Source organism: Nonomuraea sp. NPDC004186, from assembly GCF_053603495.1.
Genome location: NZ_JBSGFQ010000002.1, coordinates 112,579 through 312,544 on the forward strand (window position 1 = coordinate 112,579; position 199,966 = coordinate 312,544).

The following is a 199,966-nucleotide window of genomic DNA, read 5'->3' on the forward strand; positions in this document are numbered from 1 at the left end:
AGCCGGGGCACGAGCAGCACCAGCAGCGCCACGCCGATGGCCAGCCCATTGCCCCACAGGAAGCCCTGGACCGCCGCGCCGAGCGTGGCCGAGACGTTCGGGCCGTAGAAGGCCCAGCCGTCGGCGCCCATGGCGGCCAGCACCGCCCACGGGGTGGGCACCGCGCCGCCGCCGGCGAACACGGTGACGGCGAGCAGCCACCACAGCGCGACGAGCGCGACGACGCCGAGCAGCCCTTGGACGCGCCTCATGCGCCGTGCCCGAACAGCAGGTCGCTGAGGTGGTCGTGGATCGCGTGGAACTCGGGCGTACGCATCATCTCGGGGGTGCGGGGCCGGGGCAGCCCGATCTCCACCATCTCGATGACCCGCCCCGGGCGCGGGCTCATGACGGCGACCACGTCCGAGAGGAAGATGGCCTCGCCGATGCCGTGGGTGACCATGAGCGTCGTGGCGGGCTTCTCGGTCCAGATGCGCAGCAGCTCCAGGTTGAGCCGCTGCCTGGTCATGTCGTCCAGCGCGCCGAACGGCTCGTCGAGCAGCAGCACGCTGGGCTTGACCACCAGCGCGCGGGCGATGGACACGCGCTGCCGCATGCCGCCGGACAGCTCGGCGGGCCGGGCCTTCTCGAACCCCTCCAGCCCGACCAGCTTGATCAGGTCCTCGATCACGCCGGGCTCCGGCTTGAGCCCGGCGACCTCCAGCGGCAGCCGGATGTTGGCCGCGACGCTGCGCCAGGGCAGCAGCGCGGAGTCCTGGAAGGCGATGCCGAGGTGGTGGCTCCTGCGCAGCTCCTCGGGGGTCTCGCCGTTCACCCGGATCTCACCCGACGTGGGCTCCTCCAGCCCGGCGAGGATGCGCAGCACCGTGGACTTGCCGCAGCCGGAGGGACCGAGCAGCGACAGGAACGAGCCCTTCGGCGTCTGGATGTCGACGCCCTGCAGCGCGGTCACTCCCTTGCCGAAGGACTTGCTCAGCCCCGCGATGCTGATCCCCGTCATGACAGCTTCAGGCTCGGGTCGGCCTTGTAGATCTCGTCCAGGATCGTCAGGTCGAACAGCTGCTCGGCCTTGATGGTCAGGCCGGCCTTGGCGAGCGAGGCGATGTTCTGCTCGATCAGCTCCGGCGTCATCGTGAACAGGCCGTTGGCCTTGACGTCGGGGGTGACCACGAGCTCGTTCTGCATCTTGGCCTCCTCGGTCTGCTCCTTGACGTCGAGGTTCTGGTCCTTGCCGTAGACGGTGGCGGCCAGCTCGGCGGACTTGGCCGGGTCGGCGACGGCGTCCCTCCAGCCCTTGATCTCGGCGGTCAGGAACGCCTTGAGCTTGTCGCGCTCCTTGTCGATCGTCTCCTGCGTCACCGTGAACGTCTCGGCGACCAGCGGCAGGCCGGCGTCGGCGAACAGCAGGTAGGCGGGGTCGTGGCCCTGCATCCGCAGCCGTACGGGACCGCTGGTGACGTAGCCGACGTAACCGTCGAGCTGCCCGGAGGTGAGCATCGAGGGGTCCGACTGGAACGGCACGCGGGTCACGCTCGACGGGTCGAGGTTGTTGGCCTTGAGCAGCGCGTTCCAGACCAGCTCGTTGGAGTCCTGGACGCCGATCTTCTTGCCGACGAGGTCCTTGGCGTCCTTGATCGGGTTCTTGTTGAGCGAGACGATCGCGAACGGGTTCTTCTGGAAGGTCGCACCGACGATCTTCAGCTGGGCGCCCTGCAGGACGGCCGGGGCGGTGATCGTGGGCGCGGACAGGCCCGCCCAGCAGCGGCCCGTGGCCAGGCCCGACTCGACCGAGGTGCCGGAGCCGCCGCCCGACAGGAGCTCGACCTGCGAGAACCCGGCGGCCTTGAAGTAACCCTTGGTGTCCGCGAAGTACTCGCCGGCGAACTCGACGTTCTTCTTCCAGGAGAGCTGGAGCTTGACCGAGCCCAGCCCGCTCGTTTCTCCGCCCCCGCCGGCGGCCGTGGTCTCGCCGCAGGCGGCCAGGCCGAGCGCCAGACCGGCCAGACCTGTTGTCCGCAGGAACGCGCGGCGATCGAGAGAAATAGCCATAATTCATCCTTGAGCGGCGGTGAACGTGCAGGTCAGGACGGTATCCATTGATTATTACCATCGTGTGACGGTGGTTTTGGACGCCCGGGCACCGGAAGCCGTCACGCAGGGAGAATGCGGGAAAACCGCTGGCGAGCCCTGTAGGTCCCTACGAGAGCGCCGTCCGAGGACCGTAGATCCCTCCAGCCGCCCGGCGGCTCCGGTAGCGTCGAGCCTGAAATGAGACTCGACGGAATCCCCCTTTGGGACGGTACCGAATATCGCGGCCCAGTCGATCTGAGCTGGGAGCCGGACCGGATCATCAGCGTGCAGCCGGACGCCGTGCCCGGCCACGACGGTCTGTGCGTGCTCCCCGGCCTGGTGGACACGCACGTGCACCTGGTCGGCTACGCGGGCCCCGGCGACCCGCCGGACTTCGCGACCTGGCCGCTGGTGACCACCCGGGACGAGCAGGTGCTGCACGGCGCCGCCCACGCCCAGCGGGCCATGCGGCACGGCGTGACGACCCTGCGCGACCTGGCGGGCGACGAGGCTCAGATCGCGCTGCGCCGGGTGTTCGACGCCGGGGTGCTGCCCGGGCCGCGCGTCCAGGTGCACGGCGTGGTGGGGATGACGGCCGGGCACAACGACCTGTTCGTGCCGCCCGCGTTCCCCGTGCGCAAGCCCACGGCGGACGGCCCCGACGAGTGCCGCAAGCTCGTACGCGCCTGGGCCCGCGCCGGCATGGACGGCATCAAGCTCACGACCAGCGGCGGCGTGCTGTCGATCGGCGACAAGAACGCCTGGCGCAACTACACCCGCGACGAGATCAGGGCGGTCGTCGACGAGGCGCACGCGCTCGGCATGCTGGTGGCCTCGCACGCCCACTCCGAGGACGGCATCCGCGTGGCCGTCGAGGAGGGTGTCGACTCGATCGAGCACGGCACGCTCATGAGCAAGGACCTGGCCGAGACGCTGGCCGCCCGGGGCACGCCGGTCGCGCCGACGCTGCTGATCAACGAGGCCATCGCCGAGGGCCGCGTCCCCGTCACGCCCGAGGCCAGCGCCAAGGCCGCCGAGCTGATCGCCCGCCGCGACGTGCTGCTGGCCCAGGCCGCCGCGCTGGGCGTGCGGTTCGTGCTCGGCACCGACGCCAACGGCCACCACGTGCAGTTCGGCGACCAGTTCGCCGAGGTCGTCCACATGACGCGGGTGCTCGGCATGGACGCCGAGTCCGCGCTGCGGGCGGCCACCTCCGACGCGGCCGACTCGATCGGCATGCCCGTGGGGCGGATCGCGCCGGGGCTGGGCGCCGACTTCGTCGTGCTGCGCGGGCGTCCGTGGGAGCGCATCGAGGACCTGGCCACGGAGAACATCGTGGCCGTGGTCTCACGGGGCCGCGTCGTCGCGGGCCGCCTGCCCGTCTCTCCCTGACCGCAACGCCAGGTAGAGGTCGGTACGGTCGCGCATCGACGACATGCGCCGCCCGGTCAGCTCCTCGATCCGCTGCATGCGGTAGCGCAACGTGTTGACGTGCACGTACAGCTCGTCGGCGGTGCGCTGCCAGGAACCGCACGTCTCCAGGAAGATGTCGAGCGTGCGCAGCAGCTCGGAGCCGTGCCGCGCGTCGTACTCCTCCACCGGCCCCAGCAGGTGATCGCGGAAGGACCGGCGCACGCTGGCCGGCAGCGCGGCCATCAGCAGGTCGAAGCTGTCGATGTCGGCCACCGACATGATCGACACCGGCCCCGGGCCGCCCCGCGCGGACTCCATGCCCCGTCTGGCCGTCTCCAGCGCCTCGCCGAGCTGCGACACGCTGGCCGCCATCTCGCTGATCCCGGCGGCGATGCTCAGCCCGGGGCGCTCCGCCACCAGGCCGCGCAGCTCGTCGGCCAGGCTCTTGCGCGACGCCCGGCCGTTGACCAGCACGATCGCCTCCTGGGAGGTGCCGCCGACGATCAGGTGCCGGCCCCTCCTGGCCAGGCCCTCGTGCAGGACCTCGGGCAGGTCGTAATCGTCATTCACCGGTCCCGTCCGCGTGACCGCCATGGCGGCGGTCGGCAGGCCCGGGTCGGCGCCGAGCAGTCGCAGGTGCGCGGAGACCTCGCCCGGCGGGATGTGGCCCAGCACGTCGAGCAGCGTCTGCGCCCTCACCCGTTCGGCCCTGCGCTGCTCGGTCGCGAACCCCTCGGCCGTCACGACCTGCGTGATCACGCCGAACGACTGGTCGGGGGCGGCCAGGAGCAGCGGCAGCCGGCGCCGTTCGCACGCCTTGACCAGCTCCTCGGGCAGCTCTCCCAGCACGATCAGCCCCACGACCAGGCCGGCGGCGTCGGTGGCCCACAGCGCGTCGGCGAACCGCTCGCAGTCGGCCGGCTCGCCGTACCAGACTCCGCTGGTGAGCACGAGGTCGCCGGACTGCAGGTAGCGTCGGGGGTCGGGCAGGTCCGTCGGGTACGCGCGCCGGATCTCGCGGTCGACCTCCTCGTGACCCGTCACAAGCGTCAGCCGCAGGTCGTCGCGCGCGAGCAGGTCCGACAGCCTCATGAAATCTGATGTTATGCCAGCTCAAAACCCAAGAGTTCAGAGGTTCGCACGATACTCCGACCTCGCGGTGTCGGGTTTACTCGTGGTCATGCGTCCCAAAGCAGAGCTCCATCTGCACATCGAAGGCACCCTCGAGCCAGAGCTCGTCGTCGAGCTGGCCCGGCGTAACCGGATCGACCTGCCGACCTTCGACGTGGACGCCATCCGCTCCCGCTACTCCTTCACCGACCTGCAGTCCTTCCTGGACCTCTACTACGAGCACATGGCGGTCCTGCGCACCGAGGAGGACTTCTACGACCTCGCCGCCGCCTACCTGCGACGGGCCAAGGAGCAGGGCGTGCGGCACGCGGAGATCTTCTTCGACCCGCAGGCGCACCTGAACCGGGGCGTGCCGCTGGAGGCGGTGTTCGGCGGGCTGTCGGCGGCCCTGAAGGACGGCGGCGTGTCGGCCGCGCTGATCCTGTGTTTCCTGCGCGACCAGGGGGCGGACGAGGCCGAGCAGGTGCTGCGGGCGGCGCTGCCGTACCGGGAGTCGTTCATCGGGGTGGGGCTGGACTCGGCGGAGGTGGGCTACCCGCCGTCGCTGTTCAGGCGGGTCTTCGAGATCGCGGCCGCCGAAGGGCTGCACCGGGTGGCGCACGCGGGCGAAGAGGGCGGTCCCGACTACGTGTGGGAGGCGCTGGACATCCTGCGCGTCGAGCGGGTGGACCACGGGATCAGGGCCATGGAGGACCCGCAGCTCGTGGCCAGGCTCAGGGACGAGCGGATCCCGCTGACGGTGTGCCCGCTGTCGAACGTACGGCTGCGCGCCGTGCCGTCCCTGCGTGACCACATCCTGCCCGCGATGCTGGACGAAGGGCTCGTCGTGACCGTCAACTCGGACGACCCCGCGTACTTCGGCGGTTACGTCGAGGACAACTACGCGGCGCTCCAGCGGGAGCTGGGGATGACGGACGAGCAGCTCGACCGGATCGCCCGCAACTCCTTCGATGCTTCGTTCGCGTACGAAGGGTGAGACTACGGGGACCTGCCCCTCGGCATCGGCCGCCGAGGAGCAGGTCCGGTAGCGGCATCGCTGTTCTGGCGAGGTGTTCGCAACCACCGCCTCCGAGTGGCCCTGCGTGGGTGACGGACGCGGATTCGAAGTGCGGGCCGACCACCTGCGCGAGGCCTCTCTCACAGACGAGACTGGGCGAGACCGTGAGGCCCGACCCTGCGGGCGGGCCCCGTGGTCACGTTTCTCAACCGCCGAAGAGACTACTTAGGCGAGCGTGCACTTCCGGTTGTCGTTCTCGTCGTGACGGCTGAGGATGTCGAGGATGTCGCCGGTCTTGACGCTCAGCAGGCTGTTCTCGTTCGTGTTGATGTCGCCGCCGGCGATGAGGTTGTCGTCGCCACAGACGAACAGGATCTTCCTGTTGTCGTCGTGGTCCTTCGGGAAACCGGTGGTGGCCGCGAACGCGGAGCCGCCGAACACGGCCATCCCGGCGACGAGGCCGGCCAGAACGAGTCCATGTCTGTACATGTCGATTCCTCTCTGATGCATTTCAACTACTCTCCGTAGCTGTCGGAGGGAGATGTCCCCGACGCTCGACTGCGACAAACGCCCACAATTTTCACTTTTGACCCTGCGGGCGCTTCTCTCACAGACGAGTGGTTGAGCAAGACCAAGGGGCCCGGCCTGACAGGCGGGCCCCGTGGTTACGTTTCTCAACCGCTGAGGAGACTGCTTAAGCGAGCGTGCACTTCCGGTTGTCGTCCTCGCTGTGGGCGCTGAGGATGCCGAGGATGTCGCCGGTCTCGATGTTCAGCAGCTTGTTCTCGTTCTTGTTGATGTCGCCGCCGGCGATGTAGTTGTCGTCGCCACAGACGAACAGGATCTTCCTGTTGTCGTCGTGGTCCTTCGGAAAGCCGGTGGTGGCCGCGAACGCGGAGCCGCCGAACACAGCCATCCCGGCGACGAGGCCGGCCAGAACGAGCCCATGTCTGTACATATCGATTCCTCTCTGGTACATGTCCACTACTCTCCGTAGCTGCCGAGAGTGAATGTCCCCGGCCCCCAACTTCGACAAACGCCCACAATTTCGCTCTTGACCTGGCGAAATGGCGCGCATGGCCGAACCGATATACAGATCGTCGATCTTGACGTGGCAGTGCTTCCCCGTGGTGACTCCTGTACCTTTTCCCACCTCGCCACAGACCATGGCGCGGGCGCATTCGGGGCCTCAGACTGGTACATACGGGCGGTGATCATGACCATGCGTAACGACCCGCCCCTTCCGACCGCCCCGAACTCGACGTGATGAGTGCCCTGGTGCTGGTCGGGCTGGTGTTCTTCCACGCGTCGCCGGCGTTCGGCTCCCAGGACGACTTCCACGGATCACGTTCGTCGGCGCGGCGCTCCACGCGATCTGGGCCGCTCACGTTCTCGCTGCTGCTCGCGCCGCTGGTGCGGCGCGCCAGGTTCCCGTTCGGGATGCGGGGGCCTACGGCACGGTGAGGATGACCGGGCCGTCCGCGGTGATGGCGACCGTGTGCTCGACGTGCACGCTCCTGCTGCCGTCTCCCGAGCACACCGACCAGCCGTCCTCGGACATGTAGTACTCGTCGTCGCCCCCGGCCATCAGGCTCGGCTCGATCGCGATCACCAGGCCGGGCCGCAGTCGCATCCCGCGTCCCGCGCGGGCCTCGTTGGGCACGAACGGCGACTCGTGCATGGCCCGCCCGATGCCGTGGCCGCCGAAGTCGTTCTGCATGCCGTATCCCGCACCGCGCCCGACCGTGGACATGGCGTGGCCGATGTCTCCCATCCGGCCGCCGGGCACGGCCGCCTCGATGCCGGCGGCCAGCGTCTCCTCGGCGACCCTGATGAGCTTGAGGTCCTCCGCGCGCTGCTCGCCGACCGCGAAGCTGACCGTGCCGTCGGCGTGCCACCCGTCCACGAACGCGCCGCAGTCGACGCTGATCAGGTCGCCGTCACGCAGCCGGTACGGGCTCGGCAGGCCGTGCAGCATGACCCCGTTCACGGACGTGCAGATCACCCCCGGGTACGGGGTCGCGCCGAACGACGGGTGGTAGCCGAGGAACGACGCTCCCGCCTTCGCGTCCTCGATGACCGTCCGGGCCACCTCGTCGAGCGCCTTCAGCGAGACGCCGACGGCGGCCCGCTCGCGCACCGCGGCGTGGACGGCGGCGACGACCCGCCCCGCCTCCCGCATCGCGTCGATCTCTCCGGCACTCTTCAGCTCGATCACGGCCCCTCCTCGCATGCGTTACCAATAACTATACCGGTATTACTATCACGCTACGAGGGCCTGCCGCACCGCTCTAGTCGAGCCCCTTTCTGCCGGGCGTCCAGAAGGGCTTCGTACGGACGTCCCTGCGCTGCCAGCCGCGCTCGTTGACCAGGTGGGCACGGATGGCCTGGATCGTGCGCGCCTCCCCGGCCAGGTAGGCCACGCCGGGCCCGTCCGGCAGGTCCAGCTCCCTGACGGCGTTGACCAGGACCTCCGACCTGGCCGCCGGCTTGCCACCCCGGCACACCTTGACCAGCTCCTTGGGCAGCTCCAGATGGTCGCCCGGCCCCTCGGCCTCCACCGCGCCGTATGCCGCGACGCCCTCCGGGAGCGCCCGCAACATCGCGCCGAACGCCACCGAGGCCGTCTCCTCGCCCGCGAACAGGTGGTAACGGGCTTCCTGCGTGACGAAACTGCCGTCCGGCCTGGTGAAGGAGATCTCCATGCCGGGCTCGGCGGTCCTGATCCAGGAGGCGCCCGGCGAGTCGCCGCCGTGGTCGTAGCCGATCAGGTCGATGGCCTCCCAGGCCGGGTCGTGCCGCCAGATCGAGTAAGTGCGCAGGACGCCGCCCAGCAGGCCGCCGCCGTCGCCGATGAAGAGGCGTACGTGCTGGCCAGGCGTCCATTCCAGGCCGGCGAGCGCCTCTCCCCCGATCCTGACCCGCCGCATGCGGGCGGTCACCTCCTCGACCTCGACCACCTCGCCGGTGAGGAACATCCGGTCGAGTAACCGCCGTGCGACGCTCCGCCTCATGGCGCCTCCTTCCATGGCCGCCTCCTGGTGTCCAGCTCCTCGATCCTGCGGCGGGCCTCCACGAAGACCTCCTGGATGCGCTCGACCACGGCCGGGTCGCCGTGCGCGTGGACCAGCGCCTTCACGGCGGCTTTGACCAGGCGCAACGCCGGCCCGACGATCTCGGCGGCCTCGGGCTCGCGGAACATCCCCCACTCGCCCCTGCTGGCCGCCCGCCCCCACAGCCGCTCGATCACGTCGGCCTGCTCCTCGGCCGCCCGCCTGCCGTCCTCGGTGACGTGGTAGACCTTGCGGCCGTCCGTCTGCTCGACGCGTACGAGTCCTTCGTCCTCGAGCAGCTGGAGGGTGGGGTAGATGGAGCCGGCGCTGGGCTCGTAGGTGCCGTTGAAGCGGTCGGCGAGGCGGCCCATGACCTCGTAACCGTGGCCGGGCCGCTCGACGATCAGGGCCAGGATGGCCAGGCGAAGCTCGCCAGGACCGAAGAAGCGCCCGGTGGGGCCCCGCTCGGGGCCGCGACGCGCGTGCATCATGGCTCGGATGCTATATCGAACGATATAGCTAAGCAACTGTCGATCGAGCCCATCGCGGCCCGGCCGCCCGGTAAAGCCGCAGGACAGGGCTCTTCTTCGGAGATTGTGGCGGCGGTTGGTGATGCCACTGTCGGGGGTATGGAGGCTAACGGTGCTGTTGTGGAAGGTGTGGAGTCGTTTGTTGCCGGAGGGCGTGTGCGCACCGTACGCCCCTCTTCCGTCCACGCTCGCTATGACGGACGCCTGAAAACAAGGCTATGGCCTGTCCTATGCCCGGCTCCTCGGCGAACATGGCAAACCACAGAACGTGTCTCCGCTTCGTCACAGGAGCGCGGCCGTCGTGGCGCCGTACTCATCCAAGGTCCCGGACACGCGGGGCGAGCCATCCAACACAGGGGGAATTGATGAGTACACGGGGGAACGGCAAGCGGCCGCGGATCCGCGCTCTGCGCGCGCACGGCGTGCGGGCGCTGGCCGTGGGAGGGACGCTGGCCGCCTCGCTGCTGGCCGTCGCCGGGCCGGCGCACGCCACGACCGACGTGAGCGTGTCCGGTTCGGAACTGTACGTCTACGGCGGCGACGCGTCCGACAACATCGACCTGTCCCTGTCCGGCCGCTGGGTGATCGTTTCGAACTCCGGCGACAGGATCGAAGCGTCCGCGCCGTGCAGGCGGGAGAGCGCCAACCGGGTGGCCTGCCCGGCCGACGAGATCGAGTCGATCGTGGCGGTCACCGGGCCGGGCGACGACACGCTGCGGAACCGTACGCGCCTGCCGATGCGGGCGAACCTGGCGCCGGGGCGGGACAACCTCATCTCGGGGAACGGGGCCGCCACCATCGGCGGCTCCGGCAACGTGATCGAGATGTAGTCGGGCGACGACCTGCTTTCCGGCAACGGGGGCATCGACCTGGCCGGCGTGGGCGATGGCATGGACAGGTACGACGCCGGGGCCGGGAAGTTCGGCGAGAACTGATTGACGGGTGAGTGCCCCGCCGCTTCAGGAGAGGCGGCGGGGCGCTGACCGGAACCGGCGGATCTCCGCCCCCAACCCCCGCAGCGACTCGACCGGATGCTCGATCTCCGTCCACGGAGGCGTGAGATCCGTGTCCGTGTAGCGCGGGACCACGTGAATGTGGAAATGGAAGACGCTCTGCCAGGCGGTCTCACCGCTCGCGTGCCACAGATTGACCCCCTTCGCCCCCAGCGCGCCCGTGAGCCGGCGCCCCACCTCCACGGTGGCCCGCATGACGTGGGCCGCCTCGTCGAGCGGGATGTCCGTCAGATCCCGGTGATGCGCTCTCGGCACGACGAGCGTGTGTCCCTTGGTGGCCTGGGCGAGGTTGAGGAAAGCGATCGTGTGGTCGTCCTCGTGGATCGTCTGCGAGGGCTCGGTGCCTTCGACGATCCGGCAGAAGACGCACGTGCCGCCGCTCAGGCCGTCGGCGCCGCGCCCGGCCTCGGTGTCCGTCACGGATCACGATGCTCGCAGCCCGCCCGGAACCCGCTCAACCGATTATCCGGCGTCCTGCTCGAACAGGCGGTGGAGGAGCACCCCTTGGCCGGATTGCAGCACGTGGCCGTGCTCCAGCGGGATCCAGAAGCACTCGAACCGCGTGGGCGGCTCGTTCCCGTCATGGTCCTCGCGGCTCGCCCACCGATCCGGGGTCTCTTCGTGCAGGGCCAGCTGGAAGATGTGGCGGCGCTGGAGCTCGGCGCGGTAGGGGGTTATGTCATACTCCGCCACGCCGAGTTTCCGCACGACGGTGAAATCGTGGAGCCCGGTCTCCTCCCGCGCCTCCCTGAGCGCCGCGTCCCGAGGGTCCTCCCCCTCCCTGATGCCCCCCGCGGGGACCTGCACGCCCACTTCCTCGGGGCTGTAGTCCACGTGGCGGAACACGAGCAGCTTGTCATCCCGGACGATGTAACAGAGGGCCGTGTCGCGGATCGTTCTGTCAGGCATAGGCGATGATCGCATAGCGCTCGTCGTGCACGGGACCGCCCCAAAGGTCGATGCCGTCGCTGAGCGGCTCGACGCGCAGGTCGGCGACCAGCGGGCGGACGGCGGCGGCCAGGTCGGCGGCGCCGAGACCGCCGTTCCAGGGCAGCGATCCGGCTCCCTCCACGTAGGGCTGCCCGGTCTCCCGCCAGCGTCCCTCCACGAGCACGAGCCTGCCGGACGGGCGCAGGCGGCCGCCCACTCGCGCAGCGCCGCCTCGGGGTCGGGCAGGGTCCACACCAGGTGCCGGCAGAGCACCACGTCGAAGCGGTCGTCGCCGGTGGGCGGGGCGGCGGCGTCGCCGACCAGGAACCGCCCCGCGAGCCCGGCGGACGACAGCTTGGCGCGGGCCTGCTCGATCATCCGTGGCGCCACGTCCACGCCGGTCACCCGATGCCCGGCCGCGGCCAGCAGCATGGACAGGGACCCGGTGCCACAGCCGACGTCGAGGACGTCGGCCGGCTGGGGCGGGGTCAATCCCGCCGTCATGCCATGGTGATGACGACCTTGCCCCGGGCGTGGCCGTGCTCGATGTAGCCGATCGCCTCGGGGACCTCGCTCAGCGGGTGGGTCCGGTCGATGACCGGCCTGATCTTCCCCGCTTCGAGCAGGTCGCGCAGGGCCACGAGATCGTCCGTGTTCTCGTCGGCCACGTATCCGGCGAGCAGGCTCTGCCGTACGAACAGGGACGACACCATCACGTGGATGATGCGGGTCATGACCCCCACCCAGCGCCCGCCCTTGTCGCCGCTGTTGTGCAGATAGATCCCCTGAGGGGCGAGCACGCGCCGGCAGTCCGCCAGGGAGCGGTTGGCCACGTTGTCGAGGATGACGTCGTAGCACTCGCCGCTGCGCGTGAAGTCCTCCTTGGTGTAGTCGACGACGTGATCGGCCCCGATCGAGCGTACGATCTCCACGTTCCCGGGCCCGCACACGCCGGTCACCTCCGCGCCCAGCGCCTTGGCGATCTGCACCGCGAACGGCCCCACCCCGCCCCCCGCGCCATTGACCAGCACCTTCTGCCCGGCCCTGACCTGCGCCTTGTCACGGAGGGCCTGTAACGCGGTGACGGCCGCCACCGGCACGGCCGCCGCCTCCTCGAACGTCAGCCCGGCGGGCTTCCGCACCACGAACCCCTCCGCCGGAACGGCCACGTACTCGGCGAACGCGCCACGGCAGAAGCCGTACACCTCGTCGCCGGGCCGCAGCGCGGTGACGCTCCTGCCGGCCGCCACGACCTCCCCGGCCAGGTCGCCGCCCAGCAGGTGGGCCTTGGGGCGGGTCAGCCCGGCCTGCGCCCTGAAGATGTAGGGCAGGCCGCGCAGGAGGTGCCAGTCCCCCGCGTTGACGGAGGCCGCCCGGACGCGGACCAGCACGTCATCGTCGCCGATCTCGGGTTTGTCGACGTCCAGGAGCTTGATGACGTCGGGCGAGCCGTAGGAGTGGTAGCGGACGGCCTTCATGGCGATGCTCCCTGGTCAGAGTCTTTGGTCATGTGTAAGATTCTTCTTACACATGAAAGACGGTAACACCCACCGATCGCCATCGACAATGCTCACCAATCGGTAGCAATTGCTAACCTATGAACATGGAGCCATGGCCGCAGAAAGATCAGATAGCCGCGGCGCTACGCCAGATCAGCGCCGGATTCGCGGCGCTGGCGGATGCGATCTCGGCCGATCCGGCTCAACCCCCAGCAGACAGCCGGCATCGAGCGCTCATCGCCGAATGGGGGCGCGATGGCCTGACCAGGGCTGAAGCCAGCGCGTTGTTCCGCAAGCACGGCTTCTCCCCCCAGGCCGCCGGCGGCTGGGCCCGCGGCGACTGGCTGGAGGTCCGCGAGGACGGTCGCCGCTATCTCACCGAACGTTCGCTGCACTGGCTGGCCGAACAAGGAGCCCCCGATGACGCACAGCCCCGTGACTGAGCCCTTCAGCGTCCGCCTCGAGGTCCGCATCTACGAGATCGACCCGCAGCTCCACCTCAACGGCGGCTTCTACATCCAGTACGCCGACCACGCCCGCTTCGCCTGCGTCCGGGCCGCCGGGGTGTCGGTCGAGGAACTGCTCGACAGCGGCCTCGGCCCCGTCAACCTCGAGACCGTCATCAAATACCACCGCGAGCTGCGCGGCGGCGACGAGGTGGACGTCACCTGCGACTGGGAGTGGAGCGGCGGGAAGACCTACCGGGTGCACCATCTCCTGCGGCGCGTGGACGGCACCGTGGCGGCCGAGGTGAGCCACGTGAGCGGCCTGCTCGACCTGAAGACCCGCCGGCTGGTGCCCGATCCCGACCGCGAGTGGCACACGAGAGCCGCCAAACCCGAGCTCCTCGGCCTCACCCGCAAATTCGGCCCCTGAAGAAATCTTCGAGCAGAATGCACAAAACCCTGGACTCTGAGTTCCGGGGCGGGTGAAAATCCGATCGTCCATCCGAAGATCGTGGAGACGCCGGGCAGCTCTTGTTCCGCGCGTAACCCCTGCTCAACACGGGCGAGGACGTATGCGGGTAGTGCATGGGCTGCTCACGGCGGCGCTGATCTTAACCATCTCTCCGGCGGTCGCCGCCCAGGCCGACGAGGTGCCGGAGCCACCGAAGGCCGTTCAGGAGCCGCCGAAGGCCGAGGAGGCCGCGGTCGCGGCCGCTCGGAGCGCCGGCCGGCCGGTGGAGATCGAATCGATGCGTACGGAGACCCGCCAGGTCTTCGCCAAACCGGACGGCACGCTCTCGATGGAGCTGAACGTCCGCCCCGTACGCGTCCGGCAGGCGGGCGGCTGGGTCCCCGTCGACACCACGCTCCGCCTCAACCCCGACGGCTCGGTCAGCCCGGCCGCGACGGCGATCGGGCTGAGGTTCTCCGGCGGCGGCAACGCCCCGCTGGCCAAGCTGTCGCGCGGCGCCAAGTCCCTGGAGCTCGGCTGGCAGGGCACGCTCCCCAAGCCCACGCTGAACGGCGACACCGCCACCTACGCCGAGGTCATGCCGGGCGTGGACCTCCAGGTCACCGCGGACGTGGACGGCTTCTCCCACATCCTGGTGGTCAAATCGCGGGCCGCCGCGGAGAGCATGACGGAGCTGACGTTCCCGCTGTCGGCCTCCGGCCTGTCGGTCGAGTCGGACAAGGCGGGCAACATCGAGGCCGTCGACAAGAACGAGGGCACGATCTTCACCGCGCCCACCCCGAAGATGTGGGACTCCAAGGGCATCACGAGCCCGCAGGCGCTCAAGGAGGGCCGCTCCCCGGAGGCGCGCGAGGCGACGATGGGCGTGGAACTGGCGGGCAAGCAACTGCGGCTCAAGCCCGACAGAACGATGATGACAGACCCGAACACCAAGTTCCCCGTCTATCTCGACCCGTACTTCTCGGCCGCCCGCAACGCCTGGACGGCGGTCTGGAGCAACTGGCCCAACTCCAACTACCTCAACTCCAGCGACGTCGCCCGGGTCGGCCACGTCGAGTCGCAGAAGAACCGCTCGTTCTTCCAGATGAACACCGGCTCGACCATCCACGGCAAGCAGATCATCAAGGCCACGCTGCGCACGTACGAGACGTGGTCGTACTCCTGCAGCGCCCGCAAGGTCGAGGCCTGGGCCACCAACACCATCAGCAAGGCCACGACCTGGAACAAGCAGCCCTCGTGGGTCAGGCTGCTGTCCACGGTGAACGTGGCCAAGGGCTGGGGCTCGTCCTGCCTGCCCGGCGGCGTCGAGTTCGACGTCACCTCGCAGGTCGTGGACGCCGCCGCCAAGAAGTGGCCCAACGTCACGATCGGTCTGCGGGCCACCAGCGAGACCGACGTGTACGCCTGGAAGAAGTTCAAGAACAACCCGAGCCTGGTCATCGAGTACAACTCGATCCCGTCCGACCCGGTGGCCGCCGACGCCTGGTCGGACCCGGGTGGTCCCTGCGTCTCCGGTGACGGGCGGCCGGTCATCAGCACGGCCACCCCCAAGCTGTGGGCCAAGCTCAAGGACACCGACAACTCGGTCAAGGGCCGTTTCGAGTGGTACAACGCCGCCGGGACGAAGACCGGCGAGTACGTCACCGCGACGGGTTCGTCCGGCTCCGCCTACTACGCGACGATCCCGGTCAGCCTGTACGCGGACGGCGCGCTGATCCGCTGGCGCGTCCGGGCCGAGGACGGCAAGGCCAACAGCGCCTGGAGTCCCTGGTGCGAGGCCACCGTGGACGCCACCGCGCCCGGCAGGGAGCCGGTCGTGACCTCGCCCCAGTACGCCGAGGAGGGCTGGAACGACGGCGTCGGCCTGGCCGGCACCTTCACGTTCGATCCCAACGGCGTCACCGACGTGGCCGCCTACGTCTACGGGCTGGACACCACGCCGAAGTCCGAGGTGGCGCCCGCCGCCGACGGCACGGCCACGATCGCGCTCACCCCGCGCCACGACGGCCCCAACGTCCTGTCGGTACGCAGCAAGGACCGCGCGGGCCAGCTCGGCCCGATCCGCACCTACGTCTTCAACGTCAACGGCGGCAAGGGCCCGAACGGCCACTGGGCCATGAACGAGGGCCAGGGCGGCGTGACCGCCGACGCCACCGGCGCGCACCCCGCCACCCTGTACGGGACGTCGTGGACCACCGGCAGGACCGGCGCGGGGCTGAAGCTGGCCAACGCCTACGCCCAGACCACCGGCCCGATCACCGACACCAGCCGCAACTTCACCGTCACCGCCTGGGCCCGCCTGACCGGCACGACCGCCTCCGCCACCGCGCTCACCCAGGAAGGCGGCAGGACCGGCGCGGTCTCGCTGCAGTACAGCAAGACCGACGACCGGTGGGCGCTGGTGCTGACGGGCACGGACGCCGACAACGCGACAACCGTGCGCGCCCTGTCCGGGGCCGCTCCCCGGTTGAACGAGTGGACCCACCTGGCCGGCGTCTACGACTCCGCCGCCCGCCAGATCTCCCTCTACGTCAACGGCAGGCTCGAATCCACGGTCGCCGCCACCTCACCGTGGAACGCGGCCGGACCCCTCACCATCGGCCGCGGCAAGATCAACGGCGCCGCGGCGGACCACTGGACGGGCGACCTCGACGAGGTCCGCGTCTACGGCCGCGCCATGTTCGCCGACGAACTCGCCGACCTGGTCAACAGCGCTGCCACGCTGGTCGGCCACTGGACGCTGGACGAGGAGTCCGGCCTGACAGCCGCCGACTCGTCGGGCAGGGCAACACCCGCGACCCTGTCGGGCGCGGCCTCGTGGACGGCCGGCTGGCTGGACGGCGCGCTCGCGCTCGACGGCGTCAACGGCTACGCCCAGACCACCGCCCCCGCCATCAGCACCAGATCCAGCTTCACCGTGGCCGCCTGGGTCCAACTCGACTACCTGCCCACCACCGACACCGCCGCCGTGGCCCAGCCCGGCAGCCGGACAGCCGGATTCCAGCTCGGCTTCGACAAGGAACAACAACGGTGGACCCTCGGCATGAGAGCCGCCGACACCGACACCGCCACCCTCGTACGCACCCGCTCCGACGCCATCCCCAACCCACTGGAGTGGACCCACGTCGCCGGCGTCCACGACGCGCTGGCCGGCGAACTGCGCATCTACATCAACGGCCAGCTCTCCACCACCACCATCACGTCCCACACGAGCGCGTGGAACGCCACCGGCCCGCTCCAGCTCGGACGGACCAAGGCGGCAGGTGCCTTCACCGGCTACTGGCCGGGGACCGTGGACGACGTCCGCACGTATGACGGCGTGCTGAGCGCCGAGCAGATCGCTCAGCTGGCCGCCCAGTAAGTCCCTCTCAACACCGCCGGTAATACGGCAACGGGTGGGTGGGCCCGAGGCCCACCCACCCGTCATGCTCCGGCGTGTTACGCCTTCAGCCAGCTCATCATCGGACGCAGCTTGGCACCCGTCTTCTCGATCGGGTTCTCGGCCAGCTCGTCGCGGTGACGCTGGAACTCCTTCTGGCCGCCGTCGAACTCCTCGACGAGCTGCCGCGCGAAGGTGCCGTCCTGGATCTCGGCCAGGATCCGGCGCATCTCCTGACGGGTCTCGTCGGTGATGACGCGCGGGCCGCGGGTGTAGCCGCCGTACTCGGCCGTGTCGGAGACGGACCAGTACATCTTCGAGATGCCACCCTCGTACATGAGGTCAACGATCAGCTTCATCTCGTGCAGGCACTCGAAGTAGGCGACCTCGGGCTGGTAGCCCGCCTCGATGAGGGTCTCGAAGCCGGCCTTGATCAGCTCGGACACGCCGCCGCACAGCACGGCCTGCTCGCCGAACAGGTCGGTCTCCGTCTCCTCGGTGAACGTCGTGCGCAGCGCGCCGGCGCGGGTGCCGCCGATGCCCTTCGCGTACGAGAGCGCCAGGTCCAGCGCCTTGCCCGAAGCGTCCTTCTCGACGGCCACGAGACACGGCACGCCGCGCCCGGCCTCGAACTGGCGGCGGACGAGGTGGCCCGGGCCCTTGGGGGCGACCATGCACACGTCGACGCCCTCGGGCGCCTCGATGAGGCCGTAGCGGATGTTCAGGCCGTGGCCGAAGAACAGCGCGTCGCCCTCGACCAGGTTGGGGGCGACGTGGTCGGCGTACAGGTGGCGCTGGATGTGGTCCGGCGCGAGGATCATGGTGAGGTTGGCCTCCTCCACCGCCTCCGCCGGGGTGACGACCCGCAGCCCGTCGTTCTCCGCCTTCTCGCGGCTCTTGGAGCCCTCCGGCAGGCCGACACGCACGTCCACGCCGGAGTCACGCAGGGAGAGCGCGTGGGCGTGGCCCTGGCTGCCGTACCCCAGCACGGCCACGTGGCGCCCCTGGATGATCGACAGGTCGGCCTGGTCGTCGTAGTAGATCTCGGTCACTTGCTAATACCTTTCAGGCGGTACGGTCCAGTGCCCTGAGGGACCGGTCGGTGATGGAACGGGCGCCGCGGCCGATGGCCACCATGCCCGACTGGACGAGTTCTTTGATCCCGAACGGCTCGAGGACCTTGACGAACGCCTCGAGCTTGTCGGGAGTGCCGGTGACCTCGATGGTCACGGCGTCGGCGGCCACGTCGACGCAGCGCGCGCGGAAGAGGTTGACCAGCTCCAGCACGTGGGAACGGCTGTCGGCGTCGGCCTTGACCTTGATCAGCATCAGCTCGCGCTGGACGGACTGCGACGTGTCGAGCTCGACGATCTTCAGGACGTTCACCAGCTTGTTGAGCTGCTTGGTGACCTGCTCAAGCGGCAGCTCCTCGACGCTGACCACGATGGTCATGCGCGAGATGTCGTCGTGTTCGGTCGGCCCCACTGCCAGCGAGTCTATGTTGAAGCCCCTTCGGCTGAACAACGCGGACACGCGTGCCAGTACGCCCGGCTTGTTCTCGACAAGCACCGACAGAGTATGCCTACTCATCCTCGTTCTCCCACTTGGGCGCCATGTCACGGGCGATCTTGATGTCGTCGTTGCTGGTGCCCGCCGGGACCATGGGCCAGACCATGGCGTCCTGGTGGACGACGAAGTCGACCACGACGGGCACGTCGTTGATCTCCATGGCCTTCTTGATCACGGCGTCCACGTCCTCGGCACGCTCGCATCGCAGGCCCACACAACCATAGGCCTCGGCCAGCTTGACGAAGTCGGGGATGCGGCGGACCGTCTGCAGGTCGGTGTTGGAGTATCGCTGGTCGTAGAAGAGCGTCTGCCACTGGCGGACCATGCCGAGGTTGCCGTTGTTGATGACGGCGATCTTGACCGGCACGCCCTCCAGGGCGCAGGTGGCCAGCTCCTGGTTGGTCATCTGGAAGCAGCCGTCGCCGTCGATGGCCCACACCGTGGATTCGGGGCGGCCCATCTTGGCGCCCATCGCGGCCGGGACGGCGAAGCCCATCGTGCCGAGGCCGCCGGAGTTGATGAACGTGCCGGGGTTCTCGTAGTCGATGAACTGCGCGGCCCACATCTGGTGCTGGCCGACCCCGGCCACGTAGTACGTGTCGGGCCCGGCGATCGCGCTCAGCCGCTCCATGACGTACTGGGGCGCCAGCGTGCCGTCCTCGTACGTCTCGTAGCCCAGCGGGTACGTCTGCTTGTAGCCGTTGAGCGTCGTCCACCACTCGGTGTAGTCGCCCTTCTGGCCGGACGCCTGGATCACGGCGACCAGGTCGCCGATGACCTCCTTGCAGTCACCCACGATGGGCACGTCGGCGTGGCGGTTCTTGGAGATCTCCGCCGGGTCGATGTCGGCGTGCACGACCTTGGCGTACGGGGCGAACGACGCCAGGTCGCCGGTCACCCGGTCGTCGAAGCGCACGCCCAGCCCGATGAGCAGGTCGGCCTTCTGCAGCGCGCCCACGGCCGACACGCTGCCGTGCATGCCCGGCATGCCCATGTGCTGCGGGTGGCTGTCGGGGAACGTGCCGCGCGCCATCAGGGTGGTGATGACCGGGATGCCGGTCAGCTCGGCCAGCTGCAGCAGCTCGGCGGAGGCACGCGCCTTGTGGACGCCGCCGCCGACGTACAGGACCGGCCGCTTGGACTCGGCGATCAGCTTGGCGGCCTCGCGGATCTGCTTGGAGTGCGGCCTGGTGACCGGGCGGTAGCCCGGGAGCTGCATGGTCGGCGGCCAGCTGAAGGTGGTGTCGGCCTGCAACGCGTCCTTGGAGATGTCCACGAGAACCGGGCCGGGACGGCCGGTGGAGGCGATGTGGAAGGCCTCCATGATCGTGCGGGGGATGTCCGCCGGGTCCGTGATCAGGAAGTTGTGCTTCGTGATCGGCATGGTGATGCCGACGATGTCGGCTTCCTGGAACGCGTCCGTGCCGATGGCCGCGCTGGCCACCTGGCCGGTGATCGCCACGATCGGCACCGAGTCCATGTACGCGTCGGCAATCGGCGTCACCAGGTTGGTGGCACCGGGGCCGCTGGTGGCCATGCACACCCCGACCTTGCCGGTCGCCTGCGCGTAGCCCTCGGCCGCGTGACCGGCGCCCTGCTCGTGGCGTACGAGCACGTGCCGGACTTTGGTCGAGTCGTAGAGAGGATCGTAGGCCGGCAGAATGGCACCGCCCGGGATCCCGAACACTGTGTCGACTCCAACGTGCTCCAGCGCCCTCACCAGGGCCTGTGCACCTGTCATCCGTTCGGTCATCGGCTCGTTCCTTGCGTGGCTACTCGCTTAAGGACATAAAAAATGCCCCTTCCCACCGGGACGGCGGGTCTGGGGCGGCGCGCAGGTCGTCGTGCTTCGCTATCGGCCTGCGCGCCGGCGAAGTACTACGAGAATCTCACTGCGAAGCATGACCTACACCATAGCCGCACTGAATGCCCTGGTGCCAACTTCGTGGACACATGTCTCAAACAGTGAGACTCGTACGCATCAACGAGTCGACTCCGCGCGCCGCCATCGGCCGTGCGACCAGGAAGCCCTGACCCTTCGTGCACCCCATCCGCTTGAGCAGATCGAGCTGTTCGGGACGCTCTATCCCCTCTGCCACCACGATAAGCCCGAGGTCGTGGCCGAGCCGAACGATGGTACGGGTGAGCAGGGTCAGCGTGTCGTCGTTGCCCAGCCCCGACACGAACGACGGATCGATCTTGATCATGTCGACCGGGAGCTGCCGCAGGAACGCGAGCGACGCGTAACCCGTGCCGAAGTCGTCGATGGCCAGCCGCACCCCGAGCGCCCGCAGCTCCGACAGCCGCTTGATCGTCTCCTCGGCGTCCTCGACCAGCATCTCCTCGATCACCTCGAGGGTGAGCGCGGAGGCCGGCAGCCCGCTCTCGGCCAGCGCCTCCTCGACCGTCTCGACGAACCGCGGCGCGGTGATCTGCCGGGCCGACAGGTTGAGCGACAGGCCGATGTCCCAGGACGAGGCCCGCCAGGCGGCCACCTCGCGGCACGCCTCGCGCAGGATCCACTCCCCCAGCGGCACGATCAGCCCGGTGTCCTCGGCCGGGCCCAGGAACTGCTCGGGCGGCACGAACACCGACCCGCGCCACCACCGCACCAGCGCCTCGACCGAGGTCACCCGCGAGGTGGCCAGATCGACGATCGGCTGGTACTCGATCGCGAACTGCTGCTCGATCAGCGCCCGCTGCAGGTCGGCCGCCAGCTCCAGCCGGCGCACCACGTCGGCGTGCATCTGCGCGGCGAACACCTCGACCCGCCGCCCGCCCAGCTCTTTGGAGCGCGCCATCGCGACATCCGCGTTACGGATGAGGTCTCCGGCCGGCATGTCGTCCTCGGTGAAGGCCACGCCCACGCTCGCGGTCAGCGCCACGTCGCGGTCGGCGACGCGGAACGGCTCCTGCGAGACCGCGCGTACGAGCCGCTCTGCCAGATCGACCGCGACCTGCGCGTCACCGCCCGTCTCCACGAGCACCGCGAACTCGTCGCCGCCCCACCGGGCGAGCGTGTCGTCGGCGCGTACGGCGCCGCGCAGCCTGCGCGCGGCCTGCCCGAGCAGGTAGTCGCCGCTGGCGTGGCCCACCGAGTCGTTGACCGAGGTGAACCCGTCGAGGTCGAGGAAGATGACCGCGACGTTGGCCGCTCCGGCGCCGGAGGTGCGCCCCGAGAGCACCTCGCGGGTGCGCTCCTCGAAGTAGGAGCGGTTGGGCAGCCCGGTGACGCCGTCGTGGAAGGTCAGGTGGGCGACCTGGTTGCGCAGCGCCTCCTCGTCGCTGACGTCCCTGGTGGTCACCAGCAGCAGCTCGTCGCCGCCGACGTGGCGGGTGGCGACCGACTCGGTGGGCCGCCACGTGCCGTCGGCCGCGCGCACCCGGCAGGCGATCAGGCAGGCGCCGGGCGCGGCGTTGTCCTCGTCGAGGTGCATGGCGCGCAGCGCGACCTGGATGCCGGGGACGTCCTCCGGGTGGATGTAGTCGAAGATCGACCCGCCGACCACGTCTTCGGGGCGGTAGCCGTACGTGACCTCGACCCCGGCGTCGATCTCCCGCACCACACCCTCGTAGTCGGCGAGGAACACCACGTCGCCGGTGCTCTGGGCGAGCTCCCTGAGCTGCCGCTCACCGAGCTTGACCAGGCCGCGCAGGCGCATGTTGGTCGCCGAGACGAAGAACAGGCGGACGATCAGGAGCAGCACCACGGAGACCGCGACCACCACGACGCCGGTCACCGGCCGCTCGGCCCCGCCGCCCACCAGGTGGGCGAGCAGCGTGCAGGCGGCCACGGCGACCAGCCCCATCGGCACCAGCGCGACCACACCTCCGACGGCGGACCTGCCCGCCGCGCCCGGACGCGGCGCCCACGGGATGGCGGCGAGCAGCAGGAACGCGACAGGCGCGAGCATGACGGTCCAGATCTGCGGATCGCCGCCGTCGAGCCTGGCGACGCCGGCCGCCAGGCCCGCCACGGTCATGGTGGCGAGCACGCCGACGCCCGCCAGGGCGAGCGGCCAGGAGGAGGCCCGGCTCGTCAGCACCGACGGGATCACGGCGCACGTCACCAGCAGCGCGATCATCGGCGGCAGCATGACCAGCGTGAACGCCGCCGGGTCCGCCGCGTCGTCGTAGACGTGCCGCAGCGCGGCCACCCAGCCGATCAGGAAGAGCGAGGCGGCGCACAGGTAGGCGTCGGTGACATGCCGTAAAACGACCCTGGCCGGGAATCTGCGGTCGGCGGCGATCAGCGCGCCTCCCGCCGTCACCACGGTGCCGAGCAGCACGAACAGGTCGGCGAAACTGACCAGGAAGCTCTCGGCGAACGGGCGCAACGCCACGCCGGCGGCCCAGATGACGGCTCCGCCGCCCATCCAGCGCGCGCCCAGCGCCGTCGGCCGGTGCCCGGCCGACTTCACCGAGGCGAACAGCAGCGAACCGGCCGCGATCAGCGCCGCCAGCCCGCCGGCGACAGCGCCGGTGAGCAAGGCCTCACCGCGTACGCCGAGCGCGGCGGCGAAGGCCACCGCGCCTGCCGCCGCCGCGGCGGTCAGCGGCACCCGTGGATCACGCCAGCGGATCACAGTCGTTGCCCATCCCGTCTCGAACCCTGCACCTGCGACCGCCGAAGCCCGGTCGATCACTTCGCCAGTGTGTGCGCTCGTGGGTGCGCGGGTGGTGACAACGCCGATGTCGTCACCGATCTGATAACCACACAGACCAATTTCCGCCAAGAGATCCTTGACAGCGAGTCAGGACCTCCTCGCAAAGGCAACCGTACGCACCGAAGGTCACGGACCAGCCACTTTCCGGGATCCTCTCAGTACGAGTCGGTGATGACGTTGACCAGCGGTTCGTCTGCGAGATAGCGCAGCAGCTGGGCGCGGATCAGGCGCAGCATGCGCCGCCCGGACGCGGGGGTGCTGCCCGCGACGTGCGGAGTGATCAGGAGGCCCGGAGCGCTCCAGAGGGGGTGGCCCTCGGGCAGCGGCTCGGGCGCGGTCACATCCAGCGCGGCGCGTAGCCTACCGTTTTTGAGCTCCGCGATCAGCGCGTCCGTGTCGACGATCCCGCCCCTGGCGGCGTTGACCAGCACGGCGCCGTCCTTCATCCGCGCCAGGAAAGCCGCGTCGACCATGCCCGCGGTGTCGGCCGTGGCGGGCACGAGCAGCACCACGACGTCCGCCTCCGGCAGCAGGGCGGGCAGCTCGTCCATGGCGTGCACGCCGTCGCGGGCGTTCCTGGCCACGCGTACGACCTCGACCTCGAACCCCTCCAGCCGCCTCTCCAGCGCGGCGCCGATGGAGCCGTAGCCGACGATGAGCACGGTGGAGTCAGCCAGCACGTCGGTGTGGTGGTAGGTCCACTCGCCCCTGCGCTGCGCGTCCACGAACCCGGGGAACTCCCGCAGCACCGCGATCATCGCCCCGACGGCCCATTCGGCGGTCCCGGCGTCGTGCACGCCGCGGGCGTTGCACAGCACCGCGCCGTCCGGCAGGTGCGGCCGGTACGGCTCCACACCCGCGGTGACGGTCTGCACCAGCCGCAGGGAGCTCATCCTGGCCAGCGTGCCCGGGACGTCCGGAACGGTGACGAGCGGCGGGATCCAGACCTCTACCTCGTCGATCCCTTCCGGCATCGGGGCTGTGCCATCGTAAACAGCACATTCAACCCCAGGCAGGTCGGACAGAACATCAGCCACCGAATCGGACGGAACCCAGGTCTTCATGCCGAGAACCTTATGACTCCAAGGGAAGTATGGAACACATGAGGAAGCTCTGGATGCTCATGCTCATGGCCGTGCTCACCGCCTGTTCCAGCGGTCTGGCCGGCGGCGGGGAGGTGACGCCGACGGCCACCGCGCCGGCCGGGGCCGGGCCGGGAGAGCCCAGGGACGTGGTGACGGGGCTGGCGGTGCCGTGGGCGATCACGTTCCTGCCCGGAGGCGACGCGCTGGTCACGGAGCGTGACACGGCCAGGCTGCTTCGCGTGACCCGGGACGGGAAGGCGACCTCGCTGGGCACGATCCCGGGGGTGAGCGCGGCCGGCGAGGGCGGGCTGATGGGGGTGGCGGCAAAGGATCAGCACATATTCCTTTACTACACCGCGGAACAGGACAACCGGATCGTCCGCTACCAGCTCACCGGCGACCGCCTCGGCGACGAGCGGGTCCTGGTGCGGGGCATCCCCAAGGGCGGGATCCACAACGGGGGACGGCTCGCGTTCGGACCCGACGGGTTCCTGTACGCCTCCACCGGCGAGACCGGCGACGACCAGCTGGCCCAGCAGCGCGACTCGCTGGGCGGCAAGATCCTCCGCATGACCGTGGACGGGGCGCCCGCGCCCGGCAACCCGTTCGGGACGCTCGTCTACAGCTACGGCCATCGCAACGTCCAGGGGCTGGCCTGGGACACGTCCGGCCGCCTGTACGCGTCGGAGTTCGGCCAGAACACCTATGACGAGGTGAACCTCATCAAGGCGGGAGGCAACTACGGGTGGCCGGAGGTCGAGGGGCGCAGCGACGACTCGCGCTACGTGAACCCCATCGTCACCTGGTCCACCGGCGAGGCCTCGCCGTCGGGGATGGCGTACGCGAACGGCTCGCTGTGGGTGGGGGCGCTGCGCGGGACCCGGTTGTGGCAGGTCCCGCTGGCGGCGGACGGGTCGGCGGGCCCGCCCGTCGCCCACTTCACCGGCCGCTACGGCCGCCTCCGCGCCGTCACCGCGGCCCCGGACGGGACGCTGTGGGTCGGCACCAGCAACAAGGACGGGCGCGGCTCCCCGCGGCCGGGTGACGACCGCATCCTCTCGGTCCCGCTCTCGTAACCCCGCCTCAGACGCCCCCAGACGCGCCCCAGACCCGGGCAAACGCCCTCGGGGCCCCGAAGTACCCGAAACGGAACCCGGCACCGCCCACACGCCACACACCGTCCGCGTCGCCCGGGCAGCACGCGGGCGGCGCCGCCGGCTCGGCTGCTGAGGCACGGACCCACGCCCGCCGGCGGGACAGCGCCCACACCGTAGGCGCGTCTCGGCGTGCCCCGTCTTCGGCGGAGGGCCGGGCGGGCGGCGAGCGGCAGGCGGGCGACGGCAGGCGCCGGGCGGCGGGCGGCGGTAGGGAAACGCCAGTTCCCGCCCAGCGCGTGGTCGCGTCTCGGGGGCCGTCAGGTGGGAGGGGCTTGGCGTGGAAAGCGGCGGGCCGGGCCGTGGGAGGGCCCGGCCGGGAAAGGCGCGGGCCCGGACCGTGCGAGGGTCCGGGCCGGGGAAGGGCGTGGGCCGGGGGTGGCCCCGGGACGAGCGGTGGTCAGCTGCAGGTGGTCTGCGTCTGGGGCCGGTACTTGGTGGTCAGCTTCTTGTCCTTCTTGACCACCTTGCCGTCCTGGTGGAACACCCGGGTCACATCGATCGTGAACCCCTGCTCCCCCACCGTCGGCAAGCACCCCGGCGCCGAGCTGGTCTCGGTCCGGAACGGCCGGATGTCCCGCTTCTCGGACGCCACCGCCTCCACCTCGTCGTACCGCTCGGTGCTCCACAAGGTGACCGTCACCGAAGTCTCCGTGAAGGCCGTCTTGATCAGCACGCCGAAGTCGGAGTCGTTGCGCCACTTCAGGTCCGTGTCCGGATAGAGCAGCGCCACGTCCCGCCCGGGCGGGTAGCGAGGGGCGTAGAAGTCCATCGGCTGGTGCTCGACCAGGTCGAACCCGCCGAAGAAGGCCGCGTTGTACATGGTCGTGGCGAACTGGGAGACCCCGCCGCCGACGATGCTCACCATCCGCCCGCCGACGATCTGTCCCGCCTCGACGTACCCGTCCTCGACGGTGCGCTCGCCCACGACCTCGTTGATCGAGAACGTCGCCCCGGGCTTCACCAGCTGCCCGTCGAGCTCCTGCGCCATGCGCTGGATGTTCTTGACGCGAGGCTGGCCGGCGTCGAACGACGTGGTGAACGTGCCCACGGTCTCCTTGACCCCGAGGTCGCGTACCTGCTCCGTCGTGACCGCGGGGGCGACGGCGCCCAGCCGGACCGGGATCGTCCGGCTGCCGCCCTCGTCGAACAGCCGCTCGGCGTCCCTGGCCAGCAGCTTGTCGTTCACGCCCCGCCCCGTGCGGGCGGGCACCAGGACCGGCTTGCCGTTCACGATGTCGTACGTGGCGTCGCGCGGCTGCTGGGCCGCGTCCACCAGCCGGCTCTCCAGGGCCGCCAGCACCGCCGTGGTGTCGAACTGGGGCGCGAGCCCGCCGGAGCCGTCGGAGTTGTAGGTCAGGTTGGCGGCGATCATGGCCGGGGGGATCTGCGCCTGCTTGTCGCCGACCGTCAGCGTGACGGGCCCGGAGACGGCCTGCTTCGCCTTGGTGAGGGCGGTCGCGACGGCGTCGGCGCTGGTGACGGACTTGGCCGGCCTGAGGGTGAGCACGACGTTGCCGCCGCCCTGCAGGAAGGCGTCGCCGATCCGGCGCACGGCGTCCTCCCGGTCGAGCAGCACGCCGTCCTCGGGCTGGCGGGCCTTCGGCTCCAGCCCGGTGAAGGTCACCCGGCCCTCGCGGGGCTTCTTGTCGGCGGCCTCGGCCATGCCCTCGACGGTCCTGGCCAGCTGCGAGGAGTCGAGGTTCACCTTCGGCTGGAGCTGGGTCTTGCCGGTGAGGCCCCGCCACACCTCCTGCGGGCTGGGGAACCCGCTGGGCGCCTGGCCGATCGTGCCGACCACGTCGAGTTCGAGACCGGCCTCGTCGGACTGGATGGTCTCCTTGCGGCCGGCGATGTCGACCACGACCGGGCGGCTCAGCCGGGTGGCGAGCTCGTTGCGGAGCTTGTCGGCCGCCTGGGTGACGGTCAGCCCGCCGATGTCGACGCCCGAGACCTGGGTGCCGCGCAGGACGGAGCCCGACATGAGCACGGCGGGCACCACGTACGCCAGCGCCGCGAGCAGCACGACGCACACCAGCAGGCCCGGTAGGAGGCGGCGCTTGCGAGGCGGCTCGGGCTCGTACGAGGTCGGCCGCTCCGAGGGGGAGCCGAACACGGGCGCGGGCGGGGTCGGCGGTTGCTTGCCGTTCACCGGCCATGGCTGCGCCGGCGGCGCCACAGGGGGCAGCGCACCGCCCGAGGGACCGCCCGGGGCGCTCGGGCCTTGGGCCGGCCGGGGTTCCTGCCTGTCCGTGGGGCCGAAGATGTCCCGGGAGACACCCGGGGGCAGCCCTTCGATCCGCGGCTTCTTGGAGACCCCCGACGCGGGTAACGGCACCGAGGCGAACGGGTCGGTCGGTGATTCGATCGGTCCGGCGTTACGCACGCCTCAATCTCCTCCCGGTCCGCAGCCAAGTCTCAGGCAACAGTAAGGCACGCGGATCCGCATATGTCACGGGAAATGGCTACGGAAGTGTGTCAACCTAGCCACCGGTAGCGATGTTCCGGTCGTCCGGCGGTGCCGTAACGGGGCCGGAACTCGGCCTGCCCGGCCACGCACAGGTATTCGAGATAGCGGCGGACGCTCACCCTCGACAGGCCCGTGAGCTCGGCCGTCTCGGTCGCCGACAGGTCGCGGCCCGCCTCCCGGAGGGTGTCCGCGACCAGTTCGCACGTGGCCGCCGACAGCCCCTTCGGCATCGGCGCGGACGTCTTGGGGCTCCCGAAGAGCCGGTCCACGTCGTCCTGCCGCGCCTCGGGGCCGATGGCGGTCAGGCGCCTGCGGGTGTCGGCGTACTGCTGGAGCCGGTCGGTCAGCGCGGCGGCGGTGAAGGGCTTGATGAGGTAGTTGACGGCGCCGCCGCGCATGGCCTCCCTGACCGTGGGCACGTCGCGGGCGGCGCTGATCATGAGGACGTCCACGCCGTGGAGCTGCTTGAGCACCTCAAGTCCCGACATGTCGGGCAGATAGATGTCGAGCAGCACGAGGTCCGGCCGCAGCTCGGCCACCGCGGTGAGCGCGTCGGCCCCGCTGTGCGCGACGGACACGACCCGGAATCCGGGTACGCGCGCCACGTAGCCGCTGTGGATGCGGGCGACCATGAAGTCGTCGTCCACCACCAGCACCCGGATGTCACTCATGACCGCACCTCCGCCAGGAGCCCGGGCACGCGCACCACTGCCGCGGGTCCCGGCACGCGCACCTCCGCCGCGGTCCCGGCACCGGGATCATGTGCGGGCCTTCGCCGGGAGCAGGGCCGTGAAGACCGCGCCGCCCGAGTTCCGTACACGTACCCAGCCGCCCCGGCGCAGACACGCCTGCCGGGTCAGCGCCAGCCCGAGCCCGCGCGGCCCCGACTGGGCGGCCTTGGTGGTGAACCCCTCCCTGAACACCTCTTCCACCAGGTCGGGCGCGATGCCCGGCCCGGAGTCGCCCACCCGTACGCGCAGCCCGCCGGCGTCGGCCTGCACCGACACCTCGATCGTGCCCTCGGCGCCGTCGAGCGCGTCGATGGCGTTGGCGACCAGGTTGCCGACCACGAGGACCGCGTCCTGCGGGTCGCCGAGCAGGCCCTCGGGCACGGCGGAGTCGTCCGACAGCACGAGCCGGGCGCCCCGCTCGGCCGCCTCGGCGGACTTGGCCAGCAGCAGGGCGGCCAGGGTGGGGTCCTGGACGCGTTCGCGCAGGTCGGTGACGTAGCTGCCGCCGGTGCTGCGGGTGATGAAGTTGATGGCCGCATCGTGCTCGCCCAGCTCCAGCAGGCCGACGATCGTGTGCATGCGGTTGGCGAACTCGTGCGCCTGCGCCCGCAGCGCGTCCGTCGCGCTGCTGGTGTCGTGGAGCTCGCGGGCCAGCCGGGTCAGCTCGGTGCGGTCCCGCAGGGTGACGACCCAGCCGCGGTGCTGGCCGCGTACCGAGACCGGGGTGCGGTTGAGCACCAGCACGCGCTCGCCGTGCAGCACGACGCGGTCCTCGCCGGGGTCGGCGCCCCCGAGCACGTCGCGCATGCGCTCGGAGACCGGCATCTGCGTCAGGTCCTCGCCGACGTTGCCCAGGAGCTCGCGGGCGGCGTCGTTGACCAGCGTGACGCGGCCGTTGAGGTCGAGCGCGAGCACTCCCTCCTTGACGCCGTGCAGCACACCCTCGCGCTGCTCCAGCAGCGCGGCGATCTCGCGCGGCTCCAGCCCGAACGTCTGCCTGCGCACCCGCGCGGTGATCACCGCGGCCAGCGTGAGCCCCGCCAGCAGCACGGCCAGCGCCGTCCAGATCAGCGGCGGGAGCGCGGCGCCGAGCTGGCCGACGACCGTGGTCTCCAGCACGCCGACCGAGACCAGGCCGATCACGCTGCCGTATTCGTCGCGGATGGGGGCCTTGCCCCTGACCGTGGTGCCGATCGTGCCGGTCTCGGTGCCGACCCAGCTCCTGCCGGTCTTGAGCACGGTGGTGCCGTCGGTGGACAGCTGCTTGCCGATCAGCAGGGTGTTGGGATGGGCGTAGCGCTTCTGCTCGGCGTTGGCGATCACGACATAGTCGGCGCCGGTCTCGTGCTGCACGCTCATGGCCAGCGGCTGCAGGACCGTCTCCGGATTCTTCAGTTTGAACGCTTCCCTGACCTGTGGGAGCCCTGCCACGGACTGCGCGATGGCCAGCGCCCGCTGCTGGTGCAGCGAGTCGAGCTGATCGCGCGTGTGCTCGGCCCACACCCCTGCGGTGCCCCCGACGGCGAGGATCACGATCACCATCTGGAGCACGAACAGCTGGGTCCCGAGGGAGGCGTCCTGGACGCGTCTCACGTTGCACATGGAAACAAACGCAGGTCACGGCCAGGTTGCGACCAATACGACCACTATGACGGCAAGCGTGCAAAGCCTCGACGTGGGCGAGCGGGGGCTTCACGATCCCAGTTTTACAACCGTGAAACACCCCCTGGAGTGATCATGCGCTTGCGCGTATTCGCCGCCCTCGCGGCATTCTCCCTCGCCGCGCTGACCGGCTGCGGCGAGTCAGGCACCGGCACGTCCGCCAGCGGCTCCTTGCGGATCATGGCTCCGGCCTCCCCCGGCGGCGGCTGGGACCAGACCTCCCGCATCGCGGAGCAGGCGATCAAGGCCGCCGACTCCAAGCGCAAGGTCGAGGTGTACAACGTGCCCGGCGCGGGCGGCACGATCGGCCTGGCGCAGCTCGCGGGCGAGAAGGGCAACGGCAACCTGCTGATGACCATGGGCCTGGTCATGGTCGGCGCCATCGAGCAGAACAAGTCCAAGGTCACCCTGGCCGAGACCACTCCGATCGCCAAGCTGACCGAGGAGTACGAGATCGTCGTCGTCCCGGCCGAGTCCCCGTACAAGTCGCTCGCCGACATGGTGGCGGCCTGGAAGGCCGACCCGAAGAAGGTGTCGATCTCGGGCGGGTCCGCCGGCGGCACCGACCACATCGTGGCGGGCCTGATGGCCAAGGCCGCGGGCGTGGACCCGAAGCAGGTCAACTACATCGCCCACTCCGGCGGCGGCGAGGCGCTCAACGAGCTGCTCGGCAACAAGGTCAGCGCGGGCATCTCGGGCGTGGCCGAGTTCGCGGAGCACGTGAAGTCCGGCAAGCTGCGCGCCCTCGGCGTGACCTCCGCCGAGCGGATCCCCGGCCTGGACGCGCCCACGCTGAAGGAGGGCGGCCTGGACGTCTCGCTGGCCAACTGGCGCGGCTTCGTCGCCCCCGGCGGCCTGTCCGACGCCGACAAGAAGGCGCTGACCGACCTGGTCACCAAGATGCACGACTCGCAGCCGTGGAAGGACGCGGTGAGCAAGAACGGCTGGATCGACTCGTTCCAGACCGGGCAGCAGTTCACCGACTTCCTGAGCTCCGAGCAGACCCGGGTCAAGGGCATCATCGCCGAGATGGGGCTCGTTTCCTGATGGCTCGCTGGTGGCGGCCCGAGCTCGGGCTGGCGGTCGTGGTGCTGGGCCTGGGCGTGCTCGTCGTGATCGGGACGCTGGACGTCTCCGCGGCGGCCTCCCAGCTCGGCATCGGGCCCCGTTTCTTCCCCATGCTGGTGGGCGGCGCCATGGTGCTCATCGGCCTGTTCTACGTGGCCGACGTCATCCGCGGCGGCCACGGCGACCCTGAGGAGAGCGAGGACGTGGACGTGGAGGCGCCCACGGACTGGCGCAGCGTCGGGCTGGTCAGCGGGATCTTCCTGGCGTTCACGGCGCTCCTCAACGTGCTCGGCTGGATCATCGGCGCGAGCCTGCTGTTCTTCGGGCTGTCGCTGGCGCTCGGGGCCGAGCACAAGGTGCGCACGGCCGTGATCTCGGTGGTCGTGGGGCTCGCCACGTACCTGCTGTTCGTCAAGGGCCTCGGCGTGTCGCTGCCGGGCGGGCTGCTGGCGGGGGTGATCTAGGTGGAGTCGCTCCAGCTTCTGCTCGACGGCTTCGCCGCCGCGCTCACCCCCGTCAACCTCCTCTACGCGCTCGTCGGCGTCACGCTCGGCACCCTCGTCGGCGTGCTGCCCGGCATCGGGCCCGCGATGACCGTGGCGCTGCTCCTGCCGATCACGTTCACGGTGCCGCCGGCCAGCGCGTTCATCATGTTCGCGGGCATCTACTACGGCGGCATGTACGGCGGCTCGACCACCTCCATCCTGCTCAACACGCCCGGCGAGTCCTCTTCGATGATCACGGCGCTGGAGGGCAACAAGATGGCCCGGCGCGGCCGGGCGGCGCAGGCGCTGGCCACGGCGGCCATCGGCTCGTTCGTGGCCGGGACGATCGCCACGGCACTGCTGGTCGTGGCCGCGCCCGCCGTGGTGAGCTTCGCGATCTCGTTCGGCCCCGAGGACTACTTCGCGCTGGCGATCCTGGCCTTCACCGCCGTGTCATCCGTGCTGTCCCGCTCGGTCGTGCGCGGCCTGGCCTCTCTGGGCCTCGGGCTGGTGATCGGGCTCATCGGCATCGACCAGCAGACCGGCCAGGCCCGGCTCACCATGGGCATCCCGCAGTTGCTCGACGGCATCGACGTCGTGATCGTCGCGGTGGGGCTCTTCGCGCTCGGCGAGGCCCTCTACGTGGCCTCGCGGCTGCGCCACGACACGCCCGAGGTGGTGCCCGTCGGACGGGCGTGGATGGGGCGCGCGGACTGGCGGCGCTCCTGGTTCCCGTGGCTGCGCGGCACGGCGCTGGGCTTCCCGTTCGGCGCGCTGCCCGGCGGCGGGGCGGAGATCCCCACCTTCCTGTCGTACGCGGCCGAGAAGCGGCTGGCGCGCGGACAGGCCCGCGAGGAGTTCGGCAAGGGGGCCATCGAGGGTGTGGCCGGGCCCGAGGCGGCCAACAACGCCTCCGCGGCGGGCACCCTGGTCCCGCTGCTCACGCTGGGCCTGCCCACGTCGGCGACGGCCGCGATCCTGCTGGCCGCCTTCCAGCAGTACGGGCTCCAGCCCGGGCCGCAGCTGTTCGACCACAACCCGGCGCTGGTGTGGGGCATGATCGCGTCGCTGTTCATCGGCAACACGATGCTGCTGGTGCTGAACCTGCCCCTCGCTCCCCTGTGGGCTCGCGTCCTACGGATCCCCCGCCCGTACCTGTACGCCGGGATCGTCCTGTTCGCCGCCCTCGGCGTCTACGCCCTGAACGGCACCGTCGTGGACCTCGTGGTCCTGTACGTCCTGGGTCTCCTGGGCTACGCCATGCGCCGCTTCGGCCTGCCGGTCGCCCCCGCGGTGATCGGCATGATCCTGGGCCCGATGGCGGAGATCCAGCTCCGCCGGGCCCTGGCGATCGGGGCCGGCGACGTGACGGTCCTCGTGCGCAGCCCGGTCGCCGTGGTGCTGCTGGTCCTGGCCGCCCTGGCGTTGCTCACGCCGGTGTTCAGGACGCTGTCGGCCCGGCGGCGTGCGGTCACGCCGGTCGATTGACGGGCTCACGAGCTGGTTCCGCCGGTGCCACCGGATCGGCGGAACCGCTCGTGGCCCGGCGCCCGAAAGACCGGGGCGCGATCGCCAGCCCGGCCAGCGCCATGACCAGCGTGGCCGCGTACACCGTCCAGTATCCCGAGTGGGCCGCCGTGAACAGCGCACTGGTGACGGCCACCGCCACCACCGAGAACACCGACTCGCCCACCTGCAACGCCGAGCTGTTCCTGCCCTGCTCGCCGGGTGCCGAAAGCTCCAGCGTCAGCACCGACAGCGTCGGGTAGAGCAGGCCGATCCCGAAGCCGGTGATGATCCACGCCGGGTAGGCCAGCGCCACCGGCACCGCGGTGAACGTCACCGTGCCCATGAGCAGGATGCCCAGCGCCAGCATGGCCGAGCCCAGCCGCAGGTTCGTCACCTGGCTGAAGATCTCGCGGCCCTGCAGCCACGAGGCGAACGACCAGGTCAGAGAGCCTCCCATGAGCACGAGGCCGGCGGCCAGCGTCGACAGGCCGCGCGCCTGGATCAGCATGAGCGGCACGATCACCTCGGCCGCGAAGAACGCGCCGGAGGCCAGGCCGCGCAGCCCGACCACGGACGGCAGCCCGCGGGCGGCGCGCAGCGTACCGGCGGGAAGCAGCCTGGGCAGCGCCACGAGCAGCACCGCCAGGCCCGCGACCAGCAGCACGAGCCGCCCGTCGCTGCCGTACTGCATGAGCCCGGCGCCCACGGCCGTCACGACCGCCCAGCCGATCTTCCCCGGCAGGCCGGGCTCGGACTCGCTCTGCCCACCGGCCAAAGGCTGACCCGCCAGCCCGCGCAGCAGCACCAGGCCGCCCGCCACGGTCAGCATCGGCACCAACAGGAACACCCAGCGCCACCCGAGCGTCTCGGTCACCACCCCCACGATCGCCGGCCCCGCCATCGAGGGCACCACCCACGCGGTCGCGAAGAGGGAGAAGATCCGCGGATGCAGCTCCTCGGGATAGACCCGGGCCACCACGACATAGAGCGCCACGCTGACCAGCGCGCCGCCGAACCCCTGCAGGAACCGGCCCGCGATCAGCACCTCCATGCTCGGCGCCAGCCCCACCACCGTCAGACCGCCGACAAAGCCCGCCACACCGGTCCACAGGGGCGCCAGGGGGCCGCGTACGTCCGCCCACCGGCCGCCGAGCACGGTGCCCACCACGCTGGCCGCCATCGCCCCGCTGAACGCCAGACCGTAGAGCTCCAGCCCGCCGAGCTCCTTGGCCACGACCGGCATGGCGATCGCGACCGCCATGTACTCGAAGGCCACCAGCGACACCATCGCCACCAGGCCCGCCGTCAACGCTTTTCTCTTCATGCTCCGAACGCTACGGAGCCCCGCCTCCCGGCGCCTCCAGCGCCGGTCCTAGCCGGCCCCGGCAATTGGGCCTAGGACCCCGCGCCAAAGCTGAGGGCCCCGCCGTCGGAACGGCGAGGCCCTCATCGTTTGCCGGCGTTATTCGGAGACGCCCAGCTTCTCCAGGATCAGCTGGCGGGCGCGGGCCGCGTCGGCCTTGCCCCTGCTCGCCTTCATGACGCCGCCCACCAGGGCGCCGGCCGCGGCGATCTTGCCGGACCTGACCTTCTCGGCCGCGTCGGCGTTGGCGGCCAGCACCTGGTCGATGATGGCCAGCAGCTCGCCCTCGTCGCTGACGATCTGCAGGCCGCGCTTCTCGACCACCTCGTCCGGGGTGCCCTCACCGGCCAGCACGCCTTCGAGCACCTCGCGCGCCAGCTTGTCGTTGAGCGCGCCGGAGGCCACCAGCTCGGTCACCCTGGCGATCTGCGCCGGGGTGATGGGCAGGTCGGCCAGCGCGACGCCGGTCTCGTTGGCGCGCCTGGCCAGCTCGCCCATCCACCACTTGCGCGCGTCCGCCGCCGGAGCGCCCGCCGCGACCGTGGCCTCGACCAGGTCGAACGCGTCGGCGTTGTGCATGGCCTGCATGTCGAGGTCGGACAGCCCCCACTCGGCCTGCAGCCGCTTGCGCCTGACCGACGGCAGCTCGGGCAGGGCCGCCTTCAGCTCCGCCACCCAGGCGGTGTCGGGCGCGATCGGCACCAGGTCGGGCTCGGGGAAGTAGCGGTAGTCCTGCGCCTCCTCCTTGGACCTGCCGGACGTGGTGGTGCCGGTGTCCTCGTGGAAGTGCCGGGTCTCCTGAATGATCTTCCCGCCGTCGGCCAGTACGGCCGCCTGGCGCTCGATCTCGCTCCGCACGGACCGCTCGACGCTGCGCAGCGAGTTGACGTTCTTGGTCTCCGTACGGGTGCCCCACTCGGAGGAGCCGCGCGGCATGAGCGACACGTTGACGTCGCACCGCAGCGAGCCCTCCTCCATGCGCACGTCGGAGACGCCGAGGGAGCGCATGATCTCGCGCAGCTCGGTGACGTACGCCTTGGCCACCTCGGGCGCGAGCCGGTCGGTGCCCGGGATGGGCTTGGTCACGATCTCGACCAGCGGGATGCCGGCGCGGTTGTAGTCGACGATCGAGTAGTCGGCCCCGTGGATGCGCCCGGTCGCGCCACCCACGTGGGTGGACTTGCCGGTGTCCTCCTCCAGGTGCACCCGCTCGATCCCGATCCGCACGATCTGCCCCTCGACTTCGACGTCGAGGTAGCCGTCGAAGCAGAGCGGCTCGTCGTACTGCGAGATCTGGTAGTTCTTCGGCATGTCCGGATAGAAGTAGTTCTTCCGGGCGAAGCGGCACCACTCGGCGATCGAGCAGTTCAGCGCCAGGCCGATGCGGATGGTCGACTCGATGGCCGCGGCGTTGGCCACCGGCAGCGACCCGGGGAGCGCCAGGCAGGTCGGGCAGACCTGCGTGTTGGGCGGGGCGCCGAAGGCGGTCTTGCAGCCGCAGAACATCTTCGACCTGGTGCCCAGCTCGACGTGCGTCTCCAGGCCCAGCACCGGCTCGAACCGGTCGAGCGCTTCGTCATAGACCATGGTCATAGCGACGGGGCCTCCTTCAGCAGCGGGCCGCCCCAGCGGCTCTCCAGGGCCTTCTCGACGGCCGCACCGACGCGGTAGCAGCGGTCGTCGGCCAGTACCGGGGCCATGATCTGCAGGCCGACCGGCAGGTTGTCCTCGTCGGCCAGGCCGACCGGCACCGACATGGCCGCGTTGCCCGCCAGGTTGGACGGGATGGTGCACAGGTCGGCGAGGTACATCGCGATCGGGTCGTCGGCGCGCTCGCCGATCCCGAACGCCGTGGTCGGCGTGGTCGGCGACACCAGCACGTCAACCTGCTGGTAGGCGGCCTCGAACTCGCGGGAGATGACCGTGCGCACCTTCTGCGCCTGGCCGTAGTAGGCGTCGTAGTAGCCGCTCGACAGCGCGTACGTGCCGAGCATGATGCGCCGCTTGACCTCGGCGCCGAACCCGGCGGCCCTGGTCAGCGCCATGACCTCCTCGGCGCTGCGGGTGCCGTCGTCGCCGACGCGCAGGCCGTAGCGCATGGCGTCGAAGCGCGCCAGGTTGGACGAGCACTCCGACGGCGCGATCAGGTAGTAGGCGGGCAGCGCGGTCGTGAACGACGGGCAGGAGACCTCGACGACCTTGGCCCCGAGCGACTCCAGGAGCTGCACGGCCTCGTGGTAGCGGGCCAGCACGCCGGCCTGGTAGCCCTCGCCGGCGAACTCCTTGACGACGCCGATCCGCATGCCGGCGATGTCGGGGTTCTTCGCGGCCTCGACCACGCTCGGCACGGCCGCGTCGATCGAGGTGGAGTCCATCGGGTCGTGCCCGGAGAACGCCTCGTGCAGCAGCGCCGCGTCGAGCACGTTGCGGGCGAACGGGCCCGGCGTGTCGAGCGAGCTGGCGAACGCGATGAGCCCGTAACGGGACGAGCCACCATAAGTGGGCTTCATGCCCACGATGCCGGTCACCGAGGCCGGCTGCCGGATGGAGCCGCCCGTGTCGGTGCCCGTGGACAGCGGCGCCTCGTACGCGGCCACGGCGGCGCTGGAGCCGCCCGACGAGCCGCCGGGCACCTTCGTCAGGTCCCACGGGTTGTGGGTGACCTGGTACGCCGAGTTTTCCGTGGAGGAGCCCATGGCGAACTCGTCCAGGTTGGTCTTGCCCAGGAAGACCAGCCCCGCCTCGCGCAGCCGCGCGGTGACGGTCGCGTCGTACGGCGGGCGCCAGCCCTCGAGGATCTTGGACGCGGCCGTGGTCGGCATGTCGCGCGTGGCGAAGATGTCCTTGTGCGCGATCGGCACGCCGGCCAGCGGGCCGAGCTTCTCGCCCGCCCTCAGCCTGGCGTCGACGGCCCGCGCCTGCTCCAGCGTCGTCTCGCGATCGATGTGGAGGAACGCCTGGACCTTGGGCTCGACCTCGGCCATGCGGTCGAGGTGCGCCTCGGCCACCTCGACGGCCGACACCTCGCCGCCGGCGATCATCGATCCCAGCTCGGCGGCGGTCTTGCGGATCAGACTCATGCCTCCTCCCCGAGGATGCGCGGCACCCGGAAGCGGTCGTCCTCGACGGCGGGCGCGCCGGAGAGCGCCTGCTCGGGCGTCAGGCACTGTCGTACCTCGTCGGCACGGAAGACATTGGTCAGCGGAAGCGCGTGCGACGATGGCGGCACGTCCTCGGCGGCGACCTCGGCGACCTTCGCAACCGCTTCGATGATGGCATCGAGCTGGGTGGCGTAGTGGTCGAGTTCGTCGTCGGTGAGCGCCAGCCTGGACAACCGGGCCAGGTGTGCGACCTCGTCGCGGGTTATGGCGGACATGAGTCGTGTAACCCGTTTCGTGGATGGAGTCTTTGGACAATGCCATCCTAGGGGGCTTGACGTGGCAGCCCCGAACCGATTAACCGCCCCGAAACGAACCTCACCCTGCTCCCGCTCGTTATCCGCTTGGGGACAGGGGGTCGGCTGTGGAGCGGAACGGCTGCGGCGCGGGATGCCTGGTGGTGCTCATCGTGCTGACGATGCCTCTGGTGCTCGTCGCCGGAGTGCTGCTGGCGGCCGCCACCGTGTCCGCAGCCCGGCTGGAGTACCGCGCCGCGCACGGCGAGGGCACGATGGGCACCTTCACGGCGACCGACCTGGACTGCTCGGGCCGCGGCCCCTGCCGCTGGGAGGGCGTCTTCGAGTCCCCCGCACGGATCCGGCAGGATGCCTGGATCTACGGGTACGAGCCCCTCGACCTGTCCGAGGGCGACCGCGTGCCCGCCCTGGACGCGGGCCACGACGTCAAGGTGTTCCGTCCGGGCTCCTACGACTGGCCCGGCGTGCTGCTGCTGTCGGTCCTCTCGCTCGCCACCCTGCTCCTGCCCGCCTACCTGCTCCGGCGCGTCCTGCGGAAGCGCCCGCCGGGTCAGGCCGATCGGCTGACCTCGGGCTGGTAGCCGTACTCGATCCCGGGCCCAGCGCCGGTGTGCTCCCTGAGCCAGACCGTGGCGTCGGCGGCGGCCATGGGCCGCCCGAACAGCCACCCCTGCCCCATGTCGCACCCCATCTCGTCCAGCCGCATCGCGACCTCGTCCGACTCCACGCCCTCGGCGACCGAGCGGAGGCCGAGCGAGCGGACCAGGTCCACGATCGAGCGGACGATCCGGTAGTCGTCCTCCGACTCGGCGATCCGGCGTACGAACGAGGCGTCGATCTTGACCTCGGACACGGCCAGGCGCTGGAGCCGGATCAGCGACGAGTAGCCCGTGCCGAAGTCGTCGAGCGCCAGCGGCACGCCCAGCGCGGCCAGCGCCTTGATGGTCTCGTGGGTGTAGGCCTGGTCGCCCGTCAGGATGCGCTCGGTCACCTCCAGCTGGATGGCCCCCGGCGGGAGCCCGGAGGCGGCCAGGCCGACCTCCAGTTGCTCCGGCAGGGCCGAGTCGAGCAGGTCGCGGGCCGAGATGTTGACGGAGATCTGCACCTGCAACCCCGTGTGCCACCAGCGGGCCGCCTGCTCCAGCGCCGCTTCGATGACGTACGCCGTGAGGGGCCGCATCAGGTACGACTGCTCCGCCAGCGGCACGAACTCCGACGGCGGGATCATCCCGTGCACCGGATGACGCCACCGCAGCAGCGCCTCGACGCCCTGGACGGCGCCGGTACCGAGGCTGACCTTGGGCTGGAAGTGCAGCCGCAGCTCGCGGCTGTCGATGGCACGGCGCAGGTCGCCGAGGAGATTGAGGCGTTCGGGAGAGTTGCGGTCCTTGTCGGGCTGGTAGAGCTCGACCCCGGTCCGCCCCTCCTTCGCCAGGTACATGGCCACGTCGGCCCGTTGCAGCAGCAGCTCGAAATCGGGGGCGTGGTCCGGATAGAGCGCGATCCCGACGGAACCGTCCACGTCGAAGGTCATGCCCTCCAGCCGGACCGGCTCGGTCAGCGCCGCCCGCAGCCGGGCCGCGACCTCCCTGGCCGCGTGGGCGTCCCTGATCGAGGGCAGCAGCACGGCGAACTCGTCACCGCCCAGCCGCGCCACGACGTCGCCGGGGCGTACGGAATGGGTGAGCCGGTGCGCCACCGTCTGCAGCAGCCGGTCGCCCACCGGATGCCCCATCGTGTCGTTGACCTCCTTGAACCGGTCGAGGTCGAGGAGGAACAGGCCCACCCGCTCGTCGTGCCGGGCCTCGGCCAGCGCCTCCTCCGTGCTGACGATGAGCATCTTGCGGTTGGGCAGGCCGGTCAGCTCGTCGTGCAGGGCCTGATGGTCACGGCGCATCGAGAGCGTGGCGGTGAAGTAGACGGCGGCCAGCGGGGCGACGAAGAGGGGCACCATGCCGGGCGAGTGCTCCATGGCCACGACGACCAGGGGCGCCAGGCCGAGCAGCCCGACGTACACGAGACTCTGCGGGACGACCGTGACCCTGAACACCCGCATGATCGAGCGCCGCTCGTGCAACGCGACCGCGCCGCACACGAGAGCCGCCCTGGTCGCGAAGTACGCGACCCCGGCCAGCGCGATCGCCGGCAGGTCCGACCCGTCCGGCACCCACGGCACTGCCGGGCTCGGCGCGATCCCGAACACCCCCATCACCACGGCCGCCGCCGTGAGCGCGAGCGTCGACTGCGCGATGTTGAACATGACCCGATGCCACGCCTTACGCGTCACCACCCCGTTCATGGCGACCGCGACGGCCTGCATGAGCACCGCGACGGGCAGCCCGAAGTGCAGGAGCACGGCGAAGGTGAACATGGTGGAGGGGTACGTGCCACCCACAGAGGCGGCGGACGACACCATCACGGGCCTCAGCTCGCCCAGGATCACCAGCACCGACAGCGCCCAGAACAGCGGCGTGCGGGCGAGCTCCACCAGCCCGACGGCGTCCAGCCTCAGCATGGCCACCACGAGCGCGGTGAAGCCGATCACGGTTACGCCCGCGAGGAACGCCCAGAGCGGCGAGCCGACGCGTGGTCCGGTGTCGCGGGTGTCGGTTGGGTCAGTCATCGGTAACAGAACCCCCATTAGGTCACTATGGGAGGGTACGACCTTCACCCCACTTCGCGAAACCAAGCGCGTACGTTCCGTCACTTCTCCTTTCCGACATATACCCAAAAACCACCCTCGGTAGCAAGCCGCCTACCCTTCCCGCACAACCGACCCTCTCGCCCCCACCACCGACAGCGGCCCGCCCCGACGCCGCACAGCCCGCCCCACTCCACCCGACGCGCATCCCGCATCGAGCCGGGCACCACATACCAGCGCCACACCCCACGGCGGCCGGGCACCGCACACCAGCGCCGCATCCCGCAGCGGCTGGGCACCGCACACCAGCGCCGAACTCCACCGCGCCACACCCCGCCGACGCGGCGCCCAAGACCTCGTGGTGCCGCACGCCAAGATGCGACGCGCCAAGGCCACCGCACGCCGCCCAACCCCGCCGACGCGGCGCCGCCCTGCCGCTCCAACCGCCCCCGCGCGCTGCCGTGCCATCCCGGCGACGCGACGCCACCCCCGCCGCCTCACCCGCTCCCGCGCGCTGCCATGCCATCCCCACACGCGCCACCCACCAAGCGCCCAGCCCGCCGGATCGCCGCATAGCGCACGCCGCTCACCCGGCACCGCATCCCGCGAAGCAGCCGGACGCCGCGCACCAGCGCCCGGCCGTCGAGAGGTGCTAAGCCTCCGTGGGCACCGCCGCGGCCGCAGCCGCTTCCGGGCCGTCCTTCAGCAGGACCTCGAACCCGGCCCCGTCCAGGATCGGCACCCCGAGGCTCACCGCCTTGTCGTACTTCGACCCCGCGTTCTCCCCCACCACCAGGAACGACGTCTTCTTCGACACCGACCCCGACACCTTCCCGCCCCGGCTGGTGATCGCGTCGGCCGCCGAGTCGCGGGTGTAGCCCTCCAGCGTCCCCGTCACCACGAACGTCAGCCCCTCGAGCGTCTGCGGCCCCTTCTCCGGCGCGGGCTCGTCCTCCATCCGCACCCCCGCGGCCCGCCACCGGTCGATGATCTCCCGGTGCCAGTCGACCGAGAACCACTCCCGGATCGTGGCCGCCACCCGGGGCCCGATGCCCTCGACGGCGGCCAGCTCCTCCTCCGAGGCGTTCATGATGCGGTCGATCGAGCGCATCTCGTCGGCCAGCGCGCGGGCGGTCGGCGGGCCGATGTGCCGGATCGACAGGGCGACCAGCACGTTGGCGAGCGGCGCCTGCTTGGCCTGCTTCAGCTCCTCGATGAGCTGCAGCGCGTTCTGGCTGGCCCCGCCGTCGATGTTGGAGAAGAAGGTGACGACCTTCTCCTCCCCGGTCTTGGGGTCGATCTTGGCCAGACCGGTGTTCTGGTCGCGGACGATCGACTTGATGGGCAGCAGCTGCTCCAGCGTCAGGTCGAACAGGTCGGCCTCGGTGCGCACCACGGGCTCCTGGGGCGGCAGCGGCTGGGTGAGCGCGGTGGCCGCGACGTAGCCGAGCCCGTCGATGTCGAGCGCGCGCCGCCCGCCCGCGAAGAAGATGCGCTCGCGGATCTGGGCGGGGCAGCGGTGGGTGTTGGGGCAGCGCAGGTCGGCGTCGCCCTCCTTCTCGTACGCCAGCTCGGTGCCGCACTCCGGGCAGTGGGTCGGCATGACGAACTCGCGCTCCGACCCGTCGCGCAGCGCCGTCACCGGCCCGACGATCTCGGGGATGACGTCGCCCGCCTTGCGCAGCACCACGGTGTCGCCGATGAGCACGCCCTTCTTGACCACGATGGCGGCGTTGTGGAGCGTGGCCCGCTCGACGGTCGAGCCCGACACCGTCACGGGCTCCATCACCGCGTACGGCGTGACCCGCCCCGTGCGGCCGACGCCCACCTCGATGTCGAGCAGCTTGGTGTTGACCTCTTCCGGCGGGTATTTGTACGCCATCGCCCACCGCGGCGCCCGCGACGTGGAGCCCAGCTCCCGCTGCGTGCGGAAGTCGTCGACCTTCACGACCACCCCGTCGATCTCGTACGGAGGATCGTGCCGGTGCACGCGGTAATTCTCGATGAACTCGTTGACCTCGGTGAGCCCCGGCACCACCTGGTAGAGATCGCTGACCGGCAGCCCGAACTCCCGCAGCCGGTCGTACACGTCCGACTGCGCCCGCGGCACGGCCGAGCCCTCCCAGATGCCGATGCCGTGCACGAGCATCCGCAGCGGCCGCTGGGCCGTGACGCGCGGGTCCTTCTGCCGCAGCGTGCCGGCCGCGGAGTTACGCGGGTTGGCGAACGGCGTCTTGCCCTGCTCAATGAGCTGCTCGTTGAGCTGCTTGAAGTCCTCGACCGGGATGTAGACCTCGCCGCGCACCTCGACCAGGCTGGGGACGTCGTGGCCCGTGAGCCGGTGAGGGACGCCCTTGATCGTGCGGACGTTGGCCGTCACGTCGTCGCCGGTGCGCCCGTCGCCGCGGGTCGCCCCGCGCTCCAGCTTGCCGTCACGGTAGACCAGCGCGATCGCCAGCCCGTCGATCTTGAGCTCGCAGAGGTAGGGCCCCGGATCTCCCTCGGCCAGCCGCTCCGCCCGCTGCATCCAGGCGGCCATGTCGGCTTCGTTGAACGCGTTGTCGAGGCTCTCCATGCGGTTGAGGTGCTGGACCTTGGCGAAGTCGCCCGACACGGGGGCGCCGACCTTCTGTGTCGGCGAGTCGGGGGTCTGGAGCGACGGATGCGACTCCTCCAGCGCGAGCAGCTCCTTGAACCACCCGTCGAACTGGGCGTCGCTGACCGTCGGCTGGTCGAGCACGTAGTAGCGCCAGCGAGCGTCGTCGACCAGCTCGCTCAGCTCGGCATGCCGCTTGAGCGCGGCCACGGGCACGCCCGCCACCTCGGCGCCTGGCTCACTCACCGTCTGCTCCCCTCCCGAACCCGAACCCGAACCCGAATCCGAACCGTACGTCAACCTGTGCAAACGCTACCGCTGAGCACTGACCTTCAGCGCTCACCCCCGTTGCGACCCGGCCTCCGGGTCCTCCCTGAGCACCTGGGCCGCCTTCCGGCAGGCCGCCAGGGCCGCGCGGGCGTACGCGGGTGACGCCCCGGCCAGCCCGCACGCCGGGGTCAGCACGACCTGCTCGGCCAGCCGGTCGGGCGCGAACCCGAGCCGCCGCCACAGCTCCAGCGCCGGTTTGGCGACCACCCCGACGCCGGGCAGCCGGGTGTCCCGGCCGGGCACGACCCCCAGCAAGAACCGCAGACCCGCCTCGACGGCCTCCCCGACGGAGTCCTCGTCCCTGCGCCGCAGCAGCGCGGCGTCCACCGACACACCACGCACCCCGGCCCTGCGCAGCACGTCGAAGGGCACGGACGGCGCGCAGCAGTGCACGATCGGGGCGTCGAAGGAGCGCATCGACTCCTCCACCCGCCACTCCTCGACGGCCGCCAGCCGCCCGAACCCCGACGCCGTCGGCACGGTCCCCGCCAGCACCCCGGGCAGCCCCGGCTCGTCGAGCTGCAGCACGATCTCCGTCACCCCGGGCAGCCGCCGCCGCACGTCGGCGCAGTGGTCGGCGACCCCCTGCGCCAGCGAGTCGGTCAGATCGCGTACGGCCCCGGGGTCGGAGAGCATCTTGTCGCCGTGTTTCAGCTCGATCGACCCGGCCAGCGTCCACGGGCCGCAGACCTGCAGCTTGAGCGGCCCGGAGTAGTCGTGGCCGACCTCCTCCAGCCCGTCGAGATCCCGCCGCAGATGATCGACGGCCCGCTGATGGTCGCGCCCCGGCCGATCGGCCAGCCGCCACCCGGAGGGCTGCACCTCGACGGGCAGCTCGACGAGCAGCCCGGCCGTCCTGCCGATCATGTCGGCGCCGACGCCCCTGGCCGGCAGCTCGGGCAGGTACGGCAGTCCGGGCACCTCACCGAACACGACCCTGATCGCCTCGAGATGGTCCTCGCCCGGGTGCGAGCCGACTCCGGTGGCTTCCCACGTTGACATGGGGACAAGCGTAGGCTCTGCGGAATGGAGCTGACGAAACACGAGCACGCCTGTGTACGCGTGGAGAAGAACGGCAAGGTCCTGATCATCGACCCCGGGACGTTCAGCAAGGGACCCGTGCTCGACGGGGCCGACGCGGTCCTGATCACCCACGAGCACTGGGACCATGTGGACGTCGACAAGTTGAAGGCCGCGCCGCCCACCCTGGAGATCTACACCTGCGAGGGCGTCGCCGCGGATCTGACGGACGTTCCGCAGAAGGTCCAGGTGGTACGGCACGGCGACGCGTTCGAGGCGGCCGGTTTCCGCGTGCGGGCGTTCGGCGAGTGGCACGCCAAGAACCACCCCGACGTGCCCGTCGTCCAGAATGTCGGGTTCCTCGTGGACGACGAGATCTTCTACCCGGGTGACGCCTTGACGGTCCCGGGAGTGGACGTGCCCACCTTGCTGGTCCCGACCGGCGGGCCCTGGCTGAAGCTCGGGGACATGATCGGATATCTCCGCGAGATCCGCCCGGCAAGGGCGTTCTCCACCCATGACGGCCTGTACAACGACATCGGCTTCGGCCTGGTGGACAACTGGCTCAAGATGGAGTCGGAGCACCAGAGCGCCGACATCCGCCGCCTGGCGGTCGGCGAGTCGGTGACGCTCAGCTAGCGGCGACGATCGTCGCCGAGCCGATCACGGTCTCGCCGGAGTAGAGCACGGCCGCCTGGCCCGCCGCCACCCCGGTGGCCGGGCGGTCGAGATCGATGCGGACGCCGCCACCGACCTCCTCGAAACGGCACCCGTAGACCTCTCCGTGCGCCCGCAGCTGCACGGTCAGGTCCTCGAACGTGGACGGGCCGTTCCACACCGGGCTCCCGCACGTGATCGAGGTGACCTCGAGCGCGGCACGCGGGCCGACCGTGACGGTGTTGGACACCGGCTCGATCGACAGCACGTAGCGGGGCCGGCCGTCGGCCGCAGGGCGGTCGATGTGCAGGCCCTTGCGCTGCCCGATCGTGAAGCCGTGGGCGCCCTGGTGGCTGCCGACGACCTCACCGCTCTGGTCGACGATGGGGCCCTCGGCCGAGCCGAGGCGCTCGGCCAGGAAGCCGCGGGTGTCGCCGTCGGCGATGAAGCAGATGTCGTGGCTGTCGGGCTTGTCGGCGACGGTCAGGCCGCGCCTGGCGGCCTCCTCGCGCACCTGGGCCTTGGTCGAGTCGCCCAGCGGGAAGATCGCGTGGCTGAGCTGCTCGCGGGTGAGCACCCCGAGCACGTACGACTGGTCCTTGCCCTGGTCGGGGCTCCTGGACAGCACGCCGTCGACCAGCTTGGCGTGGTGGCCGGTGGCGACCGCGTCGAAGCCCAGCGCCAGCGCCCGGTCGAGCACCGCCGAGAACTTGATCTTCTCGTTGCACCGCAGGCACGGGTTGGGCGTGCGGCCCGCGGCGTACTCGGACACGAAGTCCTCGACCACGTCGCGTTGGAAGCGCTCGGCCATGTCCCAGATGTAGAAGGGGATGCCGATCACGTCGGCGGCGCGTCGCGCGTCGCGCGAGTCCTCGATCGTGCAGCAGCCCCGCGCACCCGTGCGGTGGGATTGGGGGTTGGCCGACAGAGCGAGGTGCACACCAGTGACGTCGTGACCGGCCTCGGCGATCCGAGCGGCGGCCACGGCGGAGTCGACGCCGCCCGACATGGCGGCAAGCACACGCAGTCCCATGACCGTTCCAGCGTACTGTCCGCGCGGGAGTGCGCGACCATGGGCGGGGTCTGCGAGTATTCAGGCCATGCGACTGTTCGGGCGCAAGGGCGCAGAGGAAGAGACCGGCGACGGGATCGCCGAGTTCTGGGCGTGGTGGCAGGAGTCCAGGCCGGGGCTCGACTCCCTGGTCGCGAACGGCGACGTCGAAGGGCTTGAGGAGCGGCTGGCCCCGGCGGTCGCCGCCATCCACCCGGGCCTGGTCTGGGAGGTGGCTCCGGGCAAGGAGGCCGCGCACGCCCTGGTGGTGACCGCGGCCGGCGACCCCGAGCTGCGCTCGCTCGCGCACCGCTGGGCCAAGGCGGCGCCGCCGTCCGACATGCTGTGGGAGTACCACCCGTCGCGGCAGGCCAATCCGCAGGCCATGGAGCTGACGCTGGACGTCGGCGGCTTCGAGTTCGCGCTCGACAAGCTGATGCTGGGGCTGCGGGTGCCGAGGGACCAGCCGCGGGTCGACGTGTCCGCGTACCACCCGATCTTCGGCGAGCTGGACGAGGACACCAGGATGGAGGCCACCCTGCTGGCCCTCGACTGGCTGCTCGGCGAGGACGACGTGGCCCGCTGGGTCGGGGAGATCACGCCGGCCACGTTCCAGCCGATCGACTCCGTGCCCGCCGTTCACCTACCCGCCGTGGTCGCCGACGTGGCCTCGGGCTACACCGAGGAGGAGTGGGTGCTGCTCGAAGGGCAGACCGGCAGCGGCGCGCCGCTGGTGGCCACGGCCCGCCACCCGCTGCGGCCGGTGGACTATCCGCTGTTCGACCAGCACATCGCGATCACGCTGCCGTACACCCACCGCGACGAGAACGGCCTGCCGGTCGGCGACTCGCTGACGGCGCTGCGCGACTTCGAGGAGCGGCTGGCCGCGCGGCTGCTCAAGCTGCGCGACGACGCGGTGCTGGCGGCGCACATGAGCGCCGAGGGGCATCGGATCATCCACGTGTACGCCGACCCGACCGGCGACGCGGCGATCCACGCGAAGGAGCTGATCGTGAGCTGGGAGGAGGGCGAGCCCCGGGTGGACGTGGCCGCCGATCCGTCCTGGTCCGCCGTAGTGTCCTTCCTGACCTGAGCCCCCGGCTGCCCGGGTCTCAGCTGAGGCCGGCTCGGCGGGCGCGTTCGACGGCGGCGGGGAGCACCTCGATCAGGCGGTCGACGTCGTCGCGGGTCGAGGTGTGGCCCAGCGTGAACCTGAGCGAGCCCCGCGCCGCCGCCGACTCCGCCCCCATGGCCAGCAGCACATGGGACGGCTGCGCCACGCCCGCCGAACACGCCGAGCCCGTCGAGCACTCCACGCCCTTGGCGTCGAGCAGCATGAGCAGCGCGTCTCCCTCGCAGCCGGGGAAGGAGAAGTGGGCGTTGCCGGGCAACCGGTCGGCGGGGTCGCCGTTGAGCACCACGTCGGGGACGGCCTGGCGTACGCGCTGGATGAGCTCGTCGCGCAGCGACGTCAGGCGGCGGGCCAGGGCCTCCTGCTCCTTGACGGCGGCGCTGACGGCGGCGGCCAGCCCGGCGATGGCGGGCGCGTCGAGCGTGCCCGAGCGCACGTCGCGCTCCTGGCCTCCGCCGTGCTGGACGGAGACCGGCGTCAGCCCTCTGGCCAGTAGCAGCGCACCGGCCCCCATCGGGCCGCCGACCTTGTGGCCGGTCAGCGTGAGCGCGTCGACCCCCGAGGCCGAGAACGACACGGGCAACTGCCCCACCGCCTGAACCGCGTCGGTGTGGAACGGGATGCCGTGGTCATGGGCGATGGCCGCCAGCACGTGGACGGGCTGGACCGTGCCGACCTCGTTGTTGGCCCACATGACGCTGATCATGGCCACGTCGTCGGGGTCGCGCTCGATGGCCTCGCGCAGCGTCTCGGGGTGGACCCGGCCGTACGCGTCCACGCCGAGCAGCTCGACCTCGGCGCCCTGACTGTCGGCCAGCCAGTGGGCGGGGTCGAGCGCGGCGTGGTGCTCCACCGAGCTGATCAGCACGCGCCGCCTCGGACGGCGCGACCAGTAGAGGCCCTTGATCGCGAGGTTGTCGGCCTCGGTGCCGCCCGAGGTGAACACGACCTCGCTGGGCCGGGCGCCGAGCGCGTCGGCGATCGCCTCGCGCGCCTCCTCGACCACCCTGCGCGTCCGGCGGCCCGCCGCGTGCAGCGAGGAGGCGTTGCCGACGCATTTGAGCTGCTCCGTCATGGCCTCGATCGCCTCGGGCAGCATGGGTGTGGTAGCCGCATGATCAAGATAGGCCGACGGTCTGGTCACCCGATCAGGGTATCTCGTTTGCTACTGTACCGTCCGGACGGTACAGTAGAGCCCATGCGAAGGGACGAGCTTTTGGACGCGGCAGAGGACCTGCTCTGCGATCAGGGCTCGTCCGCACTCACCCTGGCCGCCGTGGCGGACCGGGCAGGCGTCAGCAAGGGCGGCCTCCTCTATCACTACGGCACCAAAGAAGCCCTGATCAAGGGCATGGTGGAGCGTCTGATCGAGGACTTCGACCAGCTCATGGTCGCACAGCCCGGGGAGACCTACACCGAGCGCTACCTGTACGCCACGCTGGCCGCCGTCCGCTCCGGACGGCTGCGACGATGGGCCGTGGTCACGGGCGCCTCGGGAAACCTCTTCCTGCTCGCGCCGCTACGCGAGGCGATGGCCCGCTGGCATCGCGAGGGGTTGGGCGAGGAGCCGGATCCGCGGGCGTCGCAGATCGTACGACTGGCGTGTGAAGGGCTCTGGGACGTGGCCAGCCACGACCCGGAGCTGAACACGGAGGACGATCTCCAAGCGCTCGAGACCCGGATGAAAGCGCTGCTCAAACCCCCTTCCTGAGCCCCTGACCCGCCCGCCTCCCCACCGTGGGGACGCGGGCCCGTCTGTGCCTTCCCGACTGCCCGCTCGGACGACAGCCGGTACGGCGCCGGCCCGACTGGCGCGCGGCCTTCCCTCAAGGCGGAGGCCACGATCGAGCCGACGCCCGGACCGCGTCCCAGACACGGGCCCCCGCTCGCCCGGACACCCGTCGCCGACCCGACCACTCGACCTGCGTGCTCGGCCTGTGACTGTGCTCGGTGCTCAGTACGAGCGGGCAGGCGGAACCCCTCGGGCCACAACCGTCCAGCCGAACCCCTCCCCCACCCCAGCCCGAGCTCGCCCGGCCACCCGGCGCGGCGCTCGGATGCCGCGGGGCGGGCGGGTCCCGAGACCTAAATATGGCGAAATAGTGCGAATTCTTGTGAGGTGTTAAACGATGACCCGTTCCCTGAGGAGTGCCCGTTACGGGGCGGTTCTGACGTTTGTGCTGGGCGGACTGATGGTCGGCACCATGACGGTGCGCATCCCGGCGCTGACCGACAAGCTCGGCCTGTCCGAGTCGACGGTCGGCGCCGTCCTCCTCGTGTGGGGCCTGGGCGCGCTGGTGACGATGCAGTCCATGCGCCGGATCATGGCCCGGGCGGGCAGCCGGGCGGTGCTGCGGATCGGCGGGCCGCTCACCGCGCTGGGACTCGTGGCCGTGGCGTTCGCCCCGAACCTCCCGTTGCTCATGGTGGCCGTGGCGCTCTTCGGCATGGCGTTCGGCACCGTGGACGTGGCCATGAACGCCCAGGGCTCCACGGTCGAGCAGGCGTACGGACGGCCGCTGATGAACGGCATGCACGCGGGCTGGTGCGTGGGCGCCATCTCGGCGGGCGCGCTGGGCAGCGTGGCGATCGCCGTGGGGCTGCCGTTCACCGCCAACGTCGCGCTGATCGGCCTGATCTCGCTGCCCGTCATGGTCATGATCGGCCGTACGTACCTGCCCGAGCCGCCGGCGACCGAGACCGCGACGGCGGCCCGCCGGCGCATGCCGCCGATCGTCTACCTGCTGGGCGCGATCATGTTCTTCGCGTTCATGGTCGAGGGCACGGTCGCCGACTGGAACGGCCTCTACATGCGGAACGAGCTGGGCGCCCCCGAGGCGCTGGCCGCCCTCGGGTACCCGGTGTTCGAGCTGGGCATGCTGATCGCCAGGCTCACCGGGGACCGGCTGCGGACCAGGTTCGGCGTGCGGGGCATGCTGACCGTCTCCGGGGTGGCGACGGCCGGGTTCTTCGCGGTGGTGCTGATGGCGCCGGCGGCGCTGGTGGCGGTGTTCGCGATGTTCTTCGTCGGGCTCGGCGTGGCGACGATCTCGCCGCTGACCCTGTCGCTGGCGGGCACCGCGACCGACTCCCCAGGACCGGCGATCGCCCAGGCGGGCGCCATGGGGTATGCCGGCCTGCTGCTCGGGCCCGTCGTGATCGGCTTCATCTCGGACGCCACGACGCTGCGTACCGCGCTCGGCATCGGGGTCGTCCTGGGCGTGCTGATCGCCGCCGCCTCCCGCCTCCTCCCCCGTAGCGAGCCGTCGGCGATCACCCCGGCGGTCACCCCGGCCGACCGTGAGACCGTCGAGGTCGCGGCCTGAACATTTGTGCCGGCTCACTCTGTACGCCGCCGTCGCCGCCCAGGCGTACGAAGCCCGCGTGACGTCCTAAGAGTTCTCTGTGGATCGGCGGCCGGCGGCGCCCCCACCGCCCACGTGGGGGCGCCCGGCTCACAGACAACTCACAGACTCCTCAGAACTCCCCCAACCGCCGCCCCCACGCTGGACCCATGATCCAGCTCGACGGACTGACCAAACGCTACGGCGACGTGCTCGCCGTGGACGATCTCACCTTCACGGTGCGCCCGGGGCAAGTCACCGGCTTCCTGGGCCCGAACGGCGCGGGCAAGACCACCACGATGCGCATGATCCTCGGCCTCGACCTGCCCACCTCCGGCACCGCCACGATCAACGGCCGTGCCCACCACGAGCTCCGCCACCCGCTGCGCGAGGTCGGCTCGATGCTGGAGGCGCAGGCCGTGCACCCGAGGCGCAGCGCGTACAAACACCTGCTCTACCTCGCCCAGACGAACGCCATCCCCGACCTCCGCGTCGCCGAGGTGCTGGACCTGGTCGGGCTCACGGCGGTGGCGGGCAGGAAGGCTGGCGAGTTCTCGCTGGGCATGGGACAGCGGCTGGGCATCGCCGCGGCACTGCTCGGGGATCCGCCGGTGCTGATGCTCGACGAGCCCGTCAACGGCCTGGACCCCGAAGGCGTCCTGTGGATCCGCACGGTCATCCGCGGGCTGGCCGCGGAAGGGCGCACGGTGCTGGTGTCCAGCCACCTGATGAGCGAGATGGCGCTGACCGCGGACCGCCTCGTGGTGATCGGCAAGGGCCGGCTCATCGCGGAGGGGGAGATCGACGACTTCACCGAGGGCGGGGCGGCGGTGTTCGTACGCACGCCCAACGCCGCCTCCTTCGCCCGGCGCCTGGAGCTGTCCGGCGCCCACGTCCGGCCCGGCGGCGCCGACGAGCTGCTGGTCACCGGCATGACGGCACCCGACGTCGGACGGCTGGCGGCGGCCGAGGGCGTGCCGCTGTTCGAGCTGGCCCCCCGCCGCGCGTCGCTGGAGGAGACGTTCATGGAGCTCACCCGGGAGAGCGTCGAGTACGGGGCGGCACGATGATCGACGCGGGGGTGCTGAAAGCGGAGTGGACCAAGTTCAGCAGCATCCGGTCCACCATGGTGCTGTCGGTGGCCACCGCCGCCGTCGCGGGGCTGCTGGGGTGGCTGTTCAGCACCACGGCCGCCAAGGAGTACGCCACGGCCACGGCGCAGGAGCGGCTCGACTTCCAGCCGCTGGACCTGGGCATGCGCGGCGTGTTCATCGTGCAGCTGCTGGTGGCGGCGCTGGGCGTGCTGGTGGCCTCCTCCGAGTACGGCTCCGGCACGATGCGGGCCAGCCTGGCCGCCGTGAGCAGTCGCGGCCGGCTGCTGGCGGCCAAGTGCGGGATCACCGTGCTGACCGCGCTGCCGGTGAGCGTGGCCGCGGTGTGGCTGATGTTCACGACGAGCCAGCTGACGCTGTCCGCGGGCGGCGCGCCGTCCGTCCTGCCAGGCGATCCTGTCGCGCTGCGGCTGCTGCTGTTCGGGCCGCTCGTGCTGACACTCCTCGCGCTGTTCGGCCTGGCGCTGGGCGTCCTGCTGCGCGGCACGGCCCCCGCCGCGAACGTCAGCACCGCCTTCCTCCTGCTCCCCGTCATGGCCGGGGCCTCGCCCGGCTTCCTGCGCGATCTCATCGGCGTCTACTGGCCGAGCATGGCCGCCCTCCAGGCCGTCTCCGGGAAATCCGAGCTGCCGGGGGCGCTGGGGTTCGGGCTGCTGGTCGGGTTCGTGGCGGTCATGCTGGTCGCCGCGTACGTCCAGCTCAAGAATCGCGACGCCTGACTACGCTGGACCGGGGAGGTGCCTCTCGTGGGAGAACGGCTGCTCGTGGTCGACGACGAGCCCACCGTCAAGGAGCTGCTCTCCGCGACGCTGCGGTTCGCCGGCTTCACGGTGAGCTCGGCGGAGAACGGCGCGCAGGCGCTGGAGGCGGCCCGGCTCGACCCGCCGGACCTGGTCCTGCTCGATGTCATGCTGCCCGATCTCGATGGGTTCGAGGTGATCCGCCGGCTGCGGAGCCTGCCCAGGGGCGGCGGGCGGCCCGGTCCGGTGCCCGTGCTGTTCCTCACGGCGCGGGACGCCACGGCCGACAAGATCAACGGGCTGCGGCTGGGCGGCGACGACTACGTGACCAAGCCGTTCGACCTGGAGGAGCTACTGGCCCGCATCAGGGCCATCCTCCGCCGCACGGGCGCGGCCCCCGACGATTCCACGCTGGTGGTCGGGGACCTCGAGGTCGATCCCGACGGCCACCAGGTCACCAGGGCAGGACGTCCGGTACGGCTGTCGCCCACGGAGTTCCGCCTCCTGCTCCACCTGGTGCTCAACGCCGGGCGGGTGCTGCCCAAGACCCAGATCCTGGAGCACGTGTGGCGCTACGACTTCGCCGGCGACACGAGCATCGTGGACACGTACGTGAGCTACCTGCGGCGCAAGCTCGACGCCGGCGAACCCAAGCTGATCCACACCGTCCACGGCGTCGGCTATGTCCTGCGCAAGCCCAAGCGATGATCGGCCGGCTGTCGCTCGCCGCCCGGCTGCTGGCCATCGCGGTCGCGCTGCTGGTGGTCGGCCTGGTGGTGATCAGCTCGGTGGTGCTGCGTCAGCTCGAGACCCAGCTCATGACGCGCGTCGACGCCCAGTTGGAGCCGATGGGCAAGGCGGCGTCCGCGATCCCGCCGGACCTGGTCGTGAAGCTGGCGAGCAGCCCGCTCCCGGCCGGGCCGTTCGACCTGATGGGGAAGGGGTTCGTGGCCTACCTGGCGGCGGACGGGTCCGTTCTCCGCGAGCTCGGTGACCTCGCCGGGCCCGCGCTGCCCCGACTCGACAGCGCCGCGGTGGCGGCCCGCGCCGGGCAGCCGTTCACGGTGAACGGCACGGACGGCGACGAGTGGCGGGCGGTGGCGCTGCCCCGCGCCGACACGAACGGCCCGCGCTCCGGCTCCGGCCCCGGCCCCGGCTCTGGCTCCGGCTCTGGCTCTGGCTCTGGCTCTGGCTCCGACTCTGGCTCTGGCTCTGGCTCCGGCGGCACGAGTCTCGGTCCGGCCGATCACACCGCGGTGGTGGCGGCGGTCTCGCTCGCCGAGCTGCACACCACGGTCGACCGCCTCCGGGCGGCCTGTCTCCTCACGGGCGCCGTCCTGCTCGGCGTGCTCGCGCTCGTCGGCGGGGTCGCCATCAGGGCCGGGCTGGCTCCGCTGCGGCGGGTGGAGGAGACGGCGGCGGCCATCGCGGACGGCGACCTGACCAGGCGCGTACCCGAGCCGGCCGGCCTCTCCACCGAGGTGGGCCGGCTGGCCCGCTCGCTCAACAAGATGCTGGCCCAGATCGAGCAGGGCGTCGCGGCGAAGGTGGAGTCGGAGGCCAGGATGCGCAGGTTCGTGGCGGATGTCAGCCACGAGCTGCGCACCCCGCTGTTCGGCATCAAGGGCTTCTCGGAGCTCTACCGCATGGGCGGCACCGAGGCGGGACCCGCGCTGGCCCGCATCGAGAGCGAGTCGGGCCGCCTGGCCCGGCTGGTGGAGGACCTGCTGCTGCTCGCCGGCCTCGACGAGAGCGACGGGCCGGGGCTCGACCTCACCCCCATGGACCTCCGTACGCTGGCCGCCGACGCCCGCCACGACTTCGCCGCGCTCGACCCGTCCAGGCCCGTCGCCTTCACCGGCCCGTCCGGCGGCCCGGCGGCGTCCGCGCCCGTGCTGGGGGACGAAGCCCGCCTGCGACAGGTCGTCAGCAACCTCGTCGGCAACGCCATCACCCACACACCCGCCGGCACCCCGGTACGGATCGGCGTCGGGACGGACGGCGGTGAGTCGGTCCTGGTCATCGAGGACGAGGGGCCCGGGCTGAGCCCTGAGGAGGAGGCCCGCGTCTTCGACCGCTTCTACCGCGCGGACGCCTCCCGCGCCCGCGCGACGGGGGGCGCGGGACTCGGACTGGCGATAGTCCGCTCCATCGTCACGGCCCACGGGGGCCGGGTGGAGCTCCGCTCCTCGCCGGGCAGGGGCGCGGCCTTCCAGGTACGCCTCCCGGTCGCCGACCCGCGCTGACGCCGGCGCGCGCCACCAGCGGCCGTCGCCGGAGTCCGGGCCGCGAGTAGCGTTGTGGCATGCGGACGGTGACGAACCTCGCGGCCGGAGACGGGTTCTCGCTGGAGCGGGTCAGGATCCGGACCGAGAGCGAGACGTGGTCGCCGCCCGAGGTGGCGACGGCGTACCGCGTGGTGCTGGTACGAAGCGGCGCCTTCCGGGCCCGTGTGGACGATCAGGTCCTGCTGGCCGATCCTGCGCTGGCCTACCTCGGCGGCGTGGGCCAGGAGCTGAGCATCGCCCACCGCCCCGGGATCGAGGACATCTGCACGACCGTGACCTGCTCACCCGGCCTGATGCGCGAACTTGCGGGTGACGAGCCGCCGCGTGCCGTGGCGTTTCCGGTCAACGGCAGGCTGGCCCTCGCACATCGGCTGCTGGTGTCACGGGCCGGGAAGGGTGCGGATTCCCCGGAACTCGCCGAGATGGTGATCGGCCTGATGGGCGACCTGTTCGAGGCTCGGCACCGCGCCCACCCGGACCGGACCCGCGGCCGGGCCGCCACACTGGCGCGACGGCGGGCCCTGGTGGAGTCGGTGCGCACGCTCATCGCCGACGATCTGAGCGCCTCCCTGCGTGATCTGGCCCGGCGCGTCGGCTGGTCGCCCTATCACCTGAGCCGCGCCTTCCGCCAGGAGACCGGGGTGACCCTGACGGCGTACCGCAATCGCATCCGCACCATGCGCGCGCTCGAGGCCATCGAGGCGGGGCACGATGATCTGGCCTCTCTCGCCGCCGACCTGGGCTTCGCCGATCACGCCCATCTGACGCGCACGATCCGTGGGGAGTGCGGGCTGACACCGGTGGCCGTGCGCCGCATGCTGGCGGTCCCGCCGCGCTGACGATGCGACCTCATTCGAGCAAGGATCTTCAAGCGGCGGCCATACGACGGGGACGAGACTCGGTGACGTCCGATCCCCGTACGGTGAAGGAGAACGAGCCGATCATGATCGCCCGAGTATGGCGCGCCAGGACCACCGGCACTGCGGCGACCAGCAGATATCAGCAGGTGTTCGAGTCAGAGGTGATGCACGACCTTCGGGGGCTGCCCGGCTTCCGCGGCGCGTACCTCCTGGCCCGCCACGACGCGGAGGCCATGGAGCTGACGACCGTCACGCTGTTCGACTCCCTGGACACGGTCAAGGCGTTCGCGGGCGCGGACCACACCCGCGAACGCGTCACCCCGCCCGCCCGCGCGACGCTGCTGGACTCGGACCCCCACGTCCTGCACTTCGACGTGCTGGTTCACACGCTTGTTCATTGATCGCGCCGCAGTCCGAGCCCGACCGGGCGGCGGTTGAGCTGGTGGGAGGCCCGCAGCTCTTGGTCAGTGAGATCGATGCTGTCCCAGGTGAGCCCTAGCAGTGCTGTGCACCGGTCTCGTCGAACAGGTCCTCGAGGGACTGGGCGGTCACCGCACGGGTGGCCCATGATTCCAACTGGGCCAGATCAGCGCAGGTGGAGATCCGGGTGCGCATGTCATCCGGAATGTCGAAGCCACGGGCGCCCAGCACCAGCAGAAGCATCCTGACCGCCTCCTCCGCCTTGCCTTCTGCCACGCCCTCCGCCTTGCCTTCTTCCTGGCCGCGGCCGTAGTGCTCGCGGGCGAAGGGGCTGTAGACGGGCCAGGTGGTGGACGTCATGATGATCTCCTCCAGGAGGCGCCGCACTTCGGGCGCGGACATGCTGTAAGCGTATTCATAGTACTTCGCAGCGTGTTCATCACGCAGCTCTGTCAGCGCCATGGCGAAAGCCTCCACCACCTTGGGGTCACGACCGTGGGCCATGACCGCCATGATCGACAGACCCGGGCGAGCGACAGCCTCCTGAGGATCGGTGATGACCGGAATGTCATCCGGCCCCAACACCTGTGCTTGCAGGCGGTAGCCGCTCAACCCTGAATCGACGGGTTTCGCGTAATGGACGGCAACACCACGATCGGGGCAGACGAGCAAGACCGTGACATCACAGCGCAGCATGAGCCACAGCGCGGCAGCGTAGCGCGCCAATTGCAGAGGATCCTTGGACTTGTCCTGCTGGACCTCCAGGATGATGGCGTGCGCGGCGGTCTGCGGCGGCCCCATGACAACGACCAGATCGGACTCCAGGTCGTCGGAGGGGCGAGTGTTGAAGGTGGACTTCTCCAGCCGGACCAGCTGGGTGGCGGGCAACTCGACTCCCAGAAGATCACGCAAGACCTCCACCGCCAGCAGGGGACGGTCAGTGAACATCTGGACGAGGGCGTCATGTCGGGGGGACGGCATGACACTTATTGTCACATGTCCAGCACTTAAAGTTACGAGAATGGCAACGGAACTTACTTCTCTGTGCGAGACGCCTCCCAGCGTCGGCCTGGACTGTCGACCTCTCGAAGGTTGCGACATCCGATGATCCCGAGCATTCCGCCCACATGACCGCCGCCCCGGGGATGATCAGCTCCCGCCAGCCGCGCGTGTTGACAGGCAGCCATCTGGCTGCCTAAATTAAAGGCAGCCGAAAGGCTGCATATCGACAAGCGGCAACCCAGGTACGAGGGCGGACATGGACGAGGTGTTCAAGGCGCTGGCCGATCCGAGCCGGCGCGCGCTGCTCGACTCGCTCAACGCCCGCAACGGGCAGACGCTGCGCGAGCTGTGCGCCGGGCTCGACATGGCCAGGCAGTCCGTCAGCAAGCATCTCGCGGTGCTGGAGGAGGCCGGGCTCGTCGCCACCGTGCGGCGGGGCCGGGAGAAGCTGCACTACCTCAACGCCGCGCCCGTGCACGAGATCGCCCACCGGTGGATCAGCCGCTACGACCAGGCCAGGGTCCAAGCCCTGGCGGACCTGAAACTCGCCCTTGAGGAGACCCCGATGGACGCCCCGACCTTCGTCTACACCACCTACATCCGCACCACCCCGCAGAAGCTCTGGCAGGCGCTGACCGAGCCCGCCTTCACCCGCCGATACTGGGCCACGGAGTTCACCACGGACTGGTCCGTCGGCTCGGCGATGACCTGGGACAACCACGGCGTGCTGATCAGCGACCCGGAGCAGGTCGTGCTGGAGGCCGAACCCTACAGCCGGCTCTCCTACACCTGGCACGCCATCACCCCGGAGCTCGCCAAGCGCTTCGGCTGGGACGAGGAGATGCTCGCCCGGCTGTCTGGCGAGGCCCGGTCGAAGGTCACCTTCACCATTGAGGAGGCCGCCGCGCAGGTCGTGAAGCTCACCGTCATGCACGACGGCTTCGAGCCCGGATCGAGCCTGGCCGAGATGGTCAGCCACGGCTGGCCGAACGTGGTGGCGAGCCTGAAGTCGCTGCTGGAGACCGGCGAACCGCTGCCGGAGGATGCGTGACCTGCCCGATCAGGGCTCGACGACATCGCGAGGTGCCCGCGCCCCCAATGTCACAGCCCGAGCCCCATGCGCGAAGCGCCCCCACCGCGAGGAACGCGCCTTGAAGCCAAGGGCTTGGGGGGCCGTGCCCCGGCCGTGCCCCCCAAAGTCACAGCCCGAGCGCTATAGCGCGAAGACCGTGCCTTCCCCCTGCAGCTACTTGCGCTTGTTGATCTCCTCGGTGAGCTGCGGCACGACCTGGTGGAGGTCGCCCACCACGCCGTAGTCGGCCAGCTCGAAGATCGGGGCCTCCGGGTCCTTGTTGATCGCGACGATCGTCTTGGCCGTCTGCATGCCGGCCCGGTGCTGGATGGCGCCCGAGATGCCCGCCGCGATGTACAGCTGCGGCGACACCGTCTTGCCCGTCTGCCCCACCTGGAACTGGTGCGGGTACCAGCCGGCGTCCGTGGCGGCGCGGGAGGCGCCGACGGCGGCGCCGAGCGAGTCGGCCAGGCCCTCGATGATCGAGAAGTTGTCGGCGGAGCCGACGCCGCGCCCGCCCGAGACCACGATCGCGGCCTCGGTCAGCTCCGGCCGGGCACCCTTCTCCTGCTTGACCCGCTCGACGATGCGGGCCGCCTTGGCGGCGTCGGACAGGGTGACCGACACCTCCTCCTCGGTGCCGGCGGCGGGGGCGGCCTCGGGGGCGGTCGAGTTGGGGCGTACGGCGACGATCGGCGTGCCCTTGCTCACCTTGGACTGCACGTTGATGCCGCCGCCGAAGATGGACTGGTCGGCGACGAAGCCCTCGCCCAGGCCCACGGCGTCGGTGATGACGCCGGAGTCGGTCTTGACGGCCAGGCGGCCGGCGACCTCCTTGCCCTCGGACGTGGCGGCCACGAGCACGGCGGCCGGGGACGTGGCGGCGACGAGCTGGGCGAGCAGCTCGGCCTTGGGCGCGACCACGTAGTCGACGATGTCGCTCGACGCGGCGACGTAGATCTTGTCAGCGCCGTACTCGGCGAGCCTGGCCTTGGCCTCGGCGGTGAGGCCGGGGCCCGCCCAGACGGCGGAGGGGGTGCCGAGCGAGCGGGCCAGGGTCAGCAGCTCCAGCGTGACCTTCTTGACCTCGCCTTCGACCTGCTCGACGAGAACGAGAATCTCCGACATATCAGCAAAACTCCCGTTCTCAGATGAACTTCTTGGACGCGAGGTAGTCGGCGGCCTTCGCGCCACCGTCGCCCTCGTCCTTGACGATCGTGCCGGCCGCGCGCGGCGGGGCGGCGGCGAAGTCGACGACCGAGGACCACGCGGCGGCCAGGCCCACCTGGGCGGCGTCGATGGAGGCGTCGCCGATGGCCAGCGTCTCGACCGGCTTCTTCTTGGCGGCCATGATGCCCTTGAACGACGGGTAGCGCGGCTCGTTGATCTTCTCGACCACGGAGACGACGGCCGGCAGCGTGGCCTCGACCTTGTCGAAGCCGTAGTCGGTGATGCGCTGGACGGCGATCGAGGAGCCTTCGACGTCGACCTTGTTGGCCAGCGTGAGCTGCGGGGTGCCGAGGCGCTCGGCCAGCATCGCGGCCAGCACGCCGGTGCGCGCGTCGGTGGACTCGGAGCCCAGGATGACCAGGTCGAACCCGATCTTCTTGAGCACCTGCGCCATCGCGTACGAGGTGGACAGCGCGTCGGAGCCGTGCAGCGCGTCGTCGCTGAGGTGGACGGCCTTGTCGGCGCCCATGGCCAGCGCCTTGCGGATGGTCTCGGTGGCCTTGCCGGGGCCCATGGTGAGCACGGTCACCTCACCACCGTGGGCCTCCTTGAGCCGCAGCGCCTCCTCGACCGCGTACTCGTCAAGCTCGTTGACCACGCCGTCGACGGCGTCGCGGTCGAGCGTCTTGTCATCGGACCGCAGCTTGCGCTCGGTCGCAGTGTCGGGGACCTGCTTCACGCAGACGACGATGTTCATGGCCGGTGGCCGACCTCCCGTGTTCGCGTGCGCCACCGCCTCGTTGCGGCGGGCGCCGAATGCAATGCTGTCCAGACTGCCAGGTGCCCACCGGGCCACTGACAGAGGGTCTGCCCAAGCTTTCGCCAGTTATGTTACCCATGAGTAGCTTAACTGCAAACCCGCAGCCACCCACTATACAGAACTTTGTTCGGTCTAGGCCGACAGCAGGAACACGACCCCCACCACCAGTGCCGTACCCGCGAACAGCGCCAGCGTGAACGTGCTGAACACCGTCGCCAGCCCGAAACACAGTCCCACGGCACCCGCCACGCTGACCAGATCCGTGATCATGCGGCTGCGCCGGAACAGGCTTTTCGAGAACAGCGCCACCCCGGCGTCGGCCACCACGGCCAGCGCGTACGCCGCCAGCAGGAACAGCGCCACCTCGGGCAGCGGCTCGCGGGCGGCAGCGGCCAGCAGCGACACGAACAGTCCCGAACCGATCAGCCAGCGCCTGCGCACCTTCTCCCGGTGCCTGGCCCTGGACTCCTCCACGGACCTGCGCGGCCGTCCCCTGCCCAGCCGCCACTCCCTCGTGGCCAGGTCGTCGGCGGCGCTCGCCGCCCGGGGCGGGACCTGCCGTACGTGGGAGACCGGCTCGACCCCCAGCCTGGCGCAGAGCTGCGCGGCCGTCGGCCGCGCGGCAGGGTCGGTGGACAGGCACTCGCGTAACAGCGGCGCCAGCCACTCGGGGACGCCCTCCAGGTCGGGCGAATGGTGCACGACCCGGTAGGCCACCGCGGAGGCGGGCCCCTGCCCGTACGGCTGCCGCCCCGTCGCCGCGTACGCCAGCGTCGCCCCGAAGGAGAACACGTCGGCCTCCATGCCCGCGCTCTTGCCCTCCAGCACCTCGGGGGCCAGGTAGCCGGGCGTGCCCACCACGGCGCCGGAGGCCGTGACCGACAGCGAGTCGAGCGCGCTGGCGATGCCGAAGTCGATGACGACGGGCTCGCCATCGGCCATCATCACGTTGGCCGGTTTGAGATCGCGGTGCACCACGCCGGACTCGTGCATGGCGAGCAGCGCGTCGGCCAGCCCGGAGGCCAGCCTGCGCAGGTCGGCCACGGGCACGGGCGTGGCGCTGAGCGGGCGGCCCTGGACGTAGCGGGTCACGAGGTAGGGCCGGGCGCCCTCCAGCGAGGCGTCGAGCACCTCCGCCACGTGCGACCCGCCGACCCGGCGCATGGTCTCCACCTCGCGCGCCAGCCGGGCCAGCGCCCCGCCGTCGGCTATGACGTGGGGATGGAGCACCTTGACCGCGACCGTACGTCCCTCGGCGTCGAGGGCGAGATGCACCTCGCCGAACCCGCCCGCCCCGAGCTTGGAAAGAAGCTCATATGGGCCGAGGTGCTCGCTCATACCTCATCTCTCCCCCCGAGAGCCGATGGGGACACTCAGGACCAGGGAGTCAGGAACCCCAGCCCGAGGTCGCTGAGCAGGCTGTCGATCAGCCCGGTGATCAGGCCGATCGTGCTCTGCTGGGCGTTGTTCGCCAGCTCGTCGATGACCGTCTTCGGCGCCCGCCACGGGTACCACGACGCGTCCTGCCCCAGCGCGAACATCACCGCGAACAGCGCCGCCGTACCCACCAGCACGACCGCGACCAGCGCCGCGCCGGGGCTGCGCAGCACGCCGGTGAGCGTGCGGGTGACGGCCTGACGCGGCGCGCCGCCGCCCGGCAGCACGAACAGTCCGGCCGCGAAGGCGCCCGCCGCGAACGAGGCCGCCTCGTTGACGCTCATCCCGCCCACCCAGCGGAGCAGGCCCCAGACGCACAGGCCGAACAGCAGCGCGAGCGGCACGTGCACGGCCGTCACGAGCGCGGACTTGACCAGTGCCCAGGGCGTGCCGACGACCGCCAGCAGCGGGTCGGCCGAGCTGCTGCCGCGCATCTGGCGCCGCTTGACCAGGTCACCGAAGAGGTATTCGCCGAGCCGCAGCACCAGCGCGAGCGCGACGGCGATCGCGCCGACCATGACCGGCATCATGACGGTCAGCGCCACCAGCGTGACCAGCAGGAGCAGGCCCACGACCTGGCTGCCGAACAGGTATCTCTTCCGCTCGGACGGCGGGGTGTACTGAGGCGGCGGCGTGTAGGGCCTGACCTGCGACGGCGAGGTGGGCGGCGGCGCCGGGTAGCCCGCGACCCGCTGGTCGGTGCGGGCCATCGGCCTGGCCGCGACCGGCGCGGGCACGTACGGCGGCGGCCGCTCCTCCCGGCGCGGTGGCGGCCGTTCCTCCCGGCGGGTGGGCGGCCGCTCCTCCCGCTGCGGGGGCGGCGCGGTCTTGCCGTACTCGACCGGCGGCAGCAGATCGGAGAACGTGTCCATGGTCCGCGTGCCGCCGCCCATGCGCTTGGTGCCGGTCGGCCCGTCGAAGGACGTCTCGTTGAAGGTGGTCACGGCCGGGTCGAGCGCCCTCGCCATCCGCAGCAGCTCGTGCGCGCTGGGCCGGGACGCGGGGTCGACCTGCAGCGCCCTGCCGAGCCAGCCGCGCAGCCACGCGGGCGCCTTGTCGATCTGCGCCCGCCCTTCCATGATGTTGAAGCAGACCGCCTCGAACGTTCCCGTGCCGAACGGCGGCGCCCCCGTCGCGGCGAAGAACACCGTCGAGGCCAGCGCGTGCACGTCGGCAGCCTGGGTGATCTCGGAGTCACGGATGATCTCGGGCGCCAGATAGCCCGGCGTGCCGACGAACATGCCCGTCTGGGTCAGCCTGGTCGCGTTGACCAGGTGGGCGATGCCGAAGTCGATGACCAGCGGCTCGCCGTTGACCAGCATGACGTTGGACGGCTTGAAGTCGCGGTGGATCACGTCGGCCGTGTGGATGGCCACCAGCGCCTGGCAGAGGCCCTGGGTGAGCCTGATGACCTCGCGCGCCTCCAGCGGGCCGTCGGCCAGGACGGTGTCCTCCAGCGTGCGGCCGGGGGCGAAGCGGGTCACGACGTACGGCTGGCCGCCCACGAGCTCGGCGTCGATCACCTCGGCGACGTGCGGGCTGCGCACCCGGCGCATGGTCTCGACCTCGCGGGTCAGCCGGTCGCGCGCCTTGAGGTCGGCGGCCACGTGCGGGTGGAGGACCTTGATGGCGACTTCGCGGCCCTCGCCGTCGAGACCGAGGTGGACGACCCCCATGCCACCTTCGCCGATCTTCCTGACCAGCCGGTACGGGCCCAGGCGTTCTGGTGCTTGGGTGCTCATCGCCACCTTCCCCGCGTCATCCCCCGGGATTCCCCCTTAGCCCGTCTAGCTGTCTGACCACTGGATTGACGTTCAGCGGAGTCCATACGGCCCCCCTTGGCTTGTCCCCGAACGTGCCGGCGGCGAGGATCAGCGAGAGCGCGGCGGCCGCCGCGAGAGCCCCCGCCATCACCATCGCCGCTGTCCTCGAGGGTACGAGCGATGAGAGCGTTCTGCGCATTTGTTTGCCAGGACCCTCCACTCCCGGGCCCGCGCAGACGGTCCACAACGCGACCGCGGCGCCCCAGGCCAGGGCGTTGGACGGGTCCATCCTGGCCACCACGGTGAGCAGCAGCGTCACCGGAAGGCCCAGGATGAGCGCGTACAGCATGAGTGCAAGCGTGATGCCCACCGACTTGGCCAGCGCCTGGGGGAAGGCGAACACCCTGACCACGTCGAGCGCCGCGGCCCCCGCGGCCCTGCGGGAGGTCAGCTGGGGCTGGGCCAGGTCGGCCGCGCGCAGCAGGATCGCGGCCGGGATCGCCACGACCGCGACCAGCACAGGCGCGATCACGGCCGCCACGATCATCACGACGAGCAGCATCGCGCCTGCCACACCGTAGGCCCTCGACCGCTGCAGCATCTTGCCCGGCGCGACCGACGGGATGTACGGCTCCCGCTTGGTGCTCGGGTCGGGCTGCGGGTACTGCGGCGGGATGTACGGGGGCGGCTGGAGCGGGCTCGGCCCGGGCCGGGCGTAGTCGGGCACGTCGGGACCCGCGCTCGGCACCTGGGCATGGGGCGCCTGGGCGTTCGGGACCGGCGTGTGGATCCGTCCGTAGTCGGCCGAGTCGGGGCGAACCCGTCGGGTGGGCACGTCGCCCTCACCCGGCGGGGCCACGAGGCCGTGGTTGTTGACGGGCTGCTGCGGCTGCCAGGGCGGCGGGGTCAGGCCGCTCTCGCGCTGGATGCGCCGCAGCTCCTCCGGCGTCACCCTGCGGGTCGGCCACGGGTCCGGCTGGTTGGGCAGGAGCGAGACGTACTGCTGGTCCTGCGGCGGCGCGGTGGGCTGCTCCTGGGACTCCAGCAGGCGCTTGGGCGTCACCGGCGGCGTGGAGATGTCGTACGACGGCTTGTCCTGCGCCGGCGGGGCCTCGGTCGGCCGGGGAACGGTCGAGATCTCGTCGGGCGAGTTGCTCGGCGTCTTCTGGAGCATCCGGGCGGTCTGCTCGGCCAGGTCGGCCGCCTTGGGGCGCTTGTTCGGGTTGCGCTGGAACGCGGCCTTCAGCAGCGGCTGCAACGTCGCCGGGGCGGCGCTCACGTCGGCCTTGCCCGCGGTGATGTTGTAGAAGATCATCTCCAGCGTGCCCTTGCCGAAGGGCGGCTGGCCGGTGGAGGCGAACAGCAGCGTGCCCGCCCACGCGTGCACGTCGACCTCCGGCCCCGCCTCCTGGCCCTCGATGATCTCGGGCGCGAGGTAGCCGGGCGTGCCGATGAACATGCCGGTCTGCGTCAGCCGGGTCGCGTCGACCGCCTGGGCGATGCCGAAGTCGATCAGGACGGGCTCGCCGTCGAGGATCAGCACGTTTCCGGGCTTGAGGTCGCGGTGGATCACGCCCACCGAGTGCACGGAGGCCAGCGCGGCGGCCACCCCGTGCGCGAGCTTGACCAGCGAGGGCAGGTCGAGGGGCCCGTCGTCCTTCACGATCTCGTCGAGGGGACGACCGGGGACGTAACGGGTGACGATGTACGGGCGATGACCGGTGACATCGGCGTCGAGCACCTCGGCGATGTATTTGCTCCGCACGCGCCGCATCGTCTCGACCTCGCGCGAAAGCCGCCGCCTGGCGACCTCGTCGCCGGCGACCTCTCCGCGCAGGACCTTGACCGCCACCTGCCGCCCCTGGGGGTCGACAGCGAGGTGGACAACGCCCATCCCGCCTTCACCGAGCCGCCTGAGCAGCCGGTAAGGGCCTAGTCGGTCATCGTTCATGGCATGAAGCACCATACCGGCTTAATCCCCGCCCACGAGATGAACCATGAGGCCACATTCCCACTCGTACAACGTCCAGAAAGGGGCCATCGGTTTCCCATCCAACGGTCTCGAATCGGCTTCAGTTTCCCCTCAACCGGCCAGCGGCAGAACCTCGGCGCTCTTCAGCCCGGCCAGCGCGGCACCGGACACGGCCAGTTTCGACCTGCGCACGCCGCTCCCGATCACCACTCTGGGATGCTCCGCGACGTGCGTGTCCACCAGGATGGGCCAGTCTGCGGGCAGGCCCAGCGGGGTGATGCCGCCGTACTCCATGCCGGTCAGCTCGACCGCGTCGGCCATCGGCGCGAAGCTCGCCTTCCGGGCGTCGAGGTGGCGGCGGACGACTCCGTTGACGTCCACGCGCATCGTCGCGAGCACCATGCAGGCCACGTAGCGCGTCTCGCCGCCGCGCTTGGCCGCGACGACCACGCAGTTGGCCGACTCGTCGAGCGTCACGCCATACCGCTCGCAGAACGCCGCCGTGTCGGCCAGCTCAGGATCGATCTCGGCCACTTCGACGCCCTCCAACTCCGGCACGGCGAGCGCGACCGGGTCGGCCAGCAGGTCGGTCCGGTCGTTGGCGGGCACCCAGTGCAACGCCATCCCCATCTCCTCGATTTTATCTCCGCAGATCGCTTCTCCCAGGAGCCTACGGTGGCCGCGGGGGTGGCGTGCGGCGTCAGGCGGACTGCAGCACTCGCTGGTGCAGCTGGGTGACGGCGCTGCGGGCGGACTCCATGGCCCCCGCCTGCCATGCGATCAGATGGGTGAGCCAGTCGCCCGCGAAGTAAACCCTTCCGGCGGGGCGTTGCAGAAAAGTGAAGGACGAATCAAAGTCGGGCCAGCGCACCCAGCCTCCCTGGATGTGCGGCTGGCGGTCCCAGGCGATGGAGACGCCGGACAGGAGGTTCTGGCGGTATTTGTCGCCGTGGATCTTCTTGCCCTGGGTGAGCGCTCTGCGCCTTCTGTCCTCGGGGGTGAGGGCTGCGTACAGCTCGGCGTTCCGCTCGGTGTTGTAGTAGCCGACGAGGAGGCCGCGCTCGGAGTGGTAGCCGTGGGACGGGTACCAGATGTGGGTGATGTCCAGGTCGGTCTCGGTCACGCCGCCGTAGATGCGGTCCTCCAGCTCCCACCAGCGCCGGCCGTACTCCAAGCCGATCTTGCCGGCGGCGACCGGGATCGGGGTGCTGAGCGCGGTGGTGACCTGGGCGCCGAGGTTGTGCGGGATCTTGGCGAGGATGTGGGGCGGCAGGGCGGCGATGCAGTAGTCGGCCTTGATGCCGCCGCCCTCCCAGGCGACCTCGACGCCGTCCGCCAGGCTGGTGATCTTGGTGACCTTGGCGCCGGTCCTGATCCGGTCGCGGCCGACCGCCTCCGTCAGCTTGGTGACGATGGCGTCCATGCCGCCGACGGGCTGGAACATGGGCGTGGCCTGTTCGTAGCCGAAGTCGTTGGTGATGGCCCGGCCGGTGCCGGCGGCGAGGACCTGGTGGAGGGTGCCCGGAGCGTCGAGGGGGGTGCCGGTGTCTATTGCCGGATATTTCGTGAAACCGCGGCGCATGGACCCTTCGTATTCGTGCTTCGGGCCCAGGTCGCCGAATCTCCGGAGAAAGTCGAGCAGCGTCTCCTGGTCGGCCTTGCTGACGGTTTTGTCCAGCGCACCGACATTTGTCGCTTTAGCCAGTAATTCAGCGATATAGCCATACATGTCGGCTCGGGCCGTGCGCGCCCGCACCGTCCGGCTGTTGGTGTGCACGTAGGCGGCGGCGTTGTTGTTGACGAAGGTCTCGATGGGGACGCCCAGCTCACGGCAGTAGTCGAGGGTCACCATCCAGGGGGCGATCCGGCCGGGGCCGGCGTTGAAGTAGACGCCCTCGCCGAACTTCACGTCCTGGGCGGGCCCGTTCAGCTCGGCCAGCCGGTCGCCGCCGCGCAACGTGAGGTTCCGCCCGCCCGGCTTCTCCCTGGCCTCCAGGAGCGTGCAGTCGTACCCGGCCTTGCCCAGCTCGTACGCGGCCGTCAGCCCCGCCACCCCGGCGCCGAGGATCACGACCTTCGCCGCCCCCTTGCCGCTCAGGCTGAAGTCGCCCGGCCTGGGGGCGGCGAACTGCTTGTCCTGCTCGGACGGCGCCAGTCCGAGGGCGCCCATGGCGGCGTACATGGCGCCCGCGCCGCCCACCGCCCCGATCCCGACGAGCAACCCCCGCCGGGTCAGCGCCGCACCCTCCACGCCGCCGTCTCCCCTCCGCACTCCACAGAACCGCTCCGCACCATACGTCCGGGGTCAGCCGTACGGGCCGCTGCCGCAGGCGATCTGGCCGCCGATGGTGGCGAAGATGCCGAACAGGGCCATGACCTGGGCGAAGTCGTCCGTCGTGAACTCGATGTGCCGCGGCCCCACCGACTTCACGCCCGGGATCAGCGCCACGGCGGCCGCGATGGCGGTGGAGTTCCACTCCACCCCGAGCGTGTACGGCGCAGCCACCGCATAAGGCGTGAAGTCGCTCAACCGGTTGAGCGCACGAGCCGTCGCCTCACGGATCCTTGCCTGGGCGACGCTCGGCGGCAGCAACTCGGCGGAGAACTTGTCGATCCCCTTCTTCACCGCGACCGTCTCGACGTCGCCGAGCAGCTCGCGCGCCTCTTCCCCGACGGCCTCGTCCCCGGCCACCAGCACGACCGGCACCCCGTGGAACCCGGCGCACGCCGCCACGAGCCTGGTCTCGCCGCACAGCTCGCCGTTCAGGTAGACGTTCTGGATCTCCTTGCCCATCCAGGTGTGGTTGAGCACGCCGTGCGGCACACCCGCGCGGGCGTGGTAGCCGACGAAGCACGCCGCCTGGAACGAGCCGTCGAGCCCCTGGGCCATCCGCTGCGCCTTGCCCGGGCCGCGGATGAGGCTGGCGCGCGGGTCGAGCAGGTCGATCCGGAGGTTCTTGGTGGAGCCGTGGGCGTCGTTGACCAGGACGCCGGCCGCCCCGGCGTCGAAGGCCCCCTCGATGGCGGCGTTCGCGTCGGCCGTCATCAGCTCGCAGCCGCGCTCGTACCCACGCTTGCCGGCGTGCATCTCCTCGGGGTCGGTCAGCCCCGTGACGCCCTCCATGTCGACGGACAGATAAACCTTCACGCGTTCCCACTCCTCATCAAGCGCCCCATGTCTCCACCCGCCGGACCTCGTCCTCCGTCATGAGCCCCACGTGCTTCTCGACGAACGCCGTGGCCTCCTCGCGCCACCGGTCCGGGATCTCGGCCAGGGCCCGCGGGTAGCAGCGGTCCAGCCAGGCCGTCGACTCCTCCGAGACGTCGAAGTAGTCGAGCGCCTTGGCGAAGAGCGTGTTCTCGATGCCGGGGACGCGGGCGAACCCGTACTCGATCATCTCCTGCCCCCCGTACGGCGGCTTCTTGAGGTACTTCTGCGCGACAGGACGGTCGGCGGTGATGGGGGTGTCGAGGGGGCGGCGCTCGACGGCCGCCTGGATGAGCTCCTTGTAGAGGCACTTCCCGCAGGTACGGCACGGGCCGTCGGTGCCGCGCAGGCACCAGCGCACGTAGTCCTTGAGGTCGGACCCCAGGGCCAGGCGCATCGTCGTCGCCTCGCTCACCCCGCCGACGGGGAGCACGATGTGCACGCCGGCGGCGGCGAACAGCCGGCCCCACCTGCCGTGCGGCGACCACATGGGGTTGTCGGGCGTGTAGCGCCACAGGTAACGGCCCCCGCCGAGCCAGCGCGAGCCGAGCTCGTAGCCGAAGCCCAGCCCGCCGAGGTCCAGCTGGTCGGCGAGCAGCAGCGCGCCGGCCGCGACCGCGTGGTGCTCCGGGTAGCCGGGACGCGGCTCGGCCAGGGTGAACTCCAGGTCGGAGGTGACCGTGCTCAGCTCGCGCCCGGTCTTGGCGGCGAGCTTGGCCAGGACGTCCGACCGGTAGTGGGACCAGCGGTTGGGGACGCGCGGGTGCGGCACCCGGCGGAAATGCACGAACGGCGCCTGCGGGTAGACGGTGGCCGCCGCCACGGAGTCCGCGCCGCCGCTGTACGAGATCGCGAGCCGGGCCCCGGGGCGGCGCGGCTCGGCCCCCACCGGACCGGCCTCGACGCCCCACCCGGAGTGCAGGGCGTCGGCGAGGTCGGCCGAGATGGCGCGGTCGAAGGAGATGCGCTTCCTCGTCCACGGCGCCACGACCGTCCAGGCGGCGACGGCGAAGAGGTCCGGGTGGGCGTCGCCGGGGACGCCGCCGATGGAGCAGGAGTTGATGGCCAGCTTGATGGGGTGCTCGTCGGAGGCCTTGCCCGTGATCTCGTCCTCCGCGTCGAGGCGGAAGGTCAGGCTCGTGCCGGTCCAGGTCACGCGCACGGCTGCTCCCCCGGTTGCCCGGAAGCGCTTCCGGAGCGGAGGTCGTCGATGGCCTGCCAGACCAGGACCTCGTTCTGGAGCACGCCGTCCAGCGCCTTCGCCGTCTCCTGGGCGAGCCGGTGGGTGTCGTCGAGCTTCGCCTTGTCGGCCCTGCCGATCCCGGAGCCGGTCGGGCGGGCGTTCCTGAGCCGCTCCACCTCGCTCTGGAGGGTGGCCATCTCCCGCCGGACCGTCTGGACCTCCCAGAGCGCGTCCCTGATGTCCTGACGGTGGTCGGAAATGGAGATGTAGCGGGAGTCGAACCACGTACGCACGGCCTTCCGGAGCCGCGCAGGGACCAGGACGCGCATCATGAAACGCCACCATACTGGCAAACCCGCGCCCCATAGGACGAGCCGTTCGAATGGGTCGACTTTCCCTTTTCAGCGACCGGTGAACTTGGGCTTGGCCTTCTCCGAGAAGGCCCGCATGCCGATCTTGGCGTCGTCCGTGGCGAACAGTCCGGAGAACTGCAGGCGCTCGATCTCGAGCCCCGTGTCGAGGTCGGCCTCCAGACCCTGATCGACCGCCTGCTTGGCGGCGCGGAGCGCTACCGAGGGGCCGCCGACGAACGTGGCCGCCCACTCAAGGGCGGCCGTGTAGACCTGCTCGTCGGGCACCACCCGGTCCACCAGGCCCAGGTCGAGGGCCTCGGCGGCGGGCACGTGGCGGCCCGTGAAGATCAGGTCCTTCGCCCGCGCCGGGCCGATCAGGCGGGGCAGGCGCTGGGTGCCGCCCGCGCCGGGGATGAGGCCGAGCAGGACCTCCGGCTGGCCCAGCTTGGCCGACTCCCCCGCGACCCTGAAGTCGGCGCAGAGGGCGAGCTCGCAGCCGCCGCCCAGCGCGTAGCCGGTGACGGCGGCGATGACCGGCTTGCCGATCCGCGCGACCTCGGTGAAGCAGGCCTGGAGCGTACGGGAGTGGGCGGCCATGTCGGCGTAGGACATGTCGGCCATTTCCTTGATGTCCACGCCCGCGGCGAAGACCTTCTCGCCGCCGTAGACGATCACGGCCTGCACCTGCGGGTCGGCGTCCACCTCGCGGGCCGCCTCGACGATCTCCCGCTGGACCTGCATGTTGAGGGCGTTCATCTTCGGACGGTCAAGACGGATCGTGGCGATCTGGTCGGCCACCTCGACGCTCACAAACTCACCCATGAGCCGAACCTAACAGAGTGATCGCGTTCGTCCATGGCAGCCACGGTCAACGGGCGGCTGAGATCACCTCGTCCACCGTCTTCCTGCTGCGGGAGGCGCGGACGAGCGCCGCCGACAGCCGGGCCAGCTCGTCGCCGGAGTGGGCCAGCGCGGCCAGCGGACGCGCCTGGCGGGGCAGCCCGAGCTTGCCCGCACCCTCCAGCACCCGCTGGTCCAGGTGCGGCGCGACCTGGGGCCACACGGCCTGGACCTCGCGCAGGAAGATGTCGGCCCCCGTCGGGCCGATGCCCGGGAACTCCGTCAGCAGCGCCGCGATCCTGCGGTCGTCGCCGCCGGCCTCCTCGCGCAGGCGGCGCAGATCGCCCTTCCAGCGATCGAGGAGCAGTTCGGCGCCCTTGCCCAGCATCGTCGAGGTCCGTTCGTCGTAGCGGACGTAGTGGCCGCGGTCCAGCGCGTCCACCCGGTCCTGCCAGCTCGCCTCCCGCATGGCCTTCGGCGTGCCGTACCCGGCCCCGAACAGCTCCCTGGCGCCCGCGACGGCGACCTCGGCCGAGATGCGCGCGCTGAGCAGCGTGGCCAGGACGAGCAGCTGGTAGAGGGGCTTCGGCTGGTCGGCGAGTTTGATGCCGGCCTCGCGGGCGAACGTCCGGCCGAATCGGTCGAGCAGCACGTCCACGACGGCTTTCTCGGTCTTGCCCATGCCCGCCCGCTACCCGGGGCGTGTCGTGACATGCCGGGTTTGGGGTGGAGGTCGCTGGGGAGGCGGAGGGTTGGCGACTGCGAAGGAGCTAGCCGTGCTGACCTTGACTGACAACGCCGTCGAGGCGATCCGCGATCTGATGGTCGGAGAGGACGTGCCCGCCGACGCGGGCCTGCGCATCTCCCCGAAGCCCGACGAGGCGGGAACGCTGGAGCTCTCGCTGACGAGCACACCGGAGGCGAGTGACCAGGTCGTCGAGAAGGAGAACGTCCGCGTCTTCGTCGCCGAGGACGTGGTCGAGATCCTCGACGACAAGGCGCTCGACGCGCAGCCGGGCGCGCCGGGGCAGCCGATGTTCCGGCTGGGTCGGCGGGCCTGACAGGGCTCAGCCGAAATCGGGTCCGGTCTCGGGCGGGCGCACGTCGCCCAGCCCGAACAGGCCCACCAGCGTCCCATCCACCCGGGTGACGACGACGTGGTCCACCTTGGCCCGGTCCATGCGCCGGACCAGCGGTTCGAGCTCCTCGCTCGGCCGTACGGCGGTCACGCCGACCCGCATGGCCCGCTCGGCGACGCCGTTCAGATCGGCGCCCTTGAGCTCGCGCGAGCCGATGACGCCCTGGACCACGTCGTCGTCGTCCACGACGACCGCCAGCCCGGCCGGGTCGGCGATGATGCGCTCGGTGATCTCGTCCAGGGGGTCGCCGAGGGCGGCCCTCACGGGGTCGCGGCGCAGGTGCCGCGACACCAGCGTGGCCGTGCCCTCGTAGGGCAGGTCCGCGGAGAGCCAGTCCATCTTGCCCTGCCGGTAGTCGTACACGTGCTCGAACCCGAGGTGGTCGAGCCGGTGGGCGGCCCGCGGGCTCAGGTCGCAGAGCCAGTCGTGGCAGTAGACGACGACCGGCCGCGCCGGATCCAGCTCGCCGGCGGATGTGCGCATCGCGGCGAGCGGCAGGTGCACGGCCCCGGGCAGGTGCGCCCACGCGTATTCCTTCTCCGGCAGCACCTCCACGAGCTGGGCCCGCCGGTTGGCGACCAGGTCCCGCACGGCTTCGCGATCGATGATGTTCGTCATGGCCTCCCCCTGCCCTCAGACGGCGATTCGTGTCACGATGACGAGGCGTCCTATTCAGGGAGTGCCCGATGTGTGACGATCCGCTGCTGCCCGCCTCCGTGGCCCGCGCGCTGGCCGACTACCGTGAGCTGCGGGACGCGCACGGCCCCTGCTGGGGCGAGCCGCCCATCCCGTACGTCGTCCAGGCCTGGGCCACCGTCTTCCTCGACCGCCGCCACAACTACTGGGGCGCGGGGCTGCGCCAGCTCGCCGGGCGATATTCCCCGGAGGAGGCCGAGGACCATCTCGACGAGGTGGATCCGGAGCGGGCGGTGCGGGACGCGCTGGCGGGCGACGTGCTGGACAACCTGGCCGCGCTGCGCCTGACCCCCGAGGGGTTCGCGCTGGAGGCCGTCACCCGGGTGGTGCTGGACGACCGGCCCTTCCGTACGTCGCTGCTCCTCGACTCCAGCGTGGACGAGCCGGTCACGGTCGTCGTGGACGGCACGCCGTACGAGGTGCCTCCCCATGGCGCCCGGGTGGCCGGCCTGGAGCGGGACGTCAGCGTGAACGGGGAGCCCGTGGACCTGTCGCCGCTGCGCAGGCGGGCGGAGGCCGCCACGATCAGGGTGCGGGCGGGGTTCCCGTGCCGGTGGAGCGTGACGGGAGCCGGCGGGCAGGGCTGGTACCCCGAGGGCGCCCCGCCCAAGGTGGACGTCCACCGCAGGCCGTTCTTCCACGGCGACGACCTCGTGATCGCCGTGCCCGCCGAGCCGGTCACGGTGGCGGTGGCCAGGGGCATGGAGTACACCTCGTCCGAGGTCGTGATCACCCCCGAGGCGGGCGCGGAGACGCTGGTCGAGCTGGCCCCCGAGCGCCTGTACGACGCGGCGGCCCGCGGCTGGTACGGCGGCGACCTGCACGTGCACCTCAACTGGATGGGCGAGGAGCCCGCCGCGCCCGAGCTGGCCGCGGCGGCGCAGCACGGCGAGGACCTGCACGTGCTCAACCTCGTGGCGGGCAACGTCGCGAGCGGGCGCGTCTACGACGTCGAGGCGCTGGAGCACTGGGTGGGCAAGGACCTGCCCTGGTCCGACGACAGGCACCTGGCCAGGCTCGGCGTCGAGTACCGCAACGACGTCGTCGGCCACCTGACCGCGTTCGGCCTGCGGGAGCCGCCGAGCCGCTACCACGCGGGGTTCGAGGGCACGGTCGACTGGCCGCCGAACTCGGTCGCACTGGAGGAGCTGCGCCGGCTCGGCGGGGTGACGGGGTACGGGCACCCGTTCCACACGGCGTTCTCCGACGACGACCCGCCGGACGTGATCCTCAACACCGGCCGCAACTGCGCGGCCAGGGAGATCGTCGCGGACGCCGCGCTCGGCCTGATCGACACGCTCGACGTGCTCAACCACTCCTCGCTCGCGGCCACCGCCACCGTCTTCCGCCGCCTGATCGGCGCGGGCAACAGGCTCACGGTCACCGCGGGCACCGACGCCGTGCTGTCCTTCTGCCGCCGCGGCACCGCGTCCAGCCCGCCGGGGTGGGAGCGGGTGTACGCCAATGTCGCGGGCCCGCTCACCGCCGAGTCCTACGCCGAGGCGATCCTGCTCGGCCGCACGTTCGCCACCACCGGGCCGTGGCTGGAGCTGACCGTGAACGGGCACGGGCCGGGCGACACGCTGGAGCTGGCACCCGGGCAGCGGGTCGAGATCGTGGTCTCCTCGATCGGGCCCGAGGTCGAGTCGCTGGAGATCCGCACCGCCGACGGCGTCCTGGCGCAGGGGCCGCCGGGGCGGCTGGTCGCGTCGATGACGGCGGGCGAGCCGACGTACGTGGTCGCGGTGGCCTCGGGCGGGCCCCACCCGCGCACCGTGCACCGGTCGGGGGCGTACGCGCACAGCAGCCCGGTGTACGTGGACGTCGCGGGCGGGCACGTGGCCAGGGAGGCGGACGTGCGCTGGTGCCTGGCGTGGCTGGACCGGCTGGAGGTCCTGCTGCGGCGGTACGGCACGTTCGAGACGCCCGCCCAGCTGGACGACCACCTGGAGCTGTACGAGCGCGCCAGGGCCGTCTACCGCGCCCGACTTCCCTAGGGCCCGGCTTCCCTAGGCGAGACCCGCGACACGCGCGTGTCGGCGGAGTGGCTTCGTGAAGTCGTGGCGGGTCTATGATGTTGGAAACTGAAGCGGCTCCGGTCCCCGGTCGCCGCCGGGCGAAGCGTTCGGAGGTCGGCGCATGCTGGAGTCGCAGTGGGCCCGTGACACGTTCGGGCAGCGGGTGCCGGCGATCAGACAGGCGATCGCCGAGGCGCTGTCGGTCGCGCTCGACAACGCCCGCGACGCCCAGACGGCCGCGCAGACCGAGCACACGCACCCGTTCGGGTTCACGCTCATGTCGCGCAAGTTCGAGGCGCTGGCCAAGGCGTTCGAGGACATGGGCGACGTGCGGATCATCAAGCCCGCCGGGTCCCCCCACGAGCTGGTGGTGCTCGACGGCAAGCTGCTGTTCCCGTTCCGCTATGCCAAGGACCGCTCGATCGGCGTGATGAGCGCGCGCATCGGCGAGGGCCGCCCGTCGGCGCTGGTGCAGGCGCTGTTCAACCGGTTCGGGCCCGAGCCGCGGATGCGGCAGCTCTCGCTGCACGACCTCGCGCCGCAGGCGGTGCCGGTGGCCGAGGCGCTGTCCGACCTGCCCGACGACACGAGCCTGGTGCTGATCGCGTACGCGTGCAACGCGCACGCGGGGCTGCTCGACGCCTGGTGGGGCGAGGCCGAGTTGCTCGACCGCACCGGCAGCCTGCGCTGGCACGTGTGCGAGCCGATCCCCCTGGCCCAGGACGCGACGACGGCCGGGCAGTCCGGGGCGCAGCCGGCCGCGTTCGACCAGGGCGCCCTGCCCACCCCGGCGCTCAACCCCCGCACCGGGGCCGGGCGGCTCACGGCGCCCGTCAGCGAAGCCGTACCGATCACCAGGGCAGAAGCCGCCGGCGGTGAGTGAATTCAAGACCGGCGCGCCGACCCCCCAAGCCGTCGCCGACGCGTTCGACGCCACCCGCCTCACCCAGGCCCGCCATCTGGCCGCGCTCACCAAGAAGGAGGTGGCCGAGCTCCTCGGCGTCTCCCCCGCCGCGGTCGGGCAGTACGAGGCGGGCGTCACCCGCCCGCGCCCCGACCTGGTCCCGCTGCTGGCCGAGGCGCTGGCCGTGCCGATGGCCTTCTTCCTGCCCGGACGGCCGCACGGCAAGCTCGACGGCTCCATGGCCCACTTCCGCAGCCTGCGTTCCACCCGCGCCTACCAGCGGGCCAAGGCCGTGGCCTTCGTCGAGCAGGTGTGGGAGCTGACGTACGCGCTGGAGAAGCGGATCCAGCTGCCGGCCGTCGACCTGCCCGGGTTCGCGGGCGGCGAGATGCACTCGGCGCTGCCGCGCGACCCGGCGGGCGCGGCCCGCGCGCTGCGGGCCCACTGGGGGCTCGGCACCGGCCCGGTCAGCCACCTCGTACGCCACATGGAGTCCCACGGCATCGTCGTCGCCTTCCCCCGCCACGACCCCGACGCGGTCACCGTCGACGCGTTCTCCACCTCCAGCCTGCCGCGGCCGATCGTCGTGCTGACCCCCAACCGGTTCGACGACATCTACCGCCACCGCTTCACCGCCGCCCACGAGCTGGGCCACCTCGTCCTGCACGGCGACACGGCGGCCGGTGACAGCCATCAGGAGCGCGAGGCCGACGCGTTCGCGGCCGAGTTCCTCACGCCGCGCGGCAGCATCCTGCCGCAGCTGCCGCAACGGGCCGACCTGCGCAAGCTCGCCGAGCTGCGGCGGACATGGGGGGTGTCGGTCGACTCGCTGCTCTACCGGTGCCGCGAGACCGGGCTGATCTCCGACTCCGCCGCCGGCCGCGCCTACCAGCGCCTGGCCGCCCTGCGCGACCAGCCGGGCTTCACCAACGAGCCCGTCTCCGGCTACCCCGGCGAGCAGCCGGTCCTGCTCGCCCACGCCTTCGACCTGGCCACCCGCGAGAGCGACCTGACCGCCGCTACCCTCGCCCGGGAGCTGGCCTGGCCCATCACCCGCGTACGCGAGTTGATCGGCCTGCCCGACCAGCGGCCCTCACTGAAGCTCGTCCTCTAGCCCCGCGCCGATGGCGTCCAGCTCCGCGACCGCGTCCGGGGGCAGGACCAGGTCGGCGGCGGCGACGTTCTCGCGGAGATGGGCCGGGGACGAGGTCCCCGGGATGAGGACGATGGTGGCCGAGCGCTGCAGCAGCCAGGCCAGGGCGACCTGCTGGGGTGAGACGCCCAGGCGGGCGGCCACGTTCCGGAGCGTCTCCGACTGGAGCGGGGTGAAACCGCCCAGGGGGAAGAACGGCGCGTAGGCGATGTTCTCGGCGGCGCACCGCTCGACGAGGGCGTCGTCCTGCCGGTTCGCCACGTTGTAGAGGTTCTGCACGGTGACGACGGGTGCGATGGACCGGGCCTCGGTGAGCTGGGCCGTGGAGACGGCGCTGAGGCCGAGGTGGCGGATCAGCCCCTCCTCGCGCAGCTCCGCCAGAGCCCCGAACTGCTCCGCGAGCGACTCGTCGGTGGTGCCCTCGTGCGTGACCACGCGCAGGTTGACGACGTCGAGGACGTCCAGGCCGAGGTGCCGGAGGTTCTCGTGCACCGCGACCTTGAGGTCCGCGGGGTCCTGAGCGGGCATCCACTCCCCCTGGGGACCGCGGCGCGCGCCGACCTTGGTGACGATGCGCAGGTCTGCCGGGTACGGGTGCAGGGCCTCCCTGATGAGCTCGTTGACGACCGCGGGGCCGTAGAAGTCGCTGGTGTCGATGTGGTTGATCCCCAGTTCGAGGGCTTCGCGAAGCACGGCGATGGCCTGGTCGCGGTCTTGGGGCGGACCGAAGACGCCGGGGCCGGCCAGTTGCATGGCGCCGTAGCCCATGCGGTTGAGGGTGAGGTCGTCCGCAAGCGTCAGCGCCTTATCCGACATTTCATGATTTCCTCTCATTCCGTGGACACTCTGCAACGTGCCTGCTCCAGGGGGGAGTACCCGCTGTTCCAGCGTCGCAGGACCCTGGTCGGACCTCGCCTTGGTCACCTTCCACGCACAACCTGGCCGCCTCACCGCTTGGGGCGGCCGTACGACATCCGCCGGAGGAACACCTCCGCCGGGCCCCGGTGGCCGACGGCGCGCAGCCACTCGGCCAGCACGATCGACAGCAGCCAGACCCCGACGGCGATCCCGAAGGTGACGGCGAAGCTCACGCCGTCTCGCAGGCCCAGCGTGAACGGGTAGAAGAGCACCACCCAGACCACGGCTTGGAACAGGTAGAACGTCAACGACCGCTGCCCCAGCGCCGCCAGGGCCGTGGTGAGCCGGCCACGCCGGACCTTGACCGCGACGAGCCCGATGGCGGCGGCCATGCCGATGCCGCCCGCGTACCCGGTCAGGTCATGCGCCACGGCGACCGCCCAGCTGAAGGGGACCGAGGTGGGGGTCCACACGCCGGCCGCGAGCAGCGCCGCGGGCAGCCTGCCCGCCACTGCCACGCCGATGAGCACCACGGTGACGCGGCGCAGCAGCGGCAGGTGCCGCTCGGGCTCGTCGAGGAACCGGCGCCTGGCGGCCCAGATGCCCAGCATCATGCCCGGCACCACCATGACGGTGGAGATCGCGGTCTCCACCGGCCAGGACGGAATGGCGGCGACGAGGTGCGCGGCGAACGTGGGCTCCATGAACTCCGCCATGGCCACCGGCTTCGCCTGGGCCACCACGCTCTGCCAGGCCAGCAGGAGGGTCGCGGGGACGAGCGTCAGCAGGCCCGTCCACCACAGCACCGAATCCCGCGCTCGCACAAGGGGAGCGAGCACCAGCAGGGTCAGCCCGTACACCGCGATGATGTCGATGGGCACGAGCACCACCGTGTTCAGGAAGCCGATGACGATCAGCCAGAGCGCCCGGCGTCGCAGCAGGCTCCGGATCGAGGCCCAGTCGCCGCCCCTGGCCTGCCGGCTGTGGGCTAACTGCCCGAGCCCGTAGCCGAACAGGAACACGAACATGTCGCGGGCCTGGTTGTCGGCGAGCAGCGACTTGATGAACTTCGCCGCGGTGTCAAGCGCGGCGGGCCCAGCGTCCCAGTCGCCGACGAACGCCGGCGCGTGTGACAGGGCGATCAGCAGCAGCATGAAGCCGCGTGCCAGATCCGGCGCCAGCGCTCTCGCTGTCACGCCGGTGGGCGCCGTGAGGGTCATGTCGGTTTCCTTCCGGTTCGGCGTGCCGGGCCGCTGCTGCGGGCCTGACGGTGCTGCTACGTCCTGCGGGGCCACGGCTCGCCGGGAGCCGCTTCGACGGAGATCTGGCGCGAGCAACGGCGCTGGGCGTTCGACCGGCTGCTGCGCTCGACCGTCAGCGGCGTCAGCGGCCCCACGCTCGCGACCGGTCACGACGTCGGCACAGGCTTCCCCGGCCCAGCACCCGCATGACGATGGGCTTTTCATCATCCCGCCATTCGCGATAGTACGCGTTCATTCGAAGCAAAAAGCTACGTTGCGTTTAAGTTCTTGTCAATCAGGCATGCGCCGAGAACTCGCTATTCATGCAGCTAGATGGGGATAATAATTGCAATGGACCTGAAGCTGAATGCAACTCTCAAGCTTGCCTCTATTGCAATGGGGTGCGATCGAAGGCAATACTGGATCGCCAGAGCACAGGGACAGGACCACCAGGAGGCGAGCGCCGATGCCGGGAGGCAGGTTGACCCAACAGGACCGCCGGGACATCGCCGCAGGCCTGGCGAACGGGCTCGGCTACGCCGAGATCGCCCGGCGCCTGTCCAGGCCGACCTCCACCGTCAGCCGGGAGGTCAGCCGCAACGGCGGTCCCGGAGCGTACCGGGCCGAGCGGGCGCACCAAGCGACCGAACGACGTGCCCGCCGCCGCCGGCAGACCCCGCGATCAGCGCCCCCGGCCGCCAACAGCGCGTACGGCCGCGACCCCGAGGAGATGCGCGAATTCGCGGAGCGTCTCGTCGAGACCCTGGTGCAGACGGGTGTGCAGCGGATGGCATCGAGGGTCCTGGCCTGCCTATACATCACCGACACCGGCGCGCTCACGGCCAAGGACCTCGCCCAGCGCCTCCAGGTCAGCCCCGCCTCGATCTCCACCGCCGTCGCCTACCTGGAGGAACAGGAGCTGATCAGGCGCGACCGCGACCCGCGGAGCCGTCGCGAGTTGTACAGCGTCGACAACGCTCTTTGGTACCGGTCGTTTCTGGCGAGTGCGCAGCGAAACTTCTTGCTGGCCGAGACCGCCCGCGACGGGGCACGCATCCTGGGCGCCACGACCCCGGCCGGAGCGCGCTGTGAATTCGTGGGCGAATTCCTTCGACGTACCGGCGAGGACATACTCCAGACGGCCGAACGCTGGCAGCACCTTTTGATCCCACCAGCACGCGAAAACCCTGAGTAATTCAACGCGATCCGTCGACGCGGCGACACCGCCACGGTCGCCGATGCAGCGGGTGGACGCGGTCACGTCATGCGCCATCCGCACGAACTCGACGCCGGGCGTTGACGACGGCGCCTGAGAGCCTGAGCTCGGCCTGGATGAGGCTGCCCGATTCGGGTTGCCGTCGCCATCGCCTGACCTGCGGCAAGCAACCGCTCACCCGCTCACATGGGGCCGATGCGAGGGGCAGCTCCGGCCCGCGATGGCGACCGGCGCAAGGGCGCTTCAGCCGGTACAGCGGCAGGCGGTACGAAAACACTCAACGAGGCGGCGGGCAAATCAACACGACGTTCTTTCCAGGATGGTCACGTCTTTCAGCAGCTTGCCGCGGAAGAAGTCAGAAGGGGAAATCTGGTCTCCCTTCGCAATTTTTTCCATGGGAATGGTCACATCGCCCGTAGTGACGAAGTCCATGAAGGACTGGGCGATGGCCGTTACCGGGATTTTCACGCAGGCTTTCGGCAGGGTGTCGGCGGTGGCGGCCGGGCCTGAGAGCAGAGCGGCGCCGATGGCGGTCGCGGTCAGAGCGTGCTTGTACATGTTGCTTCCTTCGTAGCTGACGAGAAGATCAAATTCGTGCTGTCGCCGATGAGGCGCCGACGCCCATCGCACCCGCGCCCGCGTCTCAACGAGGGGACCCCCAGCGCTTGCGCGCACGCCCCGGGCGGACCGCGGGCAAACGCGAGCACCCACCCAGCCAGGGGGGCGAGGGAGCGAGAGCGCCCTTCACGCACGTGTCGCGGTCAGCAGGCGAGGGCGCGGGAGCGTGCTTCACGTACGCGCCACGGCCAAGAGGCGGGCCCGCGCGAGCACGTCGGCGATCGTGCGTACGCCGACGAGGGTTTCGCGGGGCATCGGGCCCCACGTGTCCTCCATGGCGACGTGGAGTTCGGCGAGGTCCAGGCTGTCGGCCTCCAGGTCCTCGCGGAGCCGCGCGTCCAGCGTGACCCGGCTCGGGTGGACCTTCAGGATGCTGACGCAGCGGTCGCGCACCACGGTCAAGATCTCCTCGTCGCTCACACCGGGCCCTTTCCTCGTAGCGGTCTTGTCACTTAGCGTGGCCGGTCGCCCGATAAATGGGCACTCGTGACGCGGAACCCGCCGTTAAGGAGTTGATCAAGTTTCGAGGGTCGCGACGGGCGCCCGCGGGGCCGCGTACCTATCCTGAGCAGCACCTGATCTTGAGGGGGGATGGGCGTGGCCGCGCAGTCCGAGCCGTACCCGAGGCGGTACGCCCACGTGGCCGGGGTGGCGGTGCACCTGCCTGAGGAGAGCCTGACCACGCCGGAGCTGGAAAAGCTACTGGCCGCCCGTAATCCGGGCACGCACATCCCCCTCGGCGTCATCGAGCAAGCCAGCGGCGTGGTGCGGCGGCACGTGGCCGCTCCCGGTCAGACGGCCGCCGGGATGGCCGCGGCCGCCGCCCGCACTCTGCTCGAGCAGACCGGGCATGTCCCGCCCGTCATAGACCTGATCATCTATGCGGGGGTGACCGTCGACGCCGTCGAGCCCGCCACCGCGCACATGGTGGCCGCCGAGTTGGGGGCGAGCTGCCCGGTATTCGATGTACGCAATGCATGCAACAGCGTTCTGAACGCGGTCGAGCTGGCCGACACGCTCATCACGGCCGGCCGCTACCGTACGGTCCTCATCGTGTGCGGGGAGGTCGCCACTCCGGCCATCCGCTGGCAGGTCGAGTCGGACGCCGACTTCGTCGCCGCCGGGCCCTCCTACACCGTCTCCGACTCGGGGACGGCCCTGCTGCTGGAGGCCAGTGCGGTGCCCGGGGTGCTGGGGCACCGGTTCTGCGCCAGCTCGGCACACTGGGACGCCGCCGTCCTGCCGGTCACGCGTTCCATCTCGGCCGGTTACCAGGTGGGCGCGTTCACCGTGGACCCCGTGGGGCTGGCCGTCGGGGTGCACAAGCTCGACCGGTCCGTGCTGCGGGCGCCGCTGGCCGAGCGCGGGCTCGACTGGGACGACATGGCGGCGATCTGCGTGCATCAGGCGTCCCTGTCGTCCTTGCACACCTTCTGCGAGGCGGCCGGGATCCCGCTGGGGAAGGTGGTGGTGACCATCGCCGAGCACGGCAATCTCGTCGCCTCCACGATCCCCGTGCAGTTGCACCAGGCGGTCCAGTCGGGCCAGGTGCAGCGGGGCGATCTGGTCGCGCTCGTGGGGGTGGCCAGCGGGGTCAGCGCAGGGACCGTGCTGCTGCGCTGGTGACGGCCTCCAAGGCTCCCGGCATCGAGGGGCTGGAGGTTCTCGGGAAATGGTGACCGGCGTCGAAGGGCTGGGGTTCCCGGGAGACGGTGACCGACAGTGAAGGGCTGGAGGTTCTCGGCGGACGGTGAGCGGCGCTGAAGGGTGGCGGGTGCCGGTGTGGCGGGGTTGAGGGTGGGGGGTGAACGGCCGCGACACTACGGAGTTGCCGCGCTACCTTTCGTGACAATGCGTGCGATGATCGTTTCCATGTGGGACATGCGATCCAGCGGAGGTCCGGTGCGCGCCCGGGTCGCCGTCATCGGCATGGGCGTGCGTACCCCAGCGGGCGCCCATCCCCAGGAGCTGTGGGACACCCTGCTGGCCGGCCGGTCGACGGCGCGTACGATCACCTCGTTCGATGCCGAGGGCCTGCCGGTGGACTTCGCCTGCCAGGTGCCCGACCTCGACCTGGACGGCTATGTGAAGCCCAGGGACGCCCGCCGGATGGACCGGGTCACGCGGCTGGCGTTCTGCGCCGCGACCGATGCCCTGGCCGATGCGGGCCGGACGGCGGCGGCGCCCGAGCGCCGGGCCGTCGTGACCGGGACCGGGTACGGCGGGGTCGCCACCCAGGAGCTCGCCTTCGGCACCCTGGACGAGCGCGGACGCGCCTGGCCGGGCCCCCTGCACATCCCCATGAGCATGCACAACGCCTCCGCCGCCGAGATCAGCATCCGGCACGCGTTCCTCGGTCCGAGCATGTCGGTGGCGACCGCGTGCGCCTCCGGCAGCCACGCCATAGGTGAGGGCATGCGGCTGGTCCGCGACGGGACGGCCGATGTGGTGCTGGCGGGCGGCATGGAGGCGGGGGTGCAGGCCAGCGCGCTGGTGGGGTTCGGGCGGGTGGGGGCGCTGTCGCGCCGCGCGTCGGAGCCCGAACGCGCCAGCCGCCCCTTCGACGCCGATCGCGACGGGTTCGTGCTGGGTGAGGGAGCGGCGTTCCTCGTGCTGGAACGGCTGGAGGCCGCGCTGCGCCGGGGCGCCCACGTGTACGCCGAGCTGAGCGGGTACGGCCGGACGTCCGACGGCCATCACCTCACGGCCCCCGACCCCGAGGGCGGCGGCGCGTACCGCTGCATGCGTCACGCGCTGGCCGACGCCGGGGTCGCGGCGGCCGACGTCGTCCACGTCAACGCGCACGCCACCTCCACCCGCCTCAACGACGAGATCGAGGCGCGGGCCATCGCGCGGCTGTTCGGCGAGTACGCGGTGCCCGTCACGGGGAGCAAGAGCGTGATCGGCCACGCCCTGGGGGCCTCGGGCGCCATCGAGGCCGTGATCAGCGTGCTGACCCTGATCGAGCGCACCATCCACCCCACCGCGAACCTCGACCACCGGGACCCGGCCTGCCCCGTCGACGTCGTGACCGCGCCGCGCCCCGTCGTTCCCGGGCCGGTGCTGTCCAACTCGTTCGCCTTCGGGGGGCACAACGCGACCCTCGTCTTCACCCCGTTCCGGGAGGACCGATGAAACTGGCGGGCACGACCGCCCTGGTCACGGGCGCCAGCGGCGGCATCGGCCAGGCCACGGCCCGCGCGCTCGCGCGGCACGGCGTGCACCTGGTCCTGACCGGCCGCGACGCCGGCGTGCTGGAGACGCTGGCCACGGAGGTGGGCGGGCGTGCCGTCCCCGCCGACCTGACGGGCCGCAAAGCCATCGCGAAGATGATGAAGCAGGCCGGACCGGTCGACATCCTGGTGGCCAACGCCGGGGTCATCGCTCCCGCGCGGATGACCGATCACGACCTCGACGAGATCGACCACTACCTGGAGCTCAACCTGCGCGTGCCGCTCGTGATGGCCCGCCTGGCCGCCGAGCGGATGGTGGCCAACGGGCGCGGCCACCTGGTGTTCATGAGCTCGATCGGCGGGAAGATGGCGCATCCGCATCTAGCCGTGTACAACGCGACCAAGCATGGCCTGCGGGGGTTCGGGCATGCGGCCAGGATGGACCTGGCACCCTACGGCGTCGGCGTCTCCGTCATCTGCCCCGGGCTGGTGCGCGACGCCGGGATGCTCACCCGTACCTCGCTGACCGTGCCCCCATGGATGACGCGCAGCCCGCTGCACGTGGCGCGGGCGGTGTGCCGGGCCATCCTGACCGACGCCGCCGAGATCGACGTCGCGCCGCTGCCCGTCCGCGTAGCGGCTGGGCTGGCGAGCGTGTGGCCCGGGGCCGGGGCGCGGGTGCAGCGCCTCATGGGAGTCGAGGGGTACGCCCGCGCCGCCGCCGGCCGCGGCTTCCTGTGACCGGTTGACATCAAGCAAGGTTGAGGTTGCAGGCTCGGAAGACGAGTTGACCGCTGTCTCCGGGAGTGCGCCATGCATGCCGTCGTCCTGCACACCTTCGGCCCCGCCGAGAACCTCCGCTACGAGAGCGTGCCCGACCCCGAGCCGGGGCCCGGCCAGGTTCGCATCGCCGTCAAGGCGGCCGGGGTGCACCTGATCGAGACGACGATGCGGTCAGGGGCGACCGGTGGCATGACGCCGCCGCTGCCGGAGCTCCCGGCGATCTTCGGCGGCGAGGTGGCCGGACGCGTGGACCAGGTGGGTCCCGGGGTGGATCCGTCCTGGATCGGGCGCGATGTGGTGACCTCGTACGGCCGCCCCGGCGGCTACGCGGAGCTGGCGGTCGCGGACGTGACGTCCGTGCACCCGATCACCTCCGCCTACGAGACGGCCGTGGCCATGGTCGTCACCGGGGTGACGGCGCTGCAGTTCCTGGACGTGGCCAAGCTGACCGCTGACGACGTCGTGCTGGTGACCTCGGCGGCCGGCGGCATCGGGCGCCTGATCGTCCAGTACGCGCGCGGCCTCGGCGCCAGGGTGGTCGGCGCGGCGGGCGGGGCCGCGAAGGTGGCGGCCGTACGCGACCTCGGGGCAGACCTCGCCGTCGACTACGACCAGCCGGGCTGGGAGGAGACCGTCGCCAGGGAGCTGGGCGGCCGCGCGGTCACCGCCCTGCTCGACGGGGTCGGCGGCGACAGGGCGCGGGCCGCGTTCGGGCTGCTGGCCGACGGCGGCCGCTACGTCACCATCGGCAACGCCTCCCGGCAGGACTTCCAGCCGGACCCCCGGACGGTGGAGGAGCGCGGCCTCACCGTGACCAACGCCCTGATGCTGCTGCTCGGCGAGCCGAACACGCGGCCGGACTACGAGGTCAGGGCGCTGGCGGCGCTCGCCGACGGCACGCTGACCCCTGCCGTGCAGACGTTCCCGCTCGCGGAGGCGGCGGCCGCCCACGCCGCGCTCGAAAGCAGGCGTACGACGGGCAAGGTCGTGCTCATCCCCTAGCCGCGAATCCCCTGAGCCGCGAATCCCCTAAGCCGCGATTGCCTTGGCCGCGATGGCGTACTGCGGGTTCTCGGGGCGGTAGGACGAGCCGACGACGGTGAACCCGGCCTCGGCCAGCCGCGCCTCCAGGTCGGCGGGGGTGAACGGCAGGAAGTCGATGGTGTGCCGGTGGTGGCTGAGCGTGCCGTCGGGGTGCTCCTGGACGAACAGGATCTCGGCCAGGCACGGCTCGCCGAAGCTCTCGGGGAAGGTCCAGACGTAGACGCAGGTGGACCGTACGCCGTCCCGCTCGCGCACCCGGTCACCGACCACGATCCGCCGGCGCTCGCGATAGAGCAGCTCCCAGTTGCGGGAGTCGACGATCAGCGTGCCGGTCGGGGACAGCACCTGCCGCATCCCCGACAGCGCCGCCACCATGGCCTCGCGCGACCCCGTGTGGACGAGGGAGTTGCCCAGGCACAGCACCAGCTCGTACGGCCCGGTCACGGCGGCGGGCAGGTCCTCCCACCGGGAGGTGAGCAGCTCCACGCCGGCGGGCACGCGGCGGCGCGCCTCCGCGACCATCTGCGGGCTGCCGTCGGTGGCGGTCACCCGGAACCCGGCGTGCGCCAGCGCCATGGCGTCCGCCCCGATGCCGCAGGCGCAGTCGAGCACGGGGGCGCCCGGCGGCAGGGCGTCGACCACGGCTTGGATGAACTCCCGGCTGGAGACGGACGTTCCGCCGATCACGCCCGGGGCATTCACGATCTCGTCGGCGAAGATCCAGTGGTAGTCGACGGCCAGGTCACGGTAGTAGTCCGACACGAAGCGAGCCTCGCACGATCATCGGAGCAGGTCCACCCAATAAAGTGGCCAGGCGATGGACACCTTACGAGCTCCCCGCCTGATGTCCGGCGATCGCGTCCGGGTCGTCTCCCCCGCCTCCCCGCCCAACCCCGACCTGGTCGCCGCCGGAGTCGAACTCCTCACCTCGTGGGGCCTCCGGGTCGAGCTGGCCGAGCACGCCTTCGACCAGTGGGGCTACATGGCGGGCCACGACGAGGAGCGCGCCGCCGACCTGAACGACGCCTTCCGGGATCCGGGCGTACGGGCCGTGTTCGCTACGAGGGGCGGCAAGGGCGCGTACCGGATCGTGGACGACCTGGACTTCGACGCGCTCGCGCGGGACCCCAAACCCGTGATCGGCTTCAGCGACATCACCCACCTCCACCTGGCCGTGTGGCGGCACTGCCGCCTGGCCGGCCTGCACGGCCCCTTCGTCAACTGGAACGCGTCCGTCACGGGACCGGCGTCGGCCGAGGCGCTGCGCCGCGCGCTGATGACCACCGACCCCGTCACCGTCCATCGCGACCCGTCCGAGGTCACCGCGCAGGTCGGCGCGGCGGGCACCGCCACGGGCACGCTGATCGGCGGCAACCTGAGCGCGGTCCGCACGCAGGTCGGCGCCGGGCTGCCCAGCCTGGAGGGAGCGATCCTCTTCCTGGAGGACAACCGCGGCACCGGTCTGGGCGAGGTCGACCGCTCCCTGACGCAGCTGTCCCGCTCGGGAGCGCTCGACGGCGTACGGGGCATCGCGCTCGGGCAGTTCCGGGGGTTCGAGCAGGACGACGGGGACCCGACGCTGGGCGGCTGGGGCGTCGTGGACGTGCTGCGCGACCACCTCGACCGGCTCGGCGTCCCGATCCTCGGCGGCCTGCCGGCCGGGCACGGCGACAACCCGCCGACCATCCCCATCGGCACGGAGGCCGCGATCGACACGGCCGCGGGCACCCTGACCGTGCAGGCCGCCGTCAGGTGATCCGCGTTAAGCGATGAAGAATCTCTTCGCAAAGATCTCGCTTACGAAGGAAAATGTTGAGACGCTGATCTGCACCAGGTGCCCCCAGCCCCAAGGAGTGGTTCATGCGCCGCCTATTGGCGATCTCCGCGGTCGCCGCGCTGCCCTTAACTTCTGGCATCGTTCCAGCTCACGCCCAGGATCCCGCTGATCGGCAGCAGGCCTTCGCGGCCGCCGCGCAGGAGTTCAAGGTCCCCGAGAGCGTCCTGCTCGGCGTGTCCTACCTGGAGTCGCGGTGGGAGGCCCATGCCGGGCAGCCGTCCAATGACGCCGGGTTCGGGCCCATGCATCTCACCGACGCCGCCGCGTACACCGCCTCCAACCATCACAGCGACGGCGAGGAGGATGCCCGGGGCGACGAGAACCGGCCCCTGCCCGCGCCGGAACCCCAGCAGTCCTCCGTAGCGGTCCCCGCCTCCCTCCGCACCATGGAGAAGGCCGCGCAGCTCACCGGCGAGACCCACGAGCGGCTGCGTACGGACGACGCCGCCAACATCCGGGGCGGCGCCGCGCTGCTCGCCGACTACCAGAAGGCGCTCGGCGCGCCGCTGAGCGACAACCCCGGCGAGTGGTACGGCGCCGTCGCCAAGTACTCCGGAGCCCAGGAGGACGGGGCGGCGAAGTTCTTCGCCGACGAGGTGTTCGCGACGATCAAGGACGGCGAAGCGCGCACCACGGACGACGGGCAGCGGGTCGCGCTCCCGGCCGTGCCGGACCTGGAGAAGATCGAGAAGTGGCTGGAGAAGCTCGGTCTGCGCCCGTCCAGGAAGGACGGCGTGGAGTGCCCGATCACCGTCTCCTGCGAGTGGATCCCGGCCGCCTACCAGGAGCTGCCCCCGGACGACTACGGGCACTACGACCTGGCCAACCGGCCGTTCAGCCAGAAGATCGAATACATCATCATCCATGACATGGAGGGATACTTCGACTCCTCCATCCGCCTGAACCAGGACCCGAAGTACGGCGCCAGCTGGCAGTACTCGGTGCGCTCCAGCGACGGCCACATCGCCCAGCACATCAAGGGCAAGGACGTCGCCTGGCAGGCCGGCAACTGGTACGTCAACGCCAAGTCCATCGGCATCGAGCACGAGGGCTTCCTGGCCGAGGGCAGCACCTGGTACACCGAGGCGATGTACCGCTCGAGCGCCCGGCTGGTCCGCTACCTGGCGTTCAGGTACGGTATCCCGCTCGACCGCGCCCACATCCTGGGCCACGACAACGTCCCCGGCACGCTGCCCACGACCGTGAAGCAGATGCACGAGGACCCGGGCCCGTTCTGGGACTGGGCGCACTACTTCCAGCTGATGGGCGCCCCGTTGCACCGGTTCGGCGGGCCCAACTCCGGCTCGGTCATGATCAAGCCGGACTTCGCGACGAACAAGCCGTACTTCTACGGGTGTGACCGCAAGAACCCGGAGAACGCCTGCCCGCCGCTCCCGGCGAGCACGGTCTGGCTGCGCACCGAGCCGAGGGCGGACGCGCCGCTGGTCAAGGACATCGGCAAGCACCCCACGGGCGGGTCCCTCTACAGCGTGTACGACCACAGCGCCCGCGCCACCACCGGCCAGCGCTTCGCCGTGGCCGAGCGCCAGGGCGACTGGACGGCCATCTGGTACCTGGGTCAGAAGGCGTGGTTCCTCAACCCGGCGAGCGCGCCGACCGCCGTCCCGTCGGCCGGCCTCGTGGTCACCCCGAAGCCGGGCAAGGCCACCGTCCCGGTGTTCGGCAGGGCCTACCCGGAGCAGGAGGCGTACCCGGCGGACATCCCGTACCAGGCGGTGACCCCGCTGCAGTACACGTTCTCGGCAGGCGAGAAGTACACGCTCGCCGGGGCGGCGCCCGCGGAGTACTACCGGGCGGTCACCTTCACCATGGACCAGGACCACAAGGTGGTCCGGGGCAAGACGAAGTACCTGCAGATCCAGTTCGGCCACCGCGTCATGTTCGTCAAGGCTGACGACGTGCAGGTGACGTTCTCCGGGTGAACTCCTTGACGGCGCGCCTGGTGCTCGCGAGCGCCTCCTGAGAGGAGTCGTACGTGCGCTGGGCGACGCCGACGAACACGCAGTCGACGACGAGGAGCTGGCTGATCCGGCTGGCCAGGGCGCCGGGACGGAACTCCGTCTCGCGCCCGGCGGAGATCAGCACGTGTTCGGCCAGCTCCGCGATGGACGAGCGCGGGTTGTTCGTGATCGCGACCGTGGTGGCCCCGGCCTCCTTGGCCCGGGTCAGCGGCTCGATCACGTCGGGCGTCTCCCCCGACGTGCTGATGCCGATCGCGACGTCGCCCTCCCTGAGCAGCACCGCGCTGGTCAGCGCCAGGTGCGCGTCCTGGAAGGCGTGGCTGGACAGCCCGATGCGCAGCAGCTTCTGCGCGACGTCCTCGGCCACCAGCCCGGAGGCGCCCACGCCGTACGCGTCGATCCGCCGGGCACCCACGATGGCGTCCACGACCAGGCCCAGCCGCTCGGAGGTCAGCTGGGCCACGGTGTCGTTGATCGCCTCCGACTCGGCCCGCGCGACCTTCTGGATGACCTCCGACAACGGGTCGTCCGGCGCCAGGTCGCCGGGCACGAGCCGGTCGGGCTGCGCGGCGGCAGCGGCTAAGGCCAGCCGGAGCTGCGGATATCCCGCGAACCCGAGCAGCCTCGCCGTGCGCACGATCGTGGCCTCGCTGGTGCCCGAGGCGGCGGAGAGCTCCGTGATGGTGCTCCTGGCCACCGTCGCGGGGTCCTCCAGGATGAGCCGGGCGACGGTCTGCGCGGCCGGCGTCAAGGACGGCAGCACACCGCGGACCGTGGCCACCAGAGTGTCGGCCCGCATGCCGTTCCCGCTGTCGTCCACGTCCTGATTATGCCGTCCGTTTAACGCGATATGCCGTTCGTGGGTGCCCCTGATTAACGCAATGTGCCATTTGTCATGCCCACGGGCTCCTCCGGCACGGCGATCAGGCCGAGCTCGGCGGGGGTGGCCACGAGTGGGTGGAAAGGAACGACGCGCACGGTATATCCGAACGCTCCCGTCCGGTCGAGCGGCACCGTGCCCGTGTAGTGGGCCCGGCCATCGTCGCCCACCGACGCGACGGTCAGCTTCGCGTACGTCGGACGCATCAGCTCGTCGTGCGGCCCGACCTTGCCGTAGACGGCCTCGACCAGCACGTCGTCAGGCTCCAGGTCGCCGAGCGCGATCGTGGCGTGCAGCTCGATGGAGGCGCCCACCTCCGGCGTGTCCCCCACGCCCGAGGCCTCGACATGCTCGACGCGCACCCCGGGCCAGGCCCTGGTGACCCGCACCCGCCAGGCCGCGAACGCCTTCGCGGGCGCGTACGAGTCGGCCGACAGCGCGTTGGCCGCGGCGGCGGCCGGGTTGTACAGGTCGACCACGTAGTCGCGCAGCATGCGACCGGCCAGCACCTTGTGGCCCAGCGAGGTGAGCGTGTGCTTGACCATCTCCAGCCAGCGCCGCGGCAGCCCGTCCACGGGACGGTCGTAGAACCGGTCGGACACCTCGTGCTCGATCAGGTCGTAGAGGGCGGCGGCCTCCAGCTCGTCGCGCCGGTCCGGGTCCGTCACGCCGTCGGCGGTCGGGATCGCCCAGCCGTTGGTGCCGTCGTACCACTCGTCCCACCAGCCGTCGCGGATCGACAGGTTGAGCCCGCCGTTCAGCGCGGACTTCATCCCCGAGGTGCCGGACGCCTCCAGGGGGCGCAGCGGGTTGTTCAGCCAGACGTCGCAGCCCTGGGTCATGAGCTGGCCGAGCGCCATGTCGTAGTCGGGCAGGAAGACGATGCGGTGGCGCACGTTCGCCTGATCGGCGAACTTGACGATCTGCTGGATCAGCTTCTTCCCGCCCTCGTCCGCGGGGTGCGCCTTGCCTGCGATCACGATCTGGACCGGCTTTTCCGGGTCGAGCAGCAGCTCGGTGAGCCGCCGGGGATCGCGCAGCATCAGCGTCAGCCGCTTGTAGGACGGCACCCGCCGGGCGAAGCCGATGGTCAGCACGTCGGGGTCGAGCGCGTCGTCGATCCAGCCGAGCTCGGCGTCCGAGGCGCCGCGCTCTCGCCACGACCTGCGCAGGCGCACCCGGGCGCCCTCGACGAGCCGCTGCCGCAGCGTGCCCCTGATCTGCCAGAGGTCGGCGTCGGAGATCTTCTGGATGCCCTCCCAGCCGCGGGCCCGCTCCAGCAGCGAGGGCAGCTCGCGCTCGGCCAGCTCCATGAGCTCCCTGCCGACCCAGGTGGGCGCGTGCACGCCGTTGGTGATCGACCCGATCGGCACCTCGTCCACGTCAAATCCGGGCCAGAGATCCTTGAACATCTCCCGGCTGACCTTGCCGTGCAGCACGGAGACGCCGTTGACCCGCTGGGCCAGCCGCATGCCCATGACGGCCATGTTGAACCGGGTGGGATCGGCCTCGGCGCCCAGTGCCAGGATCCGCTCGACGGGCACGGTCGGCCAGGCGTTCGCGCCGCCGAAGTGGCGCTCGATCATGTCCACGGGGAACCTGTCGATGCCCGCGGGGACGGGCGTGTGCGTGGTGAACACCGTGCCCGCCCGCACCGCCTCCAGCGCCTCGTCGAACGAGAGCCGCGCCTCGGTGAGCTCGCGGATGCGCTCCAGGCCGAGGAAGCCGGCGTGCCCCTCGTTCGTGTGGAACACCTCGGGATCGGCATGTCCGGTGATCTTGCAGTACGCCCTGATGGCGCGTACGCCGCCCACGCCCAGCAGCAGCTCCTGCATGAGCCGGTGGTCGGTGCCCCCGCCGTAGAGGCGGTCGGTGATGTCGCGGGCGGCCGTGTCGTTCTCGGCCACGTCGGAGTCGAGCAGCAGCAGCGGCACCCGTCCGACCTGCGCCACCCACACCTGCGCGTGCAGCTCGCGCTCGCCCGGCAGGGCGAGGCGGATCTTGACCGTCTCGCCGGCGGCGTCCTTCAGCAGGCTGAGCGGCAGGCCGCCCGCGTCGAGCGACGGGTAGTGCTCCAGCTGCCAGCCCTCCGGCGACAGCGACTGCGTGAAGTAGCCGTGGCGGTAGAGCAGGCCGACCGCGAGGATCGGCACGCCCAGGTCGCTGGCGGCTTTGAGGTGGTCTCCGGCCAGGATGCCGAGGCCGCCCGAATACTGCGGGAGGGCGGCGGCGATGCCGTATTCGGGGGAGAAGTACGCGATGGCCCGCGCCCCGTCGGGAAGCGTCTGGTACCAGCGCGGGGAGGTCATGTATTCGCGGAGGTCGTCGGCCGCGTCGGCGAGGCGGCGCAGGAAGCGGCGATCTGCGGCCAGCTCGCTGAGCCGCGCGGGAGTGACGGCGCCGAGCAGGGCCACGGGGTCGTGCCCGACCTGCTCCCAGAGGGCGGCGTCCACCTCCGCGAAGAGGTCCAGCGTCTCCGGGTGCCAGGACCAGCGGAGATTGTGGACGAGCTCGCCGAGGGCGGCCAGCTCCGCGGGCAGGACGGTGCGGACGGTAAACCGGCGGATTGCTCTCACGTTTCTGCACCCTACGGGCTAGGAGGGACCTCTCAGTCCTTCACCCCCAAGAAGACCGTTCAAACCCCTTCCGGGAACAAGCATGAAGACGGACGATTGGGGCAACTTTCCTGAATGTTGGCACTCCCGCGGACACACTCGGGAGGTCTATCCGCTGCTGTCCACAATTTACATGCAAGGATCGTTCCGACCACGGTGGTTCGCTTCCAGCGGCCCATCGCCGGGACGCGGAGTCTGCACCCACGGAAAGCCTCCGGCGGCACCGAGCGCGCCGTCGCCAACCCTTGAATGCGATGATCGGACGAATTCCCATCACGGACATCTCCCCCGTCGTCGACTGCGGGCAGTGGCCCGCCAAGGCGGTCGCCGGCGAGACCTTCGAGGTCTCGGCGACCGTGTTCAGAGAGGGCCACGATGCCGTGGCCGCGGGCGTGGTGCTCACCTCGCCCGATGGGCAGCGTGCCCGTCTGAGACGGATGCGCGAGCTCGCCCCCGGCACCGACCGCTGGGGCGTGGAGGTCTCCCTTCCCGCCGAGGGTGACTGGCTGTTCCGGGTAGAGGCCTGGAGCGACCCGATCAGCACATGGCTGCACGACGCCGAGATCAAGATCCCTCGCGGCATGGACGTCGATCTGATGTGCGAGGAGGGCGCCCGGCTGTTCGAGCGGGCGGCGAAGGCCGTGCGCACGGCCGACTGCCCCAACGGCAAGCCCAAGAACGGCTCGAACGGCACTAACGGCGGCTCGAACGGCCGCTCCAAGGGGAACGGCAACGGCGACAGCGCCTGCGGGCACCGTGCCGCCCTGCTGTCGGTCTCCGCCACGCTGCGCGACGAGGACCTGGACCCCAGGGCCCGGCTGTCGATCGCGCAACTGCCGGAGACGGCCGCGCTGCTGGAGTCGCACCCGTTCCGGGAGCTGGTGACCAGGTCCAAGTCGAACAAGATCAGGGTGGACCGGCGCCGGGCGCTGTACGGCTCCTGGTACGAGTTCTTCCCCAGGTCGGAAGGCGCGGTCGTCAACGAGCTCGGCATCTCCAAATCCGGAAATTTCCAGACTGCTGCCAAGCGCCTCCCCGCCATCGCCAAGATGGGCTTCGACGTCGTCTACCTGCCGCCGATCCACCCCATCGGCGCGACGTTCCGCAAGGGCCGCAACAACACGCTCAGCCCCGAGCCCGACGAGCCCGGCTCCCCCTGGGCCATCGGCTCCGAGGACGGCGGCCACGACGCCATCCATCCCGACCTGGGCACGTTCGAGGACTTCGACGTGTTCGTCGGCCGCGCCAAAGAGCTGGGCATGGAGATCGCGCTCGACCTCGCGCTCCAGTGCTCGCCCGACCACCCGTGGGTGAAGGAGCACCCCGAGTGGTTCACGATCAGGGCCGACGGCTCCATCGCCTACGCCGAGAACCCGCCGAAGAAGTATCAGGACATCTACCCGATCAACTTCGACAAGGACCCCGAGGGCATCTACGCCGAGGTCAAGCGGGTGCTGATGCGCTGGATGGCCCATGGCGTGCGGATCTTCCGGGTGGACAACCCGCACACGAAGCCGGTCGGGTTCTGGGAGCGACTGCTGGCCGACGTGCACACCACCGACCCCGACGTGATCTTCCTGTCGGAGGCGTTCACCAGGCCCCCGATGCTGCGCATGCTGGGCAAGATTGGCTTCCACCAGTCCTACACGTACTTCACCTGGCGCAACACCAAGCCCGAGGTGGAGTCGTACCTCATGGAGCTCTCCCACGAGACTGCCACCTACGTGCGCCCCAACCTCTTCGTGAACACGCCGGACATCCTGCACGAATACCTGCAGCACGGCGGCATCCCCGCTTTCAAGATCAGGGCAGTGCTGGCGGCGCTCGGCTCGCCGAGTTGGGGGGTTTACTCCGGATATGAGCTTATAGAGAACATTCCGGTACGCCCCGGCAGCGAGGAATACCTCGATAGCGAGAAATATCAGTACAAACCTCGCGATTGGGTTACCGCCGAACGTGAGGGATGGAGCCTGGCGCCCTTCATCACCCACCTGAATTTGTTCCGAAGAGCGCATCCCGCACTGCAGGAATTGCGTAATCTACGGATCCACAGGGTCGACCAGCCGGACATCGTCTGCTTCTCGAAGCGGCTTCCCGGCGCCTATGATCCGGCCACGCGCAGGCACGGGCCGGGCGACGTGGTGCTGGCGGTCGTCAACCTGGATCCGCACCATACCCACGAGGCGACCGTAGAACTTGACCTTCCTGCCATCGGACTCGACTGGAACGCCGAGTTCGTCGTGGACGACGAACTCTCGGGTGAGTCGTACCGCTGGCGGCAGAGCAACTACGTGCGCCTCGATCCCCACATCCAGCCTGCCCATATCCTCACCGTCCGAGCCGCTCCACGGTAAGAACTGAATTCAGCGGGGAGTCTTCAACGTGTGTGAAAGCGCCTCCGTCATGAGCCACTCCCGGAGTGGCTCATGAGCTCAACCACACCCATTCCCAACACCTTTGACGAGGAAAAGCCGCGCGATCCGTACTGGTACAAACGCGCGGTTTTCTACGAGGTCCTGATCCGGGGTTTCGCCGACTCCAACGGCGACGGGACGGGCGACATCAGAGGTCTCATCGACAAGCTCGACTACCTCCAGTGGCTCGGGGTCGACTGCCTCTGGCTGCTGCCGCTCTTCGAGTCGCCACTGCGCGACGGCGGCTACGACATCGCGGACTTCATGAAGATCCTGCCCGAGTTCGGGGACCTGGGAGACTTCGTGAAGCTCGTGGACGAGGCGCACAAACGCGGCATGCGCGTCATCGCCGACCTCGTCATGAACCACACCAGCGACGCCCACCCGTGGTTCCAGGCCTCGCGCCACGACCCCGAGGGGCCGTTCGGCGACTTCTACGTCTGGTCCGACTCCGATGAGAAGTACCAGGACGCCCGGATCATCTTCATCGACACCGAGACGTCCAACTGGACCTACGACCCGGTGCGCGGCCAGTACTACTGGCACCGCTTCTTCCACCACCAGCCGGACCTCAACTACGAGAACCCGGACGTGCAGGAGGCCATGCTGGAGGTCCTGCGCTTCTGGCTGGACCTGGGCATCGACGGGTTCCGGCTGGACGCGGTGCCGTACCTCTTCGAGGAGGAGAGCACCAACTGCGAGAACCTGCCGAGGACCCACGAGTACCTCAAGCGGATCAGGGCCGAGATCGACCGGCTCTACCCCGACCGGGTGCTGCTCGCCGAGGCCAACCAGTGGCCGTCGGACGTGGTGGAGTACTTCGGCGACCCGGTGGGCGGCGGGGACGAGTGCCACATGGCCTTCCACTTCCCGCTGATGCCGCGCATCTTCATGGCCGTACGCCGGGAGTCTCGCTACCCCATTTCCGAAATCTTGGCGCAAACGCCGAAAATTCCGGAGCACTGCCAGTGGGGGATCTTCCTCCGTAACCACGACGAGCTGACGCTCGAGATGGTCACGGACGAGGAGCGCGACTACATGTACGCCGAGTACGCCAAGGACCCCCGCATGCGGGCGAACGTCGGCATCCGCCGCCGCCTGGCCCCCCTGCTGGAGAACGACCGCAACCAGATCGAGCTGTTCACCGCGCTGCTCCTGTCGCTGCCCGGCTCCCCCGTGCTCTACTACGGCGACGAGATCGGTATGGGCGACAACATCTGGCTCGGCGACCGCGACGGCGTGCGCACGCCCATGCAGTGGGATCCCGACCGCAACGCCGGCTTCTCCGACTGCGACCCCGGCCGGCTCTACCTGCCGGTCATCATGGACCCGATCTACGGCTACCAGGGCCTCAACGTCGAGGCCCAGCAGCGCAACGCCGGCTCCCTGCTCCACTGGACCAAGCGCATGATCGAGATCCGCAAGCGGCACCCGGTGTTCGGGCTGGGCGGTTACGCGGAGCTCAACTCCTCCAACCCCAGCGTGCTCGCGTTCGTCAGGGAGCTGGGGGACGACCGGATGCTCTGCGTGAACAACCTGTCACGCTTCCCCCAGCCGGTCGAGCTGGACCTGCGGAGATTCGTCGGCGTCTCCCCCGTGGAGACGATGGGTGGGGTCCCATTCCCGGCAATTGGCGAACTTCCGTATCTTTTGACGCTTCCTGGGCATGGGTTCTACTGGTTCACACTCCCGCCGGCCATCACCCAGGAGGAGTAGGACGTGCTGAGCGAGCCCCTTGCCGCATGGATCGGTCGTCAGCGTTGGTTCGGCGGCAAGGGGCGGGTGATCGACGAGTTGTCGATCGAATCGGACGTCGAACTGACGTCCGGGCTCAGACATCTGATCGTCGCCGTGTGGCAGGAAGGCTCGCGCGACCGCTACCAGATCCTGCTCGGCGAGCGGGTAGAGCTCCCCGACCGCCTCTCCCACGCCCTCATCGGCACCATCGGCGACACCTACCTCTACGACGCCGTCCACGACTCCGAGCGCATGAGCTGGCTCCTCGAAGGCATGGCCCACGACGTGAGCGGCAACGGCCTGCGCCTGCGCCACGTGCCGGAGGCCGCCATCGACACCTCCCAGCGCAGCCTGGTACTGGGGGCCGAGCAGTCCAACACCTCGCTCGTGTACGGGGACGCGTACATCTGCAAGCTCTTCCGCCGCCTCATCCCCGGCGTCAACCCCGAGCTGGAGATCGTCACGGCGCTGGCGGCCAGGGGCGCGCCGCACGTCGCGCAGCCGTACGGGTGGATCGAGACGGACCTCGACGGCACCGACACCACGCTCGGCTTCATGCAGGAGTTCCTGTCCAACGCCAACGACGGCTGGGACCTCGCCCTGGCCAGCGTCCGCGACCTGTACGCGTCGCTGCCCGAGGTGCCGGCGGCCGAGGCGGGCGGCGACTTCGCGGCCGAGTCGCTGCGGCTCGGCAGCGCCAGCGCGCGGGTGCACCACGAGCTGGCCGCGGCCTTCCCCACGGACGTCATCGAGTCGCACGAGGTCAAGCGCATGGCCGAGGCGTTCCGGCGGAAACTGGGCCGGGCCGCCGCGGAGGTACCCGAGCTGCGCCAGCACGTGACCGCCATCGAGGACGCCTACCACCAGGTGGAGCTGCTCACCCACGAGGTGCCCGTGCAGCGGGTTCACGGCGACTTCCATCTGGGCCAGGTCATGCGCACGCCCACGGACTGGGTGGTGCTGGACTTCGAGGGCGAGCCCGGGCAGCCGCTGGCCGAGCGCAGGGCGCTGTACTCGCCGCTGCGGGACGTGGCGGGGATGCTGCGCTCGTTCGACTACGCGGCCAGGCACCTGCTGGCCGGCCACTCCCAGGCCGAGCGGCTGGAGCCGCGGGCCCAGGAGTGGGCGGACCGGAACCGGGCGGCGTTCCTGGAGGGGTACGCCGAGGGCGGCGGCGTGATCTCGCGGAGCGACGCGGCGCTGCTGCGGGCGTTCGAGCTGTCCAAGGCGGTGTACGAGGTCGTCTACGAGGCCCGTAACCGCCCGTCGTGGATCTCCATCCCCCTGGCCGCCTTCCGCCCCCGCTAGAGACCCTCCCCGCCAGAGTCCCTCCGCGTCAGAGCTCCTCCACCAGCCCCGACAGGCCCTCGTGGCTGAGACCGCGGGCCACGCGCCGGTCGATGACGGTCTTCATGGGCAGGAGCAGGTCCGGCTTGACACCCTGCTCCTCGAAGGCGCGGACGAGGTTCTCCATGCCCGCCCTGTTGACCTCCAGGTTGGACACCTCGGTCCGGTAGTCGCCCGACTCGATCTCCGCCGCCCAGCGGGGCAGCATCGAGCCCATCGCGTTGAGCCACGGGACCAGCAGTTCCGCGGTGAACTCCGTCAACGGGTATTTCGCCGACCTCACCAGGGCGAGGGCTTCCAGGGAGCCGGCCATCTGGCCGTACATGCCGGTCAGCATGGCCAGGTCGAGCAGCGGGGCCATGCCGGGGTCGTCGCCGGTGTAGCGGGCCCCGGCCATGGCCCCGAACGCCTGCTCATAGCGCTCGAACGCCGGCTGCGAGCCGCTGTAGAGGATGAGCGCCCCCGGCTTGGCGATCATCTGGGGCACCGCCATGATGCCCCCGTCCAGGTAGTCGCCGCCGCGCTCGCCCACCCAGGCCGCCATCTCGCGGGCCTCGGCGGGGCGGCTGGTGGTGAGGTTGGCGACGACCCGGCCCGCCAGCGGGGCGTCCTCGAGCACGTCCAGGACGGAGGGGTTGTCGAGCAGGCAGACGATCACCAGCGGGCTCGCCTCGACGGCCTGCGCCGGGGTGGCCGCCCAGGTCGCGCCCTTGGCGACGAGGGGGTCGGCCTTGGCCGGCGTACGGTTCCACACGGTGACGCGGTGGCCCGCCTCGATGAGGCTCGCCGCAAGCGCGGTGCCCATGAGACCGAGGCCGAGCACGGAGATATTTTCCGACATTTCAGTGTTCTCTCTGAGTAGGAGTGATGCGTTCACCCTCCAGGTGCGCGGTTATGGTCTGATTCGGAGTCGGTTATGGGGGCGGGATGCGGTTCGGGGTGCTGGGCCCGCTCGCGGTGTGGACCGCGGACGGGGAGCCGGTCAAGGTGCCGGAGGTCAAGGTCCGGGCGCTCCTCGCCGACCTGCTGATCCACGCCGGCCGCCCCGTCTCCGCGGACCGGCTGATCGAGAACCTCTGGGGCGACCGTCCCCCGGCGAACGCGTCCGGCGCCCTCCGGGTGAAGGTGTCGCAGCTGCGCCGGGCGGTCGGCGGGCTGGTCGCGTACCGGGCGCCCGGGTACGTGCTGCACGTGGAGCCGTCCTCCGTGGACGCCGGCCTGTTCGAGACGTTGATCGGGCGCGCGCAGCGGGCCTCCGGCCCGGAGGAGCGGGCCGCGCTGCTGCGCGAGGCGCTCGGGCTGTGGCGCGGGGACGCCTACGCCGAGTTCGCCGACGAGCCGTTCGCCCTGGCGGCCGTGGCCCGGCTGGGCGAGCAGCGGCTGGCGGCCCTGGAGGAGCTGGCCGAGGCGCGGCTCGGGCTCGGTGAGCACGTCCTGCTCGCGGCCGAGCTGGCCTCACTCGTGGCCGAACATCCGCTGCGCGAACGGCTGCGCGCCGCGCACGTACGGGCCCTCTACCTGGCCGGGCGGCAGAGCGAGGCGCTGACCGGCTACGAGGAGCTGCGGCGGCGCCTGTCGGAGGAAATGGGCCTGGACCCCGGGCCGGAGCTGGCGGCCCTGCACCAGGCGATCCTGCGGCAGGACCCGTCCCTGGGCCCGGTCGCGCGCTCCCGCGGCAACCTCCCCGCGCCCTTGACGAGCCTGGTGGGCCGGGACGAGGCGGTGGCCGAGGTCCGCTCGCTGCTGCGGGCGGGCCGCCTGGTGACGCTCACCGGCCCCGGCGGCGTCGGCAAGACCCGCCTGGCCCTGGCCGCCGCCTCGGGTACGGGCGGCGGGGACGTGTGGCTGGTCGAGCTGGCCGCGCTGCGGCCGCGGGCGGCGGAGGTCGAGGTGGCCGAGGCGATCGCGGCCGTGCTCGGCCTGCGCGACGACACGGCCGGGCCGGGCGCTCCGTACGAGGACGCGGTCGAGCGGATCTCGGGGGCGCTGGCGGGCGGGGAGACGCTGCTCGTGCTGGACAACTGCGAGCACGTCGTCGAGCAGGTCGCCGCGCTGGCCGGGCGGCTGCTCCAGGCCGCTCCCGGGTTGCGGATCCTCGCCACCAGCCAGGAGTCGCTGCGGATCGGAGGCGAGGCCCTGTGGAGCGTGCCGCCGCTGACGCGCGAGGCGGCGGTGGAGCTGTTCGCGGCGCGCGCCGGGGTGGAGCCCGACGCGGACGTGGCGGAGATCTGCGCCCGCCTGGACGGCCTGCCGCTGGCGCTGGAGCTGGCCGCGTCCAGGATGCGGGCGCTGACCCCGCGCCAGCTCGCCGACCGGCTGGACGACCGGTTCAGGCTGCTCGCATCGGGTCTGCGCGGGGCTCCGGCCAGGCAACGGACGCTGCGGGCGATGATCGACTGGAGCTGGGAGCTGCTGAGCGACCCCGAGCGCGTCGTGCTCCGGCGGCTGGCCGCGCACGCCGACGGCAGCACGCTGGAGGCCGCCGAGGAGGTGTCCGCCGACCCCGGCGTGGACGTCCTCGACGTGCTGGCCAGGCTCGTGGACCGCTCGCTGGTCGTCCGCGTGCGGGCGCCCGGGGCCGAGCCGCGGTACCGGCTGCTGGAGTCGGTCTCGGCCTACTGCCTGGAACGGCTGGAGGAGGCCGGCGAGCTGGACGAGGTGCGGCTCAGGCACGCCGCGTACTACACGGCGCTCGCCGAGCGGGCGGAGCCGTACCTGCGGGGTCACGGGCAGCGGGACGCGCTCGCGCTGCTGGACGCCGAGAGCGCCAACCTGCGGGCGGCGCTGGAGACGGCGGTGCGGCTGGCCCGGCCCGGCGAGGCGGTGCGGCTGGTGAACGCCATGGCCTGGTACTGGGTGCTGCGCGGCAGGCTCGGCGAGGGACAGCGGGCGCTGGAGGCCGCGCTGTCCGTCCCGGACGCGGCCGGGCCCGGCGCCGCGCAGGCGAGGGTGTGGCTGGCCGGGCTCCGGATGCTGGCGGGGTGGCTGCGGCCGCCGGACGACGAGGTGTTCGAGGCCATCGAAGGGCGGTCGGCGCGGGCCAGGGCGCGGTGGTTCATCGGGTACGCGATGTTCGGCTACGACGATCTGTCGGCCAGCCGGGCCCTGATCGAGCGGGCGCTGGAGACGTTCCAGGAGCTGGGCGACAAGTGGGGCACCGGCGCGGCGCTGAACGTGCTGGCCCGCTACGCCGCCACCCGCGGTGACCTGGCGGCGCTGCGGCGGGACGGCGAGCGGGGGCTGGCGCTGTTCAGGGAGCTCGGCGACCGGTGGGGCGAGCTGCGGGCCGCGGAGAACCTTGGCACGCTCGCCGAGATCACCGGCGACTACGAGCGGGCCACCGAGCTGCGCGCGGACGGCCTGCGGATGGCGGAGGAGCTCGGGCTGTGGAGCTCGGTGTCCGACGCGCTGTCCCGGTTGGGGCGGATCGCCCTGCTGACGGGCGACCACGCGCGGGCCGACGACTATCACGAGCGGGCCAGGCGGCTGGCCGTGGAGCAGTCGAACCGTCCGGCCGAGGAGTTCGCGGAGCTGGGCCTGGCGCTCGCGGCGCGGCGGCAGGGGCGCCTCGACGAGGCCGAGCGGCGGCTGCGGGCCTGGCTGGGCTGGGTCAGGGAGGTGGCCGGCGAGCCGGGGGCGGCGCTGATCCTGGCCGAGCTGGGGTTCGCGGCCGAGCAGAGGGGCGACGCGGCCGCCGCCCTGGAGCTGCAACTGGAGGGGCTCAGAGCGGCCCGCAGGGTCGGCGATCCGCGGGCCACCGCGCTCGCGCTGGAAGGACTGGCGGGCGCGCGGGTCCTGGGCGGACGTCACGAGGAGGCGGCGCTGCTGCTGGGCCGGGCGGCGGTGCTGCGGGCGGCCTCGGGTGCGCCGCTCCCCGCCGGGGAACGGGGCGACGTCGACCGGATCACCGCCGCGGTGCGGGCGGCCCTGGGTCAGGAGGCGCTCGACGCGGCTCTGGCACGCGGCGCGGAGTCGGAGCCGGAGAGGCTGGATCCAAGCCTGGTGTGAGGCAGGTTAAACCCAGGATTTCGCACTTTCGGTGATTGTCTCGGTGAAAGCGGGCAGTGCCTGGGATGGACGGTCATCATAGGGCAAGGTTGGGAGCATGCCGATGAGGACAGAGCTCGACCGCCTCGCGGGTGGGGCACACCACGATCCGCACTCCGTGCTGGGGGCGCATCCCGTGTCCGGCGGGGTGGTCTTCCGCACGCTGCGCCCGCTGGCCGAGCGGGTGCGGGTGGTGCTGGAGGACGGCACGGCCCACGACATGAAACACCAGGCCCACGGGGTGTTCGAGGTCACCGTCCCCGGCCTGGACAAGGTGCCCGGCTACGCGCTGAGCGTCAAGTACGCCGACCACGACCCGTACGAGGTCCGCGACCCCTACCGGCACTGGCCCACGCTCGGCGAAGTGGACCTGCACCTCATCGGCGAGGGGCGGCACGAGCGGCTGTGGGAGGCGCTCGGCGCCCGCGTGATGGAGCACGAGGACGTCGAGGGCACGGCGTTCGCCGTCTGGGCGCCCAACGCGCGCGGCATCCGGGTCGTCGGCGACTTCAACCACTGGGACGGCACCGCCTACCCGATGCGGTCGCTGGGCCGCTCCGGGGTGTGGGAGCTGTTCGTCCCGGACGTCGGCGCGGGCGAGCGGTACAAGTTCCAGATCCTGGGCGCCGACGGCGTGTGGCGTGACAAGGCCGACCCGATGGCCAGGCGCACCGAGGTGCCGCCGCTGACCGCCTCCGTGGTCGACAGGTCCGCCTACGCCTGGGCGGACGATCAGTGGGTGGCGGACCGGGCCGAGAGCCATCCGCAGGACGGGCCGATGAGCATCTACGAGGTGCACCTGGGGTCCTGGCGGCCGGGCCTGTCGTACATGGAGCTGGCCGAGCAGCTGTCCGCGTACGTGGTCGACATGGGGTTCACCCACGTGGAGCTGCTGCCGGTGGCCGAGCACCCGTTCGGCGGGTCGTGGGGCTACCAGGTGACGTCCTACTACGCGCCGACGGCCAGGTTCGGCACGCCCGACGAGTTCCGCCACTTCGTGGACCTGATGCACCGGCGCGGCGTCGGCGTGCTGCTGGACTGGGTGCCTGCGCACTTCCCGATGGACGACTGGGCGCTGGCGCGCTTCGACGGCACCCCCCTCTACGAGCACGCCGACCCGGCCAGGGGCGAGCACCCCGACTGGGGCACGTACGTGTTCGACTTCGGCCGCAGGGAGGTGCGCAACTTCCTGGTGGCCAACGCGCTCTACTGGCTCAAGGAGTTCCACATCGACGGGCTGCGGGTGGACGCGGTGGCGTCGATGCTCTACCTCGACTACTCGCGGCGCGAGGGCGAGTGGACGCCCAACGTCTACGGCGGCAGGGAGAACCTCGACGCGGTCGAGTTCCTCAAGGAGATGAACTCCGTCGCCTACCGGGAGACACCCGGCATCTCGACCGTCGCCGAGGAGTCGACGGCCTGGCCGGGGGTCTCGCGACCGGTGCACCTGGGCGGGCTCGGGTTCGGGTTCAAGTGGAACATGGGGTGGATGCACGACACGCTCGAATACCTGCGCCACGAGCCGATCTTCCGCCAGTACCACCATCATCAGCTGACGTTCTCGCTGCTGTACGCGTACTCCGAGAACTACGTGCTGCCGCTGTCCCACGACGAGGTCGTGCACGGCAAGGGGTCGCTGCTCGGGAAGATGCCCGGGGACGAGTGGCAGCGGTTCGCGCAGCTGCGGGCGCTGCTGGCGTTCATGTGGGCGCATCCGGGCAAGCAGCTGCTGTTCATGGGCGGCGAGTTCGGCCAGGGCTCGGAGTGGTCGGAGGAGCGCGGCCTCGACTGGTGGGTGCTGGAGTTCGACGGGCACCAGGGCGTGCAGCGGCTGGTCCGCGACCTGAACCGGATCTACAAGGAGACCCCGGCGCTGTGGCAGCAGGACTCCAAGCCCGAGGGGTTCCGGTGGATCGACGCCGACGACGCCTCCGGTAACACGTTCTCGTTCGTCCGCTACGCCGACGACGGGTCCGCGCTGGCGTGCGTCATCAACTTCAGCGGCGCTCCGCACGAGAGCTACCGGCTCGGCCTCCCCTACTCCGGCCAGTGGTCGGAGATCGTCAACACCGACGCCTACGACTACTGGGGCAGCGGCGTGGGCAACATGGGCGTGGTCGAGGCCGACGACGAGCCGTGGCACGGGCTGCCGCATTCGACCACGCTGAGGGTGCCGCCGCTCGGCGCGGTGTGGCTCACGCACGAGGGGGAAACGCTGAACGTTTGAGGTGCGCCCGCTGAGAGTTAGGTGAGAAACCGGCCCCGAGACCTGTCTCTATCCGGAAAATCACCCTAAACTCCGAGATCATCCCCCTCTCGGAGGACGCGTGCGACTTCGCCCCCTGATCGTGAGCTCGATCGCGCTGGCCCTGCTGCCGTTATCGGCGCCGGCCTACGCGGAGGATCCGACTCCCAGTCCGAGCGTCGTGGAAGAGACAGCCTCCACCCCCGGCGATCCCCCCGCCAAGGTGGAGGAGGGGTTAGGCGTCGACGGCGGCTCCGTGCGGGCCATCGTCGAGCTCACCGACCCGGCGCAGAACGCGCCCGTCGCGAGCCAGGCGGCCGCCGAGAGCGTGGACGTGGTGATGCAGCCGCAGAACCAGTCGTTCATGGTCGTGGAGGGGACCGCGGAGGAGCTGGCCAAGCTGGCCGACGACCCGCGGGTCACGTCCATCCACCGGGACAGGACGTACGCGCCGGTGGACGTGAGCCCCAACCTCAAGCTGATCGGGGCCGACCAGGCGCACGCCAAGAACTACACCGGCACCGGGCAGGCGGTGGCCGTGCTGGACACCGGCATCGACCGCGACCACCCGTGGTTCGGGAACCGGATCGTGGCCGAGGCCTGCTTCTCTGCCGTGGAGGCCGGCGTCGAGTCGCTCTGCCCGAACGGGCAGACGTCACAGACCGGCGAGGGCGCGGCGGACGCCACGACGGCCAAGTGCCTGGCCGACGGCGCGAACCTGTGCGAGCACGGCAGCCACGTCGCGGGCATCGCGGCCGGCACCGGCGGCGTCGCGCCGGGCGCGAACATCGTGGCGGTGCAGGTCTTCAGCCGGGTCAACGACGAGGACATCTGCGGCGAGCCGTCGTGCCTGCTGGCGTTCGAGTCGTCGCTGCGGCAGGCCATGGACTACGTGGCCGGCCTGACCGAGCCGGTCGCCGCCGTGAACCTGAGCCTGGGCGGCGAGCTGTCCGAGACCGACTGCGACTCCAGCGAGGAAGGGTTGATCTTCAAGCCGAAGATCGACGCCCTGCTGGCCAAGGGCATCGCGACCGTGGTCGCCGCGGGCAACGAGTTCTTCGAGGGGGCGTCGTACCCGGCCTGCATCTCCTCGGCGGTGGCCGTCGGGGCGAACGACAACAACGACGTCATCGCGGACTTCTCCAACCGCGGGGCCATCGTGGACCTGTTCGCGCCGGGCGTGGACATCGAGTCGTCCGTGCCGGACAACCGGACGGCCGTCTTCAGCGGCACCTCGATGGCGACCCCGCACGTGGCCGGTGCGCTGGCGCTGATGAAGCAGGCCTCGCCGCAGACGCCGATGGCCGACCTGATCAACACGCTGAAAACGACCGGCAGGCCGTACTCGTACCAGGCCAACGGCCAGCAGGTCAGCACGCCGCGCCTGGACCTGGCGGCGGCCCTGGCCGGTGCCTCGCCGCAGCCGACCATCACGCAGTCCCCGGGCGTGCCGACCGAGGACCCCGAGCCCGATCCGTCGGACAGCAGCGGCCCCAGCCCCGAGCCCGACGACCCGGCCGACCCCACGCCCCAGCCCTCGACCTCCACCTCGCCGGTCCCGCTGCCCACGGTCACCGTCACGGTGACGATCACGCCGACCCCGAAGACCACCGCGCAGGTCTGCACGCGGGGCACGAACGCCACCAAGCTGTCGGCCAAGCAGTGGTCCGTGGAGATCCACCGCAGCAGCGGCACGATCCCGGACGCCACGCTCACCTGCTACCTCAAGCTGATCGGCAAGTCGAGCAAGGTGTTCCCCGAGGTCACGAAGGCGTCCTCGCTCGGCAAGGCGTACCGGGTGCTGAAGAGCACCAAGGCGAGCAAGGCCAAGCTGGACAGCGCGCTGCTCACGTCCTGGCTGAACTGGGCGCACGGCACGAACGGCACCAAGAAGCTGACCACCGCCGAGAAGGTGCGGCTGAACGGCAAGTCCACCGCGGCGGCATTGCGGAAGGCGGCGAAAACCGTCAAATAGCCAGTGCTAGGCGGCTAGGGCCGCAGGAAGGCAAAAAAGCCTCCAACGTTTCTCTGGGCTACATAGACCACCGACATCACAGTTGTCGCAGGTGGGGATGTATGCGGCTGTAAGCGAGCCAGGAGCTCTCGGAGGAACAAGTGAGGCTACGAACTCTGTTGGCCGGCGCCGCGGCGCTGGCCGCAACAGTCGCCGGGCTCTGTACGGGCCCGGCGCTCCACGCCGACTCGGGCGATCCGATCATCAGCCCGTCGCTGGCCGCGGAGGTCGAGGCGAAGTCCAGGGTGCGCTCCATCATCCAGCTCAAGCCCGGGCAGAGCGTCGAGGCCGTCGCGCGCGACATCGAGAAGGCGTCGGACGGCAGCCGGGTCCTGGAGTCCGCGCAGTCACCGCACTTCTTCGTGGCCGAGGTGGACGGCCCCACGCTGGCCAAGCTCAAGAAGGACAACCGCGTCCAGTCCGTCTACAAGGACGAGCTGCGCATGCCCACCCTTGACGCCAGCACCGCCGTCATCCGCTCGAACCGGGCGAACCAGGCCGGTTGGACCGGCCGGGGCGCCACCGTCGCCGTCCTGGACACGGGGATCGACCGGGACCACCCGTTCTTCGCGGGCCGGATCGTGGACGAGGCGTGCTTCTCCTCCTCCGACGCCAGCGACGGCGCCGTCTCGCTCTGCCCGAACAACCAGCCCAGCCAGACCGGTCCCGGCGCGGCGGACGCCGAGACCGCCCAGTGCATCATCAGGGGTGCGAACGCCTGCTCCCACGGCACGCACGTGGCCGGCATCGCGGCCGGCCGGCTGGCCACGGGGGCGCCGTCCAACGGCGTCGCCCCCGAGGCGGGCATCCTCCCGGTCCAGGTCTTCAGCCGCGTGGACAACCCCATGACCTGCCTGATCGGCGGCGTTTCCGCACCGTGCTTCCTCAGCTACACCTCCGACCAGAAGCTGGCGCTCGAGTACATCGCGCGGGTGGCCAAGACGCACAACATCGCCTCGGTGAACATGAGCCTCGGCGGGGGCGGCCCGTACGCCCAGGCCTGTGACACGGACGCGTCCGCCGCCGCGGTCAAGCCCGAGTTCGACACGCTGGTGGGCCTGGGCGTGGCCCCCGTGGTGGCGGCGGGCAACAACGGCTTCCCGAACGGCGTCGCCACCCCCGCCTGCATCTCCACCGCCGTCACGGTGGGCGCCACCGACGACTCCGACGCGCTGGCCTCCTTCACCAACCGGGGGCCGCTGCTCGACCTGTTCGCGCCAGGGGTGAACATCAACTCCTCCGTGCCGAACAACACGTACGCGGAGAAGAGCGGGACCTCGATGGCCGCGCCGCACGTGGCGGGGATGTTCGCGCTGATGAAGCAGGCGTACCCGGCCTTCACGGTCGCGCAGAGCCTGCAGCGGCTGCAGGAGACGGGCACGCCCATCCGCTACGACGCGGCGGGCACCTCAGTGACCACCACGCGGATCGACGCCGAGCGCGCCACCGCGGGCGCCCGCGCCTGATCGGCGCGGGGAAGGCCGGACGGCGGGGTCCGGCTGCGAGGGCCGGACGGCGGGGGGCCGGCCACAAGGGCCGGATCGGCGGGATCCGGCCCTTTTCGCTGCGTGATTACACCAATCGTTACTCTTAACGACAAACACCCCTCACTCCCGTCCCCCTCCTCACCCCCACCCCACCCTCCTCAACTTCACCCCACCCTCCTCAACCCCCTCGCTCCCTCAACCCCCGGAGGAACAGTTGAGACTCTCGTCTCTGCTGGCCGGCGCCATCGCACTAGCCGCCACCTCGGCCGCGCTGGTCGCCACACCCGCCCTGGCCGACCCCGAGTCCAAGATCGACCCAGCGATCACCGCGACCGGCGAGCACCGCGCCATCGTCCGCGTGCAGCAGCCCGCGCAGGTGCGGTCCGTCCAGTCCAGCGCGGAGGAGGTCAAGCGGGACAAGAAGAACGTCTACGCGGATCCGCCCTCCGAGGTGGCCGGCAAGCTGGACTTCTTCGTCTACCGGGGCACCCGGGCGGAGCTCGAGCAGATCGCCGAGCAGTCCGACGTGGTCTCGATCCGCAAGGACAGGCTCAACGAGCCCTCGCTCGCCGAGAGCATCCCGCTGATCGGCGCGGACCGGGCACACGAGAAGGGCGTCACCGGCAAGGGCACGGCCGTCGCGATCATCGACAGCGGCATCGACAACGACCACCCCGCCTTCGGCAATCGCATCGTCGCCCAGGCCTGCTTCTCGGCCACCGACCCGGTCGACAACTCCACGCCGCTGTGCCCGAACGGCAGCCAGTTCCAGATCGGCGACGGCGCCGCCAACGCCGAGACGGCCGCCTGCATGACGGGCGCCCCGCAGCCGCAGTACGGCCTGTGCTACCACGGCACCCACGTCGCCGGCATCGCCGCCGGCCAGGCCACCGCCGACTTCCCGGCCAGCGGCGTCGCCCCCAAGGCCAAGATCGTGCCGGTGCAGGTGTTCAGCCGCTTCGACAACTCCCCGTACTGCGCCGGCCGCCCCGTCTGCATCCTGGCGTACGACTCGTCGGTCCTGACCGGCATGGCGTACGCGGACCTGCTGGCAGACCAGTACAACATCGCCTCCGTCAACCTGAGCCTGGGCGGCGGCCAGTACACCGAGGCCTGCGACACGGGCGACGGGGCCGACTTCAAGACCGAGGTCGACAAGCTCCTCGCCAAGGGCACCGCCACGGTGGTCGCCTCGGGCAACAACGGCTTCGAGTCCGCGGTGTCGTGGCCCGCGTGCGTCTCCAACACGGTCACGGTCGGCGCCACGGACAAGCAGGACGCGGTGGCCGCCTTCTCGAACCGTGGGACGCTCCTGGACGTGTTCGCACCCGGGGTGTCGATCAAGGGTGCGATCGCGGGGAACACGTACGCGACGCTGAACGGCACCTCCATGGCCGCGCCACACGTGGCCGGCTCCCTGGCCCTCCTCCACCAGAAGCGGCCGCGCGCCGGGGTGGACAGCATGGTGGACGCTTTGAAGCGCACGGGCAAGCCGATCACGTACACGAGCGCGGAGACCGAGGTCACAACACCCCGCATCGACGTGTACGCGGCCCTGCGCACCCACTACTAGACGGCCCACCCACCCGCTGCCCTACTGGATGGTCAGCCTGCTGGACCCCGCCCCGAGCCAAAGGTCTTCGCGGAGAAGCGCTTCGCGCTCGGGGCTCAGGCGTTTCTCCTTCAGGCGCCTGGCGGCGCAACCCCCGCGCCTCGCGGCGCCATCGCCCACCCGTGACCCGGTTACCGGTCTGGCCAGTTGGAGCCCACCCCGAAAACCCCGCTCGCTCCGCTCGCCGGTCAGCCCACCCGTTGACCGGTGAAGCGGTGGGCCGACCGACGCCCACCCCGGACCGGACGCCTTCCGGCCCCCCTTGGCCGCGGGCCGTTCGGGCTCGCCCTTGGCCAGCTGGACTTTGCCAGCCTGGACGCGATCTCCTGCACCCTCGCGGGCCTGTTCTGGGCACGGATCGAAGCCCTGCCGCCAGGAATCAGCTCGTGCGGCTCCCGGCGGCAGTGGCCTGCGCCTGGAAGGAAGACCTGAAGACCAAGAGCGCACCACCACTGGACCCGGCGGGACACCCGTCGAGATCTCCAGCCCGCGGCTCAACACCAAAGACGAGCTCATCCGCGTCCGTGCCTTTCTATCTCGATACCGCCCAGTGGGCAGCCGAAGAACCAGCCCGCTGGGGGCTATGGGCCGTGCCCGATCAGCGACGATGAGATCCACAAAGCCAACGACCGAAAGCACCGCAAGGCCCGAATGGACCAACGCACCCGCGAACGGCAGACCGTCCTCCCGGTGCTGATCAGCACCACCGACCGCCATCGCCACACGGCCACCGGGCTGCTTCAGGCCGCACAGAACAGCGCGCCCGGAGCGGTGATCCCCGGCACCAGTGGGTCACTGCGCAGGGCCCTGGCTCCGATCGCCACAGGCCACCTCACCTGGGCCAAAAGTCTGGAACGCGCCGATGCCGCTGCTGTTCAACGCCCTGGCGGCTACCAACCTGACGGACGGCGAGGGCCGGCTTCTCCACTTCTCGCCCGACGACTTTCGCCGAACCCTGGCATCCCCACCACGCGCGGTGATCGATGAACCTTACGAAGGTGGGCTGCCGCATAGCCCTCAACCAAGATCGAGAAGTGTGCGTCAAACGCCCTTCAGAACACGATCAAGTGCCGCCCGGCCCGCAGGTCCCCAGTTCGGCTTGCCGCCGGGAAGGCCCCGATCTCCGTTCTGCCCCATGAGCATCAGGAAGAGGCTCTTCATAGCGGCCAGCCCGCGGGCGCGCCTGATCGTTGCCTCGTCCGCGTGCGCGTACGCGTCGAAGAACCGTGCGGCCGCGCCCGCGGGGAGCAGCACCCACGCGGCGCCGAGGTCCCACGCGGGATCGCCGGCGAACAGGGCACCGAAATCGATCACGCCCGAGAGCGTCCCGTCCGAGACGACGACATTTGCGGGATGGAGGTCGCCGTGCACCCACACCGGCGGGCCCTCCCACTCGGGGGCCGCGACGGCATCGGCCCAGACGGCCCGGACGGCGCGGACATCGCCGACGGCGTCGGGGTCAATGGCCTGCAAGAACTGCTCGAAGCCGCCCGTGCACCTCTTGGGATGAGCGCCGAAGTCCGAACTGGCCGGGGCCTCGGCGGGCGCCTCCACATGGAGCGCCCTGAGGAAGCCCGCCAGCGTGTCGGCCGCGTGGGCGCCGCGGCTGATCGAGCCGTGGTCCAGCGGCTCGCCGGGAACCCACGTCATCACGGTCCAGTGCTTCGGGAAGCGCTCGGACGGTTCGCCGAACCGCACCGGGGTCGGCACCGGGAGCGGCAGGCGCGGGGCCAGCCCAGGTAGCCACCGCCGCTCCTTGAGCTGGAGCTCCGGGGTAGGGTCCATGCGCTGCATGCGCACGACCAACTCGTCCCCGAGGCGCCACATTTGGTTGCCCCAGCCGCCCGCCACCTCGCGGATGGCCAGCCCTGCAAGGTCTGGATGTTGCTCCTGCAGCAGGTCGCGGACCAGGTCTGCGGTGATCGTGATCTCGGTGTCGGTCATGCGAAGTCACAGTACTGAGGCGGCAGGCGGAGCGGCTCTCGCTCTCCGGGCTCTCCGGCAACGATCGGTCCCTGCTGATCGGCGGTCCCCCAACCACCACGGCCTCGTTGTGGACACGGTCTCCAACGAGGCCACCCAGGTCATAGGCCATGCAACGATCAGCGGCTCAAGATGATGACCACTTGTGAAACGCCGGGTGGGGGTCCAGCCCAATGATCGTGAAAGTTGGGATTTGAGACACAGAAAGCGATCTCAAAACTGGCCAAGGTCATGTCCAACGTCGTGCGTGCGGTCGACAAGATGTGCAGGAGCATCGCTGCCGAGGTCTGGCATTGCCGCCCGCTCGATGATCACGATCGGGATCTGCCTTGACGTCTCTCGCTGGTAGCCGATGTAGCGCGGCCATATCCCGGTCATCGTCTCCCACAGGCGGAGCCGCTCGTCCTCGGCCGCCGGGCGGGCCACCGCATCGAACACCTCGGCCCCGACCTGCACCTTGACCTGCGGCTGAGCGAGCAGATTGTGGAACCAGAGCGGATGGTCGGCGGCGCCGCCGTTGGAGGCGACCACGAGGTAGCGGTCGTCGTCGCGGCCGTAGATGAGGGCCGTGCGCCGGGGAAGTCCTGAGCGGCGGCCGGTCGTCGTGATCAGCAGCGTGGGGGCGCCGTGGAAGAGGTGACCTCGAGCGCCGCCGGACTCGGCGTAGCTCTTGACGTGCCTGGCCACCCACCCGGTCGGGCTGTCGATCGGCTCTTGGCTCATCGCGCCGCTCCGCCCACGCGGCGGTCGGCCCACTCGCGTGCCTGGGCGAACCAGTGGGGCGCGGTGCGGTGGCCATTGAGCACGTGACCGGTGCCGGGGACCAGGACGGTCTCCAGCCTGGCGCGGGGACCGTAGAAGGGGGCCTCCTGGGCGTGCAGCGCGGCCGAGGAGGAGCGGGCTCCGGCCAGCAGCTTGTCATGCTCGCCGTTGACGATCAGTACGGGGGCCTGGATCTGCTTGTTGATCGAGGGCGGGGTGTAGGAGTCGCCGGGAGGGAAGACGTCCGTCGTCTTGGTGGCCTCGTCGGCGGCGATGACCTTGGGGTCGGCGTTGGGCCGGTGGTAGAACCAGGTGGCCCGCAGGCCGGGCCGGGTGGTGAGGTAGCCGTCGTCGAGCCCGCTACCGGCGAAGCGGGGGTCGTCGGCGGCACGGTAGATTCCGGCGCCCATCTGCTCGAACGCGGCCTCGTTCGGCACGCTTGATTCGCCGGTCAGGATGACGCCGTCCACCTCCGCCGGATGTGCGGCGGCCACCGTGCGGGCGAGGGTCGAGCCCAGCGAGTGTCCGACCAGAACGACCTTGGCGAACCGGCCACCGCCCAGACGACCCTCGCGCAACTGCCGGATGAGCTGGCGGATGACGATCTGGTGGGTGTCCTGCCCGAAGCGGGCGCTCGGCGGGTAGGAGCTCGCCCCGGTGCCGAGACGATCAATGGCCAGCGTCGCGTACCCGGCGGCGGTCATCGTCTCCACGTAGGAGGGACGCTGCCGGTCGCCGCGCATCCGCCAGTAGGCCTGGCCGTAGAAGCCGCCGGGAATGAGCAGCTGAACGGTGGCGGCACGGCCGCGCGGCAGGCACAGAGTGCCGGCGACGCGCTGGTCGGCGGGGCCACTGGAGGTCATCGCCACCTCGGCGCTGACCGTCCGGCAGGCGGAGGCGGCGTTCGCCGCTGCCGGGATCGAGGTTGCGGGGATCGAGACGAGCGCCAGAAGTACCGCAGTCGTGATGCGCATGAAGCTCCTTCGAGATATCCAAATTTGGTTAACCAAATTTGGGTATCGAACTATGGCTGATCCACCCTCCTGCCGTCAAACCGGTCTCCGGCCGATCAGGCCGGCTCCTCACCGCGTTCCAGCCGCCCGATCAAGTCACGGATCCACGCCGCCTCACCCGCCGCCTGCGCCGCGCGCAGGGTGAACAGCTCTCTCACGTTCCTTGGGCGCTTTCCCTCCCGGGCCGTGGCCACGATCTGCTCCCGCTCGCCCTCCAGAGCGTGCACCCGCTCCTTGAGCAGCGCGATCACTTCCTCCTCGGGCAGCGCGGGTAGCAGCACAAGGGCCGCGTTGAGCAGCTCCGGACGCCGATCGGGAACCCTGAGGGCGCTTCTGAGCAGCCCGAGGAACTCCGCCTCGCCCTTCTCATTGATGGCGTAATCGACGCGGCCCGGCCATTCGTGCACCTCGCTGGTGTCCAGAAGACCTTCCTTGGCCAGCTGACGCAGCGCGTGGTAGATCGAGCCAGACCTGAGCCCTGCCCATTGCCCGGCCTCCCACGACTCCAGTTCGGAGCCCACCAGATAGCCGTGTGCCTGACCGTGCAGCCGCACCACGCCAAGGACCAGCAGTCGCGTCGCCGACATCGTCTCCCTCACTCGCCGGGGCCCCGCACCCGCCAAAGCCCTGCCGAACAGGCTAGCTGTCGTGCACGTGGAGGCGAGAAGGCGACGGGCATACCACTATTCGTCACCCGCGTGATTCCCGCAGTTCGCCGGGCCATGTGAGCTCCGGGCCGTCATGGGGCGAACAGGACGCGGGGCTCAAGGAGCGGTCGGCGGGCCGAGGTTGAATGTCCGGTTGCCGAACCGGCGGATGACGTGGGTGATGCCAGGTCGTCGGGATCGACGTGGCGGCCTTCGGCGGCGATGGCGTCGGCGGCGTCGGTGAGGTCGCAGGCGGTGGATGGCACCTTCGTAGATGAAAGGCCTGCCGAACGGCGATCGGTCTCTCACTCCTCGTCAGGTTCGGCCCAGAACGGCGGCACGAACGCGCCATCGCGACGCGTCACAACCTTCCCGTCGCGGACGCTCAGCAGCTCCGGCTCATCGTGCTCGTACCAGCGCTGATATCCGAAAAAGGACTCGTTCTTGTGGAGCCGGGAGGCCAACCAGTTCATCAGCCCGGCCACCTCGGCATGCCCGTCGGGGTGGATCTCCCAGCGGCAGGTCAGCGCCCAGCGTTCGTCGCCGTGGTCGTCCGCGCGCACCAGGATCGAGCAGCTGGCGCCCGAAATCTTCGAGGCCGCGTACGGCGAACCATCGCTCCACACCGGTTGCGGAAACTCCTTGATCACCCAGTCGCCGTTCTCGTCCTGCACCGCCTCCTGCTCGTCGTCCAGCAGATCGAGGACCTCGTTGACGATGATCGTCTTCTCGGTGATGTGCTCGGGCCGCGACCCGAGGCCCACGTGCCAGCGCAACTTGGCGAGTTCGGTCTCGGACAAGTCGCCGCGCAGGTCCATCGCGACCATGAGTTCGTGAATGTCAGCCACGGCAGCACCGTAGCGACACGGACCGACACCGGGCGGCCGCACCAGAACGGCGGGTCCGCTCTGAGGCCGAAGCAACTACTCGCGGCCCGCTAGGAGGCGGCGGGGTGATGGTCGGTGAGGCGGTCGAGGGCGGCGGCGGTGGCCTCGTCGGAGGCGAGGTAGACGACCAGCCGCTGCTCGTCGGGGTCGGGCAGCTCCAGGCTCTCGTACGCCAGCCGTAGCTCCCCCACCTCCGGGTGCGCCCACCGCTCGACGCCGGTGCGCGTGGGCAACGCGGCCGAGCCCTCGAACCGGTCGCGGAAGCGGTCGCCGGCGGTGATCGTCAGCTCCTCGGCGAGCAGCGCCGCGTGCGGGTCGCCGAGCGCGGACGCGGCCCGCAGCGCGGCGGCCCGCTCGTCGGCGACCGTGTCCCAGCCGGGGTGGGCGTCGTGCGCGCGCGGGTCGGTGAAGACGTACCGGACCAGGTTCGGCGGCTCGGCCTCCAGCAGCCCGCTCGGGCCGGCGAGCTGCGCGAACCCGGCCGTCCACGCGAGCAGGTCGCCGGGCCGGTTGGCAACCAGCGCCGGCGCGGGCTCGAGCCGGTCCAGCAGCGCCTGCACGGTCGGGCGGACCGTCCGGGCCCGCGTCATGGCGGCCCCGTCGCACGTGCCGCCACCGGTGGTCTTCGCCAGCCGGTGCAGGTGGATCCGCTCGTCACGGGACAGACCCAACGTCTCCGCGAGCGCGGAGAGCACCTGGGCGGACGGGCTGCGGTCGCGCCCCTGCTCCAGCCGGGTGAGGTAATCGACGCTGACGCCGGCCAGCGTGGCCAGCTCGGCTCGGCGCAGCCCCGGGGTGCGGCGCCGGTTCCCGTTCGGGAGCCCGACCGCGGCCGGCGGGACCGCCTCCCGGTGTGCGCGTAGAAACGCGCCCAGCTCTGTCTCCCTCATCAACCGCGATTGTATTCACGGCGAGCCTGGCCCTGCCAGGGCTAGGAAAACCGCAGCCTGGTCCGGACACACCCAGCACCGGGACGCTAGCAGGCATGAGCACCTTGGAGAGGCCCATGATCCAGATCGCGATCATTCTGGGCAGCACCCGCCCCGGGCGCCGCGTCGAGGACGTGGCCCGGTGGGTCGCCGAGGCCGCCGGCCGGCACCCCGCCGTCAAGACCGGGGAGGCCGGCCTCGAACTCGTCGATATAGCCGAGTACGAGCTGCCGTTGCTGGATGAGCCGGCGCCCGCGGTCATCGGTTACTACCAAAATGCGCACACCAAGCGGTGGGCGGCCACGATCGACAGGTTCGACGGGTTCGTGTTCGTCACCCCGGAGTACAACAGTGCCATCCCCGCGGCGCTGAAGAACGCCATCGACTACCTGTACGCGGAATGGAATGACAAAGCAGCCGGGATCGTCAGCTACGGGGTTTACGGCGGCACCCGCGCCGCCGAACAACTACGGCAGACCATGGGCGAGATCAAAATGGCCGACGTACACGCCCAGGTCGCGATCAACCCGTACTTCGACTTCACCGACTCCGAAGCCGGCGTCTGCGCCCCCGGCGAGCGCCAGGAAACCGCCCTGATCACCATGCTGGATGAAGTCCTCGCATGGTCCCGTGCCCTCCGGGTGCTGCGGGACCCCACCGCGAGAGCCTACCCCCGGGCCGGAACGACCTGATCCACGCGCTCTGTTCCGCCGGCAGCTACTTCCACACAAGAAAGGACCATGATGAAAGTAGAGATATACGCCGATATCGCGTGCCCGTGGTGCCGCCTCGGCACGTACCAGTTCCACCGCGCGGTGGCCGCGGCCGGCACAGAAGCGGAGGTCGAACTCGTTCATCGTCCGATCCAGCTCCTTCCCGACGCGCCCGAGGAACCCCGGCCACTGATGGACGCGGTGGTCGGGATGTTCGGTCGCGAACAAGCCGAGGCGATGGTCGCGGAGATGACCCGGCTCGGCGCCGGCGAAGGAATCGAGTACCGATTCGACCGTGCGGTGGCGGTCAACACCTTGACCGCGCACCGGCTGCTGTGGCTCGCCCTGCACGAGCACGGTGCCGAGGTGCAGGCCGCGCTGGCGACCGCCCTCTTCGACGCGTACTTCCGCGACGGCGTGAACATCGCCGACCACACGCAACTCACCGAGCTGGCCGAACGGGTCGGCCTGGAGGGCGGCCGGGTGCAGGACTTTCTCGCCTCCGAGGAGGGGAGCGCCGAGGTACGTGAGCAGGCGGCCGCGGCGCGGCGGGACGGCGTCACCACCGTGCCGAGATTCGTCTTCGAGGACGGCGCGCTGATCGTAGGTGTGACCAGCACCGAGGCGCTCGGCGACGCGCTCCGGAAGGCCGGCGGCCGGTAAGGCGCTGCCTCAGGTGACGGTGTCGTCCCAGTGAGCGATCCCTTCGCCCTGCTTGACGACGACGGGCGGGGACGGCTGTGCGGGCCAGATCTGCAGGTAGTGGTGGTCGCCGTCGAAATCCGGCCGTTCCGTGAGCGTGCTCCAGACGTGGTAGCGCAGCCGGTGCATGCCCGGACCGGCGGGCAGCGGGGGAAGGCGGCGCATCGCCGTGTCGTCCCAGTCCATGCACCATCCGATCAGGAAGAGCTCGCCGGTCGTCGACATGAAGTCGATCTCCACGATCTCCTCGTACCCGTCGAGGTCGGCGCCCGGATCGTGGTCGGCGACGGTCACCGTGAGGGGGATGCCGTCGCCGTGCTGGTAAGAGATCGCCAGTTCGGCCATGGCCTTCCGTACCGTGACGAGCGCGACGGACCGCTCCACGTCGCCCGCGTCGTCCCCGTCCCAGTCCCCGTTCATCAGGAAGACAGTGCTGCAGTCCTCGACGTCTACTTCCACCTGGACGGTCTCCGCATAGGGGCTCATGGCGGCGAGCGTAGAGCCCGCGACCCACCTCCGTCGCGCCGGTACCTCTCGGGCAGGTCCGGCCGATACAGTCCAGGGGTGCGTTGATCCTCCGGGCGGCGGCCACGTACCGCCGCGGACGGTGCGGGCGACCCCGGCAGGCGGGGCCGCCCCGGCAGGCTTCCCCCGTCACGATCCCACCGGAGATCACCATGACCGCCCGGCAACCTCTCACCTACCGCGCGTTCGTCGAGCTCGCCACCGCCGACCCCGCCGTGGTCGGGCTCGTCCTCAAGGGCTCCCGCGCCCACGACGGCATGGTCACCGAGCACTCCGACCATGACCTGTACGCCGTCCTCGCCGACGGCGCGGCGACGGATCTCACCCGGTTCGCCGGTCACCGCACCCCCGAACTCGACCTCGTCATCATCACCCTGGCCGAGTTCCGTACGGCTGGAATGCCCGGCTTCGAGCGATACGCGCTCGCCCGCGCCAGGGTCGTGCTCGACCGGCTCGACGGAGGCATCGGCCGGATCCTGGCCGCCAAGGCACGGCTCGACGCCGACGAGGCGTTCCGGGACTCCGGTGAATGGCTCGACGCCTACGCCAACTCCCTCTACCGCTCCGTCAAGAACGACCGTGACGGGCATCCGCTCGCCGCCCGCCTCGACGCCGCCGACAGCATCCGGTTCCTGCTGGAGCTGCTGTTCGCTCTCGACCGTCGCCCCCGCCCGTACAACAAGTACCTGGAATGGGAGCTCGCCCGGCACCCGCTGCCGGGCTGGGACACCGGCATGCTGCTGGACGCCGCCCGCCGCATCTCGGGAACGGGCGACGTACCCCTGCAACGGCGCCTCTTCGCCCAGGTCGAGGCGGCGGCCCGGCGTGCCGGGCACGGCGTGGTGCTGGACGCGTGGGGCGAGGACCTCGACCTGATGCGACCGCAGCAGGACAGGTCCTAGCCCGCCGGCTTGACCTCCGGGTAGCGCGAAGCCGGGTCGTTCAGGATCGGCTGTGGCTTGCCCCGCAGGTGGAGGTCGTAGAAGGCCGCGACGATCCCGCGCGTGATCTCCAGGGATCGCGTGGCGGGCAGGTCGGCGCCGTCGTCGATGCCGAGCTGCTCGGAAAGCACGGAAATGTCGGTGAAGGAGGCGTGCTCGGTACCCGTCACCACGAACCAGCGCTTCCAGCCGGTGAGGTTCGGCCAGGACTGGTCCCAGGTGGGGTCCTTGCCCGGGCTGTGCTTCGCCTCGGAGCCGAGGAGCAGGTACGGCTTGGCCAGCCCACTGCTGGGGACCGGGACGACGGCGGTGCCGTCGATGTTCATCCCGGCGCGCAGCCGGGAGTCCTTCAGCAGGGCGGCCACGGAGCTCGCGCCGCCCACGGAGTGGCCGCCCATGGCGATCCTGGATCGGTCGATCAGCTTGGGATACCTGGCGAGCACCGAGTCCAGGACGAAGGTGACATCGGCCGCCCGGATTTGCCCGACCTTGGCCCAGAACACCGGATTCTTCGGTTCGATCTCGCACGCGACGCACTCGGCGACCCTCCCGTCGGGGAAGCTCGTGGCGACGTTCTCGTACGTGTGCCCGATGACGGCCACCGCGTAGCCCCGGCTGGCCAGGTCCTCGGCCAGGCCGGTGAGCGAGTAGCGGGGCTTGGTGAAGCCCGGGGAGAGGACCACGAGGGGCAGCCGTCGCTTGGCCGGCCTGGCGTCCTTGACGGCGTCGATCCGCGTCTTGCTGAGCAGATCGCCCGGTACGCCGGAAGCGCCCGCCTCCTTCAACGTGAGCTCGGACTCCTTGACCGTCATGTACGGCGCCGGCACCCCGCCGGCCTTCGCCGCCGGATACCAGAGCGAGACCATGAGCTCCCGCGCCTTCACGCTGGGCACCCAGGGATCGGGGCGGGAGGTGTCCTTGAGGTGGAGGGAGGTCATGCCGACCGGCAGCTTGCCCGTCGGCTTGGGGATGCGCAGAGCGGGTGCCGGCTCGGTGGTTCGGTTCCTGACGGCGGCCTCCGACGTGGCTGCCCAGGAGGCGGCGGCCGGCAGGGCGAGGAGTACGGCGAGGGCAAGCCGCCCGATTCGGTGACTCATGGGGCTCGACGCTAGAGCCGGGCGATCTCCGGTCGCGTCGGCCGTGACGACGACATCGGCGGCGGGGTCGTCCTCGAGATGTAGTCCGCTCCGCCGATGCCCCCCATACGCCACGAACAGGACAATGTGCGAGTGTCACTGATCAGAAGGCGATGGCGGGACCTGCTCCGCGCGGAGCACAGGCCCTCGCGTCGCGCGCTCATGTTCGACGTCCTTCTCGCGGTCGCCTTGGCCGTGCTGGCGATGGTGGCGGCGGCACCCGCCGTGGACGCCGTCCACAGCGTCGATCCCCTGCGGCTGCCTCCCCCGCCCCGGCCCGTCCTGCCCACCCACAGTGACGCGGTCGATCCCGGTCTGCTCTTCGCGGTGGCGCTGACGGCGTTGCCGCTGGCCGTACGGCGGCTGTATCCGTTGACCGCCTTCTGGATCGTGCTGCTCGCCGCCCTGGCCACCGATGACGAGGCGACCTGGGTCACCGTGGCGACCTGCGCCATCGCCGCCTACGGAGCGGTCGCCTACAGCCGCAACCGGCTGGTGGCGCTGGGCGGTCTGGTGCTGGCCACCGTGCTGGCGGGGATGGCCTTCAAGGATGCCGTGGCGGGGTTGCCGAGCTGGCTCGGGCCGTTCGTGGTGCTGCTCGGCGCGGGGGTCATGGCGAGCTTCGTCCGGTTCTGGCGGCAGCAGCTCGCGGAGCGGGACGAGAAGCTCCGCCGGGCCGTACAGGTGGAGCGCTCGCGCATCGCCGGCGAGCTGCACGACGTCGTCACCCACAATGTGAACGTGATGGTGATCCAGGCGGGGGCGGCGCGCAAGGTGATGGACACGACGCCGGAGCGGGCCAAGCAGGCCATGCTCGCGGTGGAGACCAGCGGCAGGGCCGCCATGGCCGAGCTCCGCCACGTCATGGGCCTGCTTGCCGCCTCCGGCAGCGGGTCCGACCTTCTCGAACCGCAGCCCGGGCTCGACCAGCTCGACTCGCTCATCGAACGCGTGCGCGCGGCCGGGATCCCGGTCAGCGCCGAGATCGGTACGCCGGAGGGTCCGGTGCCGCCCGGGGTGGGCCTGGCCGTCTACCGCGTCGTCCAGGAGGCGCTCACCAACACGATCAAGCACGCGGGCGGCGCCGCCGTGTCGGTGGCGATCAGTCACACCGGCGACTGGCTGGACATCGAGATCGCCGACCGCGGCGGCATTCCCGCGGCCCGCGCGGGGGACGGCCAGGGCCGGGGGCTGATCGGGCTGCGCGAACGGCTGGCGCTCTACGACGGGACCCTGGAGGCGGGGCCGCGGAGCGGCGGAGGCTTCGTGACCAGGGCGCGCCTGCGGTGGACGGCATGAACGAGGCGCCCCGCGTGGTCATCGCCGACGATCAGGCGCTCGTACGCAGCGGGTTCGGGATGATCCTGGCCGCCGACGGGATCGAGGTGGTCGCCGAGGCCGCCGACGGCGTCGAGGCGGTCTCCGCCGTCCAGCGGACCCGGCCCGATCTCGTGCTCATGGACGTACGGATGCCGCGCCTGGACGGCATCGAGGCCACCCGGCAGATCCTGTCCGGCGGCGCGGACGGGACCCGCGTCCTCATCCTGACCACGTACGACCTCGACCACTACGTCTACGCGGCGCTCACCGCCGGGGCCAGCGGCTTCCTGCTCAAGGACGTCTCCCCCGAACACCTGGTGGCCGCGGTGCGCCTGGTGCGCACCGGGGACGCGCTGCTCGCGCCCGCGATCACCCGCCGCCTGATCGAGCGCTTCGCCCGCCACGACGAGCCCGCCCGCCGCGTCGTGCACGGCGACCTGTCTCAGCTGACCCCGCGCGAGCTGGAGGTCCTGCGGCTGCTCGCGACCGGCATGAGCAACGCCGAGGTCGCCGACCGCCTGGTGCTGAGCCCGACGACGGTCAAGACGCATGTCGCGCGCATCCTGTCAAAGCTGGAGCTCCGCGACCGCGTCCAGGCCGTCGTCCTCGCCTACGAGACAGGCCTGGTCAGCCCCAGCAAGCCGGCTCCGATCACGCGTAAAGCTCCTTGAGGCCGACCAGGCGGACGCCTTTATGCAGCCATAGATCCCTAAACGCATTTCGTATTGTGTCGCTTAGGGTGGCTTCATGGAGGCAGGAAAGGCGATCTTCGAAACCGTCGACAAGCTTCGTCAGCGGCGCACGGCCCCGCTGGTGCTGGAGCTCGATCTCACAGAGGGCCTCACCGAGGGCCCGCCGGCGGACCCGCTCGCCGCGGTGCTGTCCATGCGTAAGACGCGCCTGTCCGACGTCCTGTCCGGGCTCAGGCGCGCCAGGCAGGACTCCAGGGTCAAGGCGCTGGTGGTGAGGATCGGGGGCAACCCGCTGGGCCTGGCCATGGTGCAGGAGCTGCGCCAGGCGGTGATCCAGTTCAGGGCGTCGGGCAAGCTGACCGTCGCGTTCTCGGAGACGTTCGGGGAGTTCGGCGGCGGTACGGTGCCGTACTACCTGGCCACCGCGTTCGAGCGCGTCTACCTGCAGCCGAGTGGCGACGTCGGGCTGACCGGGGTGGCGCTGGAGCAGCGCTTCGTCAAGGGAGCCCTGACCAAGCTGGGTGTCGGGTACGAGGCCGGGCAGCGGCACGAGTACAAGACCGCCGTCAACACCTTCACCCAGGACCACATGACCGAGCCGCACCGCGAGTCCATGGGCCGCATCGTCGAGTCGGTCACCGAGAGCCTCAGCGCGGGCATCGCCGACGGGCGCCGGCTCGACGCGGGCAAGGTGCGGGAGCTGATCGACCGCGGCCCGTTCACCGCCTCCGAGGCGCTGGAGGCCGGGCTGGTCGACGGGCTGGCGTACCGGGACGAGGTGTACGAGCAGGTCAAGCAGGCGGCGGGCGACGACTCGCACCTGCTGTACGTGTCCAGGTACGCCAGGGGCGCGGCCGTGCGGAAGCTGCCGCACCCGACGGCGGACGGGATCGCGCTCATCCACGGCACGGGCATGATCAGGACCGGCCGCAGCGGGCGCAGCCCGCTCGGCGGGGGCGGGGCGATGGGCTCCGACACGATCAGCGCCGCCTTCCGGGCGGCCCGGCGGGACGAGCACGTCAAGGCGGTCGTGTTCCGGGTGGACAGCCCCGGCGGCTCGTACGTGGCCTCCGACACGGTCTGGCGCGAGGTGACCCTCACGCGCAAGGTCAAGCCGGTGATCGTCTCGATGGGCGACCTGGCGGCGTCCGGCGGCTACTTCGTGGCGATGGCCGCCGATGTGATCGTGGCCCAGCCCGGCACGCTGACGGGCTCGATCGGCGTGTACGGCGGCAAGCCCGTCGTGGCAGAAATGCTCGAAAAAATCGGCATAAATTCGGAAATGGTGGCGTCCGGGGCTAACGCGGGAATGTTCTCTACATCTCGCGGCTTCTCCCCCGAGCAATGGGACCGCGTGAACGCCTGGCTCGACCGTATTTACGATGACTTCGTGGGCAAGGTCGCCGCGAGTCGCGACCTGACCCGGGAACGCGCGCACGAGCTGGCCCGCGGCCGCGTCTGGACCGGCGCCGACGCGCACGCCAGCGGGCTCGTGGACGAGCTGGGCGGCCTGGAGGACGCGCTGGTCCTGGCCAGGAAGCGGGCCGGCCTCCCCGACGACGCCCCCGTACGCGCCTACCCCCGGCTCAACCCGCTGGAGCGGCTGCGCGGGCCGGACTCGAGCGAGGACAAGTCCGCCGCCCTGGCCCGCCTGCGCCTGGACGCGTGGGGCCCTCTCGCCCGCCTGTCCGCCGAGCTCGGCCTCCCCGCCGCGGGCCCGCTGCTCCTGCCCACGTGGTACGTGATCCGCTGAGCGCTCACGATCCGATCGGACGGTAGCGGGAGCGGAGCCGTACCAGAGGCTGGAGAGCGGCCTCGACGTAGGGGACCGCGAGGACGGTGGCGATGAAGAGGGTGTGATCCCCGGCCGGGACCACTTTGGTGGTCTCGGCCTCCAGGGCGGCCACCCCGCCCTCCACCACCAGCGCGTCCGAGTGCGTTCCCCGGTGATGCGGCGTGCCCGCCAGCAGCAGCCGGGCGCTGGGCCGGCCGGCGGTGGCGAAGCGGCTGGCGATGGCCGCCTGGCCGGACGACAGGAGCGAGGCCGCCCAGCGGTCCTGCCGGAGCAGGACCTCGTTGAGGTAGCCGCCGCTGGCCAGGCTCACCAGGAGGAGCGGGGGCTCCAGCGAGACGGACATCAGCGCCGACACCGTGGTGCCCAGGTCGTCGCGCCCATCGCGTACGGTCACCACGGCCACCCCGGCCGCGAGCTGCGCCATCGCCTCCGTGAACTCGCTCACGGCACGAACCTAGCGGTGCGGGCCCCCGGACGGCGGGGACCCGCACCGGAAAACGGCGTCAGCCGAGGCTGTTGGCGGTCAGCCATTCCTTGGCCACGGTGCCGGGCTCGTCCTTGTTGACGGAGATCTTCTGCATCATGTCCAGGAGGGACTGCGTGGTGAGCTTCGCCGAGACGGCGTTCAGCGTGGTCTTGATCGTGTCGTTCGCGGCCGCCTTGTTGAGGAGCGGCGTCACGTTCTGGGCGGGGAAGATGTTCTTGGGGTCCTGCAGCGGCACCAGGTTGTTGGCCGTCATCTTGGGGTCGGTGGTGAAGACGTTGCCGACCTGGATCGTGCCGTCCTTGATCGCGTCAGCGGTGGTCGGGCCCGTGGGCTTCCACTGCTTGAACTCGATCCCGTAGACCTCCTTGAACCGCGCCTCCCACCGCTTCTTGAACTCGGGCGGGCCGCCGACGACGAAGTCCTTGGAGACCTTGGCCAGGTCCTCCATGGTGTTCAGCGACTGCTTGGTCTGGGTGTCCTTGGAGATGGACAAGCTGTCCTTGTCCTCGGCCGGGGAGGAGTCGAGCACCTCCAGCTCGGCGGGGAGCTTCTCCTTCAGCGCGGCGTTGACCTCGTCGGTGGTCGCGGCCGTGTTCTTGAGGTCGACGAAGGCCAGCAGGTTGCCGTTGTACTCGGGCACGATGGTCAGGCCACCGCTCTTGACCTGGTCGATCACGACCTCGCGGCTGCCGATGCGCGGCTTCTCCTCGACCTGCACGCCCTTGGCCTGCAGCGCCTGGGCGTAGATCGACCCGAGCAGCACGCTCTCGTCGAAGTCGAAGGATCCGATGACGGCCTTGCCCCCGCCCCCGCTCGAAGCCGAACCGCTGGGGGCCGCGCTCGAGGTGTCGAGCGGGTTGCCTCCAGTGTTGCCACCGCCGCCACCGCCACAGGCGGCCAGCGCGAGCATCGCCGAAACGAACACCCCGGCGATGCCGTACTTGCGTCCCATCTTGCTTTTCCCTTCTAAGCGGGAGGTAATACAGGAGACTATCGGACCTTCAGCCGCTGGCTCACGCCCGGGGATACCGTCACCCTCTGGGCAAGCGTGAACAATATCTGGACCATCAGGGCAAACAGCACAATCAGTACTGAACCGCCGACGACGCTCGCGTAATCCTTCGTCGCGAAACCGTCGATCACGAACCGCCCCAGACCACCGAGCCCGGTGTACGCGGCGACGGTGGTGGTGGCCACGACCTGGATCGCCGACAGCCGGCACCCCAGCAGGATCAGCGGCAGCGCGACCGGGACGAGCACCCGCCCGAGCACCTGCCCGCCGCGCAGCCCCATCCCGTACGCGGCGTCGCGCAACTCGGGATCGACGCCCTTGATGCCCTCGAACGTGTTCACCAGGATCGGCGGCACCGACAGCAGCACCAGCGGGACGATCACCGGCAGGCTCGACGCCGTGCCGAGCAGCAGCACGAACATCACCAGCAGGCCCAGCGTGGGCAGCGCCCTGGCCAGGTTCGCGGTGACGGCGACCAGCACCTCGCCCCGGCCCGTGTGGCCGATCAGCAGCCCCAGCGGCACCGCGATCACCACGGCCAGGACCAGCGCCAGGGCCGAGAACTCCAGGTGCTCCAGCAGGCGCATGGGGATGCCGTCGGGGCCGGACCAGTTGGCGCCGTTGCCGAAGAAGTCGGCCAGCCAGCCGAAGAAGTCGGTGAGCCAGCTCACGATCCCTGCCCCCTTCGGGCCCGTACCCATGGAGTGAGCAGCCGCTGCGCCAGCACCAGCAGCCCGTCGGCGACCAGCGCCAGCGCCACGATCAGCACGATCCCGACGATCACCGGCGGCATGAACGGGTTCTGGTACGCCCGCGTGAACAGCCCGCCGAGCCCGCCCTGCCCGATCAGCGCACCCACGCTGACCAGGCTGATGCTGGAGACCGCGACCACCCGCAGGCCCGCCAGCACCACCGGGACGGCGATCGGCAGCTCAACCGCGAGCAGCCTGCGCAGCGGCGTGAAGCCCATCGCGATCGCCGACTGCCGCACGTGGTCGGGCACCGAGCCGAGCCCGTCCACGACGGCCGGGATCAGCACGGCCATGCCGTAGAAGGTCAGCGGGATGATCACCGTGGTCTGCGACAGCCCGGTCACCGAGATCAGCAGCATGAAGACCGGCAGTGAGGGGAGCGCGTAGACAACGTTCATGAAGCCGGCGGTCGGCTGGTAGAGCCAGCGCCAGCGCACGCAGGCCAGCCCCAGCGGCAGCGCGACGACCAGCGCGAACAGGATCGGCACGAGGGACATGGTCAGGTGGTCGAGGAGCAGGTTCTTGATGCTGTCGACCCGGCCGGTATCCCAGTTACGCCCGATCCATTCCCATATGGAAGGAGGGCCGTCAGCCATCTGCCGCCTCCGCGAGCGCCTTGTCGAGCGTCTCCCTGGTGGCCACGCCGACGACCTTGCCCTGCTCGTCCACGGCCACCGCGCAGCCGGACGGCGACAGCAGCGCCGCGTCGAGGGCCGTGCGCATGGAGTCGCGCCCGTACACGAACGTCCCGTACGGCTCCAGCTCGTCGGGCCGCTCCCGGGAGACCCACCCGGTCGGCCTGCCGTCCTCCATGACCAGCCGCCACGGATCGTCCGCGGTGTCGGTCAGGTCGGTACGCAGCCGCAGCCCGCCCGTCGAGATGAACTGCAGCCGCCGGATCCCCCGGTCGTGCCCCAGGAACTCCTTCACGAAGTCGTCGGCCGGCTCGGACAGCAGCGTCTTGGGAGCGGCGAGCTGCGCCAGCTTGCCGCCCACCCGCAGCACCGCCACGCGGTCGCCCAGCTTGATGGCCTCGTCGATGTCGTGCGTGACGAACACGATGGTCTTGTTCAGCTCGGACTGGAGCCTGAGCAGCTCGTCCTGCAGGCTCGTGCGCACGATGGGGTCGACCGCGCTGAACGGCTCGTCCATGAGCAGCACGGGCGGGTCGGCGGCCAGCGCCCTGGCCACGCCCACGCGCTGCTGCTGCCCGCCCGAGAGCTGGAAGGGGTAGCGACCGGCCAGCGCCGGGTCGAGGCCCACCCGTTCGAGCAGCTCCATGGCTCTGGCGCGGGCCTTCTTCTTGTCCCAGCCGAGCAGGTACGGGACCGTGGCGATGTTGTCCACGATCTTGCGGTGCGGGAACAGGCCGGCCTGCTGGATGACGTACCCGATACCGCGCCGCAGCGTCGGCGGGTCGATGCCCTGCACCGGCGTGCCGTCGAGGAGGATCTGGCCCTCGGAGGCGTCGATCATCCGGTTGATCATCCGGAGGGATGTGGTTTTTCCGCAGCCCGAGGGGCCGACGAGCACGGTGATCTCTCCCGTGGGCGCCTCGAGGTCGAGACGGTCCACGGCGACCGTTCCGTCTGGGTAGCGTTTGGTGACAGCGTCGAATGTGATCACGCGCGAACTCTCGCTTCAGGCTTCTGTGGCAGGGGCCGCAGCCCCCGTGCCACGACCGCCGCATGATCTATCGCAGCACAGACTACGGCGATCCGGACCACCGTGTCGTCCTGGGATCCAGCTGAAACGCTTCAGTTGAGCTGGATATTTACCCCAAATGTTGAAGTGGTAGTGCGCCGGACCGTGGTGTCTTGGCATGATTACCTCCACGAACTTCTGACCTATACCTCCACAAAGTCCTGACGAACACCCCGAACGAAATTCACGAACTTCAGCCCCGCACCCCTCACCCTCAGCGTCCGCTCACAGCAAGAGGATCCGGCCCCGTGTCTCAGCCGCTCACCGATCAGCGCCGACGCGCCGAGTTGATCGCAGAGCTCTACGACCGCCATGCCGCTGGGCTGTTCGCGTACTGCGCTGACCAGCTCGGCGACCTAGGCTCCGCGTCCGACGTACTGGTGACCTTGTTCTCCAGCGTCGCCGGCGTTCCCTCCGCCGCCGAAGCGCCTCGCGCCGCTCTCTACGCGTTCGCCCGCCGCGAGATCCACCGGCGGGACATCGTCTTCGCGCCCCCCTCCATCGATCCGCTGATCGACCCCGCCTCCGCCCTCGTCGAGCGCACCTTCCGCGAACTGCGACCACACCAGCGTGAAGTGCTGGTGCTGTGCGCGGTCTGCGGGATGAGCAAGGCGGAGCTGGCGTGGGTACTCGACGTCGCCCCCGACACCGCCGAGGAACTGGCGGTAGGGGCGGCCCACCACTTCCGGCACGCCTTGGTGACGGCGCTGTCCTCCACCGGGGTCCGCGTACCCAAGCCGGTGGCGGACGTGTACGGCGCCCTGGGCGTGGCCCCGCTCGCCGACATCATCGGCCGCCTCCCCTGGGCGCAGCCGCCCGGAGCCCTCCGCATCCACTTCGCGGGCTCCCGTTCCGCCAGCCCCGGCCCTCTCTTCGTCAAGCCCCGCTGGCCCAGCCCGCCGATGTGGCCCCAGCCCCTGGCTGACGGGGACCCGGCGACCAGCACGGTCATCTTCCCGGCCGAGCTGCTGACGCCGCCGTCACCGTCGCAGGTGCCCGAGCACGCCGCCACCACGGCCCCGATGCCCGCACTGAACAACTCCCCGGAGTCCGCACCGCGCCGCGGAGAATTCCCGGCCTCGCACGTCCCCTTCGGAGAAGCCCCGTCCTCAACGCCACGCTCGTTCTTCGGAGAGGGCCGGACCTCGAGCCCGGTCTCCTTCTTCGGAGACGGCACGGCCTCGACCGCCCGCTCCCCCCTCAGGGACCCGTTGGCCTCCGCCCAGCGTCTGCACGATCCGCTGGGCCCCACCCCGTCTCTCAGAGATCCTCTGGCGGCGGTGGACGGCGCACGGCCCGACCAGCCCGGCACACCACACACAGCTCCACCCTTCGCAGGGAGGACCCCAGTGCCGCCTTACATCCATCCGTTCTTCCAGGACCCGCCCGACGAGCCTTTCGGCGGTCTGGAGCCCTTCGCGACCGGCGACGTGATCTTACCCAGGGACACCCCTGAGCCCTTCGCGACCGGCGACGTGATCCTGCCCAGAGATGTCCCGAGGCCGTTCTCGGACGACGATGACGGCGACATCCTGGCCCCCAGGGACCCGCACCCCGACGTACTGGTGCACAAGGGCCCCGCCCGCCCGCTCCAGCAGCCGCCGCGGACGAACGAGCCGGCCCGCGACGCGGCGCCCCTCTTCCGCCCCCGCCCCAAGTCGGCCAGGCGCACCAAGCCCGCCAAGTCCTCCGAGCCGGCCAGGCGCACCCCCAAGCCGGCCGAGCCCACGAGGCCCGCCGAACCGGTCTACCGCCTGCCCCTGTACGACAAGGCGCCCCCGAAGCCCCCCACCCTCCCCAGGCCCTCCTCCTCATCGAGCAGGAGAACCCCTGCTCCACCTGACGAGGAACCCCAAGGGACCTTCGCCTCGCTGGCCCCGGAGCCCTCTCTCCTGGCCCCGCGCCCGGTCCGCGCCCGTCCGGTGCCCAAGAAGCGCCCGGCGTACACGGCCCGGCCCGAGAAGCCCCGCCGCCGCCAGGACCGGCACTTCGACTGGGCCTGGGAGGTCGTCGGGTTCCTGATCTGCGTGGCGATCGCCATGATCGTCTTCTTCTCGATGCCCGCGTTCCTCCACCCGTGAGGTGCGTCGTCGTATCGGCTCGGCAACTGACCCCGTCGAGCCGATCGTCGGACGTGACGCGCATCCCCTTCGCGCCGACACGAGTCCTCAGCTCGCCGCCCGCTTCACGAGCGCGCTGATCCTCGCCTCGTCGTCGGCGGTCAGCTCCGTCAGTGCGAAGGCGGTCGGCCACATGGTGCCGTCGTCGAGGTTCGCCGGGTCGTTGAAGCCGAGGGTCGCGTACCTCGTCTTGAACTTCTGGGCGGGCTGGAAGAAGCAGACGATCTTGCCGTCCTTCGCGTAGGCGGGCTGCCCGTACCAGAGCTTCGCCGTCAGGGACGGGGCGTCGGCCTTGACGATGGCGTGGATCCGCTCGGCGATGACCCGGTCCGCCTCCGCCATCTCGGCGATCTTCTCGAGCACGTCCCGCTCCGTGTCGGCCTTCGCGCCCGAACCGCGGCGCGCGGCCTTCTTCAGCTCCTGGGCGTGCTCCTTCATCGCGGCTCGCTCGTCGTCGGTGAACCCGTCGAACTTGCCGGCGGCCGCGGTGCTCTTGGTGGCCTTCTTCGTTTCGCTCATGGTGAGAATGTCCTTGTCTGCGAGTCATCTGTCTTGCTGGGTGGCCCCGGGCGACGGATCAGTGGATGTCGCCCGGGGACCGGCGTGCCCTACCCCCACGCGCCGGCGATCTGCCGGGTGGTGGCGTTGAGCCGGTTGAACATGTTGGTGACGCCGATCATCAGGACGATCGCGGCCAGCTGCTTCTCGTCGAAGTAGGTGGCGGCGCTGTCCCAGACCTCGTCGTTGACCGCGTCGGCGCGGTCGGCCAGCCGGGTGGCGGCCTCGGCCAGCGCGAGCGCCGCCCGCTCCTCATCGGTGAAGTACGGGGTCTCCCGCCACGCGGCGACCGTGGCCAGCTTCTCCTCGCTCACCCCGGCCTTGCGGGCCGTCTTGACGCCGCCGTCCACGCAGGCGCTGCAGCCGTTGATCTGGCTGACCCGCAGGTGCACCAGCTCCAGCGTCTGCCCCTCGACCCCGCCGGAGTGCACGGCCTTGAAGATGTCCTGAATGGGCTGCATCGCGCCGGACAGGATGACGGCGGGGTTCTGCATACGGGACTGCATCGGGTTTTCCTCTTTCAGGTCTGTGCCCCGTTCCCTCGGGGGCGTGACTCCATGACAGCCTGTGGAGGGCTACGATGACGACGTCCATGGGACACTCTGGGACAGTTGATGTGCCTCTGACCAGCGGTGATCGCCTTCGAGAAGTTTCCGCCGGTGTGGGACAGAAAGACAGGGAACGGTGGCTGTGCACCAGAAGGCAGCGAAGGCCGACCCGAAAGACGAGCTGGCCGCCCGCCTGCGCCTGCTCCAGGAGCTGTCGGAGCGCGGCGTGCGGGCCCTGGCCCGGGACGCCGGCCTCAGCTCGTCGTCACTGTCGCGCTACCTCAGCGGCCAGACGTTGCCGCCCTGGCCCGCCGTGGTCGCGCTCTGCCGCCTCCTCAAACGTGACCCCCGCCCGCTGCGCCCCCTGTGGGAACGGGCCTCCAACCCCCTGCCGGCTCCCCCGAAGACCAGCCGCCAGGTCCAGCCCCCGTCGCCACCCGCCGGAGCTCCGCGCCCGCCCCGCAACGACCTGCCGCGCGACGTGCCCGACTTCACCGGACGCGAAGCCCAGCTCGCCGCCGTGCTCGCCGGCGTGGACAGCAGCCGAGTGGTCGCCATCGACGGCATGGCGGGCGTCGGCAAGACCTGCCTGGCGGTGCACGCCGCGCACCGGCTCGGCGCCGACTACCCCGACGCGCAGCTCTACCTGGACCTGCACGGGTTCACCGCCGGCCGGGAGCCGCTCGGTCCCGATCCCGCGCTGCGGGCCCTGCTCGCCGCCCTCGACGTCCCCTCGGAGAAGATCCCGCAGGAGGGCGGCATCGAGCCGCTGGCCGCCTGCTGGCGCTCCGAGCTGGCCCACCGGCGGGCCGTCGTGGTCCTCGACAACGTCGCCGACGCCGACCAGGTCCGCCCGCTGCTGCCCGGCGCCGGTCCCTCCGTGGCCCTGATCACCAGTCGCAACCGGCTGCTGGGCCTGGACGAGGTGCCCCCGGTGTCGCTGGACGTGCTGACCCCGCAGGAGAGCGCCGAGCTGCTGGCCCGCGCCAGCGGCGACCCGGGCGGGCCCGACAGCCGGCTGGCCCGCGACCCGGAGTCCGCCGCCGAGGTGGTACGGCTGTGCGGCCAGCTGCCGCTGGCCCTGCGGCTGGCCGCGGCCCGGCTGCGGCACCGGCCGGGCTGGACCGTGGGCATCCTCGTCGAGCGGATGGCGGAGGGGGCCACCGAGTTCGACACGGCGTTCGCGATGTCCGTACGGCAGCTGGACCGGACGCAGCGCCGCTTCTTCCGGTTGCTGGGCCTGATGCCCGGCTCGACCTTCGACGAGTACGTGGCGGCGGCGCTGGCGGACATACCGCTGCGCAGCGCCCGGGCGATGCTGGAGGACCTGCTCGACGCGCACCTGGTCCAGCAGCCGGCGGCCGGCCGCTACCGCCTGCACGACCTGGTGCGCCAGCACGCGCGCCGGGCCGCCGCCGAGCAGGACTCACCGGCGGACCTGGAGCAGGCGCTGGGCCGGGTGCTCGACTACTACGTGCACGCGGCGGCCGCCGGTGACGCCGCGATGTCGTACCTGTCTCCCGTCCGGGAGGTCTCCGCGGGCCGGCCCCCGGCCGAGCTGCCGCGGTTCGCCGGCAAGCACGCGGCCCTCTACTGGTTCGCCACCGAGTACACCAACCTGATGGCCGTCTTCGAGGCTGCCGTCGCGGCCGGAGCCGACGCGCACGTGTGCGAGCTGCCGCGCTTCATGCGGGCGTTCTTCGCGCGGCGCTGCGGCACGACGCACCTCAACGTCCTGTTCGAGCGGTCGCTGGTGGCCGCGCAGCGCCTGGGCGATCCGGTACAGCTGGCCGAGGCGCACAGCGACCTGGGTTTCGCCCGGTACAACGCGGGCCGGATGGCGGAGGCGGAGGCCGCGTACGAGGCGGCGGCGCCGCTGGTGTCCCAGACCGGGGACACCAGGTCGGAGGCCGAGCTGACCATGCGCCGCGGCTACCTGAGGTGGGACGAGGGCTACGTCGAGGAGCCGCTCGACCTCTTCCGGCTGGCCGGCAAGCTGTACGCGGACGCCGGCTGCCCGATGGGCACGGTCCATGCGACCGCGTACGAGGCCTGGGCGATGCTGCAGCTGGGACACCACGAGGAAGCGGCGCGGCTGGCCCGCGTGGCACTGGACATGCCGCACGCCGACCCCGCGTGGCCGCCCACGCTGACGGCCAGGATCACCCTCGGCGTGGCCATCGCCCCCGAGGCGCCCGGCGAGGCGCTGGAGCACCTGGAACAGGCGCTGACGCTGGCCCGCGAGGACGGCCACAAGCACAACGAGGCGTGGTGCCTCAACTGCATGGGCGTGGCGCTGCGGCAGATGGGCCGGTACGAGGAGGCGCTCGCGAGCCACCGTCAGGCGTTCGCGCTGCTGGACGAGCTGTTCGAGGAGCATTGGAAGATCCATTTCCTCAACGGCTACGCCGAGACCTGCCGGCTGGCGGGCCTGCCCGAGGAGGCCCTGCGCCTGCACCGGCAGGCGCTGGAGCTGGCCCCGAAACTGGGATACCGGCACGCGGAGGCCCTGGCCCACGAGGGGATCGCCGCGGTCCTCGACGAGAGCGACCCGCCCACGGCCGCCGAACACCGCGCGGCCGGTCAGGCCATCCTTCAGGAGCTCAAACCGGAGACCTGACGCGACCAGCCGTTCACGTCAGTCGTGGGGCTCGGCCGACGAGGATGTCCGCGCGGGCGGCTTGCACCTGGCGGGCCTTGCGGGCGGCGTACCGCAGCACCGGCCCCAGTGTCGCGTGCACCGTCAGCACGTCCTCGACCGCGGTCCCCATGCCGTCCGCGGTCAGCCCGAACCGGTAGCCGAGCCGCACTCCGCCCGGGCTGTCCACCTCGCCCTCGATACCTTCCTCGATGGCGCGTAACGTCACCTCGATCAGGTTGTCGTACTTCACCAGGCCGAAGAAGCGGAACCGCTCCACGGCCACGAACCGCGTCTCGCCGGGCTCCCGGCGAACGTCGCGTACCGCCACCACGAGCGGCGACAAGCCGACGTAGTTCGACGGCTCGCTGAGGTGCGCGAGCACCGCGGGCGGCGGAGCAGGAACGTGAAAAGCGTGACGGAGCACGGTGCCCGGCATCGTTCACCTCACAGTCGTCGAAGGACTGCAACCGAGTATGACGCCGGGGCCGCCCCGAACCGTTCGGCGAGGCGGGCCACCGCGGCGGCTGTCTCCACGCAGATTCGGTCCTGTAAAAATCTTTGCGCAGCATGAACAGAACCCTGGGCTCCCGGTTCGGGGGCGGGTGAAAATCCGATCGCCCATCCGAAGATCGTGGAGACGCCCGGGATTGACGGACGGCCATACCGCAACTAGCTTGGTTGCAGTATGGCGGATGTCGACCGAAGGGTGAGAGCAGTGAGCCTCAGCAGTAGGAGTGCTGTCGCGATTCATGCGCTCACGATGTTGGGTCGCTGGGATCGCTCGCTGACCTCGACCGAGATCGCCGACAGTCTGGCGAGCAATCCCGTACTCGTGCGACGCATCCTCGGCAGCCTGCGGGATGCGGGTCTGGTGTGGTCGACGGAAGGTCGCGGGGGCGGATGGTCGCTCGCTCGTCCCGCTCGTGAGATCACGCTCTACGACGCGCATGTCGCCGTAGAGGCAGGGCCGGTCCTGTCGCGGCACGCCCATCCACCCAGCGACGCGTGCGAGGTCGGCCGCCACATGCAGACCCTCCTTGAGACGGAGTTCCGGGAGGCCGAACAGGCCATGCAGGAGCGACTGGCTCAGACGACCATCGCCCACCTGGTCCATCAGGTGCTGACCGAAGAGCGAAAACCGGCGACACGGCACCGGTAGCTGGATAACGGCGGAGAGGACGTCTCCGCCGTTTCTCTTCATCTTAACTGTAACCAATCTGGTGGCAGTAATGGCCACGCGGAGGGACGCTGAATGACAGCCGCATCGACCAGAACAGGACGAACTGGTTCCGCGCCGACACTGCTGGCTGTGTTGACGCCGGCGATGCTCGCCACGGTCATCGCCAGTGACATGGTCAATCTGATGCTCCCCTCGATCGGCGAGGAGTTCGGGGCTTCGGAGGCCGAGCTCGCCTGGGTTGTCACCGGTTTCCTGCTGATGTTCTCGGTCGGCATCCCGTTCTACGGCCGCATCTCTGACCGGGTCAGTCTGCGGCGTCTGTTCTGCTTCGCTTTGGTGACTTACGCCGCGGGGAGCCTGATCTCCGCGCTTGCGCCGGGGCTCCTGGTGCTCGTGCTCGGACGGATCGTGATGGGGGTGGGCGCGGCTGGGTTGCCCGTGCTGTCGATCATCGCCGTCACCAGGCTGATGCCTGAGGACAAGCGAGGGATGGGGATCGGCGTCGTGTCCGCGGCCACAGGGATCGGCACCGCCGCAGGACCGGCCATCGGTGGCGGGATCGGCCAGTTCGTCGGCTGGCCCGCACTGTTCTGGATGATGCTCGTGGTCGCGCTGGCGCTGGTTCCCGCGGCGTGGCGCGTGCTACCAGGCGAGCGCCCGGCCGGCGCGGGCCGCTTCGATCTTCCGGGTGGCATCCTGCTCGGACTCGGCGCCGGGCTCATCCTGTTCGGGATCACCCAGGCACAGGCCGCCGGTGTCGCGACCCCGTCGTCCTGGGGCAGCCTAGCGGTGGCTGTGGCGGCGTTCGTGCTGTTCGGGTGGCGCACGGTCCGCCTCGCGGATCCGTTCGTCCCGCCCGCACTGTTCACCAGCCCGATCTACCGGGCCGCGGTCGTCGTCGCGTTCCTGGCCATGGTCGTCAATCTGGGTGGCATGGTGTTCGTTCCGCTGCTCGTGGTCGACGTCAACGGTCTCGAACCGGGCGCGGGTGCCCTGATGATGATCCCGGCCGGAGTCGCGGTCGCCGCCCTCTCACCGTTGATCGGTCGCCTCGCCGACCGCATCGCCACCCGACTGCTCGTGCTGCCGGGGCTGGTGGCCGTAGGGCTGTTCTCCCTGTTCCTCTCGACCTTCGCGGGAGGCAGTTCGGTGATCCCCGCAGGGCTCGGGATCCTCGGACTCAGTGTCGGCTTCTTCTTCGTGTTGACCCCGATCATCAGCGCGGCTGCGAGTGCGCTTCCGCCCGGCCAGGCCGGCGTCGGGCTCGGAATCCTGCAAGGAGCCCAGTTCCTCGGCGCAGGCACCGGCCCCGCTCTCCTCGGCGTGCTGGTGACCGCGCGGCAGCAAACCGTCGCTGATGCCTTCAATCCCCTCCATACCGGGCAAGACGGTGCTGCCTATTCCGATGTCTTTCTGGCCATGGCCGTGATCGCCGTCCTCGCAGTGATCGCCGCGTTCAGGATGCGTCCAACAGCCACCGCGGATACGAAGGGGTAAGGCGCCGGCGATCGGGTTTCTCATGAGCGACAGGTCGTCAGGTTCCGCATGGGCATTGAGCTCGAGGCCGCTGTCGACCACCCGGGAAGACAATAAGGCGCTCGCGGTCCTTGCCATCCTTAAGATCGAGGATCTCGCTTGCGATGACCTCACCGTCGGCCAGTTCATGGGCCCCTGACCGCCGAAAAGTCAGCGGCTCTCCATCCCAGGATGTGGAGACCAGGACGTTCGAGAACGTCACGCCGTCGCCGCTCGCGAGTTGGCGGCGCAGTGCGGCGACAGGGTCGAGGCGAGCCTCGGCTACGGCTGACGGTGGGACGATCACGGCAACGGACGTGATCGTCAGGGCAAGCGCCCAAGCCTCATGCGGTCGTCTTCCTCGAAAACGGGGCCAGGCCGGATGATCATCGCAGGCGGAGATCTCGTCCCGGTATCGACGCTTCACGCCGCTGTCCGCACATCCGAACCATGATCGCGAAGTGTCACTGGAGTACTGGGCGAGAAGTCGGAGCTCACGCGTTCTCATGTTGTGAAACCGAGTAGCCGAAGGCCGGGATGGCTGCGGTAGTGGTCGGTGGCGGCGGCGATGTTGCTCCAGCCGGTCAGGCGGGCCAGGCCGATTGCCAGGTTGCGGAGGCCGGCCATGATTCGGGGTGCGCTGCCCGTCCGGATGCGGGAGGCGTCTTCGCGGTAGGTGACGTCGCGGATGTGGTGCAGGGCTTCGATGCTCAGTGGCCGCGGATCAGCGCGAAGAGTTGAGCGTGGGTGATCCGGCCCAGTGGGAGGCTGGTGACGGCGTAGATCGTCACGATGGTGGTTTTGCCAGTCTTGTGGTCGGTGCGGCGGCATTTGACCTGGATGGCCAAGTGGCGTGGGGAAGGGCAGGTGCGGGGCGGGCGGTGCAGATCCTCACGCGGCGGATCTCGCGGCGGCCGTGTCCGGTTTCGTCGGTGCGATCGTTGAGGATCGCTGCGACTGGCGTAGACAACCGACGATCATCGGGGGTCGCGTTTGTCATTCGCCCCCCGGGGTGCCCCTCAACCACCGCCGCGTCATGCCCCGCAGGCGCCCACCAGCCGAGAACGCTTCGGCCCTGATCAGTGGGAGGACAAACCGCGGGCGGTCAAGACGGCCGCAGAGGCTGGGATCGAGCTCGCGTTTTCACACCCATCATTTGACCTGCGGCTCCTGCTGCACTTTCAGCCATTCGGAGGAGCTCAGGGCGGCAGCAGCAAGCTCGAGATCGAGAAGCTGCGACAGGCCACGGACTCGGACGCCTTCAAGAACTACGACAAAGGGAGCGACAAGAGCATCAGAGGTCCTCGACGCGATGCCTTGAAGGGACGGGCGGATGCGGTGGCGCATGCTCGGCGATTGGCGGTCTCCTGCTCCCACAGCGTGTAGGCCTGCTCATGCGAAGACCGAGCCGATCGACCGCGATGCCGAACCACAGTCCCCCAGGAGTGGGCGGCCCGCTCCGGTCACGCCCTGTCCTTCAGCGTGATCCGTCCACCGACGTATGGCGCCTGCTGGTTGCGCTGGGTATTCACACAGACGGAATTACTTTCGAGAGTGGGTGGGCCACTAGGTCGTCGCTCTGGTTAGGACGTTGATGAGGGTGGCGGCAAACTCGGCGGGCTGGGACCAGTAGCCGGTATGGTCGCCCGGGAAATCGATCACGTGTTTCCCCCAGCGGTCGGCCAGGGCAAGGCTGGGGCGGTAGGCGAAGTGCTGACGGGAGTCCCGGCCGCCGGCCATCACGATCCGCTCCCGCTGGGCGTCGAGGGTCACCAGATCGGGACGATGACCGGGTGCCTGCCGTACTTCGTGGTCAAGGAAGAAGCCGATGTTGGCCGACAGGCGGTGGATCAGTTCGGGGTCGATGTGAGCCGGCCGCTGGAGCGCGTCCAGGCCGATACCCGTCATGAACATCCGCATCGCCGGCTCCGCGCCGTCCCGTCGGTAGGTGTCGTACACCTCCTGGAAGAACGTCCGCCACCTGGGTGCATCGGCCAGCACCTCCGCCAGGGGCGGCTCATGGGCGATCAGCCTGGTGACCAGGTCAGGGCTCTGGCTGATCAGAGCGAGTCCGATGACCGCGCCCGCGCTGCTGCCGAAGACCTGCGCCGGTCCCCTTGCAACCGCCCGTAGTAAGCGACGCGCGTCGTCGACGTGGGTATCGCCCCAGGCGCTGTTGTCGAATGATCCGTTGACGGTGCTTCTGGAGAACCCTCGCCGGTCGTAGGTGATGACGGCGTAACGAGGGGCGAGTAGGTCCGCGACGGCGTCGAACAGGTCGGCGTCGCCGTTGCTCCCAGGGATCAGCAGGAGCGCGGGCCCTTGCCCGCGCACCTGGTAGTGGAGGCGGGCACCGGGCACGTCCAAGGTGTGGGTCTGCTTGACGGGCATGGCGATGATCCTTTCCTTGCTTACCTGTCGTAAGGTAAGCAAGGCTACTAACCGGCCGTCAAGTAAGTTGCGCCGAAGTTCCAACCCACTCGGGACACATGCTCCAACGACTAACCCGAGCCTGTCCTGCCTGCCAGTTCCGTAAGCCGGCGTTCGAGGAAGCGCCGTTCGGCGCCGTCGTCGGTGAGTTGTCTCGCACGTCGATAGGCGTCACGCGCCTCGTCGGTGCGCCCGAGGCGTCGCAAGAGTTCGGCCCTGGTCGAGTGCAGGTAGCGGAAGTCGTCAAGACCGAGTTGGTCGACGATGCGCAGACCGGCCTCGGGGCCTTCGGCCTCGGCGATCGCGATGGCGCGGTTGAGCTCCACGATCGGCGAGCCGGTCAGGCGGGCGAGCCGGCCGTACAGGGCCGCGATCTGCGCCCAGTCGCACGGCACCTCGGCGTGCAACGAAGCGATGGCGGCCTGCAGGACATAGGGCCCGCGGCCGCGCAGGGCGATCGCCCGGTCGAGCTCCGCGCGCCCGGCGGCGATCTGCTCGTTGTTCCAGCGTGACCGGTCCTGATCGTCGAGCAGCACGAGCTCGCCGTCGCTGAACCGCGCCTCGCGACGGGAGTCGTGCAAGAGCATCATCGCCAGCAGCCCATGAACCTCGGGGTCGTCCGGAAGCAGTTCGGTCAGCGCGCGTCCCAACCAGAGCGCCTCCGCCGCCAGCTCGTCGCGGCCGCCGTAGCCCTCGTTGAAGATCAGGTAGACGACGGCGAGAACGGCGTCGAGCCGCTCGCGGAGCAGGTGAACCGGTGGCACGCGAAAGGGGATCCCCGCTGCTTTGATCTTGCGCTTGGCCCGCACCAGCCGCTGCGCCATCGTGCGCTCCGGCACCAGGAAGGCACGGGCGATCTCGTCGGTGCTGAGCCCGCCAAGGGTGCGCAGGGTGAGCACCACCTGCGCCTCGATCGCGAGCGCCGGGTGACAGCAGGTGAAGATGAGTTCCAGGCGCTCGTCGGGAAACGTCGTGGCGTTCATCGGCACCTCCGTACGATTGCCGGCGACGAGCAGGCCGAATTTGGTCGTGAGGGCCCGGTCGCGGCGGATGCGATCCGTCGCTCGGTTCCGAGCCGTCGTCATCAGCCAGGCGCGCGGGTTGCTCGGGACCCCGTCGCGTCCCCACCGGTCGGCGGCGATCGCGAACGCCTCCTGCGCGGCTTCCTCGGCGACGTCGAAGTCGCCGAGGAAGCCGATCAAGGTGGCTAGGACACGGCCCCATTCCTCGCGGAAGACCTGTTCTAGCGTCACTACCAATGCACGTCCAAGGGGTGGATCTCGATGGCCGCGTCGAGGTCGTCGGGCTCGAGGATGAACCAGCCGCCTACGGCCACCTTCATCCCGACGAACGGGCCGTCCGTCGTCAGGAGGTTTCCTTCGACCAGTACACCTCTGAGGGACGGATCTCGATGGCGCCACCGTAGCGTGCCGCAGGGTGACGGGCGGCCAGCTCGATGGCCGCGTCGAGGTTGTCGGCCTCGAGGATGAACCAGCCGCCCAGGGCCTCCTTCATCCCGACGAACGGGCCGTCCGTCGTCAGGGTCTTGCCGCCTTCGACCCGCACGGTGGTCGCGTTCTCGGGCAGGCCCATCGGCACCCCTGGGGTGACGCCCGGCGTCTGATTGATCCCTTGGTAGTCGGCGTAGACCTGCTTCCGCTCCTCCTCGGACAACGTGGCCTGTCCCTCAAGCGCGGCGCCCTGAAAGATCAGCATGACGTACTTCATCGTTTCCTCCTCGTCGCTACCAGGTTGGTCGCGCAGTAAGACGAACGGCGAGCCATGAAATCGACAGGTCGACTGGAAATCTTTCTCGCCTCGGCCCGGTTCTGGCACGTGACCAGGCGGCTCGGCGAGATCAGCGTGCTCGCGCTGATCGTGGGCGGCACCTGTGATCAGCCCGTTCCGCCTGATCCGGTCCACGCCACCGCATCCGGAATTTCGGAAGCGCGCCTGGTCTTCCTTCCAGTCGAGGGTATGTCACCGTGCTTTTGAAGTCGGCGGCATGGCCCGCGGTACGTCGGTCGGGGTGAGCGTCACTCCGCCCACCGCTTCGCCGGTCAACGGGTCAGTCGGCCCGCCGCTTCGCCGGTCAACGGGTGAGGTGACCGGCGAGCGGAGCGAGCAGGGGTTTCGGTGGGCTCCAGCAGGCCAGACCGGTAACCGGGTCACGGGTGGGTGAGCCCCGGCCCACCTACACGCCTACGAGTCGGAGGAGAGGATCAGGCCGCTGGTGGGTACGCCGGTGCCGGCGGTTACCAGGACGTTTCGGACGGCTGGGAGTTGGTTGGCGGCTGTGCCTCGGATCTGGCGGACGGCTTCCGCGATGCCGTTCATGCCGTGGATGTAGGCCTCCCCCAGTTGGCCTCCGTGGGGGTTCACGGGCAGGCGGCCGTCCAGTTCGATCGTGCCGTCCCGGAGGAAGTCAGGGGCCTCGCCTCGGGCGCAGAAGCCGAGCTCTTCCAGTTGGGCCAGGACGAACGGGGTGAAGTGGTCGTACAGGATTGCGGTCTGGATGTCTTTTGGCGATAAACCGGACATGTCCCAGAGCTGGCGGGCTACCACGGCGATCTCGGGGAGGCCGGTCATGTCGTCGCGGTAGTAGCTGGTCATCATCATCTGGCCCGATCCCGCGCCCTGGGCCGCGGCCGTGACCAGGGCGGGTGATCTGCGGAGGTCGCGGGCCCGTTCGGCCGAGGTGACCACCAGGGCCACGCCGCCGTCGCTCTCCTGGCAGCAGTCGAGCAGGTGCAGCGGCTCGACGATCCATCTGGACGCCTGGTGCTCCTCCAACGTGATGGGGCGCCGGTAGAACCAGGCGGCGGGGTTGGTGGCGGCGTGGCGGCGCATGGCCACCGCCACCCGGCCGAAGTCCTCCGAGGTCGCGCCGTACGTGTGCATGTACCGGCGGGCGAACATCGCCACCCAGGCCGCCGGCGTCATCAGCCCGTACGGCACGTGCCAGCTCATCTCCAGCCCCTGGGAGGTGGGCTCGCCGGTCAGGCGGCTGTTCGGCTGGCCGAAGCGGCGGCCGGAGCGTTCGTTGAAGGCGCGGTAGCAGACGACCGTCCGCGCCATCCCCGTGGCCACGGCCATGGCGGCGTGCGCCACGGTCCCACAGGCCGCGCCGCCGCCGTACTCGACCCGCGAGAAGAACGTCAGGTCTCCGATCCCCGCCTCCCTCGCGACGGCGATCTCCTGGTTGGAGTCCTGGGTGTAGGTCACCATGCCGTCCACGTCGCCGGGTGAGAGCCCGGCGTCGTCCAGCGCCGCCAGTACGGCCTCCGCTGCCAGCCGCAGCTCCGAACGCCCCGACTTCTTGCTGAACTCGGTGGCACCGATGCCCGCGACGGCAGTACGCCCGCTCAACACGGCTTTCCCTCCTCGGCCAGGGCGAAGGTGACGGTCCCGGTGGCGTGGTCGCCCAGGCTCACCTTGCCGCGTACCTCGACCGTCAACCGGCCCTCCTCGCGCGACACGACCGTCCCGTTGAAGCACAGCCGGTCCCCCGCGTACGCCGGGACGCCCAGCTTGACGGCGACCCGCTCGATGACGGCCTCGGGCCCGGCCCAGTCGGTGACGTACCGCTCGACCAGGCCCATGGTGGTCAGGATGTTGAGGAAGATGTCCTTCGAACCCTGGGCGCGGGCCTTGTCGACGTCGTGGTGCACCGGCGTGAAGTCCATGGTGGCCAGCGCCGTGGAGACGACGAAGGTGGGGGTGAGGTCGATGGCCAGCTCCGGCAGCGCGGACCCGATCTCGGTACGCATCACGCGTCCTCCTTCGAAGGAGCCCACATCGGCAGGACGAGCTGGTCGTCCATCGGCCGGTACGTCACGCGCAACGGCATGCCGACGGCCACCTCCTCGATCGGACAGTCCACGACGTTGCCGACGATCCGTACCCCCTCCGGCAGCTCCACCACGCCGACGACGAACGGCGTCTCCCGGCCCGGCACCGGCGGGTGGTGGTGCACGACGTAGCTGTAGAGGGTTCCGTGGCCGCTCGCGACCAGGTGGGAGCTGTTGGCCGAGCGGCATTGCGGGCATAGAGGGCCGGGCGGGTGGCGGTGGTGGCCGCAGTCGGCGCAGGTCTGGATGCGCAACTCCCTTTCCCGTACGCCTTCCCAGAAGAACGCGGTGTCCTGGTTGATCGCCGGTTGGAGCGGGTACGCCGGCCGGTCGGCGGCGGGAGCCGCCTTGGTGCGTGGGCGAAATTTCAGGACTCGGAAGAGCATTTCGGCGACCGGCACGTCGTCCTCGCCGTACCAGGTGACCTTCCAGGTGGCGAAGAAGCCGACCCCCAGCGCCGTCCGCTTGGGCCCGGCCAGGTCCGAGAATCGGGTGGCCGGGGTGAGCCGCTCGCCGACCCGCGCGTACCGGTGATAGGTCTGCTCGCAGTTCGTCGCCACGACGCCCGTGTAGCCGCTCGCGTCGAGCGCGGCCATCATGTCGTCCACCGCCGAACGGTCCTTCGCCGACCGGCGCACCCCCGGCATCGTCCACACCTGGGCCATCGCGGGCGGGGCGACCCCTTTCTCCAGGTACGCCGGGTTCTCGTCGCCCATGGCGTCCAGCCAGTGCCGGATCATGGGGCCGTTCACCGGGTCCTGCGCCGGGGTCCCGCGCACCTCGCCCAGCGCCGCCTGCTTGCCCGCGAGCTCGTGCAGCTCCTCGTCACTCAGTGGAGGGGTCATCGCGGCGGCCTCGGCAGGTTCAGGCCGAGCATGGCGATCAGCTCCCGCTGCACCTCGTTCACCCCGCCGCCGAACGTCAGCACCACCGCACCCTTCACCCCGTGATCGGTACGTTCGAGCAGCTCGGCCGTCTCCGGATCCGACGGGTCCCCGTACCTGGCCAGGATGTCGCCGACGATCCTGCCGACCTCCTGCATGCGCTCGGAGCCGTAGATCTTGGTGGCCGACGCGTCGGGGGCGCCGAGCCAGCCGAGGTCCATGTTCGCGGCGACCTGCCAGTTCAGGAGCTCGTTGGTGCGGAAGAAGCCCCACACCCTGGCCAGCGCCCGCCGAACGTCCGGATTGTCCGCCACCCCGGTGCGGCGGGCCCAGGCGAGAAAGCGGTCGTAGGTCTGACCGAGGTTCCCGGCCGGGCCGAGGGTGACGCGTTCGTGGTTGAGCTGGTTGACGATCAGGTCCCAGCCCCGGTCCACCTCGCCGACCACCATGTCCACGGGCACGCGTACGTCGCTGTAGTAGGTCGCGTTCGTGTGGTGGCGGCCGTCCATGGTGACGATCGGCGTCCAGGAGAAGCCGGGGTCGTCCGTGGAGGCGATCATCATGGTGATGCCCTTGTGCTTCTTGGCCTCGGGGTTCGTGCGGGCGGCCAGCCAGATGTACTGGGCGTAGTGCGCGCCGCTGGTGAAGACCTTCTGGCCGTTGACGACGTAGTGGTCGCCGTCGAGCACCGCCATGGTGCGCAGGGAGGCCAGGTCGGTGCCGGCCTCGGGCTCGCTGTAGCCGATGGCGAAGTGGCACTCGCCGGCGAGGATGCGGGGCAGGAAGAGGTCCTTCTGCTCCTGGGTGCCGTACTGCATGAGCGTGGGCCCCACGGTCTGCACCGTGATGATCGGGTACGGAACGCCCGCCCTGGCTATCTCGTTGGCGAAGATCTGCTGCTCCAGGGGGCCGTAGCCGCCTCCCCCGTACTCCTTGGGCCAGCCGAGGCCGAGCTTGCCGTCGCGGCCGAGGCGGCGGCAGTGCTCCATGTACGCCCCGCCGAACGGGTCTTCCGCGATCTTCCTGCGGTCCTCGTCGGTGAGGCAGCCCTGGAAGTACTCGCGCAGCTCGTCGCGCAGGGCGCGCTGGGCTGGGGTCAGGTCGATCAGCATCAGAGGAGCGCTCCGATCAGGTCGAGCTGGGCGTCGGCGCCGCCGAGCAGGTGGGACAGGTGCTTGGCCTGCGCGAAATAGCGGTGCAGCGGGTACGTGACGTCCAGCCCGAGGCCGCCGTGCAGGTGCTGGCAGGTGTAGAGGGCCTTCCAGGCCTCGCTGACGTGGTACGCGGCCAGCGCCAGGTCCTCGTCGGCCGGCAGGTCCTCGGCCAGGCGCCAGACCGCCGACCACATGGCCACGTCCAGGGCCCGCGCGGCGATGTAGACGTCCGCGATCTGCATGGTCACGGCCTGGAACTCGGCCAGCGCCCGGCCGAACTGCTTCCTCGTCCTGATGTACTCGGTGGTCAGCTCCAGCGCGCCCGCCAGCACGCCACTCGCCTGGGCCGCCACCGCCGCCATGAACAGCCGCCGGGCCCCGGTGACCGCGTCGGTCCCCGCGACCCGCTCGGCCGGAGTTCCGTCGAGCACGATCGTGGCGGCGGGCTCGCCGGTGGAGGTGTACTCGGGGGTCGTGGCCGGCGACTCCACCAGGAACAGCCCCTCGTCGGCGGTGACGAGCACCAGGTCGCCGGGGTACGGCACCGAGACCTTGCGCCCGGTCAGCGCCCAGCCGCCGTCCACGGCCCCGGCGGCCGTCGAAGGCGGGTCGGCCAGTGCCCTGCCGGGCTCGCGGAGCGCGAGGGTCATCCCGTTCTCGCGGCGTTGCTGGTCAAGGGTGCCATAGCGGGCCAGGGTCAGCGTGCTCACCAGCGCGGGCAGTGCGGGCACCGGCGCCGCCCGCGCTCCCACCTCCCGCAGCACCACGGCCATCTCCACGGGCCCGAGCCCGGCTCCCCCGGCCCCCTCCGGCACGCACACGCTCATGAGCCCGGCCTGCCGCAGCCGCTCCTCGTCCCCTTCCCTGGCGAGCACCTCGGCCGCCAGCTTCCGCAGGTCCTGCTGGGTTTCGTCCAGGTTGAAGTCCATTCACGTCTCCAAGAGGTGTTGCCTGCCGTGCCGTACGAACTCCTCCTCGATCCCCTTGACGTCCGAGTCGGTCAGCGGCCGGAGGCCGGAGCCCGACCGCATCCAGACCGGGTCTGCGGTACGCCAGCCCTCGCGGGCGAGGACCCGCTTGATGACCTTGTGGGAGGGCGTCTGGGGCAAGTGATCAGAAAGGCGGATATATCGGGGTAAGGACTTGGCACCCAGATCGCGGCGCGCCGCCAGGAACGCCGTGAACGCCTCCGGGTCGAAGGCCCCCTCCAGCACCAGCGCCGCCATGACCTGGTCGCCCGCCGCCGGGTCGGGCACCGGGTAGACGGCCGCCTCGACCACCCCCGCGAACTCCCTCAGCGCCGCCTCGATGGGCGCGACCGCCAGGTTCTCGCCGTCCACGCGCAGGCGTTCGGTGCCACGGCCCGCGAAGAACACGTAGCCGTCCCCGTCCGCGTACGCCAGGTCGCCCGACCAGAACGCGCCGTCCCTGACCCGCTCGGCGTCCGCCTCGGGGTCGTTGTAGTAGCCGTCGAACAGCCCCCGCCCGCGCACGTTGACCAGTTCGCCGACGGCTTCGTCCGGGTTGAGCAGGCGGCCGTCCTCGATCCGGCCCGGCGGGCAGGGACGGCCGGTGAAGGGGTCGAGGATCAGGATGCCCTCGGGCAGCCGCCCCAGGCACCCCGGCGGCCCGGACGGGTCGGGGGTGAGCGAGATGGCCGTCTCCGTGGAGCCGAAGGCGTCGATCACCCGGCACCCGAACCGCTCCCCGAACCTCCTCGTCGCCACCGCGCTGCCCTCGTTCCCGAACGCGATCCTGAGCGGGTTGTCGGCGTCGTCGGGGCGCTCGGGGGTGGCCAGGACGTAGGAGAGCGCTTTGCCCACATAGTGCAGGTACGTGGCGCCGTACCGTCTGATGTCGGGCAGCAGCCCCGACGCCGAGAACCGCCGCCGCAGCGCCAGCGCCGCCCCCGACACCACGGCCGGGGCGTAGGCGGCCATGAGCGCTCCGGAGTGGAACAGCGGCATCGAGCAGTACACGACGTCGGACGGCGTGAGCAGCGCCCCCAGGCTCAACCCGGGGACGGCCATCTTGCGCTGCGTGATCCGCACGGCGCGCGGGCGGCCAGAGGTGCCCGAGGTGAAGATCAGCATCACGAGATCCTCGGGCGCGGCATCCTCGCCGGACGCGGCGTCCGTGGGGGACGACGAGGCGTCCGGCAGGGGCAGCACCTCCACCCCCAGCGCCTCGGACAGCGGCCCGGCCAGCCCCGCGTAGGGGGTGTCCGCCAGGATCAGGTCCACGTCCGTGGCGCGGGCGTCGCGGATCAGCTCGTCGACCGAGCGGGTCGGGTTCAGCGCGACGACCACGTGCCCGGACAGCGCCGCCCCGCCCACGAGGAACACCAGCCCTGGAACGTTCTCGCTGAGCACCCCCACGTGCAATCCCGCGCCGCGCCCGGACAGCCAGGCCCCGGCGGCGCGGCAGGCAGCCACGTGCTCGCGCCATGACCACGTCGTGTCCTCGAACATCAGCCCAGGTCGATCGTCGTCGGCCCGTGCACGGAGCAGGGCCGCCAGCGTGTTCGCCGCCATCCGGAGTCTCCACCAAGCGCTCGGTCAGCCGAATCGCAAACTAGAACAGATTCTAATATCTGTCCAGTGCCCACCTATCCTGATAAGTCGCGACATACGGCTGTAACGCCACAGACATGGGGCTATAGGGCTTCTTTGTGACCCGCGAGTAACAAGCCACGTCATCGAGAAATCAGATAACGTGTTCTTATGCGTACCACGCACGCCGCGCCCTCCAGCGACACCGAGGGGACCATGGAGAGCCACCCCACGCCGGGCACGCACAGCGTCCGTACGCGTAGCCAGCACCAACGCCGCAAGCGCATCGTCCAGGCCGCCGCCGCGCTGGCCTCGCGCGGCGGGGTCGAAGCCATGCAGATGCGCACGGTGGCCGAGCGCGCGGGCGTGGCGCTTGGCACGCTCTATCGCTACTTCCCGTCCAAGATGGACCTGGTGGTGGCGGTGGTGGGCGAGGAGATCGACCTCCTCGAGAGCAGCATCGAGCGGCGTCCGCCCGGGGCCACCACCCCGTCGAGCCGCGCGGTGGACGTGCTCATGCGGGCGACCCGGGGGCTGATGCGCGAGCCGGAGCTGGCCGACGCGCTCATCCGCTCGTTGATCATGGCTGAGGTGCAGACGCCGTTCGGGGAGCGCATCACGGGGCTGCTGCTGCGGGTCTCGGCCGACGGCCTGACCCTCGAGGACGCCACCGAGGAGCAGGCCGACCTCGCGGGGTCGCTGGCCAGCGTGTGGGTGCAGGAGCTCCTCGAGATGCTCCGCGGCCGCCGCACCTACGACCAGATCCAGCGCCGCATCGAAACCGCCGCCGCACGACTTCTCACCGACATCTGACCCGTCGCCCGCCGCACTTCGGCAGAAGAGCAAAGCCCTACGTTACGGCTGCGCACGGGCAGGCCACCCGCCGCACTTCGGTTCAGGGCCCTCCAGGAAACGGCCGCTGACCCTTCAGTGGCGCGCCGCCGTTACGGCGCGCACAGTGGGCCGCCCGGGTGGTGTCCGGTGGGCCGATCACCTCATGTGGAACGTGCGCCGATACGCGTGCGGCGAGACCCCCACCGCCGCCTGCAGGTGCTGCCTGAACGAGGCCGCCGTCCCGAAGCCGGCGCGGTCCGCGACGCGGTCCACCGGCAGGTCGGTGCTCTCCAGCAGCTGCCTGGCCAGCGCGATCCGCTGCTGCGTCAGCCACTGCCCCGGGCTCAGCCCCACCTCCTGCCGGAAATGCCGGGTGAACGTGCGCCTGCTCATCCCCGCGTGATCGGCCAGGTCGTCCAGCCGGAGCGGCGTGCCCAGCCGGGTCATCGCCCAGGCCCGGGTGGGGGCGGTGCCGACGCTGGACGGCTCGGGCACCGGGTGCTCGACGTACTGCGCCTGGCCCCCGTCCCGCCACGGCGGCACCACGCAGGCCCTGGCCACCTGGTTGGCGACCCGGCTGCCGTGGTCGCGGCGGACGAGGTGGAGGCAGAGGTCCACCCCGGCCGCGGCGCCGGCCGAGGTGAGCACGTCGCCGTCGTCCACGAACAGCACGTCCGCGTCCATCCGCACCTTCGGGAACGCGGCGGCGAACCGCTCGGCGTCCCGCCAGTGCGTGGTCGCCGGACGGCCGTCGAGCAGCCCGGCCGCCGCCAGCACGTACGTGCCGATGCAGATGGAGACGATCCGGGTTCCGGGGCGGATCCGGGCCAGCGCCGCGGCCAGCCCGGCGGGCATCGAGTCCGCGCCCGTGAGTCCGGCGAACCACTCCGCGGCGGGCACCACCACCGTGTCCGCGCTCGCCAGCACGCTCGCGTCGTGCTCGACGGCGATGGAGTAGTCGGCGGCCGTGGCGACGGGACGGCCGTCGACCGTGCAGGTGACCACGTCGTAGAGCGGCTCGCCGCCGGGCCCCTGCGCGGCGCGGAAGATCCTGGACGGCACGCTCAGCTCGAACGGGATGACCCCGTCCACAGCGAGGACGGCAACGCGATGCATGGCCCGATTTTTACACATCATGACCTTTGGGCCACTCGCGGGCCTGGTCCCGGAACCAGCAGGCTGGGTCTCATGAAGATGAAAGCGATCAGCCAGGACGTCCTGGGCGGCCCTGAGGTTCTGAAGACGGTTGAGGTCGAGCGGCCCGTCCCCGGCCCGACCGAGGTGCTGGTGCGGGTGGAGGCGGCCGGGCTGAACCCGACCGACTGGAAGACCCGCGCGGGCGGCGGCTTCCTGCGGGACAAGCTGCCGTTCGTGCTCGGTTACGACGTCTCGGGCGTGGTCGAGGACTCGGGCGTCGGGCAGGCGCTCTACAAGCCGGGCGACGAGGTGTTCGGCATGCTCAAGTACCCGGACGCGCACGGCGCCTTCGCCGAGTACGTCACCGCGCCGTCCCGCCACTTCGTGCGCAAGCCCGCCGCCGTCGACCACGTCCAGGCGGCCGGGATCCCGCTCGCGGGGCTGACCGCGTACCAGGCGCTCGTGGACGTCGCCGGGCTGAAGGGCGGTCAGCGCGTGCTCGTTCACGCCGCCGCGGGCGGGGTGGGGCACCTGGCGGTGCAGATCGCCAAGGCGCGCGGCGCGTACGTGATCGGGACGGCCAGCGCGGCCAAGCACGAGTTCCTGCGCGGCCTGGGCGCCGACGAGCTGGTCGACTACCGGAGCGAGGACTTCGCCGAGGTCGTGCGGGACGTGGACGTGGTGCTCGAGACCATCGGCGGCGACTACGGGCCGCGTTCGCTGCGTACCCTGCGCAAGGGCGGCACGATCGTCTCGCTGGTGCTCCGGGAGCTCGACCCCGACCTGCACCGGCAGGCCGCCGAGCTGGGCATCCGCTCGGAGGCCATGCTGGTGGAGCCCGACCACGCCGCGATGCGCGCGCTCGCGGCCCTGGTCGAGGCGGGCAGGCTGCGCGCGGAGATCGCCGCCGCCCTGCCGCTGGCGGAGGCGGCCAAGGCGCACGAGCTCGGCGAGACGAACCGGGTCACCGGCAAGATCGTGCTCACCGTCTCCCACTGACCTGATTCATGGTCATTTCTTTGGGTCCGTAAAAGGTTTCCCTTAATCGACCGGCCGTGCGGTCAATTGTCGGTGGCAACGTCTATACAAGGGAGGTATGACCGACAAGCCGACGAACGAGGAGTTCCTCCAACAGGCTGACCCGATGCGGCGCGAGCTGCTGGCGCACTGCTACCGGATGATGGGCTCGGTGCACGACGCCGAGGACCTCGTCCAGGAAACGTATCTGCGCGCGTGGCGGGCCTATGAGGGCTTCGAGGGGCGCTCCTCGTTGCGCACGTGGCTCTATCGCATCGCCACCAGCGCCTGCCTGACCGCGCTCGACAGCCGGAGCAGGCGGCCGCTGCCCACCGGTCTCGGTGCCCCCAGCACCGAGCCGACCGCTCCCCTGGTGTCGGACCACGAGGTGCCGTGGCTGGAGCCCGTGCCCGACGCCCTGGCAGGCGTCGGCGGCGACGATCCCGCCACGATCGTGGCCGGCCGCGAGAGCATCAGACTTGCCCTGATCGCCGCGCTGCAGCACCTGCCGCCGCGGCAGCGGGCCGTGCTGGTGCTGCGTGACGTGCTCAGGTGGAAGGCCGCCGAGGTGGCCGAGGCGCTGGAGACGTCCACCGCGGCCGTCAACAGCATCCTCCAGCGGGCCCGCGCCCAGCTCAACGAGGTGCAGCCGAGCCTCGACGACCCGGTCGAACCGCTGTCGGCCGAGCAGCGGGCCCAGCTCGACCGCTATGTCGCGGCGTTCGAGAACTATGACGTCGACAGCCTGGTGCACCTGTTCACCAAGGACGCGGTCTGGGAGATGCCGCCGTTCGTCGGCTGGTACCAGGGGCCCGAGGCGATCATGGAGCTCACCAGGACGCAGTGCCCGGCCGAGCGCCCCGGCGACCTCAAGCTGGTCCCGATCGCCGCCAACGGGCAGCCGGCGTTCGCGGTGTACTACCGCGAGAACGGCGTCTACGGGCAGTTCGCGATCATGGTGGTGACGTTCGCCGGGGAGCAGATCCGGCACGTCGGCATGTTCTTCGAGGAGAGCCTGTTCGAGACGTTCGGGCTGCCGTCGACGCTGGAGGGTTCCACGACAAAGTAGAACGCGTTACAGTCTCGCCAGAGCAACGTTCTGGAGGCGACTGTGGGCACACCTGTGATCGTCGAGGCCGTACGCACTCCCATCGGCAAGCGAGCCGGCTGGCTGGCCGGGTACAAACCGCAACAGGTTCTGGCTACCGCGCTGAACGGCCTCGTCGAGCGGTCGGGGCTCGACCCGGCGGCCGTCGAGCAGGTGTTCGCCGGATGCGTGACCCAGGCGGGCGAGCAGGGCGGGCACGTCGGGCGCTACTCGTGGCTCTACGCCGGGCTGCCGTACCGGACCGGGGTGACGACGGTCGACGCGCAGTGCGGGTCGTCGCAGCAGGCGGTGCACCTCGCGGCGGCGATGGTGCGCGCGGGCGTGATCGAGGCCGGCGTCGGCTGCGGTGTCGAGGTGATGAGCCGGGCGCCCCTCGGCAGCAACGTGCGGCCCGCCACGGCCAAGCCGGACGACTGGAGCATCGACCTGCCCGACCAGTTCACCGCGGCCGAGCGGATCGCGCGGCGGCGCGGGCTGACGCGGGAGCGGCTCGACTGGCTCGGGGCGCGCTCCCAGCGGCTGGCGGCCAAGGCGTGGGCCGACGGGCGGTTCGAGCGCGAGATCGTGCCAGTCGGGGACGTACGCAGGGACCAGGGCTTACGCGAGACCACGGTCGAGACCCTCGCCAACCTCAAGCCCGTCGCCGAGGGCGCCCTCCACACCGCGGGCACCTCGTCGCAGATCTCCGACGGCGCCGCGGCGGTGCTGGTGATGAGCGAGGAGGCGGCCGCCAGGCACGGGCTGCGGCCCAGGGCGCGGATCCTGGCGCAGGCGCTCGTCGGCGCGGAGCCGTACTATCACCTGGACGGGCCCGTGGAGGCGACGGCCAAGGTGCTGGCGGCGGCCGGGATGACGATCGGCGACATCGACAGGTTCGAGGTGAATGAGGCGTTCGCATCGGTGGTGCTGTCGTGGGCTGGCGTGCACGAGCCCGACTTCGACCGCGTCAATGTCAACGGCGGCGCGATCGCGCTCGGCCATCCGGTCGGTGCCACGGGCGCGCGGCTGATCACCACGGCGCTGCACGAGCTGGAGCGGTCGGACTCGGCGACCGCGCTCGTCACGATGTGCGCCGGCGGGGCGCTGGCCACGGCCACCATTCTCGAGCGGGCCGGCTGAGGGCTCGGCCGGTGACACTCATCACCCGATCGGGGGGCGCATGAAGAGCAGACGCAGGCCGTACGCGGAGCAGCGGCCGCAGGATCTCGGCGGCGGGGTGTGGAGCGTGCCGGTGCCGATCCCGGGCAACCCGCTCGGCTACACGCTCGTCTACGCCCTCGAGTCCCCCAAGGGGCCGGTGCTGGTCGACGCCGGGTGGAACCATCCGGACGCCTGGGACGCGCTCAGCGGCGGCCTCGCCGCGGTCGGGATCGACGTGAGCACGGTGAGCGGGGTGGTCGTCACCCATTTCCATCCCGACCACGCCGGGCTCGCGGGGCAGGTCAAGGACGTGTCCGGCGCGTGGATCGCGATGCACGAGGACGATGCGGCGCTGGTCAGGCTCATGCACGACTATGCGGCCGAGGAGCACGAGAGCTTCCAGTCCGACATGCTCCGGCGGGCCGGGGCCGATCCCGGCGAGGCGCGGCAGGCGGTGAGCCGCCCGACGCCGCCGGCGCTGCCCGACCGCCGGTTACGTGACGGGGACCTGGTGGACCTGCCCGGCCGCAAGCTCCGGGCCGTCCACACGCCCGGCCACACCCCGGGGCACATCTGCCTGCATCTGGAGGATGCCGACCGGCTGTTCACCGGCGACCACGTCCTCCCCGACATCACCCCCCACGTCGGGATTTATCCGTATGACCGGGACGATGTCGATCCGTTGGGCGATTTCCTGGACTCCTTGGACCGGATCGCCGACCTGGGGCCCCTGGATGCGTTGCCCGCACACGAATGGATATTTCCTGATGTGGCCGCGCGAGCCGTCCAGATCCGCCACCATCACGATGAGAAGCTCGTACGGCTGCGCGCCCTCCTGGCCCGGCGGCCGGAACCGCTGACCATCTGGGAGGTCGCCGCGATGATGACGTGGAACAGGCCGTGGGACGACCTGTCCCCGATGCTGAAAGGCATGGCGGCAGGGGAGGCCGCGGCGCATCTGCGCGCTCTGGAGGCCAGGGGCGAAGTTCGCCGGGTCCCCGGTGTCGATCCCGTCCGCTTCCAGGCTCTAGACTCCTAGACATCCGATGTCTAGGGAGCGAAGCGTGGCGGTCACCGACGCGGCCATCGACAAGATCAAACAGATGATCCTCTCGGGCGAGCTGGCCCCCGGCGACCGGCTGCCCAAGGAGGCCGACCTCGCCGAGCGGCTCGGCCTGTCGCGCAACTCGTTGCGCGAGGCCGTGCGCGCCCTGTCCCTGATCAACGTGCTCGACGTACGTCAGGGCGACGGCACGTACGTGACCAGCCTGGAGCCGCGGCTGCTGCTGGACACCATGTCGTTCGTGCTCGACCTGCACCGCGACGACACGGTGATCCAGTTCTTCGAGGTCAGGCGCATCCTGGAGCCGGCCGCGACCGCGATGGCGACCGAGCTGATGACCGACGCCGACGTCGGGGAACTCCGCGTGATCCTGGAGTCCCTGCCCGCGGAGCCGACGGTCGAGGAGCTGGTGGCCAACGACCTCCAGTTCCACCAGCGGATCGCGCGGGGTTCCGGGAACAGCGTGCTCTGCTCGTTCATCGAGAGCCTGTCAGGTCCGACCACTCGGGCCAGGATCTGGCGCGGGCTCACCCAGGAGGGGGCGATGCAGAAGACGCGGGAGCAGCACACCGCGATCTACGAGGCCATCGCCGCCCGCCAGGCCGACGTGGCCCGGTCCTGGGCGACCGTGCACGTGGCGGGCGTGGAGTCGTGGCTGCGCAAGGCGCTCGATCTCGACTGACCCCGCTACCAGGGGTTGGTGCCGCCCTGCTCGCTGAGGAAGACACCGGTCGGGACGTCGGGCAGGGTGGCCTGGCGGGCCACGTGCTCGCCACCCTCGTCGGCGGTCAGCGTCCCGATGAAGCCGTTGAGGTCGGTGGCGCAGAAGCCGGGCGCGACCGCGTAGACCTTGATCGGCGTGTCGCGCAGCTCCTCGGCGTAGATCAGGGTGACGGCGTTCAGTGCTGCCTTGGAGGAGTTGTAGCCGAGCAGGGTCGCGTACTGGCGCCACTCGGACTCCTCGTCGGCCAGGAACGCGAACGTGCCCAGGCCGCTGGAGACGTTCACCACGCGGCCGGCCTCCGACCTGCGCAGGAGCGGGAGCATGGCGTTGGTCACGGCGACGACGCCGATCACGTTCGTCTCGTAGACCTCGCGCAGGGCGGCGACCGGGAGCCGGCTCGGCGTGCGCTCGTGGTCGCGGCTGATCGCGGCGTTGTTGATAAGTAGGTCCAGGTGGCCGAACTCGCGCTCGACGCGAGCGGCGGCCGCCTCCACGGTGTCCTGGTCGGTGACGTCCAGGCGTACGAACCGGGCGTCGAGCCCTTCCCCCGCCAGCTCCTCGGCGGCCTTCCTGCCGCGTTCGGGGTCGCGGGCCCCAACCAGGACGACATATCCGGACTTGGCCAGTACGCGGGCGGTGGCGTACCCGATGCCCTTGTTGGCACCGGTGATGAGTGCGATGTTCATGCCCTCAAGGCTGAGCGGGGCCGCGTACGAACGGGAGAGAACCGCTGAGGCCCGGATTGACAGTCCCTGGTTACGGCGTCGCGGACCAGGCATCCTGAGGTCATGGACCGGATCAACAGGGCCGGCCTGGCGGGCTTCCTGCGCAGCCGCCGCGAACTGGTGCGGCCGTCCGACGTGGGCCTGGAGGGCGGCAAGCGCCGCCGCACACCCGGGCTGCGGCGCGAGGAGGTCGCCCGGCTGGCCGGGATGTCCGTCGACTACTACGCCCGCCTGGAACAGGCCCGCGGACCTCGCCCGTCGCGCCAGATGCTCGGCGCGATCGCCAGGGCGCTGCGGCTGACGGACGACGAGCGTTCCCACCTGTACTACCTGGCCGGCGAGCCGCCCGGACCGCCTCCCGGCCCGTCACAGGACGTCAGGCCCGGCGTCCTGCACCTGCTCGACCGGCTGGACGACACCCCGGCGCTCGTGTCGGACGCCAAGTACGACGTGCTGGCCTGGAACCCCCTCGCCGCCGCGCTCCTCACGGACTTCTCCGTGCTCCCGCCCGGCGAACGCAACCTCATCTGGCGCTACTTCACCGACCCTCGGGCCCGGGACCGCCACGACCCCGAGGGCTCGTGGCGGTTCGCCCGGGAGTCGGTGGCCGACCTGCGCGCCGCCGCCGCCCGCTACCCGGACGACCCCGGCATCCGCCGGCTGATCGACCGGTTGCTGGCCGCCAGCACCGAGTTCGCGGAGCTGTGGGCCGGACACGACGTCACGGTCCGCAGGTCCGCGCGCAAGCGGATCAACCATCCGGCGGTGGGGTGGCTGGAGCTCGACTGCGAGACGCTGCACGTGCCCGAGGGCGACCAGTGGATCGTCCTCTACACCACGGCGCCGGGATCGCCGTCGTACGAGGCACTGCGCCTCCTCAAGGTCATCGGCACACAGAACCTCCAGCACTCCCCCTGAACCCACCCTCACCCGCACGCAGCACCACGGAGCCCAGCGCAACGGCCCGCGCCACAACGGAGCCCGGCACGGCACAACCGCCCGGCAACCCCAGCCCCACACGTCCACCCGGCTACCCCAGCCCGACGCAACCCCGCACGGCACGCCACAGCCCAGCCCGGCGGCCCGGTTACAGCACGCCATCCCGCGCGGTGCTGAGCGTGTCCGGTCGCGCTCGGTCGGCATGACCTTGAGCGGCGCGGGGTCCGTCCGCCGTACCCCGCTGGTGGTCCGGGAGAGTACGGGCGGGTAGTACCCCTGTCGTGGCCGACAAACTGGAGCGATACAGGAGCAAGCGCGACGCCAGCCGCACCCCCGAGCCCATCCCCCCGTCGCCGTCCTCCTCCGGGGACGGCAACGCGTTCGTCATCCAGGAGCACCACGCCCGGTCCCTCCACTGGGACCTGCGGCTCGAGCGCGACGGCGTCCTCGTGTCCTGGGCCGTCCCCAAGGGCCTGCCCGCCGACCCCGGCACCAACCACCTCGCCGTGCACACCGAGGACCACCCGATGGAGTACCTCACGTTCCACGGGGAGATCCCCAAGGGCGAGTACGGCGGCGGCACGATGACCGTCTGGGACACCGGGACGTACGAGACGGAGAAATGGTCGGATCGCGAGGTCAAGTTCGTCCTGCACGGAGAGCGGGCTTCGGGGAGGTTCGTCCTGTTCTGGACCCGGGGCCAGAGCTGGATGATCCACCGCATGGACGCCCGGGCCCGCGACCCGTTCCCGCCACCCGAGCCCATGCTCCCGACCGAACGCGCCAAGCCCCCGAAGGACGTCTCGGCCTACGCCTTCGAGTTCGCGTGGGGCGGCCGCCGCCTGCTCGTCCCCATCGAGGGCGGGCGCACGACGGCCGCGCGGGAGCACCCGTGGTTGCGGGGGCTCGCGGAGTCGTTCGGCAGCCGCACGGCGATGCTGGACGGGGAGGTGGCCACGCTCGGGGGCGCCGAGATCCTGGTCTTCTACGACCTGCTGTACGACGACGGCCGCTCCCTGGTCGACCAGCCTTACGCGGAGCGGCGGGCGGCATTGGACGCGCTGGAGCTGGCGGGAGCGCACTGGCAGACCGCTCCGTCGTGGCCGGGCGAGGCGGGCCCGGTCCGTCAGGCCGCCCGCGAACAGGGCCTGCCCGGGATCGTGGCCAAACGCCTCGACTCGGCGTACGAGCCAGGGCCCTCGAAGTCCTGGCTGTACATCCCCACCTGAGCCCCGCCGGGCTCAGCGCCTCGCCGTCACTCCTTGGGCAGTAACTCCTCCGACACCAGCTCGTCCCACACCGCCTCCGGGACCGGGCGGGACAGCAGGGCGGCGTTCGCGGTGATCTCCTCGGGCGAGCGGGCGCCCAGGACGACCGAGGCGACGGCCGGGTGGCGGAGGGGGAAGGCCATGGCCGCCTGGGGCAGCGTGACGCCGTGGCGTTCGCAGATCTCCGCGATCCTCGTCGCCCGCTCCATCACCGACGCCGGTGCGGGCCCGTAGTTGTACGTGCCGGTCGGCCGCGAGGTGGCCAGGATGCCGCTGTTGAAGACGCCCGCCGCCAGCACCCTGACCCCGCGACGCGCGCACTCCTCCAGGAGCGGCAGGCCCGACTGGTCGAGCAGGGTGTAGCGGCCCGCGAGCATCACGACGTCGATGGTGGTCTCCTGGACGAAGCGCAGGAGCGCCTGCCACTGGTTCATCCCGACGCCGATGGCCTTCACCACGCCCTGCGCCCGCAGCTCGGCCAGCGCCGGGTACGCCTCCGCCAGCGCCTGGTCCATGTGGTCGTCCGGGTCGTGGATGAGCGCGATGTCGACGGCCGGGAGCCCCAGGCGTCCCAGGGACTCCTCCAGGGATCTGCGTACGCCGTCGCCGGAGAAGTCCCACACCCGCTGGAGGTCGGCGGACACGTCGAAGCCCTGCTCGTCGCGGCCACCCGATGACGAGCCGGGCACCAGCAGGCGGCCGACCTTGGTGGACAGGACGTAACCCGAGCGGTCCTTGAGCGCGGCGCCGAGGCGGCGCTCCGACAGGCCGAGCCCGTAGTGGGGCGCGGTGTCGAACAGGCGCACCCCGGCGTCCCACGCCGCGTCGACCGTGGCCCGCGCCTGCTCCTCCGACACCTCCTGGTACAGGTTTCCGATCGGCGCACCACCGAAGCCGTGCCGCGACACCTCGACCCCGCCACCGTCACGCCCAACCCAAGACCCGCCGCCCTCACGACCGGTCGGAGACCCGTCGCCCTCACGACCGGTCGGAGACCCGCCGCCCTCACGACCGGTCGGAGACCCGCCGCCCTCACGACCGGTCGGAGACCCGCCGCCCTCACGACCGGTCGGAGACCCGTCCGGCGCGTCGCCGTCCGAGCCGGCCGGAGGTTCGTCGATCCCGTTCAATCCTGTGCCTTTCCGCCCGCGATCCGGCTGATCATCAACGCGATGAGGATGATCCCGCCATAGATCACCGGCTGCCAGAAGCCGGAGACGCCGATGAGCGTCAGGATGTTCTGCACTAGGCCGATCACCAGCACGCCGGTGAGCGCGCCCAGGATCGTGCCCTTGCCGCCGTCCATGCTCACGCCGCCGATGACCGCCGCCGCGAACACCATGAAGATCCACCCGACGCCCTGGTTGTTGCCGATCGCCCCGAGGCGGCCGGTCTCCAGGATCCCGGCGAGCGCCGCGAGCGTCCCGCCCAGGATGAACACCCCGTACAGCACCCGATCCACCCGGATGCCGGCGGCGCGGGCGGCGTCGGTGTTGCCGCCGATCGCGTAGAGCGCGCGGCCGAGCCGCAGGTAGCCCAGGCCGAAGATGCCCGCCGCGAACAGCGCACCGGCGATCCAGATGGCCGCCGGCAGGCCGAGCCATATGGCGCTGCCCAGGTAGAGGATCGAGTCGGGGAGCTCGAACAGCGTCTTGCCCTCGGTCGGCCCCTGGAGGAGGCCGTGCACGATGATCAGCATGGCCAGCGTCACGATGAACGCCGACAGCTGGAACCTGATGATCAGGAAACCGTTGAACGCCCCGATGGCCGCGCCGACCAGCAGGGCCAGCGGGATCACCAGCGCGCCGGGCAGCCCGATGCCGAACCCGCCCGCGGCCGCCGGGATCACCAGCATCACCGCGATGGCCGGCGCGGTGCCGACCGTCGACTCCAGCGACAGGTCGAACTTGCCGGCGATGAGGATCATCGCCTCCGCCAGCACGACGAGCGAGATCGCCGCCTGCTGCTGGAGCACGTTCGTGAGGTTGCCCGCGGTCAGGAAGGTCGGGTCGAGGAACGCGCCCACGACGAGCAGGATCACGATCACCGGCACCAGCGTCAGGTCACGGAACCTGGCCAGGCGCACCCGTGGAAGCGGCGCAGTCATAGTGGTCAATCTTCTATGCCCTCCATCACGGCCACGAGTTCGTGGTCCGTCCAGCCACGCGGCACGTCCTTGACGACCCTGCCGTGGAACATGACCAGCACCCTGTCGCAGATCCGCAGGTCGTCGAGCTCGTCGGAGACCACGACGGCCCCCGCGCCCCGCCCGACCGCGTCCTCGACCGCGCCGAGCAATGCCTGCTTGGCCTTGACGTCGACACCGGCCGTCGGGTTGATCACGACCAGCACCGTCGGGTCGTCCACGAGAGCCCGCGCGAACACGACCTTCTGCGCGTTCCCCCCGGACAGGTCGCCGACCGGCTGATCCGGGCCTTCCGTCTTGATGTCGAGGTTATTGATCATCTCGTCGGCCTTGGCCCGTCGGCGGGCCGGCGACACGATCCCGTACCGGCCCAGCTTGCGGGCGATCGGGAACGTGGCGTTCTCCCCCACCGAGAGCAGCGGGACGAAGCCCTCATGGTGGCGGTCCTCCGGCACGAACCCGAGACCCGCCTTCATGGCAGCGGGCACGTCGCCCGGTTTGACCCGGTTGCCGTTGACCGTGACCGTGCCGGAGTCGGCTTTGCGGAGTCCGACGAGGGTCTCCGCCAGGCCGACCTTGCCGCTGCTCGCGGAGCCGGCCAGGCCGACGACCTCGCCCGCTTTAACGGAAATATCGATATCTGCGTAGCGGTCGCCGAGCGAGAGGCCCTCGCCCGACAGCACGACCCGATCGCCGGGCGTGCGGGAGCGGGACTCGTACGCCGTCGTGGCCTCCCCCGTCATCGCGGCGACCAGCTCGTCGTGGGGAAGCTCGGCGACCGGCCTGGTCACGATGTGCCGCGCGTCGCGGAAGACCGTGACGCTCTGGCAGATCTCGTAGACCTCGTCGAGGTGGTGGGAGATGTACATCATCGTGACGCCCTGCTCGCGCAGCGAGCGCATGCGCGCGAACAGCCGCTCGATGGCCGGGCCGTCGAGCCGGGCGGTCGGCTCGTCGAGGATGATGAACCTCGTCCCGAACGACAGCGCCCTGGCGATCTCGACGAGCTGGCGCTGCTCGACGGTCAGGTCGCCGGCCAGCGCCTGCGCGTCGACGTCCACCTCGTACGTGTCCAGCAGCTCGCGCGCCCTGGCCCGCAGCGCGCGCCAGTTGATCCTGGCGCCCCTGGCCGACTGGCGGTTGAGGAAGAGGTTCTCGGCGACCGTCAGCGCGGGGATGATCGTGGACTTCTGATAGACGCAGGCGACGCGCTGCCGCCAGGCGTCGCGGTCGGCGAGGGCGGGCGCCGCCTCTCCCGAGAACAGCACCTCGCCCTCATCGGCCGGCTGGAGCCCGGTGAGGATCGACACGAGGGTGGACTTCCCCGCGCCGTTCCTGCCGACGAGCGCATGGGTCTCGCCCTCGGCGATCGCGATCCCGGCGCCGTTCAGCGCGACGGTGGGGCCGAAGCGCTTGACGACGTTTCGGGCTTCAACGTGATTTTTCATCACTTGATCTGATTACCCCAAAGGCTCTTGTCGTCCACGTTGTCCTTACTCACGAGCGGCGCGGGGAGCTGGTCCTCCAGGCCGTTCGGGAGCTGGATGATGTTGCTGTCATGGTCCGTCGGGCCGGGCTTGAACGTCTTGCCCTCCAGCGCGGCCTTGGCGTAGAAGACCGCGTACTTGGCATACAGGTCCGCCGGCTGCGACACCGTGGCGTCGATGTCGCCCTTGCGGATCGCCTCGAGCTCCTCCGGGATGCCGTCGTTCGACACCACAAAGACGTGCTTGGGGTCACTCGGCGGGACGAGCAGGCTCTTCTGCTTCAGCACCTGCAGCGTCGGCGCCAGGTGCACGCCGCCGGCGTGCATGTAGATGCCCTTGATGTCGGGATTCTGCTCCAGGCGGGTCTGCAGCATGGACGCGGCCTTGGTGCCCTCCCACTCCGTGGGCTCGCTGAACACGGTGATGCCGGGGAACTTGGACTTCATGCACTCGAGGAACGCCTCCGACCTGTCACGGCCGTTGATGGAGCTGAGCGCGCCCTGGAGCTGCACGACCTTGCCCTTGCCCCCCAGCTTCTCCCCGAGGAACTCGCAGGCCTTGGTCCCGTACGCGCGGTTGTCGGCGCGTACGACCATGTAGACCTTTCCCTTGTCCGGACGGGTGTCGACGGTCACGACGGGGATCTTCTTGTTCTCCAGCTGCTGCAGCGTGTTGGCGATGGCACCGGTGTCCTGCGGAGCCATGATGATCGCCTTGGCACCCTGACCCACCAGCGCCTGCACGTTGTTGACCAGCTTGGAGACGTCGTTCTGCGAGTTCGTGGGTGGCATGAGGTCCACCTTGTACTCGCCGGCCATCTGCGGGACGTACTTGATGTAGGAGTTCCAGAAGTTGGAGTCGGCCCGCGGGTGGTCGATGCCGACCTTCCCGCCGCCGCCCCCTCCTCCGGTTGTTGTCGTGCCCGAGCCACACGCGGTGACGACCGCCAAGAGGGCCGCCGCCGCGACCGCCGATCCGAACTTCATGGGGGGTTACCTTCCTTAGTTGGACGCCCTCAGCCGGAGCCCTTGCATGCCCCCGTCGACCGCGAGCGCGGTCCCGGTGGTGGCGCCGGCTTCAGGACTGGCGAGATAGGCGATCGCCGCGGCGACCTCCTCCGCGCTGACCAGACGGCCCATCGGCTGCCTGGCGTTCAGTGCGGCCCGCTCCCCCTCGGGGTCGTCGGCCTTGTCGAGCAGCCTCGCGACCCACGGGGTGTCCGCGGTGCCGGGGTTGACGCAGTTGACGCGAATGCCCTCACGGATGTGGTCCGCGGCCATCGCGAGGGTCAGCGAGAGCACCGCGCCCTTGGTCGCGCTGTAGAGCGCGCGCTGCGGCAGGCCCGCGGTGGCCGCGATCGAGCACGTGTTGACGATGGAGGCGTGCTCTGACTGCCTGAGGTACGGCAGCGCCGCCCGCGCGACCCGGACCATGCCGAGCACGTTGACGTCGAACACCCTCTGCCACTCGCTGTCCGGGTTGTCCTCGATGGTACCCAGAGCGCCGATGCCCGCGTTGTTGACGAGCACGTCGATGCCGCCCAGCCGCTCGGCGGCCTCCGCCACCGCCGCCCGTACCTGTGCGTCATCTGTGACATCGACCTTGATCCCGATGAACGGCTCGCCCGGCGGATTGATGTCGAGGCAGGCGACGGTCATGTCGCGCTCGGCGAGCAGGGTGGCCACGGCCAGCCCGATGCCGGACCCGCCGCCGGTCACGATCGCTTTCAGGCTCACGCGTCCCTCCATACTTCGCCGCCGGGGAATGTGTGGGCGGCGATCGACACTGCGTGCATCTCCGCGCTGAAGCCGGGCGCGGACGGTGCGGCGTAACGACCGTTGCGGATGACCACGGGGTCCACGAAGTGCTCGTGGAGGTGATCGACGTACTCGATCACGCGGTTGTCCATGGAGCCGGTGATCGCGACGTAGTCGAACATCGACAGGTGCTGCACCAGCTCGCACAGCCCGACGCCGCCCGCGTGGGGACACACCGGCACGCCGAACTTGGCCGCGAGCAGCAGGATCGCCAGGTTCTCGTTGACGCCGCCGACTCTGGCCGAGTCGATCTGCAGGTAGGAGATGGCGTTGGCCTGCAGGAGCTGCTTGAACATGATGCGGTTCTGGACGTGCTCGCCGGTGGCCACGGGGATGGGGTCGATGCCCCTGGCGATGGCGGCGTGGCCGAGCACGTCGTCGGGGCTGGTCGGCTCCTCGACCCAATGGGGGTGGAACTCGCCCAGCGCGTTGATCCACTCGATGCCCGATCCGACGTCCCAGCGCTGGTTGGCGTCGATGGCGATCGGGAAGTCGGGGCCGCAGACCTCGCGGGCGACCCTGAACCTGCGCCGGTCGTCCTCGAGATCGGCGCCGACCTTGAGCTTGATCTGCTTGAAGCCCTGCTCCAGGGCCTCCTTGCAGAGCCTGCGCAGCTTGTCGTCGTCGTACCCGAGCCACCCGGGGGAGGTCGTGTAGGCGGGGTAGCCGACCTCGATGAGCCGGCCGATCCGCTCCTCCTTGCCCGCCTCCTGGCTCTTCAGGATCTGGAGGGCCTCTTGCGGCGTCAGCGCGTCGCTCAGGTAGCGGAAGTCGATGAGGTCGACGATCTCCTCGGGGGACATCTCGGACAGCAGCCGCCACAATGGCTTGCCCGCCCGCTTGGCCTTGAGGTCCCACAGGGCGTTGACCACGGCGGAGATCGCCATGTGCATGACGCCCTTCTCCGGCCCCAGCCAGCGCAGCTGCGAGTCGTTGACCATGTCCTTGTAGAGCACGCCGAGGTCCTCGACGTCCTTGCCGATCACGTACGGCTCGAGCGCGCTGATGGCCGTGGTCTGGATGTCGTTGCCACGCCCGATCGTGAAGGCGAACCCGTGCCCCTCGAACCCGTCATCGGTCGTGAGCACGACATAGGCCGCGGAGTAGTCGGGATCCGGATTCATCGCATCCGAGCCGTCGAGCTCGCGCGAGGTCGGGAACCGCACGTCGTGCGTCTCCATCCCGACGATCCGGTACGCGCCAGGAGTCGTCATGCCTGCCCCACCATCTGGCGCTGCCGCCCGAGCCCTTCGATCTCCAGCTCCATCACGTCACCTTCACGCAGGTACGGCTGCCCCGGCATGCCCATCGCCACGCCGGCCGGCGTACCCGTATTGATCACGTCACCCGGCTCCAGGACCATGAACTGGCTCAGGTAGCGCACGATCTCGGCCACGTCGAAGATCATGTTCTTGGTGTCGCCGTCCTGGCGCAGCTCACCGTTCACCCAGAGGCGCAGCGGCAGGCTCTGCGGGTCGCCCACCTCGTCCGCCGTAACCAGCCACGGGCCGAGCGGGTTGAACGTCTCGCACGACTTGCCCTTGTCCCACTGCCCACCGCGTTCGAGCTGGAACTCGCGTTCGGAGACGTCGTTGGAGATCGCGTACCCGGCGATCACGCCGAGCGCCTCCTCCCGGCTGCCCAGGTAGCGGGCCTCCTGGCCGATCACGACTGCCAACTCCACCTCCCAGTCGGTCTTCACGCTGCCCCTGGGCACGAGCACCTCGTCGTACGGGCCGACCATGGTGTTCGCGGCCTTCATGAACACGACCGGCTCGGCCGGCACATCCTGCCCGGACTCGGCGGCGTGGTCGCTGTAGTTCAGGCCGATGCAAACGATCTTGCCCGGACGAGCGATCGGGGCGCCGATCCGCAGCCCTTCGGCGTCGACGACGGGCAGGGCACCACGCTCGAGCGCGTCCCGGACGCGCGCCACTCCCCCGGAAGCGAGGAAAGCCCCGTCAATCTCGGGCTCTCCGATGTCGCGCAGGCGACCGGCGTCATCCATGACCACCGGACGTTCCTGACCGACAGGTCCTACTCGCAGCAGCTTCACACCGCATCCTTCTCATATACATCGGATGTCTCGATTCATGATGCTCGTGCGATCGGGCAGAGTGTGTCAAGGGTGACAAGACGGATACATCCGATCCGTGACCTCGAAAGACACCCCCTGGGGGTGGTCGATGCCTGTGAAGCGACTTTACCGCTCCGATGGCTGCGTTCACATACACGAATTAACGCCTCCAAATACATCGGAGGTAAACCCCACCCCAAGGCAACACCTCCCACCTGCCACGCCAACCACCACCGGCAAACATCCCCCCAGGACAATCCACCCCACGCCGACCGGGATGGCGGCGCGAGACTCCAGCCCTCGCGATAGGCGCCAGCGCGGGACTCCAGCCCTCGCGACAGGCGCCAGCGCGGGACCCAGGTCTCCGCAGCGGGTGCCGGCGTGGGCCACGTGACAGGTGCCGGCGTGGACCCCGTGACAGGTGCCAGCGTGGACCCCTGTGGCAGGTGCTGATGTGGGGCCCCAAGTTCCCGCGATAGGTGCCGACGTGGGACTCAAGCCCCCGCGATAGGCGCCAGCGCTTGGCCCAGGTCCCCGCAGCAGGTGCTGGCGTGGGCCCTGTGACAGGTGCCCGGCGCGGGCCCCGTGGCAGGTGCCAGCGTGGGACTCAAGCCCTCGCGATAGGGGGCACAGGCCGGCTTATCGAGCACGCGGGCCCCGCCGTGTCGCACACGCCAGGCCAGCCGTATCGGACATGCGAGCCGACTCAACCTGAGCGCACGCGACGGCTGCATCGCGCATGAAACCCAGCCGAGGCTCGCGCGCAGACGACCAACGACTAAGAGCTGTTTCTTAGATCAGGTGCGGAGCCAGATGATCAGGGCGGCCAGGGTGACGGTGCCGAGGAAGATGTAGGCGCGTTTGTCATAACGCGTTGCGACGGCTCGGAAGTTCTTCAGTCGGTTGATCGCCCGTTCCACGACGTTGCGCGCCTTGTAGCGTTCGGCGTCGAAGCCGGTGGGCCGTCCTCCCGCTGAGCCGCGCCGACGCCGGTTGGCGCGTTGGTCACGGGGTTCGGGGATGGTGTGGCGGATCTTGCGGCGGCGTAGGTAGGCGCGGTTGGCGCGGGAGGAGTAGGCCTTGTCCGCGGTCAGGCTGTCAGGGCGGGTGCGGGGACGGCCCGGCCCGAGCCGGGCGATGCGGATGGTGCCCAGCACTCGCCGGAACTGCGGGCTGTCGCCGTACTGGCCCGGTGTCAGCACCAGCGACAGCATCCGGCAGCGGCCGTCCGCAGACAGGTGGATCTTGGTGGTGAAGCCGCCACGGGAGCGGCCTAGGCACTCCCCAGTCTGACCACCTCCGCCAGCCGGGCCGCCAGCGTGGCCAGTACCGGATCGCCCCGGTTTGTCCCGGCGGCGTCCCCCTTTTGCCCCCTTGGTGTGGGAGGCGGAGGGGGTGGTGTGCGAGGCGCGCCGGCCGCGTGCTGGTGCGCCCGGACAGTGGTGGAGTCCACGGCGATGTCCCAGTCCACCCGCCCCTCAGCGTCCTGCTCGGCCTGGATCGCGGTCAGCAGCATCTGCCAGGTGCCATCGGCCGACCAGCGGCGGTGCCGCTTGTAGACCGTGATCCATGGGCCGAACCGTTCGGGCAGGTCACGCCAGGGCAGCCCGGTCCGTGCCCGGTACAACACGCCGTCGATCGTCGTGCGGTGGTCATTCCACCGTCCACCCCGCTGGCCGCCCTCAGGCAGCAGCGGCCGGAGCCGCTCCCACTCGGCGTTCGTTAAGTCACCACGTCCCATGAACTGATCGTGACAACACCACCACGATTAGTCAGTAGATCTAAGAAACAGCTCTTAGCACGTAGACACCGAGGGCACGCACACAGACAGCCGGTAGCACACGCACAGACGACCAGCGGCACCCACACACACGGTCGACGACTCGCGCAGACGGCCGACGACACGCACACAGACAGCCATGGCGCACGCGGACGACCGGCGGCACGCACGCGGACAGCCGACGGCACGCACGCGGACAGCCGGCGGCACGCACGCGGACAGCCGGCGGCACGCAGGCAATCGGCCAATGACACGCGTGTTTCCCGCCGCCAAGCGAGCCTGCTGTCGTCGATGACCGCGGGGACCTGGCGCGAGCCGCATCGCCCGACTAATGCCCGACCTCGGCGGACCCCTTGTGGAGCCATTTCGCCACTACATTGCCCCTTGACGGTCGTACAGGGACGTAATAGAACACGTTTCAAGTAGTAGTAAACCAAGCGCTTGATCAAGAGGGTGAATCTGGTGCACATCGACCTCGTCGACAGGGACATCTACGCGACCACCGGACCACCACACGAGCAGCTCGCCTGGCTCCGCGCGAACTCCCCCGTCCACTGGCACGAGGGCGAGCCCGGATTCTGGGCCGTCACCCGATACGAGGACGTCGTCCATGTATCGCGGCACTCCGACCGGTTCTCCTCGCACAAGAAGCTCGCCCTGTTCGAAGAGCTGACCCAGGAACAGATCGATCTCCAGCGCCACATGATGCTCAACCAGGACCCGCCCGAGCACACGAGACGGCGTTCCCTGGTCAACCGCGGCTTCACTCCGCGTACGATCGGCGCGCTCGAAGAGCACATCCGCGACATCTGCGACGACCTCCTGGACAAGTGCACCGGCGAGATCGACTTCGTCACCGAGGTCGCCGCGCCGCTCCCCCTGTACGTGATCTGCGAATTGCTCGGCGCGCCCGTGACCGACCGCGACAAGCTCTTCACCTGGTCCAACCGCATGATCGGCAGCCAGGACCCGGACTACTCGGAAACTCCCGAGGTGGGCTCGGCCGCCGCCATGGAGGTCTACGCCTACGCCAACGAACTCGCGACACGCCGCAGGGACACCCCGAAAAACGACATCGTCACCAAGCTCCTTCAGCCCAACGAGCACGGCGAGACGCTTGACCAGAACGAGTTCAACCTGTTCATCCTCCTCCTGGCGGTCGCCGGCAACGAGACGACCCGCAACGCGGCCTCCGGCGGCATGCTCACCCTCTTCGAGCACCCGGACCAGTGGGCCCGCCTGGTCGCCGACCCCACCCTCGCCAAGACCGCAGCCGACGAAATCGTCCGCTGGGTCTCCCCGGTCAACCTCTTCCGCCGGACTTCCACCACCGACCAGGTGCTGGGCGGGCAGGAGATCAAGGCCGACGACAAGGTCGTGGTCTTCTACGCCGCCGCCAACCGCGACCCCGCGGTCTTCTCCGACCCTGAAGTCTTCGACATCACCCGCGACCCGAACCCGCACATCGGCTTCGGCGGCGGCGGAGCTCACTTCTGCCTGGGCAACCACCTGGCCAAACTCGAACTCCGGGTCCTCTTCGAGCAACTGGCCCGCCGACGCCCCAAACTCCGCCAAACGGGCTCTGCTCGCCGGCTTCGCTCGAACTTCATCAACGGCATCAAGGAGCTTCCTGTCGCCGTCGGCTGACCCCTGGCGGCGGTCACCGCAGGGAATCAGCTCCATCCCATGTCACTCCGCTCACCGCAGCGGCCTGTCGGTGGTCAGCACAACCCCAACCCAGCCCAGCCCGGCCCGGCCCGGCCCGACGTTCCGCCACGAACGCCCACCAAGGCTCCGGTGTGACGCCCAGCCGACACCGCGGCGCGGTACCCAGCCGACACCGCTGCGCGGCGCCCGGCTGATGCTCCGGCGTGGCGCCTGGCTGGTATTTGGGCACGGCGCCAGTCATCAGTGCGGCGTGGGCGCGCGGACGGCGAGCGGGCGCGGACGTCTGACCGGCGCTCGGCGTGGTGGGTTGGAGGGGCGGGTGGCTGATTAATCGGAAGCGGGAGCGGCGGCGGGCGGCTCGGATGCGGCGGAGGATGTGGTTGGTGCGCTCCGGGCCGGGCTGCCAGCCACATTCGATCAAGGCATTGGCCACATGATGGAGGAGGTCGGCGATCTGGCCGGGGATAACGTCTCGGCGGACGGCGATCACGCGCCAGCCGCGGCGGCGCAGCTCCTCGCGGCGGTCCGCGTCGTGTTGCTGGTCGGTGGGTGAGGTGTGATGCTCCTGGCCGTCGTACTCGACTGCGACCTTGAACTCCTCCCAGCCCAGGTCTAGGTACGCGAACCGGTCGTCGTCCAGCCCGACCCGGACCTGGGTGGTGGGTCTGGGGAGGCCGCCTTCCACGAGGATGACCCGGAGCCAGCTCTCCCTGGGTGAGGCGGCGCCCCGGTCGGCGAGGCCTAGGGTGTCGCGAAGGCGCCAGGAGTTGAGCGGGCGGTGCCACAGAGCTTCGAGATCGACGCCTCGGCGTGCGAACTGGTCGAGGATCGCCACCGCCTCCATACGGGGCAACCAGCGGGCGCAGTCGAGGGCTGTGCGTTCCATGGTGGTGAGGCGGACGCCCTTGTGCATGGTGATGTCTTCCGGAGGAAGCGGTGCCGGGTAGGTGACGCAGCCTGGGAGAGCGAGGTGGCCGGGGGCGGTCAGCTCTATGGGCCAGTCGGCTTCTGGGGTGTGCACGGCGTTCAGACCCCAGATATGGGCGGCTGTCTGGCGGCAGACAACGGCCTGCGGGATTGCTCGGGTGATTCGGGCGGTCTGCTCGGCGAGTGATGGCAGGGTGGGTGGCAGCTCTGCCTTTGGAAGCCCGCGATCGGTCTTTCCCTGAACGGGAGGTGGCTCTTTCAGGGGTGCGGTGCTGGGTGTCGATGTCCCTCTTTCGGGGTCTACAGCTCCGAGGGGCGGTGCCGCATGGGGTGGAGGGCCGTGAGGCGTGGTTACGGCGCTGGGGTAAGCGGGGTCGGTGACGGTGCAATCGGTGACTCTGGGGCCTCTGAGGCTGGAGTCGGTGACGGTGAGGTGGGTGGGGTGGTGTGGGTGGTGCATGACGCACAGGGTGCTATGGCGGGGCTGGTGGCGAGCGGCCGAATGGAGTTCTGTGGAGGACGTTGAGTTTTCCACAGTTCAGGGAATTGACCTGCGGTTTTAGGACCTACGTTGCTCCGTGGTGGTACCCCAACCCCAGCACACAGAACCTGTGCCGGGAGCCGCACGCTCACGCGGGTCCGAAGATTGCACTCCGCGAGGGGCTGTCTAGAACCCCGCCACCGCACCAGGCAGGCGACCTCGGGCATCAGCCCGGCCCACTCCAGGCAGAATCCACGGCTCCACCGCTCGCACGTCGATCAGCCGCATCAGCAATTCCCACGCCGGCAAGACCGACCGCGCAATACGAGCCTTGCTCATCGCCGAGAAGACAGCGCCCTCCGAAGTAAGGCGCTCCGGTATCCGTCAGGTCATCACTGAGCTACTTCGCGGGGTCCTCACAGCAAGCTATCCGGCTTGCGAGAACTCGCCCGGCGCGTCGGCGTCACCCTCTGAAATCGGCGGCTTGCAGCTGGAATTGCAGGTCGGAGGCGCCTGGCGTCTCCAGGACCGACACCGCGATCAGGCCGGCGGCTGCGGCAAGGCTCTCGAATCCCGAGCGGGTATACCAGTGCAGCACCCAGGGGCGGTCCACGACGGTGCTCTCGCCGTCGCGGTACCGCTCGTAACGCAACACCGTCGTCTGCGTCCGCGCGGAATCGCTACGCTCCTCGGACACCACCGAGACACGCAACTCAGCACCGTCGTCCGCCGTAGCGGTGCGCACTCGGCCGATCCGTTCGGCAGGTGTGGGCGACGGGACGAACAGAGGCACCAGGGCGGTGCCGCCCACGGCGAGATGGCTGCGGATGCGGTGGAGGGCAGCCAGAGCGATGGAGTCGTCGGGGAGCAGGTTGAAAGTCGGCCCGGCAAGAAAGATCGCGCGGTAGCGGCTTGGCAGATCGAGCGCCTCCATGCGCTGGTGGTAGACGACGACATCGACGCCTTGCTGCCGCGCCCGGCGACGGCACCGCTGCAGCATGTCCGCCGAGGAGTCAACACCCTCGACGTCCAGGCCGCGCTGACGCAGGTCGAGCAATGGATCGCCGTCCCCACACCCCAGCTCCAGAGCCGGGGAACCAGCCTCTTGGACAAACGCCGCGTAGGGCTCTGGATCTTGGGCGACGGACTTCAGCGGCCCATATAACTCGGCGACGATGCCTGTGTAGAAATCAGCGGGATGCACGCCCGCACCTTACGCTTCAGCCGAATGCTCACCAAGTGAACGACACCTTAACGAGCGCACCGGCCATCCGCGCGCTTCACTGGCCTGACCGATCAAGCCCGGCCGGGGTCGAAGAGAGGGCAGGCGATGACACCGGGCCGTCGAACGAACCCGTCTGCCGGCTGCCGTCGGCTCCGTCGCCACAAACGCCAAACCCAAAAGCGCGGTGGAGGTTGCGGGTCAAGGGTGCAGGGGGAGGCCCTTCAGGACCTTGTCCACGCCGTTCTTCGGCCCATGGATCGCCACCCCCACCAGCGCCAGTTCATCGGCCTCCACCGCCCGCACGGCCGCTCGGTTCTCCGCGTCGTGTCCCGTCTTGAACATCTCCTCGATGTAGACGGCCACGTCCATCTCCCGGCCCACCGCCTTCTCCCGGACGCCCCGGAGGCCCTCCAAGTCGGCCGTGTAGACGAGCACGGGCTGGCGGAGCATCGGCAGGTACGAATTGCCGGACCCGTCCTCGTACGGCTCCCCCATGAGCCCCGGCACCCCGCCCGCCACCGCGCTGGACAGGAAGGCGGTGACGTTGAGCTTCTGCCATGCGGCCAGATCCGCGCGGACCACGATGCCGATCTTGGTGTCGAAACGCATGGTCACGAGTCTCCACGTCCCGCCCCCGCCGTGTCTTGAACGCTGGTGCGGAAGCGTCAGCTCACGATGACCGGCTTCCAGTCCGGCACCTCGTGGTAGCGCCGCAGCTCCGCGACGCCCGACAGGATCCCGCCCCACGCCGCGTACGGCGGGCGCTCCGTGTCGAACCCGCTCTGCACCAGCGTCAGGCGCGTCTGCCCGCCGGAGCCCTCCAGCTCCCACGTGGCGACTCCCGGGGCGCCCCAGTCCAGGGAGAACTTGCTGCCGGGCTCGAGCTCCAGCACCTTTGCGGGGCTGGGGTCGTTGGCCAGGCCGCCCATCGCGAAGCGGCCGCCCACGTACGGCTCGATCTCGATCGGGAACCCGAACCACCGCGTCACCGCCTCCGAGTCGATCAGCGACTCGAACACCTTCTCCGGCGAGGCGTCGATGGTGACCTGAGCGCGCAGGTCCGAGGAGGTGAAGTCGATCTTGGGTGTGAGCTCGCGCCCCTCAAGGTGCTCGGCCAGGTTGGCGACGGCCAGGCACCAGTACGTCTGGAGCACGCCCCGGATGCTCTTGCCCGTGATGACGTCCTGGAAGTCGAAGTGCGTCTGCGACAACGTCAGGATCGTCGCGTCCCCGTCCTCCTCCAGCTTCAACTCGGTGGTCGTCTCCTCGCCGTCCAGCACCCACGCGAAGCGCACCGTGCGCTCGTCCGCGTGCAGCAGCCGCTGGTGCGGCGCGTCCCCCTCAGGCGTGGTACGCCCCCAGAACCCGAACCGGTCGGGCAGCTCCACCTCGGCGTGCTCGGCCAGCCAGATCCGCAGCGTGGCCGGGTCGGTGAGCGCGTGGCGCACATCCTTGACAGGCGCCTGGATGCGGGCACGAAGGGTCATGGGCTCGGTCATCGTCATCTTCTCCTTTGGAGAGGGCGAGTGTGAGTGTGAGTGGCCGATCCGCGTGGGCGGTCGCCGGTCGGGCGTCGGCTTCAGGCTGGTTGCGGTCGGTCGCCCCCGTCCGGCCGCCGATGCGGGCCGGTCTCGTCCGTGGGCGCCGGAGGAGCATCGAACGCGGGAGGAGCGGTGGGTGCCGGAGGGGCGGGGGCGGCCGGAGGGGTGCCGGGCTCGGGGATGTCTGCGGGAGGGTCGGCGGCGGCGTTCGGGTAGCAGGCGACGGCGAGCTTGAACGCGTCCCCCTCCGCCCCGCCGTACCGCGTGAACAGCCCCTGCAGCATCGTCTGCAGATCGTTCAGGAACTCCTGACGCTCTTCGGGACGCACGCGGATCTCCCCCGACAACCCGATCGACGGCAGCTCAGGCGCGCTCCTGTCGAGCGCCGCGATGTCCGACTGGACCTCCTCCATGAGATCCAGCAGGTAACCGAGGCTCAGCTCGTCACGCGCCTTGCGCAGCCCGATCCGGCCCACCAGCCGGGGCGACAGCCAGTACGAGCGAGCACCGGCCTGATAGATGCCCTCGTGGATCCCGCGCACCTTGCGCTCGGACACGAGGTCCACCAGGCCCGCCTCGACCAGCCGTTTGACGTGGTAGTAGACCCGCTGCGGTGTCTGGCCGAGCCGTTCGGCGACCTCCGAGCACGTACGCGGCTCGGCCAGCTGCCGCAGCACCTCCACGCGCTGCGGCTTGAGCAGTGCCTCGGCCTGCTCGATCTCTTCCAGGTACAGGACGTCTCTCATCGCAAAAACAATCCTTTACGTAAAAATTTGGTTTGTCAATGGCGATGAGGACAATGGATGGATGGCGCATGACTGGTCCCGATACTGGCGGTCACCCGACCGGCCGGTGGAGGCCATGCATGCCCACTTCGAGCGGCACGTGTACCACCGGCACAGCCACGAGACCTACTCGTTCGGGGTCACCGAGACCGGCGCGCAGTCGTTCACCTGCCGCGGCTCGGCCCACACGAGCTCGGCGGGCATGGTCATGGCGTTCAACCCGGAGGACCCCCACGACGGCCACGCCACGAACGCGTACGGGTTCACGTACCGGATCGTCCACATCGGTCCCGAGCTCGTGTCCAACGCCCTGACCGACGCGACGGGTCGCAACCTGGGCCTGCCCCTGTTCGCCGCGCCCGTGGTCGAGGATCCCGTCCTGGCGGGGGCGCTGCGCTCCCTGCACGCGGAGCTCCTCGGCTCCGACGCGACGGCTCTGCGGCGCGACGAGCTGCTCACGGCCACGGTCGCGGCGATCGTACGGCGGGCCGCCACGACCCCGATCCACCCGGACGGCAGGCCAGGAAGGTCGGCGAGGGTCGCGCGGCAGGCCAGGCAGCTCCTCCATGACCGCCTCCGGGACGATCTCACGAGCGACGACCTGGCGCGGGCCACGGGCGCCAGCCGCTACGCGGTCTACCGGGCCTTCCACGCGGAGTACGGGCTGTCCCCCAGCGACTACCAGCGGCAGCTACGGCTCAGAGCGGCACGTACGCTGATCGCCGGCGGCACGGCCATCAGCGAGGCGGCCACCGCGACGGGCTTCGCCGACCAGAGCCACCTGACCCGCTGGTTCACCCGCTACTTCGGCCTGACCCCGGGCACCTATCGACAGGCCGTCACAGGTGAACGATGACCGTCACGGCCAGGAGCTGTCCTGGTCGGGATCGCCTCCGTCGGAGAGCAACCGCAGATCCGACTCGACCATCATCGCCACCAGCTCGTCGAACGACACGCTCGGCTCCCACCCCAGCTGCGCCCGCGCCTTCTTCGGGTCCGCGCACAGCAGGTCCACCTCGGCGGGCCGGTGCAGCGTCTGGTCGGTCACCACGTACCGCTCCCAGTCCAGCCCCGCGGCCGTGAACGCCGCCTCCACCAGCTCCCTGACCGACTTCATCCGCCCCGTCCCGATCACGTAGTCCTCGGGATTGGCGGCCTGCAGCATCAGGTGCATCGCCTTCACGTAGTCGCCGGCGAACCCCCAGTCCCGCCGCGCCTCCAGGTTCCCCAGCCGCAGCTCGGTGGCCAGCCCCAGCTTGATCCGGGCCACCCCCAGGGACACCTTCCTGGTGACGAACTCGGCCCCCCGGCGCGGCGACTCGTGGTTGAACAGGATCCCGGACACGGCGAACATCCCGTACGACTCGCGGTAGTTCTGCGTGAGGAAGTGCCCGTAGGCCTTGGCCACCCCGTACGGCGAGCGCGGGTGGAAGGCGGTCCGCTCGTTCTGCGGCGTCTCGCTGACCTGCCCGAACATCTCAGAGGATGACGCCTGATAAAAGCGGATCTGTCGGGAGGCGCCCGAGCCCCGCGACGCCCCCGAGCACACCCGGATCGCCTCCAGCATGCGCAGCACGCCCATCCCGGTCACCTCGGCCGTGAGCTCCGCCTGCTCCCACGACATCGGCACGAACGAGATCGCCCCGAGGTTGTAGACCTCGTCAGGCTGAACGCGTTCCACCGCCGAGATCAGGGATCCCTGGTCCAGCAGATCCCCCCGCACCACCCGCACGTCGGAGAGCAGCTTGCGCATCCTGGACACGCGCGGGTTCGCCTGCCCCCGGGCCAGGCCCCACACCTCGTACCCCTGCTCGAGCAGGTGCTCCGCCAAGTAAGAACCGTCCTGGCCGGTGATGCCGGTGATCAGAGCTCGCCTGGCCAAGGGTCCTCCTGCTATCGCGTATAGCAATCTGTCTGGGACGGAATGTACAGCTAAGCGCCCAGATAGGGCACCAGCCCACCTAGAACCCGTTCCACCGAACCACGCTCGGTTACGGCAACGTCGCAGTTCGCACGACGTTTAACCGTAATTGTGAACAATTCCACCCGACCTACCGAATGGTAGCCTTCTCGGACTAAGGTCATCTTCACGGTACACGCCCATCTCAAGGGCCCTACCGGCGGAGAAAGGGGTGTCGTGGAAGAGCCAGCCCGGCGGGATCGAACGCTGCGAGTCGCGTTGTTGTCCTACCGCAGCAAGCCCACCTGTGGTGGCCAAGGCGTCTATCTTCGCCACCTCAGCCGCGAGCTGGTCGCCTTAGGGCACCACGTCGAGGTGTTCTCCGGGCAGCCCTATCCCGAGCTGGACGAGGGCGTCATCCTGCGCGAGGTGCCCAGCCTCGACCTCTACCGCGACGAGGACCCGTTCAGAACGCCCAAGCTGCACGAATACCGCGACTGGATCGACTGGCTCGAGGTCGGGACGATGTGGACGGCGGGGTTCCCCGAGCCGCTGACGTTCACGCTGCGGGCCTACCGCGAGCTGAAGAAGCGCATCGGCGACTTCGACGTCGTGCAGGACAACCAGACCCTCGGATACGGCCTGCTGGGCATCCAGCGGATGTTCCCCGTGGTCGGCACCATCCACCACCCGATCAGCGTCGACCGCCGCATCGAGCTCGAGGCCGCCACCGGCGGGAAGAAGCTGAGCCTGCGCCGCTGGTACGGGTTCGTGAAGATGCAGTCGCGCGTCGCGCCCCGGCTGAGCCCGATCCTGACCGTCAGCGAGTCGTCGCTGGCCGACATCCACCGCGACTTCAACGTCCCCCAGGCGAACATGCGCCTGATCCCCCTCGGCGTCGACACCCGCTACTTCCACCCGCGCCCGGACAAGCCCCGGCGCAAGGGCTCGATCGTGGCCGTGGCCAGCGCGGACTCGCCCATGAAGGGCGTCGCGACGCTGCTGCGGGCGGTCGCGAAGCTGGCCACCGAGCGCGACGTGCACCTCACCGTCGTCAGCCGACCCACCCCCGGCGGCCCGACCGAGCAGCTCGTCCAGGAGCTGTCGCTGCAGGACCGGGTGCGTTTCGTCCACGGCATCTCCGACGACGAGCTGGGCGAGCTGATCGCCACCTCGGAGATCTCGGTCGTCCCCTCCCTCTATGAGGGCTTCTCGCTGCCCGCCGTCGAGCACATGGCCTGCGGCACGCCCCTGGTGGCCAGCCGTACGGGAGCGCTGCCCGAGGTCGTGGGCGACGCCGCCATCCAGGTGGCCCCGGGCGACCCCGAGGAGCTGGCCGCGGTGCTGCGCCGCCTGCACGACTCCCCCGAGGAGCGCGAACGCGTGGGCAAGGCCGGATACGACCGCGTCATGGAGCGATACACCTGGCACGTCGTGGCCAAGAAGACCGTCGAGGCGTACCTCGAGGCCATGGAGAACCACAAGAGGAGAGGCTGACCAGTGCTGACCGTCGACTTCGCCCGGCTTCCTGTCGGCCCCGGCGTGCGCCTGCTCGACCTGGGCTGCGGCGGCGGCAGGCACGCCTTCGAGGCACTGCGCCGGGGAGCGGACGTGATCGCGTTCGACATGGACCAGGCGGAGCTGGACGGCGTGGCGGCCATGTTCGCGGCGATGGACAAGGCGGGCGAGGTGCCGCCGGGGGCGAGCGGGCAGATCGTCCAGGGTACGGCGCTGGACATGCCGTTCGAGGACGGCAGCTTCGACCGGGTCATCGCGGCCGAGGTGCTGGAGCACATCCCGGACGACATGGCGGCCATGCGCGAGCTCTTCCGCGTGCTCAAGCCGGGCGGTACGGCGGCCGTCACCGTGCCGAGCTTCCTGCCCGAACGGATCTGCTGGGCGCTGGACGAGGCCTACCACACGGCCCCCGGGGGACATGTCCGGATTTATACGTTGGCTGAGCTGTCGGCCAAGCTGAAGTCCATCGGGTTCGAGATCGGCCCCCACCACCACGCCCACGGCCTGCACGCGCCGTACTGGTGGATCAAGTGCGCCGTCGGCGTCGGCAACGACGACCATCCGCTCGCCAAGGCGTACCACGAGCTGCTGGTCTGGGACATCATGAAGCGCCCGGCCGCCACCAGGATCGCCGAAGCCGTGCTCAACCCGATCATCGGCAAGAGCGTGGTCCTCTACGTCAGGAAGCCATGATCTCCCACGCGGAGGTCGTGCGGACGGGCGAGAGCATCGCGGCGATCCAGCAGGACGACGGCGGCGTGCCGTGGCCGGAAGGCCACGTGGACGCCTGGAACCACGTCGAGTGCCTGATGGCCATGTCCGTCGCGGGACTCGGCGAGCCGGTACGGCGCGGCTACGCGTGGCTGGCCCGCCACCAGCGCCCCGACGGCTCCTGGCCGATGAAGCTGGCCGACGGCGTCCCCACGGAGCAGGGCGGCGAGAGCAACCACGCCGCCTACGTCGCCGCCGGGCTCTGGCACCACCACCTCGTGACCGGCGACCAGGCGTTCACCGAGGAACACTGGCCCATGGTCAAGGCCGCGCTCGACTACGTGGCGGGACTGCAGACCGAGCGGGGCGAGATCGTCTGGGAGCGCGACGCGCACGGCGTCGCCTCGACGCTCGCGCTGCTCACCGGGTGCTCCTCCATCCACCAGGGGCTGCGCTGCGGCGTGCTGCTCGCGGACCACCTGGGCGACCCGCAGCCGCACTGGGAGCTGGCCGCCGACCGGCTGGCGCACGTGCTGGCGGCGCATCCCGAGGCGTTCGCGGACAAGAGCCGCTTCTCCATGGACTGGTACTACCCGGTGCTCGGCGGCGCGGTGCGCGGGCAGCAGGCGTTCGAGCTGCTGGAGCGCGAGTGGGCCACGTTCGTGGTGCCCGGGCTCGGGATCAGGTGCGTGTCCGACCAGCCGTGGGTGACGGGGGCGGAGACGTGCGAGCTGGTGCTGGCGCTCGACTCGCTGGGAGACCGGGGGCGGGCGGTCACGCTGTTCACGGACGTGCAGCATCTGCGGCACGAGGACGGCTCGTACTGGACGGGCTGGCAGTTCGCGAACCTCAAGCACTTCCCCCACGAACGATCCGGGTACACGGCCGCCGCCGTCGTGCTCGCCGCCGACGCGCTGCTGGCGCTGACGCCGGGATCCGGCCTGTTCAGGGACATCGTGGGGACGTCGGTGTCCGACCCGGAGACCTGCGGCTGCGCCGCCGGCACGGGCCTGGTACGCCGCGACGACCTCTGACCTCACCCCCGCACAAGCGCTTTTGCGGGTTCTTTGCCGCCGAAATCCGGTGCGCCGCCGATGATCGACGCAATGGGCTTACTAGCTTCTGAGTGACTCGTACGAGGCGTCTTCGGGGGAAGCGTGGGCGACACGGGCACAACTTCGTTCTTGGATCAGGTCAGGACCGAGCCGACACTGTCCCGGGCGAGGGGGCTGCGGAGGTTCCTGGTCAAGGATCCTCTGGAGTCCGATCTGGGCCGGCGACGATTCCGGCTCAGAGGAGGAGCTTCCCGAGCGGTCTTCACCGATGCCGAAAGTGCATACGTTTTCGGCTTCAACGCGGTGATGTCCCGGGAAATTGAGAAGGTCGAGGAAATATCGGCTGAGCAGCGGCCCTTCGGCTACGAAGGGGCGGCCGCCGCCTGCACCGTACTCGACCTGCTCACGCTGACGCGGGGCCGGCGCCTTCATGAGCTACTCACCGGCCCCGCCCAGCATCATCGCCACGCCGCCTACGTCGGCGCCGGGCGCGGCTACGCCCTGCTGCGCCTACGGCCCCTGTGGGGGGCGCGGCGCGCGCATCCGCTGCTGCGCTGGCTGGCCGTGGACGGGTTCGGGTTCCAGTGGAGCCTGGCCAGGGCCGACCGCATGGTGGGCGAGCGCACGATGCCCGACCTGCTGACCCGGGCGCACTGCGCGGTGTTCGACCAGGGGCTGGGGCGGCTGCTCTGGTACCACGACAGCGCCTCGCCCGACGACATCGCCGCCAGGATCGGTGGATATCCGGCGGGACGGCGGGGCGACCTGTGGAGCGGGATCGGGTTCGCGGCGACGTACACGGGCGGGGCCGACTCCGACGAGCTGTGGTGGCTGACCGAGCACGCCGGGGCCGACGGGTTCCGCGCCCAGCTGGCCCAGGGGTGCGCGTTCGCCGTCGCCGCCCGGCTGCGGTCGGGGACGCTGCCGGACCACACGGCGCAGGCCGTGCCGATCCTGGCCGGGGCCGAACCCGAGGCGGCCGCCTCGTGGACGGACCAGGCGCTCCTCGCGCTCGGGCACGAGGCGCACACGCACGAGGACTTCCGGCGCTGGCAGTCCCAGACCCGCCGGTCCTGGAGCCAGCGCCACCGCTGCTGACTAGATTCCGGGGCCGACGCGCTCCAGCACGCGGAGCGAGCCCTCCACCGACACCTCGCTGAAGGCGCCGGACCGCACCGCCCGCTGGTAGACCCGGTACGGCGCCTGCCCGCCATCGGCGGGATCGGGGTAGATGTCGTGGAAGACCAGCGCCCCGCCCTCCATGACGTGCGGCGCCCAGCCCTCGTAGTCGCGGGTCACCGGCTCCTCGGAGTGCCCGCCGTCGATGAACAGCATCCCCAGAGGCGTCCTCCAGAGAGCGGCGACCTGCTCCGACCGGCCGACGATCGCGATCACCTCGTCCTCGAGCCCCGCGGCCGCGATCGTGGCCCTGAACGTCGGCAGCGAGTCCATCTTGCCGAACCGGGGGTCCACCAGCGTCGGGTCGTGGTGGGCCCACCCTGGCTGGATCTCCTCGGAGCCCCGGTGGTGGTCGACGGTGACGACCACCGACCCGGCCTGCCTGGCCGCCGCGCCGAGATAGACGGCCGACTTCCCGCAGTATGTGCCGATCTCGCAGACGGGGCCCAGCTTCCCGTACTGGCAGGCGGCCTCGTACAGGGCCAGCCCCTCGTTGTGCGGCATGAATCCCTTGGCGTGCTTCGCTGCGTAGAGCAGCTCTGACGGCATCGTCATGGGGATGCAGCCTAGCCGAACCGAATAACATTCCAGGGGACTCTTGCAGCGCCGTTCTGAAACCTGTTCTACTTACAACGTGAATCAGCGCGCTCGCATCGCCATGTCGGACGACGACGTCACCGCCTTCCTGGAGAGCTCGCGCAAGCTGCAGCTGGCCACCATCAACGCGGACGGCACACCCCATTTGGTGACGATGTTCTATGGGCTCGACAAGGGACGCATCACCTTCTGGACCTACGCGAAAGCCCAGAAAGCCCGCAATCTTGCCCGCGACTCCCGGGTGAGCTGCCTGATCGAGACGGGCGACGACTACGCCGAGCTCCAAGGCGTCCTGGTGTACGGGAACGCGGAGCGGGTGGACGACCGCGACCGCGTCATGGACATCGGGATGACGGTCGCCCGCCGGATGACTCCGGGCGTACCGGACGAACTGCTGCGCCCGTATGTGGAGCAGACCGGGCAGAAGCGAGTTGCGTACATCGTGGAGTACACCAAAGTGGTCTCATGGGATCACAGGAGGCTCGCATGAGAGTCAAGGTGGACGAGCTGGTCTGCGAGGCCAACGCCGTGTGCATGGGGCTCGCGCCGGAGGTGTTCGAGTTGGACGACGACGACCAGCTCCACGTCCTGCTGCCAGAACCGCCCCCCGAGATGCAGGACCGCGTCCGCCACGCCGTCCGGTCCTGCCCCAAAGCCGCCCTTTCCCTAGAGGAATAGCCCCGCTAGGCACCAGCCGGAGGAGGAACCCCATGCGCGCCGCGATCCTGCACGCCGTAGGCAACGACAAGCTGGACATCCGCGACGACGTCACCCTGGCCCCCGTCGGGCCGGCGGACGTACGCGTACGGATCAAGGCGACGGGCGTCTGCCACTCGGACCTGTCGGCCATGACCGGCGTACTGCCGCAGCCCGTGCCGCTGGTGCTCGGGCACGAGGGCGCGGGCGAGGTGGTCGAGGTGGGCGAGCACGTCACCTCGCTCAAGCCGGGCGACCACGTGGTCATCAACTGGCGGCCCGGCTGCCAGGAGTGCGACCTGTGCCTGGGTGGCCAGCCGTACCTGTGCATCAAGTACGTGGTCGAGGCGTTCAGCAAGGGCAACTTCCGGTTCGGCGGCGACGGGGCGACGGCGTACGGGATGGCCGGGTGCGGCACCTGGGCCGAGGAGATCGTCGTGCCGTGGCAGGGCGCGATCAAGATCGACGAGGACGTGTCGTGGGAGGCGGCGGCCCTGATCGGCTGCGGCATCACGACCGGCGTGGGCGCCGCGATCAACACCGCGAAGGTCCGCCCCGGCTCCACGGTCGCGGTGATCGGCTGCGGCGGCGTCGGCCTGTCGGTCATCCAGGGCGCCCGCCTCTCCGGCGCCCGCATGATCCTCGCGATCGACCCGCTGGAGTCCAAGCACGAGCTGGCCAGGAAGGTCGGCGCCACGCACGCCGTCACCCCCGAGCAGGTCCCCGACACCCTGAACGAGCTCACCGCCGGCGCCGGCTTCGACTACGGCTTCGAGGTGGTCGGCAAGGCGGCCACCATCCAGAGCGCCTGGCAGATCACCCGGCAGGGCGGCGACGTCATCGTGGTCGGGGCGGGCGCGGTGGACGACATGGTGTCGATCTCGGCGTTCAGCCTGCTGTTCGAGGGCAAGAACCTGCTCTCCAGCCTGTACGGCGAGGCGGACGTACGCCACGCCTTCCCCTACTTCGCCAAGCTCCACAAGGCCGGCAAGCTGGACCTGGAGTCGATGATCAGCGCCCGCATCCGCCTGTCGGACCTGAACGACGCGGTGGCGGCGCTGCGGGGCGGCGAGGTCCTCCGCCAGATCGTCGTCATGGACTGACTCTGTTCCGAGTAGAAGGGGCCGCCGCGGTGGCCCCTTCTACTGCGTCGGCGCCGGCGCGAGCCAGTGGCGATTGAGGTCGCTCACGGCCTCCAGCCAGACCTGCGGCCGCTCCCCGGCGGCGATCGCGTCCGCGGCGCTGTGCAGGACGGTGAACAGGAGCGTGGCCGCGACATGCGGGTCGACCTGGCGGAACGCGCCGTCGTCCATGGCCCGCCGCAGCGCCTTGGCGATGGCGGCGATGATGTCCGGCCCCCCTTCGGGCGCGGGGTTGGAGTGGAAGACCGCGGCATGGAGCCCGCCGGGCCGGGCGATGGACTCGACGGCCGCCGCGCATTCGGCGTCGAGGGTGGCCCACCAGTCGATCGGCTCGGTGGATTCGGCGAGCCGGTGGAAGCGGTCCACGTAGTCCCGTAGCACGCGGTCCCGTACCGCGGTGACCATCTCCTCCCAGGAGGAGAAGTAGACGTAGAAGGTGCCCTTGGCGGCGTCGGCTTCGGCGGTGACGGCCTGGACCCAGTTGGTCACGTCCTGCCCGGAGTCCAGGAGCCGGATGGCGGCGTCGATGAGTTCGCCGCGCCTGGCCTCGGGGGAAAGACGGCGCCGGCTCCTGGAGGTCACCATCGCATCAGGTTAGCCGACCGTCACGTCATCACCCCTGCGTGGGAGATGAGGAGCTCGCTGACGCCGCGAAGGTTGATGTGCTCCCGGTACGGCGGCGGGTCGGCGACCAGCGCGGGCTCCCGTACGCGCCGGGCGAACGCGGCCAGCGCCACCCTGCCTTCGAGCCGGGCCAGCGGCGAGCCGAGGCAGAAGTGCGGACCGAAGCCGAAGCCCAGATGCCGCACCTGCTCGCGGGCCGGGTCGAACCGGTCCGGGTCCGCGTTCGCCTCCGGGTCCCGGTGGGCCGCGGCCAGCAGCAGGATGACCAGGCTGCCCGCGGGCACCTTCGCCTTCCCGATGCTCATGTCCTCCTTTGCGACCCGGGCGGTGAGCTGGACGGGCGGGTCGTAGCGCAGGGTCTCCTCGACGACCGCGGACGCCGTACCGGGGTCGGCGCGCAGGGCGGCGAGGTGGCCGGGATGCCGCAGCAGGGCGAGCACGCCGTTGGCGATCAGGTTGACCGTCGTCTCATGGCCCGCCACCAGCAGCAGCACGATCGTGGAGACCAGCTCGTCATGGCTGAGCGCGTCGCCGCCCTCCTGCGCGGCGAGCAGCTCGGAGATCAGGTCGTCCCGGCGCGGGCTCCGGCGCCGTTCGGCGACGAGGTCGTTGACGTACCGGTGCATGTCGGCCATGCCACCCGCCCACTCGTCGTTCCCGTCGCCAGGATTGCCGAACCCGTCGAGCAGCCGGGTGAGCTGAGCGGTCCACCCGTGGAACAGCCGCTCGTCGGCCTGCGGCACGCCGAGCATCCGGCAGATGACCGTCACCGGCAGCGAGTAGGCGAGGCCCGACATCACGTCGAACGTCTCCCCCTCACCCGCACGGTCGAGGCACTCGTCGACCAGCCGCGTGACGGAGTCCTCCATCCGCGCGACGGTACGGGCGGTGAACGCGCTGCTGACCAGACGCCGCAGCCGGGTGTGGTCCGGAGGATCCAGGGAGAGGAACCACGGCCGCCGGACCGAGGCGGGAGAGTCCGCGGGGTACGGGTCGGCTGCCCCGTCGGGCTGGAAGAACCGCCACCGCTCGGCGCTGAGCCGCGGGTCGCGCAGCAGCGTCTCGCAGTCGCGGTAGCCCGTCACCACTAACGAGGACATCTCCTCGATCCACACCGGGCCGCGAGCGCGGAACTCGGCGTAGATCGGATACGGGTCGGGCCTCGAAGCGGGGTCGAGCAGCTTGCCGACCAGGTGCAGACCGGACGACGTCTCGCTGTCGGTTGCCATGGACATCTGGGCTCCTTGAAGTCGCACACTATTGACCTTAGGTCATTAATAATGACCCGGGGTCAATATGTCAACGATGACCGCCGGGCTCTCCTGGGAGGTCGATGGTGACGTCGAGGCCGCCGCCGGTCCGGGCGGCGAGCGCGACCCGTCCCCGGTGGGCGAGTGTGACCGCGCGCACGATCGACAGCCCCAGCCCCAGGCCGTCGGTACGGACGCGGGTTCCCTGCCCGCGCACGAACGGTTCCAGCAGCGTCTCCGCCTTGCCGGACGGGATCTCGCGGCCGGTGTTGGAGATCCGCAGGACGGCGCGCCCGCCCGCCGTACCCGTGTCGACGACCACCCGCCCACCTGCCCGGTTGTAGCGGACCGCGTTGTCGACCAGGTTGCCGATCATCCGTTCCAGCAGGACCGGTTCGCCGCTGACGGGTGCGGGCCGAAGCTCGGATCGCACGGCGACGCCGGCGGCAGCCGCCCGCGCCGCGGCGGCGTCAAGGGCGGCGGCCGCGACGGCGGCCAGGTCGACCGGTTGGCGCGCTGCCAGCCCGGCCTGGCTACGCGCCAGCAGCAGCAGCCCGTCCAGGACGCGCTGCATGTGCTCGACCGCGCCGCGTACGTCGCCGGCCATCGCGAGCAGCTCGGCACGGCTGGGCTTTCCGTCCAGGGTGACGTCGATCGCCGTGCGCGCCGTGGTCAGCGGCGTGCGCAGCTCGTGGGCGGCGTTGGCGGTGAACAGCCGCTGGCTGTCCAGGATCCGGTCCCGCTCGGCGACGCCGCGCTGGATGCGGTCCAGCATCCCGTTGATCGTGCCCGCCAACGCCGACAGCTCGTCGGCAGGGGCGGTGACCGGGACCCGCTCGGTGAGGTTCTCGGCCGACAGCCGCCGGGCGGTGGAGGAGATCACGCGGATCGGCCGCAGCACCCGACCGGCCACCAGCCAGCCGAGCACGGCGGCCAGACCGGTCACCACGACGAGCGCCAGACCGGCCTGGGGCAGCAGCGCGGACAGGGTGTCGGCCTGCACCCGGTCGGCCAGAACGCGCAGCCCGTCCTGCGGCGACGTGTCCGGCGAGGGATTGCCTGCCGGGTCCAGGTGGGTGAAGATCGCGCGGCGCCGCATCAGCAGATAGGTCAACCCGGTCAGAGCGGCGCCCGCGACCAGCACCAGGGCGGTCTGCAGCAGAGCGAGCCGGGCCCGGGCGGTCAGCCTCACGAACCGATCCGGTAGCCGGCGCCGGTGACGGTCTCGATCAGCGGCGGGTCGCCGAGCTTGCGGCGCAGCGTGCCGACGGTGATCCGGACCGCGTTGGTGAACGGGTCCGCATGCTCGTCCCACACCTTGTCCAGCAGGGTTTCCGCGCTGACCACGGCACCGCCGGCGGCCAGTAGCCGCTCCAGCACGCCGAACTCCTTGGGCGTCAGGCGCAGCAACCGCCCGTCCCGCTCGGCGCTGCGCCGGGCCGGATCCAGGGCCACGCCGGCGGCACGCAGCACCGGCGGGCGGGCCGGTGCGCTGCGCCGTACCAGGGCGTGGACCCGCGCGACCAGCTCGGAGAACGCGAACGGCTTGCCCAGGTAGTCGTCCGCGCCCAGCATCAGCCCGCCGACCCGGTCCTCCACAGCGTCGGAAGCGGTCAGCATCAGCACCCGCGACACCCCCTGCTGGGCGAGCCGGCGGCACACCACGTCGCCGTGCACGACGGGCAGGTCCCGGTCCAGGACCACCACGTCGTACGGCGTGATCTCGCACTTGTCCAGAGCACTCCGGCCGTCGAGGGCGACGTCGACGGTGAAACCGTGCTTGCGCAGCCCGGCTTCGATGTACCCGGCGAGGGGTTGCTCGTCTTCGACCAGGAGCACGCGCATCCGGGCAGTATCGCAACGCCCGCATATGGAAGGCATATGGGCCGCCGATCGGCTGCCGATCGGCGCCGGCCGGTAGATGTGATCACCCTCGAAGTCCCGCCAGGAAAGGGTGATCGACCATGACGACCAAGCACCGGAGCAAGAGGATCTCAGCAGTGGCCGCCGGGGTGGCCTGCGCAGTGCTGGCGTTGAGCGTCCAAGGACCCGCGGCCGCCGCCGACCAGGTCACGCTGGGAGACGTCCAGCAGGCGATGAAGGACGTGGCGAAGACCGACGGCGTGGTGGGCGCCATCGGAGAGGTGTACCTCGACGGCAAGCGGGTGGGCCGGGGGACGGCGGGTTCACGCCTGATCGACGGCAAGGGCGGGCGCATCCCCCCGGGTTCCCGATACCGCATCGCGTCCCAGACCAAGCTCATGGAGGCCACGGTCATCCTGCAACTGGTCGGGGAAGGCAAACTCGGCCTGGACGACAAGCTCAGTGACGTCCTGCCCGAGATGGCCGAGCACGACTATGTGGATCGGGCTGCGGAGATCACTGTGCAGCAGCTGATCCGGCACACCTCGGGCATCCCCGACTTCATCGAAAGCGGGAAGTTCGACGTCTTCGACTTCACCACCGCCTACAAGCCGATCGACCTGGTGAAGGCCGCACGTACCGTGCCTCGCAAAGGCGAGCCGGGAGAGTACCTCTACTCCACCACCAACTACGTCCTCCTCGGCATGATCATCGAGAGGCTGACCGGCCATGATCGGGCCGGCGAGTTCGAGCGGCGCCTGTTCACCCCGCTCGGCATGAACCGCACCTATCTGGCCACCAAGGTTTCCGACCAGATCAAGGGCCCGCACGGACACGGCTACCACCCCGACGCCAAGGGCTTGCCACGCGACGTCGACCGGCTCAACGCCACCATCGGCGCCGAAGGAGCGATCTCCACCGCGCACGACGTCAGCGCCTTCTACCGCGCGCTCAACCAGGGCCGGCTGCTGCCTGCGGACCTGCAACGACAGCTGCCGCGGCCGCGACCCAGCCTGTGCGGCGGAACGGTTGCGTCGGCCGCGGGCGGCATGCCCGGGATCAACTCCATCACCTTCTCCTCGACCGACGGCCGGCTCCAGTTCGCGGTGGCCGCCACGCTGAAGATCGATAACGAGCAGGCCATGGCCGTCGGTGACGCCATCAACAAGGCCGCGGAAGCCGTGCTGTGCCCCGGCCAGTAGCCGGAGCCGTCCGTCGACCGCGACATCCGCCCATGAGTGAAGGAGACCTCTCAGCGTGAAGCGTTCCCTCCTGACCGTGCTGGCCTGCACCGGCATCCTGACGCTGGCCACGTCCGGCGCCGCGGCCACCGTTCGGCCCGAGTCAGCCCCGCGAAGCGAGGCAGCCGCGCGGACCGAGGCCATCCTGCGGACCAGGGCAGCCATGTGGACCGGGGCGGCCACGTGCGGCTCCAAGCCGCCGGACCAGCCCCTCGCCACTGGCCTGAGCACCATCAAGCAGGCATACGACTGCATCTTCACCGGCTTCTACGGCCGCGGGCGGCTCGACCGCCGGGCGGTGCTCGCGGCCGGGTTCGCCGGGCTCACGGAGGAGCTCAACCGCCGCGGCGCCGACCGGCCCGACGCCACCATGCCGCCGATGACCGGGAACCCCACGACCGACCTGGCGGCATTCGCGGCCGTGTACGAGCGGGTCGTGGCCGATCTGCCGGACGACGCCGCGCTGCGGCAAGCCGTGGCCGGGGCGACGATCAAGGGCATGGTGGGCAGCCTGCACGACAATCACTCGCAGTGGCGCCGCCGAGCACAACTACCCGGTAAGCCGGGCGACGTCTATGGCCTCGGCTTCACCACCTCGCCCGGCTATTCGATCACCTACCGGGCACCGCAGAAGGCGGTGGCTCCGTTGTTCGTCAACGCCGTCCAGGGCGGCCCGGCCGCCGCCGCTCGTATCCGGCCGGGCGAGATCGTGCAATCCGTCAACGGCGCGCCCGTCTTCGTGGACGGCGTCCTGTCCAGCGGCGCCATGAACCTGCTCAACCCGGAATACTCCGGCGACCGGCCGGACCCGGTGCGGCTGGCGCTGCGCGACCCCTCCACCGGCCGCGTCAGGAAGACGACACTGCGCCCGAAAGTGTTCACCCCCACGACGCGGCCCGTCACGGCCCGCCTGCTTGACGGCGACGTGGCCGCGATCAAGCTCACCAACTTCCAGCCCGGCACCGCGGACCAGGCCCTGGCCGCCATCGCCGAGCTGCGTGCGGACAAGAAACCACGTGGCCTCATCCTCGACCTACGCGGCACCAACGGCGGCTCGCCCGCCGAGGTCGTCAAGCTGCTCAGCAGCTTCGTACACGGCAAGGTGCACAGTTACGACTGCGCCCCGGACGACACGTGCACGCCCAACCGCACCGACGACGCGGTCCCGCTGCTCGGCCTGCCCCTGGCCGTGCTCATCGACAGCATCTGCGCCTCGGCCTGCGACGCCTTCTCCGTCGCGGTCAAAGACCTCAAGGTGGGGCCGCTGATCGGGGCGCGCACGTCGGGCATGGTGTCGGGATCCGCCCGTATGTTCGCGCTGGACGACGGGAGCACCCTGTCACTGCCCGCGGCCTACCAGGTGGGCGCCAACCGTGAACTGATCAACGGCATCGGCGTGGCACCCGACCACTACCTGCCGCTGACCGCGAAGGACCTGCGCGAGGGCCACGACCCGGCGATGGCCAAGGCCCTGTCCCTACTTTCCGCCGCCAGGTAGAAGCACGCCCGGCCGCTCGATAACCGGCGAACCGCAACCGAGCCGGACCGTACGCTGACGACCCCGCACCGGCCCCGCCCTGGCCTGCAGGAAGGCACGGCCTGGGACGTGATCGAGTCCAAGCTACCGGACATCGCCTCAGGGCTGGTCGACCTGGCGCGGCTGCTGGTCGAGCTGCGCCCCCTCGACTTTGGCGAGCGCTTATCTTTAAAGGCGTTCGCTCCCTCTCAGTGGGAGCCCCGTCGCCTCTCCGGCGGTCAGTCAAAGGACGACTTCGCCCTCGGCCCAGCGCATGGAGTGCGCGAGGGGCGGGAGCCCCTCGCCTCGGGCTTGGGGCGGAGCCTCAAGCCCGTCAGACGCAGCCCGAGCGACAGCGAGGACCGCTCGGGGCGGGCTCCAGCAGGCCAAGCCGGTAACCGGGCAACGGGTGGGCGCCGGCGAGCGGGGTTTTCGGGGGGTTCGAAAGGGGGGCGAAGCCCCCCCTTGGGAGGCGCTGGCTGGAAGCCCGAGGCGCGCAGCGCCCCCCTTGTGGAAGGCCTTGCTGTTACGTCGTGGAGAAGGCGGCGTCGAAGGCGGTGGCCGGTGGGGTGATGGAGTTGAGCTTGCGGATGTAGCCGAGCGCCTCCCGAGCCCCATCCAGCCGGTCCATCCCCGCGTCCTCCCACTCGATCGAAATGGGCCCTTCGTACCCGATCGAGTTCAGCGCCCGGAAGCAGTCCTCCCAGGGCACGTCGCCCCGCCCCGTCGAGACGAAGTCCCAGCCGCGGCGCATGTCGGCCCACGGCAGGTGCGAGGACAGGCGGCCCTTGCGGCCGTCGCCCACGCGCATGCGCGTGTCCTTGCAGTCGACGTGGTAGATGCGGTCCTTGAAGTCCAGGATGAACCCGACCGGGTCCAGGTCCTGCCAGACCATGTGGGACGGGTCCCAGTTCAGGCCGAAGGCGGGGCGGTGACCGATCGCCTCCAGGGTCCGCGCGGTGGTGTAGTAGTCGTACGCGATCTCACTCGGGTGGACCTCGTGCGCGAAGCGCACCCCGACCTCGTCGAAGACGTCGAGGATCGGGTTCCAGCGGTCGGCGAAGTCCTGGTACCCGGCGTCCACCATCGACGCCGGCACCGGCGGGAACATGGCGACCGTGTGCCAGATCGACGACCCGGTGAAGCCGACGACCGTGTCCACGCCCAGCAGGGCGGCCGCGCGGGCCGTGTTCTTCATGTCCTCCGCCGCCGCCTGGCGGACCGACTCGGGGTCGCCGGAGCCCCAGATGCGGGCGGGGAGGATGGACTTGTGGCGCTCGTCGATGAGGTCGCACACCGCCTGGCCGACGAGGTGGTTGGAGATGGTCCAGACCTTGAGGCCGTGCTTGTCGAGCTGAGCGTGCTTCTGCTCCACGTACGACGGGTCCGCCACGGCCTGGGCCACGTCGAAGTGGTCGCCCGAGCAGGCGATCTCCAGGCCGTCGTAGCCCCATTCGGCGGCCAGCCTGCACACCTCCTCGAACGGCAGGTCGGCCCACTGCCCTGTGAACAGGGTGACAGGTCGCATGTGTCAGTCCTCCACGTTCATGTAGCGGCTGCCCTCAGCCGCGCTACGCTCGACCGCCTCCAGCACCCGCTGCACCCGCAGCCCGTCGGCGAACGACGGCGTGGGGTCGGCTCCGGTGGCGATCGCCTCCAGGAAGTCGTTGATCTCGTGGGTGAAGGTGTGCTCGTAGCCGAGCCCGTGCCCGGGCGGCCACCAGGCGCCCACGTAGGGGTGGTCGGGTTCGGTGACCAGGATCCGCTCGAAGCCGCCGCCTCCGGAGCTGAACCACAGCTCGTTCATGGCCTCGAAGTCGAACGCCAGGCTGCCGAGCGAGCCGTTGATCTCGATGCGCATCGCGTTCTTGCGGCCGAAGGCGAAGCGGGTGGCCTCGAACGAGGCCAGCCCTCCGCCCGAGAGCCGGCCGATGAACAGGGCGGCGTCGTCCACCGTCACCTGGCCCATGTCGCCGGTGCCGGTGGCCTCCAGGCCCGCGGACGCCGCGGCGACGGGGCGTTCCTTGATGAACGTCTCCGTCAGCGCGGAGACGCCCACCAGCTGCTGCCCGGTGATGAACTGGGCCGCGTCCACGATGTGCGAGCCGATGTCGCCCAGCGCGCCCGCGCCCGCCTTGTCCTTCTGCAGTCGCCAGACCAGCGGGAACTCCGGGTCGACGATCCAGTCCTGCAGGTACGCGGCCCGTACGTGCCTGACCTCGCCGATCCGGCCCTCCTCGACGTACCGGCGGGCGAGCGCGATCGCGGGCACCCGCCGGTAGTTGAAGGCCACCATGCTCTTGACCGAGGACGGCGCCGCCTGCGCGGCCCGGACCATGGCCTCGGCCTCTTCGACGGTGTTGGCGAGCGGTTTCTCGCAGATCACGTGCTTGCCCGCCTGCAGCGCGGCGATGGCGATCTCGGCGTGCGAGTCACCGGGCGTGCAGATGTCGACGATCTGCACGTCGTCGCGCTTGATCAGCTCTCGCCAGTCCGTCTCGACGTCGGCCCAGCCGAGCTGTGCGGCGGCCGCCTCGGTGCTCTCCTTCGACCTGCCGCCGAGCACCGCCATGCGAGGCACCAAAGGCAGGTCGAAGAAGGCCGAGACGCTGCGCCAGGCCTGGGAGTGGACGCGGCCCATAAAGGCGTAGCCGATCATGCCCACGCCGATGGTGGTCTTGTCTGACATGCAACCCCCGATCAGGATTCGAAGCCGAGCGCCAGGTACTTCTCGACGTTGTCCTTGGTAATGGTCTCGGATGCGAGCGTGATGGACTGCGGAACCTGGTTCTCCACCAGATCACTCATGCCCTTCCCCTGCGCGATCAGACGTGCGAGTTTGATCGCCGAGGAGGCCATCGTCGGGCTGTAGGTGACCGTGGCCTTCAGCACCGACGTACCCGACTGGATCTCCTTCATCGCGTTCAGCGACCCGGCGCCGCCGACCATGATGAACTCGTTCCGGTTCGCCTCCTTGATCGCGGCCAGCACGCCGACGCCCTGGTCGTCGTCGTGGTTCCAGAGCGCGTCGATCTTCTTGTGCGCCTGGAGCAGCGACGTGGCCACCTGGTTGCCGGTCTCGACCGTGAACTTGGCGTCCTGCTTGGCCGTGACGCTGAACCCGAACGTCTTCAGCGCGTCGGCGAAGCCCTTGCTGCGGTCCTGCGTCAGCGGCAGCGTGGCGATGCCCTGGATCTCGACGATGACGGGGTTGGCGACGCCCTTGTCCTTGAGCTGCTTGCCGATGTACTGCCCGGCCGCGACGCCCATGCCGTAGTTGTCGCCGCCGATCCAGGTCCGGTAGGCCAGCTTGTCGGGGAAGACGCGGTCGAGGTTGATGACCGGGATCCCGGCCGCGGTGGCCTGGAGCGCGACCTGGTTCAGCTGCTGGCCGTCGTTGGGCAGGATGACCAGCGCGCTCACCTTGGCCGCGATGAGCGACTCGACCGCGGAGATCTGCTGGTTGATGTCGTTCGTCGGCTCGACCGGCTTGAACTCCACGTCGGAGTACTGCTTCGCGGCACTCTCGGCGTTCTTGGCGATGGCCGCGATCCAGCCGTGGTCGGCGGCGGGCGCCGAGAACCCGATCGTGACCTTGTCGCCCGGCTGGTCGTTGCCGCTGGCCGCCGGGGCGGGCGCGGGCGCCGAGGCCGAGTTGCCGGTCGATGCCGCGGGCTCGTTGCTGGTGCAGCCCGTCGCTAAGAGTACGGCTCCGCCGACGAGGAATCCCCTGCGCGCGACGTTCTCACTCATGGTGCTCTCTCCTTCAAGTTCCGCCGCTGGAGAAGGACGGCGACGACGATGATCAGGCCCTTGGCGATCAGCTGGTCGCTGGTGTTGAGCCCGTTGAGAATGAACAGGTTCGTGATGAGGGTGAAGATCAGCAGGCCCAGGATCGAGCCCACGATCGTGCCCCGGCCCCCGGTGAGGAGCGTGCCGCCGATGATCACCGCGGCGATGGCGTCGAGCTCGTACAGGTCGCCGTGGGTGGACGAGCCCGTCGTCGTACGCGCCATGATGAGGATCGCGGCGATGCCGCAGCAGAGCCCTGACAGGGCGTAGAGCAGCATCGTGTGCCTGCGCACGTCGATCCCGGCGAGCCTGGCCGCCTCGGGGTTACCCCCGACCGCGTACGTCCGCCGCCCGAACGTCGTGCGGTTGAGCACGACCCACCCGAGCACCACGACCAGGGCGAAGATGTAGACCAGCAGCGGGATGCCGAGCAGGCGCGTGGTCGACAGGTCCACGATGGCGGAGTTGTCGGACTGGATGAGCTGGGTCTTGCGGTCGGACATGCGCTGCGCCAGCCCTCGGGCGGCGACGAGCATGGCCAGCGTCGCGATGAACGGCACCAGTCGCCCGTAGGCGATGAGTAACCCGTTCACCAGCCCCGCCCCGGTCCCGACGGCGATGGCGCAGATCGCCATCACCACCGGCCCGTACGACTGCGTGGCCAGCGTCGTGGCCCAGACCGAGGCCAGCGCCATGACCGCGCCGACCGACAGGTCGATGCCGCCGCCGATGATCACGAACGTGGCCCCGACCGTGATCACGCCGATCGTGGCGGCCAGGGAGAGGATGCTGACGAGGTTGGAGGCGGTGGCGAAGTTCCCGGGCACGGTGACGAGGCCGACGACGATCAGCAGCGCCAGCGCCGCCAACAGCCCGAGATGTCGCATTTCTCCGAAACTGGCGCGGAAGCCGCCCGGCGACGGGGGCGACCCCACCCCCGCGAGCGGCCGGTCCGTTGTGGGCTCGCTCATCACGCCGCCCTCCCATTCATGATCATGTCGAGTACGCGGTGCTCGTCCAGGCCCTCGGCGTCGCCCTCGTGGATGACCGTCCCCTCGCGTAACACGAGCACCCGGTCGGCCAGGCCGAGCACCTCGGGCACCTCGCTGGAGACCAGCAGCACGCCGATCCCCTGCTCGGCCAGGTTGCGGATCACCGCGTACAGCTCGGCCCTGGCGCCCACGTCCACGCCTCTGGTCGGCTCGTCGAGCAGGAGCAGCTTGCGGCCGCCGAGCAGCCAGCGGGCGAGGACGGCCTTCTGCTGGTTGCCGCCGGACAGGGTCCGGATCGGGCGTTCGGGATCGGGTGGCCTGATGTCCAACATCTCCGACAGGCGCTTGGCCTCGGCCCGCTCCCGCTTGCGGTCGATCCAGCCGAACCTGGCGAACCCCGGCAGGGTGCCCAGCGTGATGTTGGCGGTGACGCTCTGGTCGAGGAGGAGGGCCTGGGCCTTGCGTTCCTCCGGGGCCAGGCCCATGCCGCGTTTGACGGTGCCGACGACGCTGCGGCGCATGGGAGTTCCGGCGAGCAGGACGCGGCCCGAGGCGGGGCGGGCGCCGTACACGGCCTCCAGGATCTCCGAGCGGCCCGAGCCGACGAGCCCGGCCAGCCCGACGATCTCGCCCGCCCGGACGGAGAACGACACGCCCGAGAAGACGCCCGGCGAGGACAGGTTCTCGACCTTGAGCACCTCCTCGCCCGGCGAGCGGCCGGCCCGGGGCGGGAAGACGTACTCGACGTTCCTGCCGGTCATGAGCGAGACGATCTCCCCGGTGGGGGTGTCCCGCGCGGACAGGCCGACGGCGACCGTGCGGCCGTCCTTCAGCACGGTGACCCGGTCGCCGATCTCGCGGATCTCCTCCAGGCGGTGCGAGATGTAGACCACGGCCACGCCCTGGGCGGTCAGCTCGCGGATGATGCGGAAGAGGTTCGCGACCTCGTCGTGGGCGAGGGCGGCGGAGGGCTCGTCCATGATGATCAGGCGGGCGTCGTGGGAGAGCGCCCTGGCCATGGACACGACCTGCTTGGCCGCCGGTGACAGCCGGCCCACCTCGGCCGAGGCGCGGATCTCCCCGTGGCCGAGCCGTTCGAGCACCTCGCGGGCCGCGCGCCTGGCGGCCGCCCGGTTGACGAAGCCGAAGCGGGCGTGCTCGTGGCCGAGGAAGATGTTCTCGGCCACGCTGAGCCCGTCGACCAGGTCGAGCTCCTGGTAGATCGTGGCGAAACCGAGCCTGATGGCGTCGATGGGGCTGCTCGGGCGCACTTCCTGGTCGTTGAACAGGATCGTGCCCTCGTCCGGCTGGTGCGCTCCCGCCAGCACCTTGATCAGGGTGGACTTGCCGGCGCCGTTCTGGCCGAGCAGGCAGTGCACCTCGCCCGCCCGTACGTCCAGGTCGACTCCGTCCAGCGCGCGCACGCCGGGGAACTGCTTGACGATGCCCTTCATGACCAGCATCGGGGAAAGTCCCTTTCAGGCGTTGACGATCCGGTTGATGTTGTCCGGCGACAGGTAGTGCTCGATGGCGAGGATCCCCGCCCCGAGCGCGGCCGCGTTGATGCCCGTACGGCTCGGCGTGATCGACAGGTGGTGCGTGGCCAGCGGGAGCGACCTGCGGTAGACCGTCTCCCTGATCCCGGCCAGCAGGTGCTCGTGCACCCGCGACAGCGCCCCGCCGATGACGATGACCTCGGGGTTGAAGAAGTTGACCAGGCTGGCCAGCACCTCGCCGACGAGCCGGCCGGCCTCTCTGACCAGCCGCAGCGCCTGGGTGTTGCCCGCCTGTACGAGCGCCACGACGTCGGCTCCGGACTCGGCCGGCAGGCCCAGCTCGCTCAGCCGCCGCGCGATGGCGGCGCCACCGGCCACGGCCTCCAGGCAGGCGCTGTTACCGCACCGGCAGCCCGCGTCCTCGTGGCCGCTGACCCGGATGTGCCCGATGTCGCCGGCCGAGCCCTGGGCGCCCCTGTGCAGCTTGCCCTCGGCCATGATGCCGCAGCCGATGCCCGTGCCGACCTTGACGAACAGCAGGTGGCCGGCACCGGGGAACGAGTGACGGTGCTCGCCGAGCGCCATCACGTTGACGTCGTTGTCGACCAGCACCGACACGCCGTCGAAGTACTCGGGGATGGGGTAGTCGTTCCAGCCCGGCATGATCGGCGGGTTGTTCGGCCGTCCCGTGGCGAACTCCACCGGCCCCGGCACCCCGACCCCGATGGCGCGCAGCGCCGACCGGGGCCGCCCCGCCTCGCCGAGCAGCTGGTCGAGACGCTGGTCCACGTGGGCGAGCACTTTCTCCGGCCCCTCGCCGATCAGCAGCGAGTCCTCGCATTCGGCCAGCAGGTTGCCCGAGATGTCCATCAACACGACCCGGCAGTGGGTCGCCCCCAGGTCGACTCCCGCGAAGGCGTGCTCCTCGGTGTGCAGGCGCAGCTGGCGCGGCGGGCGGCCACCGGTGGACTCACCGCTCTCGGTCTCCTCGACCAGCCCGCGCTCGATCAGCGCGTCCACGCGCTGGGAGATCGTGGACCTGGCCAGGCCGGTGAGCCTCGCTAGATCGGAACGGGTCGTGGCCGAACCTGCGCTGATCAATGTCAGCACATCTCCGGCAGAGCCCGGCTGGGGGGTCATGCCGCGACAATAAGATCACCGATGCGGCAAATCAAGAGTGAGTATCGACAAAACTCCGGCGACTTCCGCCGAAGATCGAACAAAGCCCGGTTTTTCCGGCTTTTTGGGCATCTATCGCGGCTTCGTACTTCGGCCAAGGTCCTTCGATGAGCGGCCATCTCGGCGTCGCCCTCTGACAGAAGTCCCCCTTGGAGCCTCGCTTGTTACGCCGCGTCATCCACGTCGCCTCGCTGAGCGCATGACGGATCCCCGCCGCCGGCGTGGAGTGCCCGGCGGCGGGGATCCGACAACCCTTAGAGCATCGCCTTCATCGAGTCGGCGGCCGTGAGCACGTAGGGCTGCTCGGCCATGACGGCCTCCCAGTTGCCGGCGACGGCCTCCGGCGTGAGGTCGTCGGTCTTCCAGCCCGGCCCCTCCGCCACGAACACCCGCGCCACCCGGCCGCCGCCCACGCTGAACACCTCGCCGCTCGCCTCGCACGTCTCGTGCACGAGGTACGCCACCAGCGCGCTCACCCGCTCCGGCGTGAACTTGGCCTCGAACTCGGCCGGCAGCAGCGCCTCCGTCATCCGGGTCCAGGCGATGGGCGCGATGGCGTTGGCCTTGATGCCGTTGCGGGCGCCCTCGATGCCGAGCGTCTTGGTCAGGCCGACCAGGCCCATCTTGGCGGTGGAGTAGTTGGCCTGGCCGAAGTTGCCGAACAGGCCCGCCGGGCTGGAGGTGTTGACGATGCGGCCGTAGCCGGCCGCCTTCATCAGCGGGTACGCGGCCTGGCTGACCAGGTACGAGCCGCGTACGTGCACGGCCAGCACCCCGTCGAAGTCCTCGACCGTCATCTTGCCGAACGACTTGTCCCGCAGGATGCCCGCGTTGTTGACGACGATGTCCACCTTGCCGAACGCGTCCACGGCGGCCTGCACGATGGCCCTGGCGCCCTCCGGCGTGGCGACGTTGTCGGCGTTGGCGATGGCCTGGCCGCCGTTCTTCGTGATGAGCTCGACCACGTCGGCGGCGGGCCCCGTGGAGGCGCCCGTGCCGTCGAGCGCGCCGCCGAGGTCGTTGACGACGACCTTGGCGCCCCGCTCGGCCAGCAGGAGCGCGTGCGACCTGCCAAGACCGTGCCCGGCGCCCGTGATGATCGCGACCCTGTCATCGAACCGAAGCATCGAACCTCCCACGCAGGAGAACAACATTCTGTTACGAGCTACGATAGACCGCGTCAGGGCAGGCGCCACAGTTCGGGCTCGCCGGGCTCCCTGCGTACCCGCCCCTTGGCCGCCAGCCACGCCAGATGGGCCAGCGTCTCGTTGTTGGCCGCGCGCCGCATGAACGGCGGGATCGTCTCCCACGGCCGCGACCACGACAGGCGGGTGGCCACGTCCCAGCACGTGACGCCGTCCAGAGAGCCGACGACCTGCTCGATCTCCGCCAGCCGCTCGTCGTGGTGCGCCAGCACGTAATCCACCCGCTCGGCCAGCTCCAGGAACCGGTATTCGTGGGCCGGCAGCACCTCCTCCACGTCCAGCTTGCGCACGGCGGCCAGCGCGTCGAGGTAGTCGGCCAGCGGGTTCGGACCCGACTGGGGGTGGACGGCCACGATGGGCGTGATCTTCGCCAGCACGTGGTCGCCGGAGAACAGCAGCCGGCGCGAGGGCGAGACGAAGCACAGGTGGCCGGGCGAGTGGCCCGGCGTCCAGATCGCCCGCAGGTCCCAGCCGGGCAGGCCGAGCTCGTCGCCGTCCTCGACCAGCCGGTCCGGCCTGGCCATCGAGACCACGTGCCTGAACATCATGGACGCGCCGGCCAGCTCGTCCAGCGTCAGCGGCGGCACGCCGCAGCGGACCAGCAGCGCGCGTTCCCGGTCCACGAGGGAGTCGATGACCTCGTCGTCGTAGCGTTCGCGGATCAGGCGGGCGTCGGCCGGGTGCAGGGCGATCCAGGCCCCGGACATCTCGCGGATGCGCCCGGCCAGGCCGTAGTGGTCGGGGTGGATGTGGGTGACGAGCACGCCCTTGACGTCGGTGATCGCGTACCCGGCCACGCCGAGACCCGCGACGAGCGCGTCGTACGCCTCGTCGGTGTTCCACCCGGCGTCGACGATCACCACGCCGTCGGGCAGTTCGAGGACATAGACCAGCACGTACCGCAGGGGGTTGATCGGGATCGGCACCGGGACCGACCACAGCCCCGGACGCACCCGCTCGACCTCGGGGATCGCCCCGCCCACCCACGCCTCCCGCTGCGCCTGGCTCGCGGGAGTCACCACAAATTTCGACACATGCCGAATATAGTTCTGTGTCCGAATCATGTTCTACTGGGGTCATGAAGCTGCGCCGCGAGCTCTCCGAAGATGGCCGGTTCGTACGGCAGCCGAACCGCTTCACCGACCGCCTCGGCCCGCCCGAACCCGGCCGCTACCGCCTCTACGCCTCCTACGCCTGCCCGTGGGCGCAGCGCGTGCTGATCGTCCGCGCGCTGCTCGGCCTGGAGGACGTGCTGGACGTCACGATCGTCGACCCCATCCGCGACGAGAAGGGCTGGCGCGTCCCGGACGGCGACCCCGAGTATCTGTCGGAGCTCTACCACGCGACCGACCCGGACTACACGGGCCGCTACACCGTGCCGTGCGTCTGGGACACCAGGGACAAGCGGATAGTCACCAACGACTTCCCGCAGATCACCCTCGATCTGGAAATGTCATGGGGAACCTCCCCCGACCTCTATCCGGAACGCCTCCGCCCCGACATCGACATCATGAACGACCGCCTCTACCACGGCCTCAACAACGCGGTCTACGAGGCGGGCTTCTCCCGCGACCAGCAGGTGTACGAGGAGGCCGTGGCCCGGGTCTTCACCACGCTCGATTTCCTCGAGGTGCGCCTGGCGGAGTCGGAACACCTCTTCGACGTCCTCACCGACAGCGACGTGCGCCTGTACACGACCCTGGCCAGGTTCGACGCCGTCTATCACGGGCACTTCAAGTGCTCGGTCCGGCGGCTGGTCGACTATCCGGCGCTGTGGGCGTACGCGCGCCGGCTGTACGCGATCCCGGCCTTCCGCGAAACCACCGTCTTCGACCAGATCAAGCGTCACTACTACATCACCCAGACCAACATCAACCCGAGTGGGATCGTGCCCGTGGGGCCGGAGATCGACTGGAGCCTGTAGGCGCGGGCATCCGTACGAACAGCAGGGCCGAGGCCAGCACCACCAGCGCGGCGCCGATCCACGCGACGGCCACGCCCGCCTGCCCGGCCAGCGCGCCGAGCGTCAGGTTGGCCACGACCCCGCCCGCCTGCAGCGACAGCGAACTGGTCGAGGTGACGGTGGTGCGCTCGGCCGCGCTGACCGCGTTGTGGGTCATCTCCAGGCAGAGCAGGCCCGCCACCGACAGCCCCACGAAGAGCGTCATGTACGCCAGCCCCGCGCTCACCAGCCCAGCCGGGCCCCTTAGCCCCGCGGTCGCGGCGAGCGCCCCGACGGACAGCGCGGCCAGCACCGTCCCGGCGATCGCGCCCCCGGCTGAGCCGCCGGCCAGCCGCGCCACCCGGGGTGCGAGCGCGCTGCCCGCCGCGCTGCTCGCGAACCCGAGCGCCGAGACCACGGCGTAGGCCAGACTGCCCCGCTCGGCCGTGCCCGCCAACTCGGCCAGCCGCCCGGGGGTGAGCAGCTCGATGCTGATCAGCACCACGCCGGAGGCCGCCGCGGCGGCCATCAGGCGGCGCAGCACGGGCGCACCGGCCGCCAGCC

General features: G+C 70.4%; 180 protein-coding genes and 2 pseudogenes (1 of these 182 cut by a window edge). 73 read left to right on the plus strand and 109 right to left on the minus strand.

The annotated features are described in order from the left end of the window. The 3 genes in view from ACWEPL_RS02140 to ACWEPL_RS02150 are tightly spaced (each overlapping or abutting the next) and all read right to left on the minus strand, a layout consistent with a single transcriptional unit that may run on beyond the window. On the minus strand, positions 1 to 251 hold the 5' portion of the coding sequence (locus ACWEPL_RS02140; RefSeq protein WP_350729629.1) for an ABC transporter permease. It extends 499 nt beyond the left edge of the window; 251 of the gene's 750 nt are visible here — the first part of the coding sequence; its start codon is at positions 249 to 251; its stop codon lies beyond the left edge, outside the window. Then, positions 248 to 1,000, minus strand: coding sequence for an ABC transporter ATP-binding protein (locus tag ACWEPL_RS02145; protein ID WP_350729627.1), 753 nt, complete (start codon positions 998 to 1,000; stop codon positions 248 to 250). Before ACWEPL_RS02145 ends, ACWEPL_RS02140 begins: the two co-directional genes overlap by 4 nt. Then, the gene (locus tag ACWEPL_RS02150) at positions 997 to 2,049 is read right to left on the minus strand and encodes an ABC transporter substrate-binding protein (protein ID WP_355208788.1); all 1,053 of its coding nucleotides are present in this window, start codon (positions 2,047 to 2,049) and stop codon (positions 997 to 999) included. Before ACWEPL_RS02150 ends, ACWEPL_RS02145 begins: the two co-directional genes overlap by 4 nt. A gap of 219 nt (positions 2,050 to 2,268) precedes the next feature. On the opposite strand from ACWEPL_RS02150, the gene ACWEPL_RS02155 reads away from it, so the two are divergent. After that, positions 2,269 to 3,462 carry a metal-dependent hydrolase family protein gene (locus ACWEPL_RS02155; protein ID WP_452434757.1) on the plus strand — a complete coding sequence of 398 codons (1,194 nt, stop codon included), beginning with the start codon at positions 2,269 to 2,271 and terminating at the stop codon, positions 3,460 to 3,462. Here ACWEPL_RS02155 and ACWEPL_RS02160 read toward each other — a convergent pair. After that, on the minus strand, positions 3,418 to 4,575 hold the full coding sequence (locus tag ACWEPL_RS02160; RefSeq protein ID WP_363976146.1) for a PucR family transcriptional regulator: 1,158 nt from the start codon (positions 4,573 to 4,575) through the stop codon (positions 3,418 to 3,420). The two genes, ACWEPL_RS02155 and ACWEPL_RS02160, sit on opposite strands and share 45 nt — an antisense overlap. Before the next feature lie 88 nt (positions 4,576 to 4,663). Here ACWEPL_RS02160 and ACWEPL_RS02165 point away from each other — a divergent pair, with 88 nt between their 5' ends. Continuing rightward, entirely contained in the window at positions 4,664 to 5,590 is a 927-nt protein-coding gene (locus ACWEPL_RS02165; RefSeq protein ID WP_452434758.1) for an adenosine deaminase, read from the plus strand. Between the two features lie 246 nt (positions 5,591 to 5,836). Here the strand turns inward: ACWEPL_RS02165 and ACWEPL_RS02170 are convergent, their stop codons facing one another. Continuing rightward, the gene (locus tag ACWEPL_RS02170) at positions 5,837 to 6,100 is read right to left on the minus strand and encodes a hypothetical protein (protein WP_355208778.1); all 264 of its coding nucleotides are present in this window, start codon (positions 6,098 to 6,100) and stop codon (positions 5,837 to 5,839) included. Positions 6,101 to 6,305: 205 nt separating this feature from the next. After that, positions 6,306 to 6,569, minus strand: coding sequence for a hypothetical protein (locus tag ACWEPL_RS02175; RefSeq protein WP_192787646.1), 264 nt, complete (start codon positions 6,567 to 6,569; stop codon positions 6,306 to 6,308). 308 nt (positions 6,570 to 6,877) lie between these two features. Between ACWEPL_RS02175 and ACWEPL_RS02180 the strand changes: the two genes are divergently transcribed. After that, positions 6,878 to 7,075, plus strand: a complete 198-nt coding sequence (locus ACWEPL_RS02180; RefSeq protein WP_452434759.1) for a hypothetical protein — start codon at positions 6,878 to 6,880, stop codon at positions 7,073 to 7,075. Here the strand turns inward: ACWEPL_RS02180 and map are convergent. The 3 genes from map to ACWEPL_RS02195 form a co-directional block, all read right to left on the minus strand. Beyond that, entirely contained in the window at positions 7,062 to 7,829 is a 768-nt protein-coding gene (gene map / locus ACWEPL_RS02185; protein WP_363976157.1) for a type I methionyl aminopeptidase, read from the minus strand. The genes ACWEPL_RS02180 and map overlap by 14 nt on opposite strands. A gap of 73 nt (positions 7,830 to 7,902) precedes the next feature. Then, entirely contained in the window at positions 7,903 to 8,625 is a 723-nt protein-coding gene (locus tag ACWEPL_RS02190) for a siderophore-interacting protein (RefSeq protein ID WP_363976160.1), read from the minus strand. Beyond that, positions 8,622 to 9,155 carry a PadR family transcriptional regulator gene (locus tag ACWEPL_RS02195; protein WP_452434760.1) on the minus strand — a complete coding sequence of 178 codons (534 nt, stop codon included), beginning with the start codon at positions 9,153 to 9,155 and terminating at the stop codon, positions 8,622 to 8,624. Before ACWEPL_RS02195 ends, ACWEPL_RS02190 begins: the two co-directional genes overlap by 4 nt. Positions 9,156 to 9,559: 404 nt before the next feature. Between ACWEPL_RS02195 and ACWEPL_RS02200 the strand changes: the two genes are divergently transcribed. Continuing rightward, positions 9,560 to 10,024, plus strand: coding sequence for a hypothetical protein (locus ACWEPL_RS02200; protein ID WP_452434762.1), 465 nt, complete (start codon positions 9,560 to 9,562; stop codon positions 10,022 to 10,024). Between the two features lie 129 nt (positions 10,025 to 10,153). On the opposite strand, the gene ACWEPL_RS02205 is transcribed toward ACWEPL_RS02200, so the two are convergent. From ACWEPL_RS02205 to ACWEPL_RS02225, 5 genes and pseudogenes are all read right to left on the minus strand, one after another. Continuing rightward, complete coding sequence (locus tag ACWEPL_RS02205; RefSeq protein WP_452434764.1) at positions 10,154 to 10,627, minus strand: HIT family protein; 474 nt, start codon at positions 10,625 to 10,627, stop codon at positions 10,154 to 10,156. A gap of 42 nt (positions 10,628 to 10,669) precedes the next feature. Next, the gene (locus ACWEPL_RS02210; protein WP_452434916.1) at positions 10,670 to 11,116 is read right to left on the minus strand and encodes an NUDIX hydrolase; all 447 of its coding nucleotides are present in this window, start codon (positions 11,114 to 11,116) and stop codon (positions 10,670 to 10,672) included. Beyond that, positions 11,109 to 11,354, minus strand: coding sequence for a hypothetical protein (locus ACWEPL_RS02215; RefSeq protein ID WP_452434922.1), 246 nt, complete (start codon positions 11,352 to 11,354; stop codon positions 11,109 to 11,111). Before ACWEPL_RS02215 ends, ACWEPL_RS02210 begins: the two co-directional genes overlap by 8 nt. A 29-nt stretch (positions 11,355 to 11,383) precedes the next feature. Then, a pseudogene (locus ACWEPL_RS02220) lies at positions 11,384 to 11,641 on the minus strand (class I SAM-dependent methyltransferase); the annotation flags it as partial. After that, the gene (locus tag ACWEPL_RS02225; RefSeq protein ID WP_452434766.1) at positions 11,638 to 12,615 is read right to left on the minus strand and encodes an NAD(P)-dependent alcohol dehydrogenase; all 978 of its coding nucleotides are present in this window, start codon (positions 12,613 to 12,615) and stop codon (positions 11,638 to 11,640) included. The pseudogene ACWEPL_RS02220 and the gene ACWEPL_RS02225, both read right to left, overlap by 4 nt. Positions 12,616 to 12,740: 125 nt before the next feature. Here ACWEPL_RS02225 and ACWEPL_RS02230 point away from each other — a divergent pair, with 125 nt between their 5' ends. The 3 genes from ACWEPL_RS02230 to ACWEPL_RS02240 all read left to right on the plus strand — a co-directional run bounded on the left by ACWEPL_RS02230 (position 12,741) and on the right by ACWEPL_RS02240 (position 16,915). After that, positions 12,741 to 13,079, plus strand: a complete 339-nt coding sequence (locus ACWEPL_RS02230) for a hypothetical protein (protein WP_350729606.1) — start codon at positions 12,741 to 12,743, stop codon at positions 13,077 to 13,079. Next, the gene (locus ACWEPL_RS02235) at positions 13,057 to 13,512 is read left to right on the plus strand and encodes an acyl-CoA thioesterase (protein WP_355208758.1); all 456 of its coding nucleotides are present in this window, start codon (positions 13,057 to 13,059) and stop codon (positions 13,510 to 13,512) included. The genes ACWEPL_RS02230 and ACWEPL_RS02235 overlap by 23 nt, the downstream gene beginning before the upstream one ends. Before the next feature lie 142 nt (positions 13,513 to 13,654). Beyond that, on the plus strand, positions 13,655 to 16,915 hold the full coding sequence (locus tag ACWEPL_RS02240; protein WP_452434768.1) for a LamG-like jellyroll fold domain-containing protein: 3,261 nt from the start codon (positions 13,655 to 13,657) through the stop codon (positions 16,913 to 16,915). Positions 16,916 to 16,992: 77 nt separating this feature from the next. On the opposite strand, the gene ilvC is transcribed toward ACWEPL_RS02240, so the two are convergent. The 5 genes from ilvC to ACWEPL_RS02265 all read right to left on the minus strand — a co-directional run bounded on the left by ilvC (position 16,993) and on the right by ACWEPL_RS02265 (position 24,143). Beyond that, complete coding sequence (ilvC, locus tag ACWEPL_RS02245; protein ID WP_350729809.1) at positions 16,993 to 17,976, minus strand: ketol-acid reductoisomerase; 984 nt, start codon at positions 17,974 to 17,976, stop codon at positions 16,993 to 16,995. 22 nt (positions 17,977 to 17,998) lie between these two features. Further along, positions 17,999 to 18,523 (minus strand): acetolactate synthase small subunit, encoded by a 525-nt coding sequence (gene ilvN, locus ACWEPL_RS02250; protein ID WP_349450824.1) that lies wholly within the window; start codon positions 18,521 to 18,523, stop codon positions 17,999 to 18,001. Further along, positions 18,516 to 20,255, minus strand: coding sequence for an acetolactate synthase large subunit (locus ACWEPL_RS02255; protein WP_452434770.1), 1,740 nt, complete (start codon positions 20,253 to 20,255; stop codon positions 18,516 to 18,518). The genes ilvN and ACWEPL_RS02255 overlap by 8 nt, the downstream gene beginning before the upstream one ends. A 205-nt stretch (positions 20,256 to 20,460) precedes the next feature. Then, positions 20,461 to 23,064: a putative bifunctional diguanylate cyclase/phosphodiesterase gene (locus ACWEPL_RS02260; RefSeq protein WP_452434772.1), complete on the minus strand. Its 2,604-nt coding sequence runs from the start codon at positions 23,062 to 23,064 to the stop codon at positions 20,461 to 20,463. A gap of 260 nt (positions 23,065 to 23,324) precedes the next feature. Further along, complete coding sequence (locus ACWEPL_RS02265; protein ID WP_363976196.1) at positions 23,325 to 24,143, minus strand: 2-hydroxyacid dehydrogenase; 819 nt, start codon at positions 24,141 to 24,143, stop codon at positions 23,325 to 23,327. Between the two features lie 128 nt (positions 24,144 to 24,271). On the opposite strand from ACWEPL_RS02265, the gene ACWEPL_RS02270 reads away from it, so the two are divergent. After that, complete coding sequence (locus tag ACWEPL_RS02270; protein WP_452434774.1) at positions 24,272 to 25,330, plus strand: PQQ-dependent sugar dehydrogenase; 1,059 nt, start codon at positions 24,272 to 24,274, stop codon at positions 25,328 to 25,330. A gap of 478 nt (positions 25,331 to 25,808) precedes the next feature. Here ACWEPL_RS02270 and ACWEPL_RS02275 read toward each other — a convergent pair whose 3' ends face one another. The 3 genes from ACWEPL_RS02275 to ACWEPL_RS02285 form a co-directional block, all read right to left on the minus strand. Next, complete coding sequence (locus tag ACWEPL_RS02275; RefSeq protein WP_350729594.1) at positions 25,809 to 27,794, minus strand: VanW family protein; 1,986 nt, start codon at positions 27,792 to 27,794, stop codon at positions 25,809 to 25,811. 92 nt (positions 27,795 to 27,886) lie between these two features. Next, positions 27,887 to 28,549, minus strand: coding sequence for a response regulator (locus tag ACWEPL_RS02280; RefSeq protein ID WP_357743643.1), 663 nt, complete (start codon positions 28,547 to 28,549; stop codon positions 27,887 to 27,889). A gap of 87 nt (positions 28,550 to 28,636) precedes the next feature. After that, on the minus strand, positions 28,637 to 30,211 hold the full coding sequence (locus ACWEPL_RS02285; protein ID WP_452434777.1) for an ATP-binding protein: 1,575 nt from the start codon (positions 30,209 to 30,211) through the stop codon (positions 28,637 to 28,639). Positions 30,212 to 30,346: 135 nt separating this feature from the next. On the opposite strand from ACWEPL_RS02285, the gene ACWEPL_RS02290 reads away from it, so the two are divergent. Genes ACWEPL_RS02290 through ACWEPL_RS02300 form a run of 3 tightly spaced genes read left to right on the plus strand, consistent with a single transcriptional unit; the run spans position 30,347 to position 33,312 of the window. Then, positions 30,347 to 31,318, plus strand: coding sequence for a tripartite tricarboxylate transporter substrate binding protein (locus ACWEPL_RS02290; RefSeq protein WP_350729589.1), 972 nt, complete (start codon positions 30,347 to 30,349; stop codon positions 31,316 to 31,318). Beyond that, positions 31,318 to 31,803 carry a tripartite tricarboxylate transporter TctB family protein gene (locus tag ACWEPL_RS02295; protein WP_355205496.1) on the plus strand — a complete coding sequence of 162 codons (486 nt, stop codon included), beginning with the start codon at positions 31,318 to 31,320 and terminating at the stop codon, positions 31,801 to 31,803. Before ACWEPL_RS02290 ends, ACWEPL_RS02295 begins: the two co-directional genes overlap by 1 nt. Then, positions 31,804 to 33,312: a tripartite tricarboxylate transporter permease gene (locus ACWEPL_RS02300; RefSeq protein WP_363976213.1), complete on the plus strand. Its 1,509-nt coding sequence runs from the start codon at positions 31,804 to 31,806 to the stop codon at positions 33,310 to 33,312. Here ACWEPL_RS02300 and ACWEPL_RS02305 read toward each other — a convergent pair. The 4 genes from ACWEPL_RS02305 to gatC form a co-directional block, all read right to left on the minus strand. Beyond that, entirely contained in the window at positions 33,296 to 34,657 is a 1,362-nt protein-coding gene (locus ACWEPL_RS02305; RefSeq protein WP_452434779.1) for an MFS transporter, read from the minus strand. The genes ACWEPL_RS02300 and ACWEPL_RS02305 overlap by 17 nt on opposite strands. A 138-nt stretch (positions 34,658 to 34,795) precedes the next feature. Beyond that, positions 34,796 to 36,283 carry an Asp-tRNA(Asn)/Glu-tRNA(Gln) amidotransferase subunit GatB gene (gatB, locus tag ACWEPL_RS02310; protein ID WP_363976701.1) on the minus strand — a complete coding sequence of 496 codons (1,488 nt, stop codon included), beginning with the start codon at positions 36,281 to 36,283 and terminating at the stop codon, positions 34,796 to 34,798. Positions 36,284 to 36,285: 2 nt separating this feature from the next. Further along, positions 36,286 to 37,776 (minus strand): Asp-tRNA(Asn)/Glu-tRNA(Gln) amidotransferase subunit GatA, encoded by a 1,491-nt coding sequence (gene gatA, locus ACWEPL_RS02315; protein ID WP_449901853.1) that lies wholly within the window; start codon positions 37,774 to 37,776, stop codon positions 36,286 to 36,288. Next, complete coding sequence (gene gatC, locus ACWEPL_RS02320; RefSeq protein WP_185068184.1) at positions 37,773 to 38,072, minus strand: Asp-tRNA(Asn)/Glu-tRNA(Gln) amidotransferase subunit GatC; 300 nt, start codon at positions 38,070 to 38,072, stop codon at positions 37,773 to 37,775. Before gatC ends, gatA begins: the two co-directional genes overlap by 4 nt. Positions 38,073 to 38,218: 146 nt before the next feature. Here gatC and ACWEPL_RS02325 point away from each other — a divergent pair, with 146 nt between their 5' ends. Further along, a complete protein-coding gene (locus ACWEPL_RS02325) occupies positions 38,219 to 38,692 on the plus strand; it encodes a hypothetical protein (RefSeq protein ID WP_363976220.1) in 474 nt (157 codons plus the stop codon). Here the strand turns inward: ACWEPL_RS02325 and ACWEPL_RS02330 are convergent. The 3 genes from ACWEPL_RS02330 to ACWEPL_RS02340 form a co-directional block, all read right to left on the minus strand. Beyond that, positions 38,662 to 40,734 carry a putative bifunctional diguanylate cyclase/phosphodiesterase gene (locus tag ACWEPL_RS02330; protein ID WP_363976223.1) on the minus strand — a complete coding sequence of 691 codons (2,073 nt, stop codon included), beginning with the start codon at positions 40,732 to 40,734 and terminating at the stop codon, positions 38,662 to 38,664. The genes ACWEPL_RS02325 and ACWEPL_RS02330 overlap by 31 nt on opposite strands. A 670-nt stretch (positions 40,735 to 41,404) precedes the next feature. After that, entirely contained in the window at positions 41,405 to 43,594 is a 2,190-nt protein-coding gene (gene ligA / locus ACWEPL_RS02335) for an NAD-dependent DNA ligase LigA (RefSeq protein ID WP_363976226.1), read from the minus strand. A gap of 93 nt (positions 43,595 to 43,687) precedes the next feature. Beyond that, on the minus strand, positions 43,688 to 44,680 hold the full coding sequence (locus ACWEPL_RS02340) for a methionine synthase (protein ID WP_452434782.1): 993 nt from the start codon (positions 44,678 to 44,680) through the stop codon (positions 43,688 to 43,690). A gap of 24 nt (positions 44,681 to 44,704) precedes the next feature. Here ACWEPL_RS02340 and ACWEPL_RS02345 point away from each other — a divergent pair, with 24 nt between their 5' ends. Further along, on the plus strand, positions 44,705 to 45,337 hold the full coding sequence (locus ACWEPL_RS02345) for an MBL fold metallo-hydrolase (protein ID WP_452434784.1): 633 nt from the start codon (positions 44,705 to 44,707) through the stop codon (positions 45,335 to 45,337). On the opposite strand, the gene mnmA is transcribed toward ACWEPL_RS02345, so the two are convergent. Next, the gene (gene mnmA, locus ACWEPL_RS02350; protein ID WP_363976231.1) at positions 45,330 to 46,388 is read right to left on the minus strand and encodes a tRNA 2-thiouridine(34) synthase MnmA; all 1,059 of its coding nucleotides are present in this window, start codon (positions 46,386 to 46,388) and stop codon (positions 45,330 to 45,332) included. The genes ACWEPL_RS02345 and mnmA overlap by 8 nt on opposite strands. Before the next feature lie 67 nt (positions 46,389 to 46,455). Between mnmA and ACWEPL_RS02355 the strand changes: the two genes are divergently transcribed. Next, a complete protein-coding gene (locus tag ACWEPL_RS02355) occupies positions 46,456 to 47,499 on the plus strand; it encodes a DUF695 domain-containing protein (protein WP_363976234.1) in 1,044 nt (347 codons plus the stop codon). Between the two features lie 19 nt (positions 47,500 to 47,518). Here the strand turns inward: ACWEPL_RS02355 and ACWEPL_RS02360 are convergent, their stop codons facing one another. After that, positions 47,519 to 48,682: a cysteine desulfurase family protein gene (locus ACWEPL_RS02360; RefSeq protein ID WP_452434785.1), complete on the minus strand. Its 1,164-nt coding sequence runs from the start codon at positions 48,680 to 48,682 to the stop codon at positions 47,519 to 47,521. A 54-nt stretch (positions 48,683 to 48,736) separates the two neighbouring features. Between ACWEPL_RS02360 and ACWEPL_RS02365 the strand changes: the two genes are divergently transcribed. From ACWEPL_RS02365 to ACWEPL_RS02400, 8 genes are all read left to right on the plus strand, one after another. After that, positions 48,737 to 49,249: a TetR/AcrR family transcriptional regulator gene (locus ACWEPL_RS02365; RefSeq protein WP_452434786.1), complete on the plus strand. Its 513-nt coding sequence runs from the start codon at positions 48,737 to 48,739 to the stop codon at positions 49,247 to 49,249. Positions 49,250 to 49,667: 418 nt separating this feature from the next. Further along, a complete protein-coding gene (locus ACWEPL_RS02370; RefSeq protein ID WP_452434787.1) occupies positions 49,668 to 50,864 on the plus strand; it encodes an MFS transporter in 1,197 nt (398 codons plus the stop codon). A 188-nt stretch (positions 50,865 to 51,052) separates the two neighbouring features. Beyond that, positions 51,053 to 51,952 carry an ABC transporter ATP-binding protein gene (locus ACWEPL_RS02375; RefSeq protein WP_452434789.1) on the plus strand — a complete coding sequence of 300 codons (900 nt, stop codon included), beginning with the start codon at positions 51,053 to 51,055 and terminating at the stop codon, positions 51,950 to 51,952. Then, a complete protein-coding gene (locus ACWEPL_RS02380; RefSeq protein WP_363976249.1) occupies positions 51,949 to 52,713 on the plus strand; it encodes a hypothetical protein in 765 nt (254 codons plus the stop codon). Before ACWEPL_RS02375 ends, ACWEPL_RS02380 begins: the two co-directional genes overlap by 4 nt. A gap of 27 nt (positions 52,714 to 52,740) precedes the next feature. After that, complete coding sequence (locus ACWEPL_RS02385; protein ID WP_452434791.1) at positions 52,741 to 53,442, plus strand: response regulator transcription factor; 702 nt, start codon at positions 52,741 to 52,743, stop codon at positions 53,440 to 53,442. Next, positions 53,439 to 54,980, plus strand: a complete 1,542-nt coding sequence (locus ACWEPL_RS02390; RefSeq protein WP_452434792.1) for an ATP-binding protein — start codon at positions 53,439 to 53,441, stop codon at positions 54,978 to 54,980. The genes ACWEPL_RS02385 and ACWEPL_RS02390 overlap by 4 nt, the downstream gene beginning before the upstream one ends. A 59-nt stretch (positions 54,981 to 55,039) precedes the next feature. Further along, a complete protein-coding gene (locus ACWEPL_RS02395; protein WP_452434794.1) occupies positions 55,040 to 55,861 on the plus strand; it encodes a helix-turn-helix domain-containing protein in 822 nt (273 codons plus the stop codon). 62 nt (positions 55,862 to 55,923) lie between these two features. Further along, positions 55,924 to 56,283: a hypothetical protein gene (locus ACWEPL_RS02400; protein ID WP_350729553.1), complete on the plus strand. Its 360-nt coding sequence runs from the start codon at positions 55,924 to 55,926 to the stop codon at positions 56,281 to 56,283. 94 nt (positions 56,284 to 56,377) lie between these two features. On the opposite strand, the gene ACWEPL_RS02405 is transcribed toward ACWEPL_RS02400, so the two are convergent. Then, complete coding sequence (locus ACWEPL_RS02405; RefSeq protein ID WP_452434795.1) at positions 56,378 to 57,250, minus strand: hypothetical protein; 873 nt, start codon at positions 57,248 to 57,250, stop codon at positions 56,378 to 56,380. A gap of 310 nt (positions 57,251 to 57,560) precedes the next feature. On the opposite strand from ACWEPL_RS02405, the gene ACWEPL_RS02410 reads away from it, so the two are divergent. Beyond that, complete coding sequence (locus tag ACWEPL_RS02410; protein WP_363976268.1) at positions 57,561 to 58,355, plus strand: ArsR/SmtB family transcription factor; 795 nt, start codon at positions 57,561 to 57,563, stop codon at positions 58,353 to 58,355. Between the two features lie 195 nt (positions 58,356 to 58,550). Here the strand turns inward: ACWEPL_RS02410 and ACWEPL_RS02415 are convergent, their stop codons facing one another. The 12 genes from ACWEPL_RS02415 to ACWEPL_RS02470 form a co-directional block, all read right to left on the minus strand. Beyond that, positions 58,551 to 59,504, minus strand: a complete 954-nt coding sequence (locus ACWEPL_RS02415) for an electron transfer flavoprotein subunit alpha/FixB family protein (protein ID WP_350729546.1) — start codon at positions 59,502 to 59,504, stop codon at positions 58,551 to 58,553. 19 nt (positions 59,505 to 59,523) lie between these two features. Beyond that, positions 59,524 to 60,303 (minus strand): electron transfer flavoprotein subunit beta/FixA family protein, encoded by a 780-nt coding sequence (locus tag ACWEPL_RS02420; RefSeq protein WP_350729545.1) that lies wholly within the window; start codon positions 60,301 to 60,303, stop codon positions 59,524 to 59,526. 195 nt (positions 60,304 to 60,498) lie between these two features. Further along, positions 60,499 to 61,704 carry a serine/threonine-protein kinase gene (locus tag ACWEPL_RS02425; RefSeq protein WP_452434797.1) on the minus strand — a complete coding sequence of 402 codons (1,206 nt, stop codon included), beginning with the start codon at positions 61,702 to 61,704 and terminating at the stop codon, positions 60,499 to 60,501. A gap of 35 nt (positions 61,705 to 61,739) precedes the next feature. Beyond that, complete coding sequence (locus ACWEPL_RS02430) at positions 61,740 to 63,545, minus strand: serine/threonine-protein kinase (protein ID WP_452434799.1); 1,806 nt, start codon at positions 63,543 to 63,545, stop codon at positions 61,740 to 61,742. A 16-nt stretch (positions 63,546 to 63,561) separates the two neighbouring features. Continuing rightward, a complete protein-coding gene (locus ACWEPL_RS02435) occupies positions 63,562 to 65,517 on the minus strand; it encodes a serine/threonine-protein kinase (RefSeq protein WP_363976278.1) in 1,956 nt (651 codons plus the stop codon). A gap of 132 nt (positions 65,518 to 65,649) precedes the next feature. Next, positions 65,650 to 66,168: a YbaK/EbsC family protein gene (locus tag ACWEPL_RS02440; RefSeq protein WP_350729537.1), complete on the minus strand. Its 519-nt coding sequence runs from the start codon at positions 66,166 to 66,168 to the stop codon at positions 65,650 to 65,652. 70 nt (positions 66,169 to 66,238) lie between these two features. Beyond that, complete coding sequence (locus ACWEPL_RS02445; RefSeq protein ID WP_363976281.1) at positions 66,239 to 67,789, minus strand: flavin monoamine oxidase family protein; 1,551 nt, start codon at positions 67,787 to 67,789, stop codon at positions 66,239 to 66,241. A 54-nt stretch (positions 67,790 to 67,843) separates the two neighbouring features. Next, positions 67,844 to 68,686, minus strand: coding sequence for a M55 family metallopeptidase (locus tag ACWEPL_RS02450; RefSeq protein ID WP_350729534.1), 843 nt, complete (start codon positions 68,684 to 68,686; stop codon positions 67,844 to 67,846). A gap of 16 nt (positions 68,687 to 68,702) precedes the next feature. Next, entirely contained in the window at positions 68,703 to 69,908 is a 1,206-nt protein-coding gene (locus tag ACWEPL_RS02455; protein WP_350729532.1) for a DUF6395 domain-containing protein, read from the minus strand. Continuing rightward, the gene (locus ACWEPL_RS02460) at positions 69,899 to 70,261 is read right to left on the minus strand and encodes a hypothetical protein (RefSeq protein ID WP_452434802.1); all 363 of its coding nucleotides are present in this window, start codon (positions 70,259 to 70,261) and stop codon (positions 69,899 to 69,901) included. Before ACWEPL_RS02460 ends, ACWEPL_RS02455 begins: the two co-directional genes overlap by 10 nt. 69 nt (positions 70,262 to 70,330) lie before the next feature. Then, positions 70,331 to 71,104, minus strand: a complete 774-nt coding sequence (locus ACWEPL_RS02465) for an enoyl-CoA hydratase/isomerase family protein (RefSeq protein ID WP_452434804.1) — start codon at positions 71,102 to 71,104, stop codon at positions 70,331 to 70,333. A gap of 46 nt (positions 71,105 to 71,150) precedes the next feature. After that, the gene (locus ACWEPL_RS02470; protein ID WP_363976291.1) at positions 71,151 to 71,804 is read right to left on the minus strand and encodes an endonuclease; all 654 of its coding nucleotides are present in this window, start codon (positions 71,802 to 71,804) and stop codon (positions 71,151 to 71,153) included. A 94-nt stretch (positions 71,805 to 71,898) separates the two neighbouring features. Here ACWEPL_RS02470 and ACWEPL_RS02475 point away from each other — a divergent pair, with 94 nt between their 5' ends. After that, positions 71,899 to 72,183 (plus strand): Fe-S cluster assembly protein HesB, encoded by a 285-nt coding sequence (locus ACWEPL_RS02475; RefSeq protein ID WP_350729526.1) that lies wholly within the window; start codon positions 71,899 to 71,901, stop codon positions 72,181 to 72,183. 6 nt (positions 72,184 to 72,189) lie between these two features. Here ACWEPL_RS02475 and ACWEPL_RS02480 read toward each other — a convergent pair whose 3' ends face one another. After that, positions 72,190 to 72,879 carry a rhodanese-like domain-containing protein gene (locus ACWEPL_RS02480; protein ID WP_363976294.1) on the minus strand — a complete coding sequence of 230 codons (690 nt, stop codon included), beginning with the start codon at positions 72,877 to 72,879 and terminating at the stop codon, positions 72,190 to 72,192. Between the two features lie 68 nt (positions 72,880 to 72,947). Between ACWEPL_RS02480 and ACWEPL_RS02485 the strand changes: the two genes are divergently transcribed. The 3 genes from ACWEPL_RS02485 to ACWEPL_RS02495 all read left to right on the plus strand — a co-directional run bounded on the left by ACWEPL_RS02485 (position 72,948) and on the right by ACWEPL_RS02495 (position 76,993). Continuing rightward, a complete protein-coding gene (locus tag ACWEPL_RS02485; protein WP_452434807.1) occupies positions 72,948 to 74,954 on the plus strand; it encodes a CehA/McbA family metallohydrolase in 2,007 nt (668 codons plus the stop codon). Between the two features lie 142 nt (positions 74,955 to 75,096). Then, a complete protein-coding gene (locus ACWEPL_RS02490; RefSeq protein WP_363976300.1) occupies positions 75,097 to 75,858 on the plus strand; it encodes a hypothetical protein in 762 nt (253 codons plus the stop codon). Then, a complete protein-coding gene (locus tag ACWEPL_RS02495; protein ID WP_350729519.1) occupies positions 75,851 to 76,993 on the plus strand; it encodes a helix-turn-helix domain-containing protein in 1,143 nt (380 codons plus the stop codon). Before ACWEPL_RS02490 ends, ACWEPL_RS02495 begins: the two co-directional genes overlap by 8 nt. Here the strand turns inward: ACWEPL_RS02495 and ACWEPL_RS02500 are convergent. Together ACWEPL_RS02500 and ACWEPL_RS02505 are read right to left on the minus strand one after the other, a co-directional pair. Further along, a complete protein-coding gene (locus ACWEPL_RS02500; RefSeq protein WP_363976303.1) occupies positions 76,973 to 77,848 on the minus strand; it encodes an oxidoreductase in 876 nt (291 codons plus the stop codon). The genes ACWEPL_RS02495 and ACWEPL_RS02500 overlap by 21 nt on opposite strands. Positions 77,849 to 77,979: 131 nt before the next feature. Beyond that, entirely contained in the window at positions 77,980 to 79,110 is a 1,131-nt protein-coding gene (locus ACWEPL_RS02505) for a DUF418 domain-containing protein (RefSeq protein ID WP_452434809.1), read from the minus strand. 487 nt (positions 79,111 to 79,597) lie between these two features. Here ACWEPL_RS02505 and ACWEPL_RS02510 point away from each other — a divergent pair, with 487 nt between their 5' ends. After that, positions 79,598 to 80,326 (plus strand): helix-turn-helix domain-containing protein, encoded by a 729-nt coding sequence (locus ACWEPL_RS02510; RefSeq protein ID WP_452434810.1) that lies wholly within the window; start codon positions 79,598 to 79,600, stop codon positions 80,324 to 80,326. Between the two features lie 318 nt (positions 80,327 to 80,644). On the opposite strand, the gene ACWEPL_RS02515 is transcribed toward ACWEPL_RS02510, so the two are convergent. Together ACWEPL_RS02515 and ACWEPL_RS02520 are read right to left on the minus strand one after the other, a co-directional pair. After that, positions 80,645 to 80,905 (minus strand): hypothetical protein, encoded by a 261-nt coding sequence (locus ACWEPL_RS02515; protein ID WP_363976312.1) that lies wholly within the window; start codon positions 80,903 to 80,905, stop codon positions 80,645 to 80,647. Positions 80,906 to 81,136: 231 nt separating this feature from the next. Next, positions 81,137 to 81,385, minus strand: coding sequence for an acyl carrier protein (locus ACWEPL_RS02520; protein WP_363976315.1), 249 nt, complete (start codon positions 81,383 to 81,385; stop codon positions 81,137 to 81,139). A gap of 177 nt (positions 81,386 to 81,562) precedes the next feature. Here ACWEPL_RS02520 and ACWEPL_RS02525 point away from each other — a divergent pair, with 177 nt between their 5' ends. From ACWEPL_RS02525 to ACWEPL_RS02540, 4 genes are all read left to right on the plus strand, one after another. After that, positions 81,563 to 82,591 (plus strand): 3-oxoacyl-ACP synthase III family protein, encoded by a 1,029-nt coding sequence (locus ACWEPL_RS02525; protein WP_452434813.1) that lies wholly within the window; start codon positions 81,563 to 81,565, stop codon positions 82,589 to 82,591. Positions 82,592 to 82,825: 234 nt separating this feature from the next. Beyond that, a complete protein-coding gene (locus ACWEPL_RS02530) occupies positions 82,826 to 84,100 on the plus strand; it encodes a beta-ketoacyl-[acyl-carrier-protein] synthase family protein (protein ID WP_452434815.1) in 1,275 nt (424 codons plus the stop codon). Next, the gene (locus ACWEPL_RS02535; RefSeq protein ID WP_355205390.1) at positions 84,097 to 84,879 is read left to right on the plus strand and encodes an SDR family NAD(P)-dependent oxidoreductase; all 783 of its coding nucleotides are present in this window, start codon (positions 84,097 to 84,099) and stop codon (positions 84,877 to 84,879) included. Before ACWEPL_RS02530 ends, ACWEPL_RS02535 begins: the two co-directional genes overlap by 4 nt. Positions 84,880 to 84,951: 72 nt before the next feature. Beyond that, positions 84,952 to 85,923 carry a zinc-binding dehydrogenase gene (locus ACWEPL_RS02540; RefSeq protein ID WP_452434817.1) on the plus strand — a complete coding sequence of 324 codons (972 nt, stop codon included), beginning with the start codon at positions 84,952 to 84,954 and terminating at the stop codon, positions 85,921 to 85,923. Between the two features lie 27 nt (positions 85,924 to 85,950). On the opposite strand, the gene ACWEPL_RS02545 is transcribed toward ACWEPL_RS02540, so the two are convergent. Next, complete coding sequence (locus ACWEPL_RS02545) at positions 85,951 to 86,727, minus strand: class I SAM-dependent methyltransferase (RefSeq protein WP_452434819.1); 777 nt, start codon at positions 86,725 to 86,727, stop codon at positions 85,951 to 85,953. A 55-nt stretch (positions 86,728 to 86,782) separates the two neighbouring features. On the opposite strand from ACWEPL_RS02545, the gene ACWEPL_RS02550 reads away from it, so the two are divergent. Further along, positions 86,783 to 87,721 carry a S66 peptidase family protein gene (locus ACWEPL_RS02550; RefSeq protein ID WP_452434820.1) on the plus strand — a complete coding sequence of 313 codons (939 nt, stop codon included), beginning with the start codon at positions 86,783 to 86,785 and terminating at the stop codon, positions 87,719 to 87,721. A gap of 254 nt (positions 87,722 to 87,975) precedes the next feature. Next, a complete protein-coding gene (locus tag ACWEPL_RS02555) occupies positions 87,976 to 89,745 on the plus strand; it encodes an N-acetylmuramoyl-L-alanine amidase (RefSeq protein WP_363976333.1) in 1,770 nt (589 codons plus the stop codon). Here the strand turns inward: ACWEPL_RS02555 and ACWEPL_RS02560 are convergent. Next, positions 89,708 to 90,604, minus strand: a complete 897-nt coding sequence (locus ACWEPL_RS02560; protein ID WP_350729495.1) for a MurR/RpiR family transcriptional regulator — start codon at positions 90,602 to 90,604, stop codon at positions 89,708 to 89,710. The genes ACWEPL_RS02555 and ACWEPL_RS02560 overlap by 38 nt on opposite strands. Before the next feature lie 53 nt (positions 90,605 to 90,657). After that, entirely contained in the window at positions 90,658 to 93,240 is a 2,583-nt protein-coding gene (gene glgP / locus ACWEPL_RS02565; protein ID WP_363976337.1) for an alpha-glucan family phosphorylase, read from the minus strand. A 293-nt stretch (positions 93,241 to 93,533) separates the two neighbouring features. On the opposite strand from glgP, the gene ACWEPL_RS02570 reads away from it, so the two are divergent. The 3 genes from ACWEPL_RS02570 (at position 93,534) to ACWEPL_RS02580 (ending at position 98,738) form a co-directional block, all read left to right on the plus strand. After that, a complete protein-coding gene (locus ACWEPL_RS02570) occupies positions 93,534 to 95,633 on the plus strand; it encodes an alpha-1,4-glucan--maltose-1-phosphate maltosyltransferase (protein WP_452434821.1) in 2,100 nt (699 codons plus the stop codon). Positions 95,634 to 95,705: 72 nt separating this feature from the next. Further along, complete coding sequence (gene treS / locus ACWEPL_RS02575) at positions 95,706 to 97,409, plus strand: maltose alpha-D-glucosyltransferase (RefSeq protein WP_363976342.1); 1,704 nt, start codon at positions 95,706 to 95,708, stop codon at positions 97,407 to 97,409. Between the two features lie 3 nt (positions 97,410 to 97,412). Further along, positions 97,413 to 98,738, plus strand: a complete 1,326-nt coding sequence (locus tag ACWEPL_RS02580; RefSeq protein WP_452434822.1) for a maltokinase N-terminal cap-like domain-containing protein — start codon at positions 97,413 to 97,415, stop codon at positions 98,736 to 98,738. Between the two features lie 28 nt (positions 98,739 to 98,766). Here ACWEPL_RS02580 and ACWEPL_RS02585 read toward each other — a convergent pair whose 3' ends face one another. Next, a complete protein-coding gene (locus ACWEPL_RS02585) occupies positions 98,767 to 99,600 on the minus strand; it encodes an NAD(P)-dependent oxidoreductase (RefSeq protein WP_452434823.1) in 834 nt (277 codons plus the stop codon). 104 nt (positions 99,601 to 99,704) lie between these two features. On the opposite strand from ACWEPL_RS02585, the gene ACWEPL_RS02590 reads away from it, so the two are divergent. The 5 genes from ACWEPL_RS02590 to ACWEPL_RS02610 all read left to right on the plus strand — a co-directional run bounded on the left by ACWEPL_RS02590 (position 99,705) and on the right by ACWEPL_RS02610 (position 110,143). Then, complete coding sequence (locus tag ACWEPL_RS02590) at positions 99,705 to 102,785, plus strand: BTAD domain-containing putative transcriptional regulator (RefSeq protein ID WP_452434824.1); 3,081 nt, start codon at positions 99,705 to 99,707, stop codon at positions 102,783 to 102,785. Positions 102,786 to 102,888: 103 nt separating this feature from the next. Further along, entirely contained in the window at positions 102,889 to 105,051 is a 2,163-nt protein-coding gene (glgB, locus tag ACWEPL_RS02595; protein ID WP_350729805.1) for a 1,4-alpha-glucan branching protein GlgB, read from the plus strand. 100 nt (positions 105,052 to 105,151) lie between these two features. After that, positions 105,152 to 107,044, plus strand: coding sequence for a S8 family peptidase (locus tag ACWEPL_RS02600; RefSeq protein ID WP_452434825.1), 1,893 nt, complete (start codon positions 105,152 to 105,154; stop codon positions 107,042 to 107,044). A 140-nt stretch (positions 107,045 to 107,184) separates the two neighbouring features. Further along, positions 107,185 to 108,549: a S8 family peptidase gene (locus ACWEPL_RS02605; protein WP_452434827.1), complete on the plus strand. Its 1,365-nt coding sequence runs from the start codon at positions 107,185 to 107,187 to the stop codon at positions 108,547 to 108,549. Positions 108,550 to 108,784: 235 nt separating this feature from the next. After that, on the plus strand, positions 108,785 to 110,143 hold the full coding sequence (locus ACWEPL_RS02610) for a S8 family peptidase (protein ID WP_363976360.1): 1,359 nt from the start codon (positions 108,785 to 108,787) through the stop codon (positions 110,141 to 110,143). 1,080 nt (positions 110,144 to 111,223) lie between these two features. On the opposite strand, the gene ACWEPL_RS02615 is transcribed toward ACWEPL_RS02610, so the two are convergent. The 6 genes from ACWEPL_RS02615 to ACWEPL_RS02640 all read right to left on the minus strand — a co-directional run bounded on the left by ACWEPL_RS02615 (position 111,224) and on the right by ACWEPL_RS02640 (position 116,364). Then, positions 111,224 to 112,126: an aminoglycoside phosphotransferase family protein gene (locus tag ACWEPL_RS02615; RefSeq protein ID WP_452434828.1), complete on the minus strand. Its 903-nt coding sequence runs from the start codon at positions 112,124 to 112,126 to the stop codon at positions 111,224 to 111,226. A 252-nt stretch (positions 112,127 to 112,378) separates the two neighbouring features. Next, complete coding sequence (locus ACWEPL_RS02620) at positions 112,379 to 112,888, minus strand: nitroreductase family deazaflavin-dependent oxidoreductase (RefSeq protein ID WP_452434830.1); 510 nt, start codon at positions 112,886 to 112,888, stop codon at positions 112,379 to 112,381. Continuing rightward, complete coding sequence (locus ACWEPL_RS02625) at positions 112,885 to 113,901, minus strand: alpha/beta hydrolase (protein WP_452434832.1); 1,017 nt, start codon at positions 113,899 to 113,901, stop codon at positions 112,885 to 112,887. Before ACWEPL_RS02625 ends, ACWEPL_RS02620 begins: the two co-directional genes overlap by 4 nt. Positions 113,902 to 113,996: 95 nt before the next feature. Then, positions 113,997 to 114,527, minus strand: coding sequence for a PadR family transcriptional regulator (locus ACWEPL_RS02630; RefSeq protein ID WP_452434833.1), 531 nt, complete (start codon positions 114,525 to 114,527; stop codon positions 113,997 to 113,999). Between the two features lie 365 nt (positions 114,528 to 114,892). Then, on the minus strand, positions 114,893 to 115,405 hold the full coding sequence (locus ACWEPL_RS02635; RefSeq protein WP_452434835.1) for a hypothetical protein: 513 nt from the start codon (positions 115,403 to 115,405) through the stop codon (positions 114,893 to 114,895). 119 nt (positions 115,406 to 115,524) lie between these two features. Next, complete coding sequence (locus ACWEPL_RS02640; protein WP_363976375.1) at positions 115,525 to 116,364, minus strand: helix-turn-helix transcriptional regulator; 840 nt, start codon at positions 116,362 to 116,364, stop codon at positions 115,525 to 115,527. A 95-nt stretch (positions 116,365 to 116,459) separates the two neighbouring features. Here ACWEPL_RS02640 and ACWEPL_RS02645 point away from each other — a divergent pair, with 95 nt between their 5' ends. Together ACWEPL_RS02645 and ACWEPL_RS02650 are read left to right on the plus strand one after the other, a co-directional pair. Further along, positions 116,460 to 117,095, plus strand: coding sequence for an NADPH-dependent FMN reductase (locus tag ACWEPL_RS02645; RefSeq protein ID WP_452434836.1), 636 nt, complete (start codon positions 116,460 to 116,462; stop codon positions 117,093 to 117,095). 48 nt (positions 117,096 to 117,143) lie between these two features. After that, positions 117,144 to 117,779: a DsbA family oxidoreductase gene (locus ACWEPL_RS02650; protein ID WP_452434837.1), complete on the plus strand. Its 636-nt coding sequence runs from the start codon at positions 117,144 to 117,146 to the stop codon at positions 117,777 to 117,779. Positions 117,780 to 117,788: 9 nt separating this feature from the next. Here ACWEPL_RS02650 and ACWEPL_RS02655 read toward each other — a convergent pair whose 3' ends face one another. After that, positions 117,789 to 118,304 carry a hypothetical protein gene (locus tag ACWEPL_RS02655; protein ID WP_452434839.1) on the minus strand — a complete coding sequence of 172 codons (516 nt, stop codon included), beginning with the start codon at positions 118,302 to 118,304 and terminating at the stop codon, positions 117,789 to 117,791. Between the two features lie 191 nt (positions 118,305 to 118,495). Here ACWEPL_RS02655 and ACWEPL_RS02660 point away from each other — a divergent pair, with 191 nt between their 5' ends. Then, positions 118,496 to 119,245: a hypothetical protein gene (locus ACWEPL_RS02660; RefSeq protein ID WP_452434841.1), complete on the plus strand. Its 750-nt coding sequence runs from the start codon at positions 118,496 to 118,498 to the stop codon at positions 119,243 to 119,245. Here the strand turns inward: ACWEPL_RS02660 and ACWEPL_RS02665 are convergent. Further along, a complete protein-coding gene (locus ACWEPL_RS02665) occupies positions 119,242 to 120,381 on the minus strand; it encodes an alpha/beta hydrolase family protein (protein WP_452434842.1) in 1,140 nt (379 codons plus the stop codon). The genes ACWEPL_RS02660 and ACWEPL_RS02665 overlap by 4 nt on opposite strands. Positions 120,382 to 120,513: 132 nt before the next feature. On the opposite strand from ACWEPL_RS02665, the gene ACWEPL_RS02670 reads away from it, so the two are divergent. From ACWEPL_RS02670 to sppA, 3 genes are all read left to right on the plus strand, one after another. Further along, positions 120,514 to 121,719 (plus strand): sensor histidine kinase, encoded by a 1,206-nt coding sequence (locus tag ACWEPL_RS02670; protein ID WP_452434843.1) that lies wholly within the window; start codon positions 120,514 to 120,516, stop codon positions 121,717 to 121,719. Then, positions 121,716 to 122,411: a response regulator gene (locus tag ACWEPL_RS02675; RefSeq protein WP_452434844.1), complete on the plus strand. Its 696-nt coding sequence runs from the start codon at positions 121,716 to 121,718 to the stop codon at positions 122,409 to 122,411. The genes ACWEPL_RS02670 and ACWEPL_RS02675 overlap by 4 nt, the downstream gene beginning before the upstream one ends. Before the next feature lie 76 nt (positions 122,412 to 122,487). After that, on the plus strand, positions 122,488 to 124,185 hold the full coding sequence (gene sppA / locus ACWEPL_RS02680; protein ID WP_350729452.1) for a signal peptide peptidase SppA: 1,698 nt from the start codon (positions 122,488 to 122,490) through the stop codon (positions 124,183 to 124,185). Between the two features lie 4 nt (positions 124,186 to 124,189). Here sppA and ACWEPL_RS02685 read toward each other — a convergent pair whose 3' ends face one another. The 5 genes from ACWEPL_RS02685 to ACWEPL_RS02705 are packed head-to-tail and all read right to left on the minus strand — an operon-like array spanning position 124,190 to position 128,104. Further along, complete coding sequence (locus ACWEPL_RS02685) at positions 124,190 to 124,672, minus strand: flavin reductase family protein (RefSeq protein WP_363976399.1); 483 nt, start codon at positions 124,670 to 124,672, stop codon at positions 124,190 to 124,192. A gap of 58 nt (positions 124,673 to 124,730) precedes the next feature. Then, on the minus strand, positions 124,731 to 125,666 hold the full coding sequence (locus ACWEPL_RS02690; RefSeq protein ID WP_363976402.1) for an ABC transporter substrate-binding protein: 936 nt from the start codon (positions 125,664 to 125,666) through the stop codon (positions 124,731 to 124,733). Positions 125,667 to 125,704: 38 nt separating this feature from the next. After that, entirely contained in the window at positions 125,705 to 126,397 is a 693-nt protein-coding gene (locus ACWEPL_RS02695; protein WP_355205310.1) for an ABC transporter permease, read from the minus strand. Then, positions 126,394 to 127,074, minus strand: a complete 681-nt coding sequence (locus tag ACWEPL_RS02700) for an ABC transporter permease (protein ID WP_350729446.1) — start codon at positions 127,072 to 127,074, stop codon at positions 126,394 to 126,396. The genes ACWEPL_RS02695 and ACWEPL_RS02700 overlap by 4 nt, the downstream gene beginning before the upstream one ends. Further along, on the minus strand, positions 127,067 to 128,104 hold the full coding sequence (locus ACWEPL_RS02705; protein WP_350729444.1) for an ABC transporter ATP-binding protein: 1,038 nt from the start codon (positions 128,102 to 128,104) through the stop codon (positions 127,067 to 127,069). Before ACWEPL_RS02705 ends, ACWEPL_RS02700 begins: the two co-directional genes overlap by 8 nt. A gap of 326 nt (positions 128,105 to 128,430) precedes the next feature. Between ACWEPL_RS02705 and ACWEPL_RS02710 the strand changes: the two genes are divergently transcribed. Continuing rightward, positions 128,431 to 130,263, plus strand: coding sequence for a hypothetical protein (locus tag ACWEPL_RS02710; protein WP_452434846.1), 1,833 nt, complete (start codon positions 128,431 to 128,433; stop codon positions 130,261 to 130,263). 87 nt (positions 130,264 to 130,350) lie between these two features. Here ACWEPL_RS02710 and ACWEPL_RS02715 read toward each other — a convergent pair whose 3' ends face one another. Together ACWEPL_RS02715 and ACWEPL_RS02720 are read right to left on the minus strand one after the other, a co-directional pair. Further along, positions 130,351 to 130,821 (minus strand): iron chaperone, encoded by a 471-nt coding sequence (locus tag ACWEPL_RS02715; RefSeq protein ID WP_350729441.1) that lies wholly within the window; start codon positions 130,819 to 130,821, stop codon positions 130,351 to 130,353. Between the two features lie 89 nt (positions 130,822 to 130,910). Then, positions 130,911 to 131,366 (minus strand): carboxymuconolactone decarboxylase family protein, encoded by a 456-nt coding sequence (locus ACWEPL_RS02720; protein ID WP_350729440.1) that lies wholly within the window; start codon positions 131,364 to 131,366, stop codon positions 130,911 to 130,913. Between the two features lie 184 nt (positions 131,367 to 131,550). Between ACWEPL_RS02720 and ACWEPL_RS02725 the strand changes: the two genes are divergently transcribed. Then, positions 131,551 to 134,028, plus strand: coding sequence for a tetratricopeptide repeat protein (locus ACWEPL_RS02725; RefSeq protein ID WP_452434847.1), 2,478 nt, complete (start codon positions 131,551 to 131,553; stop codon positions 134,026 to 134,028). Between the two features lie 13 nt (positions 134,029 to 134,041). Here ACWEPL_RS02725 and ACWEPL_RS02730 read toward each other — a convergent pair whose 3' ends face one another. Then, complete coding sequence (locus tag ACWEPL_RS02730; RefSeq protein WP_452434848.1) at positions 134,042 to 134,485, minus strand: SRPBCC family protein; 444 nt, start codon at positions 134,483 to 134,485, stop codon at positions 134,042 to 134,044. 279 nt (positions 134,486 to 134,764) lie between these two features. Between ACWEPL_RS02730 and ACWEPL_RS02735 the strand changes: the two genes are divergently transcribed. Next, positions 134,765 to 135,208 (plus strand): Rrf2 family transcriptional regulator, encoded by a 444-nt coding sequence (locus ACWEPL_RS02735; RefSeq protein ID WP_363976421.1) that lies wholly within the window; start codon positions 134,765 to 134,767, stop codon positions 135,206 to 135,208. A gap of 150 nt (positions 135,209 to 135,358) precedes the next feature. Further along, entirely contained in the window at positions 135,359 to 136,726 is a 1,368-nt protein-coding gene (locus ACWEPL_RS02740; protein ID WP_452434850.1) for an MFS transporter, read from the plus strand. A 728-nt stretch (positions 136,727 to 137,454) separates the two neighbouring features. Here ACWEPL_RS02740 and ACWEPL_RS02745 read toward each other — a convergent pair. Next, the gene (locus tag ACWEPL_RS02745) at positions 137,455 to 137,592 is read right to left on the minus strand and encodes a hypothetical protein (RefSeq protein WP_452434851.1); all 138 of its coding nucleotides are present in this window, start codon (positions 137,590 to 137,592) and stop codon (positions 137,455 to 137,457) included. Between the two features lie 145 nt (positions 137,593 to 137,737). On the opposite strand from ACWEPL_RS02745, the gene ACWEPL_RS02750 reads away from it, so the two are divergent. Continuing rightward, positions 137,738 to 138,130 carry an RloB domain-containing protein gene (locus tag ACWEPL_RS02750; RefSeq protein WP_452434853.1) on the plus strand — a complete coding sequence of 131 codons (393 nt, stop codon included), beginning with the start codon at positions 137,738 to 137,740 and terminating at the stop codon, positions 138,128 to 138,130. 180 nt (positions 138,131 to 138,310) lie between these two features. Here ACWEPL_RS02750 and ACWEPL_RS02755 read toward each other — a convergent pair whose 3' ends face one another. The 9 genes from ACWEPL_RS02755 to ACWEPL_RS02795 all read right to left on the minus strand — a co-directional run bounded on the left by ACWEPL_RS02755 (position 138,311) and on the right by ACWEPL_RS02795 (position 147,597). Further along, a complete protein-coding gene (locus ACWEPL_RS02755) occupies positions 138,311 to 139,135 on the minus strand; it encodes an alpha/beta fold hydrolase (protein WP_452434854.1) in 825 nt (274 codons plus the stop codon). 110 nt (positions 139,136 to 139,245) lie between these two features. Further along, on the minus strand, positions 139,246 to 140,427 hold the full coding sequence (locus ACWEPL_RS02760) for an RNA polymerase sigma factor (protein WP_452434857.1): 1,182 nt from the start codon (positions 140,425 to 140,427) through the stop codon (positions 139,246 to 139,248). Between the two features lie 112 nt (positions 140,428 to 140,539). Continuing rightward, the gene (locus ACWEPL_RS02765; protein WP_452434859.1) at positions 140,540 to 141,097 is read right to left on the minus strand and encodes a YciI family protein; all 558 of its coding nucleotides are present in this window, start codon (positions 141,095 to 141,097) and stop codon (positions 140,540 to 140,542) included. 279 nt (positions 141,098 to 141,376) lie between these two features. Next, positions 141,377 to 142,543 (minus strand): lipid-transfer protein, encoded by a 1,167-nt coding sequence (locus ACWEPL_RS02770; protein WP_452434861.1) that lies wholly within the window; start codon positions 142,541 to 142,543, stop codon positions 141,377 to 141,379. Beyond that, entirely contained in the window at positions 142,540 to 142,944 is a 405-nt protein-coding gene (locus tag ACWEPL_RS02775; protein WP_363976441.1) for a MaoC family dehydratase, read from the minus strand. Before ACWEPL_RS02775 ends, ACWEPL_RS02770 begins: the two co-directional genes overlap by 4 nt. Beyond that, a complete protein-coding gene (locus tag ACWEPL_RS02780; RefSeq protein WP_452434862.1) occupies positions 142,944 to 143,870 on the minus strand; it encodes a bifunctional MaoC family dehydratase N-terminal/OB-fold nucleic acid binding domain-containing protein in 927 nt (308 codons plus the stop codon). Before ACWEPL_RS02780 ends, ACWEPL_RS02775 begins: the two co-directional genes overlap by 1 nt. Further along, on the minus strand, positions 143,867 to 145,021 hold the full coding sequence (locus ACWEPL_RS02785; protein ID WP_452434864.1) for an acyl-CoA dehydrogenase family protein: 1,155 nt from the start codon (positions 145,019 to 145,021) through the stop codon (positions 143,867 to 143,869). The genes ACWEPL_RS02780 and ACWEPL_RS02785 overlap by 4 nt, the downstream gene beginning before the upstream one ends. After that, positions 145,021 to 145,992 (minus strand): acyl-CoA dehydrogenase family protein, encoded by a 972-nt coding sequence (locus tag ACWEPL_RS02790; RefSeq protein ID WP_452434865.1) that lies wholly within the window; start codon positions 145,990 to 145,992, stop codon positions 145,021 to 145,023. Before ACWEPL_RS02790 ends, ACWEPL_RS02785 begins: the two co-directional genes overlap by 1 nt. Next, complete coding sequence (locus tag ACWEPL_RS02795; protein WP_452434866.1) at positions 145,993 to 147,597, minus strand: AMP-binding protein; 1,605 nt, start codon at positions 147,595 to 147,597, stop codon at positions 145,993 to 145,995. A gap of 234 nt (positions 147,598 to 147,831) precedes the next feature. Here ACWEPL_RS02795 and ACWEPL_RS02800 point away from each other — a divergent pair, with 234 nt between their 5' ends. Next, positions 147,832 to 148,428 carry a TetR family transcriptional regulator gene (locus tag ACWEPL_RS02800; RefSeq protein WP_355205529.1) on the plus strand — a complete coding sequence of 199 codons (597 nt, stop codon included), beginning with the start codon at positions 147,832 to 147,834 and terminating at the stop codon, positions 148,426 to 148,428. Positions 148,429 to 148,605: 177 nt separating this feature from the next. On the opposite strand, the gene ACWEPL_RS02805 is transcribed toward ACWEPL_RS02800, so the two are convergent. Further along, positions 148,606 to 149,565 carry a GlxA family transcriptional regulator gene (locus tag ACWEPL_RS02805; protein WP_363976455.1) on the minus strand — a complete coding sequence of 320 codons (960 nt, stop codon included), beginning with the start codon at positions 149,563 to 149,565 and terminating at the stop codon, positions 148,606 to 148,608. Between the two features lie 78 nt (positions 149,566 to 149,643). Here ACWEPL_RS02805 and ACWEPL_RS02810 point away from each other — a divergent pair, with 78 nt between their 5' ends. From ACWEPL_RS02810 to ACWEPL_RS02830, 5 genes are all read left to right on the plus strand, one after another. After that, complete coding sequence (locus tag ACWEPL_RS02810) at positions 149,644 to 150,585, plus strand: NADP-dependent oxidoreductase (protein ID WP_452434920.1); 942 nt, start codon at positions 149,644 to 149,646, stop codon at positions 150,583 to 150,585. A gap of 97 nt (positions 150,586 to 150,682) precedes the next feature. Then, complete coding sequence (locus ACWEPL_RS02815; protein WP_363976458.1) at positions 150,683 to 151,672, plus strand: sigma-70 family RNA polymerase sigma factor; 990 nt, start codon at positions 150,683 to 150,685, stop codon at positions 151,670 to 151,672. A gap of 42 nt (positions 151,673 to 151,714) precedes the next feature. Further along, complete coding sequence (locus ACWEPL_RS02820; protein WP_363976461.1) at positions 151,715 to 152,830, plus strand: steroid 3-ketoacyl-CoA thiolase; 1,116 nt, start codon at positions 151,715 to 151,717, stop codon at positions 152,828 to 152,830. 40 nt (positions 152,831 to 152,870) lie between these two features. Then, on the plus strand, positions 152,871 to 153,890 hold the full coding sequence (locus ACWEPL_RS02825) for an MBL fold metallo-hydrolase (RefSeq protein WP_452434869.1): 1,020 nt from the start codon (positions 152,871 to 152,873) through the stop codon (positions 153,888 to 153,890). A 25-nt stretch (positions 153,891 to 153,915) separates the two neighbouring features. After that, positions 153,916 to 154,596: a FadR/GntR family transcriptional regulator gene (locus ACWEPL_RS02830; protein ID WP_452434871.1), complete on the plus strand. Its 681-nt coding sequence runs from the start codon at positions 153,916 to 153,918 to the stop codon at positions 154,594 to 154,596. A 5-nt stretch (positions 154,597 to 154,601) separates the two neighbouring features. On the opposite strand, the gene ACWEPL_RS02835 is transcribed toward ACWEPL_RS02830, so the two are convergent. Further along, complete coding sequence (locus ACWEPL_RS02835; RefSeq protein WP_452434873.1) at positions 154,602 to 155,324, minus strand: SDR family oxidoreductase; 723 nt, start codon at positions 155,322 to 155,324, stop codon at positions 154,602 to 154,604. 102 nt (positions 155,325 to 155,426) lie between these two features. On the opposite strand from ACWEPL_RS02835, the gene ACWEPL_RS02840 reads away from it, so the two are divergent. Beyond that, positions 155,427 to 156,281, plus strand: coding sequence for a helix-turn-helix transcriptional regulator (locus tag ACWEPL_RS02840; protein WP_363976470.1), 855 nt, complete (start codon positions 155,427 to 155,429; stop codon positions 156,279 to 156,281). Positions 156,282 to 156,583: 302 nt separating this feature from the next. After that, the gene (locus ACWEPL_RS02845) at positions 156,584 to 157,531 is read left to right on the plus strand and encodes a DNA polymerase ligase N-terminal domain-containing protein (RefSeq protein ID WP_452434875.1); all 948 of its coding nucleotides are present in this window, start codon (positions 156,584 to 156,586) and stop codon (positions 157,529 to 157,531) included. Between the two features lie 26 nt (positions 157,532 to 157,557). Here the strand turns inward: ACWEPL_RS02845 and ACWEPL_RS02850 are convergent, their stop codons facing one another. From ACWEPL_RS02850 to ACWEPL_RS02885, 8 genes and pseudogenes are all read right to left on the minus strand, one after another. Next, positions 157,558 to 158,478, minus strand: a complete 921-nt coding sequence (locus tag ACWEPL_RS02850; protein ID WP_363976476.1) for an aldo/keto reductase — start codon at positions 158,476 to 158,478, stop codon at positions 157,558 to 157,560. Between the two features lie 218 nt (positions 158,479 to 158,696). Beyond that, positions 158,697 to 159,677, minus strand: a complete 981-nt coding sequence (locus tag ACWEPL_RS02855; RefSeq protein ID WP_363976479.1) for an ABC transporter permease — start codon at positions 159,675 to 159,677, stop codon at positions 158,697 to 158,699. A 5-nt stretch (positions 159,678 to 159,682) separates the two neighbouring features. Further along, positions 159,683 to 161,164, minus strand: a complete 1,482-nt coding sequence (locus ACWEPL_RS02860) for a sugar ABC transporter ATP-binding protein (RefSeq protein WP_363976482.1) — start codon at positions 161,162 to 161,164, stop codon at positions 159,683 to 159,685. After that, positions 161,164 to 162,189, minus strand: coding sequence for a sugar ABC transporter substrate-binding protein (locus tag ACWEPL_RS02865; RefSeq protein ID WP_452434877.1), 1,026 nt, complete (start codon positions 162,187 to 162,189; stop codon positions 161,164 to 161,166). Before ACWEPL_RS02865 ends, ACWEPL_RS02860 begins: the two co-directional genes overlap by 1 nt. Positions 162,190 to 162,204: 15 nt before the next feature. Then, a complete protein-coding gene (locus tag ACWEPL_RS02870; protein WP_350729393.1) occupies positions 162,205 to 162,939 on the minus strand; it encodes an SDR family NAD(P)-dependent oxidoreductase in 735 nt (244 codons plus the stop codon). Further along, the gene (locus tag ACWEPL_RS02875; protein WP_350729391.1) at positions 162,936 to 164,234 is read right to left on the minus strand and encodes an L-fuconate dehydratase; all 1,299 of its coding nucleotides are present in this window, start codon (positions 164,232 to 164,234) and stop codon (positions 162,936 to 162,938) included. Before ACWEPL_RS02875 ends, ACWEPL_RS02870 begins: the two co-directional genes overlap by 4 nt. Beyond that, on the minus strand, positions 164,231 to 165,028 hold the full coding sequence (locus tag ACWEPL_RS02880) for a fumarylacetoacetate hydrolase family protein (RefSeq protein WP_452434879.1): 798 nt from the start codon (positions 165,026 to 165,028) through the stop codon (positions 164,231 to 164,233). The genes ACWEPL_RS02875 and ACWEPL_RS02880 overlap by 4 nt, the downstream gene beginning before the upstream one ends. Before the next feature lie 866 nt (positions 165,029 to 165,894). After that, positions 165,895 to 166,838 (minus strand): annotated as a pseudogene (locus tag ACWEPL_RS02885) (IS5 family transposase). Positions 166,839 to 167,318: 480 nt separating this feature from the next. Here ACWEPL_RS02885 and ACWEPL_RS02890 point away from each other — a divergent pair. Continuing rightward, positions 167,319 to 168,524, plus strand: a complete 1,206-nt coding sequence (locus ACWEPL_RS02890; RefSeq protein WP_452434881.1) for a cytochrome P450 — start codon at positions 167,319 to 167,321, stop codon at positions 168,522 to 168,524. Positions 168,525 to 168,537: 13 nt separating this feature from the next. Here the strand turns inward: ACWEPL_RS02890 and ACWEPL_RS02895 are convergent, their stop codons facing one another. The 5 genes from ACWEPL_RS02895 to ACWEPL_RS02915 form a co-directional block, all read right to left on the minus strand. Beyond that, entirely contained in the window at positions 168,538 to 169,380 is an 843-nt protein-coding gene (locus ACWEPL_RS02895; protein ID WP_452434883.1) for an endonuclease domain-containing protein, read from the minus strand. A 1,036-nt stretch (positions 169,381 to 170,416) separates the two neighbouring features. Then, positions 170,417 to 171,157, minus strand: coding sequence for a class I SAM-dependent methyltransferase (locus tag ACWEPL_RS02900; RefSeq protein ID WP_452434885.1), 741 nt, complete (start codon positions 171,155 to 171,157; stop codon positions 170,417 to 170,419). A 219-nt stretch (positions 171,158 to 171,376) separates the two neighbouring features. After that, entirely contained in the window at positions 171,377 to 171,787 is a 411-nt protein-coding gene (locus tag ACWEPL_RS02905) for a DUF2000 family protein (protein WP_452434887.1), read from the minus strand. Positions 171,788 to 171,843: 56 nt separating this feature from the next. Beyond that, positions 171,844 to 172,677, minus strand: a complete 834-nt coding sequence (locus tag ACWEPL_RS02910) for an SRPBCC domain-containing protein (protein ID WP_363976504.1) — start codon at positions 172,675 to 172,677, stop codon at positions 171,844 to 171,846. An 80-nt stretch (positions 172,678 to 172,757) separates the two neighbouring features. Continuing rightward, positions 172,758 to 173,465, minus strand: a complete 708-nt coding sequence (locus ACWEPL_RS02915) for a helix-turn-helix domain-containing protein (RefSeq protein ID WP_397371499.1) — start codon at positions 173,463 to 173,465, stop codon at positions 172,758 to 172,760. A 61-nt stretch (positions 173,466 to 173,526) separates the two neighbouring features. Here ACWEPL_RS02915 and ACWEPL_RS02920 point away from each other — a divergent pair, with 61 nt between their 5' ends. Continuing rightward, on the plus strand, positions 173,527 to 174,360 hold the full coding sequence (locus ACWEPL_RS02920) for an AraC family transcriptional regulator (protein WP_452434889.1): 834 nt from the start codon (positions 173,527 to 173,529) through the stop codon (positions 174,358 to 174,360). A 3-nt stretch (positions 174,361 to 174,363) separates the two neighbouring features. On the opposite strand, the gene ACWEPL_RS02925 is transcribed toward ACWEPL_RS02920, so the two are convergent. After that, positions 174,364 to 175,386 (minus strand): GDP-mannose 4,6-dehydratase, encoded by a 1,023-nt coding sequence (locus tag ACWEPL_RS02925; protein ID WP_363976513.1) that lies wholly within the window; start codon positions 175,384 to 175,386, stop codon positions 174,364 to 174,366. Positions 175,387 to 175,641: 255 nt separating this feature from the next. Between ACWEPL_RS02925 and ACWEPL_RS02930 the strand changes: the two genes are divergently transcribed. The 4 genes from ACWEPL_RS02930 (at position 175,642) to ACWEPL_RS02945 (ending at position 179,786) form a co-directional block, all read left to right on the plus strand. Then, positions 175,642 to 176,901: a glycosyltransferase family 4 protein gene (locus tag ACWEPL_RS02930; RefSeq protein ID WP_350729375.1), complete on the plus strand. Its 1,260-nt coding sequence runs from the start codon at positions 175,642 to 175,644 to the stop codon at positions 176,899 to 176,901. A 3-nt stretch (positions 176,902 to 176,904) separates the two neighbouring features. Then, the gene (locus tag ACWEPL_RS02935; protein ID WP_350729374.1) at positions 176,905 to 177,615 is read left to right on the plus strand and encodes a class I SAM-dependent methyltransferase; all 711 of its coding nucleotides are present in this window, start codon (positions 176,905 to 176,907) and stop codon (positions 177,613 to 177,615) included. Next, a complete protein-coding gene (locus ACWEPL_RS02940) occupies positions 177,612 to 178,667 on the plus strand; it encodes a prenyltransferase (protein WP_452434892.1) in 1,056 nt (351 codons plus the stop codon). Before ACWEPL_RS02935 ends, ACWEPL_RS02940 begins: the two co-directional genes overlap by 4 nt. A 123-nt stretch (positions 178,668 to 178,790) precedes the next feature. Next, positions 178,791 to 179,786, plus strand: coding sequence for a DUF1702 family protein (locus ACWEPL_RS02945; RefSeq protein WP_350729370.1), 996 nt, complete (start codon positions 178,791 to 178,793; stop codon positions 179,784 to 179,786). On the opposite strand, the gene ACWEPL_RS02950 is transcribed toward ACWEPL_RS02945, so the two are convergent. Further along, positions 179,787 to 180,416 (minus strand): class I SAM-dependent methyltransferase, encoded by a 630-nt coding sequence (locus ACWEPL_RS02950; RefSeq protein WP_350729798.1) that lies wholly within the window; start codon positions 180,414 to 180,416, stop codon positions 179,787 to 179,789. Between the two features lie 85 nt (positions 180,417 to 180,501). On the opposite strand from ACWEPL_RS02950, the gene ACWEPL_RS02955 reads away from it, so the two are divergent. Genes ACWEPL_RS02955 through ACWEPL_RS02965 form a run of 3 tightly spaced genes read left to right on the plus strand, consistent with a single transcriptional unit; the run spans position 180,502 to position 182,263 of the window. Continuing rightward, the gene (locus ACWEPL_RS02955; protein ID WP_452434894.1) at positions 180,502 to 180,954 is read left to right on the plus strand and encodes a pyridoxamine 5'-phosphate oxidase family protein; all 453 of its coding nucleotides are present in this window, start codon (positions 180,502 to 180,504) and stop codon (positions 180,952 to 180,954) included. Further along, the gene (locus ACWEPL_RS02960; protein ID WP_363976523.1) at positions 180,951 to 181,142 is read left to right on the plus strand and encodes a ferredoxin; all 192 of its coding nucleotides are present in this window, start codon (positions 180,951 to 180,953) and stop codon (positions 181,140 to 181,142) included. Before ACWEPL_RS02955 ends, ACWEPL_RS02960 begins: the two co-directional genes overlap by 4 nt. A 32-nt stretch (positions 181,143 to 181,174) precedes the next feature. Beyond that, positions 181,175 to 182,263, plus strand: coding sequence for a Zn-dependent alcohol dehydrogenase (locus ACWEPL_RS02965; protein ID WP_363976526.1), 1,089 nt, complete (start codon positions 181,175 to 181,177; stop codon positions 182,261 to 182,263). A gap of 39 nt (positions 182,264 to 182,302) precedes the next feature. Here ACWEPL_RS02965 and ACWEPL_RS02970 read toward each other — a convergent pair whose 3' ends face one another. From ACWEPL_RS02970 to ACWEPL_RS02985, 4 genes are all read right to left on the minus strand, one after another. After that, positions 182,303 to 182,887 carry a TetR/AcrR family transcriptional regulator gene (locus tag ACWEPL_RS02970; RefSeq protein ID WP_350729362.1) on the minus strand — a complete coding sequence of 195 codons (585 nt, stop codon included), beginning with the start codon at positions 182,885 to 182,887 and terminating at the stop codon, positions 182,303 to 182,305. A gap of 20 nt (positions 182,888 to 182,907) precedes the next feature. After that, positions 182,908 to 184,161 (minus strand): cytochrome P450, encoded by a 1,254-nt coding sequence (locus ACWEPL_RS02975; protein ID WP_452434897.1) that lies wholly within the window; start codon positions 184,159 to 184,161, stop codon positions 182,908 to 182,910. 64 nt (positions 184,162 to 184,225) lie between these two features. Next, a complete protein-coding gene (locus ACWEPL_RS02980; protein WP_452434899.1) occupies positions 184,226 to 185,368 on the minus strand; it encodes a sensor histidine kinase in 1,143 nt (380 codons plus the stop codon). After that, positions 185,365 to 186,021 (minus strand): response regulator transcription factor, encoded by a 657-nt coding sequence (locus ACWEPL_RS02985; protein WP_363976538.1) that lies wholly within the window; start codon positions 186,019 to 186,021, stop codon positions 185,365 to 185,367. Before ACWEPL_RS02985 ends, ACWEPL_RS02980 begins: the two co-directional genes overlap by 4 nt. Positions 186,022 to 186,140: 119 nt before the next feature. Here ACWEPL_RS02985 and ACWEPL_RS02990 point away from each other — a divergent pair, with 119 nt between their 5' ends. After that, positions 186,141 to 187,241, plus strand: a complete 1,101-nt coding sequence (locus ACWEPL_RS02990) for a serine hydrolase domain-containing protein (RefSeq protein WP_363976541.1) — start codon at positions 186,141 to 186,143, stop codon at positions 187,239 to 187,241. 55 nt (positions 187,242 to 187,296) lie between these two features. After that, positions 187,297 to 188,778 (plus strand): S41 family peptidase, encoded by a 1,482-nt coding sequence (locus ACWEPL_RS02995; protein WP_452434902.1) that lies wholly within the window; start codon positions 187,297 to 187,299, stop codon positions 188,776 to 188,778. Positions 188,779 to 189,322: 544 nt separating this feature from the next. On the opposite strand, the gene ACWEPL_RS03000 is transcribed toward ACWEPL_RS02995, so the two are convergent. The 8 genes from ACWEPL_RS03000 to ACWEPL_RS03035 all read right to left on the minus strand — a co-directional run bounded on the left by ACWEPL_RS03000 (position 189,323) and on the right by ACWEPL_RS03035 (position 198,494). After that, complete coding sequence (locus ACWEPL_RS03000) at positions 189,323 to 190,324, minus strand: sugar phosphate isomerase/epimerase family protein (RefSeq protein WP_350729357.1); 1,002 nt, start codon at positions 190,322 to 190,324, stop codon at positions 189,323 to 189,325. A 3-nt stretch (positions 190,325 to 190,327) separates the two neighbouring features. Then, the gene (locus tag ACWEPL_RS03005; RefSeq protein WP_350729355.1) at positions 190,328 to 191,485 is read right to left on the minus strand and encodes a Gfo/Idh/MocA family protein; all 1,158 of its coding nucleotides are present in this window, start codon (positions 191,483 to 191,485) and stop codon (positions 190,328 to 190,330) included. An 11-nt stretch (positions 191,486 to 191,496) separates the two neighbouring features. Continuing rightward, positions 191,497 to 192,549: an ABC transporter substrate-binding protein gene (locus ACWEPL_RS03010; protein ID WP_363976548.1), complete on the minus strand. Its 1,053-nt coding sequence runs from the start codon at positions 192,547 to 192,549 to the stop codon at positions 191,497 to 191,499. Next, a complete protein-coding gene (locus ACWEPL_RS03015) occupies positions 192,546 to 193,559 on the minus strand; it encodes an ABC transporter permease (RefSeq protein WP_452434905.1) in 1,014 nt (337 codons plus the stop codon). The genes ACWEPL_RS03010 and ACWEPL_RS03015 overlap by 4 nt, the downstream gene beginning before the upstream one ends. Beyond that, on the minus strand, positions 193,559 to 195,043 hold the full coding sequence (locus ACWEPL_RS03020) for a sugar ABC transporter ATP-binding protein (RefSeq protein ID WP_350729349.1): 1,485 nt from the start codon (positions 195,041 to 195,043) through the stop codon (positions 193,559 to 193,561). Before ACWEPL_RS03020 ends, ACWEPL_RS03015 begins: the two co-directional genes overlap by 1 nt. 15 nt (positions 195,044 to 195,058) lie before the next feature. Beyond that, on the minus strand, positions 195,059 to 196,216 hold the full coding sequence (locus ACWEPL_RS03025; RefSeq protein ID WP_350729347.1) for an ROK family transcriptional regulator: 1,158 nt from the start codon (positions 196,214 to 196,216) through the stop codon (positions 195,059 to 195,061). A gap of 293 nt (positions 196,217 to 196,509) precedes the next feature. Then, a complete protein-coding gene (locus tag ACWEPL_RS03030) occupies positions 196,510 to 197,382 on the minus strand; it encodes an SDR family oxidoreductase (protein ID WP_350729346.1) in 873 nt (290 codons plus the stop codon). 53 nt (positions 197,383 to 197,435) lie between these two features. After that, positions 197,436 to 198,494, minus strand: coding sequence for an MBL fold metallo-hydrolase (locus tag ACWEPL_RS03035; protein ID WP_452434908.1), 1,059 nt, complete (start codon positions 198,492 to 198,494; stop codon positions 197,436 to 197,438). Between the two features lie 44 nt (positions 198,495 to 198,538). Between ACWEPL_RS03035 and ACWEPL_RS03040 the strand changes: the two genes are divergently transcribed. Further along, positions 198,539 to 199,384, plus strand: coding sequence for a glutathione S-transferase family protein (locus ACWEPL_RS03040; RefSeq protein WP_364259831.1), 846 nt, complete (start codon positions 198,539 to 198,541; stop codon positions 199,382 to 199,384). Here the strand turns inward: ACWEPL_RS03040 and ACWEPL_RS03045 are convergent. Then, positions 199,332 to 199,966 (minus strand): hypothetical protein (locus ACWEPL_RS03045; RefSeq protein ID WP_452434910.1); only part of this gene is annotated, 635 nt, incomplete at its 5' end. The genes ACWEPL_RS03040 and ACWEPL_RS03045 overlap by 53 nt on opposite strands.

Excerpts from the sequence above, each read along its gene's own strand:
- ACWEPL_RS02145 (WP_350729627.1), bottom strand. The coding sequence starts at position 1,000 with ATGACGGGGATCAGCATCGCGGGGCTGAGCAAGTCCTTCGGCAAGGGA.
- ACWEPL_RS02150 (WP_355208788.1), bottom strand. The coding sequence starts at position 2,049 with ATGGCTATTTCTCTCGATCGCCGCGCGTTCCTGCGGACAACAGGTCTG.
- ACWEPL_RS02155 (WP_452434757.1), top strand. The coding sequence starts at position 2,269 with ATGAGACTCGACGGAATCCCCCTTTGGGACGGTACCGAATATCGCGGC.
- ACWEPL_RS02160 (WP_363976146.1), bottom strand. The coding sequence starts at position 4,575 with ATGAGGCTGTCGGACCTGCTCGCGCGCGACGACCTGCGGCTGACGCTT.
- ACWEPL_RS02165 (WP_452434758.1), top strand. The coding sequence starts at position 4,664 with ATGCGTCCCAAAGCAGAGCTCCATCTGCACATCGAAGGCACCCTCGAG.
- ACWEPL_RS02170 (WP_355208778.1), bottom strand. The coding sequence starts at position 6,100 with ATGTACAGACATGGACTCGTTCTGGCCGGCCTCGTCGCCGGGATGGCC.
- ACWEPL_RS02175 (WP_192787646.1), bottom strand. The coding sequence starts at position 6,569 with ATGTACAGACATGGGCTCGTTCTGGCCGGCCTCGTCGCCGGGATGGCT.
- ACWEPL_RS02180 (WP_452434759.1), top strand. The coding sequence starts at position 6,878 with ATGAGTGCCCTGGTGCTGGTCGGGCTGGTGTTCTTCCACGCGTCGCCG.
- ACWEPL_RS02190 (WP_363976160.1), bottom strand. The coding sequence starts at position 8,625 with ATGAGGCGGAGCGTCGCACGGCGGTTACTCGACCGGATGTTCCTCACC.
- ACWEPL_RS02195 (WP_452434760.1), bottom strand. The coding sequence starts at position 9,155 with ATGATGCACGCGCGTCGCGGCCCCGAGCGGGGCCCCACCGGGCGCTTC.
- ACWEPL_RS02200 (WP_452434762.1), top strand. The coding sequence starts at position 9,560 with ATGAGTACACGGGGGAACGGCAAGCGGCCGCGGATCCGCGCTCTGCGC.
- ACWEPL_RS02210 (WP_452434916.1), bottom strand. The coding sequence starts at position 11,116 with ATGCCTGACAGAACGATCCGCGACACGGCCCTCTGTTACATCGTCCGG.
- ACWEPL_RS02225 (WP_452434766.1), bottom strand. The coding sequence starts at position 12,615 with ATGAAGGCCGTCCGCTACCACTCCTACGGCTCGCCCGACGTCATCAAG.
- ACWEPL_RS02230 (WP_350729606.1), top strand. The coding sequence starts at position 12,741 with ATGGAGCCATGGCCGCAGAAAGATCAGATAGCCGCGGCGCTACGCCAG.
- ACWEPL_RS02235 (WP_355208758.1), top strand. The coding sequence starts at position 13,057 with ATGACGCACAGCCCCGTGACTGAGCCCTTCAGCGTCCGCCTCGAGGTC.
- ACWEPL_RS02240 (WP_452434768.1), top strand. The coding sequence starts at position 13,655 with ATGCGGGTAGTGCATGGGCTGCTCACGGCGGCGCTGATCTTAACCATC.
- ilvN (WP_349450824.1), bottom strand. The coding sequence starts at position 18,523 with ATGAGTAGGCATACTCTGTCGGTGCTTGTCGAGAACAAGCCGGGCGTA.
- ACWEPL_RS02255 (WP_452434770.1), bottom strand. The coding sequence starts at position 20,255 with ATGACCGAACGGATGACAGGTGCACAGGCCCTGGTGAGGGCGCTGGAG.
- ACWEPL_RS02265 (WP_363976196.1), bottom strand. The coding sequence starts at position 24,143 with ATGCCGGAAGGGATCGACGAGGTAGAGGTCTGGATCCCGCCGCTCGTC.
- ACWEPL_RS02270 (WP_452434774.1), top strand. The coding sequence starts at position 24,272 with ATGAGGAAGCTCTGGATGCTCATGCTCATGGCCGTGCTCACCGCCTGT.
- ACWEPL_RS02280 (WP_357743643.1), bottom strand. The coding sequence starts at position 28,549 with ATGAGTGACATCCGGGTGCTGGTGGTGGACGACGACTTCATGGTCGCC.
- ACWEPL_RS02285 (WP_452434777.1), bottom strand. The coding sequence starts at position 30,211 with ATGTGCAACGTGAGACGCGTCCAGGACGCCTCCCTCGGGACCCAGCTG.
- ACWEPL_RS02290 (WP_350729589.1), top strand. The coding sequence starts at position 30,347 with ATGCGCTTGCGCGTATTCGCCGCCCTCGCGGCATTCTCCCTCGCCGCG.
- ACWEPL_RS02295 (WP_355205496.1), top strand. The coding sequence starts at position 31,318 with ATGGCTCGCTGGTGGCGGCCCGAGCTCGGGCTGGCGGTCGTGGTGCTG.
- ACWEPL_RS02305 (WP_452434779.1), bottom strand. The coding sequence starts at position 34,657 with ATGAAGAGAAAAGCGTTGACGGCGGGCCTGGTGGCGATGGTGTCGCTG.
- gatB (WP_363976701.1), bottom strand. The coding sequence starts at position 36,283 with ATGGTCTATGACGAAGCGCTCGACCGGTTCGAGCCGGTGCTGGGCCTG.
- gatA (WP_449901853.1), bottom strand. The coding sequence starts at position 37,776 with ATGAGTCTGATCCGCAAGACCGCCGCCGAGCTGGGATCGATGATCGCC.
- gatC (WP_185068184.1), bottom strand. The coding sequence starts at position 38,072 with ATGTCCGCCATAACCCGCGACGAGGTCGCACACCTGGCCCGGTTGTCC.
- ACWEPL_RS02330 (WP_363976223.1), bottom strand. The coding sequence starts at position 40,734 with ATGACTGACCCAACCGACACCCGCGACACCGGACCACGCGTCGGCTCG.
- ACWEPL_RS02340 (WP_452434782.1), bottom strand. The coding sequence starts at position 44,680 with ATGTCAACGTGGGAAGCCACCGGAGTCGGCTCGCACCCGGGCGAGGAC.
- ACWEPL_RS02345 (WP_452434784.1), top strand. The coding sequence starts at position 44,705 with ATGGAGCTGACGAAACACGAGCACGCCTGTGTACGCGTGGAGAAGAAC.
- mnmA (WP_363976231.1), bottom strand. The coding sequence starts at position 46,388 with ATGGGACTGCGTGTGCTTGCCGCCATGTCGGGCGGCGTCGACTCCGCC.
- ACWEPL_RS02355 (WP_363976234.1), top strand. The coding sequence starts at position 46,456 with ATGCGACTGTTCGGGCGCAAGGGCGCAGAGGAAGAGACCGGCGACGGG.
- ACWEPL_RS02365 (WP_452434786.1), top strand. The coding sequence starts at position 48,737 with ATGCGAAGGGACGAGCTTTTGGACGCGGCAGAGGACCTGCTCTGCGAT.
- ACWEPL_RS02370 (WP_452434787.1), top strand. The coding sequence starts at position 49,668 with ATGACCCGTTCCCTGAGGAGTGCCCGTTACGGGGCGGTTCTGACGTTT.
- ACWEPL_RS02375 (WP_452434789.1), top strand. The coding sequence starts at position 51,053 with ATGATCCAGCTCGACGGACTGACCAAACGCTACGGCGACGTGCTCGCC.
- ACWEPL_RS02380 (WP_363976249.1), top strand. The coding sequence starts at position 51,949 with ATGATCGACGCGGGGGTGCTGAAAGCGGAGTGGACCAAGTTCAGCAGC.
- ACWEPL_RS02390 (WP_452434792.1), top strand. The coding sequence starts at position 53,439 with ATGATCGGCCGGCTGTCGCTCGCCGCCCGGCTGCTGGCCATCGCGGTC.
- ACWEPL_RS02395 (WP_452434794.1), top strand. The coding sequence starts at position 55,040 with ATGCGGACGGTGACGAACCTCGCGGCCGGAGACGGGTTCTCGCTGGAG.
- ACWEPL_RS02405 (WP_452434795.1), bottom strand. The coding sequence starts at position 57,250 with ATGTTCACTGACCGTCCCCTGCTGGCGGTGGAGGTCTTGCGTGATCTT.
- ACWEPL_RS02410 (WP_363976268.1), top strand. The coding sequence starts at position 57,561 with ATGGACGAGGTGTTCAAGGCGCTGGCCGATCCGAGCCGGCGCGCGCTG.
- ACWEPL_RS02415 (WP_350729546.1), bottom strand. The coding sequence starts at position 59,504 with ATGTCGGAGATTCTCGTTCTCGTCGAGCAGGTCGAAGGCGAGGTCAAG.
- ACWEPL_RS02420 (WP_350729545.1), bottom strand. The coding sequence starts at position 60,303 with ATGAACATCGTCGTCTGCGTGAAGCAGGTCCCCGACACTGCGACCGAG.
- ACWEPL_RS02425 (WP_452434797.1), bottom strand. The coding sequence starts at position 61,704 with ATGAGCGAGCACCTCGGCCCATATGAGCTTCTTTCCAAGCTCGGGGCG.
- ACWEPL_RS02430 (WP_452434799.1), bottom strand. The coding sequence starts at position 63,545 with ATGAGCACCCAAGCACCAGAACGCCTGGGCCCGTACCGGCTGGTCAGG.
- ACWEPL_RS02435 (WP_363976278.1), bottom strand. The coding sequence starts at position 65,517 with ATGAACGATGACCGACTAGGCCCTTACCGGCTGCTCAGGCGGCTCGGT.
- ACWEPL_RS02440 (WP_350729537.1), bottom strand. The coding sequence starts at position 66,168 with ATGGGGATGGCGTTGCACTGGGTGCCCGCCAACGACCGGACCGACCTG.
- ACWEPL_RS02460 (WP_452434802.1), bottom strand. The coding sequence starts at position 70,261 with ATGATGCGCGTCCTGGTCCCTGCGCGGCTCCGGAAGGCCGTGCGTACG.
- ACWEPL_RS02465 (WP_452434804.1), bottom strand. The coding sequence starts at position 71,104 with ATGGGTGAGTTTGTGAGCGTCGAGGTGGCCGACCAGATCGCCACGATC.
- ACWEPL_RS02470 (WP_363976291.1), bottom strand. The coding sequence starts at position 71,804 with ATGGGCAAGACCGAGAAAGCCGTCGTGGACGTGCTGCTCGACCGATTC.
- ACWEPL_RS02480 (WP_363976294.1), bottom strand. The coding sequence starts at position 72,879 with ATGACGAACATCATCGATCGCGAAGCCGTGCGGGACCTGGTCGCCAAC.
- ACWEPL_RS02485 (WP_452434807.1), top strand. The coding sequence starts at position 72,948 with ATGTGTGACGATCCGCTGCTGCCCGCCTCCGTGGCCCGCGCGCTGGCC.
- ACWEPL_RS02490 (WP_363976300.1), top strand. The coding sequence starts at position 75,097 with ATGCTGGAGTCGCAGTGGGCCCGTGACACGTTCGGGCAGCGGGTGCCG.
- ACWEPL_RS02500 (WP_363976303.1), bottom strand. The coding sequence starts at position 77,848 with ATGTCGGATAAGGCGCTGACGCTTGCGGACGACCTCACCCTCAACCGC.
- ACWEPL_RS02505 (WP_452434809.1), bottom strand. The coding sequence starts at position 79,110 with ATGACCCTCACGGCGCCCACCGGCGTGACAGCGAGAGCGCTGGCGCCG.
- ACWEPL_RS02510 (WP_452434810.1), top strand. The coding sequence starts at position 79,598 with ATGCCGGGAGGCAGGTTGACCCAACAGGACCGCCGGGACATCGCCGCA.
- ACWEPL_RS02515 (WP_363976312.1), bottom strand. The coding sequence starts at position 80,905 with ATGTACAAGCACGCTCTGACCGCGACCGCCATCGGCGCCGCTCTGCTC.
- ACWEPL_RS02530 (WP_452434815.1), top strand. The coding sequence starts at position 82,826 with ATGATCGTTTCCATGTGGGACATGCGATCCAGCGGAGGTCCGGTGCGC.
- ACWEPL_RS02535 (WP_355205390.1), top strand. The coding sequence starts at position 84,097 with ATGAAACTGGCGGGCACGACCGCCCTGGTCACGGGCGCCAGCGGCGGC.
- ACWEPL_RS02540 (WP_452434817.1), top strand. The coding sequence starts at position 84,952 with ATGCATGCCGTCGTCCTGCACACCTTCGGCCCCGCCGAGAACCTCCGC.
- ACWEPL_RS02550 (WP_452434820.1), top strand. The coding sequence starts at position 86,783 with ATGGACACCTTACGAGCTCCCCGCCTGATGTCCGGCGATCGCGTCCGG.
- ACWEPL_RS02570 (WP_452434821.1), top strand. The coding sequence starts at position 93,534 with ATGATCGGACGAATTCCCATCACGGACATCTCCCCCGTCGTCGACTGC.
- treS (WP_363976342.1), top strand. The coding sequence starts at position 95,706 with ATGAGCTCAACCACACCCATTCCCAACACCTTTGACGAGGAAAAGCCG.
- ACWEPL_RS02590 (WP_452434824.1), top strand. The coding sequence starts at position 99,705 with ATGCGGTTCGGGGTGCTGGGCCCGCTCGCGGTGTGGACCGCGGACGGG.
- glgB (WP_350729805.1), top strand. The coding sequence starts at position 102,889 with ATGAGGACAGAGCTCGACCGCCTCGCGGGTGGGGCACACCACGATCCG.
- ACWEPL_RS02615 (WP_452434828.1), bottom strand. The coding sequence starts at position 112,126 with ATGACCGACACCGAGATCACGATCACCGCAGACCTGGTCCGCGACCTG.
- ACWEPL_RS02620 (WP_452434830.1), bottom strand. The coding sequence starts at position 112,888 with ATGAGCCAAGAGCCGATCGACAGCCCGACCGGGTGGGTGGCCAGGCAC.
- ACWEPL_RS02625 (WP_452434832.1), bottom strand. The coding sequence starts at position 113,901 with ATGCGCATCACGACTGCGGTACTTCTGGCGCTCGTCTCGATCCCCGCA.
- ACWEPL_RS02630 (WP_452434833.1), bottom strand. The coding sequence starts at position 114,527 with ATGTCGGCGACGCGACTGCTGGTCCTTGGCGTGGTGCGGCTGCACGGT.
- ACWEPL_RS02635 (WP_452434835.1), bottom strand. The coding sequence starts at position 115,405 with ATGGACCTGCGCGGCGACTTGTCCGAGACCGAACTCGCCAAGTTGCGC.
- ACWEPL_RS02640 (WP_363976375.1), bottom strand. The coding sequence starts at position 116,364 with ATGAGGGAGACAGAGCTGGGCGCGTTTCTACGCGCACACCGGGAGGCG.
- ACWEPL_RS02645 (WP_452434836.1), top strand. The coding sequence starts at position 116,460 with ATGAGCACCTTGGAGAGGCCCATGATCCAGATCGCGATCATTCTGGGC.
- ACWEPL_RS02650 (WP_452434837.1), top strand. The coding sequence starts at position 117,144 with ATGATGAAAGTAGAGATATACGCCGATATCGCGTGCCCGTGGTGCCGC.
- ACWEPL_RS02655 (WP_452434839.1), bottom strand. The coding sequence starts at position 118,304 with ATGAGCCCCTATGCGGAGACCGTCCAGGTGGAAGTAGACGTCGAGGAC.
- ACWEPL_RS02660 (WP_452434841.1), top strand. The coding sequence starts at position 118,496 with ATGACCGCCCGGCAACCTCTCACCTACCGCGCGTTCGTCGAGCTCGCC.
- ACWEPL_RS02665 (WP_452434842.1), bottom strand. The coding sequence starts at position 120,381 with ATGAGTCACCGAATCGGGCGGCTTGCCCTCGCCGTACTCCTCGCCCTG.
- ACWEPL_RS02675 (WP_452434844.1), top strand. The coding sequence starts at position 121,716 with ATGAACGAGGCGCCCCGCGTGGTCATCGCCGACGATCAGGCGCTCGTA.
- sppA (WP_350729452.1), top strand. The coding sequence starts at position 122,488 with ATGGAGGCAGGAAAGGCGATCTTCGAAACCGTCGACAAGCTTCGTCAG.
- ACWEPL_RS02690 (WP_363976402.1), bottom strand. The coding sequence starts at position 125,666 with ATGGGACGCAAGTACGGCATCGCCGGGGTGTTCGTTTCGGCGATGCTC.
- ACWEPL_RS02700 (WP_350729446.1), bottom strand. The coding sequence starts at position 127,074 with ATGGCTGACGGCCCTCCTTCCATATGGGAATGGATCGGGCGTAACTGG.
- ACWEPL_RS02715 (WP_350729441.1), bottom strand. The coding sequence starts at position 130,821 with ATGAGCGAAACGAAGAAGGCCACCAAGAGCACCGCGGCCGCCGGCAAG.
- ACWEPL_RS02720 (WP_350729440.1), bottom strand. The coding sequence starts at position 131,366 with ATGCAGTCCCGTATGCAGAACCCCGCCGTCATCCTGTCCGGCGCGATG.
- ACWEPL_RS02730 (WP_452434848.1), bottom strand. The coding sequence starts at position 134,485 with ATGCCGGGCACCGTGCTCCGTCACGCTTTTCACGTTCCTGCTCCGCCG.
- ACWEPL_RS02755 (WP_452434854.1), bottom strand. The coding sequence starts at position 139,135 with ATGCCCGTCAAGCAGACCCACACCTTGGACGTGCCCGGTGCCCGCCTC.
- ACWEPL_RS02775 (WP_363976441.1), bottom strand. The coding sequence starts at position 142,944 with ATGCGTACCGAGATCGGGTCCGCGCTGCCGGAGCTGGCCATCGACCTC.
- ACWEPL_RS02780 (WP_452434862.1), bottom strand. The coding sequence starts at position 143,870 with ATGACCCCTCCACTGAGTGACGAGGAGCTGCACGAGCTCGCGGGCAAG.
- ACWEPL_RS02785 (WP_452434864.1), bottom strand. The coding sequence starts at position 145,021 with ATGCTGATCGACCTGACCCCAGCCCAGCGCGCCCTGCGCGACGAGCTG.
- ACWEPL_RS02790 (WP_452434865.1), bottom strand. The coding sequence starts at position 145,992 with ATGGACTTCAACCTGGACGAAACCCAGCAGGACCTGCGGAAGCTGGCG.
- ACWEPL_RS02795 (WP_452434866.1), bottom strand. The coding sequence starts at position 147,597 with ATGGCGGCGAACACGCTGGCGGCCCTGCTCCGTGCACGGGCCGACGAC.
- ACWEPL_RS02800 (WP_355205529.1), top strand. The coding sequence starts at position 147,832 with ATGGAGAGCCACCCCACGCCGGGCACGCACAGCGTCCGTACGCGTAGC.
- ACWEPL_RS02805 (WP_363976455.1), bottom strand. The coding sequence starts at position 149,565 with ATGCATCGCGTTGCCGTCCTCGCTGTGGACGGGGTCATCCCGTTCGAG.
- ACWEPL_RS02810 (WP_452434920.1), top strand. The coding sequence starts at position 149,644 with ATGAAAGCGATCAGCCAGGACGTCCTGGGCGGCCCTGAGGTTCTGAAG.
- ACWEPL_RS02815 (WP_363976458.1), top strand. The coding sequence starts at position 150,683 with ATGACCGACAAGCCGACGAACGAGGAGTTCCTCCAACAGGCTGACCCG.
- ACWEPL_RS02825 (WP_452434869.1), top strand. The coding sequence starts at position 152,871 with ATGAAGAGCAGACGCAGGCCGTACGCGGAGCAGCGGCCGCAGGATCTC.
- ACWEPL_RS02835 (WP_452434873.1), bottom strand. The coding sequence starts at position 155,324 with ATGAACATCGCACTCATCACCGGTGCCAACAAGGGCATCGGGTACGCC.
- ACWEPL_RS02840 (WP_363976470.1), top strand. The coding sequence starts at position 155,427 with ATGGACCGGATCAACAGGGCCGGCCTGGCGGGCTTCCTGCGCAGCCGC.
- ACWEPL_RS02855 (WP_363976479.1), bottom strand. The coding sequence starts at position 159,677 with ATGACTGCGCCGCTTCCACGGGTGCGCCTGGCCAGGTTCCGTGACCTG.
- ACWEPL_RS02860 (WP_363976482.1), bottom strand. The coding sequence starts at position 161,164 with ATGAAAAATCACGTTGAAGCCCGAAACGTCGTCAAGCGCTTCGGCCCC.
- ACWEPL_RS02865 (WP_452434877.1), bottom strand. The coding sequence starts at position 162,189 with ATGAAGTTCGGATCGGCGGTCGCGGCGGCGGCCCTCTTGGCGGTCGTC.
- ACWEPL_RS02875 (WP_350729391.1), bottom strand. The coding sequence starts at position 164,234 with ATGACGACTCCTGGCGCGTACCGGATCGTCGGGATGGAGACGCACGAC.
- ACWEPL_RS02880 (WP_452434879.1), bottom strand. The coding sequence starts at position 165,028 with ATGGATGACGCCGGTCGCCTGCGCGACATCGGAGAGCCCGAGATTGAC.
- ACWEPL_RS02905 (WP_452434887.1), bottom strand. The coding sequence starts at position 171,787 with ATGCGTTTCGACACCAAGATCGGCATCGTGGTCCGCGCGGATCTGGCC.
- ACWEPL_RS02910 (WP_363976504.1), bottom strand. The coding sequence starts at position 172,677 with ATGACCGAGCCCATGACCCTTCGTGCCCGCATCCAGGCGCCTGTCAAG.
- ACWEPL_RS02915 (WP_397371499.1), bottom strand. The coding sequence starts at position 173,465 with ATGAGAGACGTCCTGTACCTGGAAGAGATCGAGCAGGCCGAGGCACTG.
- ACWEPL_RS02920 (WP_452434889.1), top strand. The coding sequence starts at position 173,527 with ATGGCGCATGACTGGTCCCGATACTGGCGGTCACCCGACCGGCCGGTG.
- ACWEPL_RS02940 (WP_452434892.1), top strand. The coding sequence starts at position 177,612 with ATGATCTCCCACGCGGAGGTCGTGCGGACGGGCGAGAGCATCGCGGCG.
- ACWEPL_RS02950 (WP_350729798.1), bottom strand. The coding sequence starts at position 180,416 with ATGCCGTCAGAGCTGCTCTACGCAGCGAAGCACGCCAAGGGATTCATG.
- ACWEPL_RS02960 (WP_363976523.1), top strand. The coding sequence starts at position 180,951 with ATGAGAGTCAAGGTGGACGAGCTGGTCTGCGAGGCCAACGCCGTGTGC.
- ACWEPL_RS02965 (WP_363976526.1), top strand. The coding sequence starts at position 181,175 with ATGCGCGCCGCGATCCTGCACGCCGTAGGCAACGACAAGCTGGACATC.
- ACWEPL_RS02970 (WP_350729362.1), bottom strand. The coding sequence starts at position 182,887 with ATGGTGACCTCCAGGAGCCGGCGCCGTCTTTCCCCCGAGGCCAGGCGC.
- ACWEPL_RS02975 (WP_452434897.1), bottom strand. The coding sequence starts at position 184,161 with ATGTCCATGGCAACCGACAGCGAGACGTCGTCCGGTCTGCACCTGGTC.
- ACWEPL_RS02985 (WP_363976538.1), bottom strand. The coding sequence starts at position 186,021 with ATGCGCGTGCTCCTGGTCGAAGACGAGCAACCCCTCGCCGGGTACATC.
- ACWEPL_RS02990 (WP_363976541.1), top strand. The coding sequence starts at position 186,141 with ATGACGACCAAGCACCGGAGCAAGAGGATCTCAGCAGTGGCCGCCGGG.
- ACWEPL_RS03000 (WP_350729357.1), bottom strand. The coding sequence starts at position 190,324 with ATGCGACCTGTCACCCTGTTCACAGGGCAGTGGGCCGACCTGCCGTTC.
- ACWEPL_RS03005 (WP_350729355.1), bottom strand. The coding sequence starts at position 191,485 with ATGTCAGACAAGACCACCATCGGCGTGGGCATGATCGGCTACGCCTTT.
- ACWEPL_RS03010 (WP_363976548.1), bottom strand. The coding sequence starts at position 192,549 with ATGAGTGAGAACGTCGCGCGCAGGGGATTCCTCGTCGGCGGAGCCGTA.
- ACWEPL_RS03015 (WP_452434905.1), bottom strand. The coding sequence starts at position 193,559 with ATGAGCGAGCCCACAACGGACCGGCCGCTCGCGGGGGTGGGGTCGCCC.
- ACWEPL_RS03020 (WP_350729349.1), bottom strand. The coding sequence starts at position 195,043 with ATGCTGGTCATGAAGGGCATCGTCAAGCAGTTCCCCGGCGTGCGCGCG.
- ACWEPL_RS03025 (WP_350729347.1), bottom strand. The coding sequence starts at position 196,216 with ATGACCCCCCAGCCGGGCTCTGCCGGAGATGTGCTGACATTGATCAGC.
- ACWEPL_RS03030 (WP_350729346.1), bottom strand. The coding sequence starts at position 197,382 with ATGCTTCGGTTCGATGACAGGGTCGCGATCATCACGGGCGCCGGGCAC.
- ACWEPL_RS03040 (WP_364259831.1), top strand. The coding sequence starts at position 198,539 with ATGAAGCTGCGCCGCGAGCTCTCCGAAGATGGCCGGTTCGTACGGCAG.